Annotated in this window: 178 protein-coding genes, 20 pseudogenes and 1 riboswitch (1 of these 199 cut by a window edge); of the genes and pseudogenes, 151 read left to right on the forward strand and 47 right to left on the reverse strand. The window is 40.7% G+C overall.

All coding sequences use genetic code 11. The annotated features are described in order from the left end of the window. The 7 genes and pseudogenes from HT574_RS19865 to HT574_RS08255 form a co-directional block, all read left to right on the forward strand. Nucleotides 1-126, forward strand: a pseudogene (locus HT574_RS19865) (enoyl-CoA hydratase/isomerase family protein); the annotation flags it as partial. A 133-nt stretch (nt 127-259) separates the two neighbouring features. Then, the gene (locus tag HT574_RS08235; protein ID WP_175244213.1) at nt 260-1,849 is read left to right on the forward strand and encodes a benzoate-CoA ligase family protein; all 1,590 of its coding nucleotides are present in this window, start codon (nt 260-262) and stop codon (nt 1,847-1,849) included. 39 nt (nt 1,850-1,888) lie between these two features. After that, nucleotides 1,889-2,338: an acyl-CoA thioesterase gene (locus tag HT574_RS08240; protein ID WP_042411141.1), complete on the forward strand. Its 450-nt coding sequence runs from the start codon at nt 1,889-1,891 to the stop codon at nt 2,336-2,338. 260 nt (nt 2,339-2,598) lie between these two features. Then, the gene (locus tag HT574_RS08245; protein ID WP_175244214.1) at nt 2,599-4,377 is read left to right on the forward strand and encodes an adenine deaminase C-terminal domain-containing protein; all 1,779 of its coding nucleotides are present in this window, start codon (nt 2,599-2,601) and stop codon (nt 4,375-4,377) included. 108 nt (nt 4,378-4,485) lie between these two features. After that, nucleotides 4,486-4,722, forward strand: a pseudogene (locus HT574_RS19870) (IS3-like element ISBth8 family transposase); the annotation flags it as partial. A 190-nt stretch (nt 4,723-4,912) separates the two neighbouring features. Beyond that, nucleotides 4,913-5,968, forward strand: coding sequence for a zinc-dependent alcohol dehydrogenase family protein (locus HT574_RS08250; protein ID WP_175244215.1), 1,056 nt, complete (start codon nt 4,913-4,915; stop codon nt 5,966-5,968). A gap of 533 nt (nt 5,969-6,501) precedes the next feature. Then, the gene (locus tag HT574_RS08255; protein ID WP_175244216.1) at nt 6,502-7,647 is read left to right on the forward strand and encodes a YdcF family protein; all 1,146 of its coding nucleotides are present in this window, start codon (nt 6,502-6,504) and stop codon (nt 7,645-7,647) included. A 95-nt stretch (nt 7,648-7,742) separates the two neighbouring features. On the opposite strand, the pseudogene HT574_RS08260 reads toward HT574_RS08255, so the two are convergent. Both HT574_RS08260 and HT574_RS20475 read right to left on the reverse strand, forming a co-directional pair. Next, nucleotides 7,743-8,168, reverse strand: a pseudogene (locus HT574_RS08260) (molybdopterin dinucleotide binding domain-containing protein); the annotation flags it as partial. Beyond that, nucleotides 8,080-8,328 (reverse strand): hypothetical protein, encoded by a 249-nt coding sequence (locus HT574_RS20475; protein WP_175244558.1) that lies wholly within the window; start codon nt 8,326-8,328, stop codon nt 8,080-8,082. The gene HT574_RS20475 and the pseudogene HT574_RS08260, both read right to left, overlap by 89 nt. A 138-nt stretch (nt 8,329-8,466) precedes the next feature. Between HT574_RS20475 and HT574_RS08270 the strand changes: the two are divergent. Continuing rightward, nucleotides 8,467-9,579: pseudogene (locus HT574_RS08270) on the forward strand (IS3 family transposase). Nucleotides 9,580-10,246: 667 nt separating this feature from the next. On the opposite strand, the gene HT574_RS08280 reads toward HT574_RS08270, so the two are convergent. Continuing rightward, complete coding sequence (locus HT574_RS08280) at nt 10,247-10,912, reverse strand: hypothetical protein (protein WP_061579743.1); 666 nt, start codon at nt 10,910-10,912, stop codon at nt 10,247-10,249. A gap of 508 nt (nt 10,913-11,420) precedes the next feature. On the opposite strand from HT574_RS08280, the gene HT574_RS08285 reads away from it, so the two are divergent. From HT574_RS08285 to HT574_RS08340, 12 genes are all read left to right on the forward strand, one after another. Beyond that, the gene (locus tag HT574_RS08285) at nt 11,421-12,821 is read left to right on the forward strand and encodes a UDP-N-acetylmuramoyl-tripeptide--D-alanyl-D-alanine ligase (RefSeq protein ID WP_175244217.1); all 1,401 of its coding nucleotides are present in this window, start codon (nt 11,421-11,423) and stop codon (nt 12,819-12,821) included. A 13-nt stretch (nt 12,822-12,834) separates the two neighbouring features. Further along, nucleotides 12,835-14,232 (forward strand): Mur ligase family protein, encoded by a 1,398-nt coding sequence (locus HT574_RS08290; protein ID WP_175244218.1) that lies wholly within the window; start codon nt 12,835-12,837, stop codon nt 14,230-14,232. A gap of 20 nt (nt 14,233-14,252) precedes the next feature. Then, nucleotides 14,253-15,650, forward strand: a complete 1,398-nt coding sequence (locus HT574_RS08295; RefSeq protein ID WP_175244219.1) for a Mur ligase family protein — start codon at nt 14,253-14,255, stop codon at nt 15,648-15,650. Between the two features lie 55 nt (nt 15,651-15,705). After that, on the forward strand, nt 15,706-17,310 hold the full coding sequence (aepX, locus tag HT574_RS08300) for a phosphoenolpyruvate mutase (protein ID WP_175244220.1): 1,605 nt from the start codon (nt 15,706-15,708) through the stop codon (nt 17,308-17,310). Next, entirely contained in the window at nt 17,297-18,427 is a 1,131-nt protein-coding gene (aepY, locus tag HT574_RS08305) for a phosphonopyruvate decarboxylase (RefSeq protein WP_175244221.1), read from the forward strand. The genes aepX and aepY overlap by 14 nt, the downstream gene beginning before the upstream one ends. Beyond that, entirely contained in the window at nt 18,420-20,297 is a 1,878-nt protein-coding gene (locus HT574_RS08310) for a 2-aminoethylphosphonate aminotransferase (RefSeq protein ID WP_175244222.1), read from the forward strand. Before aepY ends, HT574_RS08310 begins: the two co-directional genes overlap by 8 nt. Further along, the gene (locus HT574_RS08315) at nt 20,278-20,685 is read left to right on the forward strand and encodes an NUDIX hydrolase (protein WP_175244223.1); all 408 of its coding nucleotides are present in this window, start codon (nt 20,278-20,280) and stop codon (nt 20,683-20,685) included. Before HT574_RS08310 ends, HT574_RS08315 begins: the two co-directional genes overlap by 20 nt. Before the next feature lie 53 nt (nt 20,686-20,738). Then, the gene (locus tag HT574_RS08320) at nt 20,739-21,458 is read left to right on the forward strand and encodes an NlpC/P60 family protein (protein ID WP_175244224.1); all 720 of its coding nucleotides are present in this window, start codon (nt 20,739-20,741) and stop codon (nt 21,456-21,458) included. Between the two features lie 256 nt (nt 21,459-21,714). After that, nucleotides 21,715-22,812 (forward strand): YheC/YheD family protein, encoded by a 1,098-nt coding sequence (locus HT574_RS08325; RefSeq protein ID WP_175244225.1) that lies wholly within the window; start codon nt 21,715-21,717, stop codon nt 22,810-22,812. After that, nucleotides 22,778-24,154: a YheC/YheD family endospore coat-associated protein gene (locus tag HT574_RS08330; protein WP_175244226.1), complete on the forward strand. Its 1,377-nt coding sequence runs from the start codon at nt 22,778-22,780 to the stop codon at nt 24,152-24,154. The genes HT574_RS08325 and HT574_RS08330 overlap by 35 nt, the downstream gene beginning before the upstream one ends. A 157-nt stretch (nt 24,155-24,311) precedes the next feature. Further along, nucleotides 24,312-25,484 (forward strand): YheC/YheD family endospore coat-associated protein, encoded by a 1,173-nt coding sequence (locus HT574_RS08335; RefSeq protein WP_175244227.1) that lies wholly within the window; start codon nt 24,312-24,314, stop codon nt 25,482-25,484. Beyond that, nucleotides 25,481-26,815: a YheC/YheD family endospore coat-associated protein gene (locus tag HT574_RS08340; protein ID WP_175244228.1), complete on the forward strand. Its 1,335-nt coding sequence runs from the start codon at nt 25,481-25,483 to the stop codon at nt 26,813-26,815. Before HT574_RS08335 ends, HT574_RS08340 begins: the two co-directional genes overlap by 4 nt. A gap of 144 nt (nt 26,816-26,959) precedes the next feature. Here HT574_RS08340 and HT574_RS08345 read toward each other — a convergent pair. The 5 genes and pseudogenes from HT574_RS08345 to HT574_RS08365 form a co-directional block, all read right to left on the reverse strand. Next, nucleotides 26,960-27,584, reverse strand: a pseudogene (locus tag HT574_RS08345) (RNA degradosome polyphosphate kinase); the annotation flags it as partial. Between the two features lie 216 nt (nt 27,585-27,800). Further along, complete coding sequence (locus HT574_RS08350; RefSeq protein ID WP_175244229.1) at nt 27,801-29,846, reverse strand: molybdopterin oxidoreductase family protein; 2,046 nt, start codon at nt 29,844-29,846, stop codon at nt 27,801-27,803. Nucleotides 29,847-30,315: 469 nt separating this feature from the next. Further along, entirely contained in the window at nt 30,316-31,704 is a 1,389-nt protein-coding gene (locus HT574_RS08355; protein ID WP_175244230.1) for an amino acid permease, read from the reverse strand. A 637-nt stretch (nt 31,705-32,341) separates the two neighbouring features. Further along, nucleotides 32,342-33,406 (reverse strand): acyl-CoA dehydrogenase family protein, encoded by a 1,065-nt coding sequence (locus tag HT574_RS08360; RefSeq protein ID WP_175244231.1) that lies wholly within the window; start codon nt 33,404-33,406, stop codon nt 32,342-32,344. A gap of 122 nt (nt 33,407-33,528) precedes the next feature. Continuing rightward, complete coding sequence (locus tag HT574_RS08365; RefSeq protein ID WP_175244559.1) at nt 33,529-34,062, reverse strand: DUF4242 domain-containing protein; 534 nt, start codon at nt 34,060-34,062, stop codon at nt 33,529-33,531. 357 nt (nt 34,063-34,419) lie between these two features. Here HT574_RS08365 and HT574_RS08370 point away from each other — a divergent pair, with 357 nt between their 5' ends. Then, a complete protein-coding gene (locus tag HT574_RS08370; RefSeq protein WP_175244232.1) occupies nt 34,420-34,869 on the forward strand; it encodes a winged helix-turn-helix transcriptional regulator in 450 nt (149 codons plus the stop codon). A gap of 196 nt (nt 34,870-35,065) precedes the next feature. Here the strand turns inward: HT574_RS08370 and HT574_RS08375 are convergent, their stop codons facing one another. The 4 genes from HT574_RS08375 to HT574_RS08390 all read right to left on the reverse strand — a co-directional run bounded on the left by HT574_RS08375 (nt 35,066) and on the right by HT574_RS08390 (nt 38,796). Continuing rightward, complete coding sequence (locus tag HT574_RS08375; protein WP_175244233.1) at nt 35,066-35,881, reverse strand: lipid II flippase Amj family protein; 816 nt, start codon at nt 35,879-35,881, stop codon at nt 35,066-35,068. A 282-nt stretch (nt 35,882-36,163) separates the two neighbouring features. Then, nucleotides 36,164-36,931 (reverse strand): ABC transporter permease, encoded by a 768-nt coding sequence (locus HT574_RS08380; RefSeq protein ID WP_175244234.1) that lies wholly within the window; start codon nt 36,929-36,931, stop codon nt 36,164-36,166. A 5-nt stretch (nt 36,932-36,936) separates the two neighbouring features. Next, the gene (locus tag HT574_RS08385) at nt 36,937-37,905 is read right to left on the reverse strand and encodes an ABC transporter substrate-binding protein (RefSeq protein ID WP_175244235.1); all 969 of its coding nucleotides are present in this window, start codon (nt 37,903-37,905) and stop codon (nt 36,937-36,939) included. 105 nt (nt 37,906-38,010) lie between these two features. Beyond that, the gene (locus HT574_RS08390) at nt 38,011-38,796 is read right to left on the reverse strand and encodes an ABC transporter ATP-binding protein (RefSeq protein WP_175244236.1); all 786 of its coding nucleotides are present in this window, start codon (nt 38,794-38,796) and stop codon (nt 38,011-38,013) included. A gap of 637 nt (nt 38,797-39,433) precedes the next feature. Between HT574_RS08390 and HT574_RS08395 the strand changes: the two are divergent. Together HT574_RS08395 and HT574_RS08400 are read left to right on the forward strand one after the other, a co-directional pair. Further along, nucleotides 39,434-39,651, forward strand: a pseudogene (locus HT574_RS08395) (4a-hydroxytetrahydrobiopterin dehydratase); the annotation flags it as partial. Between the two features lie 25 nt (nt 39,652-39,676). Beyond that, nucleotides 39,677-40,213, forward strand: coding sequence for a YdbC family protein (locus HT574_RS08400; protein ID WP_175244237.1), 537 nt, complete (start codon nt 39,677-39,679; stop codon nt 40,211-40,213). Nucleotides 40,214-40,416: 203 nt separating this feature from the next. Here the strand turns inward: HT574_RS08400 and HT574_RS19875 are convergent, their stop codons facing one another. The 3 genes from HT574_RS19875 to HT574_RS08410 form a co-directional block, all read right to left on the reverse strand. Continuing rightward, nucleotides 40,417-40,737 (reverse strand): transposase, encoded by a 321-nt coding sequence (locus HT574_RS19875; RefSeq protein WP_375154094.1) that lies wholly within the window; start codon nt 40,735-40,737, stop codon nt 40,417-40,419. Between the two features lie 114 nt (nt 40,738-40,851). After that, nucleotides 40,852-41,472 (reverse strand): transposase, encoded by a 621-nt coding sequence (locus HT574_RS19880; RefSeq protein ID WP_309138290.1) that lies wholly within the window; start codon nt 41,470-41,472, stop codon nt 40,852-40,854. Nucleotides 41,473-41,506: 34 nt separating this feature from the next. Further along, nucleotides 41,507-41,977, reverse strand: coding sequence for a transposase family protein (locus tag HT574_RS08410; RefSeq protein WP_175244238.1), 471 nt, complete (start codon nt 41,975-41,977; stop codon nt 41,507-41,509). 86 nt (nt 41,978-42,063) lie between these two features. On the opposite strand from HT574_RS08410, the gene HT574_RS19885 reads away from it, so the two are divergent. The 8 genes and pseudogenes from HT574_RS19885 to HT574_RS08445 all read left to right on the forward strand — a co-directional run bounded on the left by HT574_RS19885 (nt 42,064) and on the right by HT574_RS08445 (nt 49,273). Beyond that, nucleotides 42,064-42,279: a DUF6454 family protein gene (locus HT574_RS19885; RefSeq protein ID WP_309138291.1), complete on the forward strand. Its 216-nt coding sequence runs from the start codon at nt 42,064-42,066 to the stop codon at nt 42,277-42,279. A gap of 340 nt (nt 42,280-42,619) precedes the next feature. Next, nucleotides 42,620-42,997 carry a hypothetical protein gene (locus HT574_RS08420; RefSeq protein WP_175244239.1) on the forward strand — a complete coding sequence of 126 codons (378 nt, stop codon included), beginning with the start codon at nt 42,620-42,622 and terminating at the stop codon, nt 42,995-42,997. 232 nt (nt 42,998-43,229) lie between these two features. After that, nucleotides 43,230-43,350 (forward strand): annotated as a pseudogene (locus tag HT574_RS20480) (IS3 family transposase); the annotation flags it as partial. Nucleotides 43,351-43,541: 191 nt separating this feature from the next. Next, on the forward strand, nt 43,542-44,708 hold the full coding sequence (trpB, locus tag HT574_RS08425; RefSeq protein ID WP_175244240.1) for a tryptophan synthase subunit beta: 1,167 nt from the start codon (nt 43,542-43,544) through the stop codon (nt 44,706-44,708). A 497-nt stretch (nt 44,709-45,205) separates the two neighbouring features. Then, entirely contained in the window at nt 45,206-46,102 is an 897-nt protein-coding gene (locus HT574_RS08430) for an ABC transporter ATP-binding protein (RefSeq protein WP_175244241.1), read from the forward strand. Next, the gene (locus HT574_RS08435; RefSeq protein WP_175244242.1) at nt 46,092-46,889 is read left to right on the forward strand and encodes an ABC transporter permease subunit; all 798 of its coding nucleotides are present in this window, start codon (nt 46,092-46,094) and stop codon (nt 46,887-46,889) included. The genes HT574_RS08430 and HT574_RS08435 overlap by 11 nt, the downstream gene beginning before the upstream one ends. After that, nucleotides 46,889-47,566: a TetR/AcrR family transcriptional regulator gene (locus HT574_RS08440; RefSeq protein ID WP_175244243.1), complete on the forward strand. Its 678-nt coding sequence runs from the start codon at nt 46,889-46,891 to the stop codon at nt 47,564-47,566. The genes HT574_RS08435 and HT574_RS08440 overlap by 1 nt, the downstream gene beginning before the upstream one ends. Before the next feature lie 166 nt (nt 47,567-47,732). Further along, a riboswitch (SAM riboswitch) is annotated at nt 47,733-47,838 on the forward strand. A 109-nt stretch (nt 47,839-47,947) separates the two neighbouring features. Beyond that, nucleotides 47,948-49,273, forward strand: coding sequence for a Na+/H+ antiporter NhaC family protein (locus HT574_RS08445; RefSeq protein WP_175244244.1), 1,326 nt, complete (start codon nt 47,948-47,950; stop codon nt 49,271-49,273). Between the two features lie 384 nt (nt 49,274-49,657). On the opposite strand, the gene HT574_RS08450 is transcribed toward HT574_RS08445, so the two are convergent. Then, the gene (locus HT574_RS08450; RefSeq protein WP_175244245.1) at nt 49,658-50,035 is read right to left on the reverse strand and encodes a YmaF family protein; all 378 of its coding nucleotides are present in this window, start codon (nt 50,033-50,035) and stop codon (nt 49,658-49,660) included. A gap of 356 nt (nt 50,036-50,391) precedes the next feature. Between HT574_RS08450 and HT574_RS08455 the strand changes: the two genes are divergently transcribed. The 4 genes from HT574_RS08455 (at nt 50,392) to HT574_RS08470 (ending at nt 55,996) form a co-directional block, all read left to right on the forward strand. Further along, complete coding sequence (locus HT574_RS08455; protein WP_175244246.1) at nt 50,392-52,320, forward strand: sigma-54-dependent Fis family transcriptional regulator; 1,929 nt, start codon at nt 50,392-50,394, stop codon at nt 52,318-52,320. 261 nt (nt 52,321-52,581) lie between these two features. After that, entirely contained in the window at nt 52,582-53,589 is a 1,008-nt protein-coding gene (locus tag HT574_RS08460; RefSeq protein ID WP_175244560.1) for a thiamine pyrophosphate-dependent dehydrogenase E1 component subunit alpha, read from the forward strand. A gap of 25 nt (nt 53,590-53,614) precedes the next feature. Beyond that, a complete protein-coding gene (locus HT574_RS08465) occupies nt 53,615-54,634 on the forward strand; it encodes an alpha-ketoacid dehydrogenase subunit beta (protein ID WP_081162466.1) in 1,020 nt (339 codons plus the stop codon). A gap of 27 nt (nt 54,635-54,661) precedes the next feature. Further along, complete coding sequence (locus HT574_RS08470; protein WP_175244247.1) at nt 54,662-55,996, forward strand: dihydrolipoamide acetyltransferase family protein; 1,335 nt, start codon at nt 54,662-54,664, stop codon at nt 55,994-55,996. A 216-nt stretch (nt 55,997-56,212) separates the two neighbouring features. Here the strand turns inward: HT574_RS08470 and HT574_RS08475 are convergent, their stop codons facing one another. Beyond that, nucleotides 56,213-56,398 carry a hypothetical protein gene (locus HT574_RS08475; protein ID WP_175244248.1) on the reverse strand — a complete coding sequence of 62 codons (186 nt, stop codon included), beginning with the start codon at nt 56,396-56,398 and terminating at the stop codon, nt 56,213-56,215. Between the two features lie 225 nt (nt 56,399-56,623). Here HT574_RS08475 and HT574_RS08480 point away from each other — a divergent pair, with 225 nt between their 5' ends. Beyond that, complete coding sequence (locus tag HT574_RS08480; RefSeq protein WP_175244249.1) at nt 56,624-57,121, forward strand: L,D-transpeptidase family protein; 498 nt, start codon at nt 56,624-56,626, stop codon at nt 57,119-57,121. A gap of 508 nt (nt 57,122-57,629) precedes the next feature. Here HT574_RS08480 and HT574_RS19890 read toward each other — a convergent pair. Further along, nucleotides 57,630-57,752 (reverse strand): annotated as a pseudogene (locus HT574_RS19890) (carbohydrate ABC transporter permease); the annotation flags it as partial. Between the two features lie 121 nt (nt 57,753-57,873). Continuing rightward, the gene (locus tag HT574_RS08485) at nt 57,874-60,279 is read right to left on the reverse strand and encodes a hypothetical protein (protein ID WP_175244250.1); all 2,406 of its coding nucleotides are present in this window, start codon (nt 60,277-60,279) and stop codon (nt 57,874-57,876) included. A 198-nt stretch (nt 60,280-60,477) separates the two neighbouring features. Between HT574_RS08485 and HT574_RS08490 the strand changes: the two genes are divergently transcribed. Together HT574_RS08490 and HT574_RS08495 are read left to right on the forward strand one after the other, a co-directional pair. Further along, nucleotides 60,478-61,113 (forward strand): BMQ_0737 family morphogenetic spore coat protein, encoded by a 636-nt coding sequence (locus HT574_RS08490; protein WP_175244251.1) that lies wholly within the window; start codon nt 60,478-60,480, stop codon nt 61,111-61,113. 105 nt (nt 61,114-61,218) lie between these two features. Next, nucleotides 61,219-61,803: a hypothetical protein gene (locus tag HT574_RS08495; protein WP_175244252.1), complete on the forward strand. Its 585-nt coding sequence runs from the start codon at nt 61,219-61,221 to the stop codon at nt 61,801-61,803. 197 nt (nt 61,804-62,000) lie between these two features. Here HT574_RS08495 and HT574_RS08500 read toward each other — a convergent pair whose 3' ends face one another. Further along, nucleotides 62,001-62,453 carry a hypothetical protein gene (locus tag HT574_RS08500; RefSeq protein WP_017437792.1) on the reverse strand — a complete coding sequence of 151 codons (453 nt, stop codon included), beginning with the start codon at nt 62,451-62,453 and terminating at the stop codon, nt 62,001-62,003. 1,019 nt (nt 62,454-63,472) lie between these two features. Then, nucleotides 63,473-64,120, reverse strand: coding sequence for an exosporium glycoprotein BclB-related protein (locus tag HT574_RS08505; RefSeq protein WP_175244253.1), 648 nt, complete (start codon nt 64,118-64,120; stop codon nt 63,473-63,475). A 748-nt stretch (nt 64,121-64,868) separates the two neighbouring features. On the opposite strand from HT574_RS08505, the gene HT574_RS08510 reads away from it, so the two are divergent. Continuing rightward, a complete protein-coding gene (locus HT574_RS08510; RefSeq protein WP_175244254.1) occupies nt 64,869-65,270 on the forward strand; it encodes an IDEAL domain-containing protein in 402 nt (133 codons plus the stop codon). Nucleotides 65,271-66,238: 968 nt separating this feature from the next. Here the strand turns inward: HT574_RS08510 and HT574_RS08515 are convergent. From HT574_RS08515 to HT574_RS08530, 4 genes are all read right to left on the reverse strand, one after another. Continuing rightward, nucleotides 66,239-66,550, reverse strand: coding sequence for a cupin domain-containing protein (locus HT574_RS08515; RefSeq protein WP_175244255.1), 312 nt, complete (start codon nt 66,548-66,550; stop codon nt 66,239-66,241). Between the two features lie 36 nt (nt 66,551-66,586). After that, complete coding sequence (locus HT574_RS08520) at nt 66,587-68,869, reverse strand: nitric-oxide reductase large subunit (RefSeq protein ID WP_175244256.1); 2,283 nt, start codon at nt 68,867-68,869, stop codon at nt 66,587-66,589. Nucleotides 68,870-69,171: 302 nt separating this feature from the next. Beyond that, nucleotides 69,172-69,627 carry a CBO0543 family protein gene (locus HT574_RS08525; RefSeq protein WP_175244257.1) on the reverse strand — a complete coding sequence of 152 codons (456 nt, stop codon included), beginning with the start codon at nt 69,625-69,627 and terminating at the stop codon, nt 69,172-69,174. Continuing rightward, nucleotides 69,554-70,705 carry a DUF2515 domain-containing protein gene (locus HT574_RS08530; protein WP_175244258.1) on the reverse strand — a complete coding sequence of 384 codons (1,152 nt, stop codon included), beginning with the start codon at nt 70,703-70,705 and terminating at the stop codon, nt 69,554-69,556. Before HT574_RS08530 ends, HT574_RS08525 begins: the two co-directional genes overlap by 74 nt. Nucleotides 70,706-70,784: 79 nt before the next feature. Between HT574_RS08530 and shc the strand changes: the two genes are divergently transcribed. Then, entirely contained in the window at nt 70,785-72,671 is a 1,887-nt protein-coding gene (gene shc / locus HT574_RS08535) for a squalene--hopene cyclase (RefSeq protein WP_175244259.1), read from the forward strand. 47 nt (nt 72,672-72,718) lie between these two features. Here the strand turns inward: shc and HT574_RS08540 are convergent, their stop codons facing one another. Continuing rightward, complete coding sequence (locus HT574_RS08540; protein WP_175244260.1) at nt 72,719-75,361, reverse strand: phosphoenolpyruvate synthase; 2,643 nt, start codon at nt 75,359-75,361, stop codon at nt 72,719-72,721. A gap of 745 nt (nt 75,362-76,106) precedes the next feature. Here HT574_RS08540 and HT574_RS08545 point away from each other — a divergent pair. Beyond that, complete coding sequence (locus HT574_RS08545) at nt 76,107-76,397, forward strand: 4a-hydroxytetrahydrobiopterin dehydratase (RefSeq protein ID WP_175244261.1); 291 nt, start codon at nt 76,107-76,109, stop codon at nt 76,395-76,397. A 19-nt stretch (nt 76,398-76,416) separates the two neighbouring features. Next, nucleotides 76,417-76,896, forward strand: a complete 480-nt coding sequence (locus HT574_RS20485; protein ID WP_375154095.1) for an SDR family NAD(P)-dependent oxidoreductase — start codon at nt 76,417-76,419, stop codon at nt 76,894-76,896. Here HT574_RS20485 and HT574_RS08555 read toward each other — a convergent pair. Beyond that, nucleotides 76,835-77,755, reverse strand: a pseudogene (locus HT574_RS08555) (RNA-guided endonuclease InsQ/TnpB family protein); the annotation flags it as partial. The gene HT574_RS20485 and the pseudogene HT574_RS08555 sit on opposite strands and share 62 nt — an antisense overlap. Before the next feature lie 474 nt (nt 77,756-78,229). Here HT574_RS08555 and HT574_RS08560 point away from each other — a divergent pair. The 4 genes from HT574_RS08560 (at nt 78,230) to HT574_RS08575 (ending at nt 82,561) form a co-directional block, all read left to right on the forward strand. Then, a complete protein-coding gene (locus HT574_RS08560; protein ID WP_175244262.1) occupies nt 78,230-79,087 on the forward strand; it encodes a MurR/RpiR family transcriptional regulator in 858 nt (285 codons plus the stop codon). A 117-nt stretch (nt 79,088-79,204) separates the two neighbouring features. After that, nucleotides 79,205-80,089 (forward strand): N-acetylmuramic acid 6-phosphate etherase, encoded by an 885-nt coding sequence (murQ, locus tag HT574_RS08565; protein ID WP_175244263.1) that lies wholly within the window; start codon nt 79,205-79,207, stop codon nt 80,087-80,089. 30 nt (nt 80,090-80,119) lie between these two features. Then, nucleotides 80,120-81,475: a PTS transporter subunit EIIC gene (locus HT574_RS08570; protein ID WP_175244264.1), complete on the forward strand. Its 1,356-nt coding sequence runs from the start codon at nt 80,120-80,122 to the stop codon at nt 81,473-81,475. 15 nt (nt 81,476-81,490) lie between these two features. Further along, on the forward strand, nt 81,491-82,561 hold the full coding sequence (locus HT574_RS08575) for a DUF871 domain-containing protein (RefSeq protein ID WP_175244265.1): 1,071 nt from the start codon (nt 81,491-81,493) through the stop codon (nt 82,559-82,561). A 277-nt stretch (nt 82,562-82,838) separates the two neighbouring features. On the opposite strand, the gene HT574_RS08580 is transcribed toward HT574_RS08575, so the two are convergent. Further along, nucleotides 82,839-84,494 (reverse strand): multicopper oxidase family protein, encoded by a 1,656-nt coding sequence (locus HT574_RS08580; protein ID WP_175244266.1) that lies wholly within the window; start codon nt 84,492-84,494, stop codon nt 82,839-82,841. A gap of 145 nt (nt 84,495-84,639) precedes the next feature. On the opposite strand from HT574_RS08580, the gene HT574_RS08585 reads away from it, so the two are divergent. After that, nucleotides 84,640-84,864, forward strand: coding sequence for a DUF871 domain-containing protein (locus tag HT574_RS08585; protein WP_375154096.1), 225 nt, complete (start codon nt 84,640-84,642; stop codon nt 84,862-84,864). Between the two features lie 117 nt (nt 84,865-84,981). Beyond that, the gene (locus HT574_RS08590) at nt 84,982-86,250 is read left to right on the forward strand and encodes a dicarboxylate/amino acid:cation symporter (protein ID WP_175244267.1); all 1,269 of its coding nucleotides are present in this window, start codon (nt 84,982-84,984) and stop codon (nt 86,248-86,250) included. 142 nt (nt 86,251-86,392) lie between these two features. On the opposite strand, the gene HT574_RS08595 is transcribed toward HT574_RS08590, so the two are convergent. The 6 genes from HT574_RS08595 to HT574_RS08620 form a co-directional block, all read right to left on the reverse strand. After that, on the reverse strand, nt 86,393-87,298 hold the full coding sequence (locus HT574_RS08595) for a response regulator (RefSeq protein WP_175244268.1): 906 nt from the start codon (nt 87,296-87,298) through the stop codon (nt 86,393-86,395). 3 nt (nt 87,299-87,301) lie between these two features. Beyond that, entirely contained in the window at nt 87,302-88,570 is a 1,269-nt protein-coding gene (locus HT574_RS08600; protein WP_175244269.1) for an ATP-binding protein, read from the reverse strand. A 93-nt stretch (nt 88,571-88,663) separates the two neighbouring features. Beyond that, nucleotides 88,664-89,314, reverse strand: coding sequence for an amino acid ABC transporter permease (locus HT574_RS08605; RefSeq protein WP_042410660.1), 651 nt, complete (start codon nt 89,312-89,314; stop codon nt 88,664-88,666). An 18-nt stretch (nt 89,315-89,332) separates the two neighbouring features. Beyond that, nucleotides 89,333-89,986 carry an amino acid ABC transporter permease gene (locus HT574_RS08610; RefSeq protein WP_175244270.1) on the reverse strand — a complete coding sequence of 218 codons (654 nt, stop codon included), beginning with the start codon at nt 89,984-89,986 and terminating at the stop codon, nt 89,333-89,335. Nucleotides 89,987-90,062: 76 nt separating this feature from the next. Beyond that, complete coding sequence (locus HT574_RS08615) at nt 90,063-90,923, reverse strand: glutamate ABC transporter substrate-binding protein (protein ID WP_175244271.1); 861 nt, start codon at nt 90,921-90,923, stop codon at nt 90,063-90,065. 46 nt (nt 90,924-90,969) lie between these two features. Beyond that, nucleotides 90,970-91,698: an amino acid ABC transporter ATP-binding protein gene (locus tag HT574_RS08620; RefSeq protein ID WP_175244272.1), complete on the reverse strand. Its 729-nt coding sequence runs from the start codon at nt 91,696-91,698 to the stop codon at nt 90,970-90,972. 224 nt (nt 91,699-91,922) lie between these two features. Here HT574_RS08620 and HT574_RS08625 point away from each other — a divergent pair, with 224 nt between their 5' ends. The 27 genes and pseudogenes from HT574_RS08625 to HT574_RS08750 all read left to right on the forward strand — a co-directional run. Continuing rightward, the gene (locus HT574_RS08625; protein ID WP_175244273.1) at nt 91,923-92,870 is read left to right on the forward strand and encodes an aldo/keto reductase family protein; all 948 of its coding nucleotides are present in this window, start codon (nt 91,923-91,925) and stop codon (nt 92,868-92,870) included. Between the two features lie 651 nt (nt 92,871-93,521). Further along, nucleotides 93,522-94,553 carry a TRAP transporter substrate-binding protein gene (locus HT574_RS08630; RefSeq protein ID WP_175244274.1) on the forward strand — a complete coding sequence of 344 codons (1,032 nt, stop codon included), beginning with the start codon at nt 93,522-93,524 and terminating at the stop codon, nt 94,551-94,553. Nucleotides 94,554-94,595: 42 nt separating this feature from the next. Continuing rightward, nucleotides 94,596-95,186 (forward strand): TRAP transporter small permease, encoded by a 591-nt coding sequence (locus tag HT574_RS08635; protein WP_081804201.1) that lies wholly within the window; start codon nt 94,596-94,598, stop codon nt 95,184-95,186. A 24-nt stretch (nt 95,187-95,210) separates the two neighbouring features. Further along, on the forward strand, nt 95,211-96,488 hold the full coding sequence (locus HT574_RS08640) for a TRAP transporter large permease (RefSeq protein WP_175244561.1): 1,278 nt from the start codon (nt 95,211-95,213) through the stop codon (nt 96,486-96,488). A gap of 65 nt (nt 96,489-96,553) precedes the next feature. Further along, complete coding sequence (locus tag HT574_RS08645; RefSeq protein WP_175244275.1) at nt 96,554-97,606, forward strand: TRAP transporter substrate-binding protein; 1,053 nt, start codon at nt 96,554-96,556, stop codon at nt 97,604-97,606. A 184-nt stretch (nt 97,607-97,790) separates the two neighbouring features. After that, a complete protein-coding gene (locus HT574_RS08650) occupies nt 97,791-99,047 on the forward strand; it encodes a nickel pincer cofactor-dependent isomerase, group 22 (protein ID WP_175244562.1) in 1,257 nt (418 codons plus the stop codon). 101 nt (nt 99,048-99,148) lie between these two features. Next, the gene (locus HT574_RS08655; protein ID WP_175244276.1) at nt 99,149-101,347 is read left to right on the forward strand and encodes a dihydroxy-acid dehydratase domain-containing protein; all 2,199 of its coding nucleotides are present in this window, start codon (nt 99,149-99,151) and stop codon (nt 101,345-101,347) included. Between the two features lie 201 nt (nt 101,348-101,548). Continuing rightward, nucleotides 101,549-102,325 (forward strand): IclR family transcriptional regulator, encoded by a 777-nt coding sequence (locus HT574_RS08660; RefSeq protein WP_017437289.1) that lies wholly within the window; start codon nt 101,549-101,551, stop codon nt 102,323-102,325. A 74-nt stretch (nt 102,326-102,399) separates the two neighbouring features. After that, nucleotides 102,400-103,299: a fumarylacetoacetate hydrolase family protein gene (locus HT574_RS08665; protein WP_175244277.1), complete on the forward strand. Its 900-nt coding sequence runs from the start codon at nt 102,400-102,402 to the stop codon at nt 103,297-103,299. Between the two features lie 87 nt (nt 103,300-103,386). Then, on the forward strand, nt 103,387-104,853 hold the full coding sequence (gene gucD / locus HT574_RS08670) for an alpha-ketoglutaric semialdehyde dehydrogenase GucD (RefSeq protein WP_175244278.1): 1,467 nt from the start codon (nt 103,387-103,389) through the stop codon (nt 104,851-104,853). 128 nt (nt 104,854-104,981) lie between these two features. Then, nucleotides 104,982-105,809: an ATP-dependent sacrificial sulfur transferase LarE gene (gene larE, locus HT574_RS08675; RefSeq protein ID WP_175244279.1), complete on the forward strand. Its 828-nt coding sequence runs from the start codon at nt 104,982-104,984 to the stop codon at nt 105,807-105,809. Further along, entirely contained in the window at nt 105,806-106,630 is an 825-nt protein-coding gene (larB, locus tag HT574_RS08680) for a nickel pincer cofactor biosynthesis protein LarB (RefSeq protein WP_175244280.1), read from the forward strand. The genes larE and larB overlap by 4 nt, the downstream gene beginning before the upstream one ends. Further along, a complete protein-coding gene (gene larC / locus HT574_RS08685; protein WP_175244281.1) occupies nt 106,611-107,882 on the forward strand; it encodes a nickel pincer cofactor biosynthesis protein LarC in 1,272 nt (423 codons plus the stop codon). The genes larB and larC overlap by 20 nt, the downstream gene beginning before the upstream one ends. Beyond that, a pseudogene (locus HT574_RS08690) lies at nt 107,882-108,022 on the forward strand (urease accessory protein); the annotation flags it as partial. The gene larC and the pseudogene HT574_RS08690, both read left to right, overlap by 1 nt. 28 nt (nt 108,023-108,050) lie before the next feature. Further along, nucleotides 108,051-108,962: a dihydrodipicolinate synthase family protein gene (locus tag HT574_RS08695; RefSeq protein ID WP_175244282.1), complete on the forward strand. Its 912-nt coding sequence runs from the start codon at nt 108,051-108,053 to the stop codon at nt 108,960-108,962. A 124-nt stretch (nt 108,963-109,086) separates the two neighbouring features. Continuing rightward, nucleotides 109,087-110,040, forward strand: a complete 954-nt coding sequence (locus tag HT574_RS08700; protein WP_175244283.1) for a U32 family peptidase — start codon at nt 109,087-109,089, stop codon at nt 110,038-110,040. Between the two features lie 23 nt (nt 110,041-110,063). Continuing rightward, entirely contained in the window at nt 110,064-110,387 is a 324-nt protein-coding gene (locus HT574_RS08705; RefSeq protein WP_017437298.1) for a UxaA family hydrolase, read from the forward strand. Next, on the forward strand, nt 110,359-111,525 hold the full coding sequence (locus HT574_RS08710) for a UxaA family hydrolase (RefSeq protein ID WP_017437299.1): 1,167 nt from the start codon (nt 110,359-110,361) through the stop codon (nt 111,523-111,525). The genes HT574_RS08705 and HT574_RS08710 overlap by 29 nt, the downstream gene beginning before the upstream one ends. 311 nt (nt 111,526-111,836) lie before the next feature. Continuing rightward, complete coding sequence (locus tag HT574_RS08715; RefSeq protein WP_175244284.1) at nt 111,837-112,796, forward strand: sugar kinase; 960 nt, start codon at nt 111,837-111,839, stop codon at nt 112,794-112,796. Between the two features lie 13 nt (nt 112,797-112,809). After that, the gene (locus HT574_RS08720) at nt 112,810-113,484 is read left to right on the forward strand and encodes a bifunctional 4-hydroxy-2-oxoglutarate aldolase/2-dehydro-3-deoxy-phosphogluconate aldolase (protein ID WP_175244285.1); all 675 of its coding nucleotides are present in this window, start codon (nt 112,810-112,812) and stop codon (nt 113,482-113,484) included. Then, nucleotides 113,471-114,619, forward strand: a complete 1,149-nt coding sequence (dgoD, locus tag HT574_RS08725) for a galactonate dehydratase (RefSeq protein WP_175244286.1) — start codon at nt 113,471-113,473, stop codon at nt 114,617-114,619. Before HT574_RS08720 ends, dgoD begins: the two co-directional genes overlap by 14 nt. A 239-nt stretch (nt 114,620-114,858) precedes the next feature. Beyond that, nucleotides 114,859-115,863, forward strand: coding sequence for a C-terminal binding protein (locus tag HT574_RS08730; protein ID WP_042410627.1), 1,005 nt, complete (start codon nt 114,859-114,861; stop codon nt 115,861-115,863). Further along, nucleotides 115,864-116,017, forward strand: a pseudogene (locus HT574_RS19895) (aldo/keto reductase); the annotation flags it as partial. Nucleotides 116,018-116,138: 121 nt separating this feature from the next. Further along, entirely contained in the window at nt 116,139-117,869 is a 1,731-nt protein-coding gene (locus HT574_RS08735; protein WP_175244287.1) for a sigma 54-interacting transcriptional regulator, read from the forward strand. Nucleotides 117,870-118,053: 184 nt separating this feature from the next. Further along, entirely contained in the window at nt 118,054-119,241 is a 1,188-nt protein-coding gene (locus HT574_RS08740; protein ID WP_309138292.1) for an iron-containing alcohol dehydrogenase, read from the forward strand. A gap of 20 nt (nt 119,242-119,261) precedes the next feature. Continuing rightward, nucleotides 119,262-120,596 (forward strand): GntP family permease, encoded by a 1,335-nt coding sequence (locus HT574_RS08745; RefSeq protein ID WP_175244289.1) that lies wholly within the window; start codon nt 119,262-119,264, stop codon nt 120,594-120,596. Nucleotides 120,597-120,601: 5 nt separating this feature from the next. Continuing rightward, a pseudogene (locus tag HT574_RS08750) lies at nt 120,602-121,193 on the forward strand (aldehyde dehydrogenase family protein); the annotation flags it as partial. Nucleotides 121,194-121,402: 209 nt separating this feature from the next. Here the strand turns inward: HT574_RS08750 and HT574_RS08755 are convergent. After that, nucleotides 121,403-121,807 carry a DUF1259 domain-containing protein gene (locus tag HT574_RS08755; protein ID WP_042410603.1) on the reverse strand — a complete coding sequence of 135 codons (405 nt, stop codon included), beginning with the start codon at nt 121,805-121,807 and terminating at the stop codon, nt 121,403-121,405. 251 nt (nt 121,808-122,058) lie between these two features. Between HT574_RS08755 and HT574_RS08760 the strand changes: the two genes are divergently transcribed. The 13 genes and pseudogenes from HT574_RS08760 to HT574_RS08820 all read left to right on the forward strand — a co-directional run bounded on the left by HT574_RS08760 (nt 122,059) and on the right by HT574_RS08820 (nt 138,093). Further along, the gene (locus HT574_RS08760; RefSeq protein ID WP_042410600.1) at nt 122,059-123,477 is read left to right on the forward strand and encodes a PTS mannitol transporter subunit IIBC; all 1,419 of its coding nucleotides are present in this window, start codon (nt 122,059-122,061) and stop codon (nt 123,475-123,477) included. 196 nt (nt 123,478-123,673) lie between these two features. Then, nucleotides 123,674-125,749 carry a BglG family transcription antiterminator gene (locus HT574_RS08765; RefSeq protein ID WP_175244290.1) on the forward strand — a complete coding sequence of 692 codons (2,076 nt, stop codon included), beginning with the start codon at nt 123,674-123,676 and terminating at the stop codon, nt 125,747-125,749. A 27-nt stretch (nt 125,750-125,776) separates the two neighbouring features. Further along, nucleotides 125,777-126,208: a PTS mannitol transporter subunit IIA gene (locus HT574_RS08770; RefSeq protein ID WP_375154099.1), complete on the forward strand. Its 432-nt coding sequence runs from the start codon at nt 125,777-125,779 to the stop codon at nt 126,206-126,208. Nucleotides 126,209-126,210: 2 nt separating this feature from the next. Further along, a complete protein-coding gene (locus HT574_RS08775) occupies nt 126,211-127,359 on the forward strand; it encodes a mannitol-1-phosphate 5-dehydrogenase (RefSeq protein ID WP_175244291.1) in 1,149 nt (382 codons plus the stop codon). Nucleotides 127,360-127,519: 160 nt separating this feature from the next. After that, entirely contained in the window at nt 127,520-128,536 is a 1,017-nt protein-coding gene (locus HT574_RS08780) for a tripartite tricarboxylate transporter substrate binding protein (protein ID WP_175244292.1), read from the forward strand. 54 nt (nt 128,537-128,590) lie between these two features. After that, the gene (locus tag HT574_RS08785) at nt 128,591-129,046 is read left to right on the forward strand and encodes a tripartite tricarboxylate transporter TctB family protein (protein ID WP_175244293.1); all 456 of its coding nucleotides are present in this window, start codon (nt 128,591-128,593) and stop codon (nt 129,044-129,046) included. A 12-nt stretch (nt 129,047-129,058) separates the two neighbouring features. Continuing rightward, nucleotides 129,059-130,585, forward strand: coding sequence for a tripartite tricarboxylate transporter permease (locus HT574_RS08790; RefSeq protein ID WP_175244294.1), 1,527 nt, complete (start codon nt 129,059-129,061; stop codon nt 130,583-130,585). A 64-nt stretch (nt 130,586-130,649) separates the two neighbouring features. Then, a complete protein-coding gene (locus HT574_RS08795) occupies nt 130,650-132,278 on the forward strand; it encodes an ATP-binding protein (RefSeq protein ID WP_175244295.1) in 1,629 nt (542 codons plus the stop codon). Then, on the forward strand, nt 132,238-132,936 hold the full coding sequence (locus HT574_RS08800) for a response regulator (RefSeq protein WP_175244563.1): 699 nt from the start codon (nt 132,238-132,240) through the stop codon (nt 132,934-132,936). The genes HT574_RS08795 and HT574_RS08800 overlap by 41 nt, the downstream gene beginning before the upstream one ends. Before the next feature lie 11 nt (nt 132,937-132,947). Then, a pseudogene (locus HT574_RS08805) lies at nt 132,948-133,870 on the forward strand (AEC family transporter). 260 nt (nt 133,871-134,130) lie between these two features. After that, a complete protein-coding gene (locus HT574_RS08810) occupies nt 134,131-135,165 on the forward strand; it encodes a LacI family DNA-binding transcriptional regulator (protein WP_175244296.1) in 1,035 nt (344 codons plus the stop codon). Continuing rightward, nucleotides 135,149-136,693: a gluconokinase gene (gene gntK / locus HT574_RS08815; RefSeq protein WP_175244297.1), complete on the forward strand. Its 1,545-nt coding sequence runs from the start codon at nt 135,149-135,151 to the stop codon at nt 136,691-136,693. Before HT574_RS08810 ends, gntK begins: the two co-directional genes overlap by 17 nt. Before the next feature lie 50 nt (nt 136,694-136,743). Further along, nucleotides 136,744-138,093 (forward strand): GntP family permease, encoded by a 1,350-nt coding sequence (locus HT574_RS08820; protein ID WP_175244298.1) that lies wholly within the window; start codon nt 136,744-136,746, stop codon nt 138,091-138,093. A gap of 18 nt (nt 138,094-138,111) precedes the next feature. Here the strand turns inward: HT574_RS08820 and HT574_RS08825 are convergent. From HT574_RS08825 to HT574_RS08855, 7 genes and pseudogenes are all read right to left on the reverse strand, one after another. Continuing rightward, nucleotides 138,112-138,619 (reverse strand): annotated as a pseudogene (locus tag HT574_RS08825) (GNAT family N-acetyltransferase). A 331-nt stretch (nt 138,620-138,950) separates the two neighbouring features. Next, a complete protein-coding gene (locus HT574_RS08830; protein WP_175244299.1) occupies nt 138,951-139,607 on the reverse strand; it encodes a cyclase family protein in 657 nt (218 codons plus the stop codon). Further along, a complete protein-coding gene (locus HT574_RS08835) occupies nt 139,604-140,419 on the reverse strand; it encodes a carbon-nitrogen hydrolase family protein (RefSeq protein ID WP_175244300.1) in 816 nt (271 codons plus the stop codon). The genes HT574_RS08830 and HT574_RS08835 overlap by 4 nt, the downstream gene beginning before the upstream one ends. 3 nt (nt 140,420-140,422) lie before the next feature. After that, nucleotides 140,423-141,799: a purine-cytosine permease family protein gene (locus tag HT574_RS08840; RefSeq protein WP_175244301.1), complete on the reverse strand. Its 1,377-nt coding sequence runs from the start codon at nt 141,797-141,799 to the stop codon at nt 140,423-140,425. An 85-nt stretch (nt 141,800-141,884) separates the two neighbouring features. Continuing rightward, nucleotides 141,885-143,336 carry an aldehyde dehydrogenase family protein gene (locus HT574_RS08845; RefSeq protein WP_175244302.1) on the reverse strand — a complete coding sequence of 484 codons (1,452 nt, stop codon included), beginning with the start codon at nt 143,334-143,336 and terminating at the stop codon, nt 141,885-141,887. A gap of 29 nt (nt 143,337-143,365) precedes the next feature. Further along, nucleotides 143,366-144,340, reverse strand: coding sequence for an agmatinase (speB, locus tag HT574_RS08850; RefSeq protein ID WP_175244303.1), 975 nt, complete (start codon nt 144,338-144,340; stop codon nt 143,366-143,368). A 149-nt stretch (nt 144,341-144,489) separates the two neighbouring features. Then, nucleotides 144,490-145,884: a sigma-54 interaction domain-containing protein gene (locus HT574_RS08855; protein WP_175244304.1), complete on the reverse strand. Its 1,395-nt coding sequence runs from the start codon at nt 145,882-145,884 to the stop codon at nt 144,490-144,492. A gap of 144 nt (nt 145,885-146,028) precedes the next feature. Between HT574_RS08855 and gabT the strand changes: the two are divergent. From gabT to HT574_RS08885, 6 genes and pseudogenes are all read left to right on the forward strand, one after another. Further along, nucleotides 146,029-147,374 (forward strand): annotated as a pseudogene (gene gabT, locus HT574_RS08860) (4-aminobutyrate--2-oxoglutarate transaminase). Nucleotides 147,375-147,415: 41 nt separating this feature from the next. Further along, the gene (locus HT574_RS08865) at nt 147,416-148,855 is read left to right on the forward strand and encodes an aldehyde dehydrogenase family protein (RefSeq protein ID WP_175244564.1); all 1,440 of its coding nucleotides are present in this window, start codon (nt 147,416-147,418) and stop codon (nt 148,853-148,855) included. Between the two features lie 431 nt (nt 148,856-149,286). Then, nucleotides 149,287-150,624 (forward strand): aspartate aminotransferase family protein, encoded by a 1,338-nt coding sequence (locus tag HT574_RS08870; RefSeq protein WP_175244305.1) that lies wholly within the window; start codon nt 149,287-149,289, stop codon nt 150,622-150,624. Between the two features lie 43 nt (nt 150,625-150,667). Then, nucleotides 150,668-152,086, forward strand: coding sequence for a sodium:solute symporter family protein (locus tag HT574_RS08875; protein WP_175244306.1), 1,419 nt, complete (start codon nt 150,668-150,670; stop codon nt 152,084-152,086). Nucleotides 152,087-152,212: 126 nt separating this feature from the next. Next, nucleotides 152,213-152,977, forward strand: a complete 765-nt coding sequence (locus HT574_RS08880; protein WP_175244307.1) for an enoyl-CoA hydratase — start codon at nt 152,213-152,215, stop codon at nt 152,975-152,977. Nucleotides 152,978-153,263: 286 nt separating this feature from the next. Then, nucleotides 153,264-153,410 carry a hypothetical protein gene (locus HT574_RS08885; RefSeq protein ID WP_175244308.1) on the forward strand — a complete coding sequence of 49 codons (147 nt, stop codon included), beginning with the start codon at nt 153,264-153,266 and terminating at the stop codon, nt 153,408-153,410. Nucleotides 153,411-153,509: 99 nt separating this feature from the next. Here the strand turns inward: HT574_RS08885 and HT574_RS08890 are convergent, their stop codons facing one another. After that, entirely contained in the window at nt 153,510-154,655 is a 1,146-nt protein-coding gene (locus HT574_RS08890) for a GntR family transcriptional regulator (RefSeq protein WP_217499479.1), read from the reverse strand. 430 nt (nt 154,656-155,085) lie between these two features. Here HT574_RS08890 and HT574_RS08895 point away from each other — a divergent pair, with 430 nt between their 5' ends. The 20 genes and pseudogenes from HT574_RS08895 to HT574_RS08990 form a co-directional block, all read left to right on the forward strand. Next, nucleotides 155,086-156,492: an extracellular solute-binding protein gene (locus tag HT574_RS08895; protein ID WP_175244309.1), complete on the forward strand. Its 1,407-nt coding sequence runs from the start codon at nt 155,086-155,088 to the stop codon at nt 156,490-156,492. Nucleotides 156,493-156,542: 50 nt separating this feature from the next. Further along, complete coding sequence (locus HT574_RS08900) at nt 156,543-157,478, forward strand: carbohydrate ABC transporter permease (protein WP_175244310.1); 936 nt, start codon at nt 156,543-156,545, stop codon at nt 157,476-157,478. Nucleotides 157,479-157,495: 17 nt separating this feature from the next. Then, the gene (locus HT574_RS08905) at nt 157,496-158,320 is read left to right on the forward strand and encodes a carbohydrate ABC transporter permease (protein WP_175244311.1); all 825 of its coding nucleotides are present in this window, start codon (nt 157,496-157,498) and stop codon (nt 158,318-158,320) included. A 43-nt stretch (nt 158,321-158,363) separates the two neighbouring features. After that, nucleotides 158,364-161,495: an alpha-mannosidase gene (locus HT574_RS08910; RefSeq protein ID WP_175244312.1), complete on the forward strand. Its 3,132-nt coding sequence runs from the start codon at nt 158,364-158,366 to the stop codon at nt 161,493-161,495. A 482-nt stretch (nt 161,496-161,977) separates the two neighbouring features. Beyond that, nucleotides 161,978-162,979 (forward strand): LacI family DNA-binding transcriptional regulator, encoded by a 1,002-nt coding sequence (locus tag HT574_RS08915; protein ID WP_175244313.1) that lies wholly within the window; start codon nt 161,978-161,980, stop codon nt 162,977-162,979. A 306-nt stretch (nt 162,980-163,285) separates the two neighbouring features. Next, nucleotides 163,286-164,290, forward strand: coding sequence for a Gfo/Idh/MocA family protein (locus tag HT574_RS08920; RefSeq protein ID WP_175244314.1), 1,005 nt, complete (start codon nt 163,286-163,288; stop codon nt 164,288-164,290). Nucleotides 164,291-164,306: 16 nt separating this feature from the next. Further along, nucleotides 164,307-165,497, forward strand: coding sequence for a Gfo/Idh/MocA family protein (locus HT574_RS08925; RefSeq protein WP_175244315.1), 1,191 nt, complete (start codon nt 164,307-164,309; stop codon nt 165,495-165,497). An 87-nt stretch (nt 165,498-165,584) separates the two neighbouring features. Continuing rightward, nucleotides 165,585-166,610 (forward strand): Gfo/Idh/MocA family oxidoreductase, encoded by a 1,026-nt coding sequence (locus HT574_RS08930; RefSeq protein WP_175244316.1) that lies wholly within the window; start codon nt 165,585-165,587, stop codon nt 166,608-166,610. Between the two features lie 70 nt (nt 166,611-166,680). Next, nucleotides 166,681-167,655: a sugar ABC transporter substrate-binding protein gene (locus HT574_RS08935; RefSeq protein ID WP_175244317.1), complete on the forward strand. Its 975-nt coding sequence runs from the start codon at nt 166,681-166,683 to the stop codon at nt 167,653-167,655. Between the two features lie 89 nt (nt 167,656-167,744). Next, nucleotides 167,745-169,256, forward strand: a complete 1,512-nt coding sequence (locus tag HT574_RS08940) for a sugar ABC transporter ATP-binding protein (RefSeq protein WP_175244318.1) — start codon at nt 167,745-167,747, stop codon at nt 169,254-169,256. A gap of 17 nt (nt 169,257-169,273) precedes the next feature. After that, nucleotides 169,274-170,272, forward strand: coding sequence for an ABC transporter permease (locus tag HT574_RS08945; RefSeq protein WP_175244319.1), 999 nt, complete (start codon nt 169,274-169,276; stop codon nt 170,270-170,272). Between the two features lie 15 nt (nt 170,273-170,287). Then, nucleotides 170,288-171,130 (forward strand): sugar phosphate isomerase/epimerase family protein, encoded by an 843-nt coding sequence (locus tag HT574_RS08950; RefSeq protein ID WP_175244320.1) that lies wholly within the window; start codon nt 170,288-170,290, stop codon nt 171,128-171,130. Between the two features lie 20 nt (nt 171,131-171,150). Continuing rightward, the gene (gene iolD, locus HT574_RS08955; protein WP_175244566.1) at nt 171,151-173,085 is read left to right on the forward strand and encodes a 3D-(3,5/4)-trihydroxycyclohexane-1,2-dione acylhydrolase (decyclizing); all 1,935 of its coding nucleotides are present in this window, start codon (nt 171,151-171,153) and stop codon (nt 173,083-173,085) included. Nucleotides 173,086-173,103: 18 nt separating this feature from the next. Then, a complete protein-coding gene (iolE, locus tag HT574_RS08960; protein ID WP_175244321.1) occupies nt 173,104-174,039 on the forward strand; it encodes a myo-inosose-2 dehydratase in 936 nt (311 codons plus the stop codon). Nucleotides 174,040-174,055: 16 nt separating this feature from the next. Continuing rightward, nucleotides 174,056-174,889, forward strand: a complete 834-nt coding sequence (gene iolB, locus HT574_RS08965) for a 5-deoxy-glucuronate isomerase (RefSeq protein ID WP_175244322.1) — start codon at nt 174,056-174,058, stop codon at nt 174,887-174,889. An 18-nt stretch (nt 174,890-174,907) separates the two neighbouring features. After that, nucleotides 174,908-175,915, forward strand: a complete 1,008-nt coding sequence (gene iolC, locus HT574_RS08970) for a 5-dehydro-2-deoxygluconokinase (protein WP_175244323.1) — start codon at nt 174,908-174,910, stop codon at nt 175,913-175,915. 20 nt (nt 175,916-175,935) lie between these two features. Then, a complete protein-coding gene (locus tag HT574_RS08975; RefSeq protein WP_175244324.1) occupies nt 175,936-177,396 on the forward strand; it encodes a CoA-acylating methylmalonate-semialdehyde dehydrogenase in 1,461 nt (486 codons plus the stop codon). Nucleotides 177,397-177,556: 160 nt separating this feature from the next. Next, the gene (gene fba, locus HT574_RS08980) at nt 177,557-178,453 is read left to right on the forward strand and encodes a class II fructose-1,6-bisphosphate aldolase (protein ID WP_081162278.1); all 897 of its coding nucleotides are present in this window, start codon (nt 177,557-177,559) and stop codon (nt 178,451-178,453) included. 65 nt (nt 178,454-178,518) lie between these two features. Further along, a pseudogene (locus tag HT574_RS20490) lies at nt 178,519-179,694 on the forward strand (MFS transporter). Between the two features lies 1 nt (nt 179,695). Then, nucleotides 179,696-180,073, forward strand: a pseudogene (locus tag HT574_RS08990) (FGGY-family carbohydrate kinase); the annotation flags it as partial. On the opposite strand, the gene HT574_RS08995 reads toward HT574_RS08990, so the two are convergent. Then, nucleotides 180,053-180,238: a hypothetical protein gene (locus HT574_RS08995; RefSeq protein ID WP_175244212.1), complete on the reverse strand. Its 186-nt coding sequence runs from the start codon at nt 180,236-180,238 to the stop codon at nt 180,053-180,055. The pseudogene HT574_RS08990 and the gene HT574_RS08995 sit on opposite strands and share 21 nt — an antisense overlap. Before the next feature lie 194 nt (nt 180,239-180,432). Here HT574_RS08995 and HT574_RS20495 point away from each other — a divergent pair, with 194 nt between their 5' ends. The 27 genes from HT574_RS20495 to HT574_RS09130 all read left to right on the forward strand — a co-directional run bounded on the left by HT574_RS20495 (nt 180,433) and on the right by HT574_RS09130 (nt 213,905). Next, complete coding sequence (locus HT574_RS20495) at nt 180,433-180,642, forward strand: nitronate monooxygenase (RefSeq protein WP_375154097.1); 210 nt, start codon at nt 180,433-180,435, stop codon at nt 180,640-180,642. Nucleotides 180,643-181,153: 511 nt separating this feature from the next. After that, nucleotides 181,154-182,251 carry a D-xylose ABC transporter substrate-binding protein gene (gene xylF / locus HT574_RS09005; protein WP_175244326.1) on the forward strand — a complete coding sequence of 366 codons (1,098 nt, stop codon included), beginning with the start codon at nt 181,154-181,156 and terminating at the stop codon, nt 182,249-182,251. 161 nt (nt 182,252-182,412) lie between these two features. Continuing rightward, a complete protein-coding gene (locus HT574_RS09010) occupies nt 182,413-183,933 on the forward strand; it encodes a xylose ABC transporter ATP-binding protein (RefSeq protein WP_175244327.1) in 1,521 nt (506 codons plus the stop codon). 50 nt (nt 183,934-183,983) lie between these two features. Next, complete coding sequence (locus HT574_RS09015) at nt 183,984-185,108, forward strand: sugar ABC transporter permease (protein WP_175244567.1); 1,125 nt, start codon at nt 183,984-183,986, stop codon at nt 185,106-185,108. A gap of 245 nt (nt 185,109-185,353) precedes the next feature. Continuing rightward, nucleotides 185,354-186,841 carry an arabinosylfuranosidase ArfA gene (gene arfA, locus HT574_RS09020; RefSeq protein ID WP_175244328.1) on the forward strand — a complete coding sequence of 496 codons (1,488 nt, stop codon included), beginning with the start codon at nt 185,354-185,356 and terminating at the stop codon, nt 186,839-186,841. Nucleotides 186,842-186,929: 88 nt separating this feature from the next. Further along, nucleotides 186,930-187,925, forward strand: coding sequence for a Gfo/Idh/MocA family protein (locus HT574_RS09025; protein ID WP_175244329.1), 996 nt, complete (start codon nt 186,930-186,932; stop codon nt 187,923-187,925). Nucleotides 187,926-187,992: 67 nt separating this feature from the next. Then, nucleotides 187,993-189,045, forward strand: coding sequence for an aldose epimerase family protein (locus tag HT574_RS09030; protein WP_175244330.1), 1,053 nt, complete (start codon nt 187,993-187,995; stop codon nt 189,043-189,045). 56 nt (nt 189,046-189,101) lie between these two features. Next, nucleotides 189,102-189,914, forward strand: a complete 813-nt coding sequence (locus tag HT574_RS09035) for an HAD-IIA family hydrolase (protein WP_175244331.1) — start codon at nt 189,102-189,104, stop codon at nt 189,912-189,914. Beyond that, entirely contained in the window at nt 189,911-191,116 is a 1,206-nt protein-coding gene (locus HT574_RS09040; protein WP_175244332.1) for a sn-glycerol-1-phosphate dehydrogenase, read from the forward strand. The genes HT574_RS09035 and HT574_RS09040 overlap by 4 nt, the downstream gene beginning before the upstream one ends. A 206-nt stretch (nt 191,117-191,322) precedes the next feature. Beyond that, the gene (locus HT574_RS09045; protein WP_175244333.1) at nt 191,323-193,092 is read left to right on the forward strand and encodes a sensor histidine kinase; all 1,770 of its coding nucleotides are present in this window, start codon (nt 191,323-191,325) and stop codon (nt 193,090-193,092) included. Then, entirely contained in the window at nt 193,064-193,846 is a 783-nt protein-coding gene (locus HT574_RS09050) for a response regulator transcription factor (protein WP_017434276.1), read from the forward strand. Before HT574_RS09045 ends, HT574_RS09050 begins: the two co-directional genes overlap by 29 nt. A 78-nt stretch (nt 193,847-193,924) precedes the next feature. Further along, nucleotides 193,925-195,238, forward strand: a complete 1,314-nt coding sequence (locus HT574_RS09055) for an extracellular solute-binding protein (RefSeq protein WP_175244334.1) — start codon at nt 193,925-193,927, stop codon at nt 195,236-195,238. Between the two features lie 73 nt (nt 195,239-195,311). Next, nucleotides 195,312-196,190 carry a carbohydrate ABC transporter permease gene (locus HT574_RS09060; RefSeq protein ID WP_175244335.1) on the forward strand — a complete coding sequence of 293 codons (879 nt, stop codon included), beginning with the start codon at nt 195,312-195,314 and terminating at the stop codon, nt 196,188-196,190. A gap of 92 nt (nt 196,191-196,282) precedes the next feature. Beyond that, nucleotides 196,283-197,092: a carbohydrate ABC transporter permease gene (locus HT574_RS09065; protein WP_375154100.1), complete on the forward strand. Its 810-nt coding sequence runs from the start codon at nt 196,283-196,285 to the stop codon at nt 197,090-197,092. 25 nt (nt 197,093-197,117) lie between these two features. Continuing rightward, nucleotides 197,118-199,232: a glycoside hydrolase family 52 protein gene (locus tag HT574_RS09070; RefSeq protein ID WP_175244337.1), complete on the forward strand. Its 2,115-nt coding sequence runs from the start codon at nt 197,118-197,120 to the stop codon at nt 199,230-199,232. A gap of 513 nt (nt 199,233-199,745) precedes the next feature. After that, nucleotides 199,746-201,395: an extracellular solute-binding protein gene (locus tag HT574_RS09075; RefSeq protein ID WP_175244338.1), complete on the forward strand. Its 1,650-nt coding sequence runs from the start codon at nt 199,746-199,748 to the stop codon at nt 201,393-201,395. 280 nt (nt 201,396-201,675) lie between these two features. Next, entirely contained in the window at nt 201,676-202,536 is an 861-nt protein-coding gene (locus HT574_RS09080; RefSeq protein WP_375154101.1) for an ABC transporter permease, read from the forward strand. 10 nt (nt 202,537-202,546) lie between these two features. Then, nucleotides 202,547-203,437 (forward strand): carbohydrate ABC transporter permease, encoded by an 891-nt coding sequence (locus HT574_RS09085; RefSeq protein ID WP_026078372.1) that lies wholly within the window; start codon nt 202,547-202,549, stop codon nt 203,435-203,437. 39 nt (nt 203,438-203,476) lie between these two features. After that, nucleotides 203,477-205,558, forward strand: coding sequence for an alpha-glucuronidase family glycosyl hydrolase (locus HT574_RS09090; RefSeq protein WP_175244340.1), 2,082 nt, complete (start codon nt 203,477-203,479; stop codon nt 205,556-205,558). Between the two features lie 49 nt (nt 205,559-205,607). Beyond that, nucleotides 205,608-207,116, forward strand: a complete 1,509-nt coding sequence (locus HT574_RS09095) for a GH39 family glycosyl hydrolase (RefSeq protein ID WP_175244341.1) — start codon at nt 205,608-205,610, stop codon at nt 207,114-207,116. An 85-nt stretch (nt 207,117-207,201) separates the two neighbouring features. After that, nucleotides 207,202-208,152 carry a sugar kinase gene (locus HT574_RS09100; protein WP_175244342.1) on the forward strand — a complete coding sequence of 317 codons (951 nt, stop codon included), beginning with the start codon at nt 207,202-207,204 and terminating at the stop codon, nt 208,150-208,152. Nucleotides 208,153-208,172: 20 nt separating this feature from the next. After that, nucleotides 208,173-208,820: a bifunctional 4-hydroxy-2-oxoglutarate aldolase/2-dehydro-3-deoxy-phosphogluconate aldolase gene (locus HT574_RS09105; RefSeq protein ID WP_175244343.1), complete on the forward strand. Its 648-nt coding sequence runs from the start codon at nt 208,173-208,175 to the stop codon at nt 208,818-208,820. 193 nt (nt 208,821-209,013) lie between these two features. After that, on the forward strand, nt 209,014-209,715 hold the full coding sequence (locus HT574_RS09110) for a GntR family transcriptional regulator (protein ID WP_017434264.1): 702 nt from the start codon (nt 209,014-209,016) through the stop codon (nt 209,713-209,715). Between the two features lie 56 nt (nt 209,716-209,771). After that, entirely contained in the window at nt 209,772-211,175 is a 1,404-nt protein-coding gene (gene uxaC, locus HT574_RS09115; protein WP_175244344.1) for a glucuronate isomerase, read from the forward strand. A gap of 33 nt (nt 211,176-211,208) precedes the next feature. Next, entirely contained in the window at nt 211,209-212,291 is a 1,083-nt protein-coding gene (uxuA, locus tag HT574_RS09120; protein WP_175244345.1) for a mannonate dehydratase, read from the forward strand. Next, a complete protein-coding gene (locus tag HT574_RS09125; protein ID WP_017434261.1) occupies nt 212,292-213,137 on the forward strand; it encodes an SDR family oxidoreductase in 846 nt (281 codons plus the stop codon). A gap of 117 nt (nt 213,138-213,254) precedes the next feature. Then, nucleotides 213,255-213,905, forward strand: a complete 651-nt coding sequence (locus tag HT574_RS09130) for a YesL family protein (protein WP_175244346.1) — start codon at nt 213,255-213,257, stop codon at nt 213,903-213,905. Between the two features lie 95 nt (nt 213,906-214,000). Here HT574_RS09130 and HT574_RS19900 read toward each other — a convergent pair. Further along, a pseudogene (locus tag HT574_RS19900) lies at nt 214,001-214,211 on the reverse strand (hypothetical protein); the annotation flags it as partial. Nucleotides 214,212-214,219: 8 nt separating this feature from the next. On the opposite strand from HT574_RS19900, the gene HT574_RS09135 reads away from it, so the two are divergent. From HT574_RS09135 to HT574_RS20500, 5 genes are all read left to right on the forward strand, one after another. Then, entirely contained in the window at nt 214,220-215,827 is a 1,608-nt protein-coding gene (locus tag HT574_RS09135) for a glycoside hydrolase family 43 protein (protein WP_175244347.1), read from the forward strand. A 149-nt stretch (nt 215,828-215,976) separates the two neighbouring features. Beyond that, on the forward strand, nt 215,977-217,302 hold the full coding sequence (xylA, locus tag HT574_RS09140; protein WP_175244348.1) for a xylose isomerase: 1,326 nt from the start codon (nt 215,977-215,979) through the stop codon (nt 217,300-217,302). An 18-nt stretch (nt 217,303-217,320) separates the two neighbouring features. Next, nucleotides 217,321-218,820: a xylulokinase gene (gene xylB / locus HT574_RS09145; RefSeq protein ID WP_175244349.1), complete on the forward strand. Its 1,500-nt coding sequence runs from the start codon at nt 217,321-217,323 to the stop codon at nt 218,818-218,820. Between the two features lie 569 nt (nt 218,821-219,389). After that, nucleotides 219,390-221,534, forward strand: coding sequence for a Sip1-related alpha-galactosidase (locus tag HT574_RS09150; protein WP_175244350.1), 2,145 nt, complete (start codon nt 219,390-219,392; stop codon nt 221,532-221,534). Nucleotides 221,535-221,575: 41 nt separating this feature from the next. Continuing rightward, entirely contained in the window at nt 221,576-221,752 is a 177-nt protein-coding gene (locus tag HT574_RS20500; RefSeq protein WP_175244351.1) for a DUF624 domain-containing protein, read from the forward strand. Between the two features lie 600 nt (nt 221,753-222,352). On the opposite strand, the pseudogene HT574_RS09160 reads toward HT574_RS20500, so the two are convergent. Both HT574_RS09160 and HT574_RS09165 read right to left on the reverse strand, forming a co-directional pair. Beyond that, nucleotides 222,353-223,537, reverse strand: a pseudogene (locus HT574_RS09160) (IS3 family transposase). A 298-nt stretch (nt 223,538-223,835) separates the two neighbouring features. Continuing rightward, nucleotides 223,836-224,624, reverse strand: a complete 789-nt coding sequence (locus HT574_RS09165) for a sugar phosphate isomerase/epimerase family protein (protein ID WP_175244352.1) — start codon at nt 224,622-224,624, stop codon at nt 223,836-223,838. A gap of 291 nt (nt 224,625-224,915) precedes the next feature. Between HT574_RS09165 and HT574_RS09170 the strand changes: the two are divergent. The 5 genes and pseudogenes from HT574_RS09170 to HT574_RS09190 form a co-directional block, all read left to right on the forward strand. Then, nucleotides 224,916-226,151 (forward strand): annotated as a pseudogene (locus tag HT574_RS09170) (IS256 family transposase). Nucleotides 226,152-226,749: 598 nt separating this feature from the next. Then, nucleotides 226,750-228,078: an ABC transporter substrate-binding protein gene (locus HT574_RS09175; protein ID WP_175244353.1), complete on the forward strand. Its 1,329-nt coding sequence runs from the start codon at nt 226,750-226,752 to the stop codon at nt 228,076-228,078. A 77-nt stretch (nt 228,079-228,155) separates the two neighbouring features. Continuing rightward, complete coding sequence (locus HT574_RS09180; protein ID WP_305798067.1) at nt 228,156-229,118, forward strand: carbohydrate ABC transporter permease; 963 nt, start codon at nt 228,156-228,158, stop codon at nt 229,116-229,118. After that, nucleotides 229,115-229,990: a carbohydrate ABC transporter permease gene (locus HT574_RS09185; protein ID WP_175244354.1), complete on the forward strand. Its 876-nt coding sequence runs from the start codon at nt 229,115-229,117 to the stop codon at nt 229,988-229,990. Before HT574_RS09180 ends, HT574_RS09185 begins: the two co-directional genes overlap by 4 nt. Before the next feature lie 41 nt (nt 229,991-230,031). Then, a protein-coding gene (locus HT574_RS09190) for an aspartate/glutamate racemase family protein (protein ID WP_175244355.1) crosses the window boundary here: on the forward strand, nt 230,032-230,686 show its 5' portion. The gene runs 14 nt beyond the window's last position; 655 of the gene's 669 nt are visible here — the first part of the coding sequence; its start codon is at nt 230,032-230,034; the stop codon falls past the right edge of the window.

The following is a 230,686-nucleotide window of genomic DNA, read 5'->3' on the forward strand; positions in this document are numbered from 1 at the left end:
ATGCCGTTAAACGTGGCGATCCGCTACGAAGGAGAACTTCAAAACTTATTGTTCCGTTCGGAAGATGCGAAAGAAGGATTAAGTGCATTTTTGGAAAAACGGAAACCAAATTGGAAAGGAATTTAATTTTAAAGACTAGTGTTCCATTTCAATATTTGCACACAGAAGCCTCCTGAAATGAATGAAGATCCATTACTCATTTCGGGCGGCTTCCGTGTCGATTATATAAAAATTAATAAATAATATAGGATGGTGGAAGATGGAATTACGCGGATTAGGTTTGCTTTACAATGCCGCCGATCTGTTTATTGATGAAAATGTCAACAGGGGATTGGGAGAGAAAGTTGCAATCTATTATCGGGATCAGTTGATACGTTATCAAGATTTGCAAGAAAAAGTAAATCAAGCGGGAAATATGTTGCGGGAGCTCGGTTATAAGATGGAAGATCGTATCATAATGGTTTGTCATGATACGCCAGAATTCATTTATGCTTTTTTTGGTGCGGTTAAAATTGGTGCTGTCCCAATTCCGGTAAACACCATGATGCAGCCATCTGATTATGAATATTTTTTAAACAACAGCCGTGCGAAAGGATTAATTATCCATGAAGATCTTTGGGCAAACATTCAACGTTTAAAGGATCGGTTTTTATTTTTGGAACATATCATCGTTATCAATGAAAGCGTTAACAAATTGCCAGATGGGACTATTGATTTTTATCGTTTGCTCAATCGTGCAAGCAAAATGCTCGAAACGGCACCTACTAACAGAGATGATGCGGCTTTCTGGTTGTTTAGTTCTGGCAGTACCGGCGCTCCAAAAGGGATTATCCATTTACAGCATGATATGGAATATGCGCTGAACACCTATGCGAAACAAGTACTCTTTATTACGGAAGAGGATCGTTGTCTTTCCGCGTCCAAACTTTATTTTGCTTACGGTCTTGGCGGAGGCATGTATTTTCCTTTAGGCGTCGGTGCTTCCACTATACTTGTGAAAGAACGTCCATCACCTGAAACGATGTTTCAAGCGATTGAAACATATAAACCAACCATCTTCTTCGGCGTTCCAACCTTGTATGGAGCTATGATTGATTATGCGTTGAAAACAGGAAAACGATTTGACCTCAGTTCACTTCGCGTTTGCGTTTCCGCTGGCGAAGCCCTGCCACCGGCATTTTATCGGAAGTGGAAAGAGTTGTACAATGTAGATATTCTAGATGGAATCGGTTCGACGGAAGCTCTTCATATTTTTATATCGAACCGCATCGGGGATGTGAAAGAAGGAAGCTCAGGAAAAGTTGTTCCAGGATTCGACGTAAAAATTATCGATAATCAAGGGACAGAATTGCCTCCGAATGAAGTGGGAGATTTGGTGGTTCGGGGGGATTGTATTGCCCATGGATACTGGAACCTTCATGAACAAAATAAGAAAAAATTTGTCGGCGAATGGCTTCATATCGGTGACAAATACTATAAAGATGAGGAAGGGTATTATTGGTATTGCGGACGTTCGGACGATATGTTAAAAGTTGGAGGAATTTGGGTCTCTCCGATCGAAATAGAAAATTGTCTTCTTCAGCATGATGATGTATTAGAAGTAGCCGTAGTCGGTGCAGAGAATGAGAAAAATCTCGTCATTCCAAAAGCATTCGTTGTTTTAAAAGACGGAATCGAAGGTTCCAAAGAGAAGGAAGAAGAGTTGAAAAACTTTGCGAAACAACATTTAGCCCACTACAAGTATCCTCGTATCATCGAATTTATTGATGAACTTCCTAAAACCGCAACAGGAAAAATTCAACGTTTTAAACTGAGAGAATTATTAAAAACAAATGCCGTACACCGTTAATCAGCTTTATAGGGTGAATAATGAAGGGGGGAAATAGATTTGAAAAGAAATGAATTTCAACTTCGCGTTAATTTTGGGGATACTGATGCAGCAGGGATTGTTTATTATCCAAATTATTTCAAATGGTTCGATATTGCCGGCCATCAATTTTTCAGAAGCATTGGACTGTCTCCATCAAAACTGATGAAGGAACAAAATATCATTCTTCCCCTTCTTGATGTAGGTTGTACGTTTGAACATCCATTGTATTACGACGACATTATTACCATCAGAACAGTTGTGACAGAAGTGAATCGTAAAACGATAAAACTTAAACATGAAGTATTTCGCGGTGAAACGAGAACCGGTCATGGATTTGAACTCAGGGGATGGGTTAAGGAGAAAAATGGAAATATATTTGCTGTTCCGATCCCTGATGAAGTAAGACGAATACTGGAAGAGGAAGGATTAGGAAATTGCCATCAAACGAATCCGTGGTTAAGTGCATAAAGACGTGTGAAAAGGGATTGATGCAACTAAATAATTCTGATAATTAAAATAATATTTTAAATTCAAAAAATAAACCGACAAATGTCCGATTCTACTTTTCCATCGTAAAACTTGGCAATCTCATCAACATTTCAAATCAACATTTCAAATTGGTTAGCAGACTGCACTTCCAATTCATTTTATGTGAAAATATGAAATGTAGCGATAGATACTAGGAAAAACGGTTGGGCAATAAATAATGCTGAATAGGAGTGAACAGATTGAAAAGAAAAGCAAAAAGAACGGAATTAATAGAAGTGGCGCAAGGCCGTCGGTCAGCTGACCTGTTCATTAAAGGTGGAACGGTCATCAATGTGTATTCAGGGGAATTTTTAAAACAAAATGTAGCCGTTTATAAAGATTCTATTGCATATGTCGGAGAAAATGATGTGCTGGTCGATGAGCATACGAAAGTGATCGATGCGGAAGGAATGTATGTCTCACCGGGCTTTATCGAGCCCCACGCTCATCCATGGGTCGTCTACAACCCGATTAGTATGACAAGAAAAGTATTGCCCCTTGGAACAACGACAACGGTTAACGATAATTTATTTTTTTACTTGCATATGGGGGCAAAAGGATTTAAAGAAATGGTAAATGACTTGAAAGATTTGCCTGGAAACTTTATGTGGCTTGTTCGCCTTGTTTCGCAAGCGGACTTTCCTGGAGAAAGAGAATGGTTCAACCAAAAAGATGTACAAGAGCTTTTGGAATTGGATGAAGTTGTCGGAACTGCTGAAGTGACAAGATGGCCTCTGTTATATCAAGGAGATTCTTTTTTAATTGATACGATTGAAGTAGCGAAAAAAATGGGAAAAGTGGTGGACGGACATACGGCTGGATGTTCCTATGAAAAATTAAATTCCATCGCTGCAAGCGGAGTCAGTGCATGTCATGAGGCGATTACGGCAAAAGAAGCATTTGACCGACTCAGGCTGGGGATGTGGACTACACTTCGCAACAGCTCCCTTCGTCCGGATTTGCCGGAAATTATTAAAATAATTACCGAAGGTCAGGTAAGTACAAACAGAATTACGATGACAACGGACGGTCCCCATCCTGGTTTCATAGAAGAAGAAGGTTTTGTGGACGGCCTTGTCCGGAAAGCTGTGGAGCTTGGCGTCCCTGCGATGACTGCTTTGCAAATGGCGACGATCAATGCCGCTACCTATCTGCGTCTTGATGATTATATCGGAGGCATTTCACCAGGAAAATTAGCGGATATTCTTCTGCTTCCTGATCTTGTAGAATTTCGCCCGGCGCTGGTTATTTCCAAGGGAGAAGTAGTCGCTGAACAGGGAAAACTGCTCGTTTCTACACCAGAAATGAATTGGAACAAATATGTGGTAAGAAAACCTTTTGCGTTTCCAAAAGAAGTTTTAGATGACTTAAATATATATCGTTATCCTCATACTTCGCGGGGGAAAGCAGTTCCAGTTGCTTATTTCAAAAGCAATGTCATTACAGAAAGAAAAGATGTGATGCTTCCGTCCGTTGACGGCTTCGCCGACATTTCAAACGAAGAAGGATTGCTATATGCTTCTTTGATTGATCGAAACGGCAAATGGGTATCCAAAGCGATTTTGGAACGGTTTGCATTGAATTTAGACGGGATGGCGTCTACTTACAATACGACGACCGAATTACTTGTTATTGGCAGGGACCCAAAAGCAATGGCAATTGCTGCGAAAAAAGTGTATGACATGGGCGGCGGCATTGTGGTTGTAGATGGAAGTGAAATTGTCGTAGAAATTCCTCTTCCGTTTACCGGAATGATGACAACCGATCCTTCCTTTGAAACAGCGGTTCAATACCATAATCAATTGTTATCGGCTCTCCAAGAAAGAGGCTTTCCTTTCCACGATATTTTATACACTTTATTGTTTTTAACATGTGATTTCTTGCCAGGCCTTCGCCTTGTTCCTTTCGGGTTATACGAAGTGAAAAAGGATGATATTTTGCTTCCTGCTGAATTGTTAAACGAAAAAGTGATGAAATAAACTTCAATAAAAGTAATCAACATGCAGTATGATCCCCCCTACAGGCAGACATCAAAAAAAGACATTGGATCGTATGCTCTTAAGAGTCTACCTAGTAGGGGATTTTTTATGGATAAGAAAGGACAAGCTTTTAGCACATATTCAGAAGATCTGAAAGGGTAAGTTGTTTCGTTTGAAATTTTCATCTCATCGACTGCTCCGTGAGCATTTTGGAATCAAAGTGATGCTCAGATTGCACAATGGATCAAGAAAATTCAACGCGGCGAGTCATTGGAAGATCGAAAAGGAGTATGGAATCACCAGCATTTTCCCAGTTTAAAAAAGAAAAGCGCGTATTGCCAAGCGGCCTTTCCCCGATGGAATATCGAGAAAAGGCCGCAACTTCATATACTCTTTTTTCTATAGTCTACTTGAGGGGGTATGTGCACGAAGCACGAATAAGGAGTTTTTTCTTCTTTACCGAAAAGAAGAATTTTAAATAAAACGTGCTGTATATATATAATGAAACATTTTTGGGGCGAAGGAGAGATGATTAATGAAAGCGGCAGTTATGGAGGATTTCAACAAGCCATTAGTAATCCACGGAAACTTTCAAGATCCAGATTGCGGTCCAAATGATGTCATCGTAAAGGTGGAAGCGAATGGAGTTTGCCGAAGCGACTGGCATGCATGGGTCGGAGATTGGGAATGGATTGGATTGAAGCCTGAACTTCCTCACATTCTCGGGCATGAATTCGCTGGCATTATTGAAGAAGTAGGAAAAGACGTAAAGCGGTTCAAAAAAGGAGACCGCGTTGTTGTTCCTTTCAGCCTAGGCTGCGGAAACTGTGAGCATTGTCAAACAGGACACCAAAACGTATGTGAAAACTTAATCATCTTCGGATTTTCTTGTAACGGGGCTTATGCCCAATATGCGAGAGTACCGTTCGCAGATCAAAATCTAGTTCATTTGCCTGATTCCATCGACTTTACCACAGCTGCCTCCCTTGGGTGCCGATTTATGACGAGCTTTCATGCGGTTGCCGATCAATCAGGGGTGCAAGCAGGTGATTTCTTTACCGTTTACGGTGCGGGCGGCGTCGGTTTAGCCGCGATTCAAATCGCCAATGCGCTTGGAGCCAGGGTTATCGCTGTTGATATTGATGATGCCAAACTGGAAAAAGCGAAAGAACTAGGTGCTTTTGCAACGGTCAATTCAAGAAGGGACAATCCTGTCGAAGCAGTCATGGAAATTACTAAAGGCGGCAGCGACATTACGTTGGATGCACTTGGTATTGCCGAAACATGCCGAAATGCGATTCTTAGCTTGCGAAACCGTGGAACACATGTGCAAGTTGGATTGACGACGCAAGAAGAGGGTGGAATGATCGCCCTTCCAACGGATTTGATCGTAGCAAAAGAGCTGCAAATTAGAGGATCGCTTGGTATGCAGCCACATCGATATAAGGATTTATTAGCAATGGTGGAAAGTGGGAAGCTGCATCCAGAAAAATTGATATCCAAAACGATTTCTCTTGAAGAAGCAAGCGGAGTGCTCGAATCGATGTCTCAATATGGTACGTTAGGATCCGTTGTGATTAACCGTTTCTAACATTGTGTGAGGGGGAAGCTCGCAGGCAGGGCAAAAAGATACAAAGCGGAGCAAGAAATAAATACGATCATCTTAAGAAATTGCTAAAATGAATAAAGCCATTGGTTGAAAAGGGGAGGATTCATAGCACGAGGACCATCCCCTTTTTTCAACATATAGATTCTGATACCGATATAGCCAAACGAATGCTTTTGTTCTTTCTTTATTTCATGTCCACCTATTCTGCATTCAAGAAGAATACGTCCGACAGCATGCCTTATAGTAAACTGTCGGGTGTTGGGAAAACTAATTTTAGCGATTGAAAACAATATCGCTAATTTGGGCAGTTTTGTTCAAAATGAACGATTTTTTTAGTGCGTGCCTGTACTCTCCGAAATTTGCCGAAAGATGGATAGGATAAATTTACAAGATATTTACCCTATCTTCGCAATCGGTAAATCAAAAAATGCTATCTTAATAATCGTTGCTGGGATGGTCGCAATGTGCTGATAATCCCTAAAAATATTCACAGAAGTCAGGAGGGTATCGATGCAATGAAAAACTTGAAAAAGAAACTGGGTTTATCCGCAGCTGTTGTTTTATCTACTTTAACGTTTGCAACAGCGTATGCCGCGACTTCTGTTCCAACAACTTCTACAACACCAGAAAATCCTAATGTAACCTACATAAAAACTGATGAACCTACATCTGATCGAATTGATCAATTAAAAGAAATCGCCATGTACTATTACTGGCATGGCGGTGACCTTGAAAAAGCAGAAAAAGAAATATTTAAGGGAATCACACTGAAAGGCAAATATGATGTTGTGGAACAGGCATTTAAAGAAGCCACGCTAATCGATCCATATAATCTTGATCTGAAATTTTCACTGGCATCCACGCAAATCATTCAGAAAAAAATTCCAGAAGCGTTACAAACGTATAAGCAAATATTAAATTTAGACCCAAATAATTTCAATGCCAATCTGCTTTACGGGGTTTACTCCAAAATAAATGGAGACATTCGTGCTTACAAAAGCGCTATTTCAAAGTTAAAGCGAATAGATTCTAAAAAAGCAAATGAATATATTCGAAAATTAAAAACAACAGAAAGTATTATAAATAGCAAATTAAATACGGAAGTTCCTCAACATTTACCACAAAAAGATCATGCCATTGTCATCCTTGGATATGCACTTGCCGATGATGGTTCGATGAGACAACCGCTGATGGAACGTTTAAAAGTAGGCCTTGCCATTGCAAAACAATACCCACATTCAAAGATCATTGTAACTGGCGGAGTTCCTAAACAAGGAATTACGGAAGCGGAGGCAATGAGCAATTGGTTGATTTCTCAAGGAATTGAAAAAGACAGAATTATTCTCGAAGATAAGTCAACAGACACGGTGGAAAATGCCCTTTTTACCACTGCCATACTTGAAAAAGAGGGAATAAAAGACGTGACCCTTGTAACAAGTGCAAGCCACATGAGAAGAGCGTTAACGGTATTTAAAGAAGCCAGCGATTTTTATGATAAAATGAATGGCAAAAATAGCAACAGAAACTTCACCAATGTTGTGTATTTAGATTATCCATCTATAGAGGAAGCACACAAAGTATCGAAAGATGAAGAGTTTGTTATCTACCGTGACCTGTTTAGAGTTTCTGGAATTTGGCAATATCCTGGGCTTCAAAGATAACGAAAATCACGAAATTAATTGTATACTATATTCACCTTTATTGATATAATTAAAGGAAATTCCCATAAACAACCCCCCTTGGCACCCAAGGGGGGTCAACTAACCAAAACTTTCTCCACATTCCCCCTCCCTGAAAAGAAAGTCGCTCCATTGCCCATATCGGCAACTCGGTCGGGGGTAAGTGAGTTTACCAGATGTTTCGTGCCCGGGGAATCGGCCCAGAGCCCTTGAGTGACAACGACGCCTGAAAGTACGTTTTCTCCAACAGAAACTTTCAATATACATTCTCCTCGATTGTTCCACACTCGGACTTGATCTCCATCCTTAATACCTTTCGATAAAGCATCTTTAATATTCATATGCAAACGTGGTTCTTTTTCAAAAGAAATGTGTTTTTCATTATTAGAAAAGGTTGTGTTTAAAAAATGATGGTTAGGGCCAGGCACAAACAAAAACGGGAAGTCTCCATCGTTTACAAGTGGTGTATAGGTTGGCAAAGGAGGATAGCCATCTTGTTCCATCTATTTTAGCTCCCGTACGTTTCATTGGATATTTCAAGCGCTTTGGATCGTAAATTCGTTCAATTATATTCTGTACTTTATTGCATATATTTCCCTTTGTCACAGGATGATTCGGATCTCCCTGTATTTTTACAATTTTTCCATCTTGTTTATGTACCAGTAACTGATGTTAGTCTAAAAATTGGACACGGAGAACAGGGAGATTATAATAAACTTAATTACAATAGGTTCGAGGTGTCCAATCATGAAAAAGAGAACATTTGATAAGGAATACAAGATTCAGGCTGTTGAATGATGCTTGGAGGGGGACAAGTCCATCGCACAAGCGGCAAAAGAGTTAGGTTTGGCTTACAACACTCTTCACCGTTGGGTCAAAGAATACAAAGAAAGCAACGGAACGAGTTTTGTAGGTTCAGGCAACATCAAGCCACAAAATCAAGAAATCATCGAATTGCGCCATCGCAATCAAGAGTGGGAGGGGGAATTAGCGATCCTAAAAAAGGCGTTAGGCATCTTCACCAGAAACCAGAAGTAATTTACGCCTTCATTTTTCAATATCGAAATGAATTTCGTGTGGTGAAAATGTGTCAAGTGCTCGACATTTCCAAAAGTGGGTATTACCACTGGCTCAAGCGCGCGAAAAGTAAACAGAAAGAACGAAAAGAACAACTCACTCAACAGATTCGAAATGAGCATCTAAAGTCCCGTAAGATTTGCGGAAGCCCAAAAATTACGCAAGAACTACGCAAACAAGGATTCGTGTGTCTCAAAAGACGGCCGCTCGCATCATGAGCGAAGAAGGCTTGAGATCCATTACCGCCCGTAAATTCAAAGCCACTACGAACAGTAACCATCCTTACAACGTATATGCCAATCTGTTGGAACAGAACTTCCAAGCAACGGCTCCGAATGAAGTATGGATGGCGGATATTACGTACATTCCTACCGATGAAGGCTGGTTGTATTTAGCGAGTATCATGGATTATATACTCGTAAGATGGTAGGATGGTAAATCGATACACGAGTGACGAAGGAGTTAGTCATCAAAGCGTTACAACGGGCTCTAAACAGCGAAAAACCAACGGAACGAGTGATTCATCATTCGGATCGTGGAAGTCAATATGCTTCGAATGACTATCAGCAACTCTTACAGGAACATCATTTTCAAATGAGCATGTCGAGACGTGGAAACTGTTACGACAACGCTTGTATAGAGTCATTTCATAGCCTCATCAAGAAAGAGTGCATTTATCTGAATCGATTCCGCACGCGAAAAGAAGCGAAATAAGACATTTTTGAGTACATCGAATGCTTCTACAACCGCAAAAGAAGTCATTCCGCCCTTGGCTATGTATCGCCATGTGAATTTGAGGCTTCATACTACGCTCACCAGAGAAAAGTAGCTGCATAAATTCAGCTATTCTCTCAGTTTAACGTATCTGTTTTCTTGACATAACACCAGTTTTTATCCCAAAAAAAACTATAATATTTCTATAACAAGAACAATGTAAGGAGGAACCACTATGCTCCGTGGACAAAAGGTGTTTTTCCATGCATCAAAAGCAGATCACAAGCGGCTGTACGCTTGCGACCGTGAGTCAGATCTTGTCTGGAAAGAGTACCTTTGATTAACGAAGGAACACTCCTTCTTCAGTACGGAAGGTGAATTTCGAAAAGCGAGCTACAAAAGCAAACGAAAGGAAAGTTCCATCTTCATAGTCATTCGATTCAAGCCATAAGTATATGTTCGTCAGATAATCCTCTCATCAAGACCTCTAAAAAGGACTTTCCACCGCTCATTATCCCGATAAGAAACTTGAAAAACTGATGTTGCTTACTATTCTGCCGAAAAGGCTTCCGATGGGTTCATCCGAGTAGGGGAAGGAGTCCTTCTTCTTCGTCGAAGCTTCTTTGATGAATTTAGTAAAAACTCCCACCTTCAAACGGAGTGTAGGTGGGAGAGGTTCATGAATAACCTTAAATCAGATAGGGTGTTCTCAAAATCAGGGGGTAATCCGGTAAAAGAGGGGCAGTTTCGCTAGGCATTACACGTTTAATAACAAAATTGGAAATCATGTTCACCGTTTGGAAGTGTGTTTTTTAGTCACTGCATATGGTTTCCAAGACGGGCGGATTTGTTGGCGTACATTTGCATTTTGGCGTACATTTGCGTTTATGAATGGATTATGCGTTTTGCAACATGTTCGGCGTACGGAGCATACTTTCAAGTTATCAATGCCCGTTTGGTTACTATTACCAGTTATTCTGATTCTTGTAATTCTATTGGAGCCCACGTTAACGCCTAAAGGGTCCCAATTATCAAAAAGAGGAGGAACAAAATTGGCTGGACCTACTACACTTGCAATCAAATTGTTATTTGCATCAAATGCTTCTAGAGTAACATTTACAGCGGAAGCATAAAAGAAGCTAACAGAAGCGACTGCGGGCTGAAACGTAATCTCACGAGTGGTACCACCTATCCAAAATGCTACTGTATCGGGAGAAGGCCAATTTCCAACATTCCCTCCCTCTAGAAAAAGCCAACCGGGAAACGATGCCAATGTTACACACAAAGGGATTGGGGGAATTGGAGTTGAACTTTCTCCACCTTCAAACGTAGTAAGACCACATCTATTGTTACAACTACACCCCCCATTGTCACAAATGACTTCTACAGGGGTGTTCGGAGGATTTTGCTTCACGGTGACTAGGGAAGAATCCCCTCCTGTAAGAGTAAATTCCATAAAATACCCTCCTTTTTGATGCTTTCCATTTAGCCAAGCTACTACATATTAAACGTTTTTTTACTGAAAGGTGCCTTTTTATCAATAATTAGGCTCGAAAACCTGGGGATGGACATGAGGTTCAATTTGAACAATGAATATGCATGGTCTCACGAAACAGAAGTCTTATTCCGATTTTTAGGTTATATTCTCGTTTTTTCTCGGCAAGTAATCTATGATGGTGGTCTACTGGCAGATACAGTAGACCATTTTTTATTTAGTTTTAAATAAGCGTACTTAGGTCCCAAAAATCGAATGTTCAGAACATTGCGGCAGACGTTGTGCTTCATTCATTTTCAGATGGGAAATCGCACAAACCTTTCTCATCGGATTTCTGTATTTATATCTTAAAATCTGTCTAATTGCTGGGTCGTATGAAATTAGACTTCTGCCCATACACAGTAACCACATCACAATCACATGTATACAATATTACACACCGAGAAAATGAAGAAGAGAGGAAACATATATGAAATGGCTTTATCTAAACGATCTTGTTCCTCATATTGGTGGATCATTGGTGCAAGGAGAGGGAAATCCACTTATTAAAAATGTAGTAACGAAACGTTACAAGGTAGATAATCACACATTACTCTTTGATTTATATACAAAAAGGAAAATAAATTCCAAACTGTTCAAAAAATTTAAGCCTATTGTCGTTGTAACGGAAAAACCACAAGACTTTAACCATCTTGGCGATGACGTGATTGTCATAAAAGTAGAAGATGTAGATGAGGCCTATTGGAAGTTTATTGATTATTACCGCAGTCTTTTTGATATCCCCATTATAGGGGTAACAGGAACCTGTGGTAAAACGACAACAAAAGAAATGATTAAACATATTCTTGAAAAACGTTATAAAGTCCAAGCCACTTATAAGAGTTTCAACGGCGGTCATCGAAATCATCGTTATCTTCTTGGAATTGATGAGACAACAGGAGCAGCCGTGATTGAAATGGGCGTAGACTCCCCAGGGGATATCACTTTTTATATAAAATATTTTCGTCCTCAGATAAGGGTTTTGTTAAACATTGACGTGTATCATCTGGTGGGATGCAAAACTCCGGAACGTTATCTGGAGGCGAAAGCGGAAATTCTGCATGATTTAGATCCGGTGAACGGAACTCTCATCTTAAATGCAGATGACGAGAACATCAAAAAAATTGATGTGAGTAAATTCCGCAACATCATTCTCTATTTCGGCTTCAGCGATGGATGCGACTTTCAAGCAACGGATGTCGCCTATGACCGAGGAGGTATGAGGTTTACGCTCCGTCATCAAAATCAAACCTATCCAGTCTTTGTGCCAGGGTATGGCAAACATAACGTGTATAATGCTCTTGCCGCTATCGCAGCGACGTGGAGTGCAGGGGTGGATATAAAGGAAGCATGCGAGCGGCTGGCGTCGTTTAACCAAGTGATCGAACATTTGGAGTTCCGCTCCGGGCTGGGTGGTTGCACTGTCATTGACGATACGTGGAATGTAACTCCTCTTTCGATGGCAAACGCTCTTCAAGTAATGAAAGAAGTTGCCGGTTCAAAAAGCAAAATCGCTCTTTTAGGATATATGCCCCAGTTAGGGGATGGAGATTATGCACAGCAAGAGTATGCCAAGATGGGAGAGAAAGTAATCGAAACACAAGTGGATTTTCTCATTGTGGTGGGGGATGAAGCGAAGGAAATTGGAAGAAAAGCCCTGGAACTCGGAATGGATCCAAGTAAAGTTTATTTCTCCAACAGTGGAACAGAAATCTATGAGATTCTTCACCCCCTTTTAAACGAGGAAGCGATCGTGCTTCTCAAGATCCCTCACCGTGTCATGGTTCAGGACTCATTTAAAGAACTGAAGGCGAAAATTATCGTTTCGTGAATGGAGGACCCGCATGAAAAGTTTATATCTCCAAGATATTCTTGCAGCGATAGGTGGTACTGTCATACAGGGATCCGGCAATCCCTTGATACAAGATGTTACCTATCGACCCAAAAAAATTAAAGACCAAACGATGCTGTTTTACCGCTACAACGATATGAAAATTGACAAAAAATTGTTTCAAAAGTACAAATCGGTCGTTGTTGTTACAGATAATCCTGATTATTTCCAAGATATAGGCAAGGATGTCATTCTTATTAAAGTCCCAAATATAGAGGAAGCCTATTGGAAGTTTGTTAACTATTATCGCCATCTTTTTCAGATCCCGATTATCGGCATCACTGGTACCTGTGGCAAGACAACGACCAAAGAAATGGTAAAACATATCTTAAGAAAATATTATAAAGTCCACTCCACCTTTCTCAGCAATAATCAACGGTCCCTTAATTTAAAGTATTTGCTCGGAATTGATGATGAGACACAAGCAGCTGTCTTTGAAATGCCTGTTGTTGCCCCAGGTTATCTGACCAATACTATCCAATATTTCCAACCCCAAATCAGAATCTTGTTAAACATTGATGTCTACCATTTAAAGGATTGCAAAACACCGGAAGTCTATATGAAGGCGAAAGCCGAAATCATAAACGGATTAGATCCGAAGACAGGGGTTCTCATCTTAAACGCTGATGACAGTAACATCAAAAAGGTTCTCGATGTTAGCGGATTTCAACGGGTCATCTATTTTGGCTTCAGTGACGGATGCCATTTTCAAGCGAAAAATGTCCGCTACGTGGATGGAGGAATGCAGTTTACTCTAAAGCATCAAGATCAAACTTACGAGGTTTTTGTGCCGGGTTACGGCAAGCCTAATGTGTACAACGCCCTTGCCGCTATTGCAGCCGCATCCAGTGCGGGCATGAGTGTAGAGGAATGTTGCGAACGATTGGCATCGTTTGAACAGATGAAAGAACATCTGCAATTCCGTCACGGAGCGGGCGGCTGCACCATCATTGACGATACATGGGATGCGGCTCCTCTTTCCATGGCGTCCGCACTTGAAGTACTTCAAGAAACTTCCGGCTCGAAAACGAAGATCGCGATTTTGGGATATATGCCCCAGCTTGGGGAAAGCGAATTTGCAAGGCAACAATATGCGAGAATAGGCGAAAAAGTGATGGAAACACAGGTTGACTACCTGTTTGTCGTAGGGGATGAAGCCCGGGAAATCGGAAGAAAGGGAATCGAGCTTGGAATGGATCCGAGCAACGTTCATTTTTGCAGCAGCGGAACGGAAATCTATGAAATTCTTCACCCCCTTTTAAACGAGGAAGTGATCGTGCTTTTCAAGATCCCGCAACGTGTTATGTTTCAGAACTCATTTAAAGAACTGAAAGCAAAAATTATCGTTTAATGAATGGAGGGAGGCCCCGCATGAAAAGTTTATATCTCCAAGATATTCTTGCAGCGATAGGTGGTACTGTCATACAGGGATCTGGTAATCCCTTGATACAAGATGTTACCTATCGACCCAAAAAAATTAAAGACCAAACGATGCTGTTTTACCGCTACAACGATATGAAAATTGACAAAAAATTGTTTCAAAAGTACAAATCGGTCGTTGTTGTTACAGATAATCCTGATTATTTCCAAGATATAGGCAAGGATGTCATTCTTATTAAAGTCCCAAATATAGAGGAAGCCTATTGGAAGTTTGTTAACTATTATCGCCATCTTTTTCAGATCCCGATTATCGGCATCACTGGTACCTGCGGCAAGACAACGACCAAAGAAATGGTAAAACATATCTTAAGAAAATATTATAAAGTCCACTCCACCTTTCTCAGCAATAATCAACGGTCCCTTAATTTAAAGTATTTGCTCGGAATTGATGATGAGACACAAGCAGCTGTCTTTGAAATGCCTGTTGCTTCCCCAGGTTATCTAGCTAATACCATTCAATATTTCCAACCCCAAATCAGAATCTTGTTAAACATTGATGTCTACCATTTAAAGGATTGCAAAACACCGGAAGCCTATATGAAGGCGAAAGCCGAAATCATAAACGGATTAGATCCGAAGACAGGGGTTCTCATCTTAAACGCTGATGACAGTAACATCAAAAAGGTTCTCGATGTTAGCGGATTTCAACGGGTCATCTATTTTGGCTTCAGTGACGGATGCCATTTTCAAGCGAAAAATGTCCGCTACGTGGATGGAGGAATGCAGTTTACTCTAAAGCATCAAGATCAAACTTACGAGGTTTTTGTGCCGGGTTACGGCAAGCCTAATGTGTACAACGCCCTTGCCGCTATCGCAGCCGCATCCAGTGCGGGCATGAGTGTAGAGGAATGTTGCGAACGATTGGCATCGTTTGAACAGATGAAAGAACATCTGCAATTCCGTCACGGAGCGGGCGGCTGCACCATCATTGACGATACATGGAATGCGGCTCCTCTTTCCATGGCGTCCGCACTTGAAGTACTTCAAGAAACCTCCGGCTCGAAAACGAAGATCGCGATTTTGGGATATATGCCCCAGCTTGGGGAAAGCGAATTTGCAAGGCAACAATACGCGAGGATAGGCGAAAAAGTGGTGGAAACACAGGTTGACTACCTGTTTGTCGTAGGGGATGAAGCGAAGGAAATCGGAAGAAAAGCCCTAGAACTCGGAATGGATCCAAGTAAAGTTTATTTTTCCAACAGCGGAACGGAAATCTATCAAATCCTTAAGCCTTTTTTAAACCAGGACTCTGTCGTGCTTCTTAAAATCCCTCATCGCGTCATGGTTCAGGACTCCTTCCAAAAGTTAAAACAGGCAATAATGCCTTAACTCAAATTTCATGCGATATCAAAAAATGAAATTTTATAAATGAAAGGGATCGGCGATGAAAAAGACGACTCAGTTAAGAAGTCTAATCAATTCTAATTCATTGGAATTTATCATGGAGGCTCACAATGGATTGTCGGCGAAAATTGTGGAAGAGGCCGGATTTAAAGGAATTTGGGCGAGTGGACTATCTATTTCCGCTTCCATGGGAGTAAGAGACAACAACGAAGCTTCATGGACACAGGTGCTGGAAGTTTTGGAGTTTATGAGCGATGCTACGTCCATACCGATTTTGCTGGACGGGGATACCGGCTACGGAAACTTCAATAATGCCCGACGTCTTGTAAAAAAATTAGAATCAAGGCAAATTGCCGGTGTTTGTATAGAAGACAAATTATTTCCGAAAACCAATTCTTTTATCAGCGGAGAAGCACAACCGCTTGCGGATATCGAAGAGTTTTGCGGTAAAATCAAAGCGATGAAGGATAGCCAGACTGACGATGACTTTGTTGTCGTTGCGAGAGTGGAAGCTTTTATCGCAGGCTGGGGGCTCAGAGAGGCGCTTCGCCGCGCCGAGGCTTATCGTCAGGCGGGGGCCGACGCGATTTTGATACACAGCAAGAGAAACGATGCTGCTGAGATCGAAGCATTTATGAAAGAATGGGGCAACAGACTTCCAGTTGTGATTGTACCGACAAAGTATTATTCCGTTCCAACGCAGAAGTTTAGAGAATTGGGTGTTAGCCTCGTGATTTGGGCTAATCATAATCTAAGGGCAGCGATCAAGGCGATGCAGGAAACGAGCCAGCAAATTTGTCAAGAACAAAGCCTTGTGAATATAGAGCCTAACGTTGTTTCTGTAGACGAAGTGTTCAGGCTTCAGGGAGTAGATGAATTGAAACAAGCCGAAAAAAGATATCTTCCGGCTTCTGGAAAGAACGTGAATGCCATTATATTGGCGGCGAGCAGAGGCGATATGGATGAGCTTACTGCAGAGATTCCAAAGACTCTGCTTGAGGTTGGAGGAAAATCCCTACTAGCGACGCAAATTGATGAATTTAATAAGGTTGGCATCAAAGATATTTGCGTGGTTAGAGGCTTTGCCAAGGATAAGGTTGCCGCAGCGAATTTTTCGGTTATTGACAATGACTTGTTTGCAGAAACGAAAGAACTTTACTCCTTATATCTAGCTAAGGACAAAATTAAAGAGAATACTGTGATCAGCTATGGAGATATTATTTTCAAAAACTATATCCTCAACGATCTTCTGAACGATATGAACGACATTACCCTCATTGTTGACGCTGATGTAGAAACCATCAGTCATGATAAAGACTTCGTATCCACCGACACACCTTATTCTAAGAAACTTTACTCCAGCACTGTCCGGTTTATCAAAATGTCAGGGGACTTGAAAGAAGAAGAAATCCATGGTGAATTTATCGGTCTCTGGAAGGTGACAAAAAACGGTTCCAAAATTGTAAAAAAAGCTTTAGAAGAGCTATCAAAAAGAGAAGACTTCAAACAGCTGACAATGGCAGACCTTTTTAATTACATTAGTTCGTTCCACCCTATTGCGGTGAAATATATCAAAGGTTCATGGCTTGATATCGATACCATCCGTGATCTCCAAAAGGCAGGTGATTTATTTGATAAACACTAAAATGTTCGGTGAAGAATTAAAAAAGATGGGCTTTCATTTCTTCAGCGGGGTACCGTGTTCTTTTCTAAAGAACTTAATCAATTATGCCATTAATGATTGTGACTACGTTGCGGCAACGAATGAAGGTGAAGCGGTGGCGATTGCCGCGGGGGCTTATCTGGCAGGCGAGAAGCCGGTCGTTCTCATGCAAAATTCAGGGTTAACCAATGCCGTATCACCATTGGTTTCCCTGAATTATCCTTTTCGCATTCCTGTGCTCGGATTTGTAAGCTTGAGAGGCGAACCAGGCATTCCTGATGAACCGCAGCATGAGTTGATGGGACGTATCACAACACAAATGCTGGATCTTATGGAGATTAAATGGGAATATTTATCGACTGACTTCGAGCAAGCAAAAAATCAGCTCGTGCGAGCTCATTCATATATCGAAAGGGATCAAACCTTCTTTTTTGTCGTGAAAAAAAATACGTTTGAAAAAGAGCCGTTAAAGGATCAAAAACAACGATCCAACTTAAACGTGTTAAAGGTCGGGAAAACGAAAGATGATCAACTTCCAACCCGAATCGAAACATTAAAGCGGATCAATTCATTAAAGGATAACAACACCATTCAGTTGGCCACAACCGGAAAAACAGGACGGGAGCTCTACGAGATTGAAGATGCTCCGAATAATCTATACATGGTGGGTTCCATGGGCTGTGTCAGTTCTCTGGGACTTGGGCTTGCACTGGCCAAAAAAGATAAAGATATCGTCGTTATTGAAGGAGACGGGGCTTTGCTTATGCGCATGGGAAGCCTGGCTACAAATGGATACTACGCTCCAAAAAATATGCTGCATATTCTATTGGATAATAACACACATGATTCAACAGGCGGCCAGAGCACTGTATCACACAACGTAAATTTCGTGGATATAGCAGCAGCTTGCGGCTACTCGAAATCTATTTACGTTCATAACCTTGAGGAATTGGAATCGTGTATCAAAGATTGGAAGAGAGAGAAAAGTCTTACGTTTTTATATATGAAAATAGCTAAAGGATCCAAAGAAGGTCTCGGACGGCCGAAAATGAAGCCATATGAAGTGAAAGAAAGATTGAAGGTGTTTCTTCATGATTAAAACGGCAGTCATTTTAGCGGCGGGAATGGGAACCAGACTGGGAGAAAGAACGAAAAATCAGCCTAAAGGCTTCTTAATGCTTGATGAAAAGCCAATTGTAGAACAGTCTATTTGCAAATTGCTTGAGATGGGAATCGAAAAGATCGTGATTGGAACAGGCTATTTGGCGGAAGCTTACGAGCGTCTCGCCACGCGATACCCGCAAATTACATGCGTACGTAATGACGAATATGAAAAAACAGGCAGTATGTATACCCTTTATAATTTAAAGGATCATATTTCGGATGACTTTCTTCTTCTTGAAAGTGACTTAATTTATGAAAAAAAAGCGTTAGATATATTAATCAACAATAAAAGGCCGGATGTTATTTTGGCGAGTGAGTTGACAGGTTTGGATGACGCAGTATTTATCGAGACCGATGAATATCGTTTTTTGCGAAATATGGCAAAAAAAGCAAATGAACTCAACCATATCTATGCGGAGTTAGTAGGCATTACGAAAATCTCCTATTCTACCTTTCAAGCCATGTGCAACTTTGCGGAAGCGAGCTTTGATGATGACCTTAAACTCGATTATGAACACGCTCTTGTCGGCATTTCCAATCAAGTGAATCTATACGTTCACAAGTTGAATAATCTTGCCTGGTGCGAAATTGATAACGAACACCATTTGCTTCGCGCGGAACGTTATATCTATCCCATGATTAAAGCGAAAGAAAAGAATGTTCCGCTGGTAAAAAGAAACATCTTGCTCAATCCGGGGCCTGCGACAACGACGGATACCGTTAAATACGCGCAAGTAGTCCCTGACATCTGTCCGAGAGAAGAAGAATTCGGCAATGTCATGCAATTTATTTCCGATGAACTTACAAAATTTGTTGCAGACCCCGAGCATTACACCACTGTTTTGTTCGGGGGGTCGGGCACCGCAGCCGTTGAAGCAATATTGAGCTCGGTAATTGGTGAGGAGGCTGTGCTTATTGTCAATAATGGCGCGTATGGCAAGAGGATGTGCCAGATTGCGGAGGCATATGGGTTGAATTATATCGAATATCGAAGCAGACCAGACGAACCTTTGGACCTTGCTGCGATAGAAGCGATGATTCAAAACTCTGCACGTAAAATTTCCCATCTGGCCGTCGTCCATAATGAAACAACGACAGGCCTCCTGAATGATGTTGAATCCATTGGATGTCTATGCAAAAAATATCAAATCCAAATGATTGTCGATGCCATGAGTTCCTTCGGGGCGATCCCGATCGATATGGAAGCCATGAATATTAGTTATCTTGCCGCGTCCTCCAATAAAAATCTTCAAGGAATGGCCGGTGTCGCATTTGTAGTTGCTAAAAAGGATCATTTAGAAATGACGAAACACCTTCGCCCGCGAAATTTTTATCTTCATCTTTATTCACAGTACAAATATTTTTTAGAAACGAAGCAGATGCGATTCACCCCTCCGGTGCAGACACTTTATGCTCTAAAGCAGGCTATCATTGAGACACGTCTGGAAGGGATTGAGAAGAGGTATGAGAGATATACCAAATCATGGGAAGTGCTGATCAATGGCATTACTCGCTTGGGTTTAACCCATCTAGTCAAGGAAGAGCATCATTCCCGAATCATAACAGCCATTATGGAACCGAATATCCCTAGCTACGATTTTCAGGAGATGCATGATTATTTTTATCGCCACGGATATACCATTTACCCTGGCAAGCTCGACGGACAGAATACCTTCAGGGTAGCAAATATCGGGGATATTACCTATAAGGACATGGAATTATTTGTGAATTTACTTGAACAGTATCTAATAAGCATAGGTTACTGCATGGAAAGGAAGGAGATTCATGGCGATTCCAAAACATAGATTAGCAGCTTCTGTAGCTGTTGTTAATAGTGAGAACAAAATTCTTTTAGTTAAGAACTGGAAAAGGGGATGGGAATTCCCTGGCGGTTATGTAGAAAACGGTGAATCCATCAAGGCGGCGGCCATCAGGGAAGTCAAGGAAGAGGCAGGAATTGAAGTCCGCTTGACCAAATTTTGCGGAATCATTCAAGATGTCGAAAACAGCAGATGCACGGTACTTTTTCTCGGGACGCCGGTAAGCGGTGAATTAGCGGGAGGAGACGATGCTTTAGATGCGGGTTATTTTACCATCGATGAGGCTTTACGGAAGGTGAGGTGGAAAACTTATAAAGAAAGAATTTTGAAATGTTTGAATGAAGAAGAACATCCTTTTTTCATTGAATCCTAATTTAAAGGAGATGAATGTTTTCATGGAATCCTAATTTAAGGGAGGATGAATGAATGTCTGCTTCCTATATATCTTTGACAACAGAAGAAGCGATCGCTAAATACAAAAAGAACTATGATGAGTACGTCAAAAAGGAATTAGTGAGAGTGGCTCAGTATAGAGAAGCATATAAACATATCAAGGGAAGCTTGGCCGATAAAATCGTAGAACGCGCGATATGGTATATGGAGCACGGCTATACGGTATATGGCCATGGCTATAACTCATACCATTCCGACGGAGTTGTCGATTGTTCGGGGTTTACGAAATTAGTCTATGGCGATTTTGGTTTTGAATTAACTGGCGTCGCTAAAAAATATGACAATATCGGTACAAGAGTGGAAGGTGTATATAAGAAAATAGTTGATGGGTATTGGAGCCTCGAAGGGTTAGAAAACCTTTGTCCCGGAGATATACTCACTTGGTGGAAACAGCGGCCCGACGGTACTTTTTACATCGGCCATGTTGGGATTTACATGGGGCAACTCGACGGAAACCCAGCGGTAATCTGCACAGCAAGTGGAGCTCCTACAGCCATTGGGATTATCACCGGCTTTAAACGCTGGTATGGACTGCATTTCTATAATGCTCAACGAATTTTGCCGGAAGGCTCATGGACACCGGGAAAAGTGATTCCTGGCCATGAAGACAGAGGACCGGTTATTCCAGAGCGGTATGTACTCCCGCCGCAAAAGCCTATTGTTATGCCTAAGACCCAGAATTTCCAAGATTAATGGCGATAAGCCTTTTTCATCTCCTTAAACAACGCTTTCTATATCTATGACAATAGAGGAGGTGAAGCTTTTTTATATGTTAATTTTTTAACTTCTGCTCTCCCCCTTGAATCGACTTACAAAGGTTCATCATTTCACATAAATGATTTTTATTTACGCCAACTGATTGAGGTGGATTTATTGCAGTCATACACCAATACATGGCGCAGTCATAAGATAGAGTATCGAAAGCTGCAATCTGATCGGAAGCAAAGAGGTGAAGCTGGTGCAAACCGAAACCGTTGATTTTGGTTTTATATATAATGCAAAAAAACAGCAGCAGATTTTTCAAAAAATGATTGACCAGTTTAGCAAACGCTCGAAAGAATACAACATAAGAACAGTCTTGTTTACATTAGAAAATCTGGATTTGGAGGAACAGGTTGTTAGCGGCACAATCATCGAAGGGGATCAGGTAAGCCAAGGATTTTGCGAATTACCTCCTCTTATTTATAATTTTGCCCTGCATTCGGTTGAGAGTAAAATCGAAAAAATGAGAAAATTAAGAAAAATGGAAAATATAATGGTCATCAATCCTATTAATCGTTTTGTTCAGGATATCATTTTTGAAATGTTAGCCTCTTTAACAGGCTCTGAACAATTTCTTTTGTCGTCAGCAACATTAAATGCCGCTACTTTAACGGAGTATCTCCACAAGTACGACACGCTATTTCTTCTGCCGAAAAAAACGTTTCACCCACCAAAAGCTGTGGTCATCAAAAAAACCCGGAACAACAATTACATGATTTGTATCGGCCAAAACGGACAGATATGCGAAAAGAACGATATCGTTAACTATATCGAAAAGATGACTAGCAACAAAAAACATATTCTAATGAAAGGAATCGAATGCTTTAAATGGGAGAGCGATCCTTTGGAAGCCAGAGTGTATCTCCAAAAGGATGCAAACGGAGAGTGGTCCGTTACAACCATAACGGCCAAGCACGGCATTTTTTCAAGAAATGCATTTTATCATGCCACAATAAGCAGTATACTCCGCGATCTTTATCATAACAAAAATGTGGAGGAAACATTAGCCGATATTTCTTTACGAATAGTAGGATTTTTAGATTTTTACATTCCCTTCATGGGGAGTTGTACACTTGATTATATATTTGATGAGAACGGTTGTCCCTACCTCATTTACGTTGCTGGTTTTGAACAAGATTCATACTTGTATCATCACATGGATTCGGAGGCACAATCGAACCTTCTGAATAATGCTTTTCATTATCTGTTATTTCTAATGCATAACCATGTAATGGAAAGGGGGCAACAGAATGAAGTGGATAAAAGTGGAGAGAGGGGATGTTGAATGTACGGATGATTCCAAAAATACAATATATGTTTCAACGAATCTGGCAGACAAGTTGAACACTCAGACCAAACTGGTATTTGGCCAAAACGAAATCCCCATCACAGTGCAAGCTTTATCCTCTATCGATGAATGTACGGGAGATCATTTTCATGATCCTGCTCTGATCCGGCTTTCCCAAAATGTGTTTGACCAGCTTTTGATTCAGAAATCTGCCACGTATCAGATACGCTATACTGACACAACGATTTATATAGGCCCAGTGATTGGTTTTCTGCTTGGCGACCAGCATTATTATTATCACCATCGCAGATTGAAGGAATTAACGGATGCGATGGGGGTTTATGAAAAAGTCGGAGGTCTTTTTATCGCGTTCAGGCACTGCTCCATAAGCTGGCCGGAAAAGTGTATTTATGGTCTGTACTTCAATTATGAGAACAAAAGGTGGGTATATGGCAAATTGCCGCTGCCGTCAGTCGTTTATCGTAGAGGATTTAATTCCAGGAATAATTTCGTCACTGAATGCAGAGATGTTTCCAATTGGGAAGTATTTAATGATGTAAGGTTTGATAAATGGCAGTTGTATACTCTATTAAGGGAAAATGATCAGCTGAAACCATATTTGCCAGAAACTGCATTATTAAACGTTGACAGTTTATCAGCGTTCCTCGGTAAATATTCAAAAGTCATTCTGAAACCTAATAAACTTTCTAGAGGAAGAGGGATATCTATTATCACATCCAAGCCTGACGGGACACTGGAAATTCATGATTATCGACAGTTTACCAACTTTACGATTCCTGCATCACAATTGGAGGATTATCTGCATGAAGGAAAATATTTAAAACGCGATTATATCATTCAGCCTTTTTTGGATTTAGCACGAATTGACGGCAGTCCCTGGGATATAAGAGTAGTGATGCAAAAAAACAGATGGAAGCAGTGGGTTTGTAATGGAATAGAGTGCAGACTTGCAGGAACGGGTAAGATGATTACAAACATTTCCAATGGAGGCAGAGCGCTTGAGTTGAGTGAAGCGTTAACATTAGCCTTCGGTACCGAAGTGGATCCCATTCAAGTAAGCAAAGATATTCACTCCATTTCTATGGAGTTTTGCAAAATGATGGATCAAACAGGATTCCATTTTGCTGAATTTGGATTGGATCTTGCTCTTGATCAACAAAAACATTACTGGTTTATAGAAGCTAATGTTCGTCCAACCTTTAAAGGATTTAAAACATTGGATGATCGCATCTACCGACGGATATGTTACGAACCTATTCTTTATTCAGCTTCTATTGCCGGTTTTGGCTGGGAGGATAGCGATGAATCCGAAATATAAAATCATTCCGGACCTGCAGGCTCAAGACTGTTTGACGATCCACCCGAGCACTGCGAAACAAAAAAATATTTCCGCCTCGAAAAAATGGTTTCTTCGTTTTGGCATCCAAGCGTTAGAAATTAAACTGAAAATATCTTCTAGGTTAAACGAAAACGAAATGAAATTATCGATTGGAATGATTGAGTCCTTAAGGATTCCTCTCAGTGGCCGTTACGAAATCCGACGGGAGGGAAATGAAATTCTGGTAGGACCTTATATAGGTATTCTGACCGCATCAAAGAAGAGCATTTTGGACGATAGTGTGCAATATTTATCCAACTACTTATACGATTATGACCGCATTGGCGGAGCGATTATTGCCTTTTCACTGGAAGGCATGGATCCTCTCAAATATACAATAGAAGGATATATGTTTAACCCGGACACGAAAGAATGGGAACCAGGCGTTTATTCGTATCCAGCCGCTGTGTTTAAAACCATTTATCTTAACAAAAGCTGGAGAAATCATTTTCAAACGTTTTTCGGCAATCGGCTATTTAACAGTTATGTATTTAATAAGTGGGAAATGTATCAATGGTTAAGTCAAGAATCTCACTTAAAGCAGTATTTGCCTGAGACGATTCTCTACAAAAAGCCGCAGGATCTTGAATCCTTTTTGAACCTTCACCGGCAAATTTATGTAAAACCGCTTCATGGCAGCATGGGTGAGAGAATTTTCAAGGTCTCCAAAAGCGAGGAACATGGTCTGAAATTGGAGTATCATCAGGACGGTATCCCTTATGAGATGACTTTTTCTAATCTCTTTAGCTTGGCTGATTTCTTCAAAAGCCAATTCAAGGGGAAAAAGTATATCTTGCAGCAAGCTCTTGACCTGATATCTTTCGAAGGAAAGAAAATCGATTTCCGCATCGTGATGGTAAAAGACCAGGCAGGTGTGTGGAATGACATGTGCATGGTGGCCAAATATGGACAGCAAGGCAGCATTGTGACAAATATTTTAGCGGGCGGTACTGCCGAAGTTGGAGAGATTACACTGCAAAAAATCTTTGGTCTTTCACCCGAAGAGGTCTTTAAGTGGCGGAAAGAAATATCGCGCATCGTACACGAAGCCGCACAAAGGATTGAACAATGCGGGGTGCATTGCGGAAATTTAGGCGTTGATATCGGCATAGACACCCAGAGAAGGATGTGGATCATTGAAATGAACAATCTAAACCCTAGTCCGTTGTTTGCGCTTGATATTCATGATCGTCCGCTGTTTTATCGAATAAAGCTTTTGAATATGCTTTATGCCAAAAGACTAGCCGGGTTTCCGGAGGAATTGTCATGAAGCTGTATATTAAATGGATTCCAGCGAAAAAAGCCAACATGATTTTTCTTCCCGAATCAATCATGGATGAAAGGGAAGTGATACCTCGGCGGATGATCTTACAAATTGGCATATGGAGACGGGAAGTCGAAGTGGAGATTAGTAACGGCATACCTGAAAATGCGATTGGTTTATCAAGCGCAATAAAACTGCCATTTGAATTGCCTGAACACCTTCCATATGAAATGGAAATAAAAGGAAGGAAACTGCATCTTGGTCCGGTGATTGCCTTTATGGCTTTCAGGGAAGACCAGGATATCACGCCTGAGTCATTAAATGCGTATAAAGACTACTTAAGCAGCTACTCAGACATACGGGGACTCATTTATATTTGCGCAGCCAATAAAATCTATTCATCCACCCAAACAATTGAGGGTTATTACTATGACCCGGCTGCGAAAGAAGATGAAACTCCATGGAAGTATGGCTTTTTTCCGTATCCGGACGTCATCTACCGGAAAATAGATGTAAAAAAGCCAGTGTATAATCGAATTATCTCTAAAATTGGTGAAAATATGTTTAACTCCTATTTATTTAATAAGTGGGAATTATGGCAATGGCTCTCCCCATATCCTTATCTGCGCGAACACTTGCCATATACCCAGCAGCTCGAAAACGTTCAAAGCTTGGATCATATGTTATCTTTATATGGGGCCGTCTATTTAAAACCGATAGAAACAAGAAATGAAAAGAGACTTTTTAAAGTGGATCAAACATGCGGAGGATATTGTTTCGTTGACGAATCTGCGGGGGAAAGATGTTTTCCTTCCCAAGAAGAAGCGGCGGAATTTCTTAACGGCTTAATAACGCATGAGGACTATCTTATACAACAGGCAGTTTCGGCCAAGAGATATGGAGATCACCGCCTTGATTTCCGGGTCATTCTGCAAAAAAATAGTTCCAAACATTGGAACTGTTCGGGCATCATTGCCCGTTTGGGGGACATAACTGGAATTACTGCCAACTTTGACCGGTCAGGAATCTTTTTAACCGGAAAGGAAGCGTTGAGGAAAGTTTTTCAAATGAACGAAAGGGAAGTATTTTTAAAAGAACAGGAAATGATGGATCTTTGCATCTCGGCCTGTAAAACCCTTGATAAATGTGGAGGGAATTATGCGGATTTGGCCATTGATATGATCATAGATGAAAGCTTAAAAGTGTGGCTAATGGACATCCATCAGCTGTATGACCACAAACTGCCTCTCTATTCGATCCAAGATAGGCAAATGTATTTAAAAGTAGTCACCACTCCATTCGAATATGCGAAATCTCTGGCTGGTTTCAGTTCATGAGGAACGCTCCCTTGCATGCTGGACGGTGTGCGGAAACATTCATTGTTAAACTGGGGGAAGGTTGGCGGTAAAATTTTATACTCAGTTTCATCATGATCCTTTTTTTGTCAAAGACAAAGAAGCCCATACTTACTTTGGGCTTCCTTATTTCTCATCTTCCCTGACATTATAGGCCATGCTGTATAACACTAATTGACTGTCGATTTCTTCTTCTCCCTCACGGCGATCCATATAATGGTGATTGCTATGTTCGTCTTGTTTTTGCGCTTTTACGTTGTCAGAAAGCATAATTGATAATATTTTTTTGATTTGCTTTTTCAAATGTTCTGCGAAAATGGGAACAAAATTTCCCCACGCTTTTCCATATTCCGCGTCATCATGTCTGCTGACGATAAAAATATTTTGTTTTCTCCGTTGTGATGGAAATAATAAATCCGGCTATGTTCAAGAAATCGACCGACAATGCTGCGCACTCATATATTTTCGCTTACACCCGGAATGCGCGGGCGCAGACAACAAATTCGCGAACGATTAAATCAATTTTTACATCCGCTTGTGATGCTTCATACAACTTCATAATGAGCTTTTTATCTGTCAATGCATTCATTTTCGTGATAATTCTTCCATTTCCATGATGTTTATAGAAGTGAAATTCATCTTCGATTAACTTAATCAAATCACGGCGAAGGTCAAACGGCGCTACAGATAAATGATGAAATTCTGGTTTTTCCATATACCCGCTTAAATAATTAAAAAAGTTTGTCGTATCGTTTATGGTCTTCAAGTAAAATCGCCAAATTCACGAATATTAGTTGTATACCATATTCACTTTTATTGACATAATTCATCTTAAAGGAAATTCTCATAACCCCCCTTGGCACCCAGGGGGGTCAACTAAGCCGCTGAAGAAGGGTGGTTATTATTAATCTGTCTACTTGACAGGGATATGTTCAAAATACTCTGGCCTTTTTATTTTCCTTTTTCTTCAATCCAAAATTTTCTCCACATTCACCCTCCCAGAAAAGAAAGTCGCTCCATTGCCCATATCGGCAACTCGGTCGGGAGTAAGTGAGTTTACCAGCTGTTTCGTACCTGGGGAATCGGCCCAGAGCCCTTGAGTGACAACGACACCTGGAAGTACATTTTCTCCAACAGAAACTTTCAATATACATTCTCCTCGATTGTTCCACACTCGGACTTGATCTCCATCCTTAATACCTTTCGATAAAGCATCTTTAATATTCATATGCAAACGTGGTTCCTTTTCAAAAGAAATGTGTTTTTCATTATTAGAAAAGGTTGTGTTTAAAAAATGATGGTTAGGGCCAGGCACAAACAAAAACGGGAAGTCTCCATCGTTAACAAGTGGTGTATAGGTTGGCAAAGGAGGGTAGCCATCTTGTTCCATCTTCCTTGAATAAAGTTCAATTTTTCCGCTAGGTGTTGGCAGTTTTCCTGGCAACAATGGTTTTACATTTGCTTTTACATACTGCTTTTTAACCAATGTTTCATAATCGATTCCTTCAAGGTAAGGATTGTTTGGGTTATCCAGGGCTTGCGAAATCATTTCAGCTTCTGTCTCATATAAACATGGATCCTCGAAACCCATTTTTTTCGCAAGCAATTGGAACACTTCGACATTCGATTTGGACTCTCCATATCGTTCAATAACTGGCTGCTGAATTTGAACATAATGGTGCCAGTATGATGTATAAAGATCCGTATTTTCAAATGAAGATGTTGCAGGAAGTACAATATCTGCGTATTTTGCTGTTTCTGTCAAAAATAAGTCATGCACGACGACAAAGAGATCTTCCCTTGCCAGACCTTTTCTTACTTTATTGCTATCCGGTGCGACAATCGCAGGGTTTGTGCCGTACACGAATAAGGATTTTATCGGTGGGTCTAATTCCAATAATACCTGGCCAAGCAGGTTCATGTTTATGATGCGTGTATGTTTATTTTTCAATAAATCCGGGCGTTGCAAGCTCATTGTATTAAGGGCCAAATAACCACTATTTGATTTGATGGCGCCGCCGCCTTTTACAAGCCATTGTCCGGTTAGGGCAGGAAGACAAGCAATGGTACGAATACACATGCCCCCATTGTCATGATGCTGAAGACCATTGCCGATTCGAATAAAGGAAGGCGTGATTTGGCCATACATTCTGGCCAGTTTATAAATATCTTCAACGGGAACACCTGTTATTCCGGAAACAGTGATGGGGTCGTACTGGACAACATGCTCACGCAACTCTTCATGTCCGACTGTATATTTCTTTAAGAAATCGTTGTCTACCATGTTTTCGGCAAATAAAATATGCATCATGCCTAGGGCAAGAGCAGCATCGGTACCAGGCAATATTGGAATGAACCAATCTGCGAATTGGCCGGTTTGATTTTTATGTACATCAATGACAATGACCTTTGCACCATTTTTTCGAGCTTTTTGCGCAAGTACAACTTGATGCATGTTTGTGCTTACAGCATTGATTCCCCAGAAGATGATTAATTTTGAATGAATAGTATCTTCAGGGTCTATTCCAAAGCCGCCTCCCATTGTATATTTAAGACCTTCCGAGCCGGCCGACGAACAAATTGACCGATCGAGCAGGGAGGCACCCAATCGATGAAAAAACCGCCGGTCCATTCCTTCGGCGCTGAGTCTTCCCATGTTGCCATAAAAGCTATACGGAAGAATGCTTTCAGGTCCCTCTGTTTGGATCAGCTCTTTCCATTTGGCAGTAATTGTCTCAATCGCTTCGTCCCAGCTTATCCGCTCAAATCTCCCTTCTCCTTTAGCTCCCGTACGTTTCATTGGATATTTCAAGCGCTTTGGATCGTAAATTCGTTCAATTATATTCCGTACTTTATTGCATATATTTCCCTTTGTCACAGGATGATTCGGATCTCCCTGTATTTTTACAATTTTTCCATCTTGTTTATGTACTAGTAACCCACATTGATCGGGGCAATCCAGAGAACAAACGGATGGAAATACACCTGTTGGCTGCTTTACAAATGAGAGCATATATAGGCTCCTTTCATCATCAGGTTGTATCATAATACTATTTTGTTAATTTAAAACATTAATAAAATGACTTTATTGATTTAGATGGTTAATATAATAATAAAATGGTTTGAAGAGTGAGATAACTCATTGGAATAGTTAGATTGACAATTATCCATTTAGATAAATCCTAAAATTAAATATTTTTAACTTTTACATCTAGAGAGGTAGAGGAACTGGCCCAATTGATCCCCTCTGGATAATGAACTCTTGTCCCCATAAAGACAAACACCTCCATCAATCGAATAAAGTTATACTTCGATTCAGGAGGTGTTTTTTCCTTGTCCCATTTTACTAAGGCACTTTACTATTCATCCGAGTTTTTTAATGCTAATAACAAGATATTATCAACCATCAATAATAACTAAGAATGGCTGCATTTTCTAGAAATACAACCCACGTTCGGCCGACAAATCTTTAATGTCGAAATTTAGAGATTTTGCACGAGGCTCTTTGTTCCCTTGTTATATTCACCGTTTTTTTCTCTTCTGTTTTTATTCATGAAAGAAAATGTGGTGAGCAGCAATAATATAACAAGGCAGACGGTAGAACCGATGATATTATTTTTATTAAATATAAAAGAGATGAAGATAATCAATAAAGATACGATTGCTAATATAGTGGTGTATGGGAACCATTTTACCTGAAAAAACGGTTTCTCCTTATAATGGGAACGGAGCTTTAGTTGGGCTAAACAAATACTCATCCATACTAAAAGAACCGTAAAACCAGGTATCGTCATGAAATAGCTGATGACTTGATCTGGAGTCATATAAGCGAAAAATACACCAACCAATATACATATGGTGACGACAATAATACCGTTTATCGGTATTCCGTGTTTGGAAATCTTTAATAACCTTTTTGGAGCTTCACCGTTTTGCGCCATGGAATACAACATTCTGGAAGTTGCATATATTCCTGTGTTTGCCGCTGATAAAACGGCTGTTAAAAGAACAAAATTCATGATATGAGCTGCTCCAGGCAGTCCTGTGATGCTTAATACCTGAACAAATGGGCTTTCTTCCCCCGAAACTTTATTCCATGGCATCAAACCGCATATAATAAGAATAGGAAGAATATAAAAAAGAATGACTCTCCATACGGTTCCCTTAATTACTTTTGGCAATACCTTCTCTGCATCTTTTGTTTCTGTAACAGCGACACCAATTAGCTCTGCCCCGCCATATGAAAACATGACGACTAAAAGGGCACTCAACATTCCTCCGATTCCATGAGGAAAGAATCCGCCGTGTTCCGTGTAGTGAGACAAAGGATCATCGATAGCGCTTGGAATGATTCCTGATAAAATACAAAAACCTAAAATAATAAAAACGGTTAATGCGATAATCTTAATTCCCGCGAACCAAAACTCAATTTCCCCATAGTACTTTACATGAAACAAGTTAATTCCGATGATCAAAACGGTACAAAGAAAACTTAAAAGCCATAACGGTACGGATGGGAACCAATATTTTAAGAAGCTTCCTGCCGCTAAAATTTCGACAATGGTGACAATAGTCCAATTGATCCAATAAAGCCATCCTACGATAAAGGATATATGGAATCCAAACGCTTTATATACAAGATGCTGAACGTTTAAGTTGGGATAGACAATGGCCATTTCCGCCAACGCCGCCATCACGATAAATAACAATAGGCCGCCTAATAAGTAAGCGAAAACGACGCTTGGCCCCGCTATATTTAGCGTATCTGCACTTCCTTTAAAAATGCCCGTTCCAATCATGCCTGCTAGAGCGATAAACTGAACGTGTCTAGGTAACAAACCTTTCTTTAAATCTTGATGATTGTTTTTCATGTTGGTCCTGCCTTCCTGTCGCAATATTAAATATTTACAGATAATGATAGAGTTATAAAACTAAAATAAAGAAAAGGTAAAAAATGACCAAAGATGGTTAAGACGAAAGCTGCTTTCTCATTAATAAATTCCCTTTCGAAACTTTTTTGCTTAAACGCTTTTATGCTTTTACGCTTTTATGTAGTTAAGCATAAAATTTGTTTTTAGAATATAATAGTATCCTTCTGTTTGTCAAGAGCGTGTCGAAAAACTCATTCGAAATGTGCATAAAAAAGTCTGTTTCCTGGGTACGGAATCGCAACATTTTTCCAGTTTAGAAGAGGGAAATGCGTATTGGAAAGCGAAAGTGCCATCCAAATCTACATGGGGAAGGGGAGTAATCCCAAAAGCGGAAAGGTTTTATTATATTACACGGATGGATGCCAAACGCAAACACCTTCGTAGAAGATATGGCTTGTGGAATGGATGGATGCAATCTTTTTTGGGGCGAGCGGCTGCCCCGCTTTCCGGGTCGCGCCGTGCGGGGCATGTTTTATCTTTTATGTCTAACGTAAAAAAAGAAAGGGCAATCAGATATGTGGTTAAAATCCAACCAAGCGTGTTGGTGATAAGCACTTAGTTTTTTCCTATGGATAGTCTATTTATTTAATAATTTTTCCAAATGTTTAACCGTAGGCGTTAAATTGGCAAGGAAGTAAGATTCTCTTAATCTGCGGGATGGATCGCTTTGCTGCAAGTAACCGGCTCCCCCATGATGCAACATCGAACCATGGACTGCTTTTAAAGTGAGATAAGTAACGTTTAAACGGATTCTTAATAAATCTTCACAATGTTGCGTCAAATCAGGAGATTGAACAAGACGATATATTTCTTCACGGATGGATGTTAGTTCGTTTTCTAGTTCCTCTGGTTGAATGCTTAAATATCGGTTGCATCCGTTTTGTTTATTTTGTATCTTTTTCATCGACCGGATAGAAGCGTCTGTGACTCCCAATCCTAGTGGGATTTGATAAATAAGAAATGCAGGACGTATTTTTGGTACAAAGTCATCCGCTTGCTCAGAAATAATCCATTGATCCGGAATGAATACTTCATTGAATGTGCATGCATATGTTGCGCTTCCATTCAGTCCTAAATAGTCCAGCTTTTCTTTTAACACCAATCCTTGAGCGTGGCATGGGACAAACGCCATGATCCGCTGTTTTTCATTAACAGATGCGATAATACCGAACCAATGATTTTGCCCTAAATTGGAGACAGACGGCAAATGGCCGTTAATGATATATCCTTTCTGAGTCCGTTCTGCTTTCAAATGGAGAGATTCAAGCCCATCGTAATATTTCATAGGATTAGACAATCCGGTTCCTCCAAGCACCTCTCCGCTTTCAAGCAGCGGTAAAATTTCCTTCTTGAGGTAGGAGTTTTCGCATGTTCGCAAGTATGTTAGCGCCGCTAAGTGGCACCAAAGGGTAAAAGCTGTTGTCATGCATATTTTTGCCGTTTCCTCGACTAATTGTATTTCACGCAAAAGAACCTCTTTTTTAGAAAGTCCCGCTGACATTAGGAAACCGTATTTCCCGATACTTTCTAAAAACTCACGGGGATAATAGGCCTTTGTATCAATTTTCCTTACTAAAGGCTTTAATTGGTTGTAAAGTAAATCGTTCAAAGTTTTTTTTGCTTCTGATTCCATAATGGCCATTTACCGCCACCTCCTATCCGGTTATGTATTTTCTTTGTGAATGGGGGACATCAGTCCAATGACTCTTTGGATAGTCAAACCCCAGCGGGAATGTGAAAATTCCAGCTGAGGTTAGGCAAATGTTATTTGTTTGGCAAAATTTCTGTAACCGTATCAATCGGTGCTTTTACTGCTTCACGGGCTCTTTTGACGGCTGATTCATCCGGAGCATTATAAAAGCAAAGGCATTTTGTCATATCTTCGCATACATAGGTTCTAGAGAAGGTGACTTCTGGTACTTCTGCATAGTGCACGGAATTCTTTTTCTTTCTGTCTAAATATTCTTCCATGGTGAGATTTTCAGGAAGGTTCCATTCGACTACGTAGTTTACGGTATCAGCTTCTTTTTTGACATCTTCAATATCTTTTCCAACCAAACGAACCGGTTTAATAAGAGTAACAGGAATGCCTAACTCTCTTAAGCGATCATTAATAATATTTCGTCCTTCGCTTTCAAAAATGAAAAATGCTCTTGAAAAATCTTTGGAAACTTGGACTTCAATAAGACTTGTGCTGTTTTTACCTAGTTCTTCCCGAATCTCGGAAACTTTCTTTTCAAATTCTTCTTTGTTTTTTACTGCCCCGTTTAAAATCGATTCCACCAAGTAAAGCGCCATTTTCATTTCCTCCTTTATTATAACATTAAATTCTTATAGAATTAATATGATTTTATGGTAATTTTATTATAGTTAGTTCAAAAAATCAACCCCAAAAATAAATTATTCTGAATTTATTATTTTGTCACACAAACTTGGTAAGTATGCCTCCATATCACATGTTTTGGGCCATGAACATGCACTATACCAGAAGAAATTGGAAATTCGGCGTCTGATGAAACAAAAAATTTTTCGACGGTCGGAGGCAAGTTGCCGAAAGTGGAACATGATGCTTCGGTAAAAAATAGTGGTGAACGAAATTTCTATTTTGTGAAAGGTAAGTTATAATTGAATCGAGACGAAAACAGGAGGTTTTTTATGAAAGAAAGATATGATTTGCCTTGCAATATTGCCCAATCATTGAACATCATCGGAGATCGCTGGACATTGTTGATTGTTCATGAAATTTTAGTGGGGCATACAACGTTTAATGAAATAAGAAAAGCGTTAAAAGGGATATCCTCTAATCTTTTATCGGATCGTTTGAAATATTTAGAAGAAACCGGTTTGATCACTTCTACTTTGTATTCCGAACATCCTCCAAGATACAAATACATGTTAACGAAAAGCGGAAAAGATTTGGAAATGGTGTTCAACGCCCTAATTCTTTGGGGCAGGAAGCATTTAAAAAAATGTTATAAAAAATTGGTGCACGAATCTTGCCAGCATGAAGTGGAAATTTCCTATTATTGCCCTCACTGTAAAACAAATGTGGAGAACTTGGCCGTTGTGGAAGTCCATTCTGAAAATACTTCCGAAAAGCTGTGATAATGGCTAATAAAAAAAGATAGAGAGGTATGATTATCAAGACCTAAAAAGATAAGGTTTAATATGTTTTTTGTAGGGTAGTGCTTTAGGATTTTTACAAATGCAGAATACATGGAAAATCCCCTGATTTTTGATTAAAAACAGGGGATTTATATGCACTCCTTATTCAAGTATTGCTTCCGTTAGTAGTCTACCGTTAGGCTATGAACTTAGTAAGCCATGCTATATAGTATGCTCCGGGAACCAATAAAAATTGAGCTAAAATTGTTCCAAATAACTTTGAAGTAACCATCATGATCGAAATGCTTTTTAGTGTTATGTAATTCCCTTTCCGATTTACCACATCATCGGCAAGAATTGAAATTTTAGGGTCAACGAAAATAGCCAATAGAATAGTGGCTATACCGTTGATTAGACCTGAAGCCATAATGGCAGTGTTTCTCCATTCAGGTACAATTAGAGATGCATACAAAGCAGAAAGCGCTCCTACTGTATATACGGCAGTAACCACCATATTAAAGAAAAACAATTGTTTAGGTACATTGCTGAGGTTTATGTCTTTTATGTAAGACCATCTTGGTAAGTGTATATGTTTTATGCCTCTCTTTAAAAAAGCAATATTAGTTCCTTTTTTCATCAACGCTGATACTGAACCACGGTTGTTTGAAAGATGAATGATTGCTCTCGAGAAGATGGCGATGAAAGTGGGGAGAAGCAATATTCCTAATAACGTACCAAGAGTAGATGAACCTATCAGTATCCGAAACTCCATTTTTACAAACTCCAGAGCATCATGCTTTGGAGTAGTATCAATCAAACTCCCTGTAAACGGCTGCTGCATTATATTGGCTAATCTTGAAACAATCACCATTACGTTAAATAAAGATAAAGCAGAAGCGATTAACTTTACTCTAGCGCCTGATAACCTTACTGCATAGGCTAATGTCTCTGTGCTATGAATAATCAAAATGAATAGCGATATAAATAAAACTTTCTCATTTGTGAAGTCCATATTTTTCCTCTTCGTTTTCGAGGATACTTCTATTATAATTTGCAATCCAAAAATTTATAAACTGTTATCGCATATTCTGGCCGTTTGTTGGATAAGGAAGGGGATAATGCTCTCTTCTATTCAACACTCTATAGTCTAGACCTCACTGCGCTTTTCGCTGTGGGTTATGGCCTTCTCCACTTTAAAAAATAGGTTTATATAAATATCTAAATCTATTATGTAGAAAAAAGAGGATATATGCTCTTATATTGAACATAATATCCTCTAATCACTAGATTCTAATTATTTATTCGGCAACATTCCCCAATGCTTTTCTACCCATCTTTCGAATAATTGGATTGCTTTGTCAAGAATAAGTCCCAAGATCCCGATGAAGATGATCCCGGCTAAAACAAGATCCAAGCGCAATGAATTTCTCGCATCGACGATTAAATAACCCAATCCGGATTGGGCGCCGACCATTTCTCCTGCGACGAGGAAAATCCAAGCGGTACCGAGTGCAATGTGAAGCCCGTTGGCGATAAACGGAAAAGCTGCAGGAAAAATGATTTTCGTCAGTAAATGCGGTTGCTTGATTTCAAAGTTTTCCGCTACTTTTAAATATGTACGATCCACTTTTCTTACAGCGGAAACGGTAGAAAGCAATACAGGGAAAAACGCCGCGATAAATATAATCACAATCGCAGGAATGTCCCCAATTCCAAACCACAAAACAATAAAGGGCGACCAAGCAATCGGCGAGATTGGCCTTAGGACTTGAATAATCGGGTCAATAATATTCCATAACTTTACTAGACGGCCTAAAATGAGTCCCAATATAACAGCAGTAACGACTGCTGAGAGATAACCAATCAAAAACCGGATGAGGCTCACTTTCAGATGTACAAATAAAGTTCCGTCGGTAAATAGAGTCCAGATTCCTTCCCCTACTTTTAAAGGAGAAGGGAAGAGAGCCTCTTCATAATTTCCAATTACAATCACGGTTTGCCATACAGCAATTAATATCGAAAATCCTATGATGACGTTGGTGAATTTCTTTATCATGTTCATAACGATCACTTCACTTTATCTATTAATGAATTATCGACAAATTCCTCATAGGACGGAGGATTTTTGGACAATCCCGTTTCGATCATGTACTGCCTTAGTTGTTCGTATGCGCTTTTATCTATTTTTAAATCGTTAAATGAAATCCATTTTAAGGATAAATTGAGCACATCTTTATTCACCTTCATGTATTTGGAGGAAGACTCATAGGTATACTCATCTTTTAATTCTGCTTTTTTCCCGGCTTTGACGTATTCACTTACAAACTCTTGAGCGATTTTTCTTTCATTGCGGATAAAATCACTTCTTAAAACCAGCGCACAGCACACAGAATGTTTCCAAAGGTCTTCAGATTGGAATAACACCTTACCCTTATTCATTGCTACAGACAGAGCCCCAAAAGGTTCTGCCACTGCATATCCGGATATTCTGCCTTCTGAAAGGGCTGCCGGCATTTCAGCAGGAGGCAGTTCAACGATATTCACATCTTTATATTGAAAACCTTCCTGCTTTAACATTTGATAGAGCAATAGATTATGTGTAGAAAACTTATGAGGAATCGCAAAGTTTTTCCCTTTTAAATCCTTTACGCTGTGAATATTATGGGAAGTCACAACGACATTTCCATCTCTGTGTCCTAACGCCACTGCTTTTAAATCAACGCCTTGTTCTTTTGCTTTCATCGCCAATTCCACAAGCACGCTTGCTCCATCAATCCGACCTGTATTCAGTGCATCCATCAGTTCAGGCCATGAGCCGAATTTGACGAGCTCAAGATTGAAATGTTGAGATTGACCTTTTTCTAGTTCTTTTTCTATATATAGAGGTATGGCGTGGGTAATCGGCAAGTATCCTATTTTAATGGTCCGCTTTCCGTTTATTTCGGAATGAGCATTATTGGAATTACAAGCAGTTAGGCTAAAAACAATTGTCATGACGAATAAAGAAATCATAAATTTCCTTAATTTTTTCTTCATGAAATATGCCTCCTTTTTTATTATTACGCTGCATGATTGCACTATCTAAAGATTAAGCCAACTCTACTGGCATAGAGGTTTATATACATCCCTGGTTAAGATTAGTTAAATATTATAATCAACGGGAGGGGTCGGACGATGAAAATGAAATTCTTCAAGAATAATCTTTCGGTAATATTGGAAGTCTCCGTGGCTCCGATCTCTAGGCCTTGGGGTGTCAATTTTTAATTCTCTATGGATTCGGCCAGGATTTGCGCTCATGATCAACACCCGATCTGATAAATATACTGCTTCGTCAATATCATGGGTCACAAGAATGATGGTTGTCTTTTCTTTATCTTGAAGACGCAAGAGTTCGTCTTGTAAATAATAACGGTTAAAAGTGTCCAGTGCGGCAAACGGTTCGTCCATTAATATTACCTCTGGTTGAATCGCAAGCGCCCGGGCAATCGCGACTCGTTGTTGCATCCCGCCTGACAATTCATGGGGAAAACGTTCAGCATAGTCATGTAAACCGACTAATTTTAGATAATCGAAAGCACGGCCTCTTCGTTGTTTGGAGGTTAAGTTTAAACCTTCAAGGCCTAACTCCACATTTTTTAGGACGGAACGCCAAGGCAGGAGGCCATAATGTTGGAATAGCATTACACATCGCCGACTAGGTTTTTCTACTACATTTCCATCCAAAATGACATGCCCTTGATCTGGTTTTTCAAAACCGCCGATGATGTTTAAAAGTGTACTTTTTCCACAGCCGCTCTGTCCAAGGATAGAGATGATTTCTCCTTTTTTTATATGAAAAGAGATTTGTTGGAGAACTGGTTCTGATTTCCCATTATGAGGAAAACTTTTACTCAAATTTTCCACTTGAATGATCACTGAATTGTTCATCGCCTAACCTACCTTTCGTTGTTTTAAAGAAGAAGACGGTCATTTTAGGCAGTGAATAAACACAGTATTTATAATTAATTAATTAATTCCTATATGTTTAATATGATTAATATTTGTTAGTAATTTTATGATACTTTGTTCAAAAAATCAACTTAAAATTTAGAACAATTCTAAACTTTGAATTTTCTAGATAGGTTGAAGTCGATCCGGGGATCATGAAAGTGCGGGAAACGGAAAAACACCTAGACGCCGAAGGGAAAAACCGAATATCCAATCGGCGGTTTGTAAGGCAGTTTTGCTTTTTCAAATCAACGGTTGGCAACGAAGTATTGATCGATGGCGAAACGAATGGGAAAGAAAAACGAATTTGTTGCGATTGCGCCCATCCATTAACGCATGCTTTCCCGAAAAGAGTTGTTTCGAGAACAATAAAAATTAAAACGAGCAGAAATCTTATCAAGAAGAAAAGATTATTATTGACGAAATTTTCTTAATAATATTCTAGATTTATAGAAGGATTTTTCTATATATATGGTAATATCTTTGTGCTGATATGTGATGTAGGTTGGCCGTTTTTGGCTGCAAAACTCGAGAAGGCAAGCGGTATACGGTTAACAGATGAAGATTTTTTACAGGGGGATGGAAGTTAGCGGGAGGAACGATGGATTGCGAAAAAACACCGCTTTCAAGATGATTAGCAAGGAATCGAATTCGAGCGGCAAATCGCACCGTTTCGAAAAGAACGAACTATTGTCCGTTCATTTAAGAATTTCGTCTTGGCGCGCGAAAGGGCTCACGAAGTTTGATTTCGAACTGGCGAAAAAGTATGATGAGGTTTACGAGAAAATGAAATGATCAACACAGGTAAGAGGGGAAGACAATGCTTTTGAAATGGATTCGATGTGAAGTGGATGAAGAAAAGAAAGCTGCGTTTTCCGCCGCGCAAGAAACATGGCGGGATTTGAAGGGATATCCCGGTTTTCTCGGACAAATAGGCGGCTGGAATGTTACAAAACCGCAAGAAGCGTGTATATTGGCGTTTTGGGAAAATCTTGATTATTATCAATCTTTTATGAGCAATAAACATGACGAAATTTTTGATAGAAGCAGGCAAAAAGGGACGTATCACAAAATCGCAGTGGACATGGTTGAAGTAAAACAGCCTGCCGAATTTAATCATATGATTATGTCCGAAGTGCTACAAAAAAGCAAAAAGCTGTACGTTATCCACTCGAACAGAATAAATGAAAAACAAACGCTTTCCGATAGGATAAAACAAGATAAACAGATATTGGCGACGTTTCTTTCGGAAAATCAATTTGCTGTTATATGTACGACGATGGAACTTTCTCAAAGTGAATGGAAGGACACGCCTCATACACAAGTTAAGCTGGAAAGTGTGTGGACGGTTGTTTGAAAAACGAAAGAAGCGTGAAAAAATGAAATTGTACATTGCTTCTAGTTTTGCCAACAAAGAAGCGGTTTGCGCTTTGGCAAGCCGTCTAATAAAAGAAGGTTTTACCCAAACATATGTCTGAACAAAAAAGGTTCTTACGTTCTTTTGGTGAATGATTACCTATCATCCTGTTGGGGGGTTCTATTGTTTTATTAAAATAATGATTACAGTCTATAGAGAACACGTTTTTCTAACAGAGCTAATCCAGCTCGGCTATACATCATTCGTTTAATAGTTTTCAACCGGTTGATTTGCCCTTCCAGCACACCATTGCTGTATGGGAGAAGAAAAGCATGTTTTACGGCCTGAAAATCACTGCGCAAACGCCGAGCATATGGATAAAACGGCTGTTTTGAATCCGAAAGCTGATGAAGCAGCCAACGTAAAAAATGATGGTAGTCTGCTTGACGAATCGCTTCGCGATAATCTTGAACCATTTCATAGATGGGGTGAACATTGGAGTAACTTTCCAGACATTGTTCCAAATCCATGATCTCCTTCTCAGAAAGTTGATGACGTGGAGTCCATATCCAATAAGCGGGTTGTTTCCTTGAGATACGATGTTCCAGCATCGATGGATCATTCCTCTTTCGGTTTTGTCAAATCTTTTCTACCGTGGTTCGTACCGCCGAAAACGTGACGGAATATCCTTCTTTGCGAAGAAAGGAGTCGATAGATGGAATGGTATGACCTTGCGCTTCTAACTCGATGACACGGTTCAAAAAAGGGGAAATCGATGTTTTTCTTCTTCGCCGATGAATTAGTGGTGGAGTTGTCATCTGGAGATATTTTTTTACCGTTTTCCGATCCAGCTTATATTCCTTCACAAGCCTAGAAATATTCTTGCCTGATTGATGAGCCATTTGGATTTCTTGAATGAGTGTCCATTTTTGTTCCTGGCGCTGCTTTTTCCTCTTTTTTGCCTTTGTCATTTCGATTTCATGAACAGATGTGTTCGATTCACTCCATGTCATCACAGAAGGAACGAGGGATAAAAGAAGGAAATCTAGTCTCTTCTTCGCATTCCCGATAAAATGCCATCGATCGTAAACATGAAGGATGGAAGGATTAGCATTGGCAATCCCTTGACGGAATCCTGTAAATCCATCCCGGCTCATCACTTGTACATGGGAATAGGTTTTCAGCCATTCAGTAAGTGTTTGCGGCAGCCGATTTAGCAAGAGAGCAACAGGATGATGACTGCAAAGATCACAAATTATCGCTCCATACGTATGGCCTTTTCGAAAAGCAAAATCATCGACTCCGAGGAAAGGGAGACACCTCTACAGGAATAGGAGTTTTGTGAATCATCGTTAACAATGAATCATGGCTGATAGGCAGATGAATCGCCTGTGCAATCTTTTCCGCAGCTAAACAACTCGTGGAAAAGGCAATTTGTCGCAAAGTGTGTTCTGCCCGAAGCGTACGACGGCCATGCGGCGCCAGCCAGTCATAACGCTCTGTAAACACTTTAACGGAACAAGAAGAATCATCACAAAACCATTTTCGAGAAATAAGCAGGAGTCGAACAGGCTGATCAGCGATAGGAAGATCTTGAATCACACGTGTATACCGACTATGCGGGCGAGAGGAAACATGATGACAGTCAGGACAGGAAGAAGACTCTCGGTTGCTTTTTACCGTTAAACGTAAATGATCACCGGCATCAGACACATCTAGTAACTCGATAGTTGAATCAAGAGGAGACCAAGAAAGGTTAATCATCGTTACAAACCCCTTTATTTTTATTATACCCATGTAGTTAATAGAAAGTTATCTCCCCAAATTAGCGTAAGAACCAAAAAGAAAAGATTCATCTACAATTTAATGCCTATCACCCGCAAGGAATGACTCGAATTGGAGACCTCTATTATATGTCCTCCGTGGAAATCATCGAAAAACCGGTGAAGTATGATTCCCGTAACCCGGTGTTTCTGGAGAGTGCTGGTCAAGGGCTCCGACTTTATGTTGTACCGGATGACGATGATGCGTCTTTGCTGGTGTATGAAACAACCAACCTTAAATAATAAACAGTAGGACCTGATAGAAGTTTGTATCGCAAAAAAAGAGCTATTCTTCTTCAAAAAGCATAGGAAGAATAGCTCGTTATATGATTGCCTCACTAAGAAACCCGGTGCTATTCCTTCTTCCCCAAAAGCCGCTTCATGAATGCAATAAAATATCTTCTTTCTTCTCTCCGCATGTGAACGTCCTGCCGTGATCGTTTCCACTTTATGTAAAAGATAGAGTGAATATAAAAACAATTCCTTTTTCCTAGATGTTTAGTATTTTATTACCTTTTATACAAATTAATGTTTATGATAACATCATTTTGTAATTTATAAATTAGCAAGGGAGTTGGAACATATGTGGAAAAAATCAATGATGGCTTTGCTTCTCGGTTTTGCATTCATTGTTGTATCAACGACGAATGCATATGCGGCAAGTGTTAACGTTTGGTTAGATCCCGGCGATTATGCAGACGGATCCAGCAAACTGTGGGTTCCTACAAACGGGAAATACAGGTGGGGTGTAACGGTGAATTCCGGCAGCTTGTATAGCGTAAGATATTATCTTAAAAAAGACGGTGTTACGATTAAAAGCGGAATTATAAGTCCTGGCGGGTCAATCGGTCCTTTAATCTATTCGGCAAATCCTGGAGGATACTACTCCCTGCACCTTGATTGCAACCCAAATGATTCGGATTTCGGTTGCAAAGCATACGGGTTTATTCAAAACTATTAATCACATAAAAAAGTGCTCATCTTAACATGATATGATTCCCTTTTAGTAGACAGAAAGAACCTAAATCTGTTTGCTATGGAGGGGATTTTTTTATGGACAAAAACTATGATATCGCGTTTAAGAAAAAAGCGGCGGATTTATACCTAAAAGAAGAGATGGGATACCAAACAGTGGCAAAAAGAATGAAGCATTGATTTTTCCATGGTTCGACGTTGGGTGAAACATCCAGGACACATTCCGCCAATTTTGCCAACTACTTCAAAGATATGGGATGAAGGCCAGTATGTCGAGAAAAGGAAACTGTTGGGACAAATGAATGCATGGAGAATTTCTTTAGCCAATTTAAGACAGAGTGTTTTCGTCTTGATTTTTTCCGCACCGCTTTATGTTTTCGAAACAGGAAGGGAACATTTTTCTTTTTATGTTCGTCCGGCTGGCTTGAGGAGATGAAATATTTATAAGAAAATACAGAAAATTTATTGACTTCCATGGGCGAAAGGAATATCCTAATTATGAAGTTTGAAAAGCAGAGGAGAGATGAGCAATGAGTTTAGTTCAGAGCAGAAAAGGGTATTTTGGCGAGTTTGGCGGGAGTTTCGTGCCGCCGGAACTGCAGGAAGCGCTTGATTACTTGGAAGAACAGTTTTTAAAGTACAAAGATGATCAAGAGTTTAATGATGAATTCAAGTTTTATTTAAAAGAGTATGTCGGGCGTGAGAATCCGCTTACTTTTGCAGCTCGGCTTACCGAGCGTTTAGGCGGGGCGAAAATTTATTTGAAGCGTGAAGATTTGAACCATACAGGTTCACATAAAATCAATAACGTCATCGGACAAATTTTGCTTGCGAAACGAATGGGAGCGAAACGCGTCATCGCTGAAACGGGGGCGGGACAACATGGCGTCGCCACCGCGACGGCTTGTGCGATGTTTGGTATGGATTGCACCATTTATATGGGTATGGAAGATACAAGACGCCAGTCATTAAATGTGTTTCGCATGGAGCTTTTAGGCGCAAAAGTCGTTCCGGTATCAAAAGGACAAGGAAGATTAAAGGATGCAGTCGATGAAGCGTTAAATGACTTTGTTCAAAACTATAAGGACACGTTCTATTTGCTTGGTTCAGCGGTTGGACCTCATCCGTATCCAAGTATCGTTAAACATTTTCAGTCTGTCATCAGCGAAGAAAGCAAGCGTCAAATTTTGAAAAAAGAAGGACGTTTGCCTGATGTCGTCATCGCTTGCGTTGGCGGTGGAAGCAATGCGATTGGAGCGTTTGCTCATTATCTTGATGAACCAAGCGTACGTCTGATCGGCGTCGAACCGGAAAAAGCGGCGACGCTTACAAAAGGTGTCCCATCCGTGCTTCATGGGTTTAAATGTTTAGTGTTGCTAGATGAAGAAGGAAATCCTCAGCCGACTTATTCGATTGCCGCTGGTCTTGACTATCCGGGAATCGGCCCTGAGCACAGCCATCTGAAAGTTTCAGGACGTGCCGAGTATTATACGGTGACCAATGAGGAAGTTCTTGAAGCATTTCAACTTTTATCGAAAACAGAAGGGATTATTCCAGCGCTTGAGAGTGCCCATGCGGTTGCTTATGCGCTGAAGCTGGCGCCGTCATTAAGCAAAGAGCAAATCATTATCGTCAACCTTTCAGGACGTGGAGATAAAGACGTGGAGCAAGTATTTCATATGTTAAAACAGGCATAAACGACTTGTGGAATTGTAATGTGTCAGGAGGCTGTCTCAGGATATGAGACAGCCTTTTTTATTTGGATAGCCAAGTGGCTTTAAACATTACCATAACAAGGCGGTTGGTAAGAATTACTTTCGCTAATGGCCATTGAAATATCTTACATGGTGTCGCAGGCATGTATTTGATTTAAGATTCTAATGATATGATATCAAGAAAAAAGAATGGCTATGTCAAAATAAATATATCAAGTCTAATCCTTGCCGGTCCGCCTGTGTAAAGGATTTTTTTATTATTCCACTCCTCATAGAAGAAATAAATTTCTTCCGTCATCTGTGGAGTTACACAGGACATTGAGACTAGAGAGCAAATGGTTTATGTCGTGTTCTTTGTAGGGATTGCTATCCACCGTGCAGATTTTTTTGAAATGTATTGACTTATGAGTCAATATTTCTATATAATGTAATTGACTGATCAGTCAATGGATGCAAAGCCACCCGAAGGAGAGGAATGTATGAAAATTGTAGATATCAAGAATTTGACCAAGACTTATAAAAAGAACCGGGGAATTAAAAACCTTACCTTTTCCATTGAAGAAGGAGAAATTTTCGGGTTTATCGGTCCGAACGGAGCAGGCAAGAGCACAACCATTCGAACACTGTTAAATTTCATTTATCCGACTAGTGGGAGTGCGACTATTTTTGGAAAAGATATCATCAAGCACTCAAAAGAAATAAGGCAAGACGTGGGCTATCTGCCGTCTGAAGTCCATTATTACGATGATATGAAGGTGATCGACTTATTAAAATACTCAGCTAGCTTTTATAAAAAATTTAATCCGAAGAGAATGAAGGAACTGGCGGAAAGACTTGACTTGGATCTCCATAAAAAAATCGAAGATCTCTCGTTTGGTAATCGAAAAAAGGTGGGGATTGTCCAAGCGCTTTTGCATGAGCCAAAACTTCTTATATTGGACGAACCGACAGGCGGACTCGACCCGCTGATGCAAAACACCTTTTTTGAACTTCTTGCAGAGGAAAGAAAGAAGGGGACAACGATCTTTTTCTCCTCCCATATTCTTTCTGAAGTGCAAAAGATGTGTGATCGGGTCGCCATTATTAAGGAAGGGGAACTTGTTAAAGTAGAAACGATTGAAAATCTTACGAAGAAAAATTTGAAATATATCACGATTACATTTGAACGAGCGGAACCAATAGACCTCAAACTGGAAGGAATAGTGAAGAAAGAAGTAAAAGGAAATGAAATAACGTTGCTTTACAGCGGGGACATAAAGGCGCTTCTAAATAAATTGAATGCCCTGCCGATTAAGGATTTGTTAATCGAAGAGCCGACTCTCGAAGAAGTATTTATGCATTACTATGAGAAGGGCGGGGTTGACAATGATTTTTAAGAGAGAGTTGAAACGAAATTTAAAATCATTAATCATTTGGAGCGTCGTACTCAGCGGTCTTATTTTATTAACGTTAAGCATTTATCCTCAGTTTGCCGAGCAGCAAAAAAATGTGGCAAAGCTGCTTGAGGCCTATCCGCAATCGGTAAAAAAAGCGTTTGGAATGAATGAGCTAAACATGGGGGATTTAATGGGTTTTTACGGTGTAGAAATCTATATGATGACTACCCTTCTGGGAAGTATATACTCGGCAATTCTTGCGTCTAATATCTTGGCCAAAGAAGAAAATGAAAAAACGATTGAATTTTTGTTGTCAAAACCTGTCACAAGAAGCCAAATAGTAACAGAAAAACTTCTGGCCGTTTTGGTAAATATTTTGATCTTTAACGGGATTACGACAATAGCAAGTATCATTGGATTTCAATTTGCAAAAGACCCGGATGTTCCGACTGACACGTTTAGTTTGCTAATTGTCGCAACGATATTGCTTCATTTGACTTTCGGTGCTATTGCCTTTATGTTGTCATCGCTCATGAAAAAAACACGAAATATCCTTTCCATCTCACTGGGGATTGTCCTAGCTGCCTACTTTATGAATGTGATGGCAGGGATATCGGAAGACTTAGAGTTCCTAAAATATTTCAGCCCGTTTAAATATGTGGACGCCGCCTCCATTATTAATGATAACAAGATTGAGCCTCTGTATATCTTTATTATGGCTGCGGTTATTTTGATTAGTATCTTCGCTTCATATATGGTATATAAAAAGAAAGATATTGCAGTCTAATGAAATTAGAGGTGTTAAAATTGTATTCAGCTTTTGAAAAGCAGCCTAAAGAAAAAAAAGACCTGATAATCAAAGTGGCCATCGAAGAATTTGTGAAAAATGGCTATGAAAAAGCCTCTACAGATGTCATTACGAAACGGGCGGGAATTTCTAAGGGGCTTCTTTTCCATTATTTTAAGAGCAAGAAAAACTTGTACCTTTATTTAGTGAATTATGTGAAGGACTTTCTGACGGAACTAGCAATGGAAGAAATGGAAAAAATTCAATCTGATGATTTCTTTGAAAGGATCAAAGAAATCGTCCTGTTGAAACAAAAACTAACGGTTCAGTATCTCCAAGAAACTCAGTTTATCACGGATGCCTTCACCAATCCTCCTGTGGCAGTAAAGGAGGAAATGGAAGAAATTATTAAGAAACATTACGAAGCTTATCAGGAAGATTTTTTACTGGAGCATGTTTATATTAAAGACCTGATCCAAATGGAAAAACTTAGAGAGGATATTTCCGTGGATACCGTGATCCGCATGACCATGTTGATTGCCGAACAACTGTCTAATAAGTATATGGCTATATACAAAAATAAGCAAATGGATGTCATGAGTGGTGTGGAGTCTTTGATAAGGGAACTGAATGAATATCTTAAGATAATGAAATATGGGATCTATAAACCAGAATAGATTTTTGCTTTCTTTTCCCGTGGTATTTAGCTACGGGATTTTTGCATATTATTTTAAGATTTGTTGAAAATTATTTAAAAATAAGACATTCTCAAGGTGTATTGCACAACAGATGAATATGTTGTAACCTTTTAGTTGTTTTTACAACAAAATACGACTGTTCATCTTCTTATCTAGAGAGGCGGAGGGACTGGCCCGAAGAAGTCTCGGCAGCGGACTCGTTTTCGAGTGCTGTGCCAAATCCAGCAAGCATCATGCTTGAAAGATAAGAAGGGTTTCTTATATAGATACGTATAAGGCCTCTTCTTATGTTCAGATAAGAAGAGGCCTTTTCTCTATGTGAATAGGCCCTTCGAAAAAATATAAAATGAGGTGGAAAGAGTGGAGTTAAAAAAAGGAAATCTATTTGCGTTATTTCCATTTGTCGTCTTTTTAGTGTTGTTCATTGGTGCAGGAATTGCTATGGGTGATTTTTATAAATTTCCAGTCATTGTGGCGATTTTGATTGCGGCAAGTATTTCGTTGATGATGAATCCGAAAGAGTCTTTAACGAAGAAGGTTGAAGTGTTCACCAAAGGGGCTGGAAATGCCGATGTTATGTTAATGGTCATCATTTTCTTATTAGCAGGGGCATTTTCGGAAGTAACCAAAAAAATGGGGGCTGTTGAATCAACGGTCAACTTAGCTCTTTCCGTTATTCCACAAAATTTATTAATAGTCGGTTTATTTATTATTGGATGTTTTATCTCCATTTCGCTGGGAACTTCTATGGGAACGATTGTAGCATTAGCGCCGATTGGAGTCGGAATCAGCGAACAAACGGATATTTCTTTGGCATTATCGATGGCAGCTGTCATTGGCGGTGCCATGTTTGGAGACAACTTATCTTTTATCTCAGACACAACGATTGCGGCAGTACGAACACAAAATACGAAAATGAAAGATAAGTTTAAGGTGAACTTTTTCATCGTTTTACCAGCAGCCATTATCACCATCGTTCTTTTCTGGATATTTCCTGCTGGAGAGCAAGCGGAAATGACGAATCAATCTTTTAATTGGATAAAAATTTTGCCTTACCTTGGTGTATTGGTGACTGTATTAATGGGTGTCAATGTACTAGTTGTGTTAGCAGGCGGCATTTTATTAGCAGGGATCATCGGCCTTCTTGATGGAAGCTATAATGCAATGGGCCTCATTCAAGCCATCGGTGACGGGGTCGCTGGAATGCAGGAATTGTCATTGCTTGCGATCTTAATTTCCGGTATGGTGGAAGTCATTAAACATAACGGTGGAATTGATTATTTACTTCAATTAGTAACAAGAAATGTAAAGTCGAAAAAAGGAGCACAATTTGGTATCGCAGGATTAGTGAGTTTAACAAATCTTTCAACCGCAAACAATACGATTTCCATTTTAATTGCTGGCCCACTTGCGAAAAACATTGCAGATCAATATGACATTGATCCGCGTAAATCTGCCAGCATATTAGATATTTTCTCATGCTGTTTCCAAGGGCTCATCCCATACGGTGCGCAAATGCTTTTAGCAGCAGGTGTTGCTTCCATTTCACCATTAAGCATTTTGCAGTATTCATTTTATCCAATCTTAATTGGAGTTTGTGGGATGCTTGCGATTGTGTTTGACTATCCAAAATTGAAAAAGCCAAAAGAAGTGAAGGTGGACTTACAAGCGAATAAAGCGATATAAAGAAAAGGTCTCTGATATGGAGACCTTTTCTTTATGGGGGTGTTCTGATATGTGAGCGTTTCCGTTTGTGAGATGATTTCCTTCTTTACATAACCACTGTCCAAAATAGTGGCTATCACTACATAAACAAGTCATAGTTGCTCCGTCAAAAAATATATTTTTTCTTTACTTTCTCTTTAAAATAGTCTACTACGATTTTGTGAAAAGCCAGATGAGGGACGTGGCTGTTTGTTTTTCATCATTCGATTGAACCCCTGTTTATTCTGTTAGTGGTTTTTCTATGATTTAAGTTAGGATGGAAGTATGCAAAAGCTCACTGACTTATACCATTATCACATTATTTTGAGGCAACAACTTGATACGAGGCTTGGTTAACATCGAGTTTTATCCACCGCTCGTTCTTCCTCTGTATCGATGTGAGTGGGGAATTCGTCCGCTGATGGTTGTAACACCGGAAAATTCGTGATAATGCCCTCCGCCTGGAAGTGGAATAGCCGGTCCGGTAACGCCCCTTATCTCATGTCTATGTCCATCATCGAAGGAGGTAAATGTAAAATAACGGTGTGTATGCGGAACACCGCTTGGCGCAGGTTCTGTCACGCCAACAAATTTATGGCTATGGCCTACGTCAAAAGAAGTAACCCCAGAGAATTGGTGAACATGCACAGGCCTGCCATCCCAAGTAGTAATATACAGGTTATGCGAGTGATAGGAGTCGGAATCATCAGAATGAACCAAGTATCCGCTAACAGGTATCTCCATCGTTTTTTCCCCTTTCATTCATTTTCCGTATATCATATGATGATGGGCGTCGAGATGTTATGGGGCAGTATCAGATAGATTTATTTGTTTACCAAACAAAAGAAGATAGTACAGAAAATGAATTTAAAGTAATCAAAACAGCTGTCAAAACTGATTACCCAACTCAATCCGTTTTTTTGGCATAATACCAATTTTCAATGCTACAATATAGAAAAACAACCAGGATGGACCGGGTTGAACGCTTCAAGCATCGACAATATCCCAAGTCTAATGTTGCTTCATTTTGATAGTGAAAAGTAACGAACTAGTTCACGGATAAACCACTAACCCTTAACGTGCTGCGGAGGTGTTTTGGCGTGAACAGTCGGCGGGAGGATGTCAAAGAAATGTGGAAGCGCTTTATTTTTGAAAATGAACTAGATGAAAAACTTTCCCCCATTGTCAAAGACTCGTGGATTCGATCAAAAAAATGGAAGGTAGATCCTTTTCAGCCATATGGCCAAATAAAAAAAATTGAAACGGAACGGTACAAAAAACTTATTGATTGGTCCATGCCATTAATGGAAGGGCTCTATTCCATCGTAAAGGGGTCCGGATTTTTAGTCATCCTTTGCAATGAAAAAGGTCAGCTATTAAAATCAATTGGCGATCCGGATACCCTAAAAATGGCTGTTCAAATTGGTTTTGTCGAGGGGGCGGATTGGAGCGAACAAACCATGGGTACCAATGCGATTGGAACATCCATTGTTATTGATCAACCTGTACAGATATTTGCGGAGGAACATTATTCGCAAATATGCCAATCATGGACTTGTTCCGCGACTCCGATTCATGATTCAAAAGGCAACATTATCGGAGTATTAAATGTCTCCGGCCCATATGAAAAGGTGCATCCCCATACATTAGGGATGGTGGTTTCAGCGGTCAAAGCTATTGAGTATCAATTAAAATTAAATGAAAATACGGAAAAAAATATCATGATGCAAAGGTTTTTGGAAGCGACAACCAATAATATGAAAGAAAGCATCCTAATTATTGATACGGAAGGAAAAATTATAAAGGCCAACGATCAGCTGAAGAAGCTCCTTTGTCTTGATCAGTCGCACCTAGAAGGAAAAAAGATCAACGAAATTTTTATAAATAAATCCATTGTCTCCAATAAGCCTGTCTATCTGCAAAACCAAGAACTCCATTTAAAGGTGAAGCCATCAAGAAATACCCATCATGTGATGGTCGATAAAATCCCCATCTATAAAGACAAACATTGGATTGGTTCGATGATCATGGTGAAAGAAATCCAAAAAGTGCGCCAATTTGTCAATCACTTATCCGGAAACCAGGCAAAAATAACGTTTGATGATATTATCGGGCAGCATCCTCATTTCATTCAAAAACTGAATGAAGCCAAACTTGCTGCAGAGACCGATTCAAACGTTTTAATATTAGGGGAAAGCGGGACGGGAAAAGAAATGCTTGCACAAGCAATCCATAATGCAAGCAAGAGAAAAAACAAACCGTTTATTGCCATCAATTGCGGCGGAATCCCTCGCGATCTTCTTGGCAGCGAGCTGTTTGGCTATGTGGAGGGTGCTTTTACTGGAGCCAAAAAAGGAGGAAGTGCAGGAAAATTCGAACTTGCTGATGGCGGCACTCTCTTTTTAGATGAAATTGGTGAAATGTCTTTGGAAATGCAGGTCCTTCTTTTACGGGTTATTCAGGAAAAAGAAGTAATGCGGATCGGCGGCCATAAAGTGATACCGGTGGATGTCCGGATTATTGCAGCTACGAACAAAAATCTCCGTGAGGAAGTTCAAAAGGGAAGCTTCAGGGAAGATCTGTTCTTTCGTCTCAATGTCATGCCGATTACCCTGCCTCCTTTGCGGGAAAGAAAAGAGGATATACCACTTCTTGTCCGTCACTTTATCGGTAGGCTTTGCAAAAAATTAAACAAACCGTTTCCAGAAATCCGACAAGACTTTTTAGAAGCTCTCATTCAGTACGACTGGCCAGGGAATATTCGGGAATTGCAAAACATACTAGAAAGAACGTTAAATCGGAATACAAAACCAATTTTGTCTGCAAAAGATTTGCCGGAAGAAGTGTTTCAAATGTTTCCAGGGCAAAAAAAGGAGGAGATGTTGGTACATAGAGATGAGATCAAAAAACAGTCTATTATCCAGGCGTTACGTTTATGTAATGGGAATATCACGAAAGCAGCCAAACATTTGGGAATTTCCAGAAGCACTTTTTATCGACAAATGAAAAAATTTAACATTGCTTATTAACAAAATTATTGTTTCATTTTGTATCAAATTGTATCAATATGTGGCAACAAAGTGTTCCAAAATGGGACACTTTGTTTCTTTTTACTGAAAGAATATTAATTGAATCTATTATCTCGTAAAAAATTTCTAGATTTTTTGATAGAACGATGAAACTATTTGTGGCAGATCGATCAATTTCATATTCAATAGCTTCCTTCCCCTCATTCGTCTGTGTTGGCACGTTTTTTGCGTATTAATGGAGATGAAAACGTTTTATTTCCAATGAAGGAGGAGAGCAAGTTGGCGACGATTTCTTTGGATCATCTTACTTGGATGTACGAAACAATGTACAAAATTCGTTATTACGAGGACAAAATGGCAGAAGCTTACGCCGAAGGAAAAAACCCTGTCTTTAATATCGGTGCAGGGCCTGTACCGGGTGAAATGCATTTGGCGACGGGGCAAGAACCGGCCGCTGTCGGTATATGTGTTCATCTAAAGAAAGAAGATACGGTGACGTCCCCGCACCGTCCGCACCATCACGCGATCGCAAAAGGAGTAGATTTAAATAAAATGACCGCCGAAATCTTTGGGAAAGTGACTGGACTCGGAAAAGGCAAAGGCGGGCATATGCACTTATTTGATCCAGATGTCAAATTTTCCTGCGGAGGAATTGTCGGAGCGGGCATTCCACATGCACTTGGGGCGGCGCTTGCAGCGAAGAAAAAAGGGACGGATTGGGTAGCGGTTGCTTTTATTGGAGAAGGAGCGGCCAACCAAGGAGCTTTCCATGAATCTTTAAATATGGCAGCACTGTGGAACTTGCCGCTTATTGTCGTGATTGAAAACAATCAATACGGAATTTCTGTCCCTAAGTCCGCATCCACATCCGTCCCATCCAATGATATAAGAGCTGTTGCTTATGGAATGAAAGGATATTATGTGAAAGATAATGATCCGATCGAAATGTACAACGTTTCAAAAGAAGCAGTGGAACGAGCGAGAAAGGGAGAGGGGCCATCGATTATTGAAATTGAAACTTACCGTTATTTAGGGCATTTTCAAGGAGATCCAGAAATTTACAGAGATAAAAACGAAGTTACTTTACTTAGGGAAAAAGACCCCATTGTTCGTATGCGTCAAATCTTAATCCAAGAATACGAAATAGAAGAACAACAGCTGATCGAATTGGAAAATAAGGCAAAGCAAGAAGTGGAAGCCGCTTATCAATTCGCGCGCGAAAGCGATTATCCTGAACCGGAAGATGCTTTAAAAGATCTGTTTGTCTAAATCACTATAGAAAGGAGTCGTCAAAATGCAAAAAACAAAGCAACGCTTATTAACGGGAAATAAAGCGATTGCAGAAGCGATTAGATTAGAAATGGAAAGAGATCCAAACGTGTTTGTCATGGGTGAGGATGTCGGTGTATACGGAGGCATATTTGGGGCGACGGAAGGATTATTTCAACAGTTTGGTCCTGAACGGGTGATCGATACACCGATTTCTGAAACGGCTTTTATTGGGGCTGCGATTGGAGCGGCTGCAGAAGGAATGAGGCCGATTGTCGAATTAATGTTCGTGGATTTCTTCGGCGTCTGTATGGACCAAATTTATAACCATATGGCAAAAATTCCGTATATGTCAGGGGGCCGGGTTAAGCTGCCGATGGTGTTAATGACCGCCGTTGGCGGAGGATACAGTGATGCTGCCCAGCATTCGCAAACATTATATGCCACTTTTGCTCATCTTCCGGGAATGAAAGTGGTGGCTCCATCCACCCCGTACGATTTGAAAGGAATGATGATTTCTGCCATCCGGGATGACAATCCAGTCGTCTTTATGTTTCATAAGACATTACAAGGACTAGGATGGATGGATCAATTGGACGCATCTGTCGGACATGTTCCGGAAGAAGCATACACCGTACCAATCGGCAAGGCGAAGGTGGTAAGAGAAGGGACGGACATTACGATTGTGGGCATCCAAATGACGACCCATCACGCTTTAGAAGCCGCGAAAAAGCTGGAACAACATGGAATTCAAGCAGAAGTCATCGACTTGCGTTCACTCGTTCCATTAGACCGCGAAACGATCCTTCAGTCGATTAAAAAGACGCATCGTTTGCTTGTTGTCGATGAAGATTACTTATCATACGGCATGACGGCGGAAATTGCCGCGATCGCAGCCGAAGAAGGTTTATATGATTTAGATGCGCCGGTCAGAAGATTGGCTGTTCCGGATGTGCCAATTCCATACAGCCGTCCGCTTGAACAATTTGTCTTGCCAAATGCCGATAAAATTTTTCACGAAGCAATGAAACTAGTCAACGAATAAAATCGATTTCCAATACAGGAGGTAGCCATGTTAATCGAAGTGAATTTGCCTCGACTATCCGATACGCATGATAAAAGTTTGATCACCTTCTGGCACGTTTCAGAAGGTGATTCCGTAGAAAAAAACGATACGCTCGTTGAAGTGCAAACAGAAAAAGCTGTTTCAGAAATTGAAGCTCCGGAGTCAGGCGTTGTAAAAGAAATCCGAAAAAAAAGAGGTGAAACTGCCGCGGTTGGAGATGTATTGGCCATCATTGAAACAGCATCTTCCACAGAGGAACAACCAAAAGTGGCACAAGAGATTCCGGTGGAGAGAAAAGCTACTCCGCGTGTAAAAAAATTAGCAAAAGAACTCGGGGTCGATTGGCGCCTTGTCACTCCGACTGGACCTAACGGCAAAGTGACGGAAGAAGACGTCCGAAACGCGGCAAAACAAGGCGAAAACGAAAAACAGTCAAACCGGTTTGTCAAAGCAGCACCATCCGTGCGCAAATTCGCACGAGAACACAATGTGAACCTTGATGAGGTGACACCAACCGGGCCGAACGGAAGAATACTAAAAAGCGATGTTGAGGCTGTCATTGCCAAACGAAAATCAGAACAAACAGAAGCGGAGAAAGAAGCGGCAGCCAGCAAGGAACCAACGAAAAAAGAGACTATCACACAAAGTCAACGAAGAATCCCGCTTACTGGCATTCGAAAAGTGATTGCAAACGCCATGGTTCATTCAAAATCGGTGATCCCGCATGTGACTCATTTTGATGAGGCCAATGTAACAAATCTTGTGTCCCATCGTCAAAGAGTAAAACCATTTGCGGATGAAGAGGGAATTAAACTCACCTATTTAGCTTATGTAGTCAAAGCATTAACAGCTGTATTGAAAAAATACCCGATGTTAAATGCTTCATTGGACGATGAACGAGAAGAAATTATCTTAAAAGATGAATATCATATCGGCTTTGCCGCCGACACCAACCGCGGCCTTGTCGTTCCGGTGATTCAACACGCAGATCAAAAGTCGTTATTTCAAATCGCCAAAGAGATCCAGGAACTTTCAACAAAAGCAAGAGATGGTTCCATTAAAGCGGATGAAATGACAGGATCTACGTGTACGATATCGAACATCGGATCAGCGAATGGTTCCTGGTTTACGCCGATTATCCATCATCCAGAGTCATGTATTTTAGGAATCGGCAGAATTGAGAAGAAACCTATTGTGGTCAATGATTCGATTGAAATCGCTTCGATGATGGCTTTATCACTCAGCTATGACCATCGGTTAATCGATGGCGTTTTAGCGCAAAAAGCTTTAAATGAACTGAAAAAATATTTAAGCGAACCGGATTTGTTATTTGTAATATAAAAATCTCGTCAAACAGGATGATTTTCTTTTGTCGTAGGCGAATACAAGCAAGGGCCTTGGGAAATCCCCAGGGTTCTTGTTTGCTTTTTGAACGTGTTGCAAAACGCATAACGAATGCATAAATGCACATAAAAAATCCCCCATATTGCATCAAAGAATGAATAAGAGTCTGTTTTCCGTGATATCAACGGGAACAGACTCTAAATGTGGATGAGATCAAAAGCTTGGATATCTTTCTATTTCACCATATTGTTGAGCCAACACATCAATGGTATCACATAGCCGTTCAATCGCTTTTTTGAGTTCATTAGCAGGCAGTCCGGCAAAACTTAAGCGGATATATTGATTCGGTACGTGTGTCGGAAAGCAGGCGTTTCTTGGCAGAAAAGAAATCTGTTTCATATGCGTAGTTCTAAAAGAATATCTGCATGGACATTGTAAAAGATTTGTCGAAGCAAGAAGAAGTCAAGAGCTTTTATAACGAATGAAAACAACAAAAATTGATGGACTCATCAATAATGCCGGTTTTGATTTATACAGGGAATTTTTTGTTTTATGATATCATACCCTTTACTAAACCACTGCTCATGCTTCCAAAAGACGGAAAGAGGAGGAGCCTCCTGCCCTATGTATAAACATATTGTAAAACAAGGAGAAACCATCTTTTCTATTGCGATGGATTATCGTATCTCCGTGCAAGCTTTGTTAAATGCCAATCATTTAACCATATTTTCTCGTCTCGTTCCCGGTCAGGCGATTATGATTCCTCATCTTCCTGCAAAAGGCTCAATTCCATATACCATCCATATTTCTGTCGGCCGCCGGCAGTTAACATTAAAAAGGAAGGGAAACATCGTTCATACGTATCCGATTGGTGTTGGAAAAATCGTGACGGCAACACCTGTCGGCGACTTTATCATTGTCAATCGCCAACCGAATCCCGGCGGGCCGTTTGGCGCTATGTGGCTAAGTTTATCGAAGATTCATTATGGCATTCACGGCACCAATAATCCATCTTCCATTGGAAAATATGTATCAAAAGGATGTATCCGAATGCACAACAAAGACGTCCTACAATTAGCCTCGATGGTGCCAAACGGCACAGAAGTTTTCATCCGGCCATAACATCAAGAGATGTTGCAAACAAATATTTTTTAATGGTTATAAAATAGGGGATGTTCACTTTCAACAATATGTCGTACAACTTTTGGGACTATATACGGTGAGAGTGGGGCACGTCCTTTCTTTATCTGTTGAAATTTACAGCACACAAATTTGTATGTATCCATTGCAAATACGACCGGAATTGTAACAGTTTTGCCGGAAATGGAACCCGTAGACCCAAGAGGATCAAGCGTTACGAGAAGCGAAAAAATGAATTCGTGGCTTAGGGAAGGAGAACGCAAAGCTATGAGCATCTTCGCCAAAAACTGAAGTAATCAATGATGTATGAAAAGATATACTAGCCATTGACTTCCTTGTAAGAGAATGAAAGTGTCAACACCTTCATTCTCTTACAAGGCAGGCAAGCAAAGCGCGGTAGAAAAATCTCTATTTTTTTGACATAATACTATATCATCGCGAAAAGGAAATAGTTATTTTTATAACTGGATGAGGGAAATTGCAGATGTGTTCATTTCATACCGGAAATTGTATAGCTTTCAATAATATATTTTTGGAAGAACATGAAAATAACGATAATCGGAACAACCATAAAAGTCGACCCAGCCATTTGTAAAGCAAAGTTGCCGCCATTAGTGGTAGATGATGGAGCAAATAAAAGTTCAGAAAAGGAGTCATGATTCGCTGAATCTCCCTATACCAAACGGAGAATGCGATGTATAAGAGGACGGAGGATTTGTTCCCCGTCCTCTTGTTCATTCAAATATTTTTACCTTTTTTAACAACGAAAAAAGCCCTCGCTTTTTGTTTTCTAAGTCTTCTTCAATCGATTTATCTTCCTCTTTAAGAAAGGTTATTTCATTTCTTGAAACCGTGTCTTGTGTTTTGGAAGCTGTTTTTGCTGGTTCATCATGATAGGTCAGTTCTGCTAACGGATTTAGGGGTGTTGCTTGAATTTCTTTGTCAGAAGAACTATTTATTTCCATATCCAATGTTTCCTGTACATTCTCCACCATAATGGAAGCAGTGGTACTTTCTGCTGGAGATGATACATTTGTTTCGTCCTTTTTCATGAAATGCTCATCTTCTGTTTCTTGATTTTCGGATTTCATCTCTTCAAGAATTTCATGGCTATCAATGTTTTCGTTTTCTTCTTCTTGAACAGCAGTGTGATCTATCATATCATAATGAATTTCTTCTTCAATATCATAATGGATTTCTTCTTCAGTTTGTTTGGACATAGCCTGATGTGTTATCCATTGCTCAGATACCTTTTCCTCCATACATTTGGATGTTATTGGCTCTTCTTCTGTTGTGTCCCTTAGTTCAGTAGTTGATTTAGGTATATCCAATGTGAGGAGCTGGGTGTCTGAATGGTCATCTTCAGTGGCTGTGTATAATTGTGTTGGTGTTACTGGATTGGGAGATTTGTCATCATCCTCTCCCGGCTGTTTATCTCGAAATGGTTGGCGAGTGTTTTGGGGTTCAATTCGTACATGTTTAATCTGGCTGAATCTCTGAGGATATACATTGGACGTTTGTGAATTTAATTGATTTTGGCCTTTCTTTTTAACTGGGGATATAACAATCTGTTGCTTTGTTTCATCAATGAATTCCTGTAATTTTAGAAAGCTATTTGTAAATGAAGTTGTAACTGGATTTTTTTGCGAAGGAGTTATTTCTTTTGGTTTCTCTTCTACATGGGGAGTTTCTTGTTGTGTTGTTAACAGCTGTACTAATTGTGATAGTATTTCTTTCATTTCGTTCATTTCTGGATTTGACGAATCCCCTCTTTTCTGATCCATTCTTTCTGTTAACTCTGAAAGCTGTTTCGATATTTTCTCTATTTCTTTCGAAAACCGAACGGTCTTTTCAAGAATAGCTTCCATTTCAATTTGTTGATGTAAAATATTCTTTTGTAAAACCAACAAATCCTTTTGTTTCTCTCTATCAATTTCTGACAACTTTTCTTCGATGACACGGAATTTTTTTGTTAATGTGCGGACTTCTTCTCTCAAATCTTCTGTTTCTAGTTTTTGTGTAAATAAAATATTTTTCAACTCTTCAAAGTCTCTCAAAACCTTATCACTGTTTTCCTTCAAAAAATCATAATCTTTTTCCATAGTCTTGATCCTTTCTACCCAAGATGTGAATGATTCTAATTCTGATTTGAACGACAGATACTCATTCATAAGAGCGCGATGGGAAGAGAGTTCCCTCTCCAGTGACCGTGTTTTTTCCTTCATGATCTCTTTTTCTTTTTCCAGTTCAGCTTGCCTTTGTTTCGAAGCAGCTGCATCCTTTAATAAGGATTGGATTTTTTCTTCATTTACCTCCACTTTTTTCTGAAGAATCAAATTTTCACTTCTTACTTCTTCAATCTCATCATGCAATAAGCAATTTTCCTTTTTTGTTTCCTCTAACTCTGTTGATAAACGGTCAATCTCATGATTTTGAGTGGAAATCGTTTCTTTATAATCATGGCATTTCTCTTGGAGCTGGGTGTTTTCGTTTGTTAACTGTTCCATTCTTTGTTTATAGTTAGATAAGTCACTTAATAAGGATTGGATTTTTTCTTCATTTGCTTCCTCTTTTTTCTGAAGAATCAAATTTTCATTTCTTACTTCTTCAATCTCATTATGCAATAAGCGATTTTCCTTTTTTGTTTCCTCTAACTCTGTTAATAAGCGGTCAATCTTATGGTTTTGAGTGGAAATCGTTTCTTTATAATCATGGCATTTCTCTTGGAGCTGGGTGTTTTCGTTGGTTAACTGTTCCATTCTTTGTTTATAGTTAGATAAGTCACTTAATAAGGATTGGATTTTTTCTTCATTTGTCTCCACTTTTTTCTGAAGAATCAAATTTTCATTTCTTACTTCTTCAATCTCATTATGCAATAAGCGATTTTCCTTTTTTGTTTCCTCTAACTCTGTTAATAAGCGGTCAATCTCATGGTTTTGAGTGGAAATCGTTTCTTCATAATCATGGCATTTCTCTTGGAGCTGGGCGTTTTCGTTTGTTAACTGTTCCATTTGTTCTTGAAGATGGTTCGATTGTTGATCGGATTGAAACGAAGCAAGCATGGTTTTGTACTTTTCCAGTTCTGATTTGAGGTGGATAATTTTTTGTTCCAATTGGATGCTTCTATGCTCTTCGTTCACGGCCTCACCACCTTTTTGGTGATCTTTAACATGGAAAATGCCCATTCTTTAACAATTATATGCAAGATCCTAATAAAGATTGACATAGAAAACCATTTGCATACGCTGAGAAAATTGGGCGCTGATACTATCACTCTTGTTGGCAAATTACATAGTATAGAGTAGCCTGAAAAAAATGAATGAAAGGAAGGTTATTTGATGCCGATTAACTTAGAGCAATTTGCTCAACAATTTAGTCCTGAGTGTATTCAAGTTTGTAAAGTATACGACTGGACCACGAATGTAGTGTCGCTCACACAAGATATCACATTTACTTTCCCTGCTGGTTCTCTTACTGGTATCACCGTTACTCAAGTCAATTGTTCAATAAGTCTTTTAGAATGTGCTGAAGACGGTCCACGCCGTGATATCGAATGTATGGTAGGAGATCAAACAGTTACGCTGCAAGCTGTTACATTAAGCAAAACCATTCAAGTTGTTTTAGAGGCAATTGGAACCAATGCAGCTGGCGCACAAGTGACTGTATTAAGTAATCCGGTACTGATTACAGCAAGTGAAGAAGTGATTCTTTGCGCACCAGAAGGCACAACAGTATGTTGTAATCAAACACAAAATGATTTCAACATTTGCCGAGTGGGGGCATTTACACAAACTGGAGATACCATTACTGCGACAGTTTCATTAAGAATTTGTCAAAGTATTGTCGTCACATTTGAAGTCATTTTAGAAGTGGCAGCGAGATTTTGCCAACCTCGTCCAGAAATTATTTGCGAGGAAGAATGTCCAGTCGATGTATTTCCACCGCAATGTCCAACTATATTCCCAGTTATGTAAAAAAGGAGCTACAACTCCTATCCATTTAAAAAAGAGGAGATTTACTCCTCTTTTTTCATACATATAACATTGAAAGAAGTCTTTATTTTCACAAGGAGGGGGAAGATGAGCGATCATCTGCTTTTGGAAGTAGAAAAAAAAGTTCGTACGTTGGAACGGGACATTCAGGCAGTCAAGCAAACATTGAACGAAATAAAAAAAGCGAAAGAGCAGGGGAAAGGCATTCCTCATATAAGTGTTATTTCTTATTTTACGTATTCGTTATTATTGCCGAAAACGGCAGAGCAAAAGGGAACCGTCGTCGGAAATTTTGTCATTCACAATACCGGTTCCGTTCCTCTTGAAAATCCTTTCATATGTCTAAAGGTGATGCCAAAAGAACGGGTGATATTGTCCGCTAAGCTTGGAGAGGATGTCCAATATGATCGTCGTTTGAATCCATTAGTGATGGAACCGTGGCAATATATTGATGAAAATGCGGATAAAATCGTGGAGGAAAAAGGAGAATTCTGGTTAAAGCCTGTCCACATTTCAAAAATCGAGGCTGGACAGAAATTATCTTTCTCCAATTTTCAGTTAAAGTTTGATATTAGAGAAGAACAAATGACTTATAAAGTGGAAGGGTTTTTTTATTGCAAACAACTTCCAAATGGGGTTCGGGCTTTAAACAATATTGTCATTCATGTGTAACGAAAATGATTTGATCGAAATTGGAAATGTTCATAGAAAAATGAAGACGGGAGAAGCGAATTCATTTCCTAAATAACGGAAAAATGAATCATGGAATGAATACAATGTTAGTGAAGGTAAAATGACATGTTTTTCATTAGATAAGGAAGGCTGACTCAATCTCTACTTTTGCCCTGTTTGAGTCAGCCATTGTTTATTTATGCTTCTCGAACGACAAGAGCATTTAATGCACGAGTTTCTGCACTATAAGTAATACCAGCTATAGCTGCAACGTTTATAACGACACGGTAAACGTGTGTTCCGACGCCTGGTACGTCTACCCAAGTAAGGTTCGGATATAAAGTAACCGTAGCAGCATCAGTTATTTGAGTGTCTATATCGAGCTGAGCCAAATCTACGAATGCTCCTCCATTTGTAGACCGCTGTAGAATATAAGTAGCACCTGTTACGTTAGTTGTTACTCCTGCGTTAGCGGATGTAATTGCTAATTCAACCATGGAATCTAATTTTACCTCATCCCCGCTAAGCGTAGCGATTGGCTCAAGAGTAAGCACTACATTTGGATTAGTAGCAGCTGTGAGCGTTTGAGGGGTTGCTGATTGTGTAAAAAACAATCGCGGAAATAAGCCTCCATTGCATAAGCAAGCCATAATATTATCATCCTTTCAAATCAAATATTTTTTGTTTTCGTACTACTGTATTAAATGACAAACGCAGAGAAAATGTTTCGGATGAACAACTATTCTTTCGCCCATTTTTGAATTCTATAGTGTGATAAATGGGAGAATTATCTAGAAATGATTGTTATGATGCTAGTTTAAAAAGTAGGCACACCAAATAGAGACGTTATCATAAAACGAATTGCATGGAGGGAATGGCCAGAGGAGAAACGTTTTGACAGAGAATTAAAACGATAAATTTAACTTTCTTCTCATTCTTATGAGAAGTAGGAAAGGAGTTGATTAGTTATCATCTTCTTGATTATTACTGTCTGAAGTTTTATGGGTTATAGACTTTTGGTAAGCCAACTTCTGTTTTTGGCAATTAAAAAATGTATGAAATGGCAAATAAGAATATTCAATGATCTGTATAAAATTTCATGCCTATTGTCGCTTGACATGGAGCCTCTGTGGGAATGCTTTCTGGCAAGGGGCAAGCCACAGGACTTTGCAAGGCATATAAGCCTATCATACCCGCCACTCCATGTAAAGCGGTGAATATGCAATAAATTATGCATATCCTTAATTGTTAAACACTACAATTCTTAATTGCCACTAACAGCCCAACTTCTCCCGTTTTACGCAGCCTTTACTTGGTGTAACCAACATAATATTGATTTCTAAGAAAGGCATGCCACTCATGCACGAAATATTTCTTAATAAATATCTATTAAACATTTTACTTCCCATAGATGGTGTTGCAAAACTATAGTAAAAACTCAAAATTGTGCAGTTCATCCTTTCAAAGTGGACTTTTTCGAATGGCTAGTATGTCTTTGAAGGAACAACACTATAGCAAAGCTAGGAATCGATTTTGGCGTTGCAGAAAGCACATATTGCTTGCAATTGTTGCACCTTGGTGTAAAATCGGGAAAACAAAAAGATATCCTCATCATGAGGATATCTCCCTTTTGTGTCGACTAGGTCGTGGGCTATTTAAATTATTTAAATTAACTGATGGCAACACCAGCACTTGCAAAACCAGTAAGGACACCGATATTAGTTGGACCAGGTGGTGTAGTAGTTGGATTTAAAGAAAAAACCATTAATAGTTTGTCACCTGCAGCTACCGGGAATGAGGCCGTAACAGTACCAGCTGCAGTATTGCCAACGGTAACTACAGGGCCGAAGTCTGGTACTAAATTTACAAAAACGCCTGTTGGAGTAAAGGTGTTGCTAGTTGCAGGTGCTATCCATAGTTCGGCTCTGACTGTACCAGCTGCAGCTAAAGTTATATCCACTGTAGCACTAAAGAATGCAGATATGGATGTGATTGTTCCGGTGCGAGGAACCACGAATGCGAAGTCAGGAATGTTCGTGGCACCGACACCTAGAGTTAGTGTTCCTGCACCAAGATCAACAGTTGGCGCAGAACTTCCGAATCCAACGATAGCTCCAGTATTAACTGTTACACCTGCAACATCAGTTCTAGTCAGTACAACAGGAGTTGTTCCAGATGCATACGGAATGATAGCACCAGCACCTGGAGGTCCTGCTGGTTCAGGTCCAAGTACTGTTATCGCTTGCGCATTAGTACAGCCACATCTTACCCTTGGTCTATTGTCACTATTACATTTTTCTTCCCAATGTTTTGACAATAAATTTCACCTCTCTTAACTAGGATGCTTTAATATATGAGCAGGATAATAAGTTTGATTAGACAAGAGTTGTAGGTTAAATGCTTGAATTTCCAAAATTAGTCGATTGAATATTCGGAGAGTAAGATAACCAAAAGGAGGTATTCCCTTTTTCTCTTGTAGATTTTTCAGTTCAGAATGTGTAATAAAACGCATAAAAGGAGTAAAAAATCTATTACTTTGGAAATCATATACATTGACCAGCCAATTTTTTTTCGTTTCGCCAATCAATCCTCGAACTCGTGAGGAGCGAAAAGATGCCTATGGTCGGTCGATTCCTCAGTATCTAAAGACAGTATTATTGGGAAAATGTCCGTTTCGTTTCCGCAACACGATTGAACAGGTATTCAATAGACAAAGAATAACGGACTAGAACAGCCACGTTGGGTATGGGTTAACTGCTATTTACTGCATGTACAATTACGCATATTTATGCAAAATTTTGAGTTTTTACTATAGTTTGCAACACCATCCTCCGTATTTAAACTGATTCATTTAAAAACACTTAATCTATTTACCCTAGTATAATCATCCATTTTAAATCGATCTGGAAGTTCACTGTAGACGTTCGCATGATTTCGCTTTAAAGAAAAAGAAAATTAAGCAATGTCGACGATATCGTTTGATTTTCTATAAACAAAATGTAATAATTTTTGTTACAGAAGAACATGTCTTTTTTAAAAGAACACTTTAAGTGGTGGTGAATTCAATGGATGCGATAAATCATTCACCAGTGGAAGTAGGGGATTGGGTAAAAGGGAAAACAAAAAATGGAGAATTGATATACGGTTATGTTGAAACAGTAAATTCATTGCAAGGAACTGTCAAAATAAAGGTAATGGATTGTGATAATGAGCAAATCATTGGAAAAACGGTTGAAACACTGAAACATTGGGTGAAAAAACTGCCGATCTCGACTTTTGATAATGAGGAGGCGATTAAGGCATTAATTGATTTGGCTTTATTAACCAAGGATGAAAGCTGGTTTATGGAATTGTCCGCTAAATTAAAATCGATAAGACAAGTTGCAAAAGAAAGCGAAATGAAGAATACCACTCATCCTTCTTTTAAAAATGGATTGGGAACATGCGGCATGAAAGATGAATGTTAAAAAATACTCATGATGCGCACCAAGAGCGACAAGCGTAATGTTATTCATTTAAATCAGGTTAAAAAAATGAAAACAAGATGAACATAATCGGCTAACACGAAAAAACGCCTCATCTGTTTCGTTTTCGACGATCCATCGTGGAAACTCCATAGAGCTTGTTTCAATAACCCTTTATCTGCTAAAGCAGAGAAATCTCGTGTATATGAAGGTGCTCTTGCATGGGAAATCTTTCTTCATGTGGGATGACATTTTCATTTGAATGAGATTTCTTGTGCAAGAGCTAGAGCTATTTTACGTTTTTATATAGGGCTGTCAGAAATTAGATTGCATTTCCTGCAAAAAATTTTAAGAAATCAATTTAATTCGCCTAAATATATCGACAAATCTAGATATATATAAATATATGTGTGTTTTCGCCATAAAGTGTCTTTTCTCTTTTATGGTTAACAGGTGGTGCTGATCTAGGAGATATTCTCCAAGGTGGATAGTTCGTTAAGAGCGGAAAGCTGGTTCTGTTACGTAGTGATGTAGAGAATGGGTTACCTTATTGATATACATTCGATGCTTCTGAAAGATGGGCGTGTCCTCCGCCTTTGGGCGGTGAAATGAAGAGGGGGCTGAATCCCAAAAAAGTTTGGGAGCAGCCCCTTGAGTGTTACGATTGCTTTAGCACAAAGGCAGTCGATTTCCTTTTAATTGGTTTATGCAGAGAGAAGGATTTCCTGGAACGGTTCATTTTTGTTTTCCATTCTCCAAAAAAGATCATGATTCATCGATGTAAATTGATGCCTTGTTTGATGGCTTTTTTTCAATGCTCAAATCAATTCTCCAAAGGAGAATGAGAAATCGAAAGCGATTTATCCGATGTTCTCTGTTTTTCTTTTTTGCTTTCGGGTGCCTGGATATGGATAGCTTATTTCTTCAGCCACCTGTTTCATTTGCTTCCGATCCTCCGTTTATTGCCTGTTTTACGGCTTAAAAATAGAATGGGCCGCTGGACTGGGGGTGAGCACCAGTATAACCAGGCTTTCCTCTAAGGCTTTGAGCGAGTGCTCTACGTTTTTTTCCAGGCTGACCAGATCTCCCGCTTGCAATATCACTTCTTCATTTGCGGAAAACTGGATTCGACCCTGAAGTACAAACACGAGAATATCGCTGGTTGTCTTATGTTTTTCCAATACCTTGCCTGGAGGAAAGGAAAATTGGACTACTTTTGATACGCCGTTATCCAAAATAGGCTTTGCAAATTGTTCTTCGAATTTTAATGGATATACCTTCACTTGAATTCTCTCCTTAACGGTCGGGTCTGCGGATGGTTATTTTGCATGAGTCTCGTTTTCCTCGGCATATTGCAATGGTTCATTAGTGAGAGACCAGCCGGTTTTGAGACCAAGGATAAACCAGCCAAGCACCAGAGCACCAATTGCAAAAATGGTGTCACCAATCACCCGCAGCCATACGAAGTTGTGAATGATCTCCTGCGACATGAACTCGGCTGAACGTGCATACCACATACCGTGCTGCACGCTTGCCCATGTCTGCATCAGACCAATCGGAAGCAGGCTTAATAGAACCATTAAGGCCAGTCCGATATTGATCGCCCAAAACGAGAAAGAAAGAGCCTTTGTTTTCCACTTGCGTCGTTTGGTCAATCCCCGCAAGCAAAACAGCATGAGCCCAATTCCCAACATGCCGTATACCCCGAACAGCGCCGTATGTCCATGTACTGGCGTGGTGTTAAGCCCTTGCATGTAATAAAGCGCAATCGGGGGATTGATAAAGAATCCGAACAATCCAGCACCTACAAGGTTCCAAAAAGCAACCGCTATAAAATAGTAAATCGGCCACTTGTAAGCCGCTACCCAAGGACGGGCGCGGGAAAGGGTCAAATTCTCGTACGCTTCGAATCCGACTAGTACTAACGGAACGACCTCAAGTGCACTGAAAGTAGCACCGAAGGCTAACACACCGATCGGAGTTCCGCTGAAGTATAAATGGTGGAACGTGCCGATAATTCCGCCAAACAGAAAGATAATCGTCGAAAAAAGAACCGAAGTGGTAGCCGTTGATATTCGCAGCAACCCCATACGTGTGAACAGGAATGCGATCACCACGGTCGCAAATACTTCAAAGAATCCTTCTACCCACAGGTGCACCACCCACCAACGCCAGTACTCGGCAATGGCAAGATGTGTATGTTGCCCCCACAAGAGTCCCGGAATATAAAACACCGGGATCGCAGTGGAAGAGATCAAAAACAGAATAAGCAAGTGCCTGTCGTCTTTTGCCTTCCTTAGCGCAGGCCAAATCCCTCGTACCATCAGGAACAGCCAGAGGAAAAGTCCGACAGTCAGGAACAACTGCCAGAATCGGCCAAGATCCGTATACTCATACCCCTGGTGCCCAAACCAGAAGTTTGTGTCCAACCCGAGACGCTGCCGTACGGCAAACCACTGGCCGGCCATGGAACCGACAACGATAATCAGCAAACACACAAAGAGAACATTAACAAAAAATCGTTGGTATTTCGGTTCATGGCCGGAGACCGCCGGAGCCACAAACAACCCGGTGGCAATCCAGGCAGTAGCAATCCATAAGATCCCTAATTGAGTATGCCATGTACGTGTTATCGAATAAGGCAACCATTCTGCAAGCGGTATTCCGTAGAAACCGGTTCCTTCCACTTGGTAATGTGCCGTAACCGCTCCCAGGCCAACCTGAATCACCCACAAAGCGGCGACTACCCAGAAATACTTGAGTGTTGCTTTCATGGAAGGTGTGGGTGACAAGGCAAGCAACGGGTCTTTTTTAGGATAAGTCTCCTCCAATTCGACGTGTTTTTGTTTGGCATAATACCAAGCCAAAGCTCCAATGCCGGCCAATAGCAGAACAAAGCTGACTACAGACCAGACGACCATAGAGCCGGTCGCCACATTACCGATTAAAGGTTCATGCGGCCAATTGTTCGTGTACGTGATGTCGCTGCCTGGACGATTGGTCGCACAGGCCCAAGTTGTCCAGAACAAAAAAGCGTTAAGGGCTTTCATCCGCTCTGGATCTTTGATGGTCCCGCGAGGGATCGCATATTTATCACGCAAATCATCCAGTTTTGGATCGTTGCCAAATAAAGCAGAGTAATGCTGGCTGATGGCTGTAATTGCCTGAGCGCGTAAAGGGGAGACCACCAAATCTCCCGTGTCCGGTTGATAAGTATTCGTTCTGATTTCTTTTTTCAATCTAGTTCGCAGCATCGCTTTGCTTTCCTCATCCAGCTCGTCGTAAGATTTTCCAAATTGATCTGCCGCATATTTGTTCAAAATCCACATAGCTTCCCGATGCAGCCAGTCGGCATTCCAGTCTGGTGCCACATATGCACCATGCCCCCAGACTGATCCAACCTCCTGCCCGCCCATTGACTGCCAAACGTTTTGGCCTTCCTTAATCTCCTTGTCGGTAAACAGGACGGTACCCGTACTGGTCACTACTCGTTTAGGAATAGGCGGCATCGTTTGATAAATTTCCCCTCCATAATACCCTAGGATTGCGAATGAAATGACGAATACGAGTGTTAAGCTGATCCAAAGACGAGTAAGCCGCATGATTAGACCCCTTTCTGTTTTATATTAGTAGTAACAGATGTTTAAAAATAGTTTAGGCTGTATCACCTTCCTTTATTCAAAATTGGCATAATCACAATACATAACAGAAGGTTTCGTTTCAGATGTGGTTAGTATTTTCTATACATAACGTAATAGGAACAATGAGATATCTAGACAGAAAGGAGAGATCATTCGTAAACAATTAGTAGGAACAGTTAATCGTATAGTTTAAAAGTCAATTTTTCTTAACAAAAGGATTGCCGACGAAGATGCGGCAATCCTTTTGTTGATATCCATCGCCTCTAGTGCAAGTTTACCCAGCGATAAAACCTCCAGACCATCGCCATAAACAGCGAATACCCAACAAACGAATATAGGTGTTTCCATTCGGAGCTGTGGACAAACCATCCTATGGTCTCCGCCTGTTTTTCGATCCATGTCATGAACAGGCTCATTGTGATGAGAAACAATCCTCGTGGCCATGGGCGCAGCCTTGCCATGACGTAAAGAAAAAAAGTGACAAAGAGCGGCAGGCCGATTAAAGTAAAGGAAAGATCAATCGAAAAAATGGCTGGGAACGGCCGATGCGGAAAATGGTACCATCCATTTCCGACAAAATAAAGGTCTAAATATGTTCCAATCCATGAGGCAAAGAAAAGCGTAGAAATATAGGCAGGAGCGCGTTTAGTGCGAAGGAAAGAAGGTGTTTTTGGCGATGATCGCCAGCTCCATTTTTTCGAGCGTTTCACAATAGGCATGGGTAATCTCTCCATTTATTTGTTCGTTTGATTTCACAAGGTATTCCACAACATGCCAATCATCAAACCAATCGCCGGGCTCCGCTTTTTCATGGACAACATTTTTCCATGCATATAGGAGTCGCGGGCTGTAAATTCGGGGCACCCCCGGCTGTATTTGACAATCTTTAATCCGCCGGCGGTACGGTTGCCTTGGGGCCAATTCCCAAACATCATTGAACAGATGGGGCCAATAATCTTTCCTTGTCCCGGTATGGGGGTGAAGCGAAGCCCAGCGGAACACCCTTTCCAATGTGTCGCCGTTTTGAAACAGCAACGAGTATAGCCGCTTTCCTAATAAAATCCGTTCATGCAGCGAATGGAATTGATGGAGCGTTTGACCGATGAGAACGGTATTTCCTTGTTGATCCTCGTACGGAAACAAAATATGGTTTAAGCTGAGAAAGTCTTGCAGTTTGAATTCGATGGTATGGAAGACGCTTTTTTGAAAAACGGGGTTTTGGATAACCCGTTTTTCCAAATAATTTTGCTCGTTAATGACCAGGGCAATGGCAAGAATATAAGGATCGCCGCGGCGCCAAAAATGGTTCCAAATCGTTTCCATAAAAGTCGATACGTGAAGCATCGGAAGAAGGTAAAACAGCGGCTTTCCCCGTTTTTTGCTTTCTTCATACAGCAAAAATTGCGGATAGATATCTTGAAAAATAAGCCAGTTTCCGCGTTCCAAAAAGGAGAAGAAAGATTGCCGTTCCTCCTCGGTTAATAAATACAACAGCAGTTCCCCTTTTAAATCCGTCATATTCCAGCCGCCGTTTCTCGATACCATATGTCCTAAAAAAGCCCAGTGAATTTCGGGGTGGCGCTTGTAAAAGTCCAGGTATGCCGCTGTTCTTGTGACATTATTTTCGTTTTTCTCCTTTGTCCGGGCTGCTATTTGCTGCACGAGCCGTTTTTCTTCCATGGTTAGATTGGACTCTTTTACAATATGGCTCATCCCTTTCCTCTTTTTCTTTAATTCATTTTTGATGTCAAGAAGCGCCGGGGAGAGGGAAGGAGTTTTCTTTTTTGCCCAAAACATGCGAACCACTCCTTCTGCGAATCGTTTTGCCGGTGCGGGAATAAGTATTAGAGGGGGATTATTATGCTACTAGGAAGGGATGGCGAGTGTGACATACAGCATCTCGGGCGAACTTAGCAGACTTGTGGCGACGGTGAAACGGGAGCAAGCTCCCGATGGATCGTGGCGCTACCCATTTGAAACTGGCATTTCTACCGATGCTTATATGATCATCTTATTACGCACGTTGGAAATAAATGATGAAGATCTGATTCGGAAACTGGTGGAACGCATCGAAAGCAGGCAGGAGGGCAATGGGGCGTGGAAGCTTTTTTACGATGAAGGGGAAGGGAATGTCACCGCGACAGTGGAGGCGTATTATGCTCTTTTATATTCCGGGTATCGAAAGAAGACGGATCCGCATATGCAAGCGGCGAAACAGCGAATTTTAGAAATGGGCGGAATCGAAAAGGTACATATGTTTGCAAAGTTTATGTTGGCTATGACTGGGCAATATCGCTGGCCGAGGTTTTTTCCGATTCCTGTTGAATTTTTGCTGCTTCCGTCTTCATTTCCGCTTCATTTTTTTGATATTTCCGTGTATGGGCGGGCCAACCTCACACCGCTGCTCATCTTGACCGATAACAAATATTATCGAAAAACACGAAAAAGCCCTGACCTTTCCGATTTGTTTCTATCGCGGGCCGATCACGGCGAAAAATGGGGACTGCGGGCCGATCGTCTGTTTCTTTCGTATCTCAAACAATCGCTCATCGGGCTGCCAGGACAGATTCACGCCGTTGCGAAACAGCGCGCCGTCCAATATATGCTGCAGCGTTTGGAAGCGGATGGAACGTTTTATAGCTATTTTAGCTCGACGTTTCTGATGATTTTTGCGTTATTGTCGCTGGGATATCCGAAGGATCATCCTATCATTGTCAAAGCGATCAATGGACTCAAAACGTTTCGTTGTTCCATCAATGGATATACGCATATGCAATATACGACGGCAACGGTTTGGAATACCGCTTTAGCCAGTTACGCTTTGCAGGAGGCGGGCGTACCACCGTCCGATGCCGCCATCGAAAAGGCAAACCGCTATCTTCTTTCCCGCCAGCATTACCGGTACGGAGATTGGGCGGTGCACAACCCTTACAGTTTGCCGGGGGGATGGGGATTTTCCAACATAAATACGATCAATCCTGATGTGGATGATACGACTGCTTCGTTGCGGGCGATTTACCGCCAGGCGTCCAAAAAGACTTTGTTTCGCCACGCATGGGACAGAGGCCTTCATTGGTTGCTTTCCATGCAAAATGATGATGGGGGATACGGAGCATTTGAGAAAAACGTCAATAAACGTCTGTTTCATTATGTTCCCATTCAAGGTGCGGAGTTTTTATTGACAGACCCATCGACAGCAGACTTAACGGGAAGGACGCTGGAATTTTTGGGAACGTTTGCGAATTTGACGAAAGATCATCCAGCTATCGCGCGCGGGGTCGAGTGGTTGATCGACCATCAAGAAAAAAACGGATCATGGTATGGCCGATGGGGGATTTGTTATATATACGGTACATGGGCGGCGGTAACCGGAATGATCGCTGCCGGTGTTCCCCCGACGCATCATGCCATCCAAAAGGCGGCAAAATGGCTATTAAGCATTCAAAACAGCGATGGCGGGTGGGGAGAGTCGTGTAAAAGCGACAGCACAAAAACGTACGTACCATTGCGGGCAAGCACTGCCACTCATACCGCCTGGGCCCTAGATGCCTTGATCGCTGTCTTTGATCAACCAATTCCGGCAATTCAAACCGGGATTCAATTTCTGCTTCAATCTATCAAAAAAGAGGATTGGACAGCTTCGTATCCGACAGGTCAGGGGATGGCTGGCGGATTTTATATTCGCTATCACAGTTACCGCCGTGTATTTCCGTTGTTAACATTAAGTCACTATGAAAAGAAGTTTGGGTCGCTTCCGACGTGAAAATAGGAGGGAGTGGGAGAGGATAACCTCTCCTATTTTCGCTTGCTTCATCCTACGTGATGCTCATTTTCATCACTTAAAATCACCACAAATCCTTGGTTTCCGTCTACACGAATCATTTGCCCATCTTTGATTTTCTTGGTGGCATCATTCACTCCCACCACAGCTGGGATTCCGTATTCCCGAGCCACAACGGCACCGTGCGTCATCAGTCCGCCCACCTCTGTAACCAATGCTTTGGCTGATTGAAATAAAGGAGTCCAACCGGGATCGGTATGAGGAGCAACAAGAATTTCTCCTTCATTGAGATGGGCTTCTTCCGGTTTCAAGACGATCCGGGCCTTACCTTCAACTACTCCAGCGGAAACCGGACTTCCAACAAGAGCACCTTCGGGGAGCTCTCCTTTCCTAGGGGAACCTGTTACAATTTCTCCTTCACTCGTCATTACTCTAGGTGGTTTCAATGTTTGGTGCCATTCATATTTTTCTTTGCGGTCAGCAACAAGTGAGGAGACATTTTGTTTAAACTCTCCTTTTGAGAGTTGAATCAACTCGTCAAGAGTCAAAAAAAACACATCTTCTGTTTGCTGTAGAACCTCTTTTTTTACCAGTTCTTCTGCTTCAGCCATAATAGCTTTTTTGCATTCATCCAAAATTAAAGTAAGCAGATATTTGGGATGCTCCCGAAGCCCGCCCATATGGCGGTATACCTCAATAAGACGTTTGAGCCATTTGGACTTAAGACCTCGACGTCCAACATGATCCATAATGCGCTGTATAGCTTCTTGGGCTTCCTGTTCACCTTGAATGAACTTTTGCCGATGTTCCCTTGGCTTCACACTGCGTATGTGTCCCAAGATGGCAGGGACGAGTTGGGTAGGAGCTTCACGCCAGCGCGGCCTTGTCAGGTCAATTTCACCTGGGCATCTATGTCCGTATTTGGCAATAAAATCTTCAAAACTTCGTTTAAATCTCTCTCCCCCGCGTACATTTAAGAGCCCTTCAAAGAAAGTCTGATTATTCGCATGTTTCAGATACTCCTTCACTTCTGGCAGTTCCCGAACCAGATCGGCCAAATCGCCAATCTGCAGGCCCATCTCGCTGGTGATATTGCCAGGGAGGGATTTATTTATTTGATACAGTTCTTTGTCATCCCCGATCCAACGAATAAGTGCTCTCTTTAACAAGAGGAATGAGATTGGGAAACAAATAACGTAAGGAAAGATGTTCTGTAACATCGCCTTTCCGAAGGTGCTTAATTGATGTTGAACCGTTTCCAGGCGTTCAGCCCCGCTTACACCCTGCAAATCTTTTCTGACCTCTGTCCATTTTTTCTGCATGAAGCTTTCAACTTTGCTTTTCGCTGATTTCGGGTCACGCTTGAAAAGATTTTTCCATACCTCTTTTATGATCGGGGCAACGAATTGACGCGCTGACTTCACTAAACCCGGTTTAGGGGGAACTTGGAGAAACTCAGGCCGATGAATGACTTCACTGATTTCACGGCTGAGCGCTTCATCAAATAAATTTTTTAAAGCTATGGGCAGCACTTTTCTTCCCAGCTTGGTACGAAGCACTTCCGTAGGATTAACAAAAAGACGTCCCCCAGCTTCTAAAAGAACCGTTTTCGGAAAAATGGTTCGTAAGACTGAAATTCCCAATGGTTTCATGGCATCTGTCATCATTTGTACATGGCCGAATGAGAACATGACACGGAGCGGTTCTTGCGGAATGTCGGGCAGAGGATATAGCGAAGTGATCGGCCGGCTTTGCACAATAAAAATCTCTCCGTTTTCCATACAGAACTCAATATCCTGTGGCGAGCCAAAATGTTTCTCAATTTTTTTTCCCAGTTCAGCCAAACGCAAAATTTGGCTGTCCGTCAGGGCTTGTTTGGTCTGTTGATCCGGAGGCAAGTCTTTTTTCACCGTACTTCCTTCAGGCAGCGAGTAAATCGCTATTTTCTTTTCCGATACGTTTTTGTGAATGATTTTACCGGCTTTCACTTTGTATAAATCCGCCGAAACCATTCCGGATACGATGGCTTCTCCCAATCCGAAGCTGGCGTCAATGGAGACCACCTTACGATTTCCACTCACAGGATCAGCAGTGAACATGATGCCTGCGATTTCCGGGTTCACCATCCGTTGCACCACGACAGACAAGTAGACCTGACGATGATCAAACCCATTTTTTGCCCGATAGGAAATGGCACGGTCTGTAAACAAAGACGCCCAACATTTTCGAATATGTTGAAGCAGTTCCTCCTGCCCCTTAATATTCAAATAGGTATCCTGCTGCCCAGCAAACGAGGCGGTAGGCAGATCTTCAGCCGTTGCACTGGAACGGACGGCATAAGCATACTCTTCCCCGACTGATTTCCAGGCAAGAATAATTTCATTTCTCAACGGAGCAGGGATCTCTAGCTGACGCAAGTGGGTACGAATACGCTCTCCCAAATTCCGCAATTGATTTAAATCATTCGGGTCCATTGCATTTAGTTCATCTAACAGAGAATTCATTTCGGGACTGGTAGCGATAAAGTCTTGATAAGCCAGTGTTGTAATACAGAATCCACCGGGTACCGGGAAACCTGCCTTACTCAGTTCACCCAAGTTCGCTCCCTTTCCTCCAACATAAGGAAGACAGGAACGATCCACTTGTTCAAAAAATAATACATATGATCGCATTGGTTGGTCCCCTTTCTCTTGTCTTTTTTCGCTGTAATGTACAAATAAATTAAATATTTTTACATATCGTTAGATTAGAACACCAACTAGGGACTGGGTGATCATGTTCTCTTTTTCTCATTTATTGAAAAAATCTCTTTAAGCTCATTCTAATACAAATTTTTACAAACGTAAAGTGAGTACTCACTTTATTTTGGGGTGAGAGTTATTCCATCCAATGCACGGGAAGCCGTTCATCTTTTCGGGCTGAAATGATTCATCAATGAAACAGATCTGGAGATTAAGGGACATTATACGAATACAGCTGGATACACACCGATCCAGTTTTCGGGTTGAGTCATATCCCACGTGCTTTAAATATTAGGTAAAAGAGAATCAATAGTGGGAAAAGGAAAAACGATGATCCACTCTTTATCGAGGTTTAAAATGGGGATTTTTGCGTTTTGTATCCCCTGGAGTGGTAAATCCGCGAAAAAACGATGGGCCCCTTACTCACATTTCACAACCTTTAGACAAAAGGTAGGATTTTTTTCGATTGTTGTCAAATTAGTTAAAGGGAAATTACGCTACCGCATGAGCATTTACATTCATGCCATTTATTAAGCGTGTAATGGACATGAAGTAACTGTAATTTTCATAGCAGATCGATGAGTTTGTGTCAGTAGATGGACGTTCCTTAAGCTTTACACCGGTGTGTAATGGTTGTTATCCATTCTGAACTACAAAATCAGGGGAGGCAAATGGTATGCGATTAACCGATGAGGAAGTGCAATTCTTTTTACAAGAGATGGAAGGTTGGAAACTGGTGGAGGAGCGGTGGATTGCGAAAAAGTATCGCTTCCAGGATTATTTGCAAGGAATCGAATTCGTGCGGCAAATTGCGGCAATTTCAGAAGAAGCAAATCATCATCCGTTCATTTCTATCGATTATAAGCTCATCACAGTGAAAATTTCATCTTGGCGGGCGAAAGGGCTGACGAAGCTCGATTTTGAAATGGCAAAAAGATATGACGAAGTTTATGAAAAAATGAAATGAGAAATGCAGGGGGAGAAACATGGTCAAAGGTCAAGTGGCGCTTGTCACCGGCGCGACGCGCGGGATCGGTTATGAAATTGCGAAAACATTTGCGGAAAACGGGGCCAAGGTGGTTTTAGCCGACATGAACCTCTCCCACCTTCATTCCATGAAGAGGCGGGAGTTTCTTACCATCTCCACCAAAGAAGCTTCTGCGCGGAAGAAGGTGGTCTTCTTCCACTCGATGAATGCATCGGAAGCCTTCTGGATGGGTCAAGTAAAATATCGACTTTGCACCGATGGGGCGGTCCAACCCTTCTACTACTTCTTGCTTACGCAATCCGTAGATACGTCAGATTCGTTTGTACGTTCCAATGCACAAAGGTACCATGCAGCGCCTTGCTTAATATATTTTTCGCGCCATGAATGTCCCGATGTTCTTCATACCCACACCGGCACACAAACAGGCGGGAAGACACTTTTTGTCTCTTTTGGCAGACAGGACATGTCTGACTTGTAAACGACTCCTCGATTTCATGCAAGCGAATGCCATGTGGAGCCAGCTTATAAGCGAGATACTGCTTCACTTTCCCGAATGACCAATTCGAGAGCTTTTGCGCTTGTTTGCGGCTCGTACGTTTTTTCTTTCTCGTGTTCCGCTCTACTCCTTCGACGTTTCCGATATACACATCGGAGGCGGATTGCTTCAAACACCAGTCGACAAACTGTTTCGTCGTTTTATGCAGCGCATCCCGCAGTTGCCTTTCCGATTTCGATAACACGTATTGTTTCGCCCGTTCATATTTTTTCCATCGGCGTGATCCTTTTTGACATTTCGATTGGCGCCGCTGAATCTCCGCCAGTTTTTTATTCCGCAGCCGGTGAAGGGAGCGTATCTTTCTTCCCGTGATGAGGAGGGCTTGTCCGTTTTCGCAAAACGCGCCGATGGTGTGTACTTCCCCAAGATCGACTCCAACTGTTTTCCCCGGTTTATACGCTTTTTCCTTTTGTCCATCTTCATACGTCACGGCCAAATAAAGACCTTGATCAAAGCAGCATTCGATTTCTTTGATGGTTCCCTTTGGCAGATGCGACGCATACACGACAATTGGCTTTTCCCGTTTTCCATGATTGAATGCCCATGGAGAGTTCGATTTTTCCGTTTTCGTAAACCTTGAAACCGTTTTTCGCCCATTTCGTTGGGAAGTACTTCTTTTTCTTGTAGGGATAACGGGCAGCATGTCCTTGTTGAATCGCGTGGTGTGCGGCTTGTCTTGCGAAGAGGTATTTGTGGCAGACCGCTTGAATCGATTGGCTGTGAAGATGGAACTTCCTTTTCGTTTGTTTTTGCAGCTCGCTTTTAGTGATCCAGCACCCATGCTGGAGGAAGTGTTCTTTGGCTAAGCGGAGGCATTCATTCCAAACACGGGCGGATTCCCGATTGCAGGCGTACAAGCGATCCAAATCCGATTTCGTTGCCTGAAAAAACACTTTTTGGCCACGAAGCATGAGCATTCCCTTCTTTCTTTGCCTGATAGGATAGTTCCATTATAGCACATATGTTCGTTTTTGGGGATCAAAGACTTCCTGATTCATCTCCCTCCTTCACTCCGTTTGGAGGAAGGGAGACTTTTCGGGAAAAATATTAAAATTTTTTTAAAATAAAAAAATAAGTTAATATCGCTAAATAAATGAACAGGAAAAAATACGAAATATCAACCTCCACAATCCCCCAATCGCATTTAACGGTTTTTCTAAGTATATACTTTAGCAACGCGTGCTGCTTTTACTTGATGGGGATGCATGATAACATTAAATTAAATGTTGGCAGACAGAGAGGAAGAGGAATAGTGATGAAGCAATTGAGCATTTTAGCGAAAATCGAAAATCAAATGGAACGATTTTCACCAGCAGAAAAAAAGATTGCTGCGTATATTGTGGAACATGCGGAGCTTGTGCCGAATATGACGACAAAAGAATTGTCACGAAACGCCGGAGCAAGCGAGGCGAGCGTCGTGCGCTTTTGCAAAACGATCGGCATCGGCAGCTTTACGGCGCTAAAGCTGGCGCTCGTCCGCGAACTGACGATCGCCGATATGAATATCAATGATTTTTCCGTTATTGAAAAGCAAGATGCGCCGTATGACTTGTTCAATAAAGTCACGTATGTCAATAAAGCGGCTATTGAGGCTACGACGACGACCATTGATAAACGCGAATTGGAAAAAGCGGCGGAAGCAATCGTCAATGCGGGTAAAATTTTGTTTTACGGGGTCGGCGGTTCCGCCGCTTCGGCCATGGATGCCTGCTATAAATTTACGAAACTCGGTTATGTATCGGTGATGTCTCCAGATTTTCACACGATGCTTCCGCTTGCCGCCAATTTAAAAGAAGGGGATGTGTTTGTCGCCATTTCCACCTCAGGAAGGACAAAGGATGTGCTGGAAATTTCACGGTTTGCGAAAAAACAACATGCCACGGTGATCGCCATCACCAAGCTTGATCCTTCCTCCCCATTATATAAAGAAGCCGATATTAAATTATGCCTCCCCGATGTCGAACAAGACCATCGCATCGGAAGCATGGCATCGAGAATGACGCAGCTGAACGTAATTGATGCGCTTTATTTAATCACTTTCCATAAAGTGGGCAGCCGCGTAATCGAAAAATTCCATGAAACACGAGAAGAAGTGGTGCGCTTAAGAAGGTAGAAAAGGCGAGGGTGCAAACTCGCTTTTATTTTTTCGTCATAGATTGATATTTTATTTCATAATTATATAATAAAATGGAGAAATAAAATTTCATAACCAAACAAGAAGGTGACGAGATTGCTAGAACATCTAACAACTGAACAGTGCAATGCGAAAACGAAAAACTTGGATGAAATGACAACGAAGGAAATTCTGCAAGTGATGAACGAAGAAGACCAGACTGTCGCTTTGGCGGTCTCCAAACAATTAGACCAAATTGAAAAACTGGTGCAAAAAGTCATCGCATCGTTTCAACGAGGAGGCAGGCTGATTTATATCGGTGCGGGGACGAGCGGCCGCCTTGGCATTTTGGATGCAGTAGAATGTCCGCCGACGTTTGGGACCGATCCAGACATGGTACAAGGAATTATCGCCGGTGGATTGGAAGCGCTCACAAACGCCGTTGAAGGGGCGGAAGATGATGAGGGGTTGGCAGTCCGCGATCTACAAAAGGTTTCGTTGACGGACAAAGACGTTGTCGTTGGCATTGCTGCGAGCGGGCGCACGCCGTATGTGATTGGCGCCCTTCGCTACGCGAAACAAATCGGTGCGACAACGGGCAGCATCGCCTGCAATAAAGGGGCGGAAATAAGCAAATATGCCGACGTTAGCATTGAAGTCGAAACGGGACCGGAAGTATTGACCGGATCGACCCGTCTAAAAGCGGGAACGGCGCAAAAAATGGTGCTCAACATGATTTCGACCGCTTCGATGATCGGAATCGGAAAAGTGTATAAAAACTTGATGGTGGATGTCCAGGCAACGAATGGGAAGCTGAAAGAGCGAGCAAAGCGAATTATTATGGAAGCGACAGGCGCGGATGCGAATACGGCGGCGCGCTATTATATGGCAGCGCATGGAAACGTCAAAACGGCGATCGTGATGATTTTGTTGCAATGTAGCTATGAGGAGGCAAAAGAGCGCCTGCAAAAAGCAAATGGTTTTGTGCGCAAAGCGCTTTAAATAATAAATAAATAAAGGGGAGAGGAGAACATGAAGCGGGAACAACAAATGGCCATGGCAATATTAGAGCGGCTTGGGGGAAAGGAAAACATCACGCGCATTGCCCATTGCATGACAAGGGTGCGTATGTCATTGCGCGCTCCGCACAAGGCAGATATTGCCGCGTTGAAACAAATCGAAGGAGTAATGGGAGTTATTGAGGATGAAACATTGCAAATCGTCGTCGGTCCGGGCGTGGTCAACAAGGTGGCCGCGGCGCTGTGCGAGCTGACAGGGTTGGAGCTTGGCGAAGTAATCGAAGAAGATGTGGCGGAGCGGACAAAAGCCGAAATCAAAGCGCGCAACCAAACGCCGTTGAAGCGGCTGCTGCGGAAAATCGGCAGCATTTTCATCCCGTTGATTCCAGGCCTTGTTGCGTCAGGAATCATTAACGGGATCGCCAACTTTGCGAAAAACGCCGGAGTCGATCCGACAGAAACATGGCTCCAGCTGTTGCTGCTGATTGGCGGCGGCATTTTCGCCTCGCTCGGCATTTTAGTCGGCTACAATACGGCGAAAGAGTTTGGCGGCACTCCGGTGTTAGGCGCGATTGCCGGCATTTTAGTATTTAACCCGGCGCTTGCCGATGTCAAGCTTTTTGGTGAAGCGCTTACTCCAGGACGGGGCGGGTTGTTCGCTGTCATGTTGGCGGCATGGCTGATGGCGGTCATTGAAAAGTATGTGCGCAAATTTGTTCCCAATGCGGTCGATATTATTGTTACCCCGCTGATTACTGTACTTATTGTTTGCTTATTTACATTGATTGCGGTACAACCGATTGCGGGATGGCTGTCGTTAGGCATTACCAGCGGCATTAAAGCGGTGTTGGATATTGGCGGTGCGATTGCCGGCGCGGTGTTGGCAGGAACGTTCTTGCCGCTCGTAATGGTTGGATTGCATCACGGGCTGACGCCGATTCATATGGAATTTATTAATAAAATCGGCTCGACCCCGATTTTGCCAATTTTAGCGATGGCGGGGGCAGGCCAGGTCGGCGCGGCGATTGCGATTTTCGTCAAAACGAAAAACAAGAGGCTTCGCAACATTATTAAAGGGGCGCTGCCGGTTGGATTTTTAGGAATTGGCGAGCCGTTGTTATACGGGGTCACTCTGCCGTTAGGCCGGCCGTTTTTAACCGCGTGTCTTGGCGCGGCGGTTGGCGGGGCGTTTCAAGCGGTCATGAAAACAGCGGCGCTTGGCATCGGCGTGTCTGGTTTATCGCTTATTCCGCTCATCGCCGAAGGAAAATATATCACGTATTTTATTGGATTGGTGATTTCCTATACGTTTGGTTTCATTTTTACGTATTTGTTCGGATTTAAAGAAGAAATGGCGGAAAACGTTTAAAATCGGGAGGCAGCTATGTTTTCCTTTTCTTTCTATTTTTCAGAGCCGTTGGAGCAAATCGAAAAAAAGTTTCAGCAGGCAAGCGCGCACGGATGCACGGAATTATTTACATCTCTTCACATTCCCGAAGATGATTTGGATAAGTATCATCAGAAGCTTCCACGGATAGGGGAGCTTGCGAAACGCTGCGGGGTCGGGGTTGTCGCCGACGTCACCCCGTCTTCGCTCACGAAATTAGGAATAAGCGGGGAGCGGCTTTCCGCGCTGCGCGGTTGGGGCATCAGCGGTCTGCGGCTTGATGATGGCTTTTCGATGAAGGAGGCGGCGCATTATTCTCATCAAATCAAAGTGGTGCTCAATGCCAGCACACTAACAGAAAGAGAATGCGACGAACTGGCCGCCTGCAGCGCAAACTGGGGCCGTATTGAAGCGTGGCATAATTTTTATCCGCGCCCGGAAACGGGATTATCGAAAGAAACAGTCATTCAAAAAAACCAAATTCTACGCCGGAAAGGAATTCGAACGATTGCCGCGTTCATCCCGGGAAATAAAGAAAAGCGAGGTCCGCTCCATCAAGGGCTACCTACGTTAGAAGCACATCGGCATATGGATCCGCTTTGCGCGTACGCGGAATTAGTGCGAGATTGTGATGTAGATAAAGTATTCATTGGTGATTTTTCCATGACGGATGAAGCCCTCATGCGGATAAAAGAGTTTCAAGATGGCATTATTCCGCTGCGTTACCGGCCGCTCGTAAAACAACGTGAATTGCTTTCCATGGTCGAAACGGCTCACACGAATCGGCGTGATGCGGCAAGGGATGTCATTCGATCACTTGAATCCCGCTTATCTTTCTTGTGGCCAAAGCATTTGTTAGCACCAGCATGCACGATTGAAAGACAAAAAGGCAGTGTTACGATAGATAATGTTCGATATGGACGATATGCCGGCGAACTGCAAATCACATTAACGGATCTTCCGGCAGATGATAAAGTCAATGTGATTGGCCGAATTATCGAAGACGATCTTCCTCTCCTTGCGTACGTCGGAGGAGGACAACGGTTTCGCCTTGTACAAGTCATATAAAACGTATGACCACCGAATATCGGTGGTTTTTAAATTTTGAGAAAAAAGAGGCTTTTTAGCTATTGCAATAGTAACTGGGATGAGCGGACTTTTTACTTTCTTTTTTCTCCCAATGGCTTATCAAGAAACATTATATTCTTCCTCAAATATATGGTTTGTACCAACACCATCAAAATCGATTGGTTTGTCATATTAAATAAGCTGACACCATATAGATGCCAGCTTATAGCTTAGGAATGGCATTTCAAATAGTCATGATACAAAGCTAGTGTTTTGTTCAATCGTCGTGTCGGTGGTGTTTATCGCAGTCAAAACAATTAGCGAATGAGTCGTCAGGACACGTTCCAGGAATCGGTTCACACGGGTTAAAGTTCTGATTATCGAGAACTTCGTATGGTCTCATCATTTCATGGTCTTCGTGTTCAAGGATGTGGCAGTGCCACGGGTAGATTCCGGTAAATGGTCCAAAGCGCGCAATGATGCGGGTAACTTCACCAGGATTGGCACGAACGGTATCTTTCCAACCCATTTCGTATGGCTCTGGTGGTCGTCGTGGCCCGACTTTGAGGTCAGGACCATTTGGATCGCCAGTAAACGTGGCTCGGTCTAAAATTTGGAAAGTAACAAGGTGCAAATGAATCGGATGGGTGTCAGGCGTCATATTGTACAGTTCCCAAATCTCTATGATGCCATTATACGGGGTTTCCGTAAGCGGCAACTCATCCCATTCCATGTTATTTAGTAAAAGCTTCGGACGTCCGAATTCATCAGTACTTTCAACTAAGAGGTTTTTTCGGACGATTACAGCATCGTCAGGATCAAGCCGCTCCAAGCAACTTAACGTTGCTGGGATTTCACTTCTGTCAGGTTTGGAGAGCTTTTGTTTGACACGAAATTCCATGATCTGCTTGAGGTCTGGAGAAGGTGGATCACCGTTAGGAAATGGGGCTGGTGCGTCATTGGTTAAGATGATACTTTGTCCTTTATGGTTTGAAAAATCGATAATGACATCGACACGTTCTGCCGGAGCAAGTATAATTTCAGAAACAGCCACAGGATGTTCTAAGAATCCGCCATCAGTGCCTATTTGGAAAAAAACTTGACCAGAGCTCAACCGTATACGGTAAAAGCGGGAATTTGACCCATTAAGGATGCGGAATCGGTATTTTCGTGGCTCGACTTCAAGGTATGGCCACACTTTTCCGTTAACTAAAATCGTGTTTCCGAAAAACTCAGGGACAACGGATGGATTTGGTAGATTTGGATTGATTGGCGGAGAAGGTTCTGGAGGTGGCACCTGGCCTGGCCGGGTTGGATAGAAGAGTTCACCATTAGGATAGAACGAACGATCTTGGATGACGAGCGGAATTTCAAATTTTCCACTAGGCAGGTTCAATTTTTCTTCTTTTTTATCTCTGAGGATATAGAAGCCCGCAAGACCTGCATAAACGTTCAAACGAGTGATTCCAATGGCGTGATCATGATACCATAGCGTTGCTGGGCGTTGACAGTTTGGATAATAGTAGACTTCATGTACGAATTTGGGCCCGACATTTTCGAAATTTCGCGTAAACCATGCCTCTGGATGTCCGTCATTTTCCGGTCGAACGTGAGCTCCATGCAAATGTACAACCGTCCTAACAGATGGTTGGTCTGGTTCTGCCCCATGAACGGTTCGATCCACTGGCAGCAAGTGTTCAAAGGGCAATTTGTTTTTCCACTTGACAAAAATAGGGTGATTCCGCCGAGCTTCAAATGTCGGGCCAGGATACATGCCGTTGTAACCCCAAACGGTAGTCGGTGGTAAATCGCGATGTAATTTTTGTTTGACTTGCTTCATAGTTACCTCATAGTATGGGATGTCATCAAGTTTCCCTTTTGCTTTCAAGACAGGAGGAATAGGTAAGGCATCTACAAATTTCTCTAGAGACATATTTTTCTCACCTTTAAGTAACCAAAATATTACATTCATACTATTATAATATGAGTTTGTTTTAAAAGAGTGTGGGCAGGTTGATCAGAATAAAAGCGGAGTTTTATATACAAATCGTTGGGATATTTGACTGGGGGAATGATCTTTGTCATGGCCGGATGGCGCGCTGCGGCCTGCTTATATGATTCCAAGAGAAAAAGGAAGAGTGACGATCGATAATAACCAATATGGCAGATATGCCGGCGAGCTGCAAATAACACTAACCGACCTCCCTGCTAACGAGAAAGTAAATGTAGTGGGAAGAATTATGGAAGATGATCTTCCCCTCCTTGCGTATGTTGGCGGGGGACAGCGCTTTCGTCTTAGATGATTGTCTTAAACGTATATTATCCACCAAATAAGTGAAAGATTATTTTATTTTTTTGTCATCTTTAGTTAGAATATTAAGATATTAAGAAATATCAAAAAAATAAAGGAAGGGAAAAAGATGAAAGAAAAGTTAAAGAATTATCGGTTTCCTATTATTTTATTAGTTGCTATTCTTATCGGAAGCATCATTGGATTTTTGATAGGGGAAAAAGCGGAAATCCTCAAACCGTTTGGCGATGTGTTTTTAAATATGATGTTTATGATTGTGGTTCCGCTTGTATTCTTTTCGATTTCCTCGACGGTAGCCAATATGAAACACCTTCGCCAATTCGGAAAAATTATGGGAACTACCTTGATGGTGTTTATCGCTACGGGCTTTGTTGCCTCGGTGGTCATGCTTGTTGCGGTTCATTGGTTTCCGCCGGCAGAAGGAGTGTCTATTGAGCTAAAAAAACCGGAAAATGTGGAGGATCTGTCTTTAGCGCAACAAATCGTGCAGACGGTAACAGTTCCTGATTTTATAGAATTACTATCGAAAAAATCGATGCTGGCCCTTATTATTTTTGCCGTTTTAGTTGGCATGGCCACTTCTCTTGCGGGCGAAAAAGGAAAGCCATTTGCCGCATTTCTCCACAGCGCTTCCGAAGTATTTATGAAATTGATTTCAATTGTTATGTGGTATGCTCCGATCGGATTGGGGGCTTACTTCGCCTCCTTAATCGGAGTGTTTGGTTCAGAAATTTTAGGTTCGTATCTTCGTGTCGTATTGCTTTATTATCCAATTTCTATAGCCTATTTCTTTATCGGGTTTACGATTTATGCGTTTATCGCTGGCGGGAAAGCAGGGGTACAACGTTTTTGGAAGCATATTTTATCGCCTGCGGCCACGGCGCTTGCCACTGGAAGCAGCGTCGCTACCATTCCGGTAAACTTAGAGGCGGCGAAAAAAGTCGGCGTTCCTAAAGAAATACGCGAAACCGTGATTCCTATCGGTGCAACGATACATATGGATGGTTCATGTTTATCTGCTATTTTGAAAATTGCTTTTCTGTTTGGGATTTTTGAGCAAGACTTTTCTGGAATCGGAACGTTTTTAACTGCCATCGGGATTGCAATTCTTTCTGGTACGGTAATGAGCGGTGTGCCTGGCGGCGGATTTATCGGGGAAATGATGATTGTCACTCTCTACGGATTCCCAATCGAAGCGCTTCCGATTTTATCCATGATCGGTGTGATTGTAGATCCGCCTGCGACCATGGTGAATGCTACAGGCGACAATGTCACTTCTATGATGATTACCCGGTTTATCAAAGGAAAACGGTGGATGGAAGAATCAGAAGAGATGTCTAGTACTTCTTCTTCAGTCAGTTCATCATTTTTAGTGTAAGAAGAGCATGTTGCTCTCCCTTTTTTGTGGCGGAAATTCCGACAAAAGGAAAAGTGACTGTTAATGTTCAGCAGCAGATGCAAAAGCAGGAGACAATGGAAGGGACGTTTGCCGCCCCGAAGATTCACCTCCAGCCGTTCGACTAGGAGAGCTGTGCTTTTTTTACTTCCATATAAAATGCAGTTAAAAATTTGCGCACGTTAATGCGGCATTTTGATGCTTTGTCCCCATTCTCAAGCTCCTTCATGCGCTTGCGGATTTCTGCAAAATCAAAAAGGCGCGGGGCAAAATATTCAAAAGTCGGATTCGTATAGTCGGTAAGACCGAGGGAAGCGAGATGGGTAAATGCTTGCAGCACGAGGCGGCGGATGCGCTGTTCGAGCGCGCGCACTTCTTTGGTGATCTCCGCCGCATGGTGTGCTTGCTGTATTAATTCCATATATAATTCTTTTAAAGGAGGAAGCTCATGAATCGTTTGCCCTTGCGCTTCTTTTTCCGCCAACCAGCGCATGATCAGTAATAAATCGGCACTTCCCGCTTCCCCGGCGATGCCGAGCAGCAGGAGAAGCTGCTGGGCTTGCCGCTCGAGATTCGTCTGTCCATTCAGAGACAATGGAGATGTTTTTGGTTTATCCAATACTTCGAGCATTTGCCGAATAGACTGAAGCGACTGCAAAACAGAAATGTGCTCTGCGACGCGTTTTAATACCGATACAACCTCATAGCGGTTGATCGGCTTTTGAATATATGTATCTACTCCATGAAGATAGGCCTGCCCGATCATTTCCTTATTTTCGACTTGCGAGATCATGATGAATTGGCCGGCAAATCCTTCTTCTCTCAATTTTTTGATCGTTTGAATACCGTCGCGTCCCGGCATTAATAAATCGATCAGCACGACGTCGACGGAAAACAGCTGGTCCGCCGAAACATCCAGTCCGTCGTCCGCCTGTCCGACGACTTCGCCAAGCTCGTTTTCGTGAATGATTTTTTCAAGCATTTTCCGCACGACGGCATCATCTTCAATGAGAAAAAAACGAAGTGCCATCGGTTATCTTCCTCCTTTCTTTAACAGTTGATCGGTCGGGATGGTTAGGCGAAACACCGTTTGCCCTGGTTTGCTTTTGACAAGTTCGATGTGTCCGGAGAAGCTTTGCATGATATCGCGCGCATGAGTAAGACCGATGCCTGTTGATGGATTGCCACATGAATCATATTTGGTCGTAAAACCGGGCTGAAAAATCCAAGCCGCGTCTTCTTCGGCGATGCCCGTTCCGGTATCGGTAATTTCGATCACAAGGTGGCGTTCCTGCAACCGCGCATGCAGATGGATTGCACCGGTCGACGGAATCGCTTCCACCGCGTTGGCCACTAAATTGTTAAGAACCGAAAGCAGCGGGTAGACGTGATCGGTGGACAAATCTACTGGGCATGTATGCGTAAATGTAATCGTTTTTCCCGCCATCTCGGCATATTTTTCGTTTGCGCGAATTACCATGCCGCACAGCTCATCAATCGGAAGACGTTCCTTAAGCGGCTGGCGTCCGATTAATTTGGACAGGCCGGCGAAAACGCGCTGTACATCTTTTTTCACTTCATGAATATGTTCGGCGATATAAAGTGCAGCGTGCGGTTCAACTTTTTTTCCTTCTATTAAAAAGGAATATAGTTCATAGCTTTTGCGAGTAATTTCTTCGATTAACTGCATCGATTTTTGTAAATAAAACGTTTCCTCATACATTCCTGTGTTAATCATAAGCAATCGTTCTAATTCCTGCTTTCGCGCCTCCGCCAGTGACTGAAAATGTTTGGTCATCAAAATATTGTACACTCCGATGACACAATAGCTGCGTAAAATCGCAAACAATACTAATACAACCATTGATTGATAGGTAACGGTAAACGGTTCGCCTAGCAAATAGCGGACCAACAATTCACAAGCATTGGAAAAAAAATCAAGCCCCGCGCCAAATACCCCGGCACGGATTGGCATTTTCATCAAGTGGCGAAAGCGAACTGCGGATACGATGAGAGCAAAGCTGATATAGTAACATGCCGCCGGGGCATGGGTGAAAAAGCTATCGGCAACAGCCGCCTCTCCTGTCAATAGATCGAGAAGAACGCGGAAAATGACGACGAAACAGCCTGCACAAATCCCGATTATAAGCGGGGGAAGCGCTGCAAAGGAAATGAGTCCGAAAAAAAATACTGCTCCTCCTAATGAGAATCGAAACGGGCTGTCAAACGGATTAATTTTCATTTCGCCGAAGAAGGCGGTAGCCATGATGAGGATGGTGATCATCAAAAGCCGTTCATGCATTGTTTTTCCCCTGTCCACACGCTATTTCCCCTTTTTTGTTCTATTATATAACAAAAGGGGGAAAATAGACCTAATTACACGAGGTTTCCTAGATTAGCGCTGTCTGTATTCCAGTTTTCGAGAAACAAGCGACAGTGAATAATTGACAGCAAAATACATCAGCGCTACTAAAATGAAAATTGGAATGACATAGTTGACATTTTGTCCGTTAATAATTTGCGCATGGTTCATCAATTCTGGAAGGGAGATAACGATCGCTAACGATGTATCCTTCAGTAATGAAATAAATTGACTGACAATTGGCGGCACCATTCGGCGCAAAGCTTGCGGCAAAATGATATACCATAACGTTTGCACATACGTGAGCCCGGAAGAGCGCGCCGCTTCGATTTGCCCTTTGTCAATCGAGTTGAGCCCGCTGCGCACAATTTCCGACAGCATCGCTGATTCAAAGACAACTAGGGCGACAATGGCGGCATAAAATTTATCCAGCTTCAACCCTACTTCCGGAAGGGCGAAATACGTAAAGAAAATAATCAAAAGCAGCGGGAGATTGCGAATCGTTTCCACCATAACAGCAAAAATTTGCGAAATGCCAGGAATTTTTGTATAGCGTATCACACCAATGATGATTCCAAAGATAAAACTAAAAATAATGGATATAAACGCAACTTCTAACGTCACTAAAAATCCTTGCAATAAAAAGGTGAGATGCGCTGGGGCGTATGCACCGGCAAAGTCCATCGCTGTGTCCCTCCTCGCTTACCGGGTTTTGGCCAGGCGGCGTTCCAAATAGCCGACGCCTAAACTTAACGGTATGGTTAATACAAGATAAAATAGAGCGACGAAAATATAGACATCAAAGGTGACGAACGTTTCCGACGAAATTAAATCGCCGAAATACATAAGGTCGAGCCCGGCGATCACTCCTAACACAGATGAGTTTTTCACTAGATTGATAAATTGGTTTCCAAGCGGCGGAATGACAATTTTGATCGCCTGCGGCAAGATGATGTAGCGCATCGTCTGCAAGTACGTCAGTCCCGAAGAGCGCGCGGCTTCCATTTGTCCTTTTGGAACGGCCAATATTCCTGAACGGATGACTTCGGCGATAAATGCGGCGGTGTATACCATCAAACCGAGCGTGCCCGCGGTAAACGGATCAAGGCGGATGCCAACGGCGGGCAGACCGACGAAAAAGACAAAGACGATTAAAACAAGCGGAATGTTGCGGATGAATTCGACATAGGCCGCACCAAGCCAGTTTAACGGACGGATCGGCGCAATCCGAAAAATGGCGATAATGATGCCGATGGCTAAGCTTCCGATGAGAGCGAGAACACTAGCTTTTAACGTATTGGTAAACCCTTGCAAATACATATCCCAATGGTCGAACAAAATGGAATATCGTAACATGAAGGCTTTTCACCTCGTTTCGTCCTGAAGATGAAACAGATGAGCGAAACCAATACCGCTCATCTGTTTTTTCGTATTATTGTTGCGGTTTTTTTCCGATCCATTTTTCGTAAATTTTGTCGTACTCGCCGTTTTCTTTAATTTCTTTTAAGTATTCGTTAATGACTTGCAATAGTTCTTTATCTCCTTTGTGGATGGCGATGCCGTATGGTTCTTCGGTAAACGTTTCGTCAAGAACGCGGTAGTTTGGATCTTGTTTTGCCATTCCCCAAAGCAGCGCATTGTCTGTTGTAAGCGCATCGCCTTGTCCAGCTTTTAAGGCCGTAAACGCTTCGGCGTAGTTTTCAAATTCTAATACATTGACTTGTGGTGCTGCTTTGCGAATGTTTTGCGCGGAAGTAGAACCTTTTGCCGTTAACACGGTCATCCCTTTTTTCAAATCTTTCACGCTGTTAATCTTGCTGTCTTTTTTGACTAGCAGCGATTGGCCGGCCATAAAATAGACATCGGAGAAATCCACTTCTTTTTTCCGCTCTTCCGTGATGGTCATTGTTGCGATAATCGCGTCGATTTCGCCGTTATTCAGCATTGGGATGCGTGTTTTGGATGTTACTTCTTTTAATTCGATTTTGTTTTCGTCACCGAGAATTTTTTTCGCCAACCCTTTGGCGATATCGATATCAAATCCTTCTACTTTTCCTGTTTCGGGATTTTTGAGCCCAAACAGGTTTAAGTCATATTTGACGCCGACAATCAGTTTGCCGCGCTTTTTAATTTTCTCTAACGTGTTCGTCCCGGCCGACGTTTCCGTCGATTTCGCCCCGTCCCCTTTGTTGGACGTGGATGATTCGCTGCTGCATCCGGCTAAAGCAGTAATGCTCAATAATGCGATAAGTGCAAGGGTGATCCATATTTTCCAAACCGTTTTTCTTTTCATAAAAAAACCCCCTTTGTTTGATTCGAAACATTTCTTTGCTCATTCATTAATGGTTGAGAATGCGGCGCAGAAATACTTTCGCCCGTTCTTCTTTTGGGTTGGCGAAAAACTCTTCCGGCGGCGCTTCTTCTAAAATGCGGCCTTGGTCCATAAATACGATGCGGTCAGCTACTTCACGGGCAAATCCCATTTCGTGGGTGACAACGACCATGGTCATGCCTTCTTTTGCCAATTGTTTCATGACGTCGAGCACTTCGCCGATCGTTTCCGGGTCAAGCGCTGACGTTGGCTCGTCAAAGAGCATAATTTTCGGCTTCATCGCCAAGCCTCTGGCGATCGCTACACGCTGCTGTTGGCCACCGGACAGTTTGGAAGGGTAGGCGTTTGCTTTATCAGGAATGCCGACTTTTTCCAAATAATACATCGCTGTTTCTTTCGCTTCTTTCTCTGGAATACGTAGCACTTTCATCGGCGCTAGCGTAATGTTTTGCAATACCGTCATGTGCGGATACAAGTTAAAATGCTGAAACACCATGCCGATGTTGCGCCGCAGTTGGTTAATGTCGACGTGTTTGTCATTGACTTTGACATTATCCACGATTAATTCTCCGCTTGAAATCGTTTCCAAACGATTGATGCAGCGAACTAATGTGCTTTTTCCCGACCCCGATGGCCCGATAATGACGACGACTTCTCCCTGATGAATCGTTAAATTTATGTCTTTTAGCACATGGAAATCGCCGTAATATTTGTTTACTTGATGAAAATAAATCAATAAACCCCCTCCTTTTTATAAATTATTTTTGTTTTCAGAATTTATTGTAAACATAAACTACAGCAATCTACCGAAAACGACGATAATCTTCTGAAAAGAGTGATGTGGGATGTAATAGGTGTCGGAATATTTTATAAAATTTATTTCCACATGAATATTAAAAGTATTATAATGATTATGTGTACGAGTGGATTTGTCTATACTTTTGGAAAGGGGAGAAAACGATGAAATACCGGAAGCTCGGGAGAACAGGGCTGAAAGTTAGTGAGATTAGTTTAGGCAGCTGGCTTACATACGGCAATTCAGTTGAAAAAGAAACGGCGATTCGTGTCATTGATAAAGCATATGAGTTAGGAATCAACTCGTTTGATACAGCCAACGTGTACGCCCGCGGGGAAGCAGAAAAAATCGTCGGCGAAGCATTGCGCAAATATCCGCGCGAATCATACGTATTGGCGACGAAAGTGTTTTGGCCGATGGGGGACGGTCCAAACGACCGCGGTTTGTCGCGCAAACATGTGTTTGAGCAGCTCCATGCCAGCTTAAAACGTCTGCAATTAGATTACGTTGACATTTATTATTGCCACCGCTATGATAAGGAAACGCCGGTCGAGGAAACGCTGCGCACCATTGATGATCTTGTGCGTCAAGGCAAAGTGCTATATGTCGGCGTCAGCGAATGGACAGCCCAGCAAATTCAAGAAGCGCTTGGCACGGCGGATAAATATTTATTGGACCGTATCGTCGTCAACCAGCCGCAATATAACATGTTCCACCGTTACATTGAGAAAGAAATCATTCCGGTTTGCGAACAAAACGGCATTAGCCAAATCGTTTTCTCGCCGCTGGCACAAGGCGTGCTGACCGGAAAATATAAACGCGGGCAAAAAGCGCCGGAAGGAAGCCGGGCGAGCGACCCGAAATCCAATATGTTTATGAGTGACTTACTAAAAGAGGAAATTCTCGTCAAAGTCGAGCAATTAGAAAAAGTAGCCGCCGAACTCGGCGTCACCCTTTCCCAATTGGCGCTCGCCTGGGTATTGCGCCAGCCGAACGTCGCAAGCGCCCTCATCGGCGCCAGCCGGCCGGAACAAGTCGAAGAAAACGTCAAAGCCGTGGACGTCCAATTAACAGAAGATGTGCTTGAGAAAATTGAACAAATTCTTGCATAGGTAAACTAGAGAGAAGGAGACAGGTAAGATGCCTGTCTCTTTTTTTTAGCCTAAAGATTTTTGTCTATTCAAAGTTAAATTTATGAAGAGTAAATGAGTTGTGTGTAGAAGGAATATTTATAGGGAGAAAAAAAGAAGAACAAATGGCTAACAGTATGATTATAATTTCTGTATACAATCAAACTTATCGTGTGAAATTTATTTTAAAATCTCACTTATCTCATTAATACTCGCTCATCTTTGCGAAAATTGAATAAATGTAACGAAAATCTATATATTAGAAGAGAAGGAATTTCAACAGAATTATGTAGACATTTTTAATAAAAATTTAGCTTGACTATTATGAAAATTTGTAATATTATAAAATCGATTCAATGGTGTTAATTATTTTATCTATATTATAAAACTGAGTTTTATAATATAGAACAATAATGTTGCTTTCTGTCCATACACAAAAACAACTTCTTTGGATGATTACCGTCACAGAAATTCTTTTTATCTTGGTTATATTAATAAACACGGTTTTATAATTTAAAACGAAACTTTCTTGTAATATATTTTGAAAGCGCTTAATATATTCACCTTTTCTGGTTGGATAAGTAGCAAATTTTGTTTCTAGAAATCAAAAAAGAGAGGAGCTGTTCCAAAAAAATGAAAAAAATTGGCGTACTCTTTTTCGCGTTTTTCGTTTTCATTTCTGTTATTTTGTCAGGTTGTAGTACTGAAAAACAAGCAGCACAGGGGGGAGGGAAAAACGGAGGAACTAAAGTGATTAAAGTAGCAAACTATTTTGCAGAAGATCATCCACAAAATATTGCTTTGAGAGAAAAATTTAAAAAAATGGTTGAAGAAAAGTCAGGTGGAACTCTTAAAGTACAGATTTATCCCAACAGTACTCTAGGGGCTGAAAAGGAATTTTATGACGGTGTGCGCAATGGCACTATTGAAATGGGGATTCCTGGCTTGATTATGCAAAATGATATTCCAAAAATGGGGGTACCAGAGTGGCCGTTTTTATTTAAAGATTTTGAACATGTAAGAAAAGTATTAAATGGACCGATTGGAAAGGAAATTACGGCAGATCTCGAAAAAAAGCATGGTGTTCATCCGTTAGCATGGAGTGCAAATGGATTTAGAATGTTTTCGTCTAATAAAACAATAAATTCTATGGATGACTTTAAGGGGCTACGCATTAGAATGCCTAATATCCCTAACTATATTACTATAGGAAAATTACTTGGAGCAAATGTTACGCCAATGCCAATATCAGAGGTTTTTACGGCACTGGAACAAAAAGTGGTTGATGGACAGGATAATCCTATTGCCACATTACGTGCTTCGGGATGGTATGAGGTCCAAAGTAATGTACTAGAGTCCAAGCATATGTTTAGTCCAAATATCTATATTATTAACAGTAAATTTTGGCATAGTTTGACCCCGGAGCAACAAAAAATTATTGAAGAAGCTGCAAAAGAATCAGCCAATTACGAATTTGAACTTATGGAAAAGAGTTATGAAGAAGATAAAAAATTTTTAGAACAACATGGAATTAAGTTTACAACACCGAGCCCAGAATTTACTAAACAAATGCAAGAAGCAGTACAACCGTTATATGATGAACTTTTTAAAAAATATGATTGGGCAAAAGACTTATATGAAAGGATAAAAGCAGAAGCTAAGTAAATAAGTAAAACGGATAAAAATGGAAAAAGGATGGTGAATCTATTGAAGAAACTTAGCAAACTAGTAAATGGTATTTTAAATGTATTGATCGTATTGACTCTTGCCATGATGTGTATTTTGGTATTCGGTAATGTTGTCTTACGTTATGTATTTAACTCAGGTATAACTTGGTCCGAAGAAATGTCCCGTTTCCTATTTGTATGGATGGTCTTTTTAGGGGCAATTGCTGCTTTGAAAGAAAATATGCATCTTGGAGTAGACATAGTTATCAATGCATTGCCTCATAAAGCAAAAAAAGTAGTGTTTATCGTTAGCAATTTGTTGGTTCTATATGTTCTTTGGTTATTGTTAAACGGAAGCTGGAAAATGGCTGTGTTGAATATGGATAGCAAAGCGCCCGCGACGGGCACTCCTTTAGGTTTAGTATATGGCATAGGCGTAGTAACAAGTATAGGAATGGCTATTATAGTCTTAGTCAATATGTTTCGAACGCTTTTTGTACGGAACGCATCGTTATCTATGATTTCCAATTCTGATGAGGCAATTATCACTCAGGTGGTCGGTGATGGTGATCAAAAAAAGAACAATATAAAGGATATCGACGCTAATGATTCTACAAAATTAACCGTTTAAATTAAATTACATAATTGGAGGTAGATTATGGTAGGTATATTTTTAGGATCGTTGTTCGGTTCATTAGCTATAGGCATCCCTATTGCTTTCGCACTTATTATAAGTGGTATTGCCTTAATGGTTTTTATGGGAAATTTCGATAGCCAGATTATTGCGCAAAATCTTATAAACGGAGCAAATAACTTTTCATTAATGGCAATTCCGTTTTTTGTCCTTGCTGGTGAGTTAATGAATGCAGGAGGAATATCAAAACGAATTGTTGCTTTTGCAATGTCGCTTGTTGGCCATATACGTGGAGGATTAGGTTTTGTTGCAATTATTGCAAGTGTTTTATTTGCTGGTTTATCTGGTTCGGCAGTAGCCGATACTGCTGCGCTTGGAGCGATTTTAATCCCGATGATGGTTTCCAGGAAATACAATGTTAATCGGTCAACTGGTATTGTTTGTGCCGCCGGAATTATTGCTCCTGTAATTCCTCCTAGTATACCGATGATTATTTTTGGTGTAACAGCAGGCGTCTCTATTACCCAATTGTTTATGGGAGGAATAGTCCCAGGAATTTTAATGGGAGCAGGGTTAATGATTGTGTGGGCGATACTTTCTAGAAGGGATACATGTGAATTGCCGAAAAGAAAAACAACTAAAGAAATTCTTGCTGCAGTACGCGAAGCTATTTGGGCATTGCTATTACCAGTGATTATTATCGGTGGATTAAGAGGAGGGATTTTTACTCCTACCGAAGCAGGAGTTATAGCCGTGTTTTACGCCTTATTGATAGGAACATTGATTTATAGAGAGTTAAAAATTAAAGATTTGTATCAAGTCTTCCTTGCGGCTGCTAAAACAACAAGTGTTGTTATGTTCGTTGCGGCTGCTGCTATGGTTTCGGCCTGGTTAATCACAGTGGCGAATGTACCAGCGGAAATGGCGAATATGCTAGGGGGGTTAGTTAATAAACCTTTACTACTTATGATTATAATTAATATCTTATTATTATTGGTTGGATTGGTTATGGACCTTACACCAGCGATCCTTATCTTTACTCCGGTTTTATTGCCGCTTGCTAAATTAGCTGGAATAGATCCGATTTATTTTGGGATTATTATGGTGATTAATTTATGTATTGGATTGATTACTCCGCCAGTAGGAACAGTTTTATACGTAGGCTGCGGAATCAGCAAACTCAGTTTGTGGGAATTAACTAAGGGAATTTGGCCGTTTTTGATCGTTCACGTTGTAATATTAATGTTGCTGATTTTATTCCCTTCAATAGTTACTGTTCCTTTAGGATGGTTTAACTAGATTTGTTTAGGCAATAGTCATAGGATGGGAGACTGAAAATGAAAAGGATGTTAGGGGGATAAAGTATGAAAAAAATCTTTAAGGCTAGGAAATTTATTGTTAGCCTTCTATCAGTGGGGTTACTTTTTCTAAGCGCTTGTGGTTCTAATGCTACCCAAGGAGGAACAAAGTCTAATAATCATGGAATCCAAGAAAGGATTATTAAAGCAGGAATCGGGCTAAATGAAGATCATCCAGAAGGGCAAGGACTTCTGAAATTCAAGGAAATAGTGGAGAAAAAAAGTGGGGGAAAATTGAAAGTTCAAACGTATTTTAGCGCAACTTTAGGTGATGATTTAAAAATGACCGAGGCGCTGCAAAGTGGCACACAAGAAATTACTATCCCATCAACTTCTCCTTTAGTTGGGATAGTCAAAGAATTCGGTATATTCGATTTTCCATTCCTTTTTAATACTGCAGAAGAAGCGGATGCGATTTTAGACGGACCTATAGGCAAAAAATTGTTAGAAAAACTTCCCGAACATAGGTTGATTGGTCTTGCTTATTGGGAGAACGGGTTCCGGAATGTCACTAATAGCAAACATCCAATTAATACGATAGATGATTTTAAAGGCTTAAAATTACGGACCATGCAAAATCAGGTGCATATTGATGCGTTTAAAAAACTTGGTGCTAACCCAACGCCAATGGCTTTTTCAGAAGTTTTCACAGCTCTTGAAAGCAAAACAGTTGATGGTCAAGAAAATCCATTAGCGACAATTAAATCTAATAAATATTATGAGGTACAAGACTATTTAAGCCTTACTAAGCATGTTTACACACCATTTGTTTTCTTAGTCAGCAAAAAATTCTGGGATAGCTTATCACCAGAAGAACAGAAGATTCTACAGGATGCAGCTGTGGAAGCTGGCAAGTATCAACGAGAGCTTAGTCGTCAGGAAGATAAAAAGGCATTAGAGGAGTTAAAGAAAACCGGTATTAAAATTAATGAAGTAAGTGATGGGGAACGGAAAAAGATGGAGGAAGCCATTAAACCTGTTATCGATAAATATGCTAAAGAATTTGGAGAAGATCTTGTAAATGAAATGTATAGTGAATTGAAAAAAATGCGTAAATAATTACAAAAATTATGGTTGATAATTTATTATTAAACAGGTTTTAAGAAGAGAGTACTTCTACAGAAGGCATAGGATTTAGTATTTGCGTTTCTTCCCTATTTCCTTCAAAGATACGCTGATAGAGAATTCTATTGCTATGGTTTGTTTATGTAATAAAAAAATCAATTTAATAGAGGGAGGAAAAATGGGAATAATTAATGATCTACTCAAAGACGTGCCAATTCCGAAAATGATCAAGATTAGGCAAAACTTTCACGCTCCTGAAATTGCAGATGTTCCTGAAGCAGTCCATAAGAGTATTCAGCAAGCCAATGTTCTCCATAGAATTTCCCCCGGCGATCGAGTGGCAATTGCTGTAGGGAGCCGCGGCGTGGCAGATATAGCCATTATTACTAGGGAAGTCGTAAACGCTGTTAAACAGGTAGGTGGAAATCCTTTCATCGTACCGGCAATGGGTAGTCACGGGGGGGCAACTGCTGAAGGTCAGAAAGAGGTACTAATACACTTGGGAGTTACAGAAGAATTTGTAGGTGCGCCTATTTGTTCTAGTATGGAAGTAGTAGAAGTAGGAAGGTTAGATAATGGGCTTCCAGTTTACACGGATAAACTTGCATATGAGGCAGATAAAATAATTGTCATAAATAGGGTTAAACCACATACCGCTTTTCGGGGGCCAGTTGAAAGCGGATTGATGAAAATGATAACAATTGGTCTCGGTAAGCAAAAAGGTGCCGAAGCAGCCCATAAATATAGCTTTAAGTATATGAGTAAACATGTGATTGAAATGGCAAAAATAGTTATTCGTAAGGCGCCAGTTATTTTTGGTGTAGCTGTTTTGGAAAATGCATATGATCGCCCTGCCAAAATTGTTACAGTCCCAGCCGAGCATATCGAGACAGTGGAACCTGAACTATTGATAAAGGCAAAAGCATTGATGCCCAGAATTATGTTTAGCCCAATTGATGTGCTTGTAGTAGATGAAATAGGGAAGGATATTTCAGGGGATGGAATGGATCCAAATATTACAGGCAGGTACGCTACTCCCTATGCAACTGGCGGCCCGGAAGTGACACGCATAGTGGTATTAAGTTTATCTGAAAAAACACAGGGCAACGCCAATGGTATTGGCCTTGCTGATATCACAACAAATAAAGTTAAGGAACAAATCGTATGGGAAAAAGGATACGCTAATGCTTTAACAAGCACAGTGGTTTCTGTAGTAAAACTACCAATGTGTTTAGAAACAGAAGAATTAGCAGTGAAAGCAGCTATCAAAACCTGCAATGCTTTTGATATGAACAGAGTCAGAATGGTCAGGATAAAAAATACGCTGGTACTTAGAGATATTTGGATTTCTGAGAGTCTCTTAGATGAAGCCAGACAAATGAAGGATATAGAGATTTTATCAGAACCTTTCGAAATGGATTTTTCAATCACTTAGAAAAAATATAATTTCTGTGTCTAGTGTTAACTAACTTTATTCTCATTCAAATTCAAATAGCCACAAACGAATCTTCTATTTACTGGGGAAGGAGTAATATTATGTCAGCGGTTAAATATCCATATATTGAGAGCAAAGTCAATCCATATCGTGATAACGTGCAGGGAAAAGCAAATGAACCTATATGTGTGGCAGGCCTGCTTGATCGTTCTAAACAGATCCTTGGTCCCGAATTAAAAGGAATGCAGCCAGATTGGACGTTGGAAGAAATATATGACAGATTACATAATAATGCTCCTAGAATTGCAATTATAGGAGGATCCGCTGATCACCCTGCTCATATTATGGATTTTCAAACGATCGCTCGAGCCGCCATTCGCATTTGGCAAAATGGAGGAGTTCCGTTTCAATTTTCGACACCAGTAATGTGTGACGGGACGGCACAGAGCAATCAAGGAATGAGTTATTCCCTACAAAGTCGAAATGCTGTTGCACAGATGATTGTTAATCAGATGGAAGCACATAGCTATCATGGGGCTTTTGTTATTCAAGGTTGTGATAAACAACCACTTGGGGTTGTCAGTGCTTTAGCACATCTTGATCGCGTTCGGAGGGAAAGAGGCGAAGCTCCTTTCTTTGCCACTTTTGCTCCGGCGCATGTTTTAAAAGGAGGAACCATTCCCCCGCGCTTATATGCTGAATTAGAAGAAGTTGCCCGGCATGCCGAGTCAATAGGGGAGGAAGATATTGCATACGATTTGCGCGATGCACTTTCATATATTTTGCAATGTTCATCAAACACTGCATTCCAAGGTGTATTGGAAAGAGCAAGAGAAAAAGGGATTATTACAATAGAACAACATGAAGATTATGAAAAACGTTTAGCAGTAGCAACTTGCGATAGTCAGGGTGGGGTGTGCGCATTTAACGGAACTGGCAATAGTTCCAGACATCTCATAGCAGGTTTGGGACTGATTCATCCCGCACTGGAGCTTTTAACTGCTCCGCCTACACAGGAACAAATAAACGCCGCGCTGGATAGCATGGTGCATTTCATTAATAACCCAATATATGGAGTTACTAATATAATGGCCGCGAATATTAAAAATGCCATTAGAATTCATAGTGCTACTGGCGGATCTACCAATATCATGATGCATATTGTGGCAGCAATGCTTTATGGAGGGTACAAGTTTGATTTACGGGAGTACGATAAAATCCATCATGAAGTACCGATTCCAGATTTATTTGACTACAGTTTAACACAAGGAAGAGATATCTACGCTTTAGCCATTCAGTGCTGCAGTGGGAAAATAAGAGGAATGGAAACCGTATTTCATGAGTTGATGAATAACGGAGTTCCAATGGACATTGATGCGCCGACGGTTACGGGAACGACATGGAGAGAAAGACTTTCCGTGAAGAAAGATCAATTGCCAGCCGAAAACGTTCAAAATAATCCGATTATTCTCTCTAAACCAAAACGGCCATTTAGTGGCGTTGATGTTTTATCAGGAAACTTTTTTGAAAGTGCGGTAGTAAAAATTAGCGGAATGTCAACCACACAAATTGATGAGTTCGATAAGAAAATTGCATTTGTTCTATATTATGAGAATGAAGATGACGCAAATGAAGGGCTTCTAGATGTTAATCTGTTAGAAAAACTGAAGTTAAATCGTAGTTTTAATTATAAAAGCTTGATCGCTGTATTAAAACATAATTCTCCGCATCTATTTGATTCGTTAAAAGACAAGGAATATGATGAATTATTCGATACGATGGTGAAAGAAGGTGCACTTAAAATAGCTGTCGTTATATCCGGTCAAGGACCAGAGGCGTTTGGTATGCCGGAAATGTTTACACCAATGCAACATATTAATGCGAACAGACAGTTAAAGCGCATTGCTACTCTCATTAGTGATGGGCGCTATTCAGGTGTAACATACGGTGCGGCTATTGGTCATATGACTCCCGAGGCGATTAAGGGTGGAGGCATACTCTATTTGAAAACAGGAGATCTTCTATATATTGGCCTTCGGGAACGGAAAATTCAGTTTTTAAATGAAAGTGCTTTTCAAGACGGTAAACTTTTATTTGAATTTGAGAGTATTAAACAGAAAAGAAAAGAGATTGCGAAAAACAGACTAGAAAATATGTATAAACGTCAACGGCGTATTGCAGCTAGCAATCGTTTAATTGGGCATACGGATGCTGCAAATGGGGTAGTTCCTTTCTATGTAGCTGAGGAAGCAGTATACGATTATAAAAAAGATGTTATCTTCCCTGTTTATGGAAAATGAAATAGTAAGTAATTAAGGAGGTGAGGGATATTATTAAGTGCCAAACAATGATACTCAAACAGCAAAAAATAAAAATAGTAGGAATTTTTAGTTAGTATTCTTCACTCTCTATATATTATAATTATAAAGTAATTCATGCTAAAAATGTTCTAGAAAACACAGGTATAGTTCCAATATCCATTGTTAAAGAGGGTGAAGAATATGCCATTGATTCAATCTGTTGACCGTGCTCTTCGTATCTTAGATCTATTTGATGAATATGAAACAGAGTTAAAAATTACGGATATTAGCGAAAAAATGCAACTTCATAAAAGTACTGTACATTCACTGTTAAAAACACTCCAACACCACCATTATATAGAGCAGAACCCGGAAAACGGTAAGTATAGATTGGGAATGAAATTGTTTGAGAGAGGAAATTTAGTGATTCGCCATCTTGATATTCGGGCAATTTCCAAGAAGCACCTAATTGATATATCAGTAAAAACTGGTAATACCGTTCATCTTGTTATACTTGATGGGAAAGAAGGAATTTATATTGACAAGGTAGAAGGAACCTCGGGGACAGTTTTATATTCGAGGATTGGAAGGAGAGTTCCTGTTCACAGTAGTGCGGTAGGAAAAGCATTAATTGCTTTCAAAGATGATAAAGAACTTAAAGAATTTTTAAAAGGGTATGTTTATAAGCGTCATACTGCTAACACTATCACTAGTGAAGAACAATTTCTTGCCGAGCTCGAAAAAGTTAGAAAAAATGGCTATGCGCTTGATAATGAAGAAAACGAACCAGGTATTACATGTGTAGCTGTTCCTATTTGGGATCATTCTGGAAATGTTATAGCGGCGATGAGCATATCCCAACCGTCTGCGAAAGTCAATGATTTGGTGCTTAAAGAAGAAGTACAGCTATTAAAAAATGCCGCTAATCTCATTTCTAAAGAGTTGGGGTATTCTAAACATGGCAGTTCACATCTGTAAATACCATTTAGGTTCCTTTTTTGTCGAAATAATAAAACATAGTTTTTTAATATAAAACAAAAGGAGACGAATGTATGAGGATCATTCGATATTTAAACGAAAATTCAGATGCCGTATTAGCTGCTGTGACAGATGATAATCAAATATACCCTCTTCCATTCAACGACTTTATCGATATTATTTATGAAGCAAAAAATGCCGGATTGACCCCTTTAAATTATATTTATGGATTCATTACCGGAAAAAAGAGTTTGCAAAAAGATTTATCTCAATTAAACCTGCTTGTGCCGATTGTTGCGCCTGAGGTTTGGGCTTCAGGTGTAACGTACGAAAAAAGTCGTGAAGCAAGAAATTACGAAACGACAGATAAAGCAAATGGTGGTGAAACATGTTACGACAAGGTATATAACGCGGCAAGACCTGAGATATTCTTGAAATCTACCGCTGCCCGTACTATAGGTCCTAATGAACCGGTTTATTTGCGGAGTGATTCTAACTGGCAAATTCCCGAACCTGAAGTGGGCTTAGTGATAACCAAAGAAGGGGAAATTGTTGGATATACGATTGGTAATGATATGAGCTGCAGAGATATTGAAGGGGAAAATCCTCTTTATTTACCACAGGCTAAAATATGGAAGAATTCCTGTTCGATTGGCCCAGCAGTCCGACTTTCTGAAACGGTAAAAAATCCGTATGATCTTCAAATAACGTGCCGTATATATCGAAACAACCAACTTGTAGTAGAGGAAAGTGCAAATACAAGACAACTAAAAAGAAGATATGATGAATTAGTTTCTTTCTTAATTCGTGATAACAAAGTATTTGATGGAACCGTATTGTTAACGGGTACATCAATAGTTCCGCCAAATCATTTCACCCTTCAAGATCAGGATCGTATTGAGATTGAAATTCCAGAAATAGGTGTGCTTTCAAATCCAGTAAAAGCATTGGCACACAAAACAGTTGTAAAGTAAATATAAAAGTTTTCCTTTATGTTGCAGATAGCAAGGTTATTTAGGTTTCCATATTCAAAAATAATAGGGAATAGGAGTGAAGTTGTTATGACAGTGCAAACAGAAGTAAAAACCTATTTCAACTATATCGATGGAGAATGGGTAAGTTCAGTAACGAATGAAGTGGAAGCAAGCATAAACCCGGCTAATAAAAACGAAGTTGTTGGATATATTCAACGTTCATCTATAGAAGATTTAAACGAGGCAGTGGCAGCAGCGAAACGGGCGCAAAAATCATGGCGGAAACGATCCGGAGTAGAGAGAGGGGAGTATTTATACAGAGCAGCAGATATTCTTGAAAGACGTCTTGAAGAAATTGCGGAAACGATGACAAGAGAAATGGGAAAGACGTTTGGTGAAGCAAAAGCAGAAACAATGAGGGGAGTCCATATATTACGTTATTATGCCGGAGAAGGAGTTAGAAAAATTGGCGATGTTATTCCATCAAGTGATAATGAGGCTTTAATGTTCACTACGCGAGTTCCGCTCGGAGTCGTTGGCGTCATTTCGCCGTGGAATTTCCCTGTAGCTATTCCTATATGGAAGATGGCGCCTGCTCTTGTATATGGAAACACAGTTGTTTTAAAACCTGCAAGCGAAGCTGCTGTAACGGCTGCCAAAGTGATGGAGTGTTTCCATGAAGCCGGTTTTCCGAAGGGAGTCGTCAATATGATATGCGGTCCGGGTTCTGTAATCGGTCAAGGGATCGCGAATCATCCGGATATTAACGGAGTTACGTTTACAGGTTCAAATACTGTAGGAAAACTGGTGGGAAAAGCAGCTTTTGAACGCGGCGCGAAATACCAACTTGAAATGGGTGGAAAAAATCCTGTCATTGTCGCTAAAGATGCGGACTTGGATCTTGCTGTCGAAGGAACGATAAATGGGGGATTGCGTTCAACGGGTCAGAAATGCACTGCTACAAGCCGTGTCTTTGTGGAAAGCGAAGTATATGAAACATTTAAAGAAAAACTTCTCGCAAAAGTAAAGCAACTAAAAATAGGAAATGGGATGGACAGTGAAACATGGATGGGTCCATGTGTAAGTGAGGCGCAATTAAATACCGTTCTCTCCTATATTGAAAAAGGAAAAGCAGAAGGGGCAGATTTAATTTACGGCGGCAAAAGATGTATAGAAGGTGAATTTGCTAACGGCTTTTATGTAGAACCGACTATTTTTGAAAATGTAGACATAAACATGACTATTGCACGGGAAGAAATATTTGGACCTGTGCTTGCATTGATCAAAGTTCATAGCATCGAGGAAGCGTTAGAACTCGCCAATGACACAGAATACGGGTTAAGCGCATCCATTTATACTAAAGATATTAGCAACATTCTCTCGTTTATTAATGAAATAGAAGCTGGATTAGTAAAAGTGAATGCCGAAACAGCTGGAGTGGAGTTTCAAGCTCCTTTTGGTGGTATGAAACAATCAAGTTCTCATTCTAGAGAACAAGGGCAAGCAGCAATAGAGTTTTTTACATCTATTAAAACAGTATTGGTTAAAGCATAAATCATCATGTTCCCCTCATCCATTTTGAGGGGAACATCCTATCACTTCATTAAAGATATTTGTGGCGACCAATATAGTATGTATCCATCTTTTGATAAACGAAGCTGTATCCACGGAGGGATATAAATTTGGAAGAGAACTTATTGGAGACAAAAAAAGAGCATCTTATTCATCTCTTAAGAGATATGGGAAACGTATTGGTGGCTTTTTCGGGTGGAGTAGATAGTACATTCCTGTTAGCGATTGCAAAGCAAGTACTTGGTGATCGCGTGATGGCGGTTACTGCAGTTTCAGAAACGTTTCCGACTAGGGAAGTACAGTTGGCCTCCAAGCTTGCCAAACAAATAGGTGTCAAACACTTGAAGCTTCAAATAAATGAATTAGAAAATTCCGATTTTGTCAAAAATGACTTTACCCGCTGCTTTCATTGTAAGAATCATTTGTACACACAGTTAAAAGAGTTGGTGAAGAAATATGGAGATGTATATACGATTGTTGACGGTTCTAATATGGATGATTTAGGAGAATACCGTCCGGGACTGAAAGCAGCAAGACAACTTGGTGTGCGGAGTCCTCTCCAAGAAGCGAGGTTTTACAAAGATGAAATCCGAATATTGTCAAAGGAAATGGGGCTAGAAACATGGAATAAGCCTTCCTTTGCCTGCTTATCATCACGTATCCCTTACGGAACGAAAATTACAAAAGAGAAAATCGATCAGCTTGATAAATCGGAAGAATTTCTTTTGGAGCTTGGTTTTTATCAAGTTCGTGTTCGCCATCATGGAGAAATAGCAAGAATTGAGGTTTTGCCTGAAGAGATGCCGCGTATCATTCAATATCATCAGGAAATCCATAATAAATTAAGAGAACTAGGATTTCTATATGTAACCCTTGACCTAGGAGGATATAGATCAGGAAGTATGAATGAAGTCTTGAAAAAAGGAATGGTAAAATGAAAGATTCGCTTAGAGAAGTACTTGAGCAATTAAAAGAGGGAAATATCTCTGTAGAAGAAGCATACGAAACATTGCGCACATACGATGATATTGGATATGCAACATTGGACATTCACCGTGAAAAAAGGAAAGGTTTCCCAGAAATAATTTTCGGTGAGGGAAAAAATAAAGAACATTTACTCGGTATTTTCGAAAGATTAATGAAATTCCACAAAAAAGTACTTGCTACACGGATTAATAAGGAAAAGGCAGATTATCTGATAATAAATTTACAAGATCGTTATCCTCTCGAATGCTTTCATTATCATCATGATGCAAGGGTTTTTTATTGGGTTTCTAAAGACTATGTGGAAACAAAAAAACAAGGATACATTGCTGTTGTCAGTGCAGGAACATCAGATTTTGCCGTTGCTGAAGAAGCTGCTGTGACCGCCGAGTTTTTCGGTTGCGAGGTCAAGCGAATATATGATGTAGGTGTGGCTGGCGTTCATCGTTTATTAGATAGAGTTTCTGTTATTGAACAGGCACATGTTGTGATCGTAGTTGCAGGTATGGAAGGGGCGCTTGCGAGTGTAGTGGGAGGACTTGTTTCCAAACCTGTTATTGCTGTACCTACAAGTGTGGGATATGGAGCTAATTTCCAAGGGATTTCCGCTTTGCTTACTATGTTAAATTCATGCGCTAGCGGAGTCTCTGTTGTCAATATTGATAACGGTTTTGGGGCTGGATATTATGCTGCTACTATTCTATCTGTCATTGAACAGTCCGTTGCGAAGGCAATGAAACAAGAGGTGGAGAAAAATGAAGATTCTCTATCTTGATTGTTTTTCGGGAATTAGCGGCGATATGATGGTTGGTGCGTTGGTAGATGCGGGGGTACCACCGGAACGGATTGAAACAGAATTAAAAAAGCTTCCGATTTCAGGATATAAATTACAATGGAGCAAGGTTATAAAAAAGGGAATTTCTGCTACAAAGTTGGATGTAATCCTGGATGATAACTGTGGAGACAAACGTGATGCCTACCCCCACCATCATGATTCGTTAAATCATTCAACCCCGCATTCACATAGGCATTATTCTTACATAGTTGATATGATCAATCATTCAGAATTACATCCGGAAGTAAAGAAACGTAGTCAACAAATTTTTCATGCTATTGCCACGGCAGAGGCAAAAATCCATCATATTCCTGTTGAAAAAGTTCATTTCCACGAAGTAGGTTCAATTGACTCAATCGTTGATATTGTCGCCACTGCTGTCGCGTTAGAAGAGCTTAAAATTGATCAAATCATTTCTTCTCCTATTCCGGTTGGAAGTGGATATATTGATTGTGCGCATGGGACCTACCCTGTTCCAGCTCCTGCGACGTTGGAGATACTTCGAAACGTACCAATCAAGGCTAGCAAATTGCCGTTTGAATTAACAACCCCAACGGGAGCAGGGATTGTGAAAAGTCAAGTGACTTCATTTGGACCAATTCCGACGATGACCATATCGTATATTGGGTATGGTGCAGGAACACGTGATTTACCGAACCAGCCAAATGTTTTACGAGTTGTAGTAGGCGAAATGGCTGATGCTTTGCTAGAACATGAATATTTATTACCTTGGCAACAAGAGATCATTCATATTCTAGAGTGCCATGTAGATGACATGTCGGGGGAGGCGTTGGGATATGTAATGGAAGGGCTTTTTCAAAAGGGGGCACTCGATGTGTTTTATACACCCATTTTTATGAAGAAAAACCGCCCTGGGGTCCTTCTTACTGTTTTGGCTTCGTCCAATAGTGTAGAGGAATGTGAACAATTTATTTTCAAAGAAACGACAACCCTTGGTGTCAGAAAAAATATATGTACAAGAAGTGTTCTGGGAAGAAATAGTGTAAGTATTCCTACACCGTATGGAAATATTCGTGTAAAACAGGCTATTCAAAATGGAAAAATAATAAGACAAGTACCAGAATACGAGGATGTAAAAAAAGCCGCTACCGATCATCAAGCTGCTTTTTTAGAAGTATATACAGCGGTGGTGGAATATGCTAGGAAAAGATCAAGGGGAGAAGAATCGTAATGGAATTAGGTGTATTTTCAACTTTAATGGTCGGACTTTTTTTAGGAATTAAACACTCTTTGGAGCCTGATCACGTAATAGCTGTCTCAACTATTGCCAGCAAAAGTAAAAGCTTGTTTCGCTCCCTGCTGGACGGTATTTTAAATTTATTTTGGAAGGATGAAAGCAATGGATTATAAGTTTAAAGGAATCATCCCACCTGTAGTTACGTTATTTAATAAGGATGGAGAGTTCGATTGGGAAGCCAATTATATGCTTGCGGATCATTTAATCAAAAAAGGCGTTCATGGATTGCTCTATATGGGAAGCATGGGGGAATTCTCTTCTTTGACTGTTGAAGAAAGAAAACTTTTTGTCGAAAAAATGGTTCGATATGTAGATGGGCGTGTCCCTGTTTTAATTGGTACAGGAACTGCCTCATTAAAGGACACTATTTATTTATCACAACACGCTGAGTATATCGGAGCTAACGGTGTACTAGTGGTAAATCCGTTTTATTGGAAATATACGGAGCGCCAATTATATGACTATTATGTAAATGTAGCTAAAAGTATCAAAATTCCTTTGATTATATACAATATTCCTTCACTCACAGGTCAAGATTTATCCCCTAGCCTTATATTAAGGTTAGCAATGGATCAAGAGAATATAGTTGGAGTTAAAGATACGACGGAAAGATTAGGGCATATTCGACAATTAATTGGCATTGCGGAGCAAAGAGCAGATTTCTCTGTTTTTGCCGCTTTCGACGATCTTCTCCTTCCTGCGCTTCAAATGGGGGCAGCTGGCGGAATCAATGGTACTGCTACTTTCTTGCCGGAACTATCTGTCCGATTATTTGAGAGTTTTAAAGCTGGCCAATATCAAACAGCGCTAACTCTAAATGAATCCATCCTCAAGCTTATGTCCATTTATGAGCTTTCCCAACCTTTATTTATTGCGGTTAAGGAAGCAGTTCATCAGCTTATTTTAGGCCATCAAACGAGTCCACGGTTACCTATCGCAGAATACGAAGACTTAAAAAAGGCGGTTCAATTATTTCTAAAACAAAATAATTTATTTTCCTACAGCAATGAATAACTAAACGCGAAGGGTTGCAAATAGGACTGCTAACGAAGAAGCTAATCGATTAGCCGCTCTCTATCACTACACTAAGATTATTTCCTATCAATCTTTAATAAAAGAGAAAGGATGCATTATATTTATGAAAGAAACGAGAGAATTTCTTAAATCATTGGGCTACCCAAGCAGCGATCTCTATGATCTTCCTACGTCTACAAAACGTTTCCCTGACGAGGCACAATACCGTATTGAGATCCCAAGTGTAGAAGGTCCACGTGCTTTACAAGCAGTGCTTGAGGAGGCAGACCGATTGGGAGTAACCATTCACCGCGTATCGCAGGGAAGTGGAATTATGCTGTTAACAGATGATGAGATTAGGGAAATGTGCCAGATTTGCGCGAATCGGGGGATGGAGTTAAGCCTTTTTGTCGGCCCTAGGGGTACATGGGATATTAGCGCCCAACCATTTACAAGTTCAGGGAAAGTTGTGGGGCTTAGACACGAAGGAATCGATCAGCTGGTTTATGCCATTGAGGATTTAAAAAGAGGAGCAAGTTTAGGATTGCGTGGTGCTTTAGTTGCTGATGAAGGTTTGTTGCTTTTAACGAAGGAAATGAAAAAGCAAGGAATATTACCGCAAAATTTTGTGGTTAAAGTATCCGTTCAAATGATGGCATCCAACCCGGTGTCTATTAAGCTGATGGCGGAATTAGGCGCGGATACGTATAACGTTCCTACCGCTTTGACTTTGCCTAAACTGGCGGCTATTCGTCAAGTAATTGACATTCCAATTGATATATATGTGGAGGTACCAGACGGATTTGGCGGTTTTATTAGACATTATGAGATTCCGGAAATTATTCGTATTTTATCACCTGTTTACATTAAATTTGGGTTACGCAATCATCCAGATGTATATCCATCAGGTAGACATCTGGAATCGATTAATATGGATCTATGTCGCGAAAGAGTTCGCCGAGCAGCATTAGGAATGCGGATTATTGAACAATACTACCCGGAAGCAGTGATGTCTGAACTAGGAGCAGAGGGGTTGGGTGTCCCGGTAATCGGCTCGTTCAAAAAATCTACGGTTTGAAAGAGGAGAAGGGGAGAAGCTATATGACGTCTTTTTACCGAACTGTTATGATGAATCCCAAAGATAATGTTGCCACTGCCTTAGACTATATCCCTGCTGGTAGTGTAGTAAAAGTAACATGTCAGGGAAAAGAGTACGAGATTGAAATCAAAGAAAATATTGAGTTTGGGCATAAATTTGCTGTTGTTCCTATTAAGAAAGGCAAGGATATATTCAAATATGGGGAAGTTATTGGAGTTGCCTCTAAGGATATTGCCGTAGGTGAGCATGTGCATATCCATAATGTAGAGGGGAAAAGAGGAAGGGGAGATAAGATAAATGAAAACAGCTCAGATTTGGGGTTATAGACGTCCTGACGGTCGAGTGGGAGTTCGTAATCATGTGCTTATATTGCCTACCATTGTTTGCGCTACACAGGCAGCAAAACAGGTAACAGAACTTGTTCATGGTACTGTGTCCTTTATTCACCAGCATGGTTGCGCTCAAGTAGGTGTTGATTATGATCAAACATTCCGCACATACGTTGGAATGGGGACCAATCCAAACGTGTATGGTGTAATCGTTATGGGACTTGGTTGTGAGACGCACCAGGGGAGAAGTGTTGCCCAGGAAATTGCCAAAAGCGGCAAGCCGGTTGAACTGGTATCCATTCAAGATCATGGGGGGACGCTTGGAGCCATTGCAGAGGCGGCGCGAATTGCAACGAAAATGGTACAAGATGCTTCTGCTTTAGTCCGGGAACCGTTTGATATTAGCGAATTAATTGTAGGAACAGAATGTGGAGGATCAGATGCCTGTTCGGGGCTCTCAGCCAACCCGGCAGTTGGTTATGTAAGCGACATGATTGTTGACAGAGGAGGAACAGTGATTTTAGCAGAAACAACCGAACTAATTGGGGCAGAACACCTTTTAGCCAATCGTGCTGTTGACGACCGAGTAGCCAAAAAAGTATATCAAGTCATTGAAGCGATGGAGAAACGGGCAATCATGATGGGAGTGGATATTCGTACCGGAAATCCAAGTCCAGGGAATCGAAAGGGAGGCCTCACAACACTAGAAGAGAAATCACTTGGAGCGGCTGCCAAGGCTGGTACCAGACCTTTGCAAGAGTTAATCGATTATGCTCAGCGGCCGACAAAAAAAGGGTTAGTATGGATGGATACCCCTGGTCATGATATTGAACAGCTGACGGGAATGGTTGCTGGTGGGGCACAAATCGTCTTATTTACAAGTGGACGTGGAACACCAACTGGTTCGCCAATTGCACCTGTCATTAAAATTGCTACCAATACTCCGATGTTTGAAAAAATGAGGGAAAACATGGACATTAATGCAGGAACAATCATTGAAGGAACGGAGTCTCTAGAATCGGTAGGCGAAAGAATTTTCAACGAACTTTTATTAACAGCCTCTGGAAAGCTTACGAAAGCAGAAATTCTAAAACAACATGATTTTGGCATTTGGAGAATTGGCCCAACATTTTAGTAGTTAAGAATATTTGAATATTATTAATAATTGAATTTGTGAGCAATATTTATAGAAATGCCTTACCCGTTAAGTTTTGTTTGACTATTCGAACTTCTGGAGCAAGAAATGTGCTATCTATTTTTCGGCTGCCAAAAGGCAAGCCATTGACTTGCCTTTAACAGTCAAGAGATCTGCGCTTTGTTAGTGGAAAATTCAAATGCCAATATTTCTTTGGTGTCTATTCATTCAAGAGATTATCGGTAAAACCTTTTGAATTCATGTTATTTGCCGGGAACAGGCAAGCACAAAAACATACGGGGGGGCTTATTGTGAAAGAACTTGATGTTGTAACATTCGGGGAAACAATGGTCTTATTTACCCCCGAACTCACGCTTCCACTCGAATATAGCGATAGATTCTATAAGCAGATTGGAGGAGCGGAATCCAATGTAGCGATTGGGTTGCGAAGGCTAGGTCACTCGGTAGGTTGGTTTAGCAAATTAGGTAATGACCCCTTTGGAAGATATATTCACAAATTTATTAGAGGCGAAGGGGTAGACACTTCTAGATGCATCTATACGGATGAGGCTCCCACAGGTATTTTTTTCAAAGAGAAATACTCACCAACAAATGTAAAAGTGTATTATTATCGCAAAAACTCTGCTGCTAGTTTATTATCACCCAATGACCTTGATGAAGATTATATTGCTCGTGCGAAATTTCTTCATTTAACGGGGATTACCCCTGCCCTTAGCCCATCATGCAGGGAGACAGTTTTTAAGGCTATTGAAATTGCCAAAAAACATGAGGTGAAAATTGTTTTTGATCCGAATATCCGATTAAAGCTTTGGAATATGGAGAAAGCGAGATCCGTTTTATTAGAAATTGCCAAAGAAGCAGATATTATTTTACCTGGATTGGATGAAGGTGAAATACTGTCAGGTCGGAAAACTCCTGAGGAAATTGCGGATTTCTTTGGAAAAGAAAAAATTGTCATCCTCAAAATGGGGGAAAAGGGAGCATACTACCGATCTGGGAATGAAAGTGGCTATGTAAAAGGATTCCCTGTCTCTCAAATAGTAGATCCAGTTGGAGCTGGCGACGGATTTGCAGCGGGGGTAATAAGTGGAATTTTAAGAAATGAGCCTATTTTTTCGGCAGTGAAACGCGGAAATGCGGTTGGAGCTATGGTTGTTGGAGTAAGTGGGGACGTTGAAGGGTTGCCGAGCAGTGAAGAATTGGAAGAGTTTATGAAAGGTGTAATTCACTTTCAAGGTGTAAAACGGTAAGGAGGAAGATGTTTTGGACAAGATTACAAATCTAAACCGCTTAAAGAAATCTAAGTTAGTCGCAGTAATTAGAAAACCAAAACCATCTCAAATTTTCCAAATTGCAGAAGCATTGATAGAAGGTGGGGTAGAGGTGCTAGAAGTTACGGTGGACACCCCTGGAAGTTTTGAAATGATCACTCATCTTAAAGAAAAATTTGGAACAAAGGCTATCGTTGGTGCAGGAACAGTACTTGATGCGCAAACTGCTAAAAGAGCGATTGAGGCGGGTTCAGATTTTATTTTTTCACCGATACTTGACGAGGAGACCATTTATTTAACCAATCGATATGGTAAAATTTCGATTCCTGGTGCCATGACACCAACTGAAATTGTAAGAGCATATCAAGCAGGTGCTGATCTTTTAAAGGTATTTCCTGCTAGTTCTCTAGGACCTAAATACTTTAAGGAATTAAGTGGACCGTTAGGATATATTCCAATGATGCCGACTGGCGGTGTGTCTTTAGATAATGTGGCAGAGTTTATACAAACTGGTGCAGCAGCGGTAGGAGTGGGGAGCGCATTGCTTAATAAACAAGTAATTCAGGAGGGGCGCTTCGATATTTTGAAAGAAACTGCACAAAAGTTTATCGAGAAAATACGAAATGCGATGGTTATGGAGGAGAAAGTGCAAAATGAGGATTACTAAATTTGAAACTTTTATCGTTCCACCGCGATGGCTATTCCTCAAAATTAGCACCGATGAAGGGATTGTCGGTTGGGGTGAACCGATTATAGAGGGAAGGGCAAATACGGTGAAAACAGCGGTAGAAGAATTAAGTGAATATTTGATAGGAAAAGATCCGCTGAAGATCGAGGATCACTGGACCGTTCTTTATCGAGGTGGATTTTATCGCGGAGGCCCGATTTTAATGAGTGCCATATCAGGAATCGATCAAGCGCTTTGGGATATAAAGGGGAAATATTTTAACGCACCCGTTCATCAATTGCTAGGTGGTCCTGTTCGTGATTCTATCCGTGTTTACAGTTGGATTGGAGGAGACCGCCCTAGCGATATCGCTGAAGCAGCAAAAAAGGCGAAAGATGCAGGATTTACGGCCGTAAAAATGAATGCTACCGAGGAACTTCAGTATATTGATTCTCATAAAAAGGTTGATGAAATTATAGAAAGGGTTGCTACAATCCGACAAGTAGCTGGTGATGACTTCGATATAGGTATTGATTTTCATGGACGTGTCCATAAACCAATGGCAAAGATTTTAGCAAAAGAACTAGAACCTTACCATCCTATGTTTATCGAAGAACCTGTATTACCGGAGCATAACGAAGCGCTGCGTGAGATTGCCAAGCATACCACCATTCCAATTGCAACGGGAGAAAGAATGTTTTCCCGTTGGAATTTTAAAACCATTTTATCGGAGGGCTATGTAGATATTATTCAGCCCGACCTTTCCCACGCGGGGGGAATTACGGAAGTGAGAAAGATAGCTGTGATGGCTGAAGCCTATGATGTTGCGTTAGCTCCTCATTGCCCGTTAGGCCCAATTGCATTGGCAGCTTCTTTGCAAATCGATGCGGTGTCCTATAACGCTTTTATTCAAGAACAAAGCCTTGGTATACATTATAATCAAGGAAACGATCTCTTAGATTATTTAGTAGATGCTTCTGTGCTTGAATACAAAAATGGATATGTAAAAATCCCACAGGGGCCGGGATTAGGGATAGATATTAACGAAGAGTATGTAAGGAAAATGGCAGAAACAGGACATAATTGGAAAAATCCTGTTTGGCGCCATAAAGATGGTTCAGTTGCTGAATGGTAGATATACTTTTTAAGGATTTTTATCTATATTCTTTCAGGTGGATACAGATTATAAGGATAGTGATATTTTTAAATTTTATGTATTGACCATGTACCGCAGCCTAAAGTTGAATGCAGTATAGTATATATTGCTTTCGTTGCAACTATAGTAAACATAGTATGATTGCTTGTCTGCTCTGCCTTTTACGATGGATGAACGAAGGTACAGAAAAATACATAAATAATGTAGGGAGGGAAAAAATGAAAAAATTTAAAGTAGTGGTTACCGATTATGAATTTCAAACATTAGCTCCTGAACAAGAAGTGCTTTCCTCATTGAATGTAGACTTCGTAGCCGTACAGTGCCGTACTGAGGAAGAAGTAATCGCTGCCTGCAAAGATGCCGATGCGATTATTAATCAATATGCCCCTGTCTCTGCGAAGGTAATTGCAAACTTAGAAAACTGCAAAGTTATTTCACGATATGGGGTAGGTGTCAATACCGTCGATGTGGACGCGGCTACCCAAAAAGGCATCATTGTTGCCAACGTAACAGATTATTCGGTAGATGAAGTATCCGACCATGCTTTTGCTCTGTTGCTTTCATTGGTGCGCAAAGTTGTCAAATTAAATAGTGAAGTGAAAAATGGAGTGTGGAATTTTAATTTAGGAAAACCGATTTATCGATTACGCGGCAGAACACTTGGACTTGTAGGACTGGGAAGAATTCCACAGGCATTAGCTAAAAAAGCACAATCTTTTGGCTTAAATATCATTGCTTATGATCCATATATTTCGCAAGAGGTAGCCCATCAATTGAATGTTAAATTGGTAGAATTAAACGATCTATTTAAACAATCTGATTACATTTCCGTCCATGCACCGTTGACGAAAGATACACGTGGAATGATCAGCGACGAACAATTTGATCTTGCGAAAAAGGAACTATTTATTGTAAATACAGCCCGCGGTCCTGTTATTGATGAGGCTGCATTAATTCGCGCTTTGCAGGATGGAAAGATTGCAGGTGCAGGTCTAGATGTTACGGAATATGAGCCTATTCAACCAGATAATCCTCTTCTTAAAATGGAGAATGTGATTATTACACCGCATGTTGCCTGGTACTCTGAGGAATCTGAAAGTGAATTAAAACGAAAAACCGCCCAGAATGTTGCTGATGTATTATCGGGATATTATCCCAAATATTTAGTGAATCCTAGCGTGAAAGGGAAAGTGCATTTAAGAGAAAAAGAATTGTACGTATAAAAAGCAGTCGCCAAACTCGGTATCACCCTTTTCCAATTGGCGCTTGCCTGGGTATTGCGCCAGCCGGCCGGAACAAGTCGAAGAAAACGTCAAAGCCGTGGACATCGACTTAACGGAAGATGTTCTTGAGAAAATTGAACAAATTCTTGCATAAACATAGAAAGAAGCAAGCGGGAGGCTTGCTTCTTTTTTATGATGACAAGCGGAGATAAAGGATTTCTCTTACCAGCGGCGAAAAATACGAAAATAGACAAATGGGGAAGGAGGGACTTTGTATGAGCGGCAATGTGGATGAACGTGGAGAAATGGTATTGCGTGCTGACCAGACATTAAACGAGGCGTTGCAACTGTTTATCCGCTTTGAGGTAAACGAAGTTCCGATAATCGACCATCAGCGCAGGGAAATAGGCCGGTTGACATGCAGGACATTGCTAAAAGCGGTGGCGGACAAATGGGATGGTCGAACGACTATAGAGTCGCTATGGAACGGAGAGAAAGAAGCCGAACAGGTAGGGAGGGAGCCGGCTGATGCCCCAAAGGTAAGCCGTGCGTCCGTGTCAGAGCTGACCGCCATGGTCGAGCGGCTCAAGCGGGAGCTGCAAGAGACGCAAAGCATAGTGGAAACGATGAAAACGGTTCTTGACTCGGCCTATGAAGGCATTGTCGTCGTGGATGCGCATGGCATTATCCAGGAAATAAATAAGGCCTATTGCCAGTTTCTTGGCATTCGCCGCGAAGACGCCGTTGGGAAGCATGTCACCGAAGTTATTGAAAATACGAGGCTACATATTTGTTTGGAATCCGGCATACCAGAGAGAGGATTTATCCAAAAAATTTACGGACAGCCGATGGTCGTCCACCGCATTCCAATCTGGCGCGACGAAAAAGTGATTGGGGCGATTGGAGTCCTTATTTTTCAAGGTGTTTCCGAGGTTTACCAAATTTTTAAGCGTCTGCAGGATTTGTCGCGTGAGGCGAGCCGAAAGGAAGAAAAAGAAAAACGTGCTGCTCCTTCGAGAAAACAAATTTTCGGCTTAAACAGCATCATCGGCCGCAGCCCAGTGATCGCAGAAATCAAACAAATGGTGAGAAGAGCAGCGCGTGTGCCATCCACGGTGTTAATTACCGGGGAAAGCGGAACAGGAAAAGAAGTGCTGGCGAAAGCGATTCACCAATCGAGTCCGTACGCTGACGGCAATTTTGTCAGCGTCAATTGTGCAGCAATCCCTGAATCGCTTCTCGAAGCAGAATTGTTTGGATATGAAGAAGGGGCGTTTACCGGAGCGAAAAAAGGCGGAAAGCCGGGAAAGTTTCAACTCGCCCATAAAGGGACGCTATTTTTGGATGAAATAGGCGATATGCCGCTATATATGCAAGCGAAAATATTGCGGGTCCTAGAGGAAAAAAAAGTGGAGCGGGTCGGCGGAGTGGAGGAAATGGAGCTCGATGTTCGCATCATTGCCGCTACGAATAAAAATTTAGAGGAAATGGTGCGAAAAGGGCAGTTTCGCGAAGATCTTTTCTACCGCCTCAATATTATTCGCATCCATATTCCTGCCCTGCGGGAGCGGAAAATGGATATCCCTTATTTGCTTGCCTACCATATGGAAAGGATTTGCGAGCAGTTCGGTTTAAAACAAAAAGAATTCACAAAAGAGGCGATGCAAGTGCTCATGGATTATTCATGGCCGGGAAATATTCGCGAGCTTGTTAATGTCGTCGAATGGCTTGTCGGCATGGTCGATGATCAAAAAATTCAAAAGGAGCATTTGCCTGCCCATATTCTTTCCCCGCAGCGATTGGCAAAACATGGCGATAAAGAGGGAGAAAAGAGAAAGATTGTGGTGCAGACCGATACAAACTGGCGGGAAATAGTAGACGCTTATGAGCGGGAAAGAATTAAACAAGCGTTGGTTGAGGAAAGAGGAAATAAAGCAGCGGCAGCGCGAAAACTTGGCATGCATCGGTCCACTCTTTATGAAAAACTAAAAAAATATAATCTATAAACATGTTGGAATCATGTACAAATATGTCGGGGATATGTCTGGGAATTGTCGGTGCATCATTGTGTTGATGAAAAACTGAATACTTAAATTGATTAGTAAATAACAGACTTCCGGTTTGGCATGCCATTTGCATGATTATGATATTGAAAATGTTACAAAAGAGGGAGGAGAAACGATGTCACAAGTGTATCAACTTCTCATGCCGGGCCGGATTTTGTATGGACGCGGCGCTTTTAACGAAGTAGGGAGTCAGGCGCGTCTGCTTGGAAACAAAGTGCTTATTATCAGCGATCCGGTTATGGAACAGCTTGGCAATGTCGCGCTTTGTGAAGAGCATTTACGGAAAGAAGCGCTTCCGTTTGCCAAATATACAGGAGTAGACACGGAGCCAACCGATATTCATGTGAAAGAAGCGCTTGAAGTTTGCCGTACAGAGCAGTGTGACGTCATCGTTGCCATTGGTGGAGGAAGCAGTATTGATACGGCGAAAGCGGTGGCGGTCATGATGAAAAATGAAGGAACGATCAGCGATTATGTTGGCAATGTCAAGCCGTTTGCCAATAAACCGCTTCCGCTCATCGCCGTTCCGACGACTGCAGGAACCGGTTCCGAAGTCACAAAAGTCACGGTTATTATTGATACGAAAACGAACGTCAAAATGATGATTTCCCAGCCGGAATTATTGCCTGCCGTGGCGATTGTCGATCCGCTTCTTACCGTATCGTGTCCGCCGGCGGTGACAGCGGCGACAGGGGTAGACGCGTTATGCCATGCGATCGAAGCCTATATTTCGCGGCGCGCCCATCCAGTGACTGACGTATTGGCTCTATCGGCGATCGAAGCGATCATGGGGAATTTGCGCAGATCGTATGAAAACGGCAACGATATCGATGCACGCGAGAAGATGGCAATTGGCGCGATGGTGGCAGGTGCTGCGTTTTCGAACGCATCGGTGACGCTTGTCCATGGGATGTCCCGACCGATTGGGGCACTATTTCACGTGCCGCATGGCGTGTCGAATGCGATGCTGCTGCCGGGGGTGCTGGAATTTACAAAAGAGAGTGCGATAGAAAGACTTGCAGTGATCGCCCGTCTGATCAAGCCAGAATTAAAGACTGCTTCCGATGAAGAAGCAGCAGATGCGCTTATTTTGGAAGTAAAGAAGCTCTGCCGGGATCTCCATATTCCAAATATGAAAACATGGGGAATTGAAAAAGAGCAGTTTGACAAGGCCGTTGACAAAATGGCAGCCGATGCGCTAGCAAGCGGCAGTCCGGGAAATAATCCGCGCGTGCCGACTCATGAAGAAATTGTCCAGCTTTATCACGTCTGCTATGACTATCAATTCGATCATCAAGTGATGCGTCACTAAAAAGGCGAGGGGGAAATTTTATGTTAGGGATGGTCGGGTTATTTGTCTCGTTAGGTTTATTAATCTTTTTGACGATGCGGGGGATTAACATTATCATTGCAGCGATTATTTGTTCTGTTTTGATAGCGCTTACAGGAGGATTGAACCTGGAAAAAGCGATGATGGAAAGCTATATGACAGGATTTACCGGCTATTTTACCAGTTGGTTTCTCATCTTTTTAGCCGGTGCGATTTTTGGAAAAGTCATGGAAGACACCGGTGCAGCCGACTCCATTGCCAATTGGGTAAAAACAAAATTTGGCACCAAACATGCGGTGTTGGCGGTAGTCGCGGCATGCGCGATTATGACGTATGGCGGCGTAAGTCTGTTTGTTGTCGGTTTTTCCGTCTATCCGATCGCCGTGTCGTTATTTCGTCAGTCGAATACGCCGCATCGCTTTATTCCGGCGGCGATGGTGTTCGGTTCTGTGTCCTTTACGATGACTTCCCCTTATTCGCCGGAAATTCAAAACATTATTCCAACGCAATTTTTCCATACTACGCCGGGCGCGGGAGGATGGATTGGGATATTGATTGGCATTGTCATTGCTGTTTTAGGATCCATCTATTTAACGCGCGCGGTGCAAAAAGCAAAAGAAAACGGAGAGACATTTTCGCTTCCATATAGACATGAAGCAATAGCGAACGAGGCAGCAAACGAAATCACCTCCACATTGGAAGAAACAGAAAGCCGTCCGCTTCCACACATTGTGTGCGCATTGCTTCCATTAATTACTGTCATCATTTCATTGAATATATTGGCGAAGTTTATTTCCTCGACATCGGCGGGAGTCGTTTCGCTTGTTCTTGGAATTGTGTTATGTTGGGTATTAAATGCTAAATTTATCCGTAAGTTTTGGGAGTCAATGACCGTTGGCGCCCAAGACGCTCTAGTGGCTGCAGCGAATACATGCGCTGTTGTCGGCTTCGGTACCGTAGCGAAAAATGTTCCTGCGTTTCAGACGGCGGTCAATGCGCTCGTGCACCTCCCTGGTCCGGATCTTCTCGGTTTGGCGCTTGGCGTCACCATTATTTGCGGAATGACTGGCTCCGCCTCCGGAGGATTAGGCATTGCCCTGCCGATTTTAGCGCCGATTTATATGGCGAAAGGGCTTGATCCGGGAGCGATGCATCGGGTATCCGCTTTAGCGTCAGGAGGATTGGATTCGCTTCCGCACAATGGCTATATTGTCACAACGATTCGCGCCGTTTGTCATGAAACCCATGAGCGAACGTATAAACCGATTTTTGTTCTTTCTGTTGTGATTCCGTTAATCGGTATGTTCCTTGCAGTGATTCTTTATTCTATTTTCTAACCATTTCAATTGTGATGCCGGATGCCGACTTGAATCTTGCCGTTACGAACATGATCAATACCGCATTTAGTTCAGCGGGGAAACGATGCATGGCATGTTCCGTTGTCGTAGCTGTCGGCGATATTGACGATAGGCTTGTGGAACGTTTGAAGAAAGCGGCGGACGAGATGAAAATCGGCAACGGATTGCAGAAAGATGTCTTTTTAGGCCCTGTCATTCGCGAATCGCATCATAAAGAACGGACAATTAAAATATATTGAAATCGGCGAAAAAGAAGGAGCGCTTCTTACCCGTAACGGCCGTCGCGCCGCTGCGACCAGCGGGGAAGGCTATTTTATCGGCCCAACGATTTTTGACCATGTGAAGTCGGGCATGACGATTTGAACGGATGAAATTTTTGATCCTGTTTTGTCGATGGTTCGAGGCTCGGGATTTAGATGAAGCAATTCAAAGCGCCAACCAGTCCGAATTTGTAAAAACGGCGCGTGCATTTATACCAACAGCGTCAAAGCGATCCGCCAATTCCACGAAGAAATCGATGCCGGCATGCTTGGCGTCAACGTGGCGGTCCCGGCGCCGATGGCCTTCTTCCTATTTCTCATTTAAATTCCAAAATGCTTTTTTGAATTTTTTATAAAAAAATCCCCTCCATAGTAAACAGTATTGACCTTTGTTTCATTCTGTTTACTATAAGGGGATGACGGTAACCAGACTCAGTCCTTTTTTGTTGTACGGCAGTATTTAGCAGTTGAATTGTTGCGGATCTATTTTAATTATTAGGCTTTGCTAAATTGCAATGTTACCTTTTAGTATTTTAATACTCTGAATGCTTCTCGAATTTTTCTGGCAAATTCCAGTGGTGGTTCGATGGATTCAAAATGCATGTACATTGCTCTTGGCTGTTCAAACAACCAGTGGTTATGGAGTGCTGTTACAATAATGTTTCTTTTTCTTAATTCTGTTAACAGCGGGTTAACCTCTTCTTGAAGCAGTACTGTTTCCCCTAGATTTAGAGCATTTCCTTGGAAGTCTAAATTTTCAAAGGAAAAAAATTGGGGGTTTACTAGCGGTGAATTTGTTCTTCTTCCAAGTATGGTGAATGGAATATTTCTAAATTTTTGCACAAGACATACTCCATTCGTAACACTTCCAGTTCCGCCAAGGATTCTTGCAAATTCCCGACATAAGTCTTTTATCGATTCCCGGCTCATAAATCATCCCTCTTTCGACAAAAATTTTTAGTATCCCTGTTTATATTTGTATGATTTTAGATTATTTATGAATGAGACAAGGGTCTATGACAAAAGTGGAATTTATAAGTTGTTGAAAAAAGTCGAACCAAAAACGCCTATTATTAAAAAATGACAATAATGTGTCGGACAAAATGATATTTACTTATCGTTGAATTAATACCTGTAAGCGCTTTAGTATAAAGGTAGAGAAGCAAAAGGAGGAATGCAGCATGACTCATACAACAGAAAATCAGTCTGGCTTTCGGGTAAAGATTCAGCGTTTTGGTAGTTATTTAAGCGGAATGATTATGCCGAATATTGGGGCATTTATTGCGTGGGGAATTATTACGGCACTATTTATCCCGACAGGATGGCTGCCAAATGAAACATTTGCGAAGCTTGTTAGCCCAATGATTACGTATTTATTGCCGTTACTAATTGGATATACGGGCGGAAAAATGATTTATGATGTTCGCGGCGGCGTTGTCGGTGCCACAGCGACAATGGGAGTCATTGTCGGTTCGGAAATTCCGATGTTTCTAGGAGCTATGATCATGGGACCACTCGGTGGTTACCTGATCAAAAAGTTTGACCAGCTGATTCAAGGCAAAGTGAAACAAGGCTTTGAAATGCTTGTCAATAATTTTTCCGCCGGAATTATCGGCGGGCTGTTAACATTAGTTGCATTTAAAGGGATTGGCCCAGTCGTTTCGGCCATTAGCAAAACGTTAGCAGCAGGCGTAGAAAAAATTGTTGATTTGCACTTATTGCCATTGGCAAATATTTTTATTGAACCAGGAAAAGTGTTGTTCCTCAACAACGCTATTAACCATGGAATTTTAAGCCCGCTTGGCATTGAGCAAGCAGCAAAAACAGGAAAATCGATTTTATTCCTGCTTGAACCAAATCCTGGCCCGGGCCTTGGTATTTTGTTAGCATATTGGTTATTTGGAAAAGGAATGGCAAAGCAATCCGCGCCAGGAGCAATCATCATTCATTTCTTAGGGGGAATTCATGAAATTTACTTCCCATATGTTTTAATGAGACCGATTTTAATTCTCGCGGCAATCGCTGGTGGAGTGAGCGGGGTATTAACATTTACCATTTTCGATGCTGGTCTTGTGGCCGTTCCATCCCCAGGAAGTATTTTTGCTCTATTAGCAATGACGCCAAAAGGTAATTATCTTGGGGTTTTGGCGGGCGTATTGGTCGCAACGGCAGTGTCATTCTTCGTCGCATCGATTTTCTTAAAATCGGCGAAAAATAACGAAGAAGAAGATATAACAAAGGCGACTGAAAAAATGCAACAATTAAAAGGGAAAAAGAGCGATGTTGTTGCGGTGTTGAAAAATGAAGAAGAAGTAGTTCCAGCTAAAGTCAAAAAGATTGTATTCGCCTGCGATGCAGGAATGGGTTCGAGTGCGATGGGAGCTTCTATTTTGCGGAATAAAGTGCAAAAAGCAGGGCTAGACATTGAAGTAACGAATACGGCGATTAACCAACTTCCGCCAGATGCGGATATCGTCATCACCCATAAAAATTTGACGGATCGCGCAAAAGAAAAATTGCCAAACGCTTTCCATGTATCAGTGGAAAATTTCTTGAGCAGTCCAAAATATGATGAGCTCATCGAAATGTTAAAGAAATAAAGGTAGGCGTTTGCTTACCTTTTTCTTTTCGCAAGAATGCATTTTATTAAAAGATGGCAACAATAAAAGGGACGAAAAAGCAATATCTAATTATTGTAATAAAAGGAACGGGGACCTAAAATTTTTATTGAACAGATGATTTATTATTCTAAATCATGTCAACAATGGTTGCGCAAGGCGGGGAGGTGAAAGGGCCGTGTATATATCTGCGCGAGAGCGAAAAATACTCGATATTTTGTTGTCTAATGACGAAGGAATGACGGTAGGAGAACTTGCCGAGCGGTTAGACGTCAGTAACCGTACCATCCACCGGGATTTAAAAGGGATCGAACCTATTTTAAAGGATTACCGCTTGCAGCTGGTCAAAAAAGCAGGGGTCGGCATTCGGATTGTTGGAGAAGAAGAAAAGAAAAAAGAGCTAGCGCTTCATCTATTTCATTTGTCCAATAAGGAATATACACCAGAGGAACGACAGCTGATCATTCTGATTGCTTTGCTGGAAGCAACAGAGCCTGTCAAGCTTTTATCGCTGGCCAACGACCTCAACGTTACTGTCGCAACCATTAGCCATGATTTAGATAAAATCCATCAGATGATAGAAAAATACGGGCTATCCCTAATCCGAAAACGAGGATATGGAGTAGAAATTGCTGGATCCGAGTCCGCAAAGCGGAGAATGATGAGCGAGCTGCTATTTCGTCATGTGGATGAACATGAGTTTCTTTCGTTAATGAAAAAGTCTATTCAAAAAAAATCTATCGATGCATGGAATACGGTCACAGAAAAACTTCTCGGACTAGTCGATAGAAAAAAATTGGCCATCATTGAACAACAAATTGAACGGATCAAGAAGGAGCTTCCTTTTACGATTGCCGACAGTTCACATATTGCACTAGTGGTTCACCTTGCCTTAGCAATAGAGCGGATCAGCCAAGGGGAATCGATTAATTTTGATCAGCAATATTTAGAAACGATTCAAACAACAAAAGAATATAAAACCGCGGAAAAAATTGCGCGATCGCTAGAACATGCTTTTCGCATCACGATTCCAAAAGAGGAAATCGGTTATATTACCATGCATTTAATGGGTGCGAAACTTCGCGACCGCCAAGGTTATATGCTAGAAGAGGCAAGTTTTGAAGTAGGCATCAAAGCGCAAGAGTTAATTCGTTTTGTCGGCGCTGAACTACATGTAGATATTACAAACGATTATACGTTATACGAAGATTTGGTCGTTCATTTAAAACCAGCGCTTTATCGCATCCGGCATAACATGGGGATTGCCAATCCGCTTTTAGAAAAAATTGTCCAAGATTATCCGGAACTTTTTGCGGTATTAAAAGAAGGAGTGAAACAAGTATTTCCGGATGTAACCGTTCCAGACGAAGAAATTGGTTATTTAGTTCTCCACTTTGCGGCAGCGTTATTAAGAAAAAAGAAAGGATTGCGTGCGTTAGTGATCTGTTCGAGTGGACTAGGGACGGCAAAAATATTAGCAACAAGATTAAAAAAAGAAATTCCCGATATTGTACACATAGAACAGATTTCTGTTTTTGAATTGAGAAACACGGATGTAACGCCATATGACTTGATCGTTTCGACCGTCCCAATTGATGGATTGACAAAACCGTATTTTGTTGTCAGTCCAATGCTTCGGGAAGAAGAGATTATGTCGATGAAACAGTTTTTAAAAAGCAGAAATGTGGTTTCTCGCAAGGAAGAGGTAGACGACGCGGCAGGAAAATCTCATGATGTGATCAAGAAAATGGCTTCCATTCAAAAAATGAGTGAAACCATTTTGCGAATTTTGGAAGGTTTTGCGTTACAACAGGTCAATAGCCATTCCATCAAAGAAGCGTTAGCAGAAGCGTGTCATCAGCTATGGAAAAAAGGAATCATTCTTGATTCGGAGAAAGTCCTTACAGAATTGTTGCGGAGAGAAGCATTAGGAGGATTGGGAATACCGGAGACGTCGCTCGCTTTGTACCATACCCGAAGCTCAGCGGTGCTTTTTCCGTCTTTCACGATTTATCGGCTAACCGAATGCCAAACCATTAAAGGAATGCACGATCAGCCAATGGCTGTGAATACCATTTTACTGCTGTTAGCGCCCGATTCACCTAGTCAGGAAACGCTTTCTGTTTTAAGCCACATCAGCTCGTTGATCATTAAAGATGAAGATAGCATGGCATTATTTGCAAACGGAGATCATGAACAGGTGTATTCGTTTTTGAGCTATCATTTAGAAAAGTTTTTTTACGACTATCTTTAACAATGTAGGGAGTGAATGACATTGTCAATGCCAATTTTACAGAAAGAAAACATTGTATTACATGCACGAGTAGAAAATAAAACGGAAGCCATTCGTTTAGCAGGACAAATTTTAGTAAATCAAGGTTATGTAGAAGATGCTTATATTGACAAAATGTTTGAACGGGAAGCGTTAACATCCACATATATGGGGAATTTTGTTGCTATTCCACATGGAACAGAGGATGCGAAGCAGTTTGTCAAACATTCTGGTATTTCGATTGTACAAATTCCTGATGGCGTTGATTTCGGGGATGGCAATATCGCAAAACTATTGATTGGAATTGCTGGAAAAAATAACGAACATTTGGAAATCCTCTCGAAAATCGCCATCGTTTGTTCAGAACAGGAAAATGTAGAAGCGATGATTAAAGCGGCGACAGAAGAAGAGATTCTTCGCCTGTTAAACGAGGTGAATTAAACATGCTAGCTGTTCATTTTGGCGCAGGAAATATTGGCAGAGGGTTTATCGGGAGTTTGCTTTCCCAGTCGGGCTATGAAGTTATGTTTGTGGATATTAATGATGAAGTGGTCCGTTTATTAAAGGAAAAACAGGAGTATCGGGTCATCATTGCCGATGAAAATAGACAAGAACAGCTGATTCGCAACGTTTCCGCTGTAAATAGTCAAACGGAACGTGAAAAGGTCATTGATTATATCACAAAAGCCCATCTCATTACAACGGCGGTCGGTCCGCATATTTTACCGGCCATCGCCACGATTCTTGCCGAGGGGCTGCAAAAAAGAATCACGATCAATAAAACACCGCTGCATATTATTGCTTGTGAAAATATGATCGGTGGAAGTGATGTGTTAAAAAGCCATGTTTTTGCAAAGATTTCCGAAACAGATAAGCCGTTATTCGAAACGTATTACGGTTTTCTGAATTGTGCGGTAGACCGTATCGTTCCGAATCAGAAAAACGACGATCCTCTTTCCGTTGTGGTCGAGCCGTTTTTTGAATGGGTGATCGAAAAACAAAATATCATTGGTGACATTCCGCCGATTCAAGGAGCACATTTTGTTGATGATCTAAAGCCTTATATTGAGCGCAAGCTTTTTACCGTAAATACCGGGCATGCGATTGCCAGCTATTTAGGATACTATAAAAAATGGAAAACGATACAAGAAGCAATGAATGATGGAGAGATACGCTCGGATGTGGAAAAAGCGCTGCATGAATCAGGTGCGGTGTTAGTGAAGAAATATGGATGGAATGAAAACGAACATCAATCCTATATTCAAAAAATCATTCAACGCTTCCTGAATCCTTCCATCTCCGATGAAGTAGTCCGGGTTGCTCGTTCTCCAATTCGCAAACTTGGGGCGAATGATCGTCTCGTTGGACCGGCTACGCAATATTATGACTTGTTCGGACAAGTACCTCTTGGTTTAGTCAAAGGAATTGCCGCACTGTTATTGTTTGACTATGAAAACGATGACGAAGCAGTTGCATTGCAAAAAACCATTCAAGAAACAGGAGTAGAAGGGGCTCTATACCAATATTCACAATTAGAAAAAGATCATCCTCTTGTTATAGCAATAAAAGATCAATGGCAGCATTTAAAGTAAACGGATGACCTGCCTTGCCAAAATGTTTTGGCAAGGCAGGTTTTTTTATGAACAAAATGCACAAAATTCATTTTATTTTCAAAAACTTATCATTCAGAAAATTGTTGCTATAATTACTCTCAAACATGTAAACGCTATCAAAAATAAGGGGGATCAGAAAATGGTGAAAAAGTGGTGGAGCTTGATTGTAATGGGAATCATGATGTTTGTGTTAGCTGCCTGTGGAAGCACTACAACGACGAAACAGTCTAGCAAACCATCCAACTATCCGACGAAGCCAATTGTGTTTGTCGCTCCTTCCGGGGCTGGGGGAGGCTGGGATTTGACAGCAAGGGCGATCACGAAAGTATTGGATGAAACAAATTTAGTGAAGCAAACGATGACGGTGGAGAATAAACCAGGCGGCGGTGGGGCCGTGTTTATGGCGGAATACGCAACACAGGATAAAAACAATGATTATAAGTTGTTTGTCAATTCCCCGCCGATCATTATTAACAACTTAAAAGCGGAGGGAAACAGTCCATTCGGTTATAAAGATACGACACCGCTTGCTCAGTTGACGAAGGATTTTGGCGCGATTGTCGTTAAGGAGGATTCGAAATTCCAAACATTATCCCAACTGTTGGATGCGATTAAGCAAAATCCGAAGTCGGTAACGGTAGCTGGGGGATCTGCGCCAGGGTCGATGGATCATTTAGTCGCGATTCTTCCTATCTACAAATCTGGCATTGATCCGAAAGTGGTGAAATACGTATCATATGACGGTGGCGGGGAAGCGATCGCCGCGCTTCTTGGGGGAAATGCGGATGTGATTGCGACGGATGCTTCCTCTGTTGGGGAATACGTAAAAGCAGGAAAAGTGCGGGTGCTTGCCGTTTCCGCGCCAGAACGTCTTGGCGGTGCTTTAAAAGACGTGCCGACGATGAAAGAGCTTGGCATTGACGCGGAGTTTACGATTTGGCGTGGCGTCTTCGGGCCGAAACAAATGTCTGCGGACGCGAAAAAGTTTTGGGAAGATACATTCAAAAAATTGTCCGAGCATGAAAAATGGAAAGAAGAGCTAAAGAAGCAAGGATGGGAAGCAGAATATAGAGGTTCGGAAGAATTCACAAAATTTTTACAAGAGCAGGAACAGCAGATCAGCGATATGTTGAAATCGCTTGGAATGCATAAATAAGCAAACGGGGAAGAGAACGCTTCCCCACCTTTAATAAAAAATGGGGGTGTGCGTGTGAGTAAAACGTTTGACCGCGTTGCCGCGATTGTCTTTTTAGCCGTGGGAGCTTTGTTTATGGTGGAAAGTCAAAGAATCTCGAAAAGCGCTTATGGAAGTGCAGTCGGCCCGAACGTGTTTCCGTTTTTGTTAGGGCTTGTTCTTGCGCTATTAAGCATCAAATTGTTGCTAGAAACGATGCGATATACGGATTCATGCAAAGAAAGGCAGCCATTGCAGTATAAAAAGTTTTTCATCATCTTGATTGCCGCGGTGATATATGCGGCCTTATTAGAAACGGTTGGTTATGTCATGATGACGTTTTTGTTCCTTGTCGTCGGGTTTCAAACGATGGAAAAAGGAGCTTTGTGGAAATCAGTAGTGATTGCCGCTTGCTTTTCGTTAGGAGTATACGGGTTATACGTTAAACTGTTGCAAGGAACATTGCCGAGTTGGCCGGTTTGGTTTCAGTAAAGGAGGGGGAGTATGAGTTCACTGACGTTTTTAATCGATGGCTTTCAAACAGCGCTGCAGCCGCACAATCTGCTTTTCGCTTTTCTGGGAGTGCTGATCGGGACGGCGGTAGGAGTGTTGCCAGGGATCGGCCCGATGAGCGGGGTGGCGCTGTTAATTCCCGTAACCGCTTCGATGACGTCCGGTCTTGACCCGGCTCAAGCGGCAACAAGTTCGATCGTTTTGCTTGCCGGTGTCTATTACGGGGCAATGTATGGCGGTTCAACGACATCCATTTTGCTAAATACGCCTGGAGAGTCTTCCTCTGTTGTCACCACATTGGACGGTTATCAAATGGCCAAGCAAGGAAGAGCGGGATCAGCGTTAGCAATTGCGGCAATCGGTTCGTTTGTCGCGGGGATTGTTTCCTTAATTGCCCTCGTGCTGTTGGCGGAGCCGCTTTCCAATGTAGCATTGAAATTTGGTCCAGCGGAATATTTTTCACTAATGCTTCTCGGATTGGCTGCTGTCAGCGGGTTAGCGGGAAATTCGATGACAAAAGCATGGATGATGACCGTTTTCGGCTTGTTGCTTTCGACCATTGGTCTTGATAATGTGTCAGGTGTGGCGCGATTTACGTATAACATTTCTTTTCTATACGGGGGCTTGGAATTTTTAACGGTAGCAGTGGGTTTGTTTGCCTTAGGAGAAGTATTTAAAGCAATTCTTCATAAGGAGAAAAATGACGGCGAAATTGCAAAAATCGGCCGTGTCCTTCCGTCGAAAGCGGAGCTGAAAGAAAGCGCGGGTCCGATTGCGCGCGGTTCGCTGCTCGGCTTTTTCGTCGGAGTATTGCCGGGAGCGGGGGCAACGCTCGCCTCGTTTTTCTCCTATATTATGGAAAAGAAAATAAGCAAAACGCCTGAAAAATTCGGAAAGGGAACGATTGCTGGCGTGGCGGCGCCGGAATCTGCGAATAATGCCGCTTCGGGAGGGGCGATGGTTCCACTGTTGACGCTTGGAATTCCCGGTTCGGGAACGACCGCGATTTTAATGGGGGCGTTAATTATGTATAACGTCCAGCCCGGTCCGCTGCTCTTTGATGAATACCCGGATGTAGCATGGGGATTAATCGCCAGCATGTTTATCGGCAATGTGATGCTGCTGATTTTAAACATGCCGCTCGTCAAAATATTTGCGAAAATTATTGAAACGCCGCCTAAATATTTGCTGCCGCTTATTATTGCGATTTCTGTATTTGGTGTTTACGCGGTGCAGGTGACGACGTTTGATGTCTTTTTATTAATCGCATTTGGTGTATTAGGCTATCTGCTGGCAGAACATGACTTTCCGCTGGCGCCGCTTGTATTAGGACTTGTGCTTGGCCCGATGATTGAAAATAACATGCGAAGAGCGCTTACGGCTTCGAACGGCGACTTTATGGTATTTTTCGAAAAGCCAATCTCGCTTGTTTTGCTTATCATTGCGTTTTTATGGATCGTCGTACCATTTGTCATGAAACTAAAAGGGAAATCGGTCATTGTCAGCGAAGATATGTAAAGGGAGAAAGACTACTGCCTTTCGGCGGATAGTCTTTCTCTATTTTCCATTAAGGGGAGATAGCATGAAGCTCCAAACGCGGCTCATTATCATTATTTGTTCCTTGCTTTTATTTGTCATCGTTTTTCTTTCCTTTTTGTTTCAGCACATGTTTGCCGCCACGCTAAAAGAACAGATCGGAATGCGCGCGCTGAACGTAGCAGAAACGGTGGCTGCTACGCCGTTAGTCAAGGACGCTTTTAGGCAGCCGGACCCGCACCGACAAATTCAGCCGTTCGCAGAAATGATTCGCCGCAAAACCAGCGCGGAGTATGTCGTGGTTGGAAATAGACAAGGAATTCGTTATGCACATCCGCTTCCAGACCGGATTGGAAAGAAGATGGTGGGCGGAGATAATAAAGAGGTGCTTGAGGGAAAAGCGATTATTTCGGAAGCGGTCGGTTCGCTCGGTCCGGCGATACGCGGAAAAGCACCGATTTTCGATGAGAAAGGGAATGTCATCGGCATTGTTTCTGTTGGCTTTCTGCTTGAGGATATTGAAGATATCGTTTGGTCTTATAACGTGAAAATCCTTTTCTTTTCCATCCTTGCACTATTTTTGGGAGCCAGCGGAGCCATCCTGATCGCGAAAACGGTAAAAAAATCGATTCACGGATTGGAGCCAAAAGAAATCGGACTGTTATATCAAGAGAAACAGGCGATTTTAGAGGCGATTCGCGAAGGAATTATTGCTGTGAATCAGGAAGGAATTATTACAATGATCAACAAAACGGCGATGACTTTGCTTGGATATGAAAAGGAGCAGGATGTATTAGGGAAATATATTTTGCATATTATTCCCCATTCCCGACTGCTTGAAGTGATTCGAACGGGAACGGCGGAATATGACGATGAGATGATATTAGGCGAAGAGACAGTGATTACCAATCGCATTCCGATTAAGGATAAAGCAGGAAAGGTAATTGGCGCCGTATCGACGTTCCGCAATAAGTCGGAACTATATCGTTTGACGAAGGAGCTTTCCCAACTAAAAAGCTACGCTGACGCGCTGCGGGCGCAAACGCATGAGTTTTCCAACAAATTGTATGTCATTTCCGGGCTCATTCAGTTGGAATCATATGAAGAGGCGCTAGAACTCATTTCTAAAGAAACCAATCTTCATCAGGACATCGTTCGTTTCGTGATGAAAGAAATTCCGGATCCTATTATCGGAGGGCTGTTCATCGGCAAATTTAACCGCGCGAATGAATTAAAGATTCAGTTTGATATTGACCGGCAAAGCAGTTTTAAAGATATTCCAAAGCATTTGGATCGCGATCACCTTTTGACGATTATCGGCAATATTGTGGATAATGCAATGGAAGCGGTATTGCACAACGGATGCGAAGAAAAGAGAGTGACTGTATTTTTAACTGATCTTGGCGACGATTTAATTATTGAAGTGGAAGATAACGGACCAGGCATTCAAGCGGAAATAGCCGATCAAATATTTGAACGCGGTTTTTCGACGAAAGCGGCCGTCCATCGCGGTTATGGCCTGGATTTGGTGAAAAAATCGCTGACGGTGCTTGGCGGTCATATTACTTATCAATCGGAACAGGGAAAAGGAACTGTCTTTACGATCATCATTCCAAAACAACGGAGGGTTGATGATGGCTCGCAATATTCAAGTGCTCATTGTCGAAGACGATAAACGTATTGCCGAGATTAACCGCCGTTTTGTCGAAAAGGTGGAAGGCTATGAAGTGATCGGAATCGCCACTAACGAGCAGGAAGGAAAAGAACTGGTGGAAGTGTTGCAGCCGGATTTAGTCTTGCTCGATATATATTTTCCGGATATGAATGGACTTGCGTTTTTAAAATGGATTCGTGCGCATTTTACCAATATGGATATTATTATGATCACCGCAGCAAGAGAAATTGACACCTTGAAGCAAGCGATGCATGGAGGGGTGTTTGACTATATTATCAAACCGATTATGCTCGATAGGTTTACCGAAACGCTGGTGAGATATAAAGAATACCATCATAAAATGCTCGAACTGATGAAAGGAAAAGAATTAATCGGGCAAGAGGACATCGACCAGTTAATCCGCCGCGAACAGACCACAAGCGATGCGGATGACTCATTGCCAAAGGGCATCCAGCCGCTGACATTAGAGAAGGTGCTGGCGGTGGTAAAGCAGTGTAAAGACGGCATTACGGCGGAAGAAGTAGGCAAACGGATCGGCGCAAGCCGGACGACATCACGGCGCTATTTAGAATATCTTGTTTCGATTTCTCAAGTGACGGCCGATATTTCGTACGGCTCGGTAGGAAGGCCGGAACGAATTTATAAGCTAAAAAGATAGGAGGAGGGGAAGTGGATATTTTTCTTCTTATTTTACTCCATGTGATACTGCCAGTATTTTTTCTTGTCGGCCTTGGGGCGCTATTGCATCGCATTTTCCATTTTGACATGAATACTTTATCTAAATTGAATATGTATGTGCTGCTGCCGGCGGTTGGATTTACAAACGTATATGAAAGCCAAATCGATGGAGACGTATTGCTTCAAGTGCTAGGGTTTTTGCTGCTGCAAAACGGAGCGTTAATCGCCATAAGCACAGCTATGGCCAAGTTGTTAAAGATGGACCGCAGTCTAGCGGCGACGTTTCAAAATACGATTGTCCTCAACAATTCTGGCAATTTCGGTATTCCTGTCAGCCAGCTTGTGTTCCACCAGCAGCCGTTAGGGCTGTCGATTCAAATTGTTGTAACAATTTTCAGAATTTCCTTACTAATACATATGGTGTATTTAATTTTATATCTGCTGATGAAAAGAAAGGGAAAGTGACGGCAGAATTTTTAAAAAATCCAATTATCTATGCACTTTTTCTTGGATTGCTTTTTCGGTCGCTAGACATTCCGGTTCCATCATTTATTTGGAATCCTCTTCAAAATGTCGCCAATGCCTTCTTGGCTATTGCGTTACTGACGCTGGGAGCCCAAGTGGCTTATATTAATCTGAAACAGTTGCCACCGTTGTTGTATCTTAGTGTTTTCAGCCGTCTGCTTCTTTCGCCGGCGGTTGCCGCTGTTATTATTTTTGCATTGCATCTTGAGGGAGTGACCGCTCAAGCTTTATTGATCGCAAGTTCGTACCCATGTTCCAGAAACACCGCGCTTTATGCACTCGAATACGGCCATCATCCGGAGTACGCCGCCCAGGCGGTATTTGTGTCAACGCTGCTTAGTTCGGTGACAGTAACGATGATCGTGTTTCTCTCCAAGATTTTATTCTAATAAGCTATTAACCGTAGGGAAAGGCGCGAAATGCTTGTTTCGCGCTCTTTTCTATGCGGATCGAATTTATTGAAAGTACTTAATTTGCTTGTTTTCCAATCGAAAACTGGTCCTCACTGTAATATGTTGATTTTTCAGAAGAAAAATTTGAATAAAAAATAGTTGTAAAACGTTTTCATTTTGTTTTATAATTCTACTAAACCGGTTTATGAAAACGTTTATAAATACTAAATCGATTTAGTAGTGAAAGAGGGATCCTTTTGAAAAAAGTAACGATGGCCGATGTTGCGAAATTGGCCAACGTCTCGAAAAGTACGGTATCGCAATATTTAAATAAACGCTATGAATATATGAGCGAGGAAACAAGAAAACGAATTGCTCGGGCAATTGAAGAGCTGGGATATCAACCGAACATTATCGCCCGCAGCTTAAAACAGAAAACAACAGCGACAATCGGTGTCATTGTCTTTAATATTTTGCATATGCTGACGATCCAAGTCTTGCATGCCATCGAGGAAGCGTGCCAAGAGCGCGGTTTTCATGTCATCGTCTCCAATTCCGATGACGACCCGGAAAAAGAGAAAAAATATATTGACATGTTGCTTGCTAAACAAGTGGATGGCTTGATTGTTTTTACAACAGGAAAAAACGAGGATGTATATCAGCGGCTAGTGGAGGAGCGCTTTCCGCTCGTATTTGTTGATCGCATGGTTCCAGGGGTGGAAGCCGACGCGATTTTGCTTGATAACAAACGCGCAGCCGCTTTGGCAGTGGAATATTTGGCTAGTCACGGTTACGAGCGCATCGGCGCCGTCGCTCCTCCGCTTGCTTCCCATGTCGTTCCAAGGATGGAGCGGATCGAAGGATTTCGGCAGGCGCTAACGGAAAAAGGGCTTCCAGTTATCGCTGATTATTTTGTCACAGCCGAAATTTCCTCCATTCAGAGGGAGCTGGCGAAGCTGTTTGCCTCAGGCCGTCCGCCGGAAGCGCTGTTTGCGATTAACGATTTGACATTGATGGAAATTTTACATTTCGTTAAGAACAACGGCATCCATGTGCCTGATGATTTGGCGCTGATTAGCATTGATGATGTTCCGTTTGCCGATATTTATACGCCAACGTTAACGACGATTGCCCAACCAACTTTTGCGATGGGGAAAAAAGCAGCAGAGCGTTTGTTTCTGCAAATTGCCAGGAAACAAAAACATAAGCCGCAAATTTTTCGCTTTCCGCCTACATTGATAGAACGGAAATCTGTCCGACAAAGGGGGAACCACAATGACGGCAGACAATAAAGTAGTTATTGGTGTCGATATCGGCACGACGAGCACAAAAGCAGTGTTGTTTGGTGAACGCGGGCAGGTGCTCGCCTCTCATGCAGTGGATTATCCAATCATCCAGCCGCATCCGGGCTGGGCGGAACAAGATCCCGAGGAGATTTTCTCCGCCGTTGTCCAAACTGTAAACGCTGTCATCACCAAATTGCGTCTCGCTTCTCATCAGGTGAAAGCGATGGGGTTTAGTGCGGCGATGCATTCGCTAATGGCGTTGGATGGATCCGGACGCCCGCTTACCCGCTGTATCATCTGGGCCGATAATCGCAGCGTCGGACAAGCAGACCGTCTTTTACGAGAACAGAACGGATTGGATATTTATAAGCGAACTGGCACGCCGATTCATCCGATGTCGCCGCTTCCGAAACTGCTTTGGCTGAAGGAAGAGCAGCCAGACATATTCCGGCAGGCGCATAAGTTCGTGTCCATTAAAGAATACGTCTTGTACCGGCTATATGGCCAATATGTCGTCGATTATTCGATCGCTTCCGCAACCGGACTGTTTCGCTTGGATACGCTTGATTGGGATGCAGATGTGCTTCAACTTCTAGGCATTACGCGGGCACAGTTATCTAGTTTAGTACCGACAACGCATCTATTGCGGGGCATGAAAAAAGAATGGGCTGAGCAAATGGGGATGGACCCGGACGTACCGGTTGTCGTCGGCGCGAGTGACGGGGTGCTTGCTAATATCGGCGTCGGCGCAATTTTGCCAGGAGAAGCGGCGATTACGATCGGAACAAGTGGCGCGGTGCGGACGATTTCCTCCGTACAAAAAACGGACGAAAAAGGAAGAACGTTTTGTTATGCCTTGACGCCAAACCATTGGGTTGTTGGAGGGCCGACGAACAACGGTGGGATTTTGCTGCGGTGGCTGCGCGATGAATTTGGCGGCCAGGAACGCGAAGTGGCGAAAAGGCTTGGCATCGATCCGTATGATTTGTTGACAAAATATGCGGAGCGGGTTCCGGCAGGAGCGGAAGGATTGCTGTTTCTTCCGTTTTTATCCGGGGAACGGGCGCCATACTGGAATGCGAATGCCAGAGGGACGTTTTTTGGCATCAGCCTTCATCATAAGCGGGAACATTTCATTCGCGCGGTGATGGAAGGGGTATGTATGAGCGTCTTTTCCGTTGCCTTGGCGATCCGCGATGTCACGGGGCCGCTTTCGGAAATCCGCGTATCGGGCGGCTTTGCCAAATCGCCATTTTGGCGGCAAATGCTTGCCGATATGATGGGAAAAGAGTTGCTCGTTCCAGAAACGCATGAGGCGTCGGCATTAGGCGCCGCAGCGCTGGCACTGTATGCGCTTGGCGACATTGAGTCGCTTGATACGGTGAAAACGTGGATTCATATTACCGCCCGTCATGAACCAAATACGGAAAATACGCTCATTTATTCCGAATTATTTGATATGTATATGCGGTTGTATGAACGATTGAAAGATGAGTTTGATGTGATTGCTTCTTTTCAGCGCAGAAATGGCTAACTACTAAATCGGTTTAGTTTACATCAAGCACAACAGAGGGGGAATGGAAAATGGGAATTGCGATTGTCGTTGCAGCGATTGTTGTATTATTGCTGCTGATTACGGCTGCGAAAATGCATCCGTTTGTTGCCTTAATTTTGACGTCCGTTGGTGTCGGGCTTGCGATGGGCATGCCGCTGGTCGCGCCGTCGCCGGAAACGCCGGGAATTATTGATTCCATCAAAACAGGTCTTGGCAACACGCTTGGCTTTTTAGCGATCGTCTTGGCGCTCGGGACGATGCTTGGCAAAATGATGGCCGAATCCGGAGGCGCAGAACGGATTGCGAAAACATTGATTAACCGTTTTGGCCAAAAACGCGTCCATTGGGCGATGATGGTCGTTGCCTTTTTAGTAGGTATTCCGGTATTTTTCCAAGTAGGATTCGTCCTGCTCATTCCGCTTGTATTTACGATTGCGATGGAGACGGGGATTTCGCTCGTGACGATTGGCATTCCGCTCGTTGCCGGATTGTCGGTCGTACATGGACTGGTGCCGCCGCATCCAGCGGCGATGGCTGCCGTTGACATTTTTAAAGCCGATGTCGGAACAACGATTCTTTTTTCTCTTATTGTCGGCTTGCCGACCGCCATTATCGCCGGTCCTCTGTTTGGGAAATGGATCGGGTCGCGTATGTATAAAAAAGTGCCGGCAGAAATCGCCGAGCAGCTTGTACAGCATAAAGAAGAAAAAGACCTTCCTGGCTTTGGTAACACGTTATTTACGATTTTGCTTCCAGTGATTCTCATGCTGATTGCTTCCGTTGCCAATGTCACGCTAGACCAAGCGTCGGAAGCGTCAAAAGTGCTGCGCTTTATCGGGGACCCGGTCGTCGCCCTGTTAATCGCAACGATTTATTCATTCTTTAGCCTTGGTTACGCGCGCGGATTCAACCGCGATAAAGTGTTGAAATTTGCCAACGAATGCCTTGGTCCTGTCGCCAATATTTTGCTTGTCATCGGCGCCGGCGGAGCGTTCAATAAAGTGCTCCTTGACTCGGGTATTGGGGAGCAAATTGCCGATGTAGCGAAGCATTCCCATCTGTCTCCGCTCCTATTAGGATGGGGAATCGCCGCGCTCATTCGGATCGCAACCGGCTCGGCGACCGTATCGATGATGACAGCGGCCGGCATCGTCGCCCCGATTGCTGCTAGCATGTCGGACACGAACACAGAATTGCTCGTGTTAGCGACAGGAGCGGGATCTTTGATTCTATCGCATGTCAACGATTCCGGCTTCTGGATGATTAAAGAGTATTTCGGCATGACCGTCAAAGAAACGTTGATGACATGGACTGTGATGGAAACGATTATTTCTGTAGTGGCATTTATCTTCATTCTATTGTTGAACGTGATTGTTTAAAAATTTCAACGTCCTCGCTTATATCGTTACGGCGGGGACGTTTTGTTTGTTTAGTTGCTTTGTAAGCAAAAGCTCATCGCGGATCGGAATGCCATCTGCGCCAACGAACGGAATGCTTGGTTTCCTTTGTCTTGCTTTTTCCACGGCATTCGGAAAGACCTTGACAATCTGGTAACCTCGTTTTTGATAAAAGCGTAATGCGTGTAAATTATCGTTCGTCGTGATTAAGCGGATTGTGGCGCATCCATGCTGCGCGGCAAATGCTTCCGCTTGTTGCAAAAGAGCGCTGCCGACTCCTTGGTTTTCGATCATGCTGTCTAGTGAAACAATTTCGCATTCCTCACCACGGATGACGAAGGTGATCAGCCCCGCTATTTCCCCATTGCCTTGGACCGCGGCAAAAACCGTCCAGCTCGCTGCAATCATACACTCCCGTTGAAACGAACATTTGCGGACTTCCCCAATGGGTGGTAAAAAATTGCTTTACAGTTGAGCGGTCAAGAAGATGGGTAGGGATAATGTTCATGCTTCTGACACTCCTTGTTATGATTGGTATTAATTTTATCATATAAGAAACAAGGCCTCTTTGTCTGCTTATGTCTCGGATAGGGAGGAGTGTCCTAATATGAGTTATTGCAATGCTTGAAACAAGAGCCTAGTGCGAACAAAAATATTTGTAAACGTGTTTTTTCCTATAATTTATAAGGGCGACGCACCATTTCACGGGAATATATGTTCTATTAGGATAATAGAAACGAAAACATGGTTGAAGACGACATGCTTTTAAGGCGACGGCAGGAGAAATCGGTGCGGGATTCTAAAGGCGAAACGCCGAATAGGGAATATCGCGGGTTCCATTAGTATGAATCAAATTCCACCGCCACCGCTCTCACCGGCGATCCGTCACATTCCGGCAAATAAAGGGGAAGCGCGATAATATACGGATTGGCAAAGTCGATTTTATCGAAGTTCGTAAAATTTTCCCCGATCACTCCATTTACAGCGGTAATCGCTTCATGCGCAGGAAAGGAAGAGCCATCAGGCGGATCGATGTTTAACGCATCGATGAAAAACGTGCGGATTCCTCGTTCCAACATTGCCTGGATGACGTCGATCGCAATGTACGGGTGGCGAAAATAGCGCTCCGTTCCCGCATATTGGGACCAACCGGTGTGAAAAAGAACAATTTTTCCCGGTTCGAGCCGCGGCAAATAAGTAGTGACATCGTCTAGTGTAATCGCCTCGCCGTCGTTTTTTCCCGTTACATCGATGACAATCCCTTTACCAAGAAAATACGTTAACGGAACCTCATCGATTCGCGCACCATTTTCGTGAAAATGAAAAGGAGCATCCACGTGCGTGCCGCTATGCGAACCGAGAACAAGCCGGCTGACATGGTAGCCATTTTCCGCGAATGTTGCCGCTGGTGTGATATGTGGTTTTGGATCTCCCGGATAAATCGGGGTTTGTGCAGTAATGGGCATCGATAGATCTACGATTTTTTTGATGTTCATGTCCATTCCACTCCTTGATAAACATCTGTTCGCCGCTCATTCATCATCGTGTAAAAGGTTTGCTTTAATTCCTGACGCCAGTTTTCATCTATGGTTGCTCGTATGAGTGCTTCTTGATCATTATTGGTGCTGGCGATTTCGTTTCCATCTGGTCCATAAATAGAGGATAAACCAAAGAAATGAAAAGGAAAAGACTGGCCCGTTTGATTACATGCTGCTACATAGACGGTATTATCGATTGCACGTGCCATCGCAAATTTTTGAAAAGGCTCGTGAAACGGGGATTCCCACGCACACGGAACAAGAAGAAGCTCGGCTCCATGGACCGCTAGATGCCTTGCTAGTTCTGGAAAAGCTAAGTCCCAACAAATCATTAAACCGATGCGGCCGAGCTCTGTATCTACTAGTACTGGTTTGGATCCGGGAGTAAACCACGCTTTTTCAAATGGGGTTAAATGGATTTTTCGATAATTCCCTACACATTGTCCGCTTGGATGAATCAGGATGAGAGAGTTATAGAGTTTTACTTCGTCATCTTTTTCGACGTATCCATAAGCAATATATAATTGAAGTTTTTGTGCAAGCCTGCTCATTCGCTGAAATATAAAGCCATCCCATGCTTGCGCAACGCCTTTCAGCGTTTCCGACAACACGTAACCAGTGGTACAAAGTTCCGGGAACAGGAGAAGGCGAACATTGGGAAATTTTTGTTTACATTCGTTTGCGATGATTTCCATTTTTGCGAGGTTGCCAGAAATATCACCACTTATCGGCGTCATTTGCGCAAGTGCTATTTCATACGATATTGGCATGAATTATCCCTCCATGCTAGTCGGAGTTTCGAGTTCCATGGTATGCGCTCTACTCGATGTTTGTTTTGTGATTTTCATCAATCCCCAATAGCCTGCTCCTGACAAGAAAAACGTTAACATGGTTGAGCCGATTGCAAGCGGATGAACATACGTAAAGTAATAGGCAAAAACAGCTCCGATGATATACGCCACATATGCGGCTACATTGACTCCTTTTTGATACCGATACCGTCCTTTTGTATCAAAAAGAATATCTTCCGTATCATATGTTCCTCTTTTGATCAAAAAGTAATCAACGAGCACAATGGCGAATACGGGAATGAACAGTGTCGCAATGAGCATAATAAAATTAAAGAAATGGGACATGAGAGCTTCTTTTAACAAGGCACCTAGGGTACAAATGGTTCCCATGATCAATGTCGGCTTCCAAAACCCCGCGCGCGGGAATACGTTCATAAAGGACATTGTCGCACTATATAATGCCATGACGTTAGTAGATAGTACAGAAAAGAAGACGACAATGGATGCGATCAATCCAAATCCGTAAGCGGCAAGGAGAATAGTAGGGTCGTATGTTCGTTCCATATTAGAAGCAATGCTAAACCCACTGACAACCGCACCAAGCCCCATCGCCACAATCGAAGCGACAATATAGCCAAAGTAGGTTCCCCAAAATCCGCTTTTTTCTGATTGACAGTTTCGGTTAAAATCACAAACGGTCGACATCCATGAAAATGCTGTCGCAACCACGATATCAAAAGCGACGATCGTGGTGACCGCTGGATGTTTGCTTAGTTTCATTTCTAATAGTGTTGAGATGTGATACGTTGTAAAAATTTTATAAAAAACGAGAAAGGATAAAAGTAACATTGCGATTGATATATATTTTTCGATTCGTTCTACCCCGCGGTGACCGAAAATCGTAATAATTACGACAAACAGTTCGGTTAAAATCACAAATAAATTAATATTGCTGTATCCTGTAGCGTAATGAATTGCATAATTAAGACTAAGGCCAGCCATATACGCTTGAATCCAGCTCCAGCCAATTAAAATAATTGTATTGACAAGGGCTGGAAGGATCGCTCCTTTTTGTCCGAAGGCGGCTCTGGTGATAACCATGGTGGGGAGTCCAGTTCGAATCCCGATGTTTCCGGTAAGAGCGAGCGGAATGGCGCCGATCGCAGAGCCGACAATAATCGCGAACATCGCACTGAAAAAGGAAATATCGGGAACGAACATCATGCCTGTCATCACAGTGGTAATGACGACATTAGCAGCAATCCAAAGAGTAAAGGTACTAAAAAAATTCATACTCCGTTCGTTCATCGGTGTTGGTCGAATATCATCATGTCCAAAACGTTCTGTCCATTTCGCCATCAACAACTCCTCCTTACTCAAAATTTACAATATTCAGAATAATTTATAGACAAATCGATTTCGTCGCAAGGACGAAATCGAAAAGTTATTGATACCACCCGAGTAATTTTCCATTTTGGCTTATATTAACGTGTTTTGTTTCCGTAAAAGCGGTGAATCCTTGTGGGCCAAGCTCCCGGCCGATTCCGCTTTGTTTAAAGCCGCCCCAAGGCGCATCGACATAAGGAGTGTGATAACTGTTAATCCAAATCGTTCCTGCTCTCAACTTTCCAGCAATTTGTTCTGCCCGTTCGAGATCGCGGCTAAATATGCCAGCTGCCAGCCCATATATCGTATCATTTGCCAATTCGATCGCTTCTTTATCATTTTTGAAGCGTTGTACGGTAATAACGGGACCAAAGATTTCTTCTTGCACGATGCGCATGTCTTGGTGAACATTGACAAAAACGGCGGGGGAGAGGTAATATCCTTGTTCTTTGATGCGTTCGCCCCCTCGGAGCAGGAAAGCTCCTTCTTGCAATCCGAGTTGGATATACATTTCTACTTTTTCTAAATGTGAGGAGCTTATTAATGGCCCCATCTCCGTTTTTTCGTCTAAAGGATCTCCGATGTGAAGGGAATCTAGTCTTTTTATCAGTTTATCTATAAATGAATCATAAAGATTTTCATGGACAAGAATTCGTGAAGCAGCAACACACACTTCCCCTTGATTCAAAAAAGAAGCAAACATCGCCCACTCTACTGCGTTATTAAGATCAGCATCTTCGAAAACCAGAAGCGGAGATTTTCCGCCGAGTTCCAGGGAAACCCGTTTCAAGCTGCCAGCGCATTGTTCGTAAATCCATCGGCCTGTTTTGGTTCCCCCGGTAAATGATATTTTTTCCACATGAGGATGTGTCACCAATGTTTCTCCAACAGGAGAACCGCCCCCGGGAACAAGATTAAACACTCCCGGTGGAAGACCGATGGAATCGATAAGTTTGGTTAGTTCTATGAAAGATAATGGAGTTAATTCTGATGGTTTAAAAACGATGGTATTTCCCGCAGCGAGCGCAGGTGCCATTTTCCATATCCCCAATAAAAGCGGGAAATTCCAAGGAACAATGAGTGCGCAAACTCCGATAGGTTCTTCGATGATTTTACTTGTTGTTCCATCAGCCATTTTCTTTTCCTTAATGGTTCGTTGTTCGAGAAAGTCGGCATAATAACGAAGACATTGTACAGAATCGCTCACATCGAGACGTGACTCACGAATCGGCTTTCCAGTATTGATTGTCTCGATATAAGCAAATTTTTCGGCGTTTTTCTCTAGTAGATCTGCTAATTGACGAAGAACGGAAATTCGATAACTTGGATTCGATGACCAATTTGTGTATTGAAAAGCATGATGGGCTGCTTCGATCGCTTCCAATGTTTGTTGCAAGGACGCTTCATTAATTTCTGTGATGACTTTTTCATTGGAAGGATTGATAATCGATCTTTTTTCTCCGTTTCCTATATGCCATGTACCGTTTATGTACACATGGTAATTGGACATAGAAGGACGCTCCTTTTAGTGAGATGTTCTCATTGCGTGGTTGTTGCTGACAAGTTTTTTTGCAGCGCTCGTCTTTTCTTTAAAGCCACCAGCGTGATCATCTCATATATAATTGCCGATGCTAACATAGCGGTAATTTCTCCACTATCGTAAGAAGGTAAAACTTCTACCAAGTCAAATCCGACAATATTTAGCCCATCGAGTCCCCTTACGTATTCTAGTGCTTCATAGCTAGTCGGTCCTCCCACTTCCGGTGTGCCAGTGCCGGGAGCAAACGCAGGATCAACAAAGTCGATATCATAGGAAACGAAAACAGGTTTATCACCCACACGTTTGTGAATGCGTTTCATTACTTCAGAAAATCCAATTTGTCGAACTTCCTTCATGGTAATCACTTCAAAACCAAGCCGTCGTGCATCTTCAATATCATCCGCGCTGTAAAGCGGCCCACGCATGCCGATTTGAATAGAGTGATCAACATCTAGTAATCCTTCCTCGACAGCACGGCGGAATGGTGTACCATGCATATATTTTTCCCCATAGTAATGATCCCAAGTATCTCCGTGAGAGTCGAAATGAACAAGCGCCACTGGCCCAAAACGTTCATAAAATGCCCGTAAGTTTCCTAATGTAATGGAATGATCGCCGCCCATAATAATCGGAACGATATTTTTCTTCAGCAATGGCCGCAACTCTTTTACGATATTGTCGTACGTCCGCAGCGCGTTTCCTGGAATGACGTCAATATCTCCATAATCTACTCCAGAACAATATTCAAAGATATTAATATCCATATCTGGATTGTAAGGCCGAAGCAATACGGAAAAATTTCGAATATGCTGCGGGCCATATCGTTGCCCGGTTCGGTTAGAAGCAGCGGTATCAAACGGCACACCCAGTACAACAAAATCAACATTGTCTGTTGTTTTGATATTTTCTAAACGCATAAATGTTCGAACTCCGCAAAAGCGGGGAGATTGGGATGAATCTTTTGGTTTATACATGCAAAACCCTCCTTTAAAGAAATGAAAATATTCTGCTTTTTATAAATGCAAAAAGTGTGCCAAAAAAGAATAGAGTTTTTTGCAAAAAAAATTGCGATGAATTAATGCAAAAATGAATTAAAAATAAAAAATCGATTCAAAAATGGATTTTAATCCATTCTTGGATTAATGCGGTATTTTTTTAGTTTTCTTACTACGGTGGGCTGACTAATTCCCAGGTAATCTGCCATTTCATATGTTGTTTTGCATTGTTTTGCAGCACGCAAGAGCCATTGTCGTTCTACTTGTTCGATTGCTTCTTTAAGCGTAGCAGGTTCTTTCTCTTTTTCTAACCATTGATTAGATAGTGTAGATTGGGAATGTTTGTGGATAGAAAAAGGAAGATATTCAGGATAAATGGCTTTTGTTTCGGAGGTAATGACTAATCTTTCCATCATATTTTCTAATTCTCGTACATTGCCAGGCCAATCATAATGGACAAGATGGTCAACAATGGAAGGATGAAAATATTTATCCGTATGGTATTTTTTGTTGAATTTTTCTAAAAAATATTGTGCTAACATAAAAATGTCTTCTTTTCTCTCCCGTAAAGCAGGAACGTAAATGGGAATAACATGCAAACGATAAAATAAATCTTGGCGAAATTTCCCCTTCTTTACCATTTCCTCTAAGTTCTGATTTGTCGAGGCAATAAGGCGAAAGTCAATGGTTCTTTCTTTAATTCCCCCAACGCGCGTTACTTTTTTCTCTTGTAAAACTTTTAGAAGCTTTGCTTGCATCGAAAGAGGAAGTTCGCCAATTTCATCCAGAAAAAGAGTCCCCTTATCTGCTAATTCGATCAGTCCTGGCTTCCCGGTTTTTTGCGCACCAGTAAACGACCCTTTTTCATATCCAAACATTTCTGATTCAAATAACGATTCAGGAATAGCGCTGCAATTCACTTCGATAAATGGTTGGTTTCGTCTCGAACTATTTTGATGGAGGGCACGGGCAAATACGTTTTTCCCCACTCCGGACTCGCCAAGAAAAAGAACCGTTGCATCGGATTTGGCAACCCGATGCACTAGCTTCCAAATGCGCTGCATGACTTTGCTTTGAATGACGATATTTTCCTGTTTTAATTCTTCCATTTCGATTTGATAATGCTCCATCTGTCTTCTTAGCTTTTCATAGTCTTCTTTTAAACGTTCTAATTCTGTTAAATCATGCGAAAAACTAATCACGCGAATAATGTTGTTTTGTTTGTCAAATACAGGTACGCCTGTTGCCATTACGACACGCCCAGTTGGTGTTCGCTGCATGACTTGAATTTCTTTTCTCTCCTTTAACACTTTGGCCGTAACAGAAGGGGAAAATATATTTTCTTTCTCTAATTGATATACGGATTTTCCAATAAGATAGGAAACCTCTTTTCCATAAATAGAAAGACAGTTGGGGCTGGCGCGGAGAACAATGCCATTTCCATCTGTAATGACAATATTATCGTTAGATGATTTTAATATGGCACATAACTCCAATTCCAAAACATCCGTTACACGTTGCATGATCTCCCTCCTAGCTGCCTGTCAGAACTTACATTACTTAATTATTCAAAGAAGCGGGAAATCCCTTTTTATTTGTCGTAAAGTTTTTGGCATGTTTTTTGCATCTATAAGCAGGTGAATACAAAGTAATGGAGGGAGAAACAGATGAAGACGGGAGTAAAAAAATTTATACAGTTAAAAACCAACATTCCAGGACCAAAAGCAACAGAATTACTAAGAAAAAAGAACAGAACGTTCCTCGGGGACCGTTTAATACAGTATCTACGTTTGCTGCCAAAGGGGAAGGGGCACTCTTAACAGATGTGGACGGAAACACGTTTATTGATCTTGCTGGGGCGATTGGAAGTCTCAATGTCGGTCATTGCCCGCCAAAAGTCGTGGAAGCGATAAAAAAACAGGTTGAGCAGTATATTCATCCTTGCTTTCATGTGATGATGTATGAGCCATATATCCAATTAGCAGAAAAGCTAAATGAGATTACCCCAGGAACTCATCAGAAGAAAACCTTTTTCCTGAATAGTGGAGCTGAAGCGGTCGAAAACGCTGTCAAAATTGCACGGAAATATACAGGCAGAAAAGCCATTATCTCCTTTGAAAGAGGGTTTCACGGACGGACACTTCTTGCGATGTCACTAACGAGTAAAGTAAAACCATATAAATTTGGATTCGGTCCATTTGCGCCAGATACGTACAAAATGCCGTATCCATATTATTACCGCAAGCCATCCGGCATGACAAACGAGGAATTAGATGCAGAGATTTTAAGACGTTTGGAAGACTTCTTTGTATCCGAAGTTCCTGCAGAAGAAGTAGCAGCAATTATTATGGAACCAGTACAAGGTGAAGGTGGCTTTATTGTTCCGTCGAAAACGTTTGTGCAAGGAGTAAAACAAATTTGCGAAAAATATGGTATTCTATTTATAGCAGATGAAATCCAAACAGGATTCGGACGAACGGGAAAGATGTTTGCTATTGAACATTTTGATGTTGTGCCGGATTTAATAACCATGTCGAAATCCATTGGAGCAGGTGTACCAATCAGTGCGGTTACTGGAAGAGCGGAAGTAATGGATGCGCCAAATCCAGGAGAAATCGGCGGGACATATGGAGGCAGCCCTCTTGGCTGTGTAGCGGCATTACAAGTCATTAATATGCTGCAACAAGAGCAGTTAGTCGAGCGTGCCAATGTGATCGGCCAAACGGTAATGAACCGGTTCAGACAGCTCCAGGAGAAATACGAAACAGTTGGTGATGTACGTGGACTTGGAGCCATGGTGGCAATGGAATTTGTGAAGGATTCTGAGTCAAAAGCGCCGAATAAAGAATTAACAGCAGCAATTTTGCAAGAATGCCATCAACGCGGTGTCATTATCATGAGTGCTGGCATATACAGCAACGTCATTCGTCTATTAACACTGCTTGTGATTACAGATGAGCAGTTAGCGGAAGCATTAGATGTGATGGAGGAAGTGATTAGTGAATTGGCATGATGTTTTAAGGTAAAAAAGTTATGAAGAAAGAGGGGAAAATGATGAAAACGGTGCTTGACAAAAAGAAACTGTATATTAACGGCGAATGGGTGGAAGCAAAATCGTATACCACATTAACGTCCCCTTATTCGGGGGAAGCGTTGGCAGAAATTCCTATGGCAACAGAAGAAGAAGTCGAACGAGCAATTTCTGCAGCTTATGAAGCAAGAAAAGAAATGGCCAGCATGCCGGCGTACAAGCGGGCGGAGATTTTAGAAAAAGTGGTCGCAGAGCTGCAAGAGCGTGCAGAAGAAGCGGCGCGGATCATTGCGCTCGAAGCAGCCAAACCGATTACAACGGCAAAAGGAGAAGTGGCGCGGACGATTCAAACGTACAAATTTGCCGCTGAAGAAGCAAAACGGATTCATGGCGAAACGATTCCGCTTGACGCGGCCCCAGGCGGGGAAAATCGCGTTGCGTTTACCGTCAGAGAACCAATTGGGGTCATCGGTGCGATAACACCGTTTAACTTTCCGATGAACCTTGTTGCACACAAACTAGGCCCAGCGATTGCCTCGGGCAATACGGCCGTGTTAAAACCGGCAAGCCAAACGCCGCTTTCTGCGTACTTTATCGCGGAGCTGTTTGAAAACGCAGGGCTACCTAAAGGAGCGTTAAACGTTGTAACGGGAAGCGGAAGAACCGTTGGCGATAAAATCGTCACCGATCCGCGCATCAGCATGATCACCTTTACCGGCAGCCCGGAAGTCGGAATCGGCATCCGCAACAAAGCGGGCTTAAAGCGGGTTACGCTCGAGCTCGGTTCGAATTCGGCCGTCATTGTCGATGAACAAGTGGATATTGACCGCATTATTCCACGTTGCGTTTTCGGTGCGTTTTCGTTCCAAGGTCAAGTATGTATTTCGCTTCAGCGCATTTATGTGCATGAAAAGCGATATGACGAGTTTGTCGAAAAATTTATCGCTGCGGCGAAACAATTGAAAGTGGGAGATCCACTGGATCCAAGCACCGATGTCTCGGCAATGATTACCCCAAAAGATGTCGATCGGGCGCTCGCATGGATCGAAGAAGCGAAACAAGGCGGAGCTAAAGTCGTGCTTGGTGGTGAACGGGACGGAAACATCCTGCTTCCAACCGTGATTTTAGACGCACAGCCAACAATGAAAGTATCGTGCCAGGAAGTGTTTGCGCCAATTGTCTTGATTAACCGCGTCCGCTCGATCGAAGAGGCGATTGAGCTTGTCAATGATTCGCGGTACGGATTGCAAGCGGGCGTATATACGGACAATGTACATGTCGCATGGGAAGCGGCAGAAAAACTCCACGTCGGCGGCGTGCTGATCAATGACATCCCGACCTTCCGCGTCGACCATATGCCATATGGCGGGGTAAAAGAGAGCGGATTCGGCCGTGAAGGGCTTCGTTATGCGATTGAAGAGATGACGGAATTGAAACTCGTTATTTTCAACCGTAATCGTTAATGATGATCCGTATCACCTTCAAATGGTGATACGGCTTTTCTTTTTTTAGAAAAAAATAGGGATGACTGGCTAATTCGGAAGTGAATTTTTTTAATTCTAAAATGAATTAAAAAATGGTTAACTCAGTGATGGATATAAAAATAAGTAACAAATGACACGAAAGGTGGATTAGATGAGGTACGCACAAGTGAATATGGAAGCGAGGAAATTAGCTGCTCTCTATCTTCTCCAAAGTGATTCTGAAATTTTAGAGAATAGAAACAGGCTGTTATATAAAACATCGCTAGAAAAAAAGCAAAAGGTATAGGAAGAAATAGATATTTTAATATTTATTTTTTAAATTCATAAAATTTACAATTATATAAATGTTGGTATGATATTTGCATTTTAATTTTTATGGGCAAACTGATTTGCTAAAGGGGAGAATGTACATGACAGAGAACAACTGGATGCACCTTTTTCATAAAATGCCGGATTTACTTGCGCCAACGATGGCCAAAGACCATCCGAACTTGCCGGTGGTGAAGGAAGAAGGATGCTACTACTATGGACTGGATGGAAAAAAATATCTTGATTTTACTTCCGGTATTGCCGTTGCCAATACGGGGCATCGCCATCCGAAAGTAGTACAAGCAATCAAAGATGCCGCAGATCGCCTTATGCATGGGCCAAGCGGAGTCATCATGTATGAATCGATCCTTCGTTTGGCTGAAGAATTAACACATATTATGCCTGAAGGTTTGAACTGTTTCTTTTTTGCGAACAGCGGAACGGAGGCGATCGAAGGGGCTATTAAATTGGCGAAACACGTGACGAGAAGACCATATGTCGTTTCGTTTACGGGGTGCTTTCATGGACGTTCTTTAGGGGCGCTTAGTGTAAGTACGTCCAAAAGCAAATACCGAAAATATTTACAGCCAAACGGATTGACGTATCAACTGCCGTATGCCGATCCAAAAGACTGCCCGGATGGGGAAGACCCGGATGTGTATTTTGCGAATAAGCTTGAAAAAGATGCGGCTTCTTTGTTTGCTCACCAAGTCACTCCGGAAGAAGTGGCATGTATGATTTTAGAACCGGTGCTTGGAGAAGGCGGGTATATTGTGCCGCCAAAAGGCTGGCTGCGCAAAATAAGAGAAATTTGCGACCGTCACGGAATTTTACTCATTTTCGATGAGGTGCAGACCGGTTTTGGCCGCACTGGTGAATGGTTTGCGGCACAAACATTCGGCGTCACTCCGGACATTATGGCGATCGCCAAAGGAATTGCTTCCGGCCTTCCGCTAAGCGCAACGGTTGCCTCGAAAGAGTTGATGCAGCAATGGCCACTAGGGAGCCATGGTACGACATTTGGCGGCAATCCAATCGCATGTGCGGCAGCGCTTGCCACATTAGAAGTATTTAAAGAAGAAAATTTGCTTGAAAATTGTCGGGTAGTCGGGAAATATGCTCGCGAAAAGCTGGAAATGTTAAAAGCAAAGCATCCAGTGATTGGAGATGTGCGTTCGATCGGACTCATGATTGGTATTGAGATTGTTCATCCACATACTGGCGAACCGAACGGAGAAGGTGTGATGAATATTTTGAACCGCTGCCTGCAAAAAGGAGTTCTTTTCTATCTATGCGGGAATAAAGGAGAGGTTATTCGCATGATCCCGCCGCTGACTGTGACGAAAGAGCAGATTGATGAAGGATTAAACATGCTGGATGAAGCATTGACAGAATACGAAATAGAAATTGGCGCACATCCACTAATGACTGAGAAATAACAGCCGTTCATTTGCTTAAAAATAAGAGGATGGGGGAATTTTCATGAGCATACTGGATACGGGGGTTATTCTATTTTATTTTCTTCTTTTAATTATCGTGGGGATTTTTGGAGTGAAAAGAGCGAAAACAGTAGAAGACTATGCACTTGCCGGCAGAAATCTCGGATTGTTTGTCTATCTTGGCTGTCTGTCTGCGGTCATTCTTGGCGGCGCCTCGACGATTGGAACAGCTAAATTAGGATATCAATTTGGGCTTTCAGGTATATGGTTTGTATTTATGATTGGTCTTGGAATTACCGTACTCGGTTTGTTTTTTGCGAATCAAATTTATGGTGCGAATGTTACTACGATTAGTGAATTGCTTGGACGTCGGTACAATAAAGAAACACGTTTGATTAGCGCGCTTGTAGCAGCCATTTACACGATGATGGTCTCTGTTACGCAAGTAATAGGAATGGGCACCATTATTCATGCCGTCCTAGGTTGGAATATGACGGTTTCGATGTTAGTCGGCGGGGGAATCGTTTTGTTTTATACGATTCTCGGAGGAATGTGGAGCGTTACCATGACAGACATTATTCAGTTTATCATCATGACAGTCGGCATTTTTTTCGTTATGCTGCCGATGAGCTTGTCCTATGTTGGCGGATGGAAAGCGCTCTCTGAACGATTGCCTGCCACGCATTTTGATCTGTCATCAATGGGATGGGCGAACATTTTTCAGTACTTTTTACTGTATACATTAGGAATGGTTGTATCACAGGATATTTGGCAGCGGGTATTTACGGCACGCACAACAACAATTGCCCGGAGCGGTGCGGTATACGCTGGTCTATACAGTTTTGCCTATGCACTAGCATTAAGTATTATCGGTATGTGTGCGGTAATCGTTTTCCCGAACATTAACGATCCGCAAAATGTATTTGCAAAAATGTCGCTGACGATCTTGCCGCACGGTTTGTTAGGGCTCATTTTGGCAAGTGTATGTTCCGCGCTCATGTCCACTGCTTCTGGAACATTGCTCGCTTCTTCCACTCTTTTATCACATGATATTTTGAAGCAGTATTGGCTGAAAGACATTAGCGATCAAAAGTTTGTTTTTCTGTCAAGAATGATCACTTTAGCCATTGGAGTTATCGCGATTACGTTTGCCATTTGGATTCAAGACGTGCTCGTCGCATTGGATGTGGCTTATGCGATTTTATCCGGCGCAATTTTTGTTCCTGCGGTTCTCGGTTTCTTCTGGAAAAGAGCGACAGCGAAAGCTGGTTTCTATTCGATTATTATTAGTTCATTGGTCGTGCTTGCCGGTTTGGCGGTGGAGGGATTAAGTTCTACCAATCCGATTATGTATGGAATTGCTGCCAGCATTATTTCCATGATTATCTTTTCTTATCTGCAACCATCTTCCAACATACAAAAAGGCAATATCGTATTGGAAGATGAACAAAGTACACTTTAAAGTGTTTTTTGGAAACTCGTATACCCTTTTTTGGGTGATACGGGTTTTTTCTTGAAAAATTAAAGGAGTTTTACCATAAAATGAGGAATTTAATATAAGACAATTGGTCAAGCAAGGGGGATAAACATGGAAACAGTCGTTCTATCATTTTCAGGAAATGTGGCGGTATTGGAACTGAACCGCCCGGATTCGCTCAACGCGATGGATGTGCAAATGCTGGGCGAACTGGTCGAAGCGTTGCGGCAAATTGAACAAAGCGATGCATCCATCGTCGTGATCCGCGGCAGAGGAAGAGGCTTTTCCGCCGGCGGCGATATTAAGACGATGCTCAGCGTCGATGACCCAAGTCAATTTCACGGTGTGATGAATACGATCCAAGAAGTGATCACGGCGTTGTATATGATGCCGAAAGTTGTCGTTTCGGTCGTTCACGGGCCAGCGGCAGGGCTCGGGCTAAGCTTTGCTTTAGCAAGCGATTATGTCATCGCCACGAAAGAAGCGCGCCTAGCGATGAACTTTATCGGCATCGGCCTCATTCCAGACGGCGGCGGCCATTTCCTGTTAGCGAAACGGGTCGGTGAAGTGAAAGCGAAGCATATCATTTGGGAAGGAAAACCGATGAACGCTGATGAAGCGTATGAACTAGGCATTGTTGACATTGTCGTCGAAGACGAACAGCAAGTGGAACAAAAAATCGCCGAATGGCAGGCCAAACCGCTGCAAGCGATGATCGCCACGAAGACGTTATACGCCAAGTTGACAAAAGATGAATTGTTAAAAGTGCTTCAGTTCGAAACAGAAGCGCAGCAAAAAATGCGGCAAACGGAAGACCACCGCGAAGGCGTGCGCGCCTTTTTAGAAAAACGGAAGCCGAGGTTTCAGGGGAGATAATCAAGAAGCCCTTGTCTAAAATCTTTATAAAGATTCTTAGACAAGGGCTGTTTTCTGTCAAGATCATCTTTTCAATAAAATTGCTTAATGATCAAGATGGCCGCAAAACGATTTGCAAAATGCGGTGTATGATCGAAACGTTAAATTATTCCCTTAATTTTAAGATTAAGTAATTTTGTGAACAGCTATGCAGCTGTTCTATTTTTTGCAGGAAATTCAGCAACATATTGTGAAGTTCTATGAAAATACGATATATCGTTTACAAAATATATTTGCAAAGGTGAGAATGTCACGTTATTTACGCTCTCGGTTTCTCATCATTCAAGCGCCGATGGCTGATGGGGTTTTGATGCCAGTGTTAACGGAAGAGATTGTGCGGAGGTTGGGGGAGGAGATTAAGGAAGTGATAGGGGAGATGAAGAGAGTGTTGTGATGAGAAACTAAAATAAGGGAGAAAGAAAGGCTGGCTCAGAAAAAGTTGTCTTAACAACTTTTTGAGCAGCCTCTTTTGTCAATAGCCTGTAAATGATAATTACCTTTTACATATGGATGTTGAATTTCTGACAATAAGTTTTGGTGGCACAAAAATTTGTTGGCGTTTCTGCATTGGATTCTCGATTGCTGATATAATTAATTTTACTGCTTCTTGTCCTAATATTTTTTCTTGTTGTCTTACACATGTGGGTGGGATTGTGAAAAGATGGGAAAATTCGTAGTCATCAAACATGATAACAGACAAATCTTCCGGAATAGTAATACCGATCTCCATGGCTGCTTCCATAACTGTTACCCCATTGTTAATCACAAATAAAGCGGTAATATCGGGATGACTAATCAGGAAGTTGTGGATCTTTTCTTTATTGTGATGCTCTTCGGACATTTCGAGATTTAAAAGATATAAGTGATGGTCAATTGGGACATTGTGTTCAGTTAGTGCTTTTTCAAATCCCTTAATCCTATCCTCAATACTAGTTGTTCCATCCGGAACAGTAGAGATCATCCCTATTTTTGAATGACCGAGCTCGAGTAAGTGAGTTGTTGCTTCATAAGCGCCTAAAATGTTATCTGAACATACACTATTTGTGTGAATTCCTCGAAGGTAACGGTCTATAAGTACAAGAGGAAAGTTTTCTAACGTCAATTTAAGAATTTCTTCATTGTAAGTTTCCCCTTCTGCTGGATAGATAATAATCCCATCTACTCCTAAACGGAGAACCTCTTTTAAAATTTGCATTTCGAGTTTCTGTGAATCATGCGTTTGACAAAAAATAACGTGATAGCCATGTTGGGCAAGAAGTTTTTCAATTTCACTCACGATAATGGTAGTAAACTGGCTGTTTAAACGGGGAACAATACAAGCTACTAATCCACTTGTATTTTTTAAAAATTTGTTTTGATAAATAATTGTTTTAGAACCTTTTTCTTCAGATACAAATGATCCTCTACCTTGAATACGATAAATAATTCCTTCCTCTACTAGAGTGTCTAAAGCCTTTTTTACAGTAATTCTGCTAACTCCGAATTTTTCAGCTAATTCATTTTCAGAAGGTATTTTATCATTAGGTTTCCATTTTTTTTGTTGGATATTATCAATAATATATTGACGGATTTGTATATAGAATGGAACCCTGACTATAGGAAGCTCCCCCTTTTTACTTGATATATAACAAATATACAACTTAAATAAAATTTTGTAAAGAAATAGAAAACATGATGCAAACACTCTAAGAAAAATTGGCTCGAAAATTGTCGTTTTTTCGCGAGAAAAGTTGTTAAAATAGGGGTTTACGTGTATTGATAATCGTGCTAATATTCAGTTAAATATATTGAATATACATTATACAAATTATTACAAGTTTATTAGCAATAATCAACAAGTTGACTAAAAAATTGAGTTCTGGAGTTTAATTAAGGGGGAGGAGATAGAAGGTACATGTAAAGTTATTAGTGATTTTACCGATAAAGTTGTTATTTTCTCTCTTTCGACTTGCCATTTTAACGTTTAATTAATTTGGTACTTATAAATAGCTAATAAGACATGACAATATAACAAGCGGTTATTTATTTTATACAATGTGTATCTTCTTAATTAAGGGAGGGAATTAACAATGTACAATGTATTTTTTCTTACCAAAAGGTTAGTCGGGATAATGCTGATTTCATTTGTGTTGATATTAGGAGCTTGTGCTAATACATCATCTAATAATCAATCGGATAACAATACAAATGATCCTAAAAAAAGAATTGAAATCGCTTTCCGTGATTTTGGTTCAGGGAATACAGGGTTAAAAGAATGGTTAGAAGGTGTAAAGACTGAATTTGAACAACAGCATCCAGGGGTTAAAGTTCAATTTGTACCAATTCAAGCTTCGGAAGGGGATTTTTTCGCTAAGCTTGCCTTAATGGTGAAGAATAGCCAAACAGCCCCAGACATTGTCACAGAAGATACGTTTATGATTAACTCTGATGCGGCTGCAGGTAATATAGACTCTTTGGATAAGTATGTTAACCAATGGGATGATTGGAATAACTTTAATTCCAGAGTAAAGCAAGGAGTGACTGCTACTGACGGAAAAGTATATGGTGTTCCTTATAGCACAGATACGCGTGGACTTTGGTACAATGTAAATATTTTTAATAAGGCTGGTCTTCCTGTACCTTGGAATCCAAAAGATTGGAATGACATATTAGAGGCTGCAAAGACAATTAAAGAAAAGGTGCAAGGTGTTATCCCGTTCTGGGCTAATTCCGGTAAAGCAACGGGTGAAGCAACATCGATGCAGACGTTTGAGATGCTTTTATATGGGACAGAAGATACGCTTTATAACTTTGATAGTAAAAAATGGGTTGTTAAAAGTCAGGGGTTTTTAGATTCGCTCAAGTTCATACATGAAATTTATTCCAATGGATTAGGACCTCAATTATCCCAAGTGTTAACAGGTAAAGCTGGGGACATTGTCCAGATGGAATTAATGCCAAAAGAAAAGGTTGGTATTGTACTAAATGGGAACTGGGTTCCGGGTGTTTGGAGAGAAGAAGGTCCTTTGCCTTGGAAAGAGGGGACAAAGATATATAAACTAGCAGCAATGCCGACACAAAATGGGCAACCTCCTGGTTTTACTTCAATGTCCGGAGGATGGGCGCTCTCGATTCCAAGCAAGGCTGATAATAAAGAATTGGCATGGGAGTTTATTAAGCTTGCGACTAGCAAAAAACATAATAAAGTGTATGTTTTGAAGCAAGGAGATTTAACCCCACGTACTGATGTTGCGCAAGACCCGGAGGTACTCAATGCTCCTGGAAGTGTCACAAAAGAAGCAGCGAGTTTCATCAAATTTACACATTTTAGACCTGGAGTTGATAAGTACCCAGCGGTTTCTACTGCTATTCAGGCAGCTGTAGAAGCGGTTGCGACAGGAAGTCTTAGTCCTGAAGAGGCAATGAATCAGTATGCAAGAGAGGTTACACGTATAGTGGGAGCTGAAAATGTGGAAGTAAAAGAATATAAAAAGTGATCATCTCTTAAGGTGATCACTTTTAGATCACTTTTTGAAAGGGGAATGCTATGAATGTTCAGGTACAAAAAAATACTAATAAAACTATAAAACGTTTTTCTCGTGGGCGGAATAAAAAAGACCGTATTTTATTAATAAGATCAATATTATTCTTGTTTCCTGCATGCTTATTATTAATAACCTTTTTCATTGGCCCAATTTTATTAACTTTCTACTTCGCCTTTACCAATATGTCACTTACTGGTACAACTGCTCAGGCAATTGAATTTGTGGGTTTTAAAAATTTTATGTATATGTTTTCGGATCCCAATTTTCGAATTAGTGTTATTAAGACGATAATTTTTCTTATTTTTTCCGCTGTTATTGGTCAACAAGTATTAGGATTTATACTTGCGATATTAATGAAAGAACGAAATCGTACATTTCGGCGCATTATCGGAACTATTGTACTTGCAGGATGGGTTACTCCAGAGATTGTGGTTGCATTTGCATTTTTTGCCTTTTTAAATGAAAAAGGTACATTAAATACGATGCTTGAAGGGATAGGTGTTAAACCTATCGCATGGTTGTTTACTTTTCCAATGGTAAGTGTTATTATCGCCAATATTTGGCATGGAACAGCATTTTCTATGTTAGTATTTCAATCTGCTCTTGACAACGTTCCCAAATCGGTAGAGGAAGCTGCAATCATTGACGGAGCTACAAGATGGCAGAGATTATGGAAAATTACCATTCCTATGATTAAAGGACAAATTGTTACAAATATGGTCCTTGTTACATTGCAAACTTTAGGTGTATTTACATTAATTTATGCGTTAACAGGCGGAGGACCTGGAACAGCAACCCAAACACTTCCTATTTATATGTATAATCAAGCATTTGTGAATTATCAATTGGGGTATGGAACAGCTATTTCATTAGCTATGTTACTAATCGGCATAATCGCAAGTTTATTGTATATTCGTTTATTGAGAGTCAAGGTATGAAAGAGGTGAGAAGGAAAATGACTAAACACGCATTTGAAAGGATCATTCCGTATATTGTACTTAGCTTTATTGGGATATTGTTTTTGCTACCTTTGCTATGGATTCTTTTTGCTTCATTTGACCCTCACGCTACTGTATCATTAAAAATTCCGAAAACAATTAGTATAGAGAATTTTGTTTCGGTTTTAACCGATAAAGTAAATCAACGGTCTCTTTTAATTGGAATTTTTCTTTCACTTGGTCAAGCGATTATAGCAGTAGTGGTTGCTTCATTGGCAGCCTATCCCTTGTCAAGGTATCAATTGAAGTATAAAAAACCGTTTCTATTAACCATTTTGTTTATGACTTCATTGCCAATTACTGCTGTAATGGTTCCTGTGTATCAGCTATTTATGATCTTAAATCTACATGATTCGCTATTTGGGACAATGTTATTTCTTGCATCTTCTGCATTGCCGTATGCTATTTGGATGATGAAAAACTTTATGGATGCTGTACCGCTTGAGCTAGAGGAGTCGGCATGGATTGATGGGGCATCCGTATTAAAAGGACTTCAAAAGATCGTTGCTCCACTGATGATTCCGGGGATTTGTACAGTTGCTATTTTTACTTTTACTCTAAGCTGGGGAAACTTTTTTGTTCCTTATATCTTAATACAATCACCTGAAAAACTCCCAGCCTCAGTAACGATCTATCAATTTTTTGGACAATATGGCATGGTTGAATATGGAAAATTGGCAGCCTTTTCATTGATTTACACAATTCCTCCTATTGTACTTTATATGATTAGTCAACGTTTCATGTCGGAAGGATTTAGTCTTGGCGGAGCAACAAAAGGATAAACGGAATTTACAATAACACAATATTTGAAAGGAGAAGCTCAACATGTTTTTGACTGAAGAGAAACTTGAGGCCCGTATTAATGAATTAGCAGAATACCGTTATCGGGAGCCGATTTCTATCCCTTCCTTTCGCTTTTTAATGGATGAAAAAGGCGAGGTTGGTGCCCGTCCTCCTGAAGAAGGAGAATGGGGGATAATTAAGTTAGGTGATTATTGGAGGGGGCGTGACATTTACGCTTGGCTTCAAGTAGATATTGACATTCCGGAGCATTGGAATGGAAGGGAAATAGTGGGTAGGTTCGACTTCGGCAAGACAGGTGGGGGAAATAATTCGGGGTTTGAATCACTTTTGTATTTAAATGGGGTTCCATATCAAGGAGTAGACTCTAATCATACAGAAGTGTTTTTTCCAAAAAATTCGGCGGGTTCCAAATTAAATTTAACCTTCCGTTTATGGTCAGGGTTAGAAGGCGGAGGTATTCCGACGCAGCAAGAACATAAAATAAAACGTGCAGAAATCGCTTGGTTAGATGAAACAGTAGATGACTTATTTTTTACAGGAAAAGCAATTCTTGATACAGTAAAGATTCTTGATCACAATTCCCCTGAACGCCAATTACTTCTTTCATTATTAGACCGTGCATTTCGTCAAATTGACTGGTCAAAACCGAAATCTGATTCATTCTATGATTCTATCGCTGTAGCTCGTGATATGCTTAAATCTGAATTAAAGCAAATGGAAAAAAAACATCCGGTAACTATTCGTTGCGTCGGGCATACACACATCGATGTTGCTTGGCTTTGGCGCCTTAAGCATACAAGAGAAAAAGCAGCGAGATCATTTTCTACAGTACTTCGGTTAATGGAGAAATATCCAGAGTATATTTTCCTGCAAACACAGCCTCAATTATATGAATATATTAAATCGGATTATCCAGAGATATTTGAGCAAATTCGTAAACGAGTTGCAGAAGGACGTTGGGAAGCTGCTGGAGGAATGTGGCTGGAAGCTGATTGTAATATACCTTCCGGTGAATCATTGGTACGACAAATATTGATGGGAACTCGTTTTCTTCGTAACGAATTTGGGGTGGAGTGCAGGTATCTATGGCTTCCGGATGTATTTGGATATAATTGGGCTTTGCCACAGATTCTGAAAAAATCTGGAATTGATAAATTTATGACAACAAAAATTAGTTGGAATCAGTATAATCGTATGCCCCATGATACATTTATATGGAGAGGAATTGACGGAAGTGAAGTACTCACCCATTTTATTACAACTCCTGAACCGAATACAAAGTGGTGGTTTTATACTTATAACGGAACAATTAAACCGGAAACGGTACAGGGTATTTGGGATGCGTATAGAGATAAAGCGATTAACCAAGAATTGCTTTTATCATATGGATATGGTGACGGTGGCGGAGGAGTGAATAGAGAAATGTTAGAAATGCGCCGTCGCTTGAACGATATCCCTGGATTGCCGCATGTAGAAACCGGCAGGGCAGATGAATTTTTTGAACGATTACATAAACGAATCAAAGACACTGACCAATATGTGCACGTATGGGATGGAGAACTTTATCTTGAATATCATCGGGGAACTTATACAAGTCAAGCTTACAATAAACGAATGAATCGCAAGCTTGAACTTCTTTATCGCGAAACGGAATGGATGGGAGTTATAGCAAGTGTATTAAATTCAGATTGGTCTTATTATCCTTTCCAACAATTAAATGATGGATGGAAAATAATTCTACGTAATCAGTTTCATGATATTATCCCAGGATCCTCCATTCGCGAAGTATACGAGGATAGTAAAATGGAATACGAAAAGGCTGAGAAAAACGCATTAAATATTTGGAGAAAATTAGGCAGGGATATCATTGTAGAAGAGAAGGATAATACAGTTGTAGTGTTTAACTCTGCACCTTGGTCGAGAACAGATTTAATACGAATCCCGGTAACTGAAGAAATACAAAAGGGTGTATGGAAGGACATATCGGGCAATGTGCTGAGAGCGGAAATTATTAATAACGATTGGATTATACTGGTAGAAGATGTACCTCCAATGGGATTTATTACAATTCAGTTTTATCCTGAGGAGTTGGAGATTGCTAAACCTAAAATGTTTCATATTGATTCTTCTGAAATTATCACACCGTATTATAAAATCAAGTGGAATGATAAAGGGCAGATTGTTTCAATTTATGACCTTCAAGCAGATCGGGAAGTTTTAGCAGATGGGAAATACGGAAATGTGTTCCAGGTGTTTGAAGATAAACCACTGCGTTATGATGCTTGGGATATTGATATATTTTATCTAGAAAAAATGCGAAAAGTAGAGGATTTATGTCACATAAGTATAAAAGAAGTAACGTCGCTATATGCGGTTATACATTTCGAGTGGAAGTACATGGATTCTTATATCAGTCAAGATATGGTTTTATATACACATAGTAGAAGAATTGATTTTAAAACAGAGGTAGATTGGCATGAACAAAACCAATTGTTGAAGGTAGCATTTCCTGTGAAAATTCGTTCTACGGAAGCAACGTATGACATTCAATTTGGAAATGTAAAAAGACCTACTCATTGGAATACGAGTTGGGATTACGCGAAATTTGAAACAGTAGGTCATCAGTGGGCAGATTTATCTGAAAGAGGATATGGAGTCAGTCTATTAAACGACTGCAAATACGGTTATGACATTAAGGATAACATTATGCGACTTTCATTAATTAAATCTGCTACTTACCCAGATTATCAACAAGATCAAGGATATCACATTTTCACATATTCTCTACTCCCACATGAAGGTGACTGGGTAGAGGGGAATACTGTAAAGGAAGCATGGCATCTAAATAATCCTCTAACATATACTGTGGGACAGCCGATTAAGACAAAATTTTCTTTGTTTGGTGTTAGTGCTGACAACATTATGATTGATGCTGTGAAAAGAGCTGAAGACGAGAATAAAATTATTCTCCGCATACATGAATTTACCGGAAGTAGAAAGCAAATCCATATAGAAAGTGATTTATCAATTTCGTCTTGGCAAGAGTGCGATCTTATGGAAAGAGAAATAGGTGAAAAAATAGTAGGAAAAAATATAGAATTTAATATAAACCCATATGAAATTAAAACATTTCTTATAGATCTTACCCAGTAGGGGAGGATAATGCATAAAATTCTGTGTAAAGCGTTTTTCTAGACTAAAAAAGCAGGATATTCTTTGATATCCCCTTATAGTAGACAGAGAAAAAGCAAAGGCTGTTACTGTTTACTATGGAGGGGATTTTTTATGAAAAACAGAAATTTGACAAACGGAAAATATTTCTAATATTATATAGACCAGACAATGAAATTAGCAGGAGCGAATATTTTCTGAGAGTGAAAATCGCCCTCTTCGCGTCGTTCTTTTATCTTTTGTAGTTATAAGCTTTATAAGCTGTATAGTAGCCATATTCATTATATGTACTTTTGTATAAAATTGTAAAATAATAATTAGATGTTGATTTAAACAAAAAGACATTGAAAAAAAGTGGAAAAAAGATTACACTTTAAATAAAATAGAGCAAGCGCTTTCTCTAAAATTGTTGTTTAAAAATGGGTTCATTTTTTAAATACTGACATGAGGAAGATTGGTGAAATATGAAAGTAACAATTTATGATGTGGCAAAACAAGCAGGTGTATCTATATCAACGGTATCCAGAGTTATCAATAATACAGGACGCATTAGTGAAAAAACGAGAAAAAAAGTATTGAAAGTAATGGAAGAATTACATTATCAGCCTAGTATGGTAGCGTCTGCATTAACCGGAAAACGGACACGTACGATTGGTCTTATTATTCCGGATGTAGCGAATCCGTTTTTTTCTGAAATTGCCAGAAAAGTAGAAGATCGCGGGAGAGAACTGGGTTTTAATGTGTTAATGTGCAATACTGATAATAATGCAGAGACAGAAGAAATGTATCTTTCTCTCCTAAAACAAAAAAGTGTAGACGGTATTATTATCGGAACCACCACAAAAAACTATACTGTTTTAAATCAATTATTACAAGAAAAATTCCCATTGGCGTTTATTGCTCAAGATATCCCTGAATTAGCTATTAACGTTGTTAGAGTTGATGATTTCTTAGGCGGATATCAAGCGGTATCCCATTTAGTATCTTTAGGACATAAAAGGATTGCCATCATGTTAGGCAACTTAAGCAGAACAAGTGATAAATACCGTTTGCAAGCTTACCGTCAGGTGTTGGAAGAGAACGGATTAAAGTATGAAGAAAAATGGATTGTGTGTACGGATTACTCACTAAAAGATGGAAAAAGAGCTGCATTAGAATTGCTTCAATCCTCGCCGAGACCAACCGCTATTTTTGCATGCTTTGATTCATTGGCCATTGGCGTTTACCAGGCAGCAAAGGAATTGGGTCTTCACATTCCAAATGATTTGTCTGTCGTAGGATTTGATAATACTATACTATCTACTATCGTAGATCCACCGTTAACGACAGTAGCGCAGCCGATTGATGAAATGGGGCGGCAAGTGGTGGATTTGCTAATTGATGAGATAGAAGGGAATAATGGTACAAAGCAACGAATAATTTTACCACCTGAATTAATCATACGACAGTCTACAAAATCGCTATAAATTATATTAATAAATAGGGAGCTGATGACAAATTGCTCCCTATTTTTCTTATTTTTCATGAATATTTATTTTATAACAAAAATTTTATAAATTAAGAAAAAATAGTTGATAAGATAAGTGGTTACAGTTAAAATGAAAGTAAATAGGAAAGCGCTTGCCCATTAATTTTCATAGCTTTATTAACTAAAAAGCTATACATGTTACTTTTGTTTTATTACATGTGAATAGAAAGTTAAAAGTATGAGGGAAAGCGCTTCCTCTAATAACGTTTTTTGATTAAATTAACCGGAAGGAGAAAAGAAAGTTATGGAACAAGTGAAGATAGGGGTCTTAGGCGCAGGAGGAATCGCTAAGGTACATACGTCAATTCTTAAAAAAGATGAGCGAGTTCAGATTGTTGGAGTAGCAGATATTGTAGAAGAACGGGCGGCGGCACTGGCAAAAGAAGCTGGAAGTGCGAAGCCAGTTAAAAGTTTAGAAGACTTGTTCGAACTTGGTGTGGATGCGGTTTATGTGACAACTCCAAACACATTGCATGTAGAACCTGTGTTGAAATGTTTACAACAAAATGTTCATGTGTTTTCCGAAAAACCAATGGCTACTTCTTTGGAAGAAGCGGAACAAATAAAAAAGGCGGCCAAGACATCAAAAGCAATATACAATTTGGGAATGAATCGCCGATACGCGTCTGTTTATAAAAAGGTAAAAGAGCTCATCGCTTCAGGAGAAGTAACTCCATATTTAGCAAACGTCAAAATGAATCGCGGTGAATTATTAAATCCTGCGTGGACAGCGAATCCAAAAGTTACAGGTGGATTTTTATATGAAACTCCCTTTCATTTAATGGATTTGTGTCGGTATTTATTTGGAGAAGTGCAAACGGTTTATTGTGAAGCTAGACAAAATATTTCCGAGGTTGAATTAGATACATTTGCAATTATGATAACTTTTGCATCAGGAACTCTTGTTAACTTTGTGACTTATGCTCATGCCGGATGGAGTTTCCCATTCGAGAGTCTAGAGGTTTACGGAAAATATTGTACGGTTGCGACGCAAGAGCTGGAAAAGGTCATGTATGCACCAGGATTGCACCAACCAGCACAAATTAGTGATTTTTATCAATTATCCGTTGAAGAAAAATGGGGATATGCGGAGGAAGATCGTTTATTTATCGATGCCATTATTCACGGAACGAAGCCTCCGGTTACAGCTGAAGATGGGTTTCGATCCATTCAACTATTAGAAGCAATATATGAAAGTGCAAAAACTGGAAAAATGATTGATTTCCGCCAAACGACTTCGACTCCATAAAAAAGTAGGTGATGAGATGGGAAAAAAGCAAGTTCGAATTGGAATGGTTGGTTATAAATTTATGGGAAAAGCCCATAGCCATGCTTTTCGCGATATTCCCTTTTTCTTTGATACTGAAGTTGTTCCGGTTTTACAAGCAATTGCCGGAAGAAACGAACAAGGGGTAAAACAGGCAGCTGAAAAGATGGGATGGGCATCATATGAAACCGATTGGCGCCGCCTCATTGAGCGTGATGATATTGACGTCATTGATATCGTTACACCGAACAATACGCATGCCGAGATTACCATTGCTGCAGCGAAAGCAGGAAAACATATTATTTGTGAAAAACCGCTAGCGTTAACTTTGGAACAATCTTTAGAAATGCTCGAGGCCGTGAAAAAAGCCGGTGTTGTCCATATGATTTGTCACAATTACCGGTTTGCTCCGGCTGTCCGGTTTGCCAAACAATTAATTGAACAAGGTCGGCTAGGGAAAATTTATCATATTCGTGCGACATTCTTGCAAGATTGGCTGATGGACCCTAATTTCCCATTAATATGGCGACTGAAAAAAGAGGTATCCGGCTCAGGCACACACGGAGATCTCGGGGCACATATTATTGATTTGGCACGTTTCTTAGTAGGGGAATTTAGCGAAGTAGTCGGAATGATGGAAACGTTCATTAAAAAGCGTCCATTAGGCGATATGGACATTCATTTAAAAGGACGCGCAGAAAGTGATGAATGGGGAGAAGTTGACGTGGACGATGCCTCCGCATTTCTGGCTCGCTTTGAAAATGGAGCGTTAGGTGTATTCGAAGTGACCCGTTTTAGCAGAGGAAACCGTGCCGGAAATCGCTTCGAAATTAATGGAGAACGCGGTTCGATCCGCTGGGATATGGAAAATATGAACAACCTGCAAGTCTATTTAGAAGAGGACGAACGCGGTTTACAAGGATTTCGCACCATTAACTGTACGGAAGTAGAACATCCATATGCATCAGCTTATTGGCCGGCTGGTCACATTATTGGTTATGAGCACACATTTATCAACTTATTGGCTGAAATGATGAACGGAATTGCAAACGGATACAGCCCTTCCCCTAATTTCGAAGATGGTGTTCGCAATCAAGCGGTATTAGAAGCTGTCGAACGTTCTGTGCAAACAGGCAAATGGGTCAAAGTATCTGAATTATTAAAATCGACACAATTGCAAACGAATTGATGTGAAGGAATATTGCTAGTAGATAAATCGGAATCTTCTTTATCAGTTGAAGAAAGCGATTACATTATTCGAAGGGTGTGTTGTTTTATGACAGTTCGGTGTGCTGTTCTCGGCTTAGGCCGGTTAGGTTATCACCATTCTAAAAACTTAGCTACTCATCAAATTGGCGGTGCTCAATTAGTCAGCGTTGTCGATCCGATGGAAGGCCGTGCTGAACAGTTTGCTAAACAATTTGGAATTGAGCATTGGACGAAAAATCCAGACGAAGTTTTTGAAGACCCACACATTGATGCGGTCATTATTGTGACTCCGACAAGTACCCATGCGGATATGATTCAACGCGCGGCGAGAAATGGGAAAGCGATCTTTGTTGAAAAACCGCTTACACAAAGTTTAGAAGAAGCGGATGAAATCATTCAAACCATTAAACAGTATAATGTCATTTGCCAAGTTGGTTTTATGAGAAGATTTGATCCTGCCTATGCTGAGGCAAAGCGAAGAATTGAAGCCGGAGATATTGGAAAACCAATCTATTTTAAAGGAATTACTCGCGATGCTGGTTCGCCGCCTGCGGAATTTATTAAACATAGCGGTCGCGTGTTTTTAGATGTCTCTATTCATGATTATGATATTGCGAGATATTTGATGGGAGCCGAAATTACGTCCGTTTCTGCTCATGGAAGAGTATTATTGCATCCATTTATGGAAGAGTTTAAAGATGTCGATCAAGCGATTACGTATGTATACTTTGATTCTGGTGCGGCGGGCGATATTGAAGCAAGCCGTAACTCTCCTTACGGTCACGATATTCGCACCGAAATTATTGGTACGGAAGGGTCACTTTTTATCGGGACGCTTCGCAACCAAAATGTGACGTTATTAAATTCGAAAGGCAGTACATATGAGATTATCCCCGACTTTCAAACGAGATTTAACGATGCCTATCGCTTAGAACTTGTTCATTTTATTGAATGTGTCCAAAATAATCAAATTCCAAAAGTAACTGAAATGGATGGCAAAGTAAATTTAAAAATCGCTATTGCAGCGACGGAGTCATTTGATAGCGGCAAAACGGTTCATATCAAGGGAGAGTGTCTAGAGAAAAGTTATTAATTTCGAAGAAGGTAACGATGCTGTCACGAGCTCGTTTACCACATAAAAAACAAGGGGGAAAAGGGTAAAAATGAAGGTCAAAAAGAAGTGGGTTTCGTTCATGTTTGTATTACTGTTTAGTTTTACTCTGTTAGTTGGGTGTACTGGAAAACAGGAAACTGTGCAAACATCAGGGGATAAGTCAGGAAAAATTGTAATTGGAGCTGCTCTTCCGGATTTTGATGATAAATGGCTCAGTTATTTGCAAGATGGAATGAAAGAATATGCCAAAACTCAAAAAGATGTTGAAGTGATCTACGTTGATGCAATGAATGATGCTAGTAAACAGTTATCTCAAGTCGAAAATTTCATTCAACAAAAAGTCGATGCGATTGTATTAGTACCCGTAGACACGGTTTCTGCACCAGAAATGGTTGATAAAGCGAATCAAGCGAACATTCCGATTGTAGTCGTTAATAGAATTTTTGATGGTGTAGATAAAGCTACTGCTTATGTTGGTTCAGAGTCCATTAAAGCAGGTATCATGCAAATGGAAGAAGTGGCGAAATTACTTCACGGAAAAGGCAAAATTGCGATTATGAACGGACAGATGGGGCATGAGGCACAAATTAAAAGAACAGAAGGAAATAAACAAGTTATTAAAAAATATCCGGGTATGAAGATTGTACTGGAAGGAACTGCAGAATGGGATAGAGCGAAAGGTATGTCTTTAATGGAAAATTGGCTTCAGTCTGGAAAGAAAATTGATGCAGTGGTGTGCAATAATGATGAGATGGCGATCGGGGCTATTATGGCATTGGAAGATGCAGGAAAGCTTGATGACGTCATTGTAGCTGGAGTTGATGCTACACCTGATGCTTTAGAATATGTGAAATCTGGGAAATTAAAAGTAACTGTTTTCCAAAATGCCAAAGGACAAGGTCAAGGTGGACTAGAAATTGCGATTAAAGCGGCAAAAGGAGAAAAAGTAGAAAAGTTTAATTGGATTCCGTACGAATTAGTAACGAAAGATAATGTAGAAGAGTACATCAAGAAGTGGCAATAACAACATTATTATAGCCAAAGGGAAGGATATTGTTGCGGTCAATCTTCTTCCTAAAAAGGAATAATCTTAGCGAAAATGAGGGAAAGCCTATGAGCAAAGATCATGTGTTAGAAATGATTGATATTACAAAAGAGTTTCCTGGGGTTAAGGCGTTAGACGGTGTGCAACTTAAAGTAAAAAAAGGCACTGTCCATGCACTAATGGGAGAGAATGGGGCTGGAAAATCGACATTAATGAAAATACTAATAGGAATTTATACTCCTGATAAAGGAAAAATTATATTTGATGGAGAGGAATTAAAATTTTCCAATATTAAGCAAGCACTTGATAAAGGGATTTCTATGATTCATCAAGAACTTAGCCCGATCCCCAATATGACAGTAGCAGAAAACATTTTTTTAGGAAGAGAACCTAGTTATGGCTTCACAGGATGGGTGAAAACGAAAGAGTTGGAAGAAAAAACAAGAAGGTTATTTGAAAGACTGGGAATCCATATTGATCCAAATACTAAAATGTCCGACCTCAGTATTGCTAATACACAAATGGTGGAAATCGCGAAAGCTATTTCTTATAATTCTAAACTAATCATTATGGATGAACCAACATCCGCTATTACGGAGAAGGAAGTTCACCATCTGTTTAACATTATTCGTGCCTTGAAAAAAGAAGGCGTGTCAATTATTTATATTACCCATAAGATGGATGAGGTAGAGCAGATTACAGATGAAGTAACAGTATTAAGAGATGGAAAGTATATAGGAACGAGACCAAGCAATCAGATTTCGAAAGATGAATTGATCAAAATGATGGTAGGAAGAGAATTAAATCAAATTTTTCATAAAAAACCTGCCCAAATTGGAGAAGTGGCATTATCAGTAAAAGGATTAACGAAAAAAGGAAAGTTTGAGGATATTAGTTTTGAAGTACGGAAAGGGGAAATTGTAGGATTTGCCGGTTTGATGGGTTCTGGGAGAACAGAAGTGTTAGAGAGCATCTTTGGAATTACTCGGCCTGATTCTGGCGAAATCTATATTAATGGCAATAAAGTAAACATTAGCTCCACAAAAGACGCGATCAAATATGGAATGGGATTATTAACAGAAGATCGAAAGCTGACTGGATTATTTTTACCATTATCCGTTCAAGACAATATGATTACTGTAACTGTCGATCAATATGCAAAAGCAGGATTTTTACAACAAAGAAAAATTCATGATGACTGCCAGAGACTGACTGAGCAACTTGCTATTAAAACACCTAGCTTGCAACAACTTATTAAATATTTAAGTGGAGGAAATCAGCAAAAAGCGTTAATCGCTAGATGGCTGCTTCATGACCCTGACATTTTGCTTCTCGATGAACCAACAAGGGGAATTGACGTTGGTGCAAAATCAGAAATTTATAATTTGATTTTTGAGTTAGCGAGGAAGGGAAAAGCGATCGTTGTGGTTTCTTCAGAACTGCCGGAAATATTAGGATTAAGCGATCGGGTTATCGTAATGCATGAGGGAAGAAAAACAGGCGAATTAACTAGAGAAGAAGCAACACAAGAACGCATCATGCAGTTAGCGACAGGGGAATTGGCAGAAAACAAGCTATAACGATTGGAGGAATGAACATGGAAAGCCAAATTTCTGTTGTCAATAAACGAGAAAAATCGGGTGCATCTTCTACCTCTAAAGAAAAAATCTATCGATTTTTAAATCGATATGGTATGTTAATGATCCTTGTTGCGTTGATCATTTTGATGTCAATCCTTTCCCCAACTTTTTTCACAACAGGAAATTTATTAAACATCGTTAGACAGATGTCTGTCGTCGGGATCGTCGCTATCGGCGTGACCATCGTTATTATTACCACTGGAATCGATTTGTCATCGGGATCCGTAATCGCTCTTGTTTCCGTTGTAGCAGCCAGTTTCGCACATCCAGATACGTACCCGGTTGCCGTCCCGATTATCATTGGGCTAGGCTTGGGACTTCTTACAGGTATTATCAATGGAACCATTATTTCCAAAGCAAACATTGCTCCGTTTATTGTCACATTAGGAATGATGACGGCTGCACGAGGAGCAGCGTTGTTGTTCAGTGATGGAAGACCAATTGGAAATTTGTCAGAATCTTTTATATTTATAGGACAGGGAACGTTAGCAGGTATTCCGGTTCCGATTATAATCTTTGGGCTTGTAGGATTAATTTCATATATTATCCTAAATAAAACAAAATTCGGTAAATATGTATATGCTATCGGTGGCAACGAACAAGCCGCTATTATTGCTGGCGTTAATGTAGATAAGTGTAAGATTTTCGTATATGGATATGCCGGTTTGTTATCAGGGCTTGCCGGAATTATTTTAACATCCCGTATATCATCTGGCCAGCCGACAGCAGGGCTGATGTATGAATTAGACGCAATCGCAGCGGCTGTTATTGGTGGTACAAGTCTTTCCGGTGGGATTGGCACGATTGGCGGTACGATTATTGGCGCGCTTATTATTGGTGTCATGAATAACGGACTAGATTTGTTGAATGTTTCTCCATATTGGCAACAAATTTTAAAAGGAGTCATTATTACTGTTGCTGTATTTATTGATTCTCGCAAAAATCGCAAATCGTAGGGTGGGGAAATCATAATGAAAATCGCGTTTAACGAAGCGACTACGCTGAAAAATTCCACATTAAAAAAGGACTTAGAACTTTGCGAAAAATATGGATATGACTTGATCGAAATTCGATTAGATAAGTTAAGAGAGTTTCTTGTTGACCATACCGTAGAAGACTTAAAAACATTTTTTGAACATCATCAAATCAAACCGTATGCATTTAATGCATTAGAGTTTATTACATTCAGAGATCAAGAAGGATATGAACAAATACGAAATGACTTGCAATTTTTATGTCAGATTGGCGAAATAATCAATTGCAAAACGGTGATTGCTGTTCCGGCCTTTGATATTGGTCATTACACAAAATTTGAAATCAAAAAAGAAACGGTTCGAGTGTTGCACGAGCTAGCACAATTAGCCGAACCATACGGAGTGCGGTTGGCGTTGGAATTTTGCGGATATCCGAATTGTTCAGTCAATACCTTTGCTCAAGCATATGATATCGTCCAAGAAGTGAATCGAGATAATGTTGGTATGGTGCTAGATTGTTTCCATTTTCACGCAATGAATTCCCGTATTGAAGATTTACAAGCGGCAGACCCATCAAAAATTTTCGTATTTCATATTGATGATTGCGAAGATTTGCCGGTTGGAGCGTTGCGCGACCATCATCGTGTATGGCCGGGAGACGGGGCTATTGATTTAGATCAAATTTTGCATACTTTAAAAGGGATTGGCTATGATGAAATGGCTTCAGTAGAGTTGTTTCGGCCGGAGTATTGGGAATGGGATATAGAAAAAACGATTAAAACAGCTAAAGAGAAAACGAAAAAAATATTAAGCAACTATTTTGCATTAAGAAGAACGTGAGAAAGGTGGGAAGAAAAATGATGGGGACAGTTCGGCTGACGACAGCGCAGGCATTAATTAAGTTTTTAAATCAACAGTATGTTGAATTTGACGGCAAAGAGCAGAAATTTGTCAAAGGAATTTTTACAATTTTCGGACATGGGAATGTACTTGGTATTGGCCAAGCGCTTGAAGAAGATCCTGGCGAATTAGAAGTATATCAAGGTCGTAATGAACAGGGGATGGCCCACGCTGCAATTGCTTTTGCAAAACAAAAACACCGAAAGCAAATTATGGCATGCACTTCTTCTGTAGGACCAGGTTCAGCAAATATGGTAACAGCTGCAGCAACTGCTTCGGCCAATAATATTCCGGTTTTGTTACTTCCAGGGGACACGTTTGCAACAAGACAGCCTGATCCGGTTCTTCAGCAAATTGAGCATTATCACGATTTAACGATTTCTACAAATGATGCCTTCCGCGCTGTCAGTAAGTATTGGGATCGAATCAGTCGTCCGGAACAACTCATGACAGCAATGATTCATGCGATGAGAGTGCTGACGGATCCGGCTGATACTGGTGCAGTCACTATTGCTCTGCCGCAGGATGTCCAAGGCGAAGTATATGATTTTCCAGAATATTTCTTCCGAAAACGTGTTCATCGTATTGAGCGTCGTGTACCGACTGCTGACGCAGTGAAAGATGCAGTGGAGCTGATCCGCAGAAAGAAAAAGCCAATTATTATTTGCGGTGGGGGTGTTCGTTATTCCGAAGCAGCGGAAACATTAAAAAGATTTACTGAAAAGTTTCATATTCCTTATGGTGAAACACAGGCCGGTAAAAGTGCCATTGAAAGTACGCATCCTTACAATCTCGGAGGAATTGGGGTAACCGGCAATCTAGCTGCGAATATGATTGCCAAAGAGGCAGACCTTGTTATTGGAATTGGTACACGGTATTCCGATTTTACAACTGGTTCAAAACAGTTGTTTCAAAATCCAAATGTAGAGTTTTTAACCATTAACGTATCGGAATATCATGCGTATAAGCTAGATGCAGTTAAAATTGTGGCTGATGCTAAACTAGCGCTTCTTGCCCTCGAGCGGGAACTGGAGAAGATCGATTATCGCTCAGGATATAAAAATGAAATAGAAATAGCAAAATCAAAATGGGATGCTGAATTAAAACGCTTATATGAAGTAAGATACACCGGGAAAGATTTTGTACCAGAAATCGCTGGGCATCTTGATGAATCTTTATCGGAGTTTTCCGAAAGATTCGAATCCTGTTTAACACAAACCGAAGTAATAGGTGTAATCAATGAACTGATTGATGAAGATGCGATTATCATTGGGGCGTCAGGAAGCTTACCGGGTGATTTACAACGAATGTGGGTATCGCGTAAACCAAATACGTATCACATGGAATATGGCTATTCGTGTATGGGGTACGAAATCGCCGGAGCTCTTGGAGTAAAAATGGCAGAGCCGGATAAAGAGGTATACGCGTTCGTAGGCGACGGTAGTTATTTAATGCTTCATTCAGAGTTGATCACCAGTATTCAAGAACAGAGAAAAATCAATGTTGTACTATTTGATAATGCTGGTTTTGGATGTATTAACAACCTACAAATGGAAAATGGAATGGGTAGTTTCGCTACAGAATTCCGTTATCGTAGTACGGAAACGGGATGTTTGGACGGAAAGTTCATCGCCATCGATTTTGCGCAAAGTGCTGCAGGCTATGGTGTGAAAACGTATAAGGTACACACACTTGAACAGCTAAAGGAAGCAATCGAGGATGCGAAAAAACAAACTATATCAACGTTAATTGACATTAAGGTTCTACCAAAGACGATGACACATGGCTATGAATCATGGTGGCACGTCGGAGTTGCAGGAACCTCCCGTAATCCAAAAGTAAGGGAAGCCTATATGAGAAAAGAAAATGAGCTGAAAAAGGCACGTAAATACTGACAAAACGAGGTGTAAAAAATGGAACCAAATAAGCGAATAACCAATCCATTTCGAATCGGTATCGCCCCAATCAGCTGGGTCAACGATGATATCCCCGGTCTTGGCGACCATTATACGCAAGATCAAGTATTATCGGAAATGGCGTCGCTAGGGTATATTGCGACTGAAATGGGGAGGCTTTTTTCGCAAGACCCTCCATCATTAAAATCGAAACTAGAAAAATACGGAATTCAACTAGCAAGCAAATTTATAGGTGTATTATTTTCTGATGAAACACGTTTAGAAGAGGAGCTGCAGTCATTTCAAACATGGGTGAATTATTTACACGAAATGGGTTGTGAGTACGTCATCGTGTGTGAGATGGGGGGATCGATGCACTGGGATCCTCGCCGTTCCTCAGAGGATAAAACGATCAAAAAATTAACGGATAATGAGTGGAAATCATTAGTAGAAGGATTACATAGAGCAGCGCAAATATGCCAGACTTTAGGAATGAAGTTGGTTTACCATTTCCATGCCGGTACTGTAGTAGAAACAACGGATGAGATTGATCGTTTAATGGAATCAACCGATCCGAACCTTGTCCATCTGCTGTATGACACGGGTCACGCTTTATACGGAGGTTATAATCCGTTAGAGTTATTGCGTAAATATGAGGATCGTATTCAATATGTTCACTTAAAAGATGTCAGACTTAATGTCCTTGAGCAAGTGAGAAAGGAAAAGCTTGATTTTCGTAGCGCTGTATTACGTGGGATGTTCACTGTGCCGGGAGATGGTTGCATTGATTTTGCTCCAATTTTTGAGAGATTAATGGAAACTAAATACGATGGCTGGATTATTGTCGAAGCGGAACAGGATCCTGCTATTGCCCATCCATATACGTATGCAAAAATGGCAAAAGACTATATTGATGCCACTGTTCAAGCTTTATTGGCTGCTAGAAAACGATGAAAGGGTGAGAAAATAAATGAATCGGTTAGTTATTTCGAGTCACACGCCGAATGGGGAAGGGAATGTAGTGCGGGTGACGCCAGAATCCGCCGGATGGAAATACATTGGATTTGAAGTATACGTTCTGCAAAAAGGGCAAAAATTGCGGAAAGAAACAGCAAATCAAGAAGCTTGCCTTGTTCTTCTTAGCGGAAAAGCAAATGTATTGACCCAGCATAAACAGTGGGAAAACATCGGTGAACGAATGAACGTGTTTGAAAAAATTCCTCCTTATTCCGTATATGTTCCATCGGGAGATTTCTATGAAGTAGAAGCGGTCACTGATCTCGAATTAGCAGTCTGTTTAGCGCCAGGAAAAGGCACCTATTCTGCGCGGTTAATTCACCCTCGTGAAGTGGAAGTGGAAGTAAGAGGTGCTGGAAATATTGAACGGAGGGTACACAATATCCTTCCAGAACAAAAACAAGCCGATAGTTTACTAGTAGTAGAAGTATTTACGCCAGAAGGAAACTGGTCTAGCTATCCTCCACATAAGCATGATCAAGATAATCTGCCTCATGAGTCATATTTAGAAGAGACATACTATCATAAAATTAACCCAGAGCATGGATTTGCTATACAAAGAGTGTATACTGACGATCGTTCGTTGGATGAAACAATGGTAGTCAAAAATGGCGATGTTGTTTTAGTGCCGAAAGGATATCATCCTGTTGCAGCACCGCCGGGATATGAAGTGTATTACTTAAATGTCATGGCGGGACCAGTTCGAACATGGAAATTCCACAATGATCCAGATCACGAATGGGTAATGGAAAGCAAGTTAGCAGCCAAACATTCATCATCCATATAAGAAAAGAGAGGCGGTTTGATGAAATATTTAACATTTGATCTGCAGAAACCGTTAGATTTTATCGCAATCGGACGGTTATGTATTGATTTAAACGCCAATGAAATTAACCGCCCGATGGAAGAAACAATAACATTTACAAAATATGTAGGAGGTTCTCCTGCTAATATCACGATTGGAATGTCCCGTCTAGGAATGAAAACAGGATTTATTGGTCGTGTGGCAGACGATCAGATGGGGAGATTCATTATCAATTATTTGAAAAAAAATAATATTGATACATCAAACGTTATTACCGATAAATCAGGAAGTGTGACAGGACTCGCGTTCACTGAAATCAAAAGCCCAACTGATTGCAGCATTCTTATGTATCGGGACAATGTCGCTGATTTAAAACTGGAACCAAAGGATGTTAAAGAGGACTATATTAAACAAGCAAAAGTTCTCTTAATTTCGGGAACGGCTTTGGCGAAAAGCCCATCAAGAGAAGCGGTATTCTTAGCGCTCGACTATGCAAGAAAACATGGTGTTGTTGTCTTCTTTGATCTTGATTATCGTCCTTATACGTGGAATTCACAGGAGGAAACTGCTATTTATTATAATCTAGCGGCAGAAAAATGCGATGTCATCATCGGAACACGAGAAGAATTCGATATGATGGAGCAATTTGAGAGCAATCGAAACGATGATGAGAAAACGGCGAAAAGATGGTTTAATTATCAGGCAAAAATCGTCGTTATCAAACATGGGAAAGACGGTTCGATTGCGTATACAAAAGAAGGCGAGAAATTCAAGGGCACGATTTTCCCAGCGAATGTCATCAAAACGTTCGGAGCGGGGGATTCGTATGCAGCTGCCTTTATTTATGGATTAATGCAAGGATGGGATATTCCTAAAGCGATGGAATATGGGGCAGCAGCTGCTTCCATTGTTATTTCTAGCCATAGCTGCTCCGACGCGATGCCGACATTACAGCAAATTGAAGAATTTATTCAGAAATATAAGAATGATCAAATAGTGGCGAAATAAAACAAAGGAGGAAGAATAACATGACAACAACGGCTGAAGTACAAACATTAAAAAACTATATTGGTGGACAGTGGGTGGAAGCAACTTCCGGAAAAACGGAAGTGGTTCCGAATCCAGCTACAGGAGAGGTTCTAGCTTATGTTCCTATTTCCAGTAAAGAGGATTTAAATAAAGCTGTCGCAGCGGCGAAAGAAGCTTTTAAAACTTGGAGCAAAACGCCGGTGCCACGTCGAGCTCGGATTTTATTTAAGTACCAACAACTGCTTGTTGAACATTGGGAAGAGCTTGCTCGCCTTGTTACGTTAGAGAATGGCAAAAGCTATAATGAAGCATATGGGGAAGTCCAACGCGGTATCGAATGTGTCGAGTTTGCAGCGGGAGTGCCTACGCTGATGATGGGAAGACAACTCCCTGATATTGCGACTGATATTGAATCAGGGATGTACCGTTATCCAATTGGAGTAGTTGGCGGAATTACACCATTTAACTTTCCGATGATGGTGCCGTGTTGGATGTTTCCATTAGCCATTGCCTGCGGAAATACTTTTGTCTTAAAACCATCGGAACGTACGCCAATGCTTGCCAATCGTTTAGCGGAACTGTTTAAGGAAGCAGGGCTTCCAGATGGTGTTCTGAATATTGTTCACGGGGCACATGAGGTGGTGAACGGATTATTAGAGCATCCTGATGTGAAGGCCATTTCCTTTGTTGGTTCCCAACCTGTCGGCGAGTATGTGTATAAGACAGCCGCTGCATATGGAAAACGCGTCCAAGCTCTCACTGGGGCGAAAAATCACTCCATTGTGATGCCAGATGCTGACTTAGATTTAGCAGTTCAACAAATTATTAATGCGGCGTTTGGATCGGCTGGCGAAAGATGTATGGCTGCTTCGGTTGTTGTTACCGTCGGAGACATCGCTGACACATTTGTCGAGAAATTAGTAAAAGCGGCGAATGAGATTAAAATTGGAAACGGATTAGATGAGGATGTGTTCCTTGGGCCAGTCATTCGCGAATCGCATAAAGAACGGACGGTAAAATATATTGAGCTTGGGGAAAAAGAAGGGGCGCTTTTAGTGAGAGACGGCCGCAAAGATGCTGCAACGAATGCTAATGGCTATTTTATCGGCCCAACGATTTTTGACCGAGTCACAACGGATATGACGATTTGGAAAGATGAAATTTTTGCGCCAGTTTTATCTATTGTTCGAGTGAATACGTTGGATGAGGCGATTGAAGTTGCGAATAAGTCTCCATTTGCTAATGGAGCCTGCATATATACAAGGGATGGCAGCAATGTTCGCAAATTCCGCGATGAAATCGATGCAGGCATGTTAGGGGTAAACTTGGGCGTACCGGCACCGATGGCGTTTTTCCCATTCTCTGGATGGAAGAATTCGTTTTATGGTGACCTTCATGCCAATGGAATGGATGGGGTCGAATTTTATACACGTAAGAAGATGGTTACAGCACGTTGGTAATTGTTATAGAGTATCAAGCATTTTGAGCTTGATACTCTTTCCTTATTGCTGACAATGATGTTTTCGACAGAAATATTATTAATTTCAGACGTTGTTTTTACCTTAAATATTAGGAAAACTTCCAATAGAAACAGATGTTTGTCAGAAAGGGGAAAGAGAGATGCCATTAGTATCCATGACAGGTATGTTACGTAAGGCGTTGGAGGGCAAATATGCGATTGGCCATTTTAATATTAATAATTTAGAATTTACCCAAGCGATTCTTTTGGCGGCTGAAGAAGAAAAGGCTCCGGTGATTTTGGCTGTAAGTCCAGGTTACATTCCCCATTTGGGCGGACTGCGGGTAGCCGCAGCAATGGTGAGAGAATTAATAAAGGAGTATAACATTACGGTTCCAGTCGCTCTTCATTTGGATCATGGATCATCGTATGAGCAATGCCTGCAGGCGATGGATGCGGGGTTTACTTCTGTTATGATCGATGCCTCACAATATCCTTTAGAGATAAATATTGAAAAGACAAAAAAAGTAGTGGAAGCCGCACGGGTTTTTGGTGTTTCTGTAGAGGCGGAAGTAGGAAGAATTGGCGGACAAGAAGACGACATGATTGTTGATGAGGCAGAGGCGATGTATGCAGTTCCAGAAGAATGTGAACGGTTTATCAAAGAAACCGGTGTAGATTGTCTGGCGCCTGCATTAGGATCTGTTCACGGACCATATAGGGGGAAGCCAAAGCTAGGATTTTCACAAATGGAGCAAATTCAGCAATTGACAGGCGTTCCGCTTGTTTTGCATGGCGGAACGGGAATTCCCTTTCATGATATTCGTAGGGCAATTGCGCTAGGTACGGCCAAAATTAATGTAAATACAGAAAACCAATTAGCATTCACTCGGGCCATTCGCAGTGCATTGAGTGAAAATGATGCTTTATATGATCCAAGAAAATATCTTGGTTTGGGAAGAGAAGAAGTAAAAAATACCGTAAAGCAAAAAATACGTGAATTTGGTTCATCAGGAAAGGCAGAAGAAATGATGCATTGTTTATTTAAAAATAATTAATGTTTAACCAGGGATAATGAGGGAGGAGAAGGGGGCATAAATATTCGTCTAGAAAAGACCGTATTATACTTCTGGCAGTTTCCTTTTTCTTTTGGCTTTCTCTTTTTATTTATATGCCTATCTTATCACCGTATATTGAGTTATTGGGAGGAACATATATATTTGTTTGGGGCAGTTTTAGGCAGCTATGGTCTGATGTGATTTTTATTTCGTATTCCTATAGGCGTAGCTTCTGATTTTGTAAAAAGAAGAAAGCCGTTTATTATCCTTGGCATGTTGATGGCAATGATGAGCGGTTTAATGTTTGCATTAACGGATAGTTTAGAATGGGCACTTATTTCGCGGTCGTTTGCTGGAATTGCTGCTGCAACATGGGTTGCTTTTACGGTATTGTATTCCAGTTATTTTCGATTTGAGGAAGTACATCAGGCAATGAGCAAAATTTCCTTTATAGTTGTTTTAACCCAACTAATAGGTATGACATGCAGCGGCTATATTGTGGATAAATGGGGATGGCATGCCCCCGTTTTGGATAGGAGGAGCCTTAGGGATTATTGGCACACTCTTTTTCTTTTTCATTTATGAACCGTGAAAGGCAGGCAATCAACGATCATCTATCCAAATAAGAGATCTACTAGTAGTAATGAGGGAACCGTTGTTATTAAAAGTTTCCATACTTTCTATTTTAGCTCATAGCATCATTTTTACTGCCATGTTTGGATTTATATCAGCATATGCATTAAAGATAGGACTTCAAGAGAGCGATTTAAGTATTATTGTGTTTTCTTTTATGATTCCTCATGCGTTCGCAACGTTTTTTATAGGGAAGGCGATTGTTCCGTTATTAGGCAAATGGAGATCATTATCGGTGGCGTTTTTCTGTAGCGCTGTTTTTACTCTTGTAACTCCTATTGTTGAGGGAAGAGCACTTTTATGCATTATACAAGCATGTAACGGATTTTCGCTAGGATTGCTCTTTCCATTACTATTAGGAATGTCTATTGAATCAATTGATGATGACAAGCGAGCAACGGCAATGGGAACGTATCAGGCGATTTATGCTCTCTGGATGTTTGGAGGGCTCTATTTCGCGGGAATGTTAAATTCTATGATAGGAATGTTCCAGCTTTTATTTTGCAGGTATATTGGGAATAGTAGCAATGGTTTTGATATTACTTTGGAACAATAAAGAAATGTTGGCAGTGAATGAATTTAAACTTAAAGGAAGAGAAAAACGATAAGGAAGACGTTCGTTTTTCTTTACGTGAATAGGCGGAGATCATTAGGGTAAGTGGAAAAGCGGTCGAGTCGGTCGTTTCCATCGGCGGGGGGACGAAAAGCAGAGAATGGCTGCAATTGCAGGCAGACATATTTGCCGTCTCAGTAGAAAAATGAAAAAATGAGCAAGATCCAGGACTGGGAGCAACAATGATTGTCGCGTATGGCTGCGGCTGGTTTGATTCGCTCGAGTAATGTTCGGACGTGTTTAAGTAGGTAGGGCTTGTTGTTGAGCCGCAAAAAGAGGTGGTAGCACATTACCAGGAGTTATTTGCTATTTGCCGCGAGATTTATCCGCAAACAAAAGAGATGACGAAAAAGTTAAAAGCTTTTCGGAACTAATTTTTTCTGTGCGCACCGGTACATTTCGTGTCGGCGTGTTTGCTTTGAAACACCAGTTACGGTTTTGTATGAAGAAAACGGTCCTGTTGTCAGTTTTACGTTTGGCTGCCCTTCGTCCGGGACCATTAGCAGATTACAAGACAATGGCACCTTTGTCGTTGTCACTGTTACCTCCGAAATTGAAGCGCAATCGCGGCACGGCAAAGAGCAGACATGTTATGTGTGCAAGACCCAAGGGCAGAAGGATATCGTGCTTTGTTTCGTCATCCCGGTGCTGCCTATGAGAGTGTCAATTTGCACTTTTTGTTACAACAAATTCGGAAAGTGATCGATATTCTACTGATTGCTACCAAGAAATTATGCACGGACGCGATATTACCGCGGTGCTTGTGACGGGTGCGTACAATGCCCAATTAGGCACAGCATTTTCATGTTGCCCGGAAAGCAGAGCGAATTCGTTGCACAAAAAAGGCCCTCACCAATTCGCAATTTCAAGCTATCACTGTACCCCGTGTGCATTTACAGGCCGTTCTGTTGGTGGATTAGTAACTCGTTTCCTTAGAATATGACGCACTAACTCCGATTGCATATCTGCACATCCATCATATGATAAAGCATCTTCGCAAAACTGCCGCTCAAGCAAACGATTCACAGATGATGTCTTTATGGACTCGGTAGGGTTATCGTTTGGCAAAAGATATGCCTGCTGAGGAAGTAGGGAGGTTGTTGTTGGAGGAAATGAGGGATAATAATGAAAAGATGGAGTAGCGGGCTTTTTATTGTTCTAACATTCATTCATAAATGCAAAGGCAGTCCTGTCTAATATTGTTTCAAAGCTGTATCTTGATAAAGAATAATGAGAAGGGGACATATGAGAAAACGGGGTTTAATATTTATTACTTGTTAACAGGGATAAGAGAGGGGAGTAAAATTGCTCATCGCTATTTATATTGTTTTCTTACTATAGATACAAATTTTTTATTTCAACTTTGTTTGTATACTAGACAAACAAATATAAAGGTTTTATAATTTGGTTGAAAGTTTTAAAAATTTTTATCGATATAAAAAGGGGGACTAAAAATGAAAAGAATCTTAAGGATTCTAAGTTCAGTGTTACTTCTGTTCTCCATCGTGTTTATGATGGCTGCCTGTGGGCAGGACGTTGCAAAACAAAATGAAAGCGGTAACGATAAAGGCGCACAAGCAGGGCAAGATAAAAAAATAAAGATCGGTTTTTCAGTATCGGATCTCACACTTGAAAGATGGCAACACGACCGTGATATTTTTGTAAAGGAAGCTGAGAAGCTTGGAGCCGAGGTATTAGTGCAATCTGCAAACGGGGATAGTGAAAAACAGTTATCGCAAATTCAAAATATGTTATCCCAAGGAATTGATGTCCTAGTAATTGTAGCAGTTAACACAGAGGCTTTGTCTCCTGTTGTAGAACAGGCAAAAAGAGAAGGGGTAAAAGTACTCGCTTACGACCGACTAATTATGAATGCTGATGTGGATGCATATGTTTCATTTGATAACGTACGCGTAGGAGAGTTGCAGGCGGAGTATTTAGTGAAAAAAGTACCTAAAGGAAATTACTTCTTGTTAGGCGGTTCCCCTACAGATAATAACGCGAAAATGTTTAGAGAAGGACAAATGCATATTTTGCAACCTCTTATTGATAAAGGGGATATTAAAGTAGTCGGGGATCAATGGGCAAAAGATTGGCAAGCTTCAGAAGCAATGAGAATTATGGAAAATGCGTTAACAGCTAACAAGAATAAGATTGATGCCGTTGTTGCTTCCAATGATAGTACAGCAGGAGGAGCTATTCAGGCATTAGAAGCGCAAGGACTAGCTGGAAAAGTGGCAATTTCTGGTCAGGATGCTGATTTGGCAGCGGTTCAACGCATTGTCGAGGGAATACAATCTATGACAGTATATAAACCTATTAAAAGTATTGCAACTAAGTCCGCAGAAGTAGCGGTTCAGCTTGCGAAAGGTGAGAAAATCCAAGCGGATGAAACAGTTAATAATGGAAAAGTGGATGTGCCATTCATTAAATTAGACCCGATTATGGTGGATAAAGATAATGTAATTGATACTGTCATTAAAGATGGTTTCCACTCCTATGATGATGTATATAAAAATATACCAGAAGACAAGCGCCCGCCACGTCCATAATAAATATTTGACATTATGACGTCTAATGGTATCCATAGCAATTACTCACATTCTATTTGCTATGGATACCTATACTAAAACTAAATGAATTTTTGTGATATGGTTGTTTGACCAATTTATTTTTTTATTAATTGTAAAATTACAAGTAGGGTGTGGGGTATATGCAGCCATATATTTTAGAAATGAAGGGAATTACAAAGGAATTTCCGGGAGTCCGAGCATTAGACAATGTTACTTTTTCTGTGCGAAAAGGGGAAATTCATGCACTTTGCGGTGAAAATGGCGCTGGGAAATCGACTTTAATGAAGATTCTGAGTGGGGTATATCCATACGGTTCGTATGAAGGAAAAATTTATATTAATGGAAACGAAGTAAAATTTAGAAATATAAAAGAATCTCAGAAAGCAGGAATTGCTATTATTTATCAAGAGTTAGCCGTTGTAGAGGAAATGACGGTAGCCGAAAATATGTTTCTCGGGCATGAATTAATGAGAGGAAAATACATTGATTGGAACCGCTTATATGCAGAAGCACAAAAATGGCTACAAAAAATTGGCTTACGTATCGATCCTGAAACAAAAGTTGGGGACTTAACTGTTGGCAAACAGCAATTAATAGAAATTGCAAAAGCCCTTACAAAAAATGCTGAGATTATTATTTTAGATGAGCCAACAGCAGCATTAACAGAAAGCGATGTTGCCACCTTAAAGAATATCCTACAGGATCTTCGCTCCCAAGGGGTCACTTGTATTTATATATCCCATAAACTTAACGAAGTCATGGAATTAGCTGATACAGTAACCGTTTTGAGGGATGGGCAGACTGTGAGTACCGACCCAATAGATCAACTTACAGAAGACCGTATTATTGCCAAAATGGTAGGAAGGGAACTGAATGAATTATACCCTTATGAACCACGTGAAGTAGGAGAAGAAATTCTCAAAGTCAATAATTACTCTGTTATAGACGAAAAGTCAGGAAAAAAAGTTATTGATAACGCCTCTTTTACTTTAAGAAGGGGAGAAATTCTTGGTATTTCAGGGCTAATGGGATCAGGAAGAACAGAATTATTTACTAGTATATTTGGAGCATATAAAGGAAAAAAACAAGGGATTGTTGTTTTAGATGGGCAGGAAGTAATTATTAAGAGTCCGGCAGATGCCATTAAGCATGGAATTGCATACGTTTCAGAAGACCGGAAGAAGTATGGGCTTATTCTAGGAATGGATATTATAAAAAATTCCACTCTTGTAGCTCTAAAAAAAGTTACAAATTGGAACATGATTGATCATGCTCTAGAAGTAAAACGTGCTGAGGAAATTACAAAGAAAATGAAGCTAAAAGCTCCTAACCTTGAGCTGAAAGTATCTCAGTTAAGCGGTGGGAATCAGCAAAAGGTAGTTTTAAGCAAATGGCTACTAAATAATCCACGGGTGCTTATTTTAGATGAGCCAACGAGGGGGATAGATGTTGGCGCAAAATATGAAATCTATAAAATTATTAATGAATTAGCCAGCCAAGGTGTTGGCATTGTCTTAATTTCATCGGAGTTACCAGAAGTGATGGGAATGTCAGATCGCATTTTAGTTATGTCGGAAGGTAAAATTGTTGGTGAGTTTAATCGCAACGATGCTACACAAGAGAAAATCATGACTTGCGCAACGGGAGGGAAACAAAAATGAAAAACTCGGTTTCTTTAGAAACACCTACTGGTTTTGGTCAAGTGGAAAGAATGCGTCGCAAATTCGATTTTCGTTCTTATACACTTGTTATTGCCCTTATTTTTATAGCCCTTATTTTTGGGATATTAACAGATGGAGAGTTTCTATCCTCACGTAATTTATCCAACTTATTTATGCAAATGTCTGTAATCTCGATTTTAGCGATCGGAATGACACTAGTTATTATAGCAGGACATATTGATTTATCTGTAGGTTCGGTCGTCGGATTAACAGGAGGAATTGCAGCCATCTTACAAGTCTGGTATGGGTGGGGAACTGTTTCTGTTATTATTATTGCAATTATTGTCGGTGCATTGATAGGGCTTTGGCATGGTTGGTGGATTTCTTATCGTAATGTACCAGCGTTTATTGTTACTCTAGGTGGCATGCTGATTTTTAGAGGAATTTTAATTGGGATTAGTAATGGAGAGACTATTGCGCCATTGAATAAAAGTTTTGAAGCGATTGGGAATAGTTATCTTCCTTACGCAATTGGTTATGTGTTAGCGGTAATCAGTATTATCATGCTATTTGTTTTTGTTAGCAGAAACCGCAAAAAAAGACAATCGTTAGGGCTAACTATAAATACTAAAATCAATGATTATGGAAAAGCGACGATTTATTCATTATGTATTTTAGTATTAGTTTACATGTTAAACCGTTATTACGGTATTCCGATTCCAATGCTCATTGTTGTTCTGTTTGCTATTATTTTTGTTTTTATTGCTGTCAAAACCCCATTTGGAAGATACATTTATGCAATTGGCGGAAATATTGAAGCAGCAGCTCTTTCAGGGATAAATATCAAACGTGTTGTACTTGCCATATTTATTTTAATGGGAGCACTTTCCGGAGTAGCAGGTATTATTTTGACAAGCAGATTGAATGCGGCCACGGTAAGCAGTGGAGAAATGTATGAATTGGATGCAATTGCTGCTTGTGTTATTGGAGGTACAAGCCTAATGGGGGGGAGAGGTAATATAATCGGAGCTATTATCGGTGCCCTTATTATGGCTAGTATTGATAATGGAATGAGTATGATGAATATTGAGACATTTTGGCAGTATATTGTAAAAGGATTGATTCTTATTATCGCTGTTTGGATGGATATATCCAGCAAAAGTCGCGCTAACTAATTCATTTAAAATTATGTCAAATAACAAAAACGGCTGAAAATGTTGCAGTTCTGATACTTGCTTAAAGTTTGTGCAATATCTAAAAGAAAAGGGGTTTCACTTAAAACACGTCATTGGAGACGATTTAGGGACTAGTGTCGTTAGTTTGTTTTCTTCCAGTGTTATTTTATTTCCTGTTTGACTGTCCAAGGTGTAATTCTATTAAATGGAAATAGAGTAATAAGTATGGATGCAAAAAAGCCAAAATGATTGTCGAAAAAGATTTCAGAATTGCGGAAATTGATAAGCGCATTTATGGCTCGTTTATAGAGCATCTTGGCCGTGCCGTGTACGGGGGAATTTATGAACCAGGTCATCCGCAAGCGGATGAAAGAGGATTTCGAAGAGATGTTATCGAATTGGTAAAAGAGCTGCAGGTTCCATTAATTCGTTATCCAGGAGGAAACTTTGTTTCCGGGTATAACTGGGAAGATGGGGTAGGTCCGAAAGAAAAGCGACCGCGGCGTTTGGAGTTAGCGTGGAAATCAATTGAAACAAATGAAATCGGTGTCAATGAATTCGTGGAGTGGGCGAAACTTGTCAATGCTGAAGTCAATATGGCGGTTAACTTAGGAACACGCGGCATTGATGCTGCCCGCAATTTAGTCGAATATTGCAACCATCCATCAGGCTCGTATTATAGTGATTTACGTATTTCCCACGGCTACAAAGAACCGCATAAGATTAAAACGTGGTGTTTAGGAAATGAAATGGATGGTCCATGGCAAATCGGCCATAAGACTGCAGTAGAATATGGGCGCATTGCCTGCGAAGCGGCAAAGGTCATGAAATGGGTCGATCCAACGATTGAACTTGTCGTTTGTGGAAGTTCCCACCGCAACATGCCAACCTTTGCGGAATGGGAGGCAACAGTGCTTGATCATACGTATGAACATGTAGAATACATTTCGTTACATCAATATTATGGGAATCGTGATAATGATACAGCGAATTATCTAGCTCTTACATTAGAAATGGACGATTTTATTCGTTCCGTGGCCGCAATTGCAGACTATATTAAAGCGAAAAAGCGCAGTAAAAAAACGCTTTATCTTTCTTTTGATGAGTGGAATGTTTGGTATCATTCCAACGAAGCGGATAAGTTAATCGAGCCTTGGACGATTGCCCCTCCTTTATTGGAAGATATTTATAACTTTGAAGATGCGTTATTGGTTGGATGCATGTTGATTACATTGATGAAACATGCCGATCGTGTGAAAATTGCTTGTTTAGCGCAATTGGTGAACGTAATTGCACCAATTATGACGGAGAAAAATGGCCCGGCTTGGAAACAAACCATTTACTATCCATTTATGCATGCATCCGTGTATGGCAGAGGTGTAGCCTTACATCCAGTGATCTCTAGCCCGAAATATGACAGCAAAGACTTTACCGATGTTCCTTATTTGGAGGCAATCGCTGTTTATAATGAAGAAAACGAGGAACTTACGATTTTTGCGGTCAACCGTGACTTGGAAGATGCACTGTTGTTAGAATGTGATATCCGTAATTTCGATGGATATCAAGTGATCGAACATATTATTTTAGAGAATAAGAACGTAAAACAAACAAATTCGGCAACCCATTCCCCTGTTGTTCCACACAGCAATGGAAATGCCCATCTATCAGATGGACAAGTGGTAGCCCAGTTGCCAAAACTATCGTGGAATGTGATTCGTTTGGCTAAGAAATAAGCGGCAGCAGGCTGGTCTATTAAGTTATGAATGGGACCAGCCTATCCCTTTGATGTAAATATAAGATGAATAAAAAGGAGAAAAATTTATGGAACAAAAGGTTCGTTGGGGGATATTAAGTACAGCTGCTATTGCTAGAGAAACGATGATTCCGGCTATTCAACGTGCTAACAATGCAGAAGTGGTGGCAATTGCTAGCAGTAGCGGAAAAGCACGTAGTATCGCCAAAGAATTAGGAATTCCTGTTTCATATGAGAGCTATGACCAGTTGTTAGATGATCCAAATGTGGATGCCGTTTACATACCGCTTCCTAACAGCATGCATGTGGAGTGGACGATTAAAGCAGCAAATAAACAAAAACACGTTCTTTGCGAAAAGCCAGCTGCGTTGTGTGAAGCGGATGTAAGAAAAATGGTCGAAGCATGTAAACAAAATAACGTGTTTTTTATGGAAGCGTTTATGTATCAGTTTCACCCTCAGCATCAGAGAGTGAAAGACATTATTTCCTCGGGGGAAATAGGAGATATCAAATGCATGCGCGCCAGTTTTTCGTTTTATCTTCGCGATCGGGAAACTAACATTAGAATGAACGCACAGCTGGGCGGAGGAAGTTTATTTGACGTAGGATGTTATTGTGTCCATTCGATTCGCAATTTATTAGATTCAGAGCCTATGGAATTGTTTGTTCAATCTAATTACGATGAACATCGCTCTATTGATATGACCACTAGCGGGTGGATGAAAATGAAAAACGGAGTTCATGCATTGTTTGATTGCAGTTTTGAAATGTTTCCGCAAAATAAATATGAAATGATTGGGACAAAGGGAAAAGTAGAAGTGTCCCGAGCATACCGTCCGGATGTACATGGGGGAAATGGAATTATTACCGTTACGACCGATAGTGGGGAAACTCGGAAAGAAGTCGTTTTCGGCGACCAATACGTATTAGAGATGGAACATGCTTCCCACTGCATTCTTGAAGATGTAGAGCCGCTTTATTCAGGCGACAATATGATTCAACAGGCGCGAGTGTTGGAAGCATGCTATACATCTGTGAAAACAGGAAATGTTGTACGACTTTAGGTATTCTCATCATGCTGATGAAAATACAAAGCCTTTCTGATTGGTTTGAAAAAGGGGGATGAGTAGAATGAAAGTCATTCCAGAAAAATGGGCAGAAATTAACCAACAGCCGGTAATATCTTTCACACTGATCAATGATCATGGAATCGAAATTACCTGTATGAATTACGGCTGCATTATTACGAAAATCATTACACCTGACAAAAGTGGAAACTATGAAAATATAGTGTTGGGTTTTAACCGTTTTGAACCGTACTTAACGAATTCCCCTTATTTTGGCGCAGTCATTGGGCGAGTGGCTGGGCGAATTCAGGGAGCCAGCTTTGAATTAGACGGGAAAATATACCGGTTGTGTAAAAACGAAAACAATAACCATTTACATGGCGGAATCAAAGGATTTCATCATGTACTTTGGGACGCGGAGATAGTGGAAAAAGACGAGGAAATAGGTGTTCGCTTCTCCTATACAAGCCCTGATGGAGAAGAGGGATATCCAGGTACTGTCCACGTTCAAGTAACCTATCTATTAAATAAAGAAAACGAACTAATTATTTCTTATCATGCCCATTCCGATAAAAATACGTTATTGAACTTAACAAACCATACGTATTTTAATTTAAGCGGCAATATAAAAAGGGATATTTTAGATCATGAATTAAAAATAAAAAGCGATCGGTTTTTAGAGTTAGATCAGGAATTGATTCCAACAGGGGCCATTTTGGATGTAACGAATACTCCTTTTGATTTACGCCAAGGAAAAAAAATAAAAGATGGAATTATGACCAATCATTCGCAAATTGAGCTGGTTGGGCAAGGATATGATCATCCGTTTGTGCTGAATACGCACCATGATGAAGAAATTGTCTTGCAAGATCCTGAAAGCGGCCGTACATTGACGATCGAAACCGATGAAGTAGGAGTAGTAGTATACACAGGAAATCAGCTGCAATCAGGAATGGATATTTACGGTGTACCATCACGAAAATATTTAGGAATTTGTTTAGAAACACAAGGGCTGCCCGATGCTGTTCATCATCCTCATTTTCCTTCTTATGTATTACAGGCAAATCAGAACTATTCATCGGTAACCAAGTACAAATTTGGTGTTTTGAAATCATAAATATAGTCATAAATATAGTCACAAAAGTTTCTTTCAGAAGGGGCAAGGGAGAACAGGTGCTACAAGAAATTGAGGCGGTTATTATTGACTTAGATGGTACTATGTTCAAAGGAAAAAGATTGATTCCTAAAGCAGACGATGCGGTTGCGTACTTGCGCTCTCTTGGCAAGCGAATCGCGTTTGTTAGTAATCGTGGCAACATATCACAGAGAATGTGCTACGAGTGGCTAAAGAAATGGAGAATTAGTGTACGGAAAGAAGAAATTATTTTGTCATCTACAGTTACAGCAGAATTTCTGTACGTACATTATCCGTTTTGCAAAGTATGGACATTAGGAGATGATGGATTACGGGAAGAGCTTCAACGTTATCATGTTCGATTGGCAAAAAAACCGGAAGAAGCGGATTTTCTGGTTATAACACTACATGAAAGAATGACATACGATGATTTAAATTTAGCGTTTCAAGCTGTGCAGCACGGAGCGAGAATCATTGCGACACATGCAGATAAAACATTTCCGAATGAGAACGGAAATGCTATAGATGTGGTAGGAATGATTGGAGCGATTGAAGCAACGACAGGACGAAAAGTGGAACTTATTTTAGGTAAACCTTCTTGTTTTATGGCGGAAGCTGCTTTGCGTTATTTGCAAGTAAGCCCACCAAAGTGCCTGATTATTGGCGACAGTATTGAAACGGATATTCGGATGGGGCGTATGCATGGAATGAAAACAGCACTAACAGCACTTGTCTTGACGGGAAATACAAAGAAAAAACATCTCGATTCGTTATTAGAGAAGGAGCTCCCCGACTATATTATTGATTCGATTTACGATATCGTTCGATTTGGGGAGGAAATAGTGCAATGAATCGAACATTAATAGAAATTAAGGCTCTTTCTAAACAATGTCACTGTGGGAACGACCATAATGACATCCCGATTGAAACCATTATGATCAGCGATGATGCTTTACAACAAGTAGTTATATACTTGCAAAGAAAAAGATATCAAACAGTTGCTTTAATTGTAGACCAACATACATTTGAAGCAGCTGGACGACAGTTGAGCGCATTATTGCAAGGGGAACAGATTCATCATACTACTTGTTTCATTCAGCCAGATGAAAATGGTGATGTTATAGCAGATGAAGCGTCCATTGTACAAGCGCTTTTGGAGATTCCTCATGATGTTGATGCAATATTAGCGGTTGGATCCGGAACGATTCATGATATTACACGCTTTTGCAGCTATAAAATGAAAGTTCCGTTTATTTCCGTGCCCACAGCTCCATCTGTCGACGGATTTACCTCTATGGGCGCGCCATTAATTATCCGAGGAGTAAAAAAGACTATTCAAGCACAGGCGCCTATTGCTGTATTTGCGGATATTAGTGTATTAAAACAGGCACCTAAACAGATGATCGCAGCAGGATTTGGGGATATGATAGCCAAATACACTTCGCTTATTGACTGGCGTTTTGGCCATCTTGTTGCTGGCGAGCCATATTGTCCACTGGTTGATAAGATTACTCAAGAGTCGTTGCAGGAATGCGTCAACAATATCGAGAAAATCGCTGCTGCAGAAGAAGAAGGAGTGCAGATTTTAATGAACGCACTTCTTCAATCGGGAATAGCGATGCTGATAATGGGACAATCATATCCAGCATCTGGCGGAGAACACCATCTATCTCATTATTGGGAAATGGAATTTTTGCGTAAGAAAAAGCCACAAGTGCTTCACGGAACTAAAGTAGGGGTTTCCACATCATTAATTGCTGAAGTATATACCAATCATTTTTTAATCCTCTTAAATGATTTACGAGAAAATAAAGCATTATTAGGTAACAAGACTATAGAACTGTTGGAGAGAAACAGACAAAAAATAAAAGAATGGTTTGGGTCGCTGCCATCTCCATCAGAACTGCGCTTAATGATGGAAAGAGTAAGAGGTGCTTGCACTCCAGAACAGCTTGGGATAGATCAAGAATTGGTTGATAGAAGCCTTAAAGAAGCATATCATTTACGTGATAGATTTACTATATTACGTTTTCTAAATGAGTTTGTTAAATAGTGGAGTTAGTATTATGAGGGAATTCCATATTTGGAATTCCCTTTAAATCTGTCTTTTCTGTCTTTTTAGATATAATTATAATATTACGATAAAACGGAATATGAATCACTGCTTAGGTTTGTGGCCCATACTATTATTTGTCCCTTTATTATGTAAGAAATATCGTTCATGAAAGCAAACAATCATGCTATGGGGGGATAAAGATATTGAAGAAGAGATTATATAAATTTAATACGCTTCGTAACCAAATATTAATTGTTTTTGTATCTGTAATGATCATGGTGCTATGTTTGGTAGGAATGATGACCTTTCATTTAGTTTCTACGTTGCTAAAAAACAACGCCGAGAAGCAGATCGAGCAGACGGCGATGCATGCCAACGGACGTTTAGAAGCTCTCTATCAACAAATCGATACATTAACAAAACAGGTGGCCACTAATATATACGTACAACAGCTGCTTTTGAAAATAGCTAACGGTTACTCTCCCGGATTCAGGGAAAAGCAGGGGCTAATGCATATGGTAAATACGTTTCAGGCGTATTCTGATGGAATTCATTCTCTTGAACTTTATACGAATAACTACAAAAAAATATTTCCATTAGATGAAGAGAATTTAGGTGACCGAATAGGTATAAAATGGATTAAACAAGCTTCCGAGGCAAAGGGAAAAATGGTCTGGGTTGGCCGTGATCCGAAGGCTCCGGGATATTTTCTAGCTTTGCGGCAAATTCGCCTAATGGAACGATGGTTTTCCCCAGGCGGCTATTTATTAGTTCGCATAAATCGGGATTATTTTCAATTTAGTGATTATTTTTATCCAACTAAAGGAAAGAAAGGATATATGCTTCTTATTGATTCCAATTCAAATCCAATTTTTTTAAACTACAAAGGGGATTTCCGCCAACTTCTTCATGCCAAACAACCTATGATTCGAAAAGATGGGGAAGAATATTTAGTGGTAAAACAATTATCTAATTTAACTGGATGGACGCTTGTAATTGTAACTCCCGTGAAGACGCTTACCGAAGGGGTGTCGATCCTTAAAAATGCGATTATCCTTTCCGGAACGATAGGTTTCTTTATTTTTTTGATATTTTCTTTCTCTCTCTCTACAATGATTACTCAGCCGATTTTGAGATTAACGAGAATCATGCAACGTGGCAGAAACGGCGAGTTAAGGACAAGCCCGCCGATTTCATCAACGGTTGAAATTAATGAGTTGAATGAAACATATAATGCGTTAGTAGAAAATATTAAACACTTAATTCAAGTAGTTTATGAAAAAGAATTGGTTCGCAGCCGCGCAGAGTTGAAAGCTCTGCAGGCGCAAATAAATCCTCACTTTCTTTTTAATACGCTTGACGCCCTTTATTGGTCCCTTGTAGAAAAGGAAGAAGAAGAATTATCGCAATTTGTCCTTAATATGTCTCAATTATTTCGCTACACTATAAGTAGCTCAAAAAATGACGAATGGGTAACGCTTCGCGAAGAAATAGAACATATTAGACGTTACATGGAAATCATGAAATTAAGATGGGGAGATCGTCTGATATGGGATATAGTAGTCCCGGCGCGATGTTTAGATATCCGGATACCAAAACTGTTAATTCAGCCGCTAGTGGAAAATGCCGTTTTGCATGGGATTGGAAATAAGATGGAACAAGGTTCTGTGTTGGTCACTGTAGAGGAATCTGATCATTCCCCTGAGTTAATTATTAAAGTAATAGACGATGGTGTTGGAATGGATGAAAAAACTCTACAGGAAATAGAACAGTTGTTAAATAAAAAGGAGTTTCCAACATTTAAAGGAAGCAGGATGGCCATTGCCAATGTAAATAGGAGACTGCAGCTTTATTATGGGGAAGATAGAAAAGTGGTCATTCAAAGTGAGTTGGGCAAAGGCACATGCATATCTTTCAAAATTCCCAAAAGCGGGGGATTCAATGATGAATTTCCGGACTATTTTGATTGTTGATGACGAACCACGAGCACGACAAGGATTAAAGAAAACTTTAGAGTCCTGGTCAGCGGGGAAACATGAAATTTTTTGTGCGGCAAATGGGGAAGAGGCGATCAACATGATGAATCAGCGAACGATCCATTTGTTAATCACAGATATTCGCATGCCTGAAATGACTGGTTTAAAACTAATCAAGTCAATAGAGAAGCAGAAAAGCAAACCGGTTGTGATTATCATATCCGCTTATTCTGAATTCGAATACGCGCAAGAAGCTATTACGTTAGGTGTAGTGAATTATCTTTTAAAACCGATAGATAAACATAAACTTATTCATGCAGTGGAGCAAGCGATAAAGATTTGGGAAGAGCGTCAGAAAGCAGCGGTAGTGGAGAAAATGATTGATAACCGGGTAATCAATATCCAAGAAGGAACGCGTTCTCAAGTCGTTAAAGAAGCAATACGGTTTATTCATGAAAATCTAAATAGACCATTTAGTTTACGTGAAGTATCATCATTCGTACATTTAAACCCTAGTTATTTCAGCACTTTGTTTAAAGAGGAAACAAACATGACTTTTAGCGAATATGTAACAAGATGTAGACTGCAAAAAGCAAAAAGCTTATTAATTACAACAGATTTAAGTATTGCAGAGATCGCAGAAGAAGTAGGGTATCAGACCGCAAAATACTTTATCAAATTGTTTAAAGAGTTTGAAGGAATAACCCCTTACCAGTTTAGAAAAGAGAATCTAAAAAAAGTAGAATTTTAGCCAACCATCGTTACCTTAATCCCCTCGCTTTTACAATGCTATAATTGCATTGTAGCAAAAACCAAGGGGGGATTGGATTTGTCAAAGAAAGCGTATTCATTATTATGCGCCATGGTCATTGCTTTTGCACTTGTGTTAACAGGCTGCTCCAGTTCAACAAATGGAAATCCATCTTCATCCGAATCGGGAAAAAAAGTAACGATTACATTTATGCACCTTTGGCCTGCGGGAAGTTCGAAGCAGCAAAACATGATTGTGAATGAAATTATTAAAGAGTTTGAAAAGCAAAATCCAAATGTTACGGTTAAACAGGAAGTTTTAGAAAATGAACAATATAAAAATAAACTAAAAATACTTGCTTCTTCCAATGAACTTCCTGATGTAGGAATGACTTGGGCTGCAGGATTTTTAGAGCCTTATGTAAAAGGAAATTTATTTGCGCCGCTAGATGATATCTTGAATTCCGGGCTGAAAGATAAGTTTGTTTCGGGAACAACTGAAGCATATGCTGTTAACAATAAAACGTATGCGCTTCCATTAGAATTAAATATCACTCCTATTTACTACAACAAAAAAATCTTTTCCAAGTACCATTTAGAGCCACCTCAAACATATGAAGATTTTAAAAATATTGTTCAAACGCTTGTTAAAAATGGTGTAGCACCGATTGCGCTTGGAAATAAAGATCGCTGGACAGGATCATTGTGGTACATGTATCTGGCTGATCGAATTGGTGGAGCAGATACGTTGAAAAATGCGATTAATCGTAAAGGCTCTTTTGAAGACCCAAGTTTAATCAAAGCAGCGGAAGAAGTTCAAAAATTAGTAAAAATGAAAGCGTTTATTAAAGGATTTAATGGATTATCTAACGATGAAGCAAAATCAGAATTTATGAATGAAAAAGCCGCTATGTACTTAATGGGAACATGGGAATTGCCCAACTTTACTACTAATGATGAAGTACCAAAAGAGTTTAGAGACAAAGTCGGTTTCTTTAAATTCCCTGTAGTTGATGGTGGAAAAGGAGATGTAAATAGCTGGGTTGGTGGTCCTGGAGTTGGATTGTTCGTTTCTGAAAACTCTAAAGTCAAAAAAGAGGCAAAAGAATTTGTGAAATTCTTTATTGAAAAGTGGGGAGAGCAATCTGTCACAAAAGCTGGGGTTATTCCTGCAACAAAAGTCGATACGGCAAATATCCATTTACCACAGCTATACATCGATGTACTCAGCGAGCTAAATAAAGCTAGCAACATCACATTGTTTGCCGATGTGCAAATGAATCCGGAAGCAGCACAGACTCACTTGAATTTAATTCAATCATTGTTTGGAGAAGAGGTTACACCTAAGGACTTCGTAAAACAGCATGAAGAAGTACTTGCAAAGACACAATAAAGAAAATCTGACCAAAAAGGACATATTTGAAAATATGTCCTTTTTGGTCAATGAGTAAAGGAGGGAAGACGTCATGAATAACATGATGTCTGATAAAAAAGTCATTGCTTTATATATACTTCCACCTTTGTTATTGATTGTAGCATTAATTTATATTCCGATCATCATGACAGGATATTATAGCTTAACCCAATGGGACGGCATCGGACAGATGAAGTTTATTGGTTTGGATAATTATAAAGAATTGATAAAAGATGAAATGTTTTGGAAAAGTGTCTATCATTCATTCTTACTAGCAGTCTTTTCTGTTATTAGTTTGTTAGGTTATTTAACAGTATCACTTGTACTCTCTGGGAAAGTCAAAGGCGCAAATTTATTAAGAAAAATTTACTTAATACCGATGTTGTTGTCTTCTGTTGCTATTGGTCAACTTTGGCTGAGAATTTACCATCCATCTAATGGCATGCTTAATCATTTTCTCTCCTTTTTAGGAATAGAAAATCCTCCTAACTGGTTGGCTGATCCTTCGATTGTGCTATATGCGATCTTTATCCCTATTATATGGCAGTATGCAGGGTTTTATATTTTGATTTACTATGCAGCTTTAAAAAGTATCCCGCCTTCTATTATAGAAGCAGCGATTATCGATGGGGCCAATCCTTTGCAATTGGCTTATAAAATTAAAGTTCCTTTAATTTCAGGGGTTATTAAAGTAACCATTGTGTTAGCCGTTGTAGGTTCTTTGAAATATTTCGATCTTATTTATGTAATGACAGACGGGGGACCGAACGGCGCAAGTGAAGTAATGGCCTCCTATATGTATCATAAAGCGTTTCGCAGTTTTAATTTTGGGTACGGAAGCACGGTCGCCTTTTCTCTATTATTCATTTGTATGATTGTTACATGGCTTATTCGAAAACTTACTAATTCTAGTGAAGAGGTACAATATTAACCGCAAAGGTGGGGACAAAGATGGAGCGAGCAACAGTGACCGAAAAGCCGGTTATTTCATTGCTGCCTGGTCAAATCGGAAAGAAGATAGGCATGTTCATTTTCTATACAGTGCTAATTATTCTAGCTGTTTTTCAAATACTTCCTCTAATTTGGCTATTGTTCTTTTCTCTGAAGAATAACCAAGAAGTATTTAATACGCCACTTTTTGCATTGCCATCTCCGCCTAGATGGGAAAACTATGTAAAAGTATGGGTGGAAGGAAATATAGAACGTTATTTTTTTAATAGCGTCTGGATCACTACGTTATCAGTCATTTTCACAGTATTATTAGCCAGTTTCGCTACTTTCGCTATTACGCGTATGCATTGGAAATTAAAACATGTTGTATTGGGATTGTTTATGGTCGGGTTGATGATTCCAGTTCATTCAACACTGATTCCATTGTTTAGCTTTTTTATGAAAATGAAATTAGTAGACCATCCATTATCTGTTATTTTAACGAATATCGGATTTAACCTGCCACTTACTATAATGGTTTTGCTTGGGTTTTATTACTCATTACCACGTGAGTTAGAAGAATCCGCAATTATGGATGGGTGTTCTGTTCATCGGATGTTTTTCCAAATCATTTTACCGATGACTTCTCCTGTCATCGTAACGACGGCGATTATCAATATGATTTATAACTGGAACGAATTCGTTTTTGTAAACACATTTATTAGTTCAGATCAATATAAAACCCTTACGGTAGGGATCCAAAACTTTATTGGACAATATACGACAGATTGGGGAGCAATTGGTGCAACGTTGATGATTAGTATTTTGCCAATTCTACTAGCATTCTTTTTCCTCAGCGACCGAATTGTAGAAGGAATTACGGCTGGAGCAATTAAAGGATAATTAGTTAGAAAGGAGAAGTATAGACATGCCAAAAAACATGTTTTTTAACGCCCATCACTCACCAGTAGGGGCGTTTGCCAGCTTCACGCTTGGATTTCCAGGAAAAAGCGGAGGGTTGGATCTCGAGTTGGGACGTCCGCCTCGGCAAAATGTATATATAGGTGTTGCCTCATTGGATCAGCCAGGTATGTATGAGGTACTGCCGTTTTTTGAGTCCGGTGATGATGAGAGTAAAAGATATGATATTGAAAATCCAGATCCAAATCCACAGAAACCACAAATTCTTGTTCCATTTCCTAAGGAAATGATCCAACGGGAATTTCATGTTTCTACCGACACGTGGAAAGCGGGGGATCTTACGTTTACCATTTATTCTCCTATGAAATCTGTTCCGGATCCTGACACAGCAAAAGAAGAAGATTTAAAGTTTGCTTTAGTTCCTGCGGTGGTTGTTGAACTCACTGTTGACAATACGAGAGGAACATCGCCAAGACGCGCATTTTTTGGATTTGAAGGGAACGATCCTTATACATCAATGAGACGAATTGATGATACGTGTCCACAATTGCGTGGGGTTGGACAAGGCCGCATAACGGCTATTGTATCGAATCAAAACGATGTACGTTCGGCACTGCATTTTAGCTTGGAAGATATTTTAACGAATCCGTTGGAGGAAAATTGGACCTTTGGATTGGGAAAAGTTGGGGCATTAATTATGGATACACCAGCCGGGACGACGAGAACATATCAGTTTGCAGTATGTTTTTACCGGTCCGGATACGTAACTGCTGGATTGGACACGTCTTATTTTTATACCCGTTTCTTTAAAAACATTGAAGAGGTGGGAAAATATGCTTTGAATCACATCGAAGCGTTGAAAGAGCGCTCTGTTCAATCAAATCAGTTGATAGAGAAAGACTGGTTATCTGATGACCAAAAATTTATGATGGCTCATGCAATTCGCAGTTATTACGGCAACACCCAGTTGTTAGAACATGATGGAAAGCCAATCTGGGTAGTGAATGAAGGCGAATACCGCATGATGAATACGTTTGATTTAACAGTAGATCAGTTGTTCTTCGAGTTAAAAATGAACCCATGGACTGTTAAAAATGTCTTAGATTTGTATGTAGAAAGATACAGCTATTACGATCGAGTTCGTTTCCCAGGAGAGGAAAAAGAGTATCCAGGAGGTATCAGTTTTACACATGATATGGGGGTGGCAAATACATTTTCCCGCCCTCATTATTCGGCATATGAGCTTTATGGGATCGATGGTTGCTTCTCACATATGACGCATGAACAATTAGTTAACTGGGTACTGTGTGCAGCTGTATATATAGAACAAACAAAAGATTGGGCTTGGAGGCAAGAAAAACTGCCAATTTTAGAACAGTGTTTGGAAAGTATGGTAAATCGGGATCATCCAGATCCGGAAAAACGAAATGGGGTGATGGGCTTAGACAGTACGCGTACGATGGGTGGAGCAGAGATTACAACCTATGACAGTCTAGATATCTCCCTAGGACAAGCGCGAAATAATTTGTATTTGGCAGGAAAATGCTGGGCAGCGTATGTAGCGCTTGAAAAAATATTCCTGGATACTGGAAAGGAAACGTTGGCCACTTTAGCAGGGGAACAAGCGGAAAAATGTGCAGCTACGATTGTTAGTCACGTGACAGAACAAGGATATATTCCAGCCGTTATGGGAGAAGGGAATGACTCAAAGATTATTCCAGCGATCGAAGGATTAGTGTTTCCATATTTTACAAATTGTCGTGAAGCATTAGACCCAAATGGCCGTTTTGGTGAATATATTCGAGCTTTACGAAAACACTTGGAGTACGTATTAAAGGAAGGAATCTGCCTATTTCCAGATGGAGGATGGAAAATTTCGTCTACAAGCAATAACTCATGGCTAAGCAAAGTATACTTGTGTCAGTTTATTGCCCGACACATTTTAAGATGGAAATGGGATGAAGCAGGTGCGAAAGCAGATGCGGCACATGTAGCCTGGTTGACACATCCAACCCTTTCCGTTTGGAGTTGGAGTGACCAAATTATTGCCGGAGAGATTAGTGGAAGCAAGTATTATCCTCGTGGGGTGACAAGCATTCTATGGCTTGAAGAAAAAGAGTAAAAATATGGGGATAAAAAAGTAAGGAAAGAAGAATTGGCTGTTTGTTTTTGATGAGTTCCACCACCCTAACTATCCTTTTGGAAAATTGTAAAGATCAAACAATGCCGCCATCGTCTTGGATGATGATGGCGGGTTCCTCTTTTTAAAATTTATTAAAAAAATTCTGAAAGGCATTGAATGAATACAAGCGTTTGTTTATAATCAATTTAGAACTAGTATACTAGTGTTACTAATAAACATATTGGTTCATGGAGAAGTTAAGAGCCAATAAATGGGGGCTATTTACCATAGCTGCCATACGAAAATAGCAAGTTGCTAAGGCTAACACATTTTGAAACCGTTTACGGATAGAACATTAAGGAGAGAGATCCTTATGTTTCTGTAATCACGAATGGATTGCGTGAAAGGGGGGATAAACGGGGGAGGGAAATTTTTCTTCGTGAAGTATCGGCAGTTTTGATAGCTCATTTGTAACAGAGGGCATTTCATTGAAAACGATTGGAGGGAGAAGAGGTGTTAAAAAAGCTGTTTGCTTCAGTGGCAGCTGCGGTTATGACTATCGGAATGCTAGCAGGCTGCACCGACAAAGAACCGGCTTCGTCAAATAGTTCAACTAAATCGGATGGTGGAAAACAGCTAGTGACGATTACGACAATCCGGACTCTAAAAGACGATACGAAATTTAGAAAAGGAGAAGATGTGAATAACAACCCTGTCACAAGATGGGCTGAAAAAGAGCTCGGTATTAAATTCAAGACGTTATGGACAGCGCCAAACGATGAGCAATATTATAACAAAATTCGTTTAGCGCTTTCATCTGGTCAAGAACTTCCAGATGTTTTTATGGTAGCGGATGGTTTGTTAATTAATGACCTAATCCGTTCAGGAAAAGTGATGCCGGTAGATGAGGCGATTGAAAAGTATGCTTCACCAAGATTGAAAGAAATATTTAATAAATTTCCTGAAGCGTTTTATCCGGCAACCGTAAATGGCAAACGATATGGTATCCCTCGTTTCTCGGGAGGAAACGGATCGGATTCATTGTTATGGATTCGTAAGGACTGGTTGGACAAATTAGGGTTACAGCCCCCAAAAACAATCGAAGATCTTGAAAAAATTATGGATGCTTTTGTAAACCAAGACCCGGACGGAAACGGTAAAAAAGACACCATTGGGTTAACACTTGCCAGCAAAAATGGTTTAGCTACTTGGCTTGCAGATGGAAGTTTTATTTTTGGAGCATATGGCAATTATGTACCCGGTTCTTGGTCAAAAGGAAAAGATGGCTCCTTAGTATACGGATCGGTTCAGCCGTCTATTAAAAAAGGGTTAGCCAAGCTACATGAATGGTATGAGAAAGGATATTTGGATAAAGAAGTAGGAATTTTAGATGAACAAACAGCTATCAAAAGTTTTGTTGCCGGGAAATCAGGAATTTTATCGGCACCTCCATGGGCAGCAGGTTGGCCAGTATCTGACGCAATTAAAAATAATCCAGGAGCAGTTGTAGAACCTTACCCTCTGCCAAGCGGGCCAGATGGAAAAATAGGACGCCGCGGTGAGGGACTAACTGTAGGAATGTTTCTATTTAATAAAAACTTTAAACATATGGATAAATTTTTCGAATACTGGGATGCAATCTACAGTTATATATTCAATGATTCTAAATATTTCAAATATGGATTATTTGAAGGATACGACTATGTTATGAAGGATGGAAAGCCTGTATATGACCCGAAACAAATTCCAGGAGGAGCAATAGATCCGGGAAAATATTTCTTGACAACCGATATTCCTACGATTCCTTATATGCTTTATAACCTTGCAGAAGAGCTATACACTACAAAACGGCAACCAAAAAATGCATACGAGTATACGAAGATCGTAGCACAAGGTGAGCCATATATGAAAGCGGCCACTATTGTTAATCAACAAAATCAATACCGAATTGAAAACGAGTTCAATGGCCCTCCTACGAAAACAATGCAAAAAAGAGGAGAATTCCTCACAAAAATGGAAAGAGAAACATTTGCAAATATCATCTACGGAAGAGCGTCTCTTGATGAATTTGACAAATTTGTTAAAAAATGGAGAAAATCCGGCGGCGATGACATTACGAAGGAAGTCAATGAATGGTATAAATCAGTGAAGGGGAACAAGTAAAAATACTTTTGAACGGTGCGAACTTATTTGGAATTTTGCGTATGTTCGCGCCGTTCTTACCATAACTTATTGCTCTTATAATTGATATTTTGTTAGCAATGGATATAGTTGGACGATAAAAGTTTACATTACATGGTTTCGTGGTCCCTCGTTACTTAGGAAAAGGAGGAGAAGGGATTTGCAGACGCAAACGCATTTAGAAAGCCAAACGGTTATAAACAAAAAGAAAAAATTAAAAAAGAATAGTTGGAATTTGAGAAATACATGGCAGTTACATGCAATGTTACTGCCAGCCGTAATCATTGTTTTTATTTTTCAGTACATTCCTTTGTTCGGTCTTGTAATGGCATTTCAAGATTATGAACCTTGGTTAGGTTTTCTTCACTCCCCTTGGGTGGGACTAGATCATTTTAAAACGATGTTTGAATATGAGGATGCTAGACAAGTAATTTGGAATACCTTAATCATTTCATCACTAAAGATTGTTTTTAACATTGTTGTTCCTTTAGCATTTGCCTTATTGTTAAATGAGGTTTATATCATGAAATTTAAAAGAACTGTGCAAACGATTGTTTATTTGCCCCACTTTTTATCTTGGGTTATATTAGGAGGTATTTTAATTGATATGCTTTCTCCAGAAGGAGGAATTGTTAACCGTGTATTAGTTTCGTTGTTTAATATTAAACCGATTTTCTTTCTCGGAGATAACGATTGGTTCCGTACGGTTGTTGTCATCACGGATGTTTGGAAAGAATGCGGTTTTAATACGATTGTCTTTCTTGCTGCTATTACCTCCATCAATCCAACGTTATATGAAGCAGCAATTGTCGATGGTGCTAACCGGTGGCAACAAACTGTTTATGTTACATTGCCGTCCATGCTTCCTATCATTATTGTAGTTGGTACATTATCATTAGGAAACATTTTAAACGCAGGGTTTGACCAAATTTTAAACCTTTATAATCCGCTTGTATATAAAACGGGGGATATTATTGATACGTATGTTTATCGTGTCGGACTTTTAAACGGAGACTTTAGTTACGGTACAGCTGTTGGTTTATTCAAATCGATTATTAGCTTTATTCTAGTTGTTGCAGGATACCGTTTAGCGTATAAATACGCAAACTACAAAGTATTCTAAGCGGGGGAGGATCATGTATCATTACCAGAAAAGTTTGTCATATAAAATATTTATTATATTCAATTATTTTATTCTAGCATTATCAGCATTGCTATGTATACTGCCGCTCATTCATATCTTGGCTGTTTCTTTTAGCGGAAGCGCGGCAGCAACAGCTAACATTGTTGGTTTGTGGCCTGTTGATTTTACGCTAGATGCATATAAAAAGACGATTGGAAACGAAAATTTTGTACGTGCATTATTGAATTCGCTTCTCCGGGTTGTATTGGGAACATCTATATCCATGGCATGTATGTTATGTGCCGCCTATTCTTTATCAAAGAGTGATCATGCTTTTAAAGGTAGAAAAATTTATATGTGGTTTTTCGTTTTCACCATGTTATTTCACGGAGGACTAGTGCCAACCTATATGGTTGTAACAAAGCTAGGGCTAACCGACACGATTTGGGCATTAGTGTTGCCCTCGGCAATAAGTTCCTTTAATTTGATATTGCTTGTCAACTTTTTTAGAACTTCCGTACCAAAATCACTAGAAGAAGCTGCTATTATCGATGGAGCTAATCATTTCACCATATTTTGGAGAATATATTTACCAATTTCCGTGCCAGCTATCGCTACAATTTCTCTGTTTACCATGGTGTTTCATTGGAACTCATGGTTTGACGGTATGATTTATATGTCTAATGTAAAGCACTATCCGCTATCTACATTCTTGCAGACGATTATTGTGCAGCAAGATTTTAGCAAAATGAGTGTCGATGCAGAAACATTGAAAAACTTATCAGAGCGGACTGTAAAATCGGCGCAAATTTTTATCGCTGCATTGCCTATGCTTATTGTATATCCATTTGTTCAGAAATTTTTTGTAAAAGGAATCGTTTTGGGAGCAGAAAAAGAATAAAAAGATCCTTATATTTTGAATTAACAGGAGGCATTATATATGGAAGGAAATGGGATAGTGTTGCAGGAAGGGGAACAATACGAACCTTGTTGGCTAAGATATGAGAAAGTAGAAGGATACTATCAAAACCTTTCCTTATTTTCAAATATAGTTGTTAAAGGAGCATCGCCTGTTTTTCATTCGGCTGTTGAGGAACTTTCGAGAGGCATATCGTCTATTTTGGGCATTCAACCGAAAGTAGTAAAGAGCGTCGAAAAAAGTGGATTTATTCTATTAGGTACTATAGATGATGAAGAGGTAAAACATCGATTTTCAAGTTTAAGAGAGTTTCGGCAAATGAACAAGGAAGGATATACTATTCAGTCTATATCCTTTAACGGGGAATTATCTATTTATTTAGTGGGAAAAACGGATAAAGGTGTTTTGTATGCTGTATTCCATTTTCTTCGATTATTGCAGATGAAAAAAGATATTGATCATTTATCTATTTTTGAAAATCCGAAAAATCAATTGCGCATGATTAACCATTGGGACAATATGGATGGAAGTATTGAACGTGGATATGCGGGACGCTCTATTTTCTTTAAAGACTATAAGTTTATAAAAAATGGGAACCGTATCAAAGATTATGCACGGTTGCTATCTTCGGTAGGAATTAATGGGGTTGTTATTAATAACGTAAATGTCCACGAAGCAGAAACGAAATTGATCACAGAGGAATTTTTACCGGATGTTGCAAAAATTGCAGATATTTTTAGAGCTTACGGTATACAGACGTTTTTAAGTATCAACTATGCAAGTCCGATTCAAATTGGAGGATTACTAACGGCTGATCCGCTGGATTCTAGTGTACAGCAGTGGTGGAAAAGTACAGTTGAACGCATTTATCAGCATATTCCGGACTTTGGCGGTTTCTTGGTGAAAGCAGACTCCGAATTTCGGCCTGGACCATTTACGTATAATAGAAACCATGCCGAGGGAGCAAATATGCTTGCCAAGGCGCTACAGCCATTTGGAGGAATCGTGATTTGGAGATGTTTTGTCTACAATTGTCAGCAAGATTGGCGGGATCGTTCGACCGACAGAGCGAAAGCGGCTTATGATCATTTCAAGCCATTAGATGGTCAATTTCATAACAATGTCGTTTTGCAAATTAAAAATGGCCCGATGGACTTTCAGGTAAGGGAACCTGTGTCCCCTTTATTTGGTGCGATGCCAAAAACGAATCAAATGATGGAGTTTCAAATCACGCAAGAATATACAGGGCAGCAAAAACATTTATGCTATTTAATTCCACAGTGGAAAGAAGTATTGGAATTTGATACGTATGCAAAAGGGAAAGGCTCACAAGTGAAAAAGGTAGTAGATGGTTCTTTATACGATTATCAGTATAGCGGGATCGCAGCTGTTTCTAATATAGGCGATGATCCGAATTGGACGGGGCATACATTGGCGCAAGCTAACTTATATGGATACGGGCGCTTAGCTTGGAATCCAGACCTTTCAGCGGAGGAAATAACGAATGAATGGGTGCTGCTTACATTTGGGGATGACCCGGAGGTTGTTGAACAGGTTAGCCAGATGCTTTTAGACTCTTGGAGAATTTATGAAAACTATACAGCTCCACTTGGAGTAGGGTGGATGGTGAATCCAGGGCATCACTACGGTCCTAATGTAGATGGGTATGAGTATTCTCCGTGGGGAACATATCATTATGCGGACCGTTACGGAATCGGAGTAGATAGAACAGTAAGAACTGGGACAGGTTTTACAGCTCAATATTTTCCTGAAAACGCTGAGATGTACGAATCCATTGAATCTTGTCCAGATGAATTACTTCTATTTTTCCATCACGTCCCTTATACACATCGCCTAAAATCCGGCGAAACCGTTATTCAGCATATATACAATACTCATTTTGAAGGTGTGGAGCAAGCGAAACAGTTAAGAGAAAGATGGAAAAGATTAAAAGGTAAAATAGATGAAAAAAGATATCGTGATGTTTTGGAGCGTTTAAATATTCAAGTAGAACATGCAAAAGAATGGCGGGATGTGATTAATACGTATTTTTATCGCAAATCAGGAATTGGGGATAAATATAATCGCACTATTTATAAATGATGAGACGGGTTTATTCAACATATCCTCATAAAGGAAGTGAATCATTGTCATGAAAAAAATAAAAGTTCGTGATGATGAACCAAAATTGTTTAAGAAGAATTGGAAATTCTGTGTCGGCACAGGAAGATTGGGGCTTGCATTGCAGAAAGAATATTTAGATCATCTGAAATTGGTTCAAGAAAAAATAGGATTTCAATATATCCGCGGACACGGTTTGCTTTCTGATGATGTAGGCATTTATCGTGAAGTGGAAATCGATGGAGAAACAAAACCTTTTTATAATTTTACTTATATTGACAGAATTATTGATTCCTATTTAGATCTAGGAATCCGTCCGTTTGTCGAGCTTGGGTTTATGCCAAGCGCCTTAGCGTCTGGAGATCAAACTGTATTTTATTGGAAAGGAAACGTTACGCCTCCTAAGGACTACAACAAATGGTATAACTTAATCGTAGCGGTAGTCTCTCATTTTGTGGAGCGTTATGGTATAGAAGAAGTGCTGAGATGGCCTTTTGAAGTCTGGAATGAACCAAACTTAGTGAATTTCTGGAAAGATGCTGATAAACAAGAATATTTTAAGCTATATAAAGTTACGGCGGCTGCAGTAAAAAGTGTTCATCCTGATATTCAAGTTGGAGGGCCGGCAATATGTGGGGGAAGCGATGAATGGATTGTTGATTTTCTTAACTTTTGCGCCGACGAAAATGTACCGGTCGACTTTGTAAGCAGACATGCTTATACATCAAAGGCGCCGCATAAAAAGACATTTGAGTATTATTATCAAGAATTAGAAGCTCCGGAAGATATGTTACAACAATTTAAAACAGTTCGTGAGCTGATTGATCAATCACCGTTCCCGCACCTGCCTTTTCATATTACGGAGTATAATACATCCTACAGTCCGATCAACCCGGTTCACGATACCGTTTTAAACGCGGCATATATAGCCCGTATTTTGAGTGAAGGCGGGGATTATGTTGATTCTTTCTCTTATTGGACATTTAGCGATGTATTTGAAGAAATGGATGTTCCGAAGGCACAATTTCACGGCGGATTTGGTCTAGTTGCCCTTAATTCGATCCCAAAACCAACTTTCTACTTGTTTACATTTTTTAATGCTTTAGGTAATGAACGGCTTTATCGTGATGAGGAACTAATTGTGACTAGAAGAGAAGATGGTTCTATTGCGATGGTTGCCTGGAACTTAGTTATGGAGAAAGGAAATGATTTTACAAAAGATTTAGAAATTGAAATACCGATTCCGTTTGAAGATGTTTTTGTGAAGCGGCAAACAGTAGATGAGGATAACGGTAACCCATGGGCTGTATGGAAACAAATGGGGAGACCGCGGTTTCCAAATAAAAAAGCTGTAGAGACACTTCGCCAGGTAGCACAGCCTAAGGTGACTACGTGCCGAATGCGGACAGAAAATAATATTTTAAGGTTGCAAGTAAGGTTAACAAAAAACGAAGTGACGCTTATCGAAGTAGAACCGGTGAAAGATGAAACATATACCTATGTTGGATTAGATGACAGCTTCATTACATCGTACTCATAATGTTAAGCGCAAATACAGGGAAGTCTTAGTTTGGATAGATTTCCCTTCACCAATATAACATTAATATGAAAAGTGGGGGTTTAAGATGGATGTTGTTACAATAGGAGAATCCATGGTAGTTTTTACTCCTACTAGCAATGGATTAATGAGATACGCAACCCATTTTACGAAAAAGATCGGTGGTGCTGAGTCTAATGTTGCAGTTGGTCTTGCAAGGTTAGGACATCGTGCCGGTTGGATTAGCAGAGTCGGAAATGATGAATTTGGAAAGGCGATTCTCGCTTTTTTAAAGGGAGAAGGCGTTGATATAAGCAAGGCAAAGATTGATGAAGAAGCACCAACAGGCATTTATTTTAAGGAAATGAGAAGGCAAAATGACATTAGGGTTTACTATTATCGCAAAGGCTCTGCAGCAAGCCTATTATCACCGGCTGATTTGGACGAAGAGTATATCGCAAGTGCAAAATATTTACATATTACAGGCATTACCCCTGCTCTAAGCGCTAGTTGTCGGGAAGCTATTTTAGCCGCAATAAAAATAGCGCGCGATAATGGGGTGAAAATTGTATTCGATCCTAACTTGCGACTCAAACTTTGGAAGGAAGAGATTGCTAGGGAAACGCTTCTCCATATCGCATCACAAGTAGATATTGTACTTCCGGGGATGGTAGAAGCAACCTTTTTATTTGGCAACCATCCTCCTGAAAAATTAGGGCAATTATTTCTCGAACATGGGGCTTCCCTAGTAGTACTGAAACTAGGGGAGAAAGGTGCACATTATTTTACAGGTAAGGAAGATAAATGGGTTCCTGGATTTTCGGTTGAGCAAGTTATCGATCCGGTTGGAGCAGGTGATGGGTTTGCTGCTGGATTTATTTCGGGACTGCTAGACGGATTAAGCATATATCATGCTGTGGAAAGGGCTAATGCTGTAGGCGCGCTGGTTACAATGGTTTACGGCGATGTTGATGGTCTGCCTGAACGTGATGAGATTGAAAAACTAATAGCAAAAAATAATGAGGATGTTATTCGATAATAAAGTGGAGGATAAAAAGCATGGATCATATTATTACTATCAAAACTATCAAAGAAACGGGGATTATTCCTGTCATTAGAGGGGCAACCGTTGAGAATATCATCCCCGTTGCGCACGCGTTAAAAAAAGGTGGAATGAATATCATTGAAATCACAGTGGAAACTCCAGGAGCGCTGGCAGCGCTTGAAAAAGCGGCAAACGAGCTAGAGGGTGTATTGGTAGGTGCTGGCACGGTATTAGACGGGGAAACGGCACGATTAGCGATTTTATCCGGAGCCAAGTTTATTGTTTCTCCTTCCATGAACATAGAGACGATTCAAATGACAAAGCGGTATGGGGCAGTAAGTATAGCAGGAGGATTAACACCTACTGAAATCGTTACCGCTTTTGAAAGTGGAGCTGATTTTGTAAAAGTATTTCCTATTAGTATATTCGGACCTAGCTATATTAAAAGCATGAAAGATCCTTTGCCGCAAATACCGTTAATTGCGACAGGGGGAATAAATATAGAAAACATAGAAGATTATATAAGAGCAGGTGTGGAGGCGGTAGGGATAGGAAGTTCATTAGTCAACGTAAAAAAGAACCTCACTGATTCATACCTGTTGGAAATAACCCGTAATGCTTCCTTATTAGTAGCTGCGGTAAAAAAAGCAAGAGCAAAATAACGACATTTTTGAACGTAAACAAAATATTTTTAACAACAACAGTATTGCTGAATGTATAAATATATTGTGCAATTGACAGGAAATATTTTCTTAGCTAAAATGGAAACGAATTTCTATCTTTAAAGAGAAATGTTTATTTTTCGAATAATACTACCATACTAGTATAGTGAGATAAAACGAAAGGGAGAATTCAATGGTAATGTTTACATTCCAAGAAAGCCAACAAATAAAGGGCTCTACAAGAGGATCAACGAGAGATCAACTGTATCATTTGTTAAAGGAGAAAATTTTGCGATTAGAGCTTGAGCCAGGTACAAAAATTTCTGAAAAGGAAATTGCCGAAAATCTTCATGTTAGCAGAACCCCTGTTCGTGAAGCTTTCTTAAAATTAGCCCAAGAAGAATTGTTAGATATTATTCCTCAAAGTGGTACCATCGTATCGCGGATTAATTTAGAACATGTAGAAGAAGGCAGATTTATTAGAGAGATCATTGAGAAAGAAGTAGTGGCGTTGGCATGTGAAAAATTTACTGAGGAATATTTATTTCAATTAGAAAAAAATATTGCCATGCAGGAATTATGTGTGGAAAAGAGCAACTATTTAGCACTTTTCGAGCTGGACGAGGAATTTCACAAGATTATTTTTGATGGTTGCAGGATGTCTCGGTCATGGAAAATGGTCCAGCACCTAAATAGTCATTTTAACCGCCTGCGCGTGCTTCGATTATTTTCCGATTTAGACTGGGATATTATCATCTCTCATCATAAGCAAATTTATCAACTAATTGCTAATAAGGAAGCGGAAAAAGCACGAAAAGTGATGGAGGAACATTTAAGGCTAGTGGTAATTGAAAAGGACGTACTAAAGAAACAATATCCGCATTATTTTGTTTGAATTCGCCCTGTTTAGGGGGTAATGTATAGACTTTAAATGAAAAAGGGGGGAGCTGCGTGCAGACATTTATACACGAAGATTTTTTACTGAAGAATAAATCTGCGAAGATTCTTTATCATGAATATGCGAAACATATGCCAATTATTGACTACCATTGTCATTTAAGTCCGAGGGAAATCGCGGAAGATAAACGATTTAAAAACTTAACCGAGTTGTGGCTAGACGGCGATCATTATAAATGGCGTGCAATGAGGATGCTGGGGATTGAAGAGAAATATATAACAGGGGACGCAAGTGATTATGAAAAATTCGAAGCATGGGCTAAAGCAGTACCTTATTGCATTGGAAATCCCCTATATCATTGGACTCATTTAGAATTAAAGCGCTATTTTCATATGGATACAATTTTGAATGAAAAAACATGCAGGGAGATATGGAATCATTGTAATCAAATATTGCAGCAAGAGGATTTTTCAGCCCGTAGCATCATTTCTAAATCGAATGTAGAAATGATAGGAACAACGGATGATCCATTAGATAGTTTAGAGTACCATAAAGTTATTCAAAGTAACCAAGATATCAAAACAAAGGTACTGCCCACTTTTCGGCCGGATCCATTATTAGAAATTAATCATCATTCTTTTTCAAAATATATAGGAGAGTTAGGGAAAATTACGAATATCGAAATAACTAATTATGAACAAATGTTAGAGGCAATTAGAAACAGAGTAAACTATTTCCACGAAATGGGATGTAGAATTTCTGACCACGGGCTCGAGTATATGCCATATGAAGAAAGCGATTTAAAAGAAGTGTCCGCTATTTTCCAAAAGCGAAAAGATGGTTTTATTGTAACGAAAGCAGAAGAAGATAAATATAAAACGTTTACATTGCGTTTTTTAGGACAACTTTATCATTCATTAGATTGGGCAATGCAACTGCATATTGGTTCAATAAGAAATACAAATACAAGAAAGTTCCAACAGTTAGGCGCAAATACCGGGTATGATTCTATTAACGATTTTATATTGGCAAAGCCGCTGAATTCTTTTTTAAATGCGTTAGAAAAAGAAAATAAGCTGCCTAAAATTATTATTTATACTTTAAATCCTGCATATAATTACGTTATTGCATCGACTGTTGGCAATTTCCAGGGCGAAGGAATTAAAGGGAAAATACAGTTTGGAGCAGCCTGGTGGTTCAACGACCATAAAGACGGAATTTTATCACACATGAAGGACTTAGCCAATGTAGGACTTTTAAGTAGTTTTATAGGCATGCTGACTGACTCAAGAAGTTTTTTGTCCTATGTACGGCATGAATATTTTCGAAGAATACTATGCAATTTAATAGGAACTTGGGTGGAAAATGGAGAAGTTCCGCCTGATTATCCTTTTTTAGGAAAAATTGTTCAAGATATTTGTTATTTTAATGCCAAAAATTACTTTAACATTCGGTAAATTTCCTTCAATGAATCAAGGGAGTGCAAAGCGATGAAAATGACATTTCGGTGGTTCGGCAAGGACAATGATACTGTTTCGTTGGATGAGGTTAGGCAAATTCCCGGGGTGGAGGGAATTGTAGGAGCATTATATCATATTCCTGTGGGAGAAGTTTGGCCGCTTGAAGATATTTTAAATTTGAAAAAACAGGTAAATGAAAAAGGATTCCATCTTGACGTAATTGAGAGTGTGAATGTTCATGAGGATATTAAACTGGGATTGCCTTCACGGGAGCGCTATATTGAAAATTATAAACAAACTATTCGGAATTTAGCGAAGGCTGGTGTGAAAGTTATTTGTTATAACTTCATGCCTGTTTTTGACTGGACGAGATCGGATCTAGCGAAAAAAAGAAGCGATGGCTCTACGGTTTTGGCTTATGAGAAAGATAAAATAGAAAATATTGATCCGGAAGAAATGGTTAGAAGAATCGAAAGTGGCTCAAACGGTTTTTTGTTGCCAGGGTGGGAACGTGAAAGATTGAAAACTATCAAAAACCTTTTTGCTCTATATAAAGGGGTTACAGAAGACGATTTATTTGAAAACCTGCGTTATTTTTTGGAACAAATTATCCCTGTCGCAGAAGAGTGCGGGATTAAAATGGCGATTCATCCCGATGATCCGCCTTGGTCGGTATTTGGGTTGCCGCGAATCGTAACAAATAAGGAAAATTTAGAGAGAATTGTAAAGATGGTCGATAGCCCATCGAATGGAATCACATTGTGTTCAGGGTCATTGGGTGCTAATCCTAATAACGATATTCCAGAAATGTTCAGATATTTCTTGGAAATGGATAGAGTCCCGTTTGTCCATGTTAGAAATATAAAAATACATGAAAACGGCGATTTTGAAGAAACATCCCACCGTAGTTGCGATGGTTCGCTTGATATATGTGAGATTGTAAAAGCACTTCATGATATGAACTTTCAGGGATATATACGTCCTGACCATGGACGTATGATTTGGAATGAAAAAGCGCGGCCGGGATACGGGTTATATGACCGGGCGCTTGGTATCATGTATCTCCTTGGAATTTGGGATAGCCTGGAAAAACAAAAGAAAGGGAGAGTATAAATGCTGCCAATCCATCCAAATCTAAAAGGCAAAGTAGCAGTGGTTACCGGTGGTGGCGGAGTGCTGTGCAGCTGCATGGCTAAGGAGCTGGCTAGGCAAGGAATGAAAGTGGCAATCCTTAACCGAACGTTGGAAAAAGCGGAGAAAGTAAAGGAAGAAATTATCAAGCAAGGCGGCGATGCCATCGCCGTTCAATGTAATGTGTTAGATGTTGATAGTGTAAAAAAAGCGGAAGAAATCGTATTTCGTGAATACGGCCCCTGTGATGTATTGATTAATGGGGCCGGCGGTAATCATCCACAAGGGATTACCACAAAAGAGATACTTGAACAAGAAGATTTGGATCACACGGAAATCACTACATTTTTTGATCTTACTACCGAAGGGTTTAAGTACGTGTTCGATTTAAATATTGTGGGCACTGTCATTCCAACGCAAATTTTTCTAAAACGAATGATCGGAAAAAAAGGGACGATTATCAATCTCTCATCGATGAGCGCACCGCGGCCAATGACGAAAGTTCCGGCATATAGCGCTGCCAAAGCGGGGATTGAAAATTTCACAAAATGGCTGGCGGTGCATGTAGCTAGTGTCGGAATTCGTGTCAATGCGATTGCCCCAGGATTTTTTCTAACGAAACAAAATGAAAATTTACTAAAAAATCCAGATGGATCATATACGGAACGTACAAGAAAAATTTTATCCCACACACCGATGAAGAGATTAGGGAATCCTGAAGATTTATTAGGAACTTTGCTCTGGCTTGTCGATGAACAAACAAGTGGGTTTGTTACAGGAATTGTTGTACCAGTTGATGGAGGATTTTTGGCATATGCTGGCGTCTAAGGATAGGGGGCAGGGAGAATATCCTCCTCAGTTTATTTTTAAATATTCAAACAATATAAATATATTTGTGGTATACTATTCCATAGGAGAGATGTCATTGCAAAAGGTGGATTAAAAATGCGTTCCGGTTGGCTAGAAGGAAGAATATATGGCATATGCGAATGGATCACCCGATTGGCGTATGTCAATATACTTTGGGGACTCTTTACATTAGTAGGAGCGATTTTTTTAGGCGTTGCGCCTGCGACGGTTGCGTTGTTTACTGTTGTAAGGAAATGGCTTCTTTTTAGCGATAACGATGTGCCGATTTTTAAAACGTTTTTTAACACATATAAAAAAGAGTTTTTGCGGGCCAATAAGATTGGGCTATTTATAGGACTTGTTTCTTATATTTTATATATTGATTTTCTATATATTGCAAACGTCCGAGAAGCGTTTCAGCTAGCATTTTCCGTTTTTCTATTTGTTATTTTAGTTTTTTATGCTATCACGCTTTTATATATCTTTCCTATTTATGTTCATTATGAACTGCGGTTCTTGCAGTATATAAAATACTCCTTCTTTATCGGGATGGCGAATCCGTTAATGACACTGACCATGTTCCTTAGCATCTTCTTGCTGACTGTTTTATTTATTTATATACCTGGACTTATTCCATTCTTCAGTGTCAGCTTAGTTTCGGTTGTTTTAATGTGGTGTGCGTTAAGAGGATTTCGTAAGATTGAGGAGAAGCAAAATGCTATTCATCGTTCTAACAGCAAAGCTTAACAAAAAACCACAGCATTCCACTACGGTGATTTTTGTATAACTAGCTAGAATGGACAAATAAACGACTATTACATTGGCTCTAATTTCTTTCACTAGAACACATTATAAACTACGTCGGATTTAAAGCCGCTTCCACAGTCCTTGGACTGTACGGAGGACAAAACAACAGTTCCAAGCGGTGTTTATTTTCTTCTAAAAATGGTTCGTGATGAATGCAGGCGTTGTTAACACCATCACCATCTTCCCGATTATATGTGTCGAGGTAGTTTCATATCTTTTTGCAAATGTTTTCGGAAAAAGGAGGTAACACAGATATGGTAAGAATAAGAAATCCCATTTTAACCGGGTTTCATCCAGACCCATCCATATGTCGTGTAGGAGAAGATTACTATATTGCCGTTTCCACATTCGAATGGTTTCCAGGAGTGAGGATTTATCACTCGAAAGATTTAAAAAATTGGCGTTTAATTTCAAGACCATTAAATCGATTGAGTCAGCTGAATATGTTAGGGAACCCAGATTCAGGAGGAGTTTGGGCACCCCATCTATCATACAGTGACGGTAAATTTTGGCTTATATATACAGATGTAAAAGTAGTGGAAGGGCAGTGGAAAGATTGCCATAATTATCTTGTCACTTGTGAAACAATTGATGGCGAATGGTCTGACCCTATTTACTTAAATAGTTCAGGTTTTGATCCTTCTTTATTTCACGATGATGATGGAAGAAAATATTTGGTTAACATGTATTGGGATCATCGTGTCGGCAACCATTCTTTTTATGGGATTGTGCTTCAGGAATATAGTGTTGAACAACAAAAACTCATTGGGAAACCGGAGATTATCTTCAAAGGAACGGATTTGAAAATTACCGAAGGCCCACATTTGTATAAAATCAATGGCTACTATTACTTATTGACAGCGGAAGGAGGTACAAGATACAATCACGCAGCAACCATTGCGCGGTCAAAATCTCTCCGGGGACCGTATGAAGTGCATCCAGAGAACCCATTGATTACATCCTGGCCATATCCGCGTAATCCGCTGCAGAAAGCGGGGCATGCCTCCATTGTGCATACCCATACGGATGAGTGGTTTTTAGTACATTTAACAGGCAGACCGCTTCCGCAAGAGGATCAACCATTGCTGGAACACCGAGGCTACTGTCCGCTTGGGCGTGAAACAGCAATCCAAAGACTGGAATGGAAGAACGGCTGGCCTTATGTTGTAGGAGGAAATCAGCCTTCTTTAGAAATTGAAGGACCGAATGTGGAAGAAGTAAAATGGGAGAAGGATTATGACGAAAAGGATGATTTTGACTGCGATGTTTTAAACCCTCATTTCCAGACGTTGCGAATTCCGTTAGGAGAGGATATAGCCTCATTAAAAGATAATCCTGGACATTTGCGGTTATATGGAAGGGAGTCGCTAACGTCGAAGTTTACGCAAGCTTTTGTAGCTAGACGATGGCAGCACTTTAACTTTATTGCAGAAACGAAAGTTGCCTTTCGCCCTACAACATTTCAGCAATCTGCAGGACTTGTAAATTACTATAATACGCAAAACTGGACGACGCTTCAAATTACTTGGCATGAGGAAAAAGGAAGAATTCTTGAGTTAATGACATGTGATAATTTTACATTTGATCAACCTCTTCGAGGGGAAGAAATCGTTATACCAGATGACGTAGAATATGTCTATCTTCGGGTCGAAGTACAGACGACTACTTATCAATACTCTTATTCATTTGACGGGGAAAATTGGGTAAAAATTCCTATAAGATTTTATTCATACAAATTATCAGATGATTATGTAAGAGGCAGAGCTGCTTTTACCGGCGCGTTTGTCGGGATGCACTGCCGAGATAGTTCAGGGCAAAACAATTATGCTGATTTTGATTACTTTTTGTATAAAGAATTGTGATAGCTTTGTTAAATTATATAAAACACTTTGTTTATACAATAGACAAACAAAGTAAGAGGCGTTATAATTTTGTTAAGATTTCTAATTGCTGTTATATTTATTTATCACCTACTATTAAGTTCTAAAAGATTATGAGGAGGAGTCCTATTATGTCTTATTTCAACACCATCAACGCCATATCCTATGAAGGACCAACGTCTAAAAACCCGCTTGCGTTTAAATTTTACAATCCGGAAGAAAAAGTCGGAGATAAGACAATGGAAGAGCATTTGCGCTTTTCGGTTGCGTATTGGCATACGTTTACAGGGGATGGATCGGATCCGTTTGGGGCAGGCAATATGATCCGTCCGTGGAACAAATACAGCGGAATGGACTTAGCAAAAGCGCGTGTAGAGGCAGCTTTTGAGTTTTTTGAAAAACTAAATGTCCCATTCTTCTGTTTCCATGATGTGGATATCGCTCCAGAAGGAGAAACATTAAAAGAAACATACAAAAATTTAGATATCATCATAGACATGATTGAAGAATATATGAAAACAAGCAAAACAAAGCTGCTTTGGAATACGGCGAACTTATTTACCCATCCCCGCTTTGTCCATGGCGCCGCCACTTCTTGCAACGCCGATGTATTTGCGTATGCAGCGGCCAAAGTAAAAAAAGGGTTGGAAATTGCGAAACGATTAGGAGCGGAAAACTACGTATTTTGGGGCGGACGGGAAGGATATGAAACGCTGTTAAATACCGATATGAAACTGGAGCTGGACAACTTAGCCCGCTTCTTGCATATGGCGGTGGATTATGCGAAAGAAATTGGGTTTGACGGCCAATTTCTAATTGAACCGAAACCGAAAGAGCCAACGAAACATCAATATGACTTTGACGTTGCAACTGCGTTGGCCTTTTTACAAACATATGGACTAAAAGATTACTTTAAGTTCAATATTGAAGCGAACCATGCAACGTTGGCGGGGCATACGTTTGAACATGAACTGCGGGTGGCCCGCATCCATGGCATGCTCGGGTCGGTGGATGCGAACCAAGGGGATACGCTGTTAGGATGGGATACGGACGAATTCCCGACAGACTTATATTCTACCACGCTTGCCATGTACGAAATCTTGAAAAACGGCGGCCTTGGCCGTGGCGGATTGAATTTTGACGCCAAAGTAAGAAGAGGATCGTTCGAACCAGAAGATTTGTTTTACGCTCATATCGCTGGAATGGATAGCTTTGCTGTTGGATTAAAAGTAGCCCATCGATTAATCGAAGATCGCGTTTTTGATGAGTTTATTGAGGAACGATACAAAAGTTATACGGAAGGAATTGGCCGGGAAATTGTGGAAGGAACTGCAGATTTCCATAAATTGGAAGCGCATGCTTTACAGCTCGGGGAAATCCAAAATCAATCGGGCAGACAAGAACGGCTGAAAACATTGCTTAATCAATACTTGCTTGAAGTTTGTGCAACCCGTTAAGGAAAAGAGGGATTGGCCTTGGATCACGTCATTGGTGTGGATTTAGGGACAAGTGCGGTAAAGGCGCTGCTTGTGGATCGGAATGGGAATGTAAAGGGAGAGTGGACAGAAACTTATCCCTTATATCAGCACCATTCCGGATATAGCGAACAAAATCCTGAGGATTGGGTAGAAAAAACGATTGTTGCTTTAAGAAAGTTATTGGAAGTTTCCCATGTTTCTCCTGACTCTGTTTGTGGATTGAGTTTTTCGGGGCAGATGCACGGGCTTGTGCTTTTAGATAAGGAACGGAACGTGCTACGAAATGCCATTCTATGGAACGATACAAGGACAACGGAAGAATGCCGGGAAATTGAGGAGGAAGTGGGAAGAGAAACGTTATTATCGATTACGAAAAACCGTGCGTTAGAAGGATTTACGCTGCCGAAGCTGTTGTGGGTGAAAAAGCATGAGCCGCATCTTTATCAGCGTGCGTACACGTTTTTGCTGCCGAAGGATTACGTCCGTTTCCGCCTTACGGGACACATTGCGATGGAATATTCCGATGCGGCGGGAACGTTGTTTTTAGATATTGAAAATAAGACATGGAGCCAGCCTATTTGCGACGTCCTTGGCATTGATGTTCAGCTGTGCCCTCCTTTAGTCGAATCAACGGCATATGTCGGAACATTGCTTCCGGAAATCGCGGAAGAAACCGGATTATCTACGAATGTAAAAGTTTTTGCCGGCGGTGCCGACAATGCTTGCGGTGCCGTTGGCGCCGGAATTTTATCGGAAGGGCGTATGATGTGCAGCATCGGTACATCCGGTGTCGTTTTGGCGTACGAGCAAACAGGAGAGAAAGATTTTGCTGGAAAAGTTCATTATTTTAATCATGCCAAGCCGAATGCCTACTATATTATGGGGGTGACATTGGCCGCTGGGTATAGTTTTGATTGGTGGAAGCGCACGTTTATGGAAGACCTCCCGTTTACCGATATTGTCAAACGGGCCTATGAATCACCGATTGGTGCCAATGGCTTGTTGTTTACCCCATATTTGGTAGGGGAACGAACTCCTCATGCCGATGCCGATATCCGCGCCTCCTTTATCGGGATCGACTCTTCGCAGACAAAGTGGGATTTTGCGCGTGCAGTGATGGAAGGAATCACCTTTTCGCTGAATGAATCGGTGGAGATGATTAAGGCAAGTGGAAAAACGATCGAGTCGGTCGTTTCCATCGGTGGGGGAGCGAAAAGCAGGGAATGGCTGCAATTGCAGGCAGATATATTTGCGATCCCAGTGGAAAAATTAAAAAATGAGCAAGGTCCAGGACTGGGAGCAGCAATGATTGCCGCGTATGGCTGCGGCTGGTTTGATTCGCTCGAGCAATGTTCGGACATGTTTAAGCAGGTAGAGCTTGTTGTTGAGCCGCAAAAAGAGGCGGTAGCACGTTATCAGGAGTTATTTGCTATTTACCGCGAGATTTATCCGCAAACAAAAGAGATTACAAAAAAGCTGAAGAAGTTTCGGGACTAACCTTGTTTAATATTTATTATGCAATGTCGGCATGTGGTGCCGGCATATTTTTATTAGGCAATAAAACCATGATTATTAAAACGAAAACTTCTCCAAAAGTGCGCAGTCGTTGTCAAGGTGTAGTTGCTTAACTTGAAAGATATTGGAAAATTTACACTGTTATAGTGTTCACTATTCAATTAATTAAATCTTTTTAAAAACCCCTTCTACAGCCAATTTTGTATGAGAAAACCAAAACACTTTATTCAGAGATGATTAGAAGCAATAATGGAAGAAAGGTGTTTTCAAGTCTTAAAATTAGGATTTGAAATTGATATAATATATTTTGCAAATAATTAATAATTTTTTAAATGTAATTATAATATGCATCTATAAATAATATAAAAATATGTTCGGCTTACGATTGTAAAAATCGAAGTAAATTGCACGATAGAACGTAGGATAAAAGGTAAATGAAATTTAATATTCCTAACATGTGATTCAAGTTTCTTTTAAGTGTATAGGATCTTTAACAAATATGTCTATTTATTCTGCCATCTAAAATCTAATTCATGGCGAAGGAGGAAATAATGGTGCAACAAATGGGTGAGGGTGATAGACTCCATCTAGTTAACATCGTAAAAGATATTATAAGGAGATCGCAAGTTTGGGTAACATTTCATGACGGTTTTTGTGCCCAACTTAAGCATGATAATTCGATGGAAACTATTGATAGGGACAGATTTGGTAATTATACAGCCATAAAACATTTCCTTGAAAATAGGGAAAAAGGAGTGAATTTATCGCTCTATTTCAAAATATATGATGATATGGTATTTACTTATGTGGATGCTTATATTCAAAATGAAAGGTTGCAGAACAGACATACTTATTTTGCCCCAGAGAAATGCATCATTTTAAAAGTCCATAGCCTTGGGCCTATAGAAGGAATGTTAGCACATTACCAACATAAAGACTGGTGGACACGTCCTTATTTTAGTAAAGATTTTTCCAGCCTACCAGATAGAACCCAATCGCTTTTATGGAAGACGCCAAAAAATTATTATTATTTGTTGCCTGTCTGTTCAGATATATATAAGACAGAACTTTCTGGAAATGGGAAGGGTTTTGATATCAAACTGTCCTCTTATGTTGGGGGGGTTGACCGTTGCTGTACACTGTCATTCGTATTAGGTATAGGAAATAATCCTTTTACACTTTCAAAAAAAGTTATTGATAGTTCCATAGAAGTGCTTGGATTTCGAACATTACCTCGTTCGAAAAAACGATATCCCGAGATTTTAGAGTATCTTGGTTGGTGTAGCTGGGATGCCTTTTATCATCAAGTAAATGAAAAAGGTATTGTAAGAAAAATGGCTGAACTTAAGGAAAAAAAAGTGCCTGTTAAATGGGTGATCATTGACGATGGGTGGTTGGATGTTAAGGAAGATCGCCTCTACTCATTTAATGCTGATAAAGAGAAATTTCCTAATGGCCTTTCTTCGACAATTAATATATTGAAAAATCAATTCGGGGTGAATTGGGTAGGTGTTTGGCATACAATCGCAGGTTACTGGGGCGGTATTCATCCAGAAAGCCCATTAGTAAATGAATTGAGAAATTTCCTATATCAAACAAACAGTAATAAATTTGTTCCTTATCCGGATTCCGTTAAAGGATTTGGTTTTTGGAGTGCCTGGCATGAGATTCTAAAAAAACAAGGTGTGGACTTTGTAAAAGTAGATAGCCAGAGTGCTATTAATAATTTTATGATGTATCAAAAGTCTATTGGCGAGGCTGCTCGCGGTACCCATGTAGCCTTGGAAGCATCAGTTGGCTTATACTTTGATCACTGTATTATTAATTGCATGGGAATGGCTTCTGAAAACATCTGGAATCGCCCTGTCTCCGCGGTTTCAAGAAATAGTGATGACTTTGTACCAAGTAAAGAGATTAGTTTTAAAGAGCATGCACTACAAAATGTTTACAATTCATTTTATCACGGTCAGTTTTATTGGGGAGACTGGGATATGTTCTGGACGAATCACGAAGAAGATATTCAAAACGCCGTACTTAGAGCAATAAGTGGAGGCCCTGTTTACTTTAGTGACCGTGTAGGAGAAACCGATCCTTTAATAGTTTGGCCGCTTATTTTGAAAGATGGCCGCATATTACGGGCAGATCAACCTGGACTTCCGACAGAGGACTGTTTATTTGTTAACGTGAATGAGGAAAAGGTGCCTTTAAAGGTTTGGAATAGAGTAAATGAGAATGGGATTATTGTGGCATTTAACATCAATGTAAGAGGTGAACGGGTAAAAGGGGTAGTTAGTCCATCTGATGTACCGGGACTTATCGGCCAAAAGTTTATTGTATTTGACTATTTTAATCAACAAGTTAACATACTTAATGCCACACAAAAACTCGATTTGGTACTTGAGGAGGAAGACGTTGCATTATTTATCATTTGCCCGCTTGATGGGGAGATTATCCCGCTAGGTCTTTTAAATAAGTATTTAACAACCAAAACTATTTTAGAAAAAATAATAATGGACAAGAAAATGATTGTTCGCCTAGCAGAAGGAGGACAATTTGGTTTTGTTGCATTTCGTGAACCTAAAATTGCAGCGGTAAATGGCCAACAAGCGCTCATTTCTAGACAGGGAGAAGCTTTATTTACCATCGATTGTTCTGATCAGGAAGGAGAAGTATGGATTGAGTTAATCTATGAATAGTTTTTTTGATAAACCACGCCAGGAAAGGCGGGCAAGATGCGATGATAAAAAAGCAGTCATGGTGGGAATGGATTTGGAGACTTTTAGTGTTAAATATTATATGGTTTTTGTTCTCACTTCCCATTGTTAGTATTATACCAGCAACCGTAGCGATGTTCGCTGTTATCGAGAAATGGCTAACATGTGACATTGATATCCTTATATATAAAACATTTTAGAGAGAGTTTAAAGCATATTTTTGGAAAAGTTATTTAGAAGGAATAATTCCACTTGTAATTAGAGTATCTATTGTTGCTGACCTTCTCATTTGGAAGAATCAGTTTTCAGGAACTATGTTGCTGCTTCGAGGAGCTATCCTTACTATTGGTTTTCTTTACTTTATTGCTGTTTGTTATAGTATCCCGGTTTATTTGCGGCTACAATTACCATGGTATCGAGCTTTATTTTTTTTTTCGCTTATGCTTGGAATTAAACAGCCTCTCATAACTTTCCTTGCATTAAGCAGTATATTGATTGCGGTGATGGCTGTCCTATTTTGGACTGGAATAGGAATTCTTTTTGTTGGGAGCATCCGTGCGATTTCTATTGCAAAAGCTGCTCACGTTGGCATTCAAAGATTTCAAAAAAATGTGAATAGCACATGTATCGTCTCTGTAGTGGATTAGACCTTTTCTCGATATTCGGATCGAGAAAAGCGGATTGATCCCCTAAAAGTTTGGACACATCCTATCTTATTTTAGGTTATTCTCAAAATTTCTCGTTTTTTTTTGGCAAGAAGACAAAATCCTCTTGCCTTATACGCGAACTTCTTTGATGATTCACGATTCCGTTTGCGCTTTTTTGTAAAATTCATGCGGTGGAAGATCGAGAATACCCGAATGAATCCTTCGCTCGTTATAAAATTTCATGTACTCCATCACGGCTTGATAAGCTTCTTCATAGCTGTCAAACGCCATTCTTCCTAGACATTCCTCCTCCAGTAAACGATGAAACGCTTCAATATGCGCGTTCATATTCGGCGTCCGTGGTGGAATCCGTTCATCTTCGATTCCAAATCGCTCACAGGCAGCTTCAAAGGCATGAGAAATAAATTGCGGGCCGTTGTCTGTCCGAATCACAGGTTTATTTGCCTGTTCAAATTGCTGACGCTTGAATAACGCTCTTTGAAGCGTCTTTACGGCATCGCTTCCTGAACAACTCAACCCAATATGGTAATCAATCACCGAACGGTCATACACATCGATGAGCGACAAAACAAAGAAAAACGATATATCCATATTTCACATCCATTTCCCATAACTGATTCGAACCTGTAATAATGCGATTTCGAGCGAGTTTCTTCGGATATGGAATCCATTTCTCTCGCTGCGAACGTAGTAAGTCCATCGCTTTACACCATCGATATACTTTTTTCTTACTGATCACAAGCTGATGGTCTCTTCTTAACTGAATGGTCAGCTTGCGATATCCGTAGGCAAATCCTCCTCCCATCACAAGTTCAGAGAGCCATTCTTGGATTGGTCCGTCTGGCACTTTTTCGCCAGTTGCCGTTAGAGAGTAGCCGGGTGTTGGACGTCCCCCACCTACTGTTTTCTTCTCGACTTTTCCGTTCTGCTGATAATAGTAGGTTGAGCGATGGATTTCTAGAATCTCCAATACTTTTGTAATCGGATATCCTTTCTTGATCCACTGCTCGGCTACTTCCAATTTTTCAGTAAGTGAGGGTTCTTCTTTTTTATCAAATCATGCAAAATCGCGATTTCTAAATCTTTTTCCCCTAATAGCTTCTTGAGCTGCTCGTTTTCTTCTTCCAGCCGTTTGATTTCAGCTGAGAAGGAAACCATTTCTTGTCCTAGTTTTCCTTCTTCATATGCCTTCACCCATCTTTGCACAAGATTCGGGCTAATCTCGTATCTTCTAGCTGCCAATGCTTTATTTCCAACTTCTAATGCTTCTTTCACCACTTGTAGCTTAAATTCCTTTGAATGTTTTCTTCGTTTCATGTACATCAAAAGCCCCCTTCATTATTTGGTCACTTCGATTATAAAAAACACCTTATCGAGTGTCCAAATTCATTAGGGGGCTAATGAGTAACTATGATTAAAAAATATGGTATTAGTTTCACTTACTACACCAAAAACAACGAGAGTACGAGTCAATAAATAAAGTATGAAAGCACAGCCAGACGGAGTTGGTCAACAACAAGTTTATAAGGATGAAGAAGTTGAACCATTACTTCTTCCGACTATCCATCGCTTCGTGTTAAGAATCGTGTGTAACCACATATTGATGGGAAACATCCTAATTTCCAAGTAATTGATAGACTAATTGAAGTCCATTGGCACAGTCTTCCGTAGGATCGTGATCGCCTGATTCATGTTCGATGGAGAGCGATCGATTATAGTTGATTTCTCGCAATGCTTGGATACAGGCTGAAACGTTAACAATACCATTGCCTAAAGCTGTTGTGTTATGAGCGCCTATTTCTTTAACATCTTTAAGATGAATGTGGAATAAATGGTCTTTTAATTGCCAAATTGCTTCATGTGCAGGAAATCCTTGTGTTTCAAACCAACCAGTATCAACGCATGCCCCAAGCCAATCATCGAAGCCATCGATGATTTCCTTAATTTCATTAGGGTGTTTCTCGTCATGGTTTTCTACTGCGACCTTAATTCTGTAGTCGCGACAAAGGGAGGAAATGATTGGTGCGGCATTTTTAGAAATACCACTTGTAATTAAATCGATGCCGAGCATTTTGCAGGTCTCGAAGCAAAGACGTGTCCAGCGAGGAGAACGGATTGGGTCGCCTAACGAACATGAGTAGCTGATTACTGTTAATCCATGTTGCTGCCATATCATTTTTAACTCATCAGCAAGATATGGTGTCATAAATTTTGGAAACGCATGCGCCATCCACAACTCTATATATGTAAACCCTGCTTTCGCGATATCAGCGCATATACGATCAAATTCAGCGAGACTAAAGTTTTCGATGACCCGTCGTTCAGCTATTCCCCATTGTTGAAAGCTAGTTTGATAATTAGAAGATCGGGCAAAGTAGTTAGCAGTATGAAAAGCAATACGCATTTCCTTCCCCCTTTTCCTTTTCTTAAATAAAATTTGTTATTTTGTGGTTTTTGGTGTTGTGCTGATAATACAAAACCACAAAACAGCGTCAATCCGTAAAGAGAGCGCCTGTATATTTTATTCTTAAATTTCTCCGTAATACCTTCTTTTAAAGATGTTTTTCTCTATAGGCCTGTAGAGTTAAGTCCATATAATTGTGTAAAAAGGGAAATAGAAAAAGAGCCATGTTGCTTCCCCTTTGGTAGAATAAACAGTGGACCAAAAACACCAAACATAAGGAGGAATGCAACCATGGCTCAATATCATATTACCCTAAATGATGAACTGTTGCACGGGTTATTCACCAGAGATGAGGGATTAGCTAAGCTATTGGAACAAGTCCTCAATCAAATCCTCGAGTCACAAGTAGAAGAACAGCTGGAAGCTCGCCGTTATGAACGAACAGAAGAACGAAAAGGCTATCGAAACGGTTCGTATTCACGCCAGCTGACGACCCGGGTGGGACGGTTGACCTTGCGCGTTCCACGGACAAGAGATGGGGAGTTCTCTACGGAACTGTTCCAACGGTATTAACGGAGTGAACAAGCACTGGTACTGGCACTAATGGAAATGGTGGTAAACGGGGTGTCTACCCGAAAAATCACTCAAATCACGGAAGAATTATGCGGCACTTCGTTTTCCAAGTCCACGGTCTCCTCACTGTGCAAGGGACTGGATCCGATTATCCAAGACTGGAATTACCGTTCCCTTCATGAACACGTGTATCCGTTTGTGCTAGTAGATGCTATTTATACGAAAGTCCGGGAGGATGGACGAGTACGCTCCAGAGCCGTGTTGATCGCTACAGGAGTGAATGAGGAAGGATATCGGGAAATTCTTGGCCTGCAAATCGGAAACAGTGAATCGGAGTCCAGCTGGAGCGAGTTCTTCGGATGGCTGAAAGATCGGGGACTCCGGGGAGTGGACTTGATCATCTCGGATCAGCACGGTGGGCTGGTGCAAGCCATTGAAAAGCATTTGCAAGGCGCTACATGGCAACGATGCCAGACACATTTTATTCGCAATATCCTCGATGCCGCACCAAAGTATATGCAGGATGCCTTGCTCGAGGAGATTCGTGGGATTCTTCATGCTCCAAATAAGCAAACGGCCCGGCTGTTATTGGAACAAGTGCTGGCCAAATGGGAAGAAAAAGCCCCAAAAGCCATGCAAATCCTCGAAGAGGGATTCGAAGACGCCACCGCCGTATTGGATGATCCGGACCGTTATCGTCGGCGTCTGCGCACGACCAACGGAGTGGAACGGCTGAACGAAGAAATTCGCCGCAGAGAACGGGTCATCCGCATCTTTTCGAACCGGGAATCGGTGTATCGCCTCGTTGGTGCCGTGTTGATCGAAATCGATGAAAAATGGATGTCAGGGCACAAATACTTGGATATGGCTGAATATTGGCAGTGGCGGAAAACGAAAGAGCAAGGAGTCCGATCGGTGAATCAGGGGGCTCCGGCGATCAAGAGAGTGGGATAACCTCTACGCCGTGTCAAGGAGAACGCGGAATACCGGAGCGAAGCGAGGATATGCCGCGAAAGCTCCTTGACACGCCTGTCCCTTGACAACATGATCATTTGTCTGGGAAGGCGGCCGGCAGGGAGGCTTGCCGGACACACCTGCCATACATCAAGTCATCAGGTCCATGTTTTCTATCAAAGGGGAATTTACACAATAATTTGGACTTGACCGGCCTATTGTTCCAAACGGTATAAGTGAACAGTTTATGTCAAAGAGAAAGAAACATCAAAATGTTTTTGTTGGTATACGCAAGAACATCATCTGCATTTCAGATGGTTAACAATAGATCAAATAATTAAGATTATATTACTTATTTACTATTTTTTATTATCTGTTAAATTATAATATTCTGAATATATTGACATGTAAGCGAATTCATATCATAATAAAAACAGCAAAACCCCACAACATCACAACAAAATAATATAACAACCGTCATGCTGTGAGACGGACAGCAAGAATTCGATGGAAACTTGCCGATGTTGGTGTTTGTAGCAAGCAGCGGTGAATCGGCGAGGGGATCTTTTTTAAGATTTAAAAATTAGGAGGGAGAAGAATGAAAAGAGCCAAAAAAATTTTCTTGCTGTTGTTTGTTCTTGCTTTAAGCCTTAGCTCTCTGTTATTTGGCTGTAGTAACAAGGAAACAGCAGGAGAAGAGGGGAAGAGAAAAGACGGTAGGGTTGTAGTTGACTTTTGGACATTTTGGGGTTCTGAAATAAGACGTCCAATTATTGAAAAAATCATTGATGATTTTAACAAATCCCAAAATAAAATTTATGTAAAACATACATATCTTCCGTGGGGAGATATTTGGACAAAGGAATTAGCAGCAGTTGCCGCAGGGAATCCTCCTGATTTAATCGTCCAAGATATTAATACAGTTGCCCAACGTGCTCAAAAAAACCAAAACACAAATCTAGCAAAATATATAAAAAAAGATCCGGAGATTAAAAAGCGATTCTTCCCAAAATTATATAATGCAACCTTGTATAAAGGGGATCCTTATGCACTGCCGTTTAACACAGATACTCGCATCTTATTTTATAACAAAGACGCCTTTAAAGAAGCTGGACTAGACCCCGAAAAACCACCACAAACATGGGAAGAATTAGAGAATTACGGGAAAAAGTTAGATATAAAAAAAGGTGGTCATTATGAGAGAATTGGGTATGTTCCTGGACATGGCATTGGTCCTGATATTTGGATGATTAATGCAAATGGTAAAGGTTTTTGGGACTATGAGAAAAACAAGCCAATTATTAATAGCGATACAAATGTAGTAACTTTAGAATGGTTTAAAAAATATCAAGATTACTATGGTCAAAAAGAATTAGCGACATTTAAAGCTGAATTTGGCGATCAAAGCTCAGATCCATTTATATCTGGAAAAGTAGCAATGATTACTGAAGCTGCAACATTTTATACAAAAATTAGAGATTATGGAAATGGAATGAATTTTGGTGTTGCTCCGCTTCCTGAAAGAGAACCTGGTTCAGGTCATACAAGCTGGGGCGGTGGTTTTGTATTAGAAATTCCTCGTGGTGCGAAACATGCTGACGCTGCTTGGGAATTTATGAAATATTTAACCGATGTTAAAGCACAGGAGTATTGGGCAGTAAAAAACTTTGACAACGTTGCCAATATTGAAGCGGCAAAAAAAGCTGCTAAAAGCCCTGAGTTAACAGTGGAAGCTAAGAAAGTATATGATCTAGCTACAAAAAATATGGAAAATACTATTTTGACTCCTGTCCCTCTTGCAACACCTGATTATTTAAATTTAGTCAAACCAGAAATTGATGCTGCGTTACTTGGTAAAAAAACTCCTAAAGAAGCATTGGATGATGCACAAAAAGCTGTAGAAAAATTGGTCAAGAGCAATAAATAGCCAATAGCGCTAGGAGTGAATGCCTCCATTCGCTCCCTGATTCATCCAATCGAGTAGTAGAGGGAGGGGAATTCTTTATGCAGCCTTCACTATCAACAAAAAATGAGGCAAAACTAAATCGTCAGAAGAAACGAAAATTTATGACCATACAGCGAAAAGAAGGATTACAAGGCTATCTTTTTATTGCACCTTGGATTATTGGTTTTTTACTCTTTACAGCGGGACCACTGTTATTTTCCCTATATGGGAGTTTTACTAATTATGATATTACATCAAGAATGGAATTCATCGGTTTTAAAAATTACATAAGAATGTTCACAGATGATGACTTGTTTTGGGTTTCTCTGACCAATACGTTGTATTATGTTGTCATTTCTGTTCCTCTTACAACTGTTGGAGCCATTATATTGGCAGTGCTGCTTAATCAAGGTGTGCCGGGCATGAGAGTTTATCGTACCATTTTTTATTTACCAGCTGTTCTTTCTGGAGTCGGTGTTTATCTGCTTTGGATGCAGTTATTAAGTCCTTCGTCTGGGCTTGTCGATACATTTCTTTCATGGTTTGGAATCGACGGTCCGGCTTGGCTATTTGACCCTAAATGGACGAAACCAGCATTAATCTTTATGAAAATGTGGAGTGTGGGTGGCGGGATGCTACTCTACTTAGCAAGCCTACAAGGAGTGCCTAAATCATTATATGAAGCTGCAGAGATTGATGGTGCAAACGCATTTCAACGTTTCCGCCACATTACTTTGCCGATGATTACCCCTGTTATTTTTTTCGATCTTGTTACTAGTTTAATTGGAGCGTTTCAAATATTCCAAGAAGCTTATGTAATGAGTAAAAATGGCGATGGAGGGCCAAATAATTCATTGCTTTTTTTTAATCTTCATATGTGGAACAAAGCGTTTAAGGCATTTGATATGGGGTATGCAATGGCAATGTCGTGGTTATTATTTATAGTTGTCCTAATCTTAACAATTATCAATTTAAAACTTGCTCCTCGATGGGTACATTACGATGGGGAGGATAGAAAATGAAGGATAGCAGCCAAATTAGAAACAGCTATTTCCAAAGTGTCAAGTTAAAGAAAAGACTAATTAAAATAATTGTGACAATTATTTTAACATTTGGGAGTATTTTAATACTTTCTCCTATCTGGTGGATGGTTTCTACCTCATTAAAAGATATGAAAGAAATCATGACGTATCCACCAACTTTTATACCAAAAGAATTTCACTTTGAAAACTATATTAAAACCATTCAGGCTGCTCCATTTGGACGTTATGCACTTAACACATTATTCATTACGATTTGCGTTGTGATAGGCAGTGTTTTAGCGAATTCGTTTATTGCTTATGGCTTCGCCAAAATTCGTTTTAAAGGAAGCAATTTATTGTTTACCATTGTTTTAGCGACAATGATGATTCCAGGGTTTGTAACGATGATACCACAATATATTCTATTTTCTAAACTGGGCTGGATAAATACTTATCTTCCTTTAATAGTACCTTCCTTTTTTGGTAGTGCATTCTTTATTTTTTTATTACGTCAATTTTTCTTAACAATACCAAACGAATTAATTGAGGCAGCCAAAATAGACGGGGCAAACCATTTATATATTTGGTGGAAAATTATTATTCCACTTTCCAAACCAGCTATAGCAACTGTAGCTATCTTTGCCTTCAATGGTGCTTGGAATGACCTTTTGGGTCCTTTACTTTACATCAATGACGAATCGCTATACACATTGCAAATTGGATTACAGGTTTTTAGAGGACAAAATGACACTCAATGGAATTACTTGATGGCAGGTTCACTTTTAGTTTTATTGCCGGTTATTCTCTTGTTCTTTTTCTTCCAGCGTTACTTTATCGAAGGCATGAATCTGACCGCGGGCTCCAAAGGATAAAGAATTTTGTACATCTATAAAATGAGGAGTGCAGCTGTATCATGAATAAGATTTTGGCGATTATTCACACTACTCCAGTTACTATTGAAACACTAAAATTTTTAGCGGCGAAATACCTTCCTGGATACAAAGTGATTAATTATTTGGATGATTCGATTTTACCACAGTTAATTGAAAATGGCGGGAAAATTGAGGAGGTTCGGGATCGATTAATTCAATACGCAAAATATGCCGAACAGGCAGGAGCTACAGTGATTCTAAATGCATGCTCTTCAGTTGGTGAATTGGTGGATGTCATGCGTCAACAGGTGTCTGTTCCAGTTGTTAGAATCGATGAGGAGATGGCGGAAGAAGCAATTAGACGTGGACGGAAAATTGGAGTTGTCGCAACATTATCGACAACACTTAATCCAACTATTTCCCTTCTTCAACGAAAGGCAGTAGAAATGAATAAACAGGTCGAAATCGAACCACTTTTGGTTGCGGAAGCTTATGAATGTCTTTTAAATGGTGATAAAGCAAGCCATGATGAAATGATTGCTGAGACGTTGAAAAATATCATACAAAAGGTAGATATTGTTGTTTTAGCTCAGGCTTCCATGGCTCGTTCTATCGAAAAATTCCCTAAAGATATACAAACAAAATTTCTAACAAGTCCTGAACTTGGAATGGAAAAGGTGAAACGAATCGCGAAAG

The sequence above is a fragment of the Parageobacillus sp. VR-IP genome (genome assembly GCF_013357975.1).
Lineage (GTDB): Bacteria > Bacillota > Bacilli > Bacillales > Anoxybacillaceae > Saccharococcus > Saccharococcus caldoxylosilyticus.

What these genes read in the sequence shown, in the direction of transcription:
- HT574_RS08235 (WP_175244213.1), top strand. Translation starts at nt 260, where the DNA reads ATGGAATTACGCGGATTAGGTTTGCTTTACAATGCCGCCGATCTGTTT.
- HT574_RS08250 (WP_175244215.1), top strand. Translation starts at nt 4,913, where the DNA reads ATGAAAGCGGCAGTTATGGAGGATTTCAACAAGCCATTAGTAATCCAC.
- HT574_RS08255 (WP_175244216.1), top strand. Translation starts at nt 6,502, where the DNA reads ATGAAAAACTTGAAAAAGAAACTGGGTTTATCCGCAGCTGTTGTTTTA.
- HT574_RS08280 (WP_061579743.1), bottom strand. Translation starts at nt 10,912, where the DNA reads ATGGAATTTACTCTTACAGGAGGGGATTCTTCCCTAGTCACCGTGAAG.
- HT574_RS08285 (WP_175244217.1), top strand. Translation starts at nt 11,421, where the DNA reads ATGAAATGGCTTTATCTAAACGATCTTGTTCCTCATATTGGTGGATCA.
- HT574_RS08290 (WP_175244218.1), top strand. Translation starts at nt 12,835, where the DNA reads ATGAAAAGTTTATATCTCCAAGATATTCTTGCAGCGATAGGTGGTACT.
- HT574_RS08295 (WP_175244219.1), top strand. Translation starts at nt 14,253, where the DNA reads ATGAAAAGTTTATATCTCCAAGATATTCTTGCAGCGATAGGTGGTACT.
- aepX (WP_175244220.1), top strand. Translation starts at nt 15,706, where the DNA reads ATGAAAAAGACGACTCAGTTAAGAAGTCTAATCAATTCTAATTCATTG.
- HT574_RS08310 (WP_175244222.1), top strand. Translation starts at nt 18,420, where the DNA reads ATGATTAAAACGGCAGTCATTTTAGCGGCGGGAATGGGAACCAGACTG.
- HT574_RS08315 (WP_175244223.1), top strand. Translation starts at nt 20,278, where the DNA reads ATGGCGATTCCAAAACATAGATTAGCAGCTTCTGTAGCTGTTGTTAAT.
- HT574_RS08320 (WP_175244224.1), top strand. Translation starts at nt 20,739, where the DNA reads ATGTCTGCTTCCTATATATCTTTGACAACAGAAGAAGCGATCGCTAAA.
- HT574_RS08330 (WP_175244226.1), top strand. Translation starts at nt 22,778, where the DNA reads ATGAAGTGGATAAAAGTGGAGAGAGGGGATGTTGAATGTACGGATGAT.
- HT574_RS08335 (WP_175244227.1), top strand. Translation starts at nt 24,312, where the DNA reads ATGAAATTATCGATTGGAATGATTGAGTCCTTAAGGATTCCTCTCAGT.
- HT574_RS08340 (WP_175244228.1), top strand. Translation starts at nt 25,481, where the DNA reads ATGAAGCTGTATATTAAATGGATTCCAGCGAAAAAAGCCAACATGATT.
- HT574_RS08350 (WP_175244229.1), bottom strand. Translation starts at nt 29,846, where the DNA reads ATGCTCTCATTTGTAAAGCAGCCAACAGGTGTATTTCCATCCGTTTGT.
- HT574_RS08355 (WP_175244230.1), bottom strand. Translation starts at nt 31,704, where the DNA reads ATGAAAAACAATCATCAAGATTTAAAGAAAGGTTTGTTACCTAGACAC.
- HT574_RS08360 (WP_175244231.1), bottom strand. Translation starts at nt 33,406, where the DNA reads ATGGCCATTATGGAATCAGAAGCAAAAAAAACTTTGAACGATTTACTT.
- HT574_RS08365 (WP_175244559.1), bottom strand. Translation starts at nt 34,062, where the DNA reads ATGGCGCTTTACTTGGTGGAATCGATTTTAAACGGGGCAGTAAAAAAC.
- HT574_RS08370 (WP_175244232.1), top strand. Translation starts at nt 34,420, where the DNA reads ATGAAAGAAAGATATGATTTGCCTTGCAATATTGCCCAATCATTGAAC.
- HT574_RS08375 (WP_175244233.1), bottom strand. Translation starts at nt 35,881, where the DNA reads ATGGACTTCACAAATGAGAAAGTTTTATTTATATCGCTATTCATTTTG.
- HT574_RS08380 (WP_175244234.1), bottom strand. Translation starts at nt 36,931, where the DNA reads ATGAACATGATAAAGAAATTCACCAACGTCATCATAGGATTTTCGATA.
- HT574_RS08385 (WP_175244235.1), bottom strand. Translation starts at nt 37,905, where the DNA reads ATGAAGAAAAAATTAAGGAAATTTATGATTTCTTTATTCGTCATGACA.
- HT574_RS08390 (WP_175244236.1), bottom strand. Translation starts at nt 38,796, where the DNA reads ATGAACAATTCAGTGATCATTCAAGTGGAAAATTTGAGTAAAAGTTTT.
- HT574_RS08400 (WP_175244237.1), top strand. Translation starts at nt 39,677, where the DNA reads ATGCTTTTGAAATGGATTCGATGTGAAGTGGATGAAGAAAAGAAAGCT.
- HT574_RS08410 (WP_175244238.1), bottom strand. Translation starts at nt 41,977, where the DNA reads ATGATTAACCTTTCTTGGTCTCCTCTTGATTCAACTATCGAGTTACTA.
- HT574_RS08420 (WP_175244239.1), top strand. Translation starts at nt 42,620, where the DNA reads ATGTGGAAAAAATCAATGATGGCTTTGCTTCTCGGTTTTGCATTCATT.
- trpB (WP_175244240.1), top strand. Translation starts at nt 43,542, where the DNA reads ATGAGTTTAGTTCAGAGCAGAAAAGGGTATTTTGGCGAGTTTGGCGGG.
- HT574_RS08430 (WP_175244241.1), top strand. Translation starts at nt 45,206, where the DNA reads ATGAAAATTGTAGATATCAAGAATTTGACCAAGACTTATAAAAAGAAC.
- HT574_RS08435 (WP_175244242.1), top strand. Translation starts at nt 46,092, where the DNA reads ATGATTTTTAAGAGAGAGTTGAAACGAAATTTAAAATCATTAATCATT.
- HT574_RS08440 (WP_175244243.1), top strand. Translation starts at nt 46,889, where the DNA reads ATGAAATTAGAGGTGTTAAAATTGTATTCAGCTTTTGAAAAGCAGCCT.
- HT574_RS08450 (WP_175244245.1), bottom strand. Translation starts at nt 50,035, where the DNA reads ATGGAGATACCTGTTAGCGGATACTTGGTTCATTCTGATGATTCCGAC.
- HT574_RS08460 (WP_175244560.1), top strand. Translation starts at nt 52,582, where the DNA reads ATGAAGGAGGAGAGCAAGTTGGCGACGATTTCTTTGGATCATCTTACT.
- HT574_RS08465 (WP_081162466.1), top strand. Translation starts at nt 53,615, where the DNA reads ATGCAAAAAACAAAGCAACGCTTATTAACGGGAAATAAAGCGATTGCA.
- HT574_RS08470 (WP_175244247.1), top strand. Translation starts at nt 54,662, where the DNA reads ATGTTAATCGAAGTGAATTTGCCTCGACTATCCGATACGCATGATAAA.
- HT574_RS08475 (WP_175244248.1), bottom strand. Translation starts at nt 56,398, where the DNA reads ATGAAACAGATTTCTTTTCTGCCAAGAAACGCCTGCTTTCCGACACAC.
- HT574_RS08480 (WP_175244249.1), top strand. Translation starts at nt 56,624, where the DNA reads ATGTATAAACATATTGTAAAACAAGGAGAAACCATCTTTTCTATTGCG.
- HT574_RS08490 (WP_175244251.1), top strand. Translation starts at nt 60,478, where the DNA reads ATGCCGATTAACTTAGAGCAATTTGCTCAACAATTTAGTCCTGAGTGT.
- HT574_RS08495 (WP_175244252.1), top strand. Translation starts at nt 61,219, where the DNA reads ATGAGCGATCATCTGCTTTTGGAAGTAGAAAAAAAAGTTCGTACGTTG.
- HT574_RS08500 (WP_017437792.1), bottom strand. Translation starts at nt 62,453, where the DNA reads ATGGCTTGCTTATGCAATGGAGGCTTATTTCCGCGATTGTTTTTTACA.
- HT574_RS08510 (WP_175244254.1), top strand. Translation starts at nt 64,869, where the DNA reads ATGGATGCGATAAATCATTCACCAGTGGAAGTAGGGGATTGGGTAAAA.
- HT574_RS08520 (WP_175244256.1), bottom strand. Translation starts at nt 68,869, where the DNA reads ATGCGGCTTACTCGTCTTTGGATCAGCTTAACACTCGTATTCGTCATT.
- HT574_RS08525 (WP_175244257.1), bottom strand. Translation starts at nt 69,627, where the DNA reads ATGCCTATTGTGAAACGCTCGAAAAAATGGAGCTGGCGATCATCGCCA.
- HT574_RS08530 (WP_175244258.1), bottom strand. Translation starts at nt 70,705, where the DNA reads ATGTTTTGGGCAAAAAAGAAAACTCCTTCCCTCTCCCCGGCGCTTCTT.
- shc (WP_175244259.1), top strand. Translation starts at nt 70,785, where the DNA reads ATGGCGAGTGTGACATACAGCATCTCGGGCGAACTTAGCAGACTTGTG.
- HT574_RS08540 (WP_175244260.1), bottom strand. Translation starts at nt 75,361, where the DNA reads ATGCGATCATATGTATTATTTTTTGAACAAGTGGATCGTTCCTGTCTT.
- HT574_RS08545 (WP_175244261.1), top strand. Translation starts at nt 76,107, where the DNA reads ATGCGATTAACCGATGAGGAAGTGCAATTCTTTTTACAAGAGATGGAA.
- HT574_RS20485 (WP_375154095.1), top strand. Translation starts at nt 76,417, where the DNA reads ATGGTCAAAGGTCAAGTGGCGCTTGTCACCGGCGCGACGCGCGGGATC.
- HT574_RS08560 (WP_175244262.1), top strand. Translation starts at nt 78,230, where the DNA reads ATGAAGCAATTGAGCATTTTAGCGAAAATCGAAAATCAAATGGAACGA.
- HT574_RS08570 (WP_175244264.1), top strand. Translation starts at nt 80,120, where the DNA reads ATGAAGCGGGAACAACAAATGGCCATGGCAATATTAGAGCGGCTTGGG.
- HT574_RS08575 (WP_175244265.1), top strand. Translation starts at nt 81,491, where the DNA reads ATGTTTTCCTTTTCTTTCTATTTTTCAGAGCCGTTGGAGCAAATCGAA.
- HT574_RS08580 (WP_175244266.1), bottom strand. Translation starts at nt 84,494, where the DNA reads ATGTCTCTAGAGAAATTTGTAGATGCCTTACCTATTCCTCCTGTCTTG.
- HT574_RS08590 (WP_175244267.1), top strand. Translation starts at nt 84,982, where the DNA reads ATGAAAGAAAAGTTAAAGAATTATCGGTTTCCTATTATTTTATTAGTT.
- HT574_RS08595 (WP_175244268.1), bottom strand. Translation starts at nt 87,298, where the DNA reads ATGGCACTTCGTTTTTTTCTCATTGAAGATGATGCCGTCGTGCGGAAA.
- HT574_RS08600 (WP_175244269.1), bottom strand. Translation starts at nt 88,570, where the DNA reads ATGCATGAACGGCTTTTGATGATCACCATCCTCATCATGGCTACCGCC.
- HT574_RS08605 (WP_042410660.1), bottom strand. Translation starts at nt 89,314, where the DNA reads ATGGACTTTGCCGGTGCATACGCCCCAGCGCATCTCACCTTTTTATTG.
- HT574_RS08610 (WP_175244270.1), bottom strand. Translation starts at nt 89,986, where the DNA reads ATGTTACGATATTCCATTTTGTTCGACCATTGGGATATGTATTTGCAA.
- HT574_RS08615 (WP_175244271.1), bottom strand. Translation starts at nt 90,923, where the DNA reads ATGAAAAGAAAAACGGTTTGGAAAATATGGATCACCCTTGCACTTATC.
- HT574_RS08625 (WP_175244273.1), top strand. Translation starts at nt 91,923, where the DNA reads ATGAAATACCGGAAGCTCGGGAGAACAGGGCTGAAAGTTAGTGAGATT.
- HT574_RS08630 (WP_175244274.1), top strand. Translation starts at nt 93,522, where the DNA reads ATGAAAAAAATTGGCGTACTCTTTTTCGCGTTTTTCGTTTTCATTTCT.
- HT574_RS08645 (WP_175244275.1), top strand. Translation starts at nt 96,554, where the DNA reads ATGAAAAAAATCTTTAAGGCTAGGAAATTTATTGTTAGCCTTCTATCA.
- HT574_RS08650 (WP_175244562.1), top strand. Translation starts at nt 97,791, where the DNA reads ATGGGAATAATTAATGATCTACTCAAAGACGTGCCAATTCCGAAAATG.
- HT574_RS08655 (WP_175244276.1), top strand. Translation starts at nt 99,149, where the DNA reads ATGTCAGCGGTTAAATATCCATATATTGAGAGCAAAGTCAATCCATAT.
- HT574_RS08660 (WP_017437289.1), top strand. Translation starts at nt 101,549, where the DNA reads ATGCCATTGATTCAATCTGTTGACCGTGCTCTTCGTATCTTAGATCTA.
- HT574_RS08665 (WP_175244277.1), top strand. Translation starts at nt 102,400, where the DNA reads ATGAGGATCATTCGATATTTAAACGAAAATTCAGATGCCGTATTAGCT.
- gucD (WP_175244278.1), top strand. Translation starts at nt 103,387, where the DNA reads ATGACAGTGCAAACAGAAGTAAAAACCTATTTCAACTATATCGATGGA.
- larB (WP_175244280.1), top strand. Translation starts at nt 105,806, where the DNA reads ATGAAAGATTCGCTTAGAGAAGTACTTGAGCAATTAAAAGAGGGAAAT.
- larC (WP_175244281.1), top strand. Translation starts at nt 106,611, where the DNA reads ATGAAGATTCTCTATCTTGATTGTTTTTCGGGAATTAGCGGCGATATG.
- HT574_RS08695 (WP_175244282.1), top strand. Translation starts at nt 108,051, where the DNA reads ATGGATTATAAGTTTAAAGGAATCATCCCACCTGTAGTTACGTTATTT.
- HT574_RS08700 (WP_175244283.1), top strand. Translation starts at nt 109,087, where the DNA reads ATGAAAGAAACGAGAGAATTTCTTAAATCATTGGGCTACCCAAGCAGC.
- HT574_RS08705 (WP_017437298.1), top strand. Translation starts at nt 110,064, where the DNA reads ATGACGTCTTTTTACCGAACTGTTATGATGAATCCCAAAGATAATGTT.
- HT574_RS08710 (WP_017437299.1), top strand. Translation starts at nt 110,359, where the DNA reads ATGAAAACAGCTCAGATTTGGGGTTATAGACGTCCTGACGGTCGAGTG.
- dgoD (WP_175244286.1), top strand. Translation starts at nt 113,471, where the DNA reads ATGAGGATTACTAAATTTGAAACTTTTATCGTTCCACCGCGATGGCTA.
- HT574_RS08730 (WP_042410627.1), top strand. Translation starts at nt 114,859, where the DNA reads ATGAAAAAATTTAAAGTAGTGGTTACCGATTATGAATTTCAAACATTA.
- HT574_RS08735 (WP_175244287.1), top strand. Translation starts at nt 116,139, where the DNA reads ATGAGCGGCAATGTGGATGAACGTGGAGAAATGGTATTGCGTGCTGAC.
- HT574_RS08745 (WP_175244289.1), top strand. Translation starts at nt 119,262, where the DNA reads ATGTTAGGGATGGTCGGGTTATTTGTCTCGTTAGGTTTATTAATCTTT.
- HT574_RS08755 (WP_042410603.1), bottom strand. Translation starts at nt 121,807, where the DNA reads ATGAGCCGGGAATCGATAAAAGACTTATGTCGGGAATTTGCAAGAATC.
- HT574_RS08760 (WP_042410600.1), top strand. Translation starts at nt 122,059, where the DNA reads ATGACTCATACAACAGAAAATCAGTCTGGCTTTCGGGTAAAGATTCAG.
- HT574_RS08770 (WP_375154099.1), top strand. Translation starts at nt 125,777, where the DNA reads ATGCCAATTTTACAGAAAGAAAACATTGTATTACATGCACGAGTAGAA.
- HT574_RS08775 (WP_175244291.1), top strand. Translation starts at nt 126,211, where the DNA reads ATGCTAGCTGTTCATTTTGGCGCAGGAAATATTGGCAGAGGGTTTATC.
- HT574_RS08780 (WP_175244292.1), top strand. Translation starts at nt 127,520, where the DNA reads ATGGTGAAAAAGTGGTGGAGCTTGATTGTAATGGGAATCATGATGTTT.
- HT574_RS08790 (WP_175244294.1), top strand. Translation starts at nt 129,059, where the DNA reads ATGAGTTCACTGACGTTTTTAATCGATGGCTTTCAAACAGCGCTGCAG.
- HT574_RS08795 (WP_175244295.1), top strand. Translation starts at nt 130,650, where the DNA reads ATGAAGCTCCAAACGCGGCTCATTATCATTATTTGTTCCTTGCTTTTA.
- HT574_RS08800 (WP_175244563.1), top strand. Translation starts at nt 132,238, where the DNA reads ATGGCTCGCAATATTCAAGTGCTCATTGTCGAAGACGATAAACGTATT.
- gntK (WP_175244297.1), top strand. Translation starts at nt 135,149, where the DNA reads ATGACGGCAGACAATAAAGTAGTTATTGGTGTCGATATCGGCACGACG.
- HT574_RS08820 (WP_175244298.1), top strand. Translation starts at nt 136,744, where the DNA reads ATGGGAATTGCGATTGTCGTTGCAGCGATTGTTGTATTATTGCTGCTG.
- HT574_RS08830 (WP_175244299.1), bottom strand. Translation starts at nt 139,607, where the DNA reads ATGAACATCAAAAAAATCGTAGATCTATCGATGCCCATTACTGCACAA.
- HT574_RS08835 (WP_175244300.1), bottom strand. Translation starts at nt 140,419, where the DNA reads ATGCCAATATCGTATGAAATAGCACTTGCGCAAATGACGCCGATAAGT.
- HT574_RS08840 (WP_175244301.1), bottom strand. Translation starts at nt 141,799, where the DNA reads ATGGCGAAATGGACAGAACGTTTTGGACATGATGATATTCGACCAACA.
- HT574_RS08845 (WP_175244302.1), bottom strand. Translation starts at nt 143,336, where the DNA reads ATGTCCAATTACCATGTGTACATAAACGGTACATGGCATATAGGAAAC.
- speB (WP_175244303.1), bottom strand. Translation starts at nt 144,340, where the DNA reads ATGTATAAACCAAAAGATTCATCCCAATCTCCCCGCTTTTGCGGAGTT.
- HT574_RS08855 (WP_175244304.1), bottom strand. Translation starts at nt 145,884, where the DNA reads ATGCAACGTGTAACGGATGTTTTGGAATTGGAGTTATGTGCCATATTA.
- HT574_RS08865 (WP_175244564.1), top strand. Translation starts at nt 147,416, where the DNA reads ATGAAAACGGTGCTTGACAAAAAGAAACTGTATATTAACGGCGAATGG.
- HT574_RS08870 (WP_175244305.1), top strand. Translation starts at nt 149,287, where the DNA reads ATGACAGAGAACAACTGGATGCACCTTTTTCATAAAATGCCGGATTTA.
- HT574_RS08875 (WP_175244306.1), top strand. Translation starts at nt 150,668, where the DNA reads ATGAGCATACTGGATACGGGGGTTATTCTATTTTATTTTCTTCTTTTA.
- HT574_RS08880 (WP_175244307.1), top strand. Translation starts at nt 152,213, where the DNA reads ATGGAAACAGTCGTTCTATCATTTTCAGGAAATGTGGCGGTATTGGAA.
- HT574_RS08885 (WP_175244308.1), top strand. Translation starts at nt 153,264, where the DNA reads ATGTCACGTTATTTACGCTCTCGGTTTCTCATCATTCAAGCGCCGATG.
- HT574_RS08895 (WP_175244309.1), top strand. Translation starts at nt 155,086, where the DNA reads ATGTACAATGTATTTTTTCTTACCAAAAGGTTAGTCGGGATAATGCTG.
- HT574_RS08900 (WP_175244310.1), top strand. Translation starts at nt 156,543, where the DNA reads ATGAATGTTCAGGTACAAAAAAATACTAATAAAACTATAAAACGTTTT.
- HT574_RS08905 (WP_175244311.1), top strand. Translation starts at nt 157,496, where the DNA reads ATGACTAAACACGCATTTGAAAGGATCATTCCGTATATTGTACTTAGC.
- HT574_RS08910 (WP_175244312.1), top strand. Translation starts at nt 158,364, where the DNA reads ATGTTTTTGACTGAAGAGAAACTTGAGGCCCGTATTAATGAATTAGCA.
- HT574_RS08915 (WP_175244313.1), top strand. Translation starts at nt 161,978, where the DNA reads ATGAAAGTAACAATTTATGATGTGGCAAAACAAGCAGGTGTATCTATA.
- HT574_RS08920 (WP_175244314.1), top strand. Translation starts at nt 163,286, where the DNA reads ATGGAACAAGTGAAGATAGGGGTCTTAGGCGCAGGAGGAATCGCTAAG.
- HT574_RS08925 (WP_175244315.1), top strand. Translation starts at nt 164,307, where the DNA reads ATGGGAAAAAAGCAAGTTCGAATTGGAATGGTTGGTTATAAATTTATG.
- HT574_RS08930 (WP_175244316.1), top strand. Translation starts at nt 165,585, where the DNA reads ATGACAGTTCGGTGTGCTGTTCTCGGCTTAGGCCGGTTAGGTTATCAC.
- HT574_RS08935 (WP_175244317.1), top strand. Translation starts at nt 166,681, where the DNA reads ATGAAGGTCAAAAAGAAGTGGGTTTCGTTCATGTTTGTATTACTGTTT.
- HT574_RS08940 (WP_175244318.1), top strand. Translation starts at nt 167,745, where the DNA reads ATGAGCAAAGATCATGTGTTAGAAATGATTGATATTACAAAAGAGTTT.
- HT574_RS08945 (WP_175244319.1), top strand. Translation starts at nt 169,274, where the DNA reads ATGGAAAGCCAAATTTCTGTTGTCAATAAACGAGAAAAATCGGGTGCA.
- HT574_RS08950 (WP_175244320.1), top strand. Translation starts at nt 170,288, where the DNA reads ATGAAAATCGCGTTTAACGAAGCGACTACGCTGAAAAATTCCACATTA.
- iolD (WP_175244566.1), top strand. Translation starts at nt 171,151, where the DNA reads ATGGGGACAGTTCGGCTGACGACAGCGCAGGCATTAATTAAGTTTTTA.
- iolE (WP_175244321.1), top strand. Translation starts at nt 173,104, where the DNA reads ATGGAACCAAATAAGCGAATAACCAATCCATTTCGAATCGGTATCGCC.
- iolB (WP_175244322.1), top strand. Translation starts at nt 174,056, where the DNA reads ATGAATCGGTTAGTTATTTCGAGTCACACGCCGAATGGGGAAGGGAAT.
- iolC (WP_175244323.1), top strand. Translation starts at nt 174,908, where the DNA reads ATGAAATATTTAACATTTGATCTGCAGAAACCGTTAGATTTTATCGCA.
- HT574_RS08975 (WP_175244324.1), top strand. Translation starts at nt 175,936, where the DNA reads ATGACAACAACGGCTGAAGTACAAACATTAAAAAACTATATTGGTGGA.
- fba (WP_081162278.1), top strand. Translation starts at nt 177,557, where the DNA reads ATGCCATTAGTATCCATGACAGGTATGTTACGTAAGGCGTTGGAGGGC.
- HT574_RS20495 (WP_375154097.1), top strand. Translation starts at nt 180,433, where the DNA reads ATGCACGGACGCGATATTACCGCGGTGCTTGTGACGGGTGCGTACAAT.
- xylF (WP_175244326.1), top strand. Translation starts at nt 181,154, where the DNA reads ATGAAAAGAATCTTAAGGATTCTAAGTTCAGTGTTACTTCTGTTCTCC.
- HT574_RS09010 (WP_175244327.1), top strand. Translation starts at nt 182,413, where the DNA reads ATGCAGCCATATATTTTAGAAATGAAGGGAATTACAAAGGAATTTCCG.
- HT574_RS09015 (WP_175244567.1), top strand. Translation starts at nt 183,984, where the DNA reads ATGCGTCGCAAATTCGATTTTCGTTCTTATACACTTGTTATTGCCCTT.
- arfA (WP_175244328.1), top strand. Translation starts at nt 185,354, where the DNA reads ATGATTGTCGAAAAAGATTTCAGAATTGCGGAAATTGATAAGCGCATT.
- HT574_RS09025 (WP_175244329.1), top strand. Translation starts at nt 186,930, where the DNA reads ATGGAACAAAAGGTTCGTTGGGGGATATTAAGTACAGCTGCTATTGCT.
- HT574_RS09030 (WP_175244330.1), top strand. Translation starts at nt 187,993, where the DNA reads ATGAAAGTCATTCCAGAAAAATGGGCAGAAATTAACCAACAGCCGGTA.
- HT574_RS09040 (WP_175244332.1), top strand. Translation starts at nt 189,911, where the DNA reads ATGAATCGAACATTAATAGAAATTAAGGCTCTTTCTAAACAATGTCAC.
- HT574_RS09050 (WP_017434276.1), top strand. Translation starts at nt 193,064, where the DNA reads ATGAATTTCCGGACTATTTTGATTGTTGATGACGAACCACGAGCACGA.
- HT574_RS09060 (WP_175244335.1), top strand. Translation starts at nt 195,312, where the DNA reads ATGAATAACATGATGTCTGATAAAAAAGTCATTGCTTTATATATACTT.
- HT574_RS09065 (WP_375154100.1), top strand. Translation starts at nt 196,283, where the DNA reads ATGTTCATTTTCTATACAGTGCTAATTATTCTAGCTGTTTTTCAAATA.
- HT574_RS09070 (WP_175244337.1), top strand. Translation starts at nt 197,118, where the DNA reads ATGCCAAAAAACATGTTTTTTAACGCCCATCACTCACCAGTAGGGGCG.
- HT574_RS09080 (WP_375154101.1), top strand. Translation starts at nt 201,676, where the DNA reads ATGTTACTGCCAGCCGTAATCATTGTTTTTATTTTTCAGTACATTCCT.
- HT574_RS09090 (WP_175244340.1), top strand. Translation starts at nt 203,477, where the DNA reads ATGGAAGGAAATGGGATAGTGTTGCAGGAAGGGGAACAATACGAACCT.
- HT574_RS09095 (WP_175244341.1), top strand. Translation starts at nt 205,608, where the DNA reads ATGAAAAAAATAAAAGTTCGTGATGATGAACCAAAATTGTTTAAGAAG.
- HT574_RS09100 (WP_175244342.1), top strand. Translation starts at nt 207,202, where the DNA reads ATGGATGTTGTTACAATAGGAGAATCCATGGTAGTTTTTACTCCTACT.
- HT574_RS09105 (WP_175244343.1), top strand. Translation starts at nt 208,173, where the DNA reads ATGGATCATATTATTACTATCAAAACTATCAAAGAAACGGGGATTATT.
- HT574_RS09110 (WP_017434264.1), top strand. Translation starts at nt 209,014, where the DNA reads ATGGTAATGTTTACATTCCAAGAAAGCCAACAAATAAAGGGCTCTACA.
- uxuA (WP_175244345.1), top strand. Translation starts at nt 211,209, where the DNA reads ATGAAAATGACATTTCGGTGGTTCGGCAAGGACAATGATACTGTTTCG.
- HT574_RS09125 (WP_017434261.1), top strand. Translation starts at nt 212,292, where the DNA reads ATGCTGCCAATCCATCCAAATCTAAAAGGCAAAGTAGCAGTGGTTACC.
- HT574_RS09130 (WP_175244346.1), top strand. Translation starts at nt 213,255, where the DNA reads ATGCGTTCCGGTTGGCTAGAAGGAAGAATATATGGCATATGCGAATGG.
- HT574_RS09135 (WP_175244347.1), top strand. Translation starts at nt 214,220, where the DNA reads ATGGTAAGAATAAGAAATCCCATTTTAACCGGGTTTCATCCAGACCCA.
- xylA (WP_175244348.1), top strand. Translation starts at nt 215,977, where the DNA reads ATGTCTTATTTCAACACCATCAACGCCATATCCTATGAAGGACCAACG.
- HT574_RS09150 (WP_175244350.1), top strand. Translation starts at nt 219,390, where the DNA reads ATGGTGCAACAAATGGGTGAGGGTGATAGACTCCATCTAGTTAACATC.
- HT574_RS20500 (WP_175244351.1), top strand. Translation starts at nt 221,576, where the DNA reads ATGATAAAAAAGCAGTCATGGTGGGAATGGATTTGGAGACTTTTAGTG.
- HT574_RS09165 (WP_175244352.1), bottom strand. Translation starts at nt 224,624, where the DNA reads ATGCGTATTGCTTTTCATACTGCTAACTACTTTGCCCGATCTTCTAAT.
- HT574_RS09175 (WP_175244353.1), top strand. Translation starts at nt 226,750, where the DNA reads ATGAAAAGAGCCAAAAAAATTTTCTTGCTGTTGTTTGTTCTTGCTTTA.
- HT574_RS09180 (WP_305798067.1), top strand. Translation starts at nt 228,156, where the DNA reads ATGCAGCCTTCACTATCAACAAAAAATGAGGCAAAACTAAATCGTCAG.
- HT574_RS09185 (WP_175244354.1), top strand. Translation starts at nt 229,115, where the DNA reads ATGAAGGATAGCAGCCAAATTAGAAACAGCTATTTCCAAAGTGTCAAG.